Below are 230,686 nucleotides of genomic sequence, written 5' to 3'. Positions count from 1 at the left end.
CTGGCCAGACCCTGTTCACCTACCTGCATCTGGCGCCAGACCTGGCCCAGACCCGGGAATTGATCGACAGCGGCGCCGTCTGCATCGCCTACGAAACCGTCACCGATGCCCGTGGTGGACTGCCGCTGCTGGCCCCCATGTCGGAGGTGGCCGGACGCATGTCTATTCAAGCGGGCGCCCAGGCGCTGGAGAAGTCCCGCGGCGGTAGCGGCGTGTTGCTCGGCGGCGTACCCGGGGTCGAACCTGCCAAGGTGGTGATCATCGGTGGCGGCGTAGTGGGCTCCAATGCAGCCCGTATGGCCATAGGCCTGCGCGCCGATGTCACCATACTCGACAACAACATCGATACCCTGCGTCGCCTCGACAGCGAATTCCAGGGGGCGGCCAAGGTGGTCTACTCCAACCGCGAGACCCTGGAGCGCCACATCCTGGCGGCAGATCTGGTCATCGGCGGCGTGCTGGTGCCCGGCGCCACTGCGCCAAAACTTGTCAGCCGTGACCACATTGCGCGCATGAAGCCGGGCTCGGCCGTGGTCGACGTGGCCATCGATCAGGGCGGCTGTGTGGAAACCTCCCACGCCACCACCCACCAGGACCCGACCTTCATCGTCGATGAGGTGGTGCACTACTGCGTGGCCAACATGCCGGGCGCCGTGGCGCGAACCTCCACCGTCGCCCTCAACAACGCCACCCTGCCCTTCATCATCCGGCTGGCCGAGCAGGGCTACCGCAATGCGCTGCTGGGTGATCCCCACCTGTTGCACGGGCTGAACGTGATGGCAGGCAAGATCACCTGCCGGGAAGTGGCCGAGGCGCATCATCTGGCCTACACGGATCCCCTGACCCTGCTGAACTGATCCCGCCCCCGCAAGGGAGCGCCGATGAGTGAAAATCCGCCCGCGATGGGCGGTTTTTTTATGGCACCACGAGCGCCGCCAACCCCCTTCACAGGCGATTGCCACAATCGACGCGCTGGCCTTTGACCCTGGATCACGAATTACCTACAATCGCGCAAACTCATCACGTCTCGGAAATCACATCATGAGCCAAGTTACTCATAGCAAACTGCTGATCCTGGGTTCCGGCCCGGCGGGCTACACCGCGGCCGTCTATGCCGCCCGCGCCAACCTGAGCCCCCTGCTCATCACCGGCATGCAGCAAGGTGGTCAGCTGACCACCACCACCGAGGTGGAGAACTGGCCGGGTGATGCGGAAGGGCTGACCGGTCCGGCCCTGATGGAGCGCATGCAGGCCCATGCGGAGAAGTTTGACACCCGCATTCTGTTCGATCACATCAATGAAGTGGCGCTGACCGAGCGTCCGTTCCGCCTCAAGGGCGACAACGGCGAATACAGCTGCGATGCGCTGATCATCGCCACCGGTGCCTCCGCCAAGTATCTGGGGCTGCCCTCCGAAGAGGCGTTCAAGGGCCGTGGCGTCTCCGCCTGCGCCACCTGTGACGGCTTCTTCTACCGCAACCAGGAAGTGGCCGTGGTCGGCGGCGGCAACACCGCAGTGGAAGAGGCGCTGTATCTGGCCAATATCGCCAAGAAGGTGCATCTGATCCACCGTCGCGACGAGTTCCGCGCCGAGAAGATCCTGATCAAGCGCCTCAATGACAAGGTCGAGAGTGGCAACATAGTGCTGCATACCCACCAGACTCTGGACGAGGTGCTGGGTGACAATATGGGGGTGACCGGCGTGCGCCTGCGCAGCACCCGTGACGAGTCCAGCTCCGAGCTGGCGCTGATGGGCGTGTTCATCGCCATCGGCCACCAGCCCAACACCCAGATCTTCGAGGGCCAGCTGGCGATGGAGAACGGCTATCTCAAGGTACGCGGTGGCCTGGAAGGCTTCGCGACCCAGACCAGCATCCCCGGCGTGTTCGCCGCCGGCGACGTGGCCGACCATGTCTACCGCCAGGCGATCACCTCCGCCGGCACCGGCTGCATGGCGGCCCTCGATGCAGAGCGATATCTGGACGCACAATAAGCACAAGGTTATAAAGGGCATGCCGAGAGGCATGCCTTTTTCTTTTAAGGATCCGGATGAAACGGAAAATATTGATTGTCGAAGACAGCATGACGATCCGCCGCATGTTGATCCAGGCCATTGCGCAGCAAACCGGGCTGGAGATCGATGCGTTCGATACCCTGGAGGGGGCCCGTCATTGCCGGGGGGAGGAGTACGTGGTCGCTCTGGTGGATCTCACCCTGCCGGATGCCCCCAGCGGGGAAGCGGTTAAGGTGTTGCTGGAGCGGGGTTTGTCGGTGGTGATCCTCACCGCCGACATCAGCGAGGAGAAGCGGGAAGCCTGGCTGGAGGCGGGGGTACTGGACTATGTGATGAAGGATTCACGCCACTCCCTGCAATACGCCGTCAGCCTGGTACACCGCCTCTACCTCAACCAGACCATAGAAGTGCTGGTGGTCGACGACTCGCGCACCTCCCGCCACCGTACCGCGGCCCAGTTGCGCAAGCAGTTGCTGCAGGTGCATGAGGCAAACTGCGCCCGCGACGCCCTGAGCGCCCTGGAACAGAATCCTGCCATTCGGCTGATGCTGGTGGACTACTACATGCCGGAGATCGACGGCATCAGCCTGGTGCGGATGCTGCGGGAGCGCTACAGCAAGCAGCAGCTCGCCATCATCGGCATCTCGGTGTCGGACAAGCACGGCCTCTCCGCCCGCTACCTCAAGCAGGGGGCGAACGATTTTCTCAACCAGCCGTTCGAGCCGGAGGAGCTGCAATGTCGGGTCAGCCACAATCTGGAGGCGCTGGAGCAGTTCAACAGCATCCAGGAGTCGGCCAATCGCGACTACCTGACCGGGCTCTACAACAGGCGCTACTGGTTCAACGAGGGGCAGAGGTGGTTCGAGGAGCATCAGCGTCAGCAGGCACCGCTCGCCCTGTGCGTGCTCGACGTGGATCATTTCAAGCAGGTCAACGATCACTGGGGCCATGCCATCGGCGATCAGCTGCTCTGTCACCTGACCCGTTTGCTCACCCAGTTTTTCCCGGATGCCATGATCGCCCGTTTCGGGGGGGAGGAGTTTGCCCTGATGGTGCCCCATAGCACTGTGCCCGTGCTGCTCAAGCGACTGGAGGGGCTGCGGCAACAGATGCGTCAGCAACCGCTGTCCCGGGAGATACCGCTATTCGTGCGCGCCAGTTTTGGCGTCATCAACGTCGGGCGGCTCTCCATGGACGAGGCACTGAGCGAAGCGGATCGCCAGCTGTATCAGGCGAAGAACACCGGCCGCGACAAGATAGTGTCTCAGGACGCCTGAGCGAGTCTCTACACAGGTATCCCGTGTAGTACCGCCCGGCTAGCCGCCGGGTAATTCCCCTCCCCCTGCTTGCCCTCTCTTACCGCTCGTTGAGCGCGCTCAATAGGTCTTGTCGACCCGCACCCCATCGCTGAAATAGAGGATGCGCACCTTGTCGCCGCTGGCGAACACCATGGCCGGATCATAATCCTGGATCACGTTGATGAGCCCGCTCTGCTCGTTGCGGATAAGCAGTTCCACCAGCTTGTTCTCCACCACGCTGTCACCCGACTGGTAATATTGCACCCCAGCCGCCCCCGCCAAGGCGCCCACCGCGGTGGCGATCTCCCGGCCATGGCCACCGCCGAACTGATTGCCGAGCAAGCCTCCCAGCACGGCGCCCCCTAGCGTCTTCCAGCCGGTATGCTCGGACTCCACTATCTGGCGCTGGGTGATGTTGCGCACCGTGTCCACCTGGCCAAACACTACCTGATCCACGGGGCGCGCCGTGTTGCGATCATAGGCCGCAGCCCAGGCGGGTGCCGTGACAAAGCCAAGCAAGCTGGATACTATCAGGATAATGGCCTTCATCTATGAACCTCTGTCTTATGTCTCGCTATCTTACCCAACTGGATGATGAGCTATGCTGGTTTCCCGACCCCAGGCATGCGCTGGAAGAGCCCAACGGGCTGCTGGCGATCGGGGGGGATCTCTCTCCTGCCCGCCTGCTGGCAGCTTATCACAAGGGGATCTTCCCGTGGAACGAGCCCTACCAGCCGCCGCTGTGGTGGTCGCCAGATCCCAGAGGTGTGGTAGAACCCGAGCGACTGCACATAGGTCGCAGCCTGCAGAAGTTTATCCGCCGTACCTCATTCGATATTTCCATCGATCGCGCCTTTAATGAGGTGATAGTGGCCTGCGCCGCCCCCCGTCGCAGCGCCAGTGGAACCTGGATAAGCACGCCCATGATCGACGCCTATCAACAACTTCATCGCCTCGGCCACGCCCATTCCGTCGAGATCTGGCAGGAGGGTCAGCTACAAGCCGGCCTCTACGGCCTCTCCTTCGGTCGGGTCTTCTGCGGCGAGTCCATGTTCAGTCGTATCGATAACGGCGCCAAACTGGCCATGGTGGCGCTCTGCAGCCACTTCGCCCGCCACGGCGGCGCCCTCATCGACTGCCAGATGCAGAACGACTTCCTTGCTACCCTGGGGATAGAGCAGTGGCCCAGGAGGCGCTTTCTGACGGAACTGACCACCCTCACCCGGCAGCCGCTGACCGAGGGGTGTTGGCAGCCGGGGGACATCAGCCTATGACCGAAGAAGTGATCCTCAAGGTAGGGCTGACCCCCAGGCACCCGTGCAGCTATCTCGGCCATGAGCAGGAGCAGTTGCTGGTGCTGATGGATCACGAGCTGCTCAATGCCGCAGGCTATGAGCGGCTGTTGACGGCGGGATTTCGGCGCAGTGGCAACGACATCTATCGTCCCCACTGCCCGGCCTGCAGCGCCTGCCAGTCCCTGCGCATTCACAGCGAGCACTTCGTGCCGAGCCGTGGCCAGAAACGGATCCGTCAGCTGAACCGGGATTTGGAACTGGTGCTGAGCTATGACGACAAGCCGGAGTACTACCAGCTCTACGAGCGTTACATCCGCGAGCGCCACCACGATGGCAGTATGTACCCACCAAGCCGCACCCAGTACAAGGGCTTCCTGCATTGTGACTGGATGCCTCCCCTCTATCTTGAGATGCGCAAGGCGGGCCGGCTCATCGGGGTGGCCACCACGGATCTGCTGCCCCATGCCTTGAGCGCCATGTATACCTTCTTCGATCCGGACTATGCCGACCGCTCCCTCGGCACCTTTGCCATTCTGAGTCAGTTGGAACTGGCCAAGCGCACCGGCCGCAGTTGGCTGTACCTTGGCTATCTGGTGGAGGCCTGTCGCAAGATGAATTACAAGCGCCAGTACCTGCCCCACGAGCTGCTGGTGCAGGGAGAATGGAAAAAGATCGACACCAAGCCCGAGTAAACTTTACACATAGCCTTAAATCCGGCATGATCCAGCGGATTTTTGTTGTGGCTTATCAAGAGGATTCAATGGCTAAAGAAGACAGTATTGAGATGCAGGGCACTATTCTCGAGACCCTGCCCAATACCATGTTCCGTGTGGAACTGGAAAATGGTCACGTGGTTATCGCTCATATTTCCGGCAAGATGCGCAAAAACTACATCCGTATCCTGACTGGGGACAAAGTAACGGTGGCTCTGACTCCGTACGATCTCTCCAAGGGACGTATTGTTTTCCGCTCTCGCTAAGCCAGGAATTCAGCAAAAAACCCCAGCCTCTCGGTTGGGGTTTTTTGTCGTTTCTGGTCTCAATCACGCTTAGTGGGAAACAGCTTCGACATTGACCTGAAAATCAAAGCTGAGGCTGTTATTCACCAACTCCACTCTCACCACCCCACCATCGACCAGTGAACCAAACAGGATCTCATTGGCCAGGGGTTTTTTGAGATGCTCCTGGATGACCCGTCCCATGGGTCTGGCGCCCATGGCTCTGTCATAACCCTTCTCTGCCAACCAGTGGCGCACCTCTTCCGATACCTCGAGTGACACGCCTTTGGCATCCAGCTGCACCTGCAGTTCGACGATGAACTTGTCGACGACCTGGTGGATCACCGTCATGTCCAAGTGGTTGAACCAGATGGTGTGATCGAGCCGGTTTCTGAACTCCGGGCTGAAGGTCTTGTTGATCACCGCCATGGCATCGTGACTCATGTCCTGCTGCTGGAAGCCGATCGACTTGCGCTGGGTCTCCTGCACGCCGGCGTTGGTAGTCATCACCAGGATCACGTTGCGAAAATCGGCCTTGCGCCCGTTGTTATCCGTCAAAGTACCGTTGTCCATGACCTGCAGCAGCAGGTTGAACACATCCGGGTGCGCCTTCTCGATCTCATCCAGCAACACCACCGAATGAGGGTGTTTGAGCACAGAGTCGGTCAGCAACCCACCCTGCTCGAAGCCGACATAGCCGGGGGGCGCCCCGATCAGACGGGAGACGGTGTGACGCTCCATGTACTCGGACATGTCAAAACGCAGCACCTCAACTCCCAACGCCTTGCCGAGCTGCTGGGTGACTTCGGTCTTGCCCACCCCGGTCGGGCCGGCAAACAGGAAGCAGCCAACCGGACGACGCTCATTGCCAAGGCCGGAGCGTGACAGGCGGATGGCATCGGTCAACACCGCGATGGCCTTGTCCTGACCGAACACCACCATCTTGAGATTGCGCTCCAGGTTCTTCAGCACTTCCTTGTCGGAAGAGGAGACAGACTTCTCTGGAATGCGGGCAATCTTGGCAACGATGGCCTCGATTTCCGGCACATTGATCACTTTCTTGCGCTTGCTGACGGGCAGCAGACGCTGACCCGCCCCCGCCTCATCAATCACGTCGATCGCCTTGTCCGGCAGGTGGCGATCGTTGATGTACTTGGCCGAGAGCTCGACCGCGGCCCGGATCGCCTTGACGGTGTAACGCACGCCATGGTGCGCCTCATAGCGGCTCTTGAGCCCCATCAGGATGCGGGTGGTGTCATCCACGCTCGGTTCGACGATGTCGATCTTCTGGAAGCGGCGCGCCAGGGCCCGATCCTTCTCGAAGATCTGGGAGTATTCCTGATAGGTCGTCGAGCCGACACAGCGCAGCAAGCCGTTGGAGAGCAGCGGTTTGATGAGATTGGCCGCATCCAGCTGACCGCCGGAGGCCGCACCCGCCCCTATGATGGTGTGGATCTCGTCGATGAACAGGATGGCCCCTTCCTGGCGCTCGATCTGCTTGAGCAGCACCTTGAGGCGCTTCTCGAAGTCGCCACGGTACTTGGTGCCCGCCAGCAGGGACCCCATATCCAGCGAATAGATGGTGCTGTTCGCGATGACCTCGGGCACATCCCCCTTGACGATGCGATAGGCCAGCCCTTCGGCGATGGCGGTCTTGCCCACCCCGGCCTCCCCCACCAGCAACGGGTTGTTCTTGCGGCGACGACACAGTACCTGGATGGTGCGGCTCAGCTCCTGATCGCGGCCGATGAGGGGATCGATGCGCCCCTCCAGCACCATCTGATTCAGGTTGGTGGCAAAACTCTCAATCTGGGCGGAGGAGACATCATCGTCAGACTCGGCGTTATTGCCACCGCTCTCCGGCTTGCTATCTTTGCGTACCCCGTGGGAGAGGAAGTTCACCACATCCAGTCGGCTGACCTCGGCTTTTTTCAGGAAATAGGCGGCCTGGGATTCCTGCTCGCTAAAGATGGCGACCAGGACATTGGCACCACTGACCTCGGTATTGCCCGAGGACTGCACATGGAACACGGCCCGTTGCAGCACCCGTTGGAAGCCAAGGGTGGGTTGGGTTTCCCTGTCTTCATCGTCGTGAGGAATAAGCGGGGTTGTTTGACTGATGAATGCGCGGATCTCTTTGCGCATCAACTCCACGTCTGCACCACAAGAACTCAGCGCCTCATGGGCTGAGCTGTTATCCAGCAGGGCTAACAACAGGTGCTCGACGGTCATGAATTCGTGGCGCTCGTCACGGGCCAGTTTGAAAGCCTCGTTCAGCGTCTTTTCTAGATCTTTGTTCAACATAGGCACCTCCCCTCAGTACAGCAACAATGTGGTGTCGTCATCGCTATCAAGTCATCAGATTCAAGCCTTTTCCATGGTACATAGCAGTGGATGTTCGTTGTTACGTGAATACGTGTTGACCTGGACCACCTTGGTTTCGGCAATCTCGGCGGTGAAAGTGCCGCAGACTCCCTTACCACTATAATGCACACTCAACATGACCTGAGTCGCCTTGTCCAGATCCATACCAAAGAACTTTTGCAGCACCTCCACCACGAACTCCATCGGCGTATAGTCATCGTTGTTCAACACGACCTTGTACATGGGTGGCGGTTGCAGCTTCGTTTTCTCTGCTTGTGCAATCTCTTCATTAGCAAAGAGTTCTTTCTGCTTGCTCATAATCGCGCTTCGGTACCTCTAGATTTCTACCGTCTTGCTGAAGATTGTCAATAGAGTTGTTAACCCGATCACATCGGTTGTTAACAACTTCTTGACTCGCTCAAAAGTTAGACTAGATTGGTTACTTGCTAATCGGCGCCCGTCTGCTATGGGCATATGCTACTAGTTATAAAGGGCTGGCGCAGGTTACTCAACGACTTCAGGGTAATCAATAAAAGGATGTAGATGTATGGCAACCGGAACAGTCAAGTGGTTTAACAACGCAAAAGGATTTGGGTTTATCTGTCCGGAAGACGGTGGTGAAGACATCTTCGCTCACTACTCCACGATACAAATGGAAGGTTACAAGACCTTGAAAGCAGGTCAGGCAGTCAACTTTGAACTGCAGCAGGGGCCGAAAGGAAATCACGCCTCTGTTATCGTGCCAAACGAAGCACAGAACATGTAGAGTCGAACTGGATCAATGGAAAACGGCAGTCCGCAAGGGCTGCCGTTTTTTTATTGCGAGCACAAAAAAAGGAAGGCTGAACCTTCCTCTTTTCTTGTAGTGTCTACCCTGGCCGATCAGCGCGCCAGCAGGATGTTGAGCATGCGACGCAGCGGCTCGGCCGCCCCCCACAGCAGCTGATCACCCACGGTGAAGGCCGCCAGGTACTCCGGCCCCATGTTCAGCTTGCGCAGACGGCCGACCGGGATGTTGAGGGTCCCGGTCACGGCAGCCGGGGTCAGCTCGCGGGCGGTGATGTCGCGATCGTTCGGGATCACCTTGACCCAGTCGTTGTGGGCCGCCAGTAGCGCTTCGATCTCGGCCAGCGGCAGGTCTTTCTTGAGCTTGATGGTGAAGGCCTGGCTGTGGCAGCGCAGGGCGCCGATCCGCACGCAGAGGCCATCCACCGGGATGGCGGCGTCTTCAATCCCGAGGATCTTGTTGGTCTCGGCCTGGCCCTTCCACTCCTCACGGCTCTGGCCGTTGTCGAGCTTGGTGTCGATCCAGGGGATCAGGCCACCGGCCAGCGGCACGCCGAAGTTGTCCACCGGCAGAGTACCGGAGCGGGTCTTCTCGGTGATCTTGCGCTCGATGTCGAGGATGGCGGAGGCGGGATCCGCCAGCTCCACCGCGACCTCGTCACGCAGCAGCCCCATCTGGGTGACCAGCTCGCGCATGTGACGGGCACCGCCACCGGAGGCGGCCTGATAGGTGGCCACGCTGACCCACTCCACCAGATCGGCCTTGAACAGGCCACCCAGTGCCAGCAGCATCAGGCTGACGGTGCAGTTGCCGCCGACGAAGGTCTTGACGCCCTTGGCCAGCGCCTCGTCGATCACGTCGCCGTTGACCGGATCCAGGATGATGACGGCGTCCTTCTCCATGCGCAGGGAGGAGGCTGCATCGATCCAGTAGCCCTGCCAACCAGCGGCCAGCAGCCGGGGGTAGACATCCTTGGTGTAGTCGCCCCCCTGGGCCGTGATGATGATCTCTTGCGCGGCCAGCGCCTCAATGTCGAAGGCATCCTGCAGGGTGCCGGCATCGACACCGAAATTGGGGGCGGCCTCACCGGCCTGGGAGGTGGTGAAGAAGGTGGGCTGAATGCGGGCAAAATCGTTCTCTTCCTGCATCCGGCTCATCAGTACCGAACCCACCATGCCGCGCCAACCGACCAAACCTACTTTTTTCATAATGTCCTACCCTGGATAGCTGCTATAGAAACTGTGCTTAACACGCCGTGACCCCTTGTCGGACGCGGGTCCGTTCACAAGTTTGTCACAAGAATGATTTGCAAAAAATGCGTCTGTCCACATTACGGATTGTGGCGACAGGCGCAAGTCGAATTGCGCAATATTCTGTGTCGTTTGCCGCAATAACCATAGGTTCGAGGCTCCTCCTCTTGGCTGACCCCCATCAGTCGGGCATCATGATGCCCGACTGGCAACCACTGCCCCTCGGGGACGACCCCAAGGCCTCCTTTACTCGCAGGGACGACCCTGCCCCGCGTGGAATATTCTTATGCCCTGGTTACTCCTGCTACTGGCCGGCCTGTTCGAGGTCGCCTGGGCCATAGGCCTCAAGTACACCGACGGTTTCAGCCGCCCCCTCCCTACCCTGCTGACGCTCTCTGCCATGGGGGTGAGCGTGTTGCTACTCGCCATGGCGGTCAAACAGCTGCCACTCGGCACGGCCTATGCGGTGTGGACCGGCATAGGCGCGGTCGGCACTGTGCTGATGGGGATCTGGCTGTTCAACGAACCCGCCACCCTAGCACGGGTGCTCTGCCTGCTGCTGATCATCGGCGGGATCCTTGGCCTGAAATTTATCGGCTGAATGGAGACAGGGCTGACTCCAGATGAACCTACCCGCCAGCGATATCGGCGTGACAGGTGCCCGCCAATGCGAGTTCATAGATATCACTACCAGTGATCGTTTTACGCATTTTTTCATCTGTAAAATCGATGGCGGATAATGTTTTTATCCGCCATGGTTCAGCGTTCGGTCATAGGTCGACGCCCGGTACGGCGCCCATCACCACCTATAAAAATGGCCCCTCCCCCGGTGGCCATCATCTCTTCCCTTCCCTATGCCCCGGACTGGCACCCGATCAGCTCTTGCTCTATCCGGGCTCCGGGCATCATCGCCAGCAAGCCGGCAATCAATCGATCGCCGGCCTCCTGCAAGGCAGCCAGGGGCATCTCAGGCAGGCTCTCCAGGATGAACCACATCTGCTCGGATTCCACGCTGAGCCGGGTTCTGACACCCTGTCGCCAATTCCACCTGCGGCAGGTCACCCCCTTGTCATCACGCCAGACAACCTCCCCCGGCTCGGGTGTTTCGTGAGCGGGCAAGCCCTCTTTCATGGTGTCAAACAGTTCGCTGCCATCCGCCACCACCAAGCGCGGTACCCCCTCATAGGCAACCAGATTTTCCCCACCGACGGGAATGGCATACTCGATGCTAATGGCGTTGTAGAGATCGACGATGGGATCGATGCTCGGCAGCTCGCCATCCCGCAATACTCTCTTGCGCAGGGCTTCTGCCGAACAAGGGGTTCGCTGTGGTTTGGCGCCGAACTGCTTGAACACCTCAGCCCACGCCGCCAGGTGCGCCTCCGCCCAGGGCGCGCCTCCCGCCGCGACTGACTGGCAAGCCCGCTGCAGCGCATGAGAACCAACGCTCATGTTGGTGATGGTAGCCGCATCGACCAGGATGCTTAGGGCTCTGAAGCCGGGGGCCAGCTTGGTAATGTCAGACCCCACTCGCGGTGTCATGGATGGCATAGATACTCCCAATTCGTGATCAACGGCCGAGCCGATAATAAAGGTGCAAGGTGCCGCTGCGGTAATAGGTGTTGCCGCGCCATGTTGCGCGCAGCTCACTCTGGAATAAGTGGAAACATCATGCAGAACAGCCAGATAGAATAAAACCTACTTTTTCTTAATCCCATTAAGCAATCCTAATGAGGGCCAGCCGGCCTCGCGTTTTTCCCCTGTACCAACAGGCACGGCTGACTTGTCCTCCCCCCCTTTCAGGCACTGAAAAGAGCGCGAGCTGCGCCATTGTCTAGGCCGCATCTCTTTCGACTCATGCTATTATCTGCGACCAAACATGAGCCAATAAAAATCAGGATATTGTGATGACCGACCACACTTTTATTCCCGGCAAGGACGCGGCACTGGAAGACTCCATCGAACGCTTCCAGACCAAGTTGCAGGCCCTGGGGTTTGATATCGAAGAGGCTTCCTGGCTCAACCCCGTGCCCAATGTCTGGTCCGTGCACATCCGGGACAAGGAGTGCGCCCTCTGCTTCACCAACGGTAAAGGCGCCAGCAAGAAGGCGGCCCTGGCCTCGGCCCTTGGCGAGTACTTCGAGCGGCTCTCCACCAACTACTTCTTCGCCGACTTCTATCTGGGCGAGCAGGTAGCCAACGGCGACTTCGTCCACTACCCGAACGAGAAGTGGTTCCCCATCGAGGGCGATCAGCTGCCGGCCGGCCTGCTCGACAGCTTCACCCGCAAGTTCTACAACCCGGATGGTGAGGTGACCGCCGACATGCTGGTGGATCTGCAGTCGGGCAATGAGGACCGCGGCATCGTCGCCCTGCCGTTCGAGCGTCAGTCCGATCACCACACCGTCTACATCCCGATGAACATCATCGGCAACCTCTATGTCTCCAACGGCATGAGTGCCGGCAACACCAAGACCGAGGCCCGCACCCAGGGGCTGTCCGAGGTGTTCGAGCGCCACGTGAAGAACAAGATCATCGCCGAGGCCATCAGCCTGCCCGAGATCCCGAGCGAGGTCATCGATCGCTACCCCGGGATCAAGGCCTCCATCGCCGCGCTAGAAGCCGAAGGCTATCCCATCTACAGCTTCGACGCCTCCCTCGGCGGTCGCTACCCGGTCATCTGCGTGGTGCTGCTCAACCCGCGCAACGGCACCTGTTTCGCCTCCTTCGGCGCCCACCCGCGCTTCGAAGTAGCGTTCGAGCGGACCGTCACCGAGCTGCTGCAGGGCCGTGGCCTGAAGGATCTGGACGTGTTCGTGCCGCCCTCGTTCGATAACGAGCAGGTGGCGGATCACCACAACCTGGAGACCCACTTCATCGACTCCTCCGGCCTCATCAGCTGGGATCTGTTCAAGCAGGAAGCGGACTTCGAGTTCGCCGACTGGGACTTCCGCGGTACCTCCCAAGAGGAGTTCGATCACCTGATCGGCATCTTCCACGAGCTGGAGCAGCCGGTCTACATCGCCGACTACGAGCACCTCAGCGTCTACGCCTGTCGCATCCTGGTGCCCGGCATGTCCGACATCTATCCGGTCGAGGATCTGTTGCTGGCCAACAACACCATGGGGGCTCACCTGCGCGAGGTGATCCTGGCACTGCCGTCGCTGGAGTGGGACGCCGAGCAATACATGGCGCTGTTCGATCAACTGGATGAGGAAGGCCACGACGAGCGTACCCGGGTGCGCGAGCTGCTCGGCATCGCCGCCGCCAAGGGCACCGCCCTGCACACCCTGCGGGTGGGCGAGCTCAAGGCCATGCTGGCGCTGGCCGCCGGTGAGCTGGAGAGCGCGCTGGACCTCATCGACTGGACCATGGAGTTCAACCAGTCGGTGTTCCCGGCGGATCGCGCCAACTACTACCGTGCCCTGCGTGCCTGCGTCGAGTTGTTCCTGGACGAAGAGCGTGACCCTGAGCAGTACCGCCCGGTGTTCACCCGCATGTTCGGAGAAGAGACCCTGGCGCAGGCCTGGGCGCACGCCAGCGGCGAGGCTCGCTTCCACGGGCTGGAGAGCGCCGATCTGTCGCTGTCCCAGTTCCCGTTGCACCAGAAGTTGCTGGCCGCCTACGAAAAACTGCAAAAAGCCAAACGAGCCCATCAGTGGACCTGATATGCTAGCGTGACGAAGGGGCCCAGTGGCCCCTTCTGTTTTATGGTCTACGCTTTGGCTGCTTGTTATTCGAAGATGAAATAAAAAACAAAAAATACCTCTTAGGGGGTTGTTAAAGTGCAGACCATAGGGCAGGGTTGCCGCAAAGATGTCTTGCCGGTGCCTTTTTAAAGGCTAAAATTATAAATTCTTTAAAATCATGTTTTTATAAACACACCCATTTCTGTTTCAGCTGAAACCTGGTGTAAAGTCAAGCTTCCAGACGACTCAAAAATCTGTAGTAAAATTACATTCACAATCTGTAATTGTTGATCGATGTCAATTTTGGCGATCTGGCCCTTTGCTATGATTTCCACAGGCAAAATATTCAGGTACATGAGAATTGAAAGCAGAATCCCCCTTTGATTGTCTCAAGCCAGAAGCCATCGCTGCACTGGCAGAAGATATAACCTATGCCAAGGCCACCAAGCCCGCCCACAAGGTCATTCCCCTAGCCATCACCGCCGGTGCTTTCATCGCTATCGCATTCGTGTTCTACATCACCGTCACCACGGGCAGTAGTGGCATGTCCTGGGGCATGTCCAAGCTGGTCGGCGGCCTCTGCTTCTCCCTTGGCCTGATCCTGTGTGTGCTGCTGGGGGCCGAGCTGTTCACCTCCACCACCCTGACCCTGGTCGCCAAGGCGGCCAACCGCATCAGCTGGAGCCAGTTGTTCAAGAACTGGGGCCTGGTCTACTTCGGTAACCTCATCGGTGGCCTGCTCGTCGTCGGCCTCATCATCATGTCGGCCGAGTACATGGCGGCAGACGGTCAGTGGGGCCTGAATGCCTTGAAAGTGGCTCAGCACAAGATCCACCACAGCTTCTTCGAGGCCCTCGCCCTCGGTATTCTCTGCAACCTCATGGTGTGTCTCGCCGTGTGGATGGCCTTCGGCGCCCGCACTGCCACCGACAAGGTGATGGTGATGCTGCTCCCCGTCGCCATGTTCGTGGCCTCAGGTTTCGAGCACAGCATCGCAAACATGTTTATGATCCCGGTCGGTATCGCTATCCACAGCGTCGCAGGCCCGGAGTTTTGGCAGGCCATCGGCCAGGATCCGGCCACCTTCGCCGATCTGACCGTATCCAACTTCGTCCTAAACAACCTGATCCCCGTCACCCTGGGTAATATCATTGGTGGTGGTGTCATGGTTGGTTTGACTTACTGGTTTATCTTCCGTCGTCATCATTAAGGATGACGGCTGACACATAAATACCTTGTGAGGTAATGAAAATGGCAGAACTTAACGAACAGTTCCAAAAAGCATGGGAAGGCTTCGCAGCCGGTGAATGGCAGACCTCTGTCAACACCCGTGACTTCATCCAGAAGAACTACACCCCGTATGAAGGTGACGAGTCCTTCCTGGCTGGCGCGACCGAAGCAACCACCAAGCTGTGGGACAAGGTCATGGAAGGCATCAAGATCGAGAACCGCACTCATGCGCCGGTCGATTTTGATACTGACCTGCCCTCCACCATTACCGCTCACGATGCCGGCTATATCGACCAGAGCCTGGAGCAAATCGTCGGTCTGCAGACTGACAAGCCGCTCAAGCGCGCCATCATCGCCAACGGCGGTATCAAGATGGTCAAGACTTCTTGCGAAGTGTACGGTCGTCAACTGGACCCGATGGTCGAGAAGATCTTCACCGAGTACCGCAAGACCCACAACCAGGGCGTGTTCGACGTTTACACCAAGGACATCCTGAACTGCCGTAAATCTGGCGTCATCACCGGTCTGCCGGATGCCTACGGCCGTGGCCGTATCATCGGTGACTACCGTCGTGTCGCCCTGTACGGCATCGACTTCCTGATGGCCGACAAGCTGGCTCAGTTCAAGTCCCTGCAAGCCGACCTGGAGAATGGCGTCAACCTGGAAGCCACCATCCGTCTGCGCGAAGAGATCTCCGAGCAGCACCGTGCCCTGGCCCAGATGAAGGTGATGGCCGCCAAATATGGCTGCGACATCTCCGTGCCGGCCAAGAACGCCAAAGAAGCCGTGCAGTGGACCTACTTCGCCTACCTGGCGGCAGTCAAGTCCCAGAATGGCGCCGCCATGTCCTTCGGTCGTACCTCCAGCTTCCTGGACGTGTACATCGAACGTGACCTGAAGAAAGGCCTGCTGACCGAGCAAGAAGCCCAGGAGCTGATGGACCACATGGTCATGAAGCTGCGTATGGTTCGCTTCCTGCGTACCCCTGAATACGATTCACTGTTCTCCGGCGACCCGATGTGGGCGACCGAGACCCTGGCCGGTATGGGCGTTGATGGCCGTACCCTGGTCACCAAGAACAGCTTCCGTATGCTGAACACCCTGTACACCATGGGCCCGTCCCCTGAGCCGAACCTGACCATCCTGTGGTCCGAGAAGCTGCCGGTCGGTTTCAAGAAGTACTGTGCCAAGGTATCCATCGAGACCTCTTCCGTTCAGTACGAGAACGACGACCTGATGCGTCCGGACTTCAACAACGATGACTATGCCATCGCTTGCTGTGTGTCCCCGATGATCGTCGGCAAACAGATGCAGTTCTTCGGTGCTCGTGCCAACCTGGCCAAGACCATGCTGTATGCAATCAACGGCGGCATCGACGAGAAGCTCAAGATCCAGATCGGTCCGAAGACCGAAATGGTCAAGGGTGAGTACCTCGAGTACAACGACGTGATGGATCGCCTGGATCACTTCATGGACTGGCTGGCCAAGCAATACGTCGCCGCCCTGAACATCATCCACTACATGCACGACAAGTACAGCTACGAAGCCTCCCTGATGGCGCTGCACGACCGTGACGTCTATCGCACCATGGCTTGCGGCATCGCCGGTCTGTCCGTGGCAGCTGACTCCCTGTCTGCCATCAAGTACGCCAAGGTCAAGCCGGTACGTGACGAAGATGGCGTAGCCATCGACTTCGAGATCGACGGTGAGTACCCGCAGTTCGGTAACAACGACGCTCGCGTCGATGACATCGCCTGTGACCTGGTCGAGCGCTTCATGAAGAAGATTCAGAAGCTCAACACCTACCGTGGCGCCGTGGCCACCCAGTCCGTGCTGACCATCACCTCCAACGTGGTGTACGGCAAGAAGACCGGTAACACCCCGGATGGCCGTCGCTCCGGTGCGCCGTTTGGCCCGGGTGCCAACCCGATGCACGGTCGTGATCAGAAGGGTGCCGTTGCCTCACTGACTTCCGTGGCCAAGCTGCCGTTCGCCTACGCCAAAGATGGTATCTCCTATACCTTCTCCATCGTGCCGAACGCGCTGGGTAAAGACATGGAATCCCAGAAAGCCAACCTGGCAGGCCTGATGGATGGTTACTTCCACCATGAAGCCAACCTGGAAGGCGGTCAGCACCTGAACGTCAACGTGATGAACCGTGAAATGCTGCTGGAAGCCATGGAAAACCCGGAGAAGTATCCGCAGTTGACCATCCGCGTATCCGGTTATGCCGTTCGCTTCAACTCTTTGACCAAAGAGCAACAGCAAGACGTCATCACCCGTACCTTCACCGCTTCTCTGTAATCGAGTTGCAGTGACCAAAAACCGGCGCCAAGGCGCCGGTTTTTTTATGCCTGTTTGCCCAAGCCCGGATCAATCCCTCCCTTTGACTCGCTGATGCGAGATGTGCGTTAGCCCCCCAACCTCCCCTCGCCTTCACGCTTTCAGAAGAGAACAAATCCATACTCGGCCAACTGACTCCGGGAGATGCATACATCCCTCGAACTATTCCCTCTACCCCGGGAATGGCGCCTGTGCATCGCTGTGCGGCACCAGAAAGCATCAAGGGCAGTTAGAGTGTGACTCTCCTGCCCTGCGCCATAGCAGCGATTTGAAGTGCACCAGCGGCGCCCGGGGGATGATATCTACGGCTTCATGGTCCTTAACCTCGGCCCGCCTTGTTAAACTGCCATCCACCCTCAAGACGCATCATGGATATGCCAATAGCAACAGGGGCAGAAGAGTCTGACTCCCCTGCCCCTGCGGCACATGAATTGGATAATGGTTGCCTGAGTCGGCTCAGCTGGCCTTAACTGGCCCAGGTGATGATGTGATCGATCCAGTCGCCAGCATGGGCCTCGTGCACCACCTTGCCGCGCACCGACTGACCGGCCTGGTGCATGGCGCTGCGGCTGCCGGTGATAAGGGGATGCCACTCTGGCAGGCTCTGCCCCTCCGCCAGCAGGCGGTAGGCACAGCTCGACGGCAGCCAGTCGAACTCGGCAATCTTGTCGACGGTGATCTGCAGGCAGTCCGGCTCTTTCTTGAAGCGATTGCCGTAGTCGGAGCACTGGCAGGTCTTGGTATTGAGCAGGTTGCAGGCCACGTTGGTGAACACCAGCTCCTCGGTGTCCTCGTCGATCAGCTTGTTCAGGCAGCACTTGCCGCAGCCATCGCACAGGGACTCCCACTCGGCATCGGTCATCTGTTGCAGGGTCTTTTCCTGCCAAAAAGGAGTTGGCTGCATTTTCTCGATTTGCTGCATGGGAGGGGCTCGCTAAATAGACCGATAAGGCGCGTGGTTATACCCCTTTTGGCCCGATTTTTCAAGACTGGCGGGTAGACCACCACTCGTTAGCACAGATGTCAGGTATAAAAATCCAAACACCCAAGGTTTTCGGATTCATTGAGTTGAATGTCCTTATACGGGTAGATCCACCTTTCTGAATGTTCACACCAAAATCCCTTCTCGCTAGAAATGTGGATGCCCCAGATTTCCAGCATCAATTTATTGATCTTTGGCAGGTTTTTGCTTGTCCTCTGTTTCTCGCCCCAGCCCTGTCGGTTATCATCCACAAATTGGCAACCGAAGCCTTGGCGGAGTCGCATCCACGCCACATGATCTTCCACCACTTATCAAGAAACACACAAGTTAACAGCAGCAGATTGGAGGCTGTAATTCAGGGGCGGTAGGCTTGCCTGATAAAAACGGGGAAGACCTTAATAAGGTCTTCGCGACGGTCCGATTACGCTGCACTAATCGCATCTACGGATCTGCCGCTTAAATACGTCAAAACAACTATAGGCTTTAAGCATGCAGCCGAAATATGAAGAAAAGACATTCGAAAGTTACTTCAACACGGAGCTTGATAGAAGAACTAGTATCTATTTCCCATTTGGGCAAGTACAGGAAGGCGGAATCGGAGCTGATGCCGCTGCTATGTCTCAAGATCATTGGTTATGGCACACGCTCGGCTTTCCATACAGGCACCCTCTAAGGTTTCCTGGTGTAGACTTGCGAGAAGTCGCCAACGAAATGGAGACGCTACTTCAACACAAAATCAGAAATATCCCAGCCATCAAGGCTAACCTTTTGTTTCAGTACAAGCGTCCTGAAGTCATAACCACAGCCAATGGAGCAGAATGGTCACATTGGAAGCAGCGATACTTTCGCTACACCATCTATAAAGAACAACAAGTTCTCCTTGAGCATCTTGAGCGAAAATTCGGGGTGAGAGCATTGATCCTCTACGCCTCTCCAGCACTTGTTGATATTGATGACCTCGTTAATGCAAAACTAAATGGGAACCTCATTGAGGCTACTAATTTTTGCCGGTCTGCCCATTTGCAAAAGCATCACCGCAATACTTACATTCGAGCTGGTAATTATTCTATAGCTTGTAGTGAGCCAGAGAAGTTACCTCTGTTAGATCTCATCTCAACTTTGGAACAGTTGGAGCATCGCCAGTCTGAATCAAACATCGAGCTGGTGCTGACGTTTGCTTCTTTGGTGCGAAATATAGCTGCCGATGATCCTTACCTAGGTAAGTCTTTCCGCTCATTGATAAGACCATTTCAAGAGATTGGTTTAGAGAAATTTAGGCTTCTGTTTGCGCATGTGATTATGAATGTCTTTAGAGAGCTTACAGGAACCCAATGGCTTCTTCCCATTGGGGAAAAATAACGGATAACGTTTTTCTAGGAAAGTAGGATGAATGATAGTTTAGTAATACGGTCACTGCTAGTAGACAAAAGTACCGGGAAATATATAAAAGCTGTCAATGAGCACGGTTTTGATGATTACGTTCAGATATTTACTAGAAGGAATGAAAAATCAGAAATTGTGATCTTTGATTTTTCCAAGGCTGTCAGCCTCTTCCATGAAGAACTAGATAAGAAGCTTAATATTCGAGATGATAGGGATCTGCTTGTAAAAAGGAATACCGTATTTAATACATGGGTAAGATTAAAGTCGTTAACAAACGAGATCATGCTTTGTCAAACATCTTTACAAGTATCCAGAGACGCGGAAGAGGTGCTTAACTGGATATACACAAGAATTCCAGAATTGAAGAGTAACTATAGCTCTGCTACAGACAGTAAATCCTTCAGCACAAATTGGGTAAATGAGAAAACTTCGGCTCTTTTAAAAATTTCTAACGAAGTGGAAGCTTTTTTGGAAGTTTTAATGTGTCATATCTACGCCACAGTTAAGGTTGACATCAGCTATTTCAAAACGGACTTTATTCTTGGACTGCACTGCTTAAATACTAGAAAAGTTGTTTTGGATATTCTTCATAACGAATTAAATTATTGGCAAGGAGAGTTTCGTCACAACAGCATGATTTTTCAGTGCTGTATGGAGGATTTGGGCATAAATCCAAAAGCACTTCTTGTTCAGATTGAATCATCTCTGAGTGTAGAGGAAGTGAAGGATAAAGTTTTGAGTAAGGCTAAAATTGAAGATATAAATGACGGCTATAGTGTTAGGAGAGAGTACAAGGTAAGCTGGATAGGCTCTTCGATAGACAATATTGATAGAGTTAAAATTCTCAGTAAGTTGCTACAGAAGATTGATTCAATTATTCTGCTGCTAGATAATCTGAAAAGTAATACCGTAAAATTTAATGATAGCGCTGCAGAGCAAGAGGCATTTGAACAAAGCCTTGAATCATTAGTGCTGGAAAATAAAATATAATAATGAATAACTGTCGGAAAAATTTCCGTAGATCTCATATATTGGGCTTCGCAGGCTCAGCGCCGACCTACGAAGCGGAAAATAATGTAGGTTGGTGCTGAACGAAGTGCAGCCCAACATTTAAACACCATAAAAAATGCCGACCACAAGGTCGGCATTTTTATTTCAGAGATAACAGGCCAAATTACCAGCCGGTTACTTCACGCAGGGCCTTGCCGATGTCGGCCAGGGAGCGCACGGTTTTCACGCCGGCATCTTCCAGGGCGGCAAACTTCTCTGCCGCAGTGCCCTTGCCACCGGCGATGATGGCGCCCGCATGACCCATGCGCTTGCCAGCCGGGGCGGTGACGCCCGCGATGTAGGAGACCACCGGCTTGGTGACGTGGGCCTTGATGTAGGCCGCCGCCTCTTCCTCGGCGCTGCCGCCGATCTCGCCGATCATGACGATGGCTTCGGTCTGCGGATCCTTCTGGAACATCTCCAGGATGTCGATGAAGTTGGAGCCCGGGATGGGGTCACCACCGATGCCGACGCAGGTGGACTGGCCGAAGCCCTCGTCCGTGGTCTGCTTGACCGCTTCGTAGGTCAGGGTGCCGGAGCGGGAGACGATACCCACCTTGCCCGGCTTGTGGATGTGGCCCGGCATGATGCCGATCTTGCACTCACCCGGGGTGATCACGCCCGGGCAGTTCGGACCGATCATGCGCACACCGGTTTCCTGCAGCTTCACCTTGACCTGCAGCATGTCCAGGGTCGGGATGCCTTCGGTGATGGTGACGATGAGCTTGATGCCGGCATCGATCGCTTCCAGGATGGCGTCCTTGCAGAACGGGGCCGGCACATAGATGACGGAGGCGGTGGCGCCAGTCACTTCGACGGCATCACGCACTGTGTTGAACACCGGCAGGCCCAGGTGGGTGGTACCACCCTTGCCCGGGGACACGCCACCGACCATCTGGGTACCGTAGGCAATCGCCTGTTCGGAGTGGAAGGTACCCTGACCGCCGGTGAAGCCCTGGCAGATCACCTTGGTGTCTTTGTTGATCAGAACGCTCATTATTTGGCCTCCGCTGCTTTAACCACTTGCTGAGCTGCGTCGGTCAGACTCGTTGCGGCGATGATATTGAGGCCGCTGTCGGCCAGTTTACGGGCACCCAGTTCGGCATTGTTGCCTTCCAGACGCACCACCACGGGCACCTTGACCCCCACTTCCTTGACCGCACCTATAATGCCTTCCGCGATCATGTCGCAGCGCACTATGCCGCCGAAGATGTTGACCAGCACGGCCTGAACCTTGCTGTCAGACAGGATGATCTTGAAGGCCTCGGTCACGCGCTCCTTGGTGGCGCCGCCGCCGACGTCCAGGAAGTTGGCCGGTGAGCCGCCGTGCAGGTTGACGATGTCCATGGTGCCCATGGCCAGGCCGGCGCCGTTGACCATGCAGCCGATGTTGCCATCGAGCGCCACGTAGTTCAGCTCCCACTGGGCGGCGTGCGCCTCGCGCGGGTCATCCTGGGACGGATCGTGCATCTGGCGCAGCTTGGGCTGGCGATACAGGGCGTTGGCATCGATGTTGATCTTGCCGTCCAGGCAATGCAGGTTGCCCTTGTCGGTGATCACCAGCGGGTTGATTTCCAGCAGCGCGAAGTCGCAATCCAGGAACATCTGGCCCAGACCCATGAAGATCTTGGTGAACTGCTTGATCTGATCGCCGACCAGACCCAGCTTGAAGGCCAGTTCGCGCGCCTGGTAAGCCTGCGGGCCTACCAGCGGATCGATGGCCGCCTTGTGAATGAGTTCCGGGGTTTCGTGGGCGATCTTCTCGATGTCCACGCCGCCCTCGGTGGAGGCCATGAACACCACGCGGCGGCTGCCACGATCGACCACGGCGCCCAGATAGAGCTCCTTGGCGATGTCGGTGCAGGATTCCACCAGGATCTTGGTGACCGGCTGACCGTTGGCGTCAGTCTGATAGGTCACCAGGTTCTTGCCGAGCCAGTGCTGGGCGAAGGCACGGATCTCGTCCTTGCTCTTGGCCAGCTTGACACCGCCCGCTTTACCGCGGCCACCGGCGTGGACCTGGCATTTGACGACCCAGGTGTTGCCGCCAATCTTGTCGGCCGCTTCGGCCGCTTCCTGCGGGGTGGCGCAGGCATAACCTTCGGAGACCGGCAGGCCATACTCGGCAAACAGCTGTTTTGCCTGATATTCATGCAGATTCATAGATGCTCTATCCGTGTTGTAGGTATTTCCGTCCGGGGCTCGTTGTTTCTCAATCCCCTGTGAACGGGGCCTCGAGGGCCCCTCATTATCTTTCTAATTTTGCTCAGACGTTCGATGCGGGGCCGCGAAGGCCCCCTGTCATGTCCCGAATGCCGCTTAGACGTCCAGCAGCAGCATGTGGCTTGGATCTTCCAAAGCCCGAGGGCTTCTCGATCCTGCCAATACCCTTGGATGTCCAGTAGCACACGTGGCTCGGATCTTCCAAAGCCCGAGGGCTTCTCGATCCTGCCAATACCCTTAGACGTCCAGCAGCAGGCGGGTTGGATCTTCCAGCAGCTCCTTGATGGAGACCAGGAAGCCCACCGACTCACGACCGTCGACGATGCGGTGATCGTAGGAGAGGGCCAGGTACATCATCGGTAGGATCTCCACCTGGCCGTTCACCGCCATGGGTCTGTCCTGGATCTTGTGCATCCCCAGGATGGCGCTCTGGGGCGGGTTGATGATCGGGGTGGACATCAGGGAGCCGAACACCCCACCGTTGGTGATGGTGAAGTTGCCACCGGTCAGTTCATCCACGGTCAGCTTGCCGTCACGGCCCTTGCCTGCCAGATCCTTGATGGCCTTCTCGATGTCGGCCAGGCTCATGTTGTCGCAGTCACGCAGCACCGGGGTCACCAGACCACGGGGGGTGGAGACGGCGATGCTGACGTCGAAGTAGCTGTGATAGACGATGTCGTCACCGTCCAGCGCCGCGTTCACTTCCGGGTAACGCTTGAGGGACTCCACCACGGCCTTGACGTAGAAGGACATGAAGCCGAGCTTGATGCCGTGCTTCTTCTCGAAGATCTCGCCGTACTGCTTGCGCAGCTTCATGATGGGCGCCATGTTGATCTCGTTGAAGGTGGTCAGCATGGCGGTGGTGTTCTTCGCCTCCAGCAGACGCTCGGCGATCCGCTTGCGCAGACGGGTCATGGGCACGCGCTTCTCGGTGCGACCGACCAGCGGGGCGATGGGCGCCACTGGAGCCGCAGCAGCGACAGGTGCAGCCACCGCCGCCTTGCTCAGCCCCTTGATGAAGGCTTCCACGTCTTCCTTGGTGACACGGCCACCCTTGCCGGTGCCGGTCAGCTTGGCCACGTCGATGGAGTGTTCGGCCACCAGGCGGCGCACAGACGGGCTCAGGCCTTCGGCAGAGTCATCGGCGGCGGCTTCGACCGGCTTCTCCTTGGTCTCTTCACCGGCCACCGGGGCTGGCTTGAGCATGGCGATCAGCTGGCGGGACAGCACGGTCGCGCCTTCCAGTTGCAGGATGTCACCCAGTACACCGGCTTCCGGCGCGGGGACTTCCAGCACGACTTTATCGGTTTCGATGTCAACCAGCACTTCGTCACGGGCAACCAGATCACCCGGTTTCTTGTGCCAGGTGGCGATGGTGGCATCTGCCACTGATTCGGGCAGGTCCGGTACCTTGATCTCGATAGTCATGTAATCAGTTCCTTGTTTACTACTGTGCCAGAGGCGTATTACAGGGTAAGGGCATCTTCCACCAAGGCTTTCTGCTGCTTGGTGTGGACAGACATGTAACCGACGGCGGGTGAGGCCGAGGCTGGGCGACCGGCATAGCGCAGGCGGGCTCCGCTTGGCAGCACGCCATCGTAGTGATGACGGGTGCTGTACCAGGCGCCCTGGTTCTGCGGCTCTTCCTGACACCAGACGAAATCGGTGGCCTGGGTGTAATCGGCGAGGATGGCGCGCACTTCCGCTTCAGGGAAGGGATAGAGCTGTTCGATCCGCACCAGCGCCACGTCTTGCTGCTCGGCCTTGCGACGGGCATCGAGCAGGTCGTAGTAGACCTTGCCGGAGCAGAACACCACCCGTTTGACCCCTTTCGGATCCAGCGCATCGATCTCGCCGATGGCGTTCTGGAAGGTGCCTTCGGCCAGCTCTTCCAGCTTGCTCACCGCCAGCGGGTGGCGCAGCAGGGACTTGGGCGACATCACGATCAGCGGACGACGCATCGGGCGTACCACCTGGCGGCGCAGCATGTGGAACACCTGCGCCGGGTTGGAGGGCACGCACACCTGCATGTTGTGCTCGGCGCACATCTGCAGATAGCGCTCGAGGCGGGCGGAGGAGTGCTCCGGGCCCTGCCCCTCGTAGCCGTGCGGCAGCAGCATGGTCAGGCCGCACATCCGGCCCCACTTCTGCTCACCGGAAGAGAGGAACTGGTCGATCACCACCTGGGCGCCGTTGGCGAAGTCGCCAAACTGCGCTTCCCAGATGGTCAGGCCGGCCGGCTCGGCGCTGGCATAACCGTATTCGAACGCCAGCACCGCCTCTTCGGACAGCACCGAGTCATAGACTTCGAACGGGCCTTGGCTCTCGTGAATGTTGCACAGCGGGGTATAGGTGCTGGCATCGTTCTGGTTGTGCAGCACGGCGTGGCGGTGGAAGAAGGTGCCACGGCCGGAATCCTGCCCGGTGATGCGGATGCGGGAGCCCTTGTCCACCAGGGTGGCGTAGGCCAGGGTCTCGGCGAAGCCCCAATCCACCAGCTTGTCGCCGGCGGCCATGGTGCGGCGGTCTTCGTAAATCTTCTCGACCTGACGCTGCAAGGTATGGGAGGCCGGGTACTGGCTGATGCGCTCGCCCAGGGACTTCAGGTGATCCATCGCCACCGTGCTGTCGTAGTTCATGGCCCAGTCGTGGCCGAGGTACGGGGTCCAGTCGACGGAGTGCAGCTCCATTGGACGCCACTCCTTGACCACCCGCTCCCCCTTGTCCAGGGCGTCGCGATAGTCATTGACCTGAGCGGTGACCAGCTCCGGGCTGACGCAGCCTTCGGCGATCAGCTGATCGGCGTAGATCTTGCGCGGGGTCGGATGCTGTTTGATCTTCTGGTACATCAAAGGCTGGGTCGCGCTCGGCTCGTCGGCCTCGTTGTGACCGTGCCGACGGTAGCAGACCAGCTCGATCACCACGTCGCGCTTGAAGGTGTTGCGGTAATCCAGGGCGATCTGGGTCACCAGCACCACGGCTTCCGGGTCGTCGCCGTTGACGTGCAGCACGGGGGCCTGCACCGCCTTGGCGATGTCGGTGCAATATTCGGTGGAGCGCACGTCACGCATGTTGGAGGTGGTGAAGCCCACCTGGTTGTTGATGACGATGCGCACAGTGCCGCCGACGCCGTAGGCACGGGTCTGGGACATATTGAAGGTTTCCGCCACCACCCCCTGACCGGCGATGGCCGAGTCACCGTGAATGGTGATGGGCAGCACGCTGGAGCCATCCTTGTCGCCACGTCTGTCCATGCGCGCACGCACCGAGCCGATGACCACGGGGTTGACTATCTCGAGGTGGGACGGGTTGAACGCCAGCGCCAGGTGGACGCTGCCGCCCGGGGTCGCGAAGTCGGAGGAGAAGCCCATGTGGTACTTCACATCCCCGGTGCCCCAGGACTCACCATGCTTGCCGGCGAATTCGTCGAACAGCTCCTGTGCCCGTTTGCCGAGCACGTTGATCAGCACGTTCAGGCGGCCGCGGTGGGCCATGCCGATGACGGCTTCCTTGCAGCCCTGCTCACCGGCGCGACGGATCAGCTCTTTGAGCATGGGTACCATGGCATCGCCCCCTTCCAGGGAGAAACGCTTGGCCCCCGGGAACTTGGCGCCCAGGTATTTTTCCAGCCCTTCGGCGGCGGTCAGGCTCTCGAGGAAGCGGGTCTTCTCCTCGGCGCTGTAGCTGCCCTTGGCTTCGATGGATTCGAGTCTGTCCTGCAGCCAGCGCTTCTCCTCGGTGGAGGTGAGGTGCATGTAGTCGGCACCTATGCTGCCGCAATAGGTCTTCTTGAGCGAGGCGTAGAGATCGGAGAGCACCATGGTCTCGCGACCGATGGCATAGGAGCCCACGTTGAAGGTGGTCTCCATGTCTGCGCCCTGCAGGTTGTGGAATGCCGGGTCGAGCTCGGCAACGGTTTCACGTGCCCAGAGGCCGAGCGGATCCAGATTGGCATTTTGATGACCACGGAAACGGAAGGCGTTGATCATTTGCAGTACGCGAACCTGTTTGGCATCCACTTGCGGATCGGTGACAGGCGCGCTGTAACGGGAGGGGTCCTTGGCCAGGCGGCGGAAATAGTCGCGAACCTGGGAGTGAGGTTGTTCCACCGCGTGACCATTGACCTGGGGCAGCTGTTCGAACAGGCTGCGCCACTCATCGGCCACGGATTCGGGGTTTTCAAGGAAGGATTCGTACAAATCCTCAATGTAGCTTGCATTCGCACCAGCCAGGTGAGATGACTCCAACCAGGCCTTCATCACGCCGTTATGCATTTCTATCCCTTGTACATCTTGTTCACTGCAGCGCAGCTTGTAGGGTTTAAATAGCCATCCCACCAGGGGGTTGGATGGCTATCCAGAGGTCGGGCCCGGCGCGTGACGCCCTGGCCCTGATACTAAACAGCCCGGTTGAGTAACATCGACTTGATCTGACCGATGGCCTTGGTCGGGTTCAAGCCCTTGGGGCAGACGCTCACGCAGTTCATGATGCCGTGGCAGCGGAACACGCTAAAGGCGTCGTCCAGGTTACCCAATCGCTCACTGGCCGCGGTGTCGCGGCTGTCGGCCAGCCAGCGATAGGCGGCGAGCAGACCGGCGGGGCCGATGAACTTGTCCGGGTTCCACCAGAAGGAGGGGCAAGAGGTGGAGCAGCAGGCACAGAGAATACACTCGTACAGACCGTCCAGCTTGGCGCGCTCTTCGGGGGATTGCAGGTGCTCACGCACGGGCGGCAACTTGTCCTCGTTGATGAGGAAGGGTTTGACCTTCTCCCACTGGGTGTAGAACTGGGTCATGTCGATCACCAGGTCACGGATCACCGGCAGGCCGGGCAAGGGACGGAGGACGACCTTGTTGCCCTTCTTCAGCAGATCGGAGAGCGGAGTGATACAGGCAAGACCGTTCTTGCCATTCATGTTGAGACCGTCGGATCCACAGACCCCTTCGCGGCAGGAGCGGCGGAAGGAGAGCGTGGGATCCAGCTCCTTGAGCTGGATCAGTGCGTCGAGCACCATCATGTCGGAACCTTCAGGAATATCAAGACGATAATCCTTCATGTGGGGGACGTTATCAACATCCGGATTGTATCTGTAGACTGAGAATGTGACGTTCATTGTACTTGGCTCCGCAATCAGTTAGTCCGCACCTTGGATAAGCGAGATGGGAGTGCCTCCCACCTCTTCGCAGACCGGCGAATGTAGCGATAGATCGATGAGGTTACCTGCATCGCACCTGGCTCCATCATCAATAGGTCCGCACCTTGGGTGGGAATGCCTCGCGCGTTTTCGGAGACATATTGACAGCGCGACGAGTCATGGACTCGGTGTCCGGATGATAGAGGCTGTGGCACAGCCAGCCCTCGTCGTCGCGATCCGGGAAGTCGAAGCGGCTGTGGGCACCACGACTCTCGGTACGGAAGTTGGCCGCCACCGCGGTGGCAAACGCCGTCTCCATCAGGTTGTCCAGCTCCAGGCACTCGATGCGCTGGGTGTTGAACTCCTTGGAGGTGTCGTCCAGACGGGCATTCTTCAGCCGCTCGCGGATGAGTTTCAGCTCGGCCAGCCCTTCTGCCATGGCATCCCCTTCCCGGAATACCGAGAAGTTGTTCTGCATGCAGCGTTGCAGATCCTTGCGGATCTGGGCCGGGTCTTCCCCGTCACGGTTGGCTTCCCAACGGTTGAAACGGGCAAGGGCGGCGTCCAGATCGGCCTCGGAGGCCTCGCGACCGTGCTCCATCTGACCCAGGCTCTCCACCAGGTGCATGCCGGCGGCGCGGCCAAACACGATGAGATCCAGCAGGGAATTGCCACCCAGGCGGTTGGCGCCGTGTACCGACACGCAGGCGATTTCACCCACCGCGAACAGACCGACCACAGGCACGTCGTTGCCATCTTTATCTTGGCTCAGGCACTGACCGTTCACGCTGGTCGGCACGCCGCCCATCATGTAGTGGCAGGTCGGGATGATGGGGATGGGTTCCTTGACCGGATCCACGTGGGCGAAGGTGCGCGACAGCTCGCAGATCCCCGGCAGACGGGATTCCAGAACCTCTTTACCGAGGTGATCCAGCTTGAGCTTGATGTGCGGACCCCAGGGGCCGTCACAGCCACGGCCTTCGCGGATCTCGATCATGATGGAGCGAGCCACCACGTCGCGACCGGCCAGGTCCTTGGCATTGGGGGCATAACGCTCCATGAAGCGCTCGCCGTCTTTATTCAGCAGATAGCCGCCTTCACCACGGCAGCCTTCGGTGACCAGCACCCCTGCCCCGGCGATGCCGGTCGGGTGGAACTGCCAGAACTCCATGTCCTGCACGCCGACCCCGGCCCGCAGTGCCATGCCGACGCCGTCACCGGTGTTGATGTGGGCGTTGGTGGTGGACTGGTAGATGCGACCGGCGCCGCCAGTGGCGAGCACTGTGGCCTTGGCCTTGAAGTAGACGACCTCGCCGCTCTCCATGTCGATGGCGGTGCAACCGACGATGTGACCGTCCTGGTTCTTCACCAGATCCAGCGCATACCACTCGGAGAAGACAGTGGTCTTGTTCTTGACGTTCTGCTGATACAGGGTATGCAGCAGGGCGTGACCGGTCCGGTCGGCCGCAGCCGCGGTCCGGGCCGCCTGCTCGCCACCGAAGTTCTTGGACTGGCCGCCGAACGGGCGTTGATACACAGAGCCGTTGTCAAAACGGGAGAAGGGCAAGCCCATGTTCTCCAGTTCATAGACGGCTTCCGGGCCCGTCTTGCACATGTATTCGATCGCTTCCTGGTCACCGATGTAATCGGAGCCCTTGACGGTGTCATACATGTGCCACTGCCAGTTGTCGTCATGGGCATTGCCCAGCGCAACCGTGATCCCGCCCTGGGCGGAAACGGTGTGGGAACGAGTCGGGAAAACCTTGGATAACAGGGCGCAGCTCTTGCCGGACTGGGCAATCTGCAGGGCGGCGCGCATACCGGCACCGCCGGCACCGATCACCACCGCATCAAATTCACGAGTTGGAATAGTCACCTTACACCCCCCACAGCACGACGAAACCAGTCATCAGATAGACAAACAGCACCACAACCAGTGCGAATTGCAGCGCACCGCGCAGTCCTACCGGTTTGATATAGTCGGTCAGCACCTGCCACAGACCGATCCAGGCGTGGATCAGGACGCACAGCAGCGTCAGCAGGGTGAAGACCTTGGTGAAGGTTTTAGCGAAGAAGCCGGTCCACACCTCGTAGCTGATGTCGTTGATGGCGACAAAGCCAACCAGGTAGAGGACGTAGCACGTCATGATGAGAGCGGTGGCGCGGATCAGGATGTAATCATGAACGCCGCTGCGCCCGAAAGTTGCAGAATTGGTTACCATACCAGCACCCCCGCCAATACCGCCAGAACCGCGGTGATCACGAAGCCCACGCGGGCACTCTGATTACCGGATTCCAGCTCTTCCCAATGCCCCATGTCCATGACCAGGTGACGCAGACCACCCACAATGTGGTAAGCCAGCGCGGTCAGGATCCCCCACAACACGAACTTGACCAGGAAGTTGTCCATGATGGCAACGACCGACTCAAATCCTTCGGGAGAGGAGAGTGAAGTACCAAGCATCCACAGCAAGATTGCGAGCGCCACAAAGGTGATGACCCCTGAGACACGGTGCAAGATGGAAGCGATGGCGGTGACAGGAAAGCTGATCGTTTGCAGGTCGAGGTTTACAGGTCTCTGTTTATTTTTCACGGCTTTGCCCACTCAGCTCCATTGAGCACGTTAGTTATTGTTTTCACACGCTTTGAGGGCTAGGAGTGGCATTTGTTAGGTTTTTGTTACCAAAACAACTCGGAAAAGCCAAAAACAACATTTTAGATATCACATCTGGCTTTGCGAAAGCGTTTCAAACACCGACGACCATCACCCACGAGGCGCAGTATATCGGCGGCCTTAACCAATGACAATCAATTGGCTACATAGAAAACCCAAAACCGTAAACCAGATCTCACAATGGCTTTAACAAGTCATTAATGATCATTCAGTAAAATTGACAAGAAGGTGGATCTCTGGTTCAAATAAGGCGCTCCAGCCGCCGCGGTATGGGTAAGAACCTTTGCCAGCGTTATGAAAGTCGTAATAAAGTAGGACTGGAACCAAATTATAAAAGAGCAAAGGAGACGTGCTATGGCTGATAAGATAGCCACCCTACATCTGCCCGGAAAAGAGCCGGTAGAACTACCGATCCTGTCTGGAACTGTCGGACCCGATGTAATCGATGTCAGAAAACTGGGTGCTCAAGGGTACTTCACCTTCGATCCCGGCTTTATGGCCACCGGTGCTTGTAAATCATCCATTACCTATATCGACGGAGATCAGGGTGTCTTGCTGCACCGTGGTTATCCCATCGCCCAGTTGGCCACCCAGGCCAGCTACCTCGAAGTGTGCTACATCCTGCTGTACGGCGAGGCGCCCACCAAGACGCAATACGCGGAATTTGAACGCCTGGTCACCCGCCATACCATGGTGCACGAGCAGATCGCCTTCTTCTTCCGCGGCTTCCGTCGTGATTCCCACCCCATGGCGATCATGTGCGGTGTGGTCAGCGCCCTGTCCGCCTTCTATCACGATGCGCTCGATATCAACAACGAAGAGCATCGCGAGATCTGCGCCTTCCGTCTGCTCTCCAAGATGCCGACCCTGGCCGCCATGTGCTACAAGTACTCCATCGGTCAGCCGTTCATGCAGCCGCGTAACGCCCTCTCCTATGCTGGCAACTTCCTGCACATGATGTTTGGTGTGCCGACCGAAGAGTACAAGGTCAACCCCATCGTCGAACGGGCCATGGATCGCATCTTCACCCTGCACGCGGATCACGAGCAGAACGCCTCCACCTCCACCGTGCGTCTGGCCGGCTCCTCCGGCGCCAACCCGTTTGCCTGTATCGCCGCGGGGATCGCCTCCCTGTGGGGACCGGCTCACGGCGGCGCCAACGAAGCCTGCCTCAAGATGCTCGAGGAGATCGGATCGGTGGAACGCATCCCCGAGTTCATCGCCAAGGCCAAGGACAAGAACGATCCCTTCCGTCTGATGGGCTTCGGCCACCGGGTCTACAAGAACCACGATCCCCGTGCCCAGGTCATGCGTCAGACCTGCCACGAGGTGCTGCAAGAGCTGCAGATCAAGGATCCGCTGCTGGATGTGGCCATGGAGCTGGAGCGCATCGCGCTGTCCGATCCCTACTTCATCGAGAAGAAACTCTACCCGAACGTGGACTTCTACTCCGGCATCATCATGAAGGCCATCGGCATCCCCATGTCCATGTTCACCGTGATCTTCGCCATTTCTCGCACCATCGGCTGGATCGCCCACTGGAACGAGATGCACTCGGACCCGGATCAGAAGATCGGTCGTCCACGTCAGCTCTATACCGGCCTGGCCCAACGGGAATTCACCCCGCTCGATCAGCGCTGATCCCGGCATCTGACATGGTTTGTTACAAAGGCGGTCATTGACCGCCTTTTTATTTGAGGGTCTAATCGCGCCCTTTTACGTCAAGGACACACCATCATGAAAGCCCCTCTGCTGATCGCGACTGCCCTGTTGCTCGGCGCCTGCCAGAGCACCCCGACCACCGAGACCCTCTACATCCAGGATCAGCTGGCCGACTGCGTCGGTGTCGCCCCCATGAAGTGCATGCAGGTGCGCAGCCAGCCGGGTGCAAGCTGGAGCTTGTTCTACCAGCAGATCGAGGGCTTCACCTTCGAGCCGGGCTTCCGCTATCAGCTGGAAGTACGCACCGAGCAGCTGACCGATGTCCCCGCCGATGCCTCCTCAGTGCGCTATCAGCTGATCAGGGTGGTGAGCAAGCAACCGGTCCGCTAACGCGCCTGCCTTAAAAAGGCATCGTTTGGATATGGTTGTTCAGTTCGTCGCCGCGCTCTGCTATGCTGGCTGACGCAATTTTCCCGTCACCCACCGGCAGAACGAACGTCACAGCACCATGATCAAGATCCGCACGACCCTGGCCGACGACTGGCCCGCCATCATGCGCATTCAGAGCGACTGCTATCACCAACTGGAGCCCGAGCCCCTCGAGATGATGAGCAACAAGGCCGAGCTGGCCCCGGCCTGTTGCTGGGTCGCCGAACATGGCGGTGAGGTGCTGGGCTACCTGCTCTGCCATCCCTGGCGCGCCCACCAACCCCCACCTCTCTCCGTATCCCTGTCGAGCCTGGCGGGGGATGAGGAGTTCTATCTGCACGATCTGGCGGTCTCGCCCAGGGCACGGGGCCGGGGCATAGGCCAGCGCCTGCTCGAGACCGCTCTCGAGTTTGCCTGCGATCAAGGGTATGAGCATGCGGGGCTGGTGGCGGTGCAGGACGCACCGGCCTTCTGGCGCAAGCAGGGCTTCCTGCCGGCCGCCACCCGAAAGTCGCTGGCCGAGTATGGGGAAGGGGCCGTCTACATGCGGCTGCCGCTGACCGAGCCGGCCTGAGAGTCATCGATTTCCCCATAAAAAAAGGCGCCTCGCGGCGCCTTTTTCAATCTACTTTCCGGGTCATCAAGCCTTGAATCGGCTGAACACCAGGGAAGCGTTGGTACCGCCGAAGCCGAAGCTGTTGGACATGACGGTATTGAGCTCGGCGGCCTCGCACTCGCGTACGATGGGCAGGCCGATGGCCTTCTCGTCCAGGGTCTCGATGTTGATGCTGGGGGCGATGAAGCCGTGCTGCATCATCAGCAGGGAGTAGACGGCCTCGTGCACACCGGCGGCGCCGAGGGCATGGCCCGTCATGGCCTTGGTGGCGGAGAGCTTGGGCGAATTGCTGCCAAACAGAGTCTGGATGGCCTCCAGCTCCTTGGTATCGCCGACCGGAGTGGAGGTACCGTGGGTGTTGATGTAGTCCACAGTGCCGACGCCCTGCATCGCCATCTTCATGCAACGCACCGCGCCTTCACCGCTCGGAGCCACCATGTCGTAGCCGTCGGAGGTCGCACCGTAACCGGTGATCTCGGCGTAGATATGGGCGCCACGGGCCAGGGCATGTTCCAGCTCCTCGACCACCAGGATGCCACCGCCACCGGAGATGACGAAACCGTCGCGGTCCGCGTCATAGGTACGGGAGGCCTTTTCCGGGTTGTCGTTGTACTTGGTAGAGAGGGCACCCATGGCGTCGAACTGGATGGTCGAGGACCAGTCAAGCTCCTCGCCGCCGCCGGCGAAGACGATGTCCTGCTTGCCGAGCTGGATCAGCTCCAGCGCGTGACCGATGCAGTGAGCAGAGGTGGCACAGGCGGAGCTGATGGTGTAGTTGACACCCTTGATCTTGAACGGGGTGGCCAGGCAGGCGGAGGTGGTGGAAGACATGGTACGCGGCACCATGTAGGGACCCACGCGCTTGACGCCTTTCTCACGGGCAATATCCGCAGACTCCGACGTGTTCTTGCCGGACGCACCGCCAGAGCCGACCACGATGCCAGTGCGCTCGTTGGAGACCTGATCCTCCGGCAGCCCGGCATCTTCGATCGCCTGCTGCATGGAGAGATAGGCATACGCGGCGGCGTCGCCCATGAAACGCATGACTTTACGGTCGATCAGCTCAGACGGATCGAGTTTGATGTTACCCCAGACACGGCTGCGCAGGTTGTATTGTTCAAACTGCTCGGAATAGGTGATGCCGGATTTACCTGCTTTCAGGGAGGCCAGCACTTCTTCCTTGTTGTTGCCGATACTGGAGATGACGCCGATACCGGTGATCACTGCTCTTCTCATTAATTCATCTCGTCTGGAAAAACTGGCACCGAGTCTACCCGCTTTCGGCTGCCAAACTGGTCTGCTTTCACGTAGAATGCCCGCGAATTTGTGACGCGAGCAGAGGAAAACGTGAGTCAAACATCCTTACATCATGCCCGATTGGACTGGAATGAAGCGGGAACTCCAGTCTCCAGTGAGTTCGGGGATGTGTACTTTTCCAATGATAACGGTCTAAGTGAAACCCGCTACGTCTTTTTACAGCAAAACCGGTTACCGGCGCGATTTTCACACCACGATAGTGACAATTTCGTGATTGGCGAAACAGGTTTCGGCACAGGCCTTAACTTTCTGGCGACAATGGCTGCCTTTCTGGAACAGGGAAGCGACCCCGATCGCTGTGCTCGCCTGCACTTTATCAGCTTCGAAAAGTACCCTCTCACCCAGGCCGACCTTGGCAAGGCACTGGCGGCCTGGCCCGAGCTCGCTCATTTGAGTCAGGCGCTCATCGCGCAGTGGCCGCTGCCGGTATCCGGCTGCCACCGCCTGCTGTTCGCCGAGGGGCGAGTTCGGCTCGATCTCTGGTTTGGCGACATCAAAGACATGCTGCCCCAGGTGCCCCACGGTCCACAGGGGCTGGTGGATGCCTGGTATCTGGATGGCTTCTCCCCGGCCAAGAATCCCGAGATGTGGACGCAAGAGTTGTTTGACGGCCTCGCCCGCCTCGCCCGCCCCGGGGCCTGCATCGCCACCTTCACCTGCGCCGGCTTCGTGCGCCGCGGCCTCATCGTCGCGGGCTTCGCCATGAAGAAGGTCAAGGGCCACGGCAGCAAGCGGGAGATGCTGGTGGGGGACAGGGCCGACAAGCAACCGCAGCAGACCATAGCGCCCTGGTATGCCCGTCCGGCAGGGCGGGACGGCGGGGTGCTGATCATCGGCGGCGGCATCGCCTCGGCCATGACCGCCCTCTCCCTGGTGGAGCGGGGCCGGCACGTCACCTTGTTGTGTGAAGATGGCGAGCCCGCCACCGGTGCCTCCGGCAATCGGCAGGGGGCGCTCTATCCCCTGCTCAATGGCGAGCACGATGCCCTCTCCCGCTTCTATTCCCTGGCGTTCGGCTATGCCCGCAACCGCCTGCTGGCACTCGCCGAGCGTCATCCCATCGCCTTTGACCTGTGCGGCGTGGTGCAGCTCGGCTATGACGACAAGTCCGTCGCCAAGCTCGGCAAGATGGGTCAGGGCCCCTTCCCGCCCGCGCTGATGCGCCCGCTGACCCCCAGCGAGGTCGAGTCCGAATGCGGCTTGCCCTGCGGCCATGGCGGCGTCGGCTACCCGCTGGGAGGCTGGCTCTGCCCGGCGGATCTGACCCGCGCCGCCATCAAAGAGGCGCAGGCGAGCGGCCTGCTGCGAGTGGAATACGGTATCCCCATCACCGCTGTCGACGAGCAGGCCGATGGTTGGCGGGTCGAGACGCAGGATGGCCGCCACTGGCAGGCCCCCAATCTGGTGGTCGCCGCCGGTCACCGGCTGCCGGCCTTGCTGCCCTTTGCCGAGCTGCCGCTCTACCCGGTGCGCGGCCAGGTGAGCCACGTACCGACCACCACCACCCTGAGCCGGCTCAAGACGGTGCTCTGCTACGACGGCTATCTCACCCCAGCCCATGATGCAGTGCACTGCATCGGCGCCAGCTATGGCCGCAACCAGAGCACGACCGACTACAGCGCCGAGGAGCAGGGGCAGAATCAGGCTCGGCTGCAAGCCTGCCTGCCGGAGCAGACCTGGCCTGCGGAGGTGGATGTGAGCGCGGCCGAAGCCCGGGTCGGGGTGCGCTGCGCCAGCCGGGATCACCTGCCGGTGGCAGGATCCGTCGTCCGACTGGCGAGCCTCGCGGCGCACTATGCCGGGCTGCAGTCCGATCGGCAGCACGCGGCGCCCCTGCCGCTCCATCCCGGCCTGTTCGTGGTGGGGGCCCTCGGCTCACGGGGCCTCTGCTCGGCCCCGCTCTGCGGCGAGCTGGTCGCCAGCGAGATCTGCGGTGAGCCGCTGCCGCTGGCGGCCGAGCTGCTGGAGGCGCTGCATCCCGCCCGCTACTGGGTGCGCAAGCTGCTCAAGGGCAAACCCCTGCACTGAGGCGAGCCGTTCCCTCATCACCACCTCGGCCAATAAAAAACGAGCTCCCTTGCGGGTAGCCCGTTTTTTTAGCGCGGCGGCTTGGCGCTAGCGCGCGATAGGCAGGTTCAGCTTCCCTGCGGCCAGATCACCCCCAGCTTGCGGCCCTGCTCGGTCTGCTGCGCCAGTGCGGCGAAGCGCTCGCGGGTGCTGGCGAGCACCGCCTGCCCCTGCTGCCAGCCCTCGGACTGCAAGGCGGCGCAATCCCGCGCCACCGGCAGCTGCGCCAGCCGGATGCCGAGCTGGCTGACGCTCTCCAGCAGTATGTCCTTGTGACGACTCTCGTAGTCAAACATGGCCGCCACCAGCCTATCCCATTTCTGCTGCTCGCCGGCGGACGCCTTGGCCTTGTCCATCCAGTTCGGCACCCGAACCCCGATGCGGGCCGTCACCCTGGCCTGCTCCAGCTCGCAGCGCGACGCCGTCGGCCGGGCCTGCAACTGCCAGGAGAGCTGATAGCTGGCCTTGCCGATGTGGCCGCCGGCCTGGGCCGGTGCCTGCCTAGCTATCTGGCGCATCACGGTCGCGACATCGGCCCCCGACACCCGATAAAACTGGAAATCGACCTTGATGTCAGGGGCGACCCGGATGCCGGCATAATGGGAGGGTTCTGCCCCGCTCGAGGCGGCATACATCAGGGCCGCCACCATACCTATTCTGCTGAAAAGTCCCATCTGCTCGCGGCCTTGCCCCTTGTGAGTCCCAGCGTTATTTCGATTAAGAATCAATGAATTAATATTCAGGATGGGAGATTAACCGCGATCCCGACGACTGTCACCTGCTGTCGTCATCCGCGGCGGCAACCGGGCAAGATCTCGCCCCCCGGCCGGGCTCCGAGATTTGCAGGCGGGATCACAAGTGATGACCGACATCATGGTCGATTACCTCTTATTGGATAATAATCGCCGCGTTTTTACCGGTACATTGCGCCACAGGCCAGATTAACCGCCAAGTTAACGCCGGAAATGTCCCACCTTCATGTCGTACTCAGGAACTTGTCTATGATGGAACTGCTTATTGGCACCCTGGTCACTCTGGCCGTGGGACGCTACATCTTCAAAGGCTACTCGGCGACCGGGGTGCTGCTCAGCGGCGGCCTGCTGCTGCTGGCCATTACCGCCCTGATGGGCAAGGCCGTGCTGCCCGCCAGCGTCGCCTCGACCGGTCACGTGGCCACCGACGTGTTCGAGTATGTGCGCTACCTGCTGGTAGACAGAGGCGGTGGCCTGGGCATGCTGATCATGGTGCTGTGCGGCTTCGCCGGCTACATGAGCCATATCGGCGCCAACACCATTCTGGTGAAACTCGCCAGCAAGCCGCTCGGGATCATCAAGTCCCCCTACATACTGCTGGTGGCCGCCTACCTGGTGGCCTGTGCCATGTCGCTGGCGGTGAGCTCCGCCACCGGTCTCGGCGTGCTGTTGATGGCCACCCTGTTCCCGCTGATGGTCAACATGGGGATCTCCCGTGGCGCCGCGGCGGCGGTGTGCGCCTCCCCGGCCGCCATCATCCTGGCCCCCACCTCCGGGGACGTGGTGATGGCCGCCCAGGCCGCCAACATGGAGCTGCTCGACTTCGCCTTCAAGCTGACCCTGCCCATCTCGCTGGTGGCCATCGCCGCCATGGCGGTGGCTCACTTCTTCTGGCAGCGCTATCTGGATCAGAGGTCGGGTGAGCACAACGAGGCGGTCGCCCCGAGCGATCTCATCACCGATGCCCCCAGCTTCTACGCCATACTGCCGTTCACCCCCATCATCGGCGTGCTGCTGTTTGACGGCAAGGTAGGCCCCAAGCTCGACATAGTGACCATCATCGTCATCTGTCTGGTGCTGGCCGCCCTGCTGGAGCTGGTGCGCAAGCGCAACGGCAAGGAGCTGCTCGACGGCCTGCAGGTGTGCTGGCGCAGCATGGCGGACGCCTTCGCCGGCGTGGTCATGCTGCTGGTCGGTGCCGGCGTCTTCGCCCAGGGGCTGATGGGGCTCGGCTTCATCGCCCACCTGCTGGATCTGGCCCAGAGCTTCGGCACCGGTGGCATCGTCATCATGCTGGTGCTGGTGGTCATCACCACCCTGGCCGCCTTCACCACGGGCTCGGGCAATGCCCCCTTCTACGCCTTCGTGGAGCTGATCCCGCACCTGGCCACCAGCCTCGGCGTCAACCCCGCCTACCTGGTCATCCCCATGCTGCAGGCCTCCAACCTGGGTCGCACCATCTCCCCGGTTTCCGGCGTGGTGGTCGCCTGTGCGGGCATGGGCAACCTGTCGCCGTTCGAGGTGGTCAAGCGCACCTCGGTGCCGGTCGCGGTCGGCCTGCTGGTGGTGATCCTCGCCACTCAGATCCTAGTGCCTGCCTAAGTACCGCCTGACACTTTCCCAGCCCGGCGTCCGCCGGGCTGGCTTCCCCCCCTTCCCTGCAGTAGACTCGGTGCTCTTTTTCTCTAAGGAGGACCGAGATGAGTATTACGGTTCAACTTGCCCACTTCAGTGACTGCCACTCCCATTTCGATGGCGCCCCCATGCGCTTCCTGCCCGCAGGCGACACCGAGTGGCGCACCCAGTGTGGCGGTTATGCCCGCATCCTGACCCGACTCGACGCCCTGCGCCAGCAGGCTGCCGCCGCCGGCCAGACCTGCCTGTTGCTGCACGGCGGCGACACCTTCCAGGGCTCGCTCTATTTCAACCGCTTCAAGGGGCGAGCCAACGCCGACCTGCTGCGCCTGCTGCGACCGGATGCCATGGTGATCGGCAATCACGAGTTCGATCTCGGCAACGGCCCGCTGGTGGAGTTTCTGCGCCAACTCGACTTCCCGGTGCTGGCCGCCAACCTCGACAGCAGCCAGGAGCCGGCCGATGCCCCGCTGCGGCTGCGGGACCTGCCCATGCTGTTCGATGCCAGCCGCCCCTGGCACAAGAGGGTCATCGATGGGGTGCCCTTCGCCCTGCTCGGCATCACGCTGCCGCAGATGGCCGCCATCGCGAGCCCGGATCCCCACACCCGGTTCCACGGCATAGAGCAGACCCTCACCGCCGCCCTGAGCGAGATAGCGGCGCAGGGGATCCAGCACATCATCCTGCTGAGCCACCTCGGGCTCGAGCAGGACAAGCGACTGGCGGCTCGTTTCCCCCAGCTCAGCCTGATCGTCGGCGGCCACACCCACAGCCAGCTGGGGGACTTGGCTCCGCTCGGGCTCGCAAGCGAGGGAGACTACCCGCTGATGGTCGAGGGGGTCGCCATCCTGCATGCCGCCCACAGCGCGCTCTGTCTCGGGGTCTGCGAGCTGGAGTTCGACGACAGGGGACGCGTGCGGCGCAGCAAGGGCCAACTGGAGTGGCTGCCCTGGCAGCCCTGGCCCTTCGCCGCCCCGCCCCCGGCCGGGCTGCACTTCTGCGAGCCCGCCCCCGAGCTCGAGCAACGCCTGGCCAAGCGCTACCGGCCCGAGCTCGAGACCATGACCAGGCGCATCGTCACCCGCCTCGCCGGGCCGCTGCACCATCAGCGCCTGCCCGACACCCAGCTGCCCGTCGGCAGCCAGGTGGCGCCTCTGGTCGCCCATGCCATGCTGGCCGCCGCCCGCGAGCAGGTGGGTCAGGTGGATTTCGCGCTGCACAACGCCGGCGGGGTGCGCTGCTCCCTCGAACCCGGCCCCCTGAGCGAGGCGGACATCGCCGGCCGCCTGCTGCCGTTCGCCATCCCGCTCACCCTCTACCGGGTCCACGGTCATGAACTGGCCGAGGCGCTGGAGGGAGCCATCGACAACGCCACCAACAACGGCGTGATCGGCAATGGCAGCGGCAGCTTCCCCTATACCGCCGGGGTGCGTTTCAGCTACCGGGCCGACCGCCCCAAGGGGCGCCGGATCACCCGGCTGGAGTGGGAGTCGAGCCCGGGCCAGTGGCAAGCGGTCGAGGTCGACGCCGTCTATCGGGGGGTCTCCAGCGCCTACACCGCCTCCGGCAAGGAGGGCTACACCGCGCTGGCCCGCACCCTGACCCAGCACAATCAGGAGCTTGGCATCACCCTGGCCGATGCCTTCATCCGCTGGGCCCGCCATCTGCCCGAGCTCGTCCCCCTGCCCGCCCTGGTGGAATATCATGGCGGTCGCGTCATGGAGTGAGGCCCTCATCCGGCCAACCCCCAGCAAAAGTGCCGCTTTGCTTCGTGAAAGCGGCACTTTTGCAAATTATTTCAAGCACATTCCCTCGCCCCATTGCATCGGACTGCCGGCCTCGGCAACACCGGGTCCCGCTGTTCGTCTTGCACAATGCGGGCACTGAAAACGATACTTTTATAAATTATTTCAAGCACATTCCCTCGCCCCATTGCATCAGGCTGCCGGCCTCGGCAACACCGGGTCCCGCTGTTCGTCTTGCACAATGCCGGCACTGAAAACGATACTTTTATAAATTATTTCAAGCACATTCCCTCGCCCCATTGCATCAGGCTGCCGGCCTCGGCAAGATAGGCCCGCTTTCTCGTCTTCCCTGCAGGAACTGGTCACCCATGAATCACGCCATCCGTTTTACCCCTCAGCGCTACAACCCCGGGCTCAAGCCGCTGGTTGTCCTGCTCACCGCCCTGATGGCGCTGCTGTTCTGCCTGCGCAACCCGCTGTTTCACGGCATGGCCCCCGGCTTTGACGCCTCCCTGTTCGCGGTGATGGGCAAGATGTGGAGCGAGGGGGGCGTGCTCTATCGGGACATGATCGACATCAAGGGCCCCATGATCTTCGCCCTCGATGCGCTCGGCTATCACCTGGGTGGCTTCTTCGGGATCTGGCTGCTGGAGTGGGTGCTCTGCTGGCTGGGTCTGCTGGCCAGCTGGCAGGCTTTCTCCCAGCTCGGCCTCTCCCTGCAGGCCCGGCTCGGCAGCATGCTGGCGGTGCTGGCGCTCTACGGCACCCGTTACTACTACGGCAACATGACCGAGGACTGGACCTTCTACCTGGCCCTCATCGCCCAGTGGGCCTTCATCACCATGCTGCTGGACAAGCAGTTTCGCTGGGGACCGGCGCTGGTGGCGGCCATCACCTTCGCCATTGTGGCCTGGATGCGCACCAACAACGGCGCCTTCTGGGGCGCCTGGTATCTGGTGCTGTTCTGCCACTGGTGTCTGCGTGAGCAGTGGCGCTGCGCCTTCGGCCTGCTCTGCAGCAGCCTGCTGGGGCTGGCGCTGATCGGCGGCCCGCTGTTCGCCTACTTCCAGCACCACGGGCTGCTGGCCGAATTCCAGTATTACGCCTTCGGCATCTTCTTCGAGGGGAGCTACGGCAACGGCTTCTCGCCGGAAGTGGGGGCCGTCGGCCTGCTGCGCACCGGCCTCATCATGCTGCTGCCTGCCTTCATGGTGCTGATGCAGGGGCGCCGCCAGGAGTGGTACCTGCCCGCCCTGTTCGCCACCCTGTTCGGGGTGCTGTTTACCCTGGTCGCCAACTCGGTCTCCGGCCATGTGTTCGATCACTACGACGTGCTCTACCTGCCGCTGGCCCTGCTGCCGCTCGCCTGCCTGCTGGATCGCAGCGAGCAGCAGGCCGATGCGCTGGGCCTGCTCTGCATCTCGCTGGTGGTGCTGACCGCCAGCTGGCTGCTGGCCCAGCAGCTCGGTTATGGCTGGAGTACCAAGGAGTGGTCGCTGGAGCGGGTGCGGGAGGTGCTCGGCAACAGCCTGTTGTGGGCCCTGCCGGTGCTGATCCTGGTGCCCCTGTGGCGCGCCTGGGACGTGCGCAGCGCCACCCCCTGGCTGGCCTCGCTGGCCATGCTGGCCCTGCTGGTCAACAACGCCTGGGAGGGCACCCTGAAGGGCCAGCCGTTCAACCCGCCGGCCCAGGTGCGGGTCGATCGGATCAAGGCCGAAACCGTGCCGACCGACAAGATCTGGGTCGATGGCATCCAGCCGCAATACTATCTGTGGACCGATCGCCAGCCCGCCTCCGCCTATCTGTTCTTCGCCAACGTCAACCCGCCCTATGACGTGCGCGAGCGGGTGCTGGCCGACATCAAGCGCCAGGATCCCAAGTTCATCATCGCCAAGCCGGAGCGGGTGGCCGCCGAGCTGAAGCAGCCGAGCTCCCCCTCCAGCCTCGCCTTCTATCAATATCTGACGGATCGCTACCAGGAAGTGGATCCGGGCCTCTACCGCCGGCGCTGAGCCAGGCTGTGAATACAGACCCCCGAGAGGGCCGTCGTTGGCAACAATGGCGGCCCTTTTCGCTGGCGCGCGCGACGCCAGGGCGGCCTGTCTGTTTCCAAGCCGGCGCTTGATGACTACAATGGCGCTCTTTTTTGTGTGAAAAGTGACGAATCATGGCGGAACTGACCTATCTGGGCGGCTATCCCGAGCCGCTCAAGGCCCAGGTGCAACAGCTGATCGCGGCGGACAAGCTCGGCGAGATGCTGGCCAAACGCTACCCGGACACCCACCTCGTCCAGAGCGACAAGGCGCTGCTGGCCTATACCATGGAGCTGAAGAACCGCTACCTGAAGAGCTCGGCGCCACTGTCCAAGGTGATCTTCGATGGCAAGATCAACGTGATCAAGGATGCCCTCGGTCTGCACACCTATGTCAGCCGGGTACAGGGCAACAAACTCAAGGCCAAGAACGAGATCCGCATCGCCGCCCTGTTCAAGGAGGCCCATCCCGCTTTTTTGAAGATGATAGTGGTGCACGAGCTCGCCCACCTGAGGGAGAAGGATCACAACAAGGCCTTCTACCAGCTCTGTCAACACATGGAACCGGACTATCATCAACTGGAGTTCGACCTCAGGCTCTGGCTCACCTGGCGTGATATCGAGCGAGCCCAGCGCTGACCCATACCGCTTGCAAGGAGGCCCCATGATCCCATGGCGACAGCGTGCACGACGATCCGGCCGTCATTTCGCGCCAGGCCGGATGCTGGGGCTGTGGCTCGCCTTGCTGCTGCCCTGCGCCTTGCCGGCGGCCGAACGCTGGCAGAGCGATGCCTACCTGACCCAGAGCTTCTTCGAGGTCGCCATGAAGCGGGAATACGGCCACGAGCAGCATGTGCGCTTCTCCCGCTGGCAGGGGCCGATCCGCCTCAAGCTCATCAACGAGTTCGGTGACAAGCCGCTGCAAGCCGAGGTGGTCAGGGTGCAGAGCCAGCACCTGGCCAGGATCACCGGCCAACCCATACTGCTGGTCGGCGACAAGCCCAACCTCACCCTCATCATGACCCGGCGCCAGCAGATGGCGAGCTGGGCCAGCCGCACCATCGGCAAGGATGACTCGGTCAAAATCGCCCTCAAGGAGGGGGTCTGTCTGGCCAACTTCGCGATCAATGCCCGCTACGAGATCACCCGCGCCACCATCATCATCCCGGTGGACTACAGCCGGACCAAGGGCCGCTTTCTGGACTGCGTGGTGGAGGAGCTCACCCAGGTGATGGGACTGCCCAATGACTCGGACAAGGTGTTCCCCTCCATCTTCAACGATCACAGCATCGACAGCTTCCCGACCGGGCTCGATTACGTGCTGCTCAAGCTCGCCTATCACCCGGCCCTGCATGCCGGCATGACCGCCGACGAGGTGCGCAGCGCCCTGCCCATCGCCCTCAAGGCCCTGCGCGCCAATGGTGACATCGCCCAGGCCGACCACCGCGTCCAGGTGGAGAGTCTCAAGCGCTGGAGCGGGCTCTGAGCACGCCTGCGGGTTGAGAGTTGAAAGTTGAAAGTTGAAAGTCGAGGGTCGAGGGTCGAGGGTCGAGGGTCGAGGGTCGAGGGTCGGCCAAGTTTGACAGCAGCTCATCCATAAAAGCAAAACGCAGCCCAGGGCTGCGTTTTGCTTGATCCGGATTGAGCCGGCCATTTGCCGGGCACGGGCATCCGCGATGACGACTCAGACGTCGGCGTTTTCCGCCTCGGGCATCCAGCTGTCGGCATTCTCCCACACCTCCTGCACCATGGCCTCCGCCAACTCTCTGTCCTCCTTGCTGGCACGGCTGACCGTCAGCGCCATGGCGCTACCCGGTGCGACCCGCACGTGCAGGTCGGGAAACTTCTCACCCAACTGCTTGAGCAGCGCCTGGCGCAGCGCCTCCATGGTCGTGGTGGGGATCTGATGTTTTCTGTCGATGATGATTTCCAGACGCATAAGATACTTCTCCATGATATATGACTGTATTTTTATACAGTGAGCTATAAAAGTAAAGCGCCCACCCTAGTTTCACCTCGTGCCGCCCAATAAATCTCCCCGCAACAGCCCGGATGAGGGCATTTCCTTAACTTTGTATTGCTCCCGTCAGGTGCCGTTATCCGGCAGGATGAGATCTCGGCATAAAAATGGATTGATATTGATTCTCACCTGTCGCACAATTAGTTTGTTATAACATAACAACAGGAAGAGAATCATGCGCCCCAATATTCACCCTGAGTACCGTCAGGTACTGTTCCACGATCTGACCACCAACACTCACTTCCTGATAGGGTCGACCCTCAAGACCGATCGCACCAAGGAGTGGCAAGATGGCAACACCTATCCCTACGTGACGCTGGATGTCTCCAGTGCCTCTCACCCCTTCTATACCGGCAAGCAGAAACAAGTCGGCAAGGAGGGACAAGTAGCCCGCTTCGGCCAACGCTTCGGGCAATTCTTCAACAAAGGAAAAGAGCCGGCATGAAAGTACTCTCCTCCCTGAAATCGGCCAAGTCACGTCACCCGGATTGCCAGGTCGTGCGTCGACGCGGCAAGCTGTTCGTGATCTGCAAGAGCAACCCCAGATTCAAGGCACGTCAAGGCTGAACGCGCTGACTCACTGCTAATACCCTCCCCTGGTCCTCTTCCCGAGGGCCAGGTTGTTTCTGACTCCTCGCGGACGTCTCGCTCTAACCCCCGTCCCCTGAACAAGCTCGCCGCCCCACCAAGCTCCAGTCAGCCCCCTCCAAAACACACAATAGAAACGACGTTTCATTTTATGTAGATACAGATCCCATTTTCTGATGTCGTCATGCCACCACCATTGCAAATGAAACACCAGATGAATTATATTTGAACCGTCGTTTTGAAAAGCAAAAAATCCCCGGTAAAAAATGAAGTTCGTCGACGCGTTGTACAGATGCTCGCGCTGGCCTTCAGGACCCACCGCCGTGGCCTGCCACCAAAATTGACCTTAACGAGTCCGATCCAGATTGAAAGCCACATGCGCTATCTGGCAATGGGACCACCGTCAGTAGCTTTTTTTCATAGGATTGATCGAAAGGTATGAAGTTGAAATTCACATGTGCAGCCATTGCCGTCTGTTCGGCGCTCACCAGCATGAATGCAAATGCATTGAGCCTCAATTACCGACACGAGTTCCTGGAGAAACAGGATCAGCAAAGCGATCGTCTGGTGGTTTCTCATCGCTTCGATAATGGCTGGGGTGTTGGTGTCGAATCCAAGTTTACCAGTGGAGGTGAGGGAGAAGGTGCCTTCGATGAACTTCACACCACGGGCACCGAATATGACTTGACCTATCTTGCCAAGCCCAATGACAAATGGTGGTGGGAAGCCGGTTTCAATACCGAGATCACCAATGACGTGCAAGATTTGCGCATTCACTTCAAACCCACTTATTGGTTCAATCCCAACTTTTATACCGCCGCACGTTTCCGGGTGGGACAGCGTAACTACGACGATTCGCTCAACAAGGAAAACGGCCATTATTTCCAGCTGAACTATTACCTCGGCTATAATGCGGAAAATTGGTCTGTTGCCTATGACTTCGAATATAAAAAGCTCGATTACCCGGACTTCAATGGTGAAGAATATTCTTATCTGAATAACGTCACCATTCGCGTCCCGATCAATAAAAATTGGCGGCCATTCACCGAGATCGGTTATGTGTCATACAACGATCCGGCAGATGACAACCCCTACCCCAATGATTGGCAGTGGCGCTGGCGCGTAGGGATAGAGTACATATTCTAACTCTGAGCCACCCCGTCAGTAAGCTGTACCAATGTCACCGTCAGCCATGTACCAAGCGTCATTGGAGTCAGTGAATAACAACAGCACTCTTGCAAGCCAGTGCCAATTCAATCCGCTTGCACGACGAATTTAAGAATCGTGAAAGATGCGCGAACAAGGGAATCTAATGGCCCCTGTTATTCCTTAGGGTTGGCTATGCATCGCTGAATATGGGTCTTGTGTCACAGAATGTCGACTTATCTGAAATTGACATTATTCCGTGAGCGGATGAACGAACGATATTGTTATGCTCCAGTTCAGGAAATATGAACCGGCTGACCCGACCATATTGCCGCTCGCGTCATAGTTTGCATCATTGCTTTGAATGAAGGCTTAAAACAGATGTCAAATGCCACAATGACTCTCATCGACTGCCGCTGAGAAACACGGTCATCTGGTTTTTAGACTTATTAAGGTGACCGACCCCTTTTTATTACATAAAAAGGGGTTCGTCTGGTTACTCAATATAGATAGCCCCCTCTGGGTGTTAATAGCTTCAAGGAGAGTTGTATGAAGCTTGGTAATTGGGTGCTCGAGCCGGATTCGGCACTCACCCGTTTTTGCGTATCTGCCCCCCGCGAGGAGCGATTCGCCGAATTTTTTGCCGGTGAAGCCATGGACATGACCATGGATTACCGCTTCCAGAATGGCATGGGGCCGCAAGAGGACGCATTCTGCCGACGAGTCTTCCGCCAGCAGATGGCCGAGCGCACCGTCGAGCCGGCTGAAGCCCTGCCGCGCACCCAGGTGAGCTTCACCGGCGAGAGCGATACCGTCTCTTTTTCCTCCTTCCAGCGTGTGCCATTCCATGTGCAGCGCTGGCTAGAGGTGGAGCTGCATGCCGACGAGGCGGGCAACTACCCCTTCCAGCTGTCGACCTGCGGTGGTGTCCGGCTCTGGTGTGATGGATTGGCCATCACCCAGTTCACCCCCTTCACCCGCAACAAGCTGCAGAGTTGTGAGCTCATGCTGCCCTTGCAGGCTGGCAAGAACACCCTGCTTGTCCATCTGGAGGAGCTGTTTGAGCGGGATACGGTGTTTGCGCTGCGACTCATCTACCGTGGCCACGTGCCCCTCGGGGTCTCGCTGCCCCATGTCGATGCCGCCGTGCTCGATGAGCTGTGCCAGTTTGCCGGCACCATGCGCCCCGAACTCACCGCCTGGCACAACCAGGCCAGGATCCGGCTCGGCGTGGCCGCACCGACGCACCCCGTTCGCCTGCAAGGCGAGATCCACGGCATGGGCAATGACAATTTCAGACCGCGCCGGGTGGATTTCGGCACCGTCTCGCCGGGCAGCCAGCTGCTGACTCTGGATCTCCCCGCCGACATCGGTCCGGCGCACTACCAGATTGTGCTGAACATGAGCTGTGCTGGTGTTGCCATCAGCCGCAGCTTCGGTGTCAACGTCATGCAGCCCCTCGGCAATGCCGAGTCATCCAGCAACCTGGCCGAGCGCAAGCAGCAGGCGCTGCGGCACACCGCCCGTCATGGCATGGATCGCACCGCCCGCCTGCTGGCCATGCTGCAGTGCGGCGAGCTCACGGCCGAGGCCGATCAGCTGCTGCTCGATACCCTGGCACGGATCAGCGCCCGCGAGGATTGCTCCGACTTTTCCCTGGTCCCGCTGCTCTGGATCTGGCAACGCCATCAGGGCGAGCACTTCCAGCCCGCCATGTGGCGACGGGTGCGCAGCTCCATCCTCGGTTATCGCTACTGGCTGGATGAGCCGGGTAACGACGTGATGTGGTTCTGGAGCGAGAACCATACCCTCTGCTTCCACACCGCCCAATACCTGGCCGGCCAGATGTTCCCCCATGAGCGCTTCCTGGCCTCGGGGCGCAGCGGCGAACAACAGCGTGCCATCGCGGCAGAGCGCCTGGCGCAGTGGTTCGATGCCATTGATCGGCACGGCTTCGTCGAATGGAACTCGGCGCCCTACTATCCGGTCGACTACATCGGCCTGTTTGCGCTCTATCAACTGGCGGAAGATGCCTGGGTGCGCGAGCGCGCCAAGGGGCTCATCGATCGACTGATGCTGCTGAGCGCCCTGCATTATCAGGACGGGATTGCCGCCGGCACCATGGGGCGGGTCTACGAGAAGGAGCTGCTGGCTGGCGTGCTCACCGAGCTGTCGGCCTACGGCAACGTCGCCTGGGACGGCGGTTGGTATAACCGCAAGTGCGCCTCCCTGCCGCTGTTCTGTGCCAGCGACTATCAGCCGCCGGTTGAGGCTGACCGCTACGCGACCCTGCAACAGGGCACGCTGGCGGCCTGCTATCAGGCGGGTGGCGGCAAGATCGTCGTCTGGAAGGAGCCGGGCGTCAGCCTCTCCAGTTGCGTCGACCACCATACCGGTCAACGCGGCCATCAGCAGCATCTGGTGGATGTGCAGTTCGCCTCCGGTCACGACGCCAAGTTCTGGGTCAACCACCCGGGCGAAGCCGAACCCGGCGGTGAACAGCGCCCCTCCTACTGGTCCGGCAACGGCGTACTGCCGCGGGTGATGCAGGTGGAAAACCGCACCCTGCAGTTCTATCGGCTGGCCGAGGATGATCCCTTCCCCTGGACTCACCTCTACCTGCCGGCGGAGGCCTTCGATCAGGTGATCGCGACGACTCACGGCTGCCTGATCCGGGCCGGGAATGCCTTCGCCGCCATCGGCTGCTCGGCGCCCCTGTGCGCGGTGACGACCGGGATGACCGCCGGCAATGAATATCGCGCCAAGGCGCATCGGGTGGCCTGGTATATCGAGGTCGGTCATGGCGACGATGCGGCCTTCGCGGCCTTCTGCCAACGCATGGCCGCACTCGAGGTACGCCTCGACGGCGAAACGGCCATCGTCAACACGGCAGACACCGAGCTCATGCGCCTGGATTGGCAGGGTGCATGCCAGGTCGAGGGTGTCTCGCACCACTTCCCCGCCGAGGCGGGATGCGATCCCATCGTCACCTATCGTGGAGAGGCACAATGAAACAGCAAGCACTCATCCCCACCCTGGAGCGGGTGGTCCGTGGCTTCTGCCAGCTCAAAGGCATGGGCGAACTGACCACCAGCCAAGGCCTGGCCATCCAGTTCGAGCAGTGGGAGTGGGAAGTTGGGGTCGGTCTCTACGGCTTCTGGCGTTATGCCCAGCACAAGGACGATGCCGAACTGCAAGCCTCGCTGCTGGCCTGGTATGAAGACCAGATCCGCAAGGGGCTGCCCGCCATGCAGATCAATACCTCGGCCCCCATGATCACCCTGGCGCTGCTGGCGGGCCACAGCGGCCGTGCCGATCTGCGCGAGGCGGTGAATGCCTGGGCCGACGATCTGCTGGCCAACCTGCCCAGAACCGAAGAGGGCGGTTTCCAGCACGTGGTGAAGGAGCAACCCAACACCGGCCAGCTCTGGGATGACACCCTCTTCATGACCTGCCTGTTCCTCGGCACGGCCGGGATAGTGCTGGCGCGGCAGGATCTGATCGACGAGGCCGTCTACCAGTTCCTGCTGCACACCCGCTACCTGAGCGAGCCCAAGAGCGGGCTCTGGTATCACGGCTGGACCTTCCTCGACCGGCACCATTATGCCGAGGCCTTCTGGGCCAGGGGCAACGCCTGGATCACGGTGGCCATCCCCGAGTTCATCGATCTGATGGGGGATCACCTGGACGCCGGCGTGCGGCGCTACTTCACCCAGGTGGTGGCGCGCCAGGTGCGCTCCCTGTGCGAGCTGCAGGCCGACAACGGCATGTGGCACACGGTGCTGGATGATCCCCTCTCCCCCCAGGAGTCCTCGGCCACGGCGGGGATCGCCTATGGCATGTTGCGCGGTGTCCGTCTGGGCCTGCTGGATGAGGCCGTGGTTGAGCCTGCCCTGCGGGCGGCCCGTGCCGTCTGGCAGCGTATCGACGGGGACGGCATCGTCCTCGAGGCCTCCAAGGGGACCATGGTGGGTCATGACCACCAGTACTACTGCGACATTGCCATGGCGCCCGTGCCCTATGCCCAGGCGTTGACGATGTTGCTGCTGCTCGAGCTGGAGCAGGGCCAGTGGCTGGCCTGAACACTTTATTGTTGTAATCATTCGGAGAAAATTTGATGTCCAAACGGAACTTTATGGGGGCCTTCCAGACTTTTGGCGGTGCCATGGCTGTCCCCATTGCCTTTTTACCCTTTACCGGTTTGCTGCTCGCCATCACCGGGCTGCTCACCATGCCCGATATCATGGGCGATCTGGCCCATCCCGATTCCAACTTCTTCAAGGTGATGACCATCATCAAGTCGGGTGGTTGGACCATCTTCCGCAACTTCCCGCTGCTGTTCTGTATGGCACTCCCGGTGGGTCTTGCCAGGTCGGGTCAGGCCCGGGCGGCGCTGGTCGCCTTCTTTGCCTACATGGCCTACAACTACTTCACCAACAGCATGCTCACCTTCTGGGGGCCTGAGTTCGGGGTCAACTTCAATCAGGAAGTCGGCGGCGCCAGCGGCCTGGCGCTGGTGGGGGGCATCAAGACACTGGATACCAGCATCGTCTTCTCGCTCATCATCGGTGGCGTGGTGACCTGGATCCACAACCGTTTCTTCGAGAAGAAGCTGCCGGATTACCTCACCATCTTCCAGGGCATGAGCCTGGTGTTCATCATCTCCTTCTTCGTCATGTTGCCCATGGCCTGGTTGACCTGCGAGTTCTGGCCCAAGGTTCAGGTCGGGATCAACGCCATGCAGGGCTTCTATGTCGAGGCCGATGCCTTCGGCATGTGGTTGCTCGCCTTCGTGGAGCGCCTGCTGGTGCCGACCGGTCTGCACCGCTTCGTCTACTTCCCCTTCTTCTTCGGCCCGGCCGTGGTCGATGGTGGTCTTTATACCCACTGGATCGAGAACGTCTCCACCTATGCGGCCTCCACCGTGCCTTTGGTTGAGCAGTTCCCGGCCGCCGGTTACTCCCTGTACGGCAACATCAGCGTGTTCTGCTCCCTGGGGGCCGGCCTCGCCATCTATGCCACCGCCAAGCAGAAGATGAAGCGCAAGATCGCCGCCCTGGTGATCCCGGCCATCATCACCGCCATGGCCGTCGGCATCACCGAACCCATCGAGTTCACCTACCTGTTCGTGGCACCTGTGCTGTATCTGGTCAATGCCATCATAGGTGCGACCCTGTGCGTGGCGCTCTATCTGTCCGGCGTGGTCGGCTTCATGGGCGGTGGTCTGAACGACATCATCCTGTTCAACTGGGTCTTCTACGCCAAGAACCACGCTCACCTGATCTGGATCCACCTGGCCTTGGGCCTGAGCTTCGCCGCCATCAACTTCTTCGTGTTCCGCTACATGATCCTGAAGTTCAACTTCCTGACCCCGGGTCGTGGCGATGAGGAAGAGGAAGACGACGTGCGTCTCTACTCCAAGCAAGACTACCGTGACAAACAGTCTGGCAAGGCCGTGGCCGGCCAGGAGCCGGATCGCCTCCGGGCTGCCGCCATCCTGCGCTGTGTCGGGGGTTGTGACAACGTCGAGACCATAGGCAACTGCCAGACCCGTCTGCGCCTGGTGGTGAAGGATTCCACCCTGGTACAGGATGACAAGGCCCTCAAACAGGCCGGTGCCCTGGGGGTCATGCGCTCGGGCAAGAACCTGCAGGTGGTGGTCGGTCTGTCGGCTCCCATGGTGCGTGAGTACTTCGAGCAGGAGTACAACAAGGGCCCGCAGGCAGCACCCGATGCCGCCGTCCCGGCACCTGCCGCCTGATGAGACTTTGATTGTGCCGATGGCAAGCGCACGCATCGGGTATATGGCCCCCTCACCGGGGCCCATTCGAGCGCCGCGACTTGCCTCTTGAACTTGCGAGCCCAGATGGGCTCGCAAGCCGTTTCTGATGCCGACCCTAGCCCCCGGGCCAAGTCGCCGTCAGAGACACCATCGTCATGACCCACAGGAGCATGTCATGAACAGATTGAAGATTGGGGCCCGCGCCCATGATTTCGCGGATCAGACGCCCCAGGCGCTGATCGCCCAGGCACATGAGCTCGGCCTCGACGGGCTGCAACTGGCCGTGCACAAGAGCTGGCCCGAGGCCTATCAGGCCCGCGATACTCACATCCTGGCCACCCATATCCAGCACCTCCAGCAGGCCGATCTCTCCATCTTCCTGCTGGCCAGCTACTTCAACCCCGCCCACTCCGACGCCGACTTTCTGGCGCGCGAGCTGGCGCGGGTGCGACTCAACATCGAGCTCGCCCAGCGCTGTCACATCGGCGCCGTGGGCAGCGAGACCGGCTCCCTGAACGATGATGACTGGACCCGGCATCCGGACAACCACGGGGCCGCCGCCTTTCACAAGGTGGAGCAGAGTCTGGCGCAGTTAAGGCCCGAGCTGGCGCAGGCCGGTTGCGATTTTCTGGTCGAAGCGGTGTGCGATCACATCATCCACGACGCCGAGAGCCTGGCACGGCTGAACGCGCGCTTGGGGGAACGCTTCCTGGTGACACTGGATCTGGCCAATCTGCTGGATGCCGACAATGCCGCCGCTTGGCGCGAGATCCTGGCTGACTTTCTCGGCCGGCATGGCGAGCGCATCCGGCTGTTTCATTTCAAGAACTTCATCTTGGAGGGGCGTGACAAGGTGTCGGTGGGACTGGCGCAGGGGCTGATCGATTATGCCGAGGTGCTGGCCATGCTGGCGCAGTGTCAGCTGACCCATATTCCCATCATCGTCGAGGAGCTGACGGGGGAAGCCTTGCGGGAGAGCGTGGCCTATCTACGCCACTTGAGCCGATAACACGGGATGCTGAAGAGGATCTGCCCCCTACGACAAACGGCGCCCGGGGCGCCGCTTCGTTCATCCACCAGAGGGAGGGAGCTGAGCCCCGATAAAGGATGGCGCGTCCGATGGCCATCCCCAGCGGAGGATGGCCTCTCTCGCGACCCTTGGGTCAGGCCCGTTCATTGCTCCACTTCAGCACCATGACGGCGCTGGCCAGCAGCAGGGTGATGCCATTGGCCATGATCAGCGGCGTATCGCCCGATTTCAGGCCATAGGTCAGCCACAACAACAGACCACTGATGAATACCAGATACATCTTGGTGGAGATCGCCTTGGTTTCCCGCGTCTTGAGGATGTCGAACACCTGCAGCGAGAAGGATCCCGTGGTCAGGAAGGCCGCACACAACCCGAGGGAGGCGGTATCGAAGGCGAACAGAATGGTGCTCAGCGCAGCCACCCCGGCCAACATGATGATTCGATTGGATGAAACACACTTATTCATTGGTAGACCTGTTATTGAATGAGATTGGCAACGAATGTCCTGTCGCCGCCACCCGGCAGGGCGGCAGCCTGTCTGCCTTCGCCGCGAGCCTGTCCTCATGCCGCAAAGACATCTGTGGCCCGGTTCGACGGGCCCGGCACGGCCATGAGCCACACCGGGCACGGAGTTTAATCTCAACAAATAAAAAATACAAAACACTGTTTTGATTTTTATTTGTTGCTTGTTATTATTATGGTCATTACAGACAACGCGACTGCCAACCTGCGGCGCTCATCGAGGTTAACCATGCAAATTCGTCAAAGCATTCACAGCGATCACGCCAAACAGCTGGACACTCAGGGCCTGCGCCGTGAATTCCTGGTAGAAGAGATCTTCACGCCGGACCAGCTGACCATGACCTACAGCCACATCGACCGCATCGTGTTCGGTGGCATCATGCCGGTCCAGGGTCCCCTCGCCTTCTCGGACGCGCTGGGCAAGACCTTTGGCGTCAGCTACTTCCTGGAGCGCCGCGAGCTGGGCCTCATCAACATCGGCGGCCCCGGTGTGGTGGTGGTCGATGGCACCACCTTCGAGATCGGCAACGCCGAGGCGCTCTATGTGGGTCAGGGTGCCCGTGAGTTGAGCTTTGCCAGCGTCAGCGCCGCGCAGCCGGCCAAGTTTTACTACAACAGCGCCCCGGCCCATGTGAGCTTCCCGACCCGCAAGGTCACCCAGGCGCAGGCCTCCCCGAGCACCCTGGGCGACGCTGCCACCAGCAACCGCCGCACCATCTACAAGTACCTGGTGCCGGATGTACTGCCGACCTGCCAACTGGTGATGGGCATGACCCAGCTGGAAGAGGGCAGCCTGTGGAACACCATGCCCTGCCACACCCACGAGCGCCGCATGGAAGTCTATTTCTACTTCAACATGAAGGACGATGCCGCCGTGTTCCACATGATGGGCAAGCCGGACGAGACCCGCCATCTGCTGGTCCACAACGAGCAGGCGGTGATCTCCCCGAGCTGGTCCATCCACTCCGGCGTCGGCACCCAGGCCTACACCTTCATCTGGGGCATGGTCGGCGAGAACCAGGTGTTCGGCGACATGGATCATGTGGCCGTCAAGGATCTGCGCTAATTCCCATTCTGTGCCGGGCAGTCTGCACTGCCCGAATTCCCCCCCATCATGCCTGTCACCCAGGGTGGCAGCAGAGGAAACAAGATGATTCTCAACGCATTCGATTTGAAGGGTAAGGTCGCCATCGTGACCGGCTGTGACACCGGTCTGGGTCAGGGCATGGCGCTCGGTCTGGCCGAAGCCGGCTGTGACATCGTCGGCATCAACATCGTCGAACCCACCGACACCATCGCCAAGGTGGAGGCGCTCGGTCGCACCTTCCTGAGCCTCAAGGCCGATGTCAGCAAGGTGGATGGCCTGCCCGCACTGGTGGATCAGGCGGTCTCCCGCTTCGGTCGCGTCGATATCCTGGTCAACAACGCTGGCATCATCCGCCGCGAAGATGCCATCAGCTTCAGCGAGAAAGACTGGGACGACGTGATGAACATCAACATCAAGAGCGTCTTTTTCATGTCCCAGGCCGTGGGGAAACAGTTCATGGCCCAGGGCCAGGGCGGCAAAATAGTCAACATCGCCTCCATGCTCTCCTATCAGGGTGGCATTCGCGTGCCCTCTTACACCGCATCCAAGAGTGCCGTCATGGGGATCACCCGCCTGTTGGCCAACGAATGGGCCAGCAAGGGCATCAACGTCAACGCCATCGCCCCCGGCTACATGGCCACCAATAACACCACAGCCCTGCGCGCCGATGATGACCGCAACGCCGCCATCCTGGAGCGGATCCCAGCCGGTCGCTGGGGCGTGCCGGATGACATGATGGGCCCCGTGGTCTTCCTGGCCTCCGCCGCCTCCAATTACATCAATGGCTACACCATCGCCGTCGACGGTGGCTGGCTGGCCCGTTAATTCCTCTGCATGCAAAAAGGCGCCCGAGGGCGCCTTTTTCGTCTGTTGGCAAGCGGACAAATAAAGAGGGCGTGCCTTGCACGCCCTCTTTATGTCTCACGGCGCCAGCAACAGGTGCCGGCCTCCCCGCCCTAGCGCGGGACGAACGGGTAGTCGTGGAACCCCATGTCGGCGGAGATATTGCTTGCCGCCTCGTGCAGCAGACGCACCAGCTCGGCGCCTTTCGCCTCCTCGAAGCGCACCACAGGCAGCGACAGGGAAAGCCCCGCGATGATGCGGCCCATGCGGCTGTAGATGGGCACGGCGAAGCAACGCAGGCCCGGCTCCATCTCTTCGTTGTCTTCCGCGTATCCCTGCTCGCGCACCAGCGCCAGCTCCGCCAGCAAGGCATCGACGTCGGTCAGGGTACGATCGGTGAAACGCTCGAAGGTCACGTTGGCCAGCATGCTGCGCACCTCTTCCTCGGGCAGCCAGGCCATCATCACCTTGCCAAGGCCGGTGCTGTAGAGCGGACGACGGCGACCGATGCGGGAATACATGCGCAGATTGTACTCGGAGTCGATCTTGTGCAGGTAGACGATGCTGTCCTCATCGAGCGCCCCCAGGTGCAGGGTCTCCTTGGTCAGCTTGCCGAGGCGGTGCATCTGGTTATCCGCGATCGGGATCAGCTCCTGATGCTCCAGTGCCTTGCCACCGAGTTCGAACAGCTTCAGGCTCAGGGTGTACTTGTCGGACTCCCCCTCCTGATTGACGTAGCCCAGGGTCTTCATCGTCTGCAGGAAACGATACACGGTGCTCTTGGACATCATGATCCGCTGGGACAGCTCGGTGACGCCAATCTCTTTCTGTTCGCCCAGCGCCTGCAAGATGCCGAACACTTTCAGGACTGACGAGACCGAATCCGGCGAGTTATCTACCACTGACATAGGGATCTCCTTATAAATTCCGTCGTTTCATTATATTTAAAACGACTGCGCAATCATAGTCATGGCCGCGGATATTGGCGCTGGACGACGCCATCTCGGCTGACCCGCCCCATGCCCTGTTCGATCCGCGCCGCCATAGCCGGAGCTGTGACCAACCGGCCAGCAAAAGACTGGTCCTCATCCCTTCCAGATCAAATTCACATTTATAAATAATTTAATGAAACATTGTTTTAATTTACTTGATGGCGATTGGGCATGACATATAATGTGCCCCATCATCAACGCGGGAGGACATATGCCTACCAAGATTGCCGTCATCGGCGAGTGCATGATCGAACTATCCGAGAGCAAGGCGGGCATAGTGCGCCACTTCGGCGGAGACACCCTCAACACGGCGGTCTACCTGACCCGTGCCAACCCCGAGTTGGTCGTGCACTATGTGACGGCCCTCGGCACCGACGCCATGAGCGACGCCATGCTGGCCCAGTGGCAACAGGAAGGGATTCACACCGAGCTGGTGCAGCGCCTCGAGCACAAGCTGCCCGGCCTCTATCTCATCGAGACCGATGAACAGGGCGAGCGCACCTTTCACTACTGGCGCAACGACGCGGCGGCCCGCTACTGGCTGCAGGGCCCGACGGCCGAGACCATCTGCCAGCAGCTGCTCGGCTTTGACTACCTCTATCTGAGCGGGATCAGCCTCGCCATCCTCTCCCCCGCCGATCGCTTGAACCTGTTGCGACGACTGGCCGAGTGCCGGGCGGCCGGCGTGAAGATAGCGTTCGACAACAACTACCGGCCACGGCTGTGGGAAAGCAAAGAGGCGGCGCAGCAGGCCTATGGCGCCGTGCTGGCACTGACGGATATCGCCTTCCTGACGCTGGATGACGAGATGGCACTCTGGGGCGACAGTCATGAGACCCAGACCCTGACGCGCACCCAGGCGCTCGGCGTGCCGGAAATCATCATCAAACGCGGCGCCGAGCCCTGCCTCATAGTGCAAGGCGAGCGCCACGACGAGGTCTCTGCCATGTCTTTGGCCAAGGAGCTGGTGATCGATACCACGGCAGCAGGTGACTCGTTCAGCGCCGGCTACCTCGCCAAGCGGCTGGCCGGGCAGGCGGCGAGCGAGGCGGCGCACTATGCCCATCTGCTGGCCAGCACCGTCATCCAGCATCGCGGGGCCATCATTCCCCGCCCGGCGATGCCGACCACTCCCCTTCCTACCACAGAGGCATCCCATGTCAGCATTGCTTGAAAAATTGTCGACCCTGAAGATCATTCCCGTCATCGCCATCAAGGATGCCGATGACGCCGTGGCTCTGGGTCGGGCCCTGATGGACAACGGCATGCCGAGCGCCGAGATCACCTTCCGCACGCCCGCCGCCGCCGAGGCCATTCGCCAGCTGCGGGCCGCCTTCCCCACCATGATCATCGGTGCCGGCACTGTGCTCACCACAGCCCAGGTGGATCAGGCCATCGATGCCGGGGTGGACTTCATCGTGAGCCCCGGCCTCAACCCGCGCATCGTCCAGTATTGCCAGGCACGCGGTGTGCTGATGATCCCCGGGGTCAACAACCCCAGCCTGGTCGAGCAGGCGATGGAGCTGGGCTTGCGCACCCTCAAGTTCTTCCCGGCGGAGCCCTCCGGTGGCCTGCCCATGCTCAAGGCCATGAGCGCCGTCTACCCGGTCAGCTTCATGCCCACCGGCGGCGTCAGCCCGAGCAATGTGAGGGATTACCTGGCCCTTAAATCGGTGTTTGCCTGCGGTGGCACCTGGATGGTCCCGGCCGATCTCATCGATCGGCGGGAGTGGGACAAGATAGGCGCCCTGGTCAGAGAGGCCATGGCCGCGCTTTAACGACCCAGAAGTAACCATGAGGCGGGCCAATTCATCGGGCTCGCCTCCTGACCCTGCCCCATTGATTGCCTTGCTCCCTCCAACCCGTCACGCCTGCCTCATCCCAACACCATCCGACCTGGCCTTGCCACCCGAGATCACGGCGCAGCCGACCCCTGCACCGGAGGCAGATGAGCGGCGATGCTCTGAAACAGCGCACCATAGTCGTCATCGAAGTGGTGTGCCCCCGGCAGCGTGACCGTCCTGACGTTGGTCTGTTGCAGCCGAGGGCAGAGCCGCACCGGGGAGTCATCCTCGGCCCCCTGCACGCAGAGCAGCGGCAGGCTGTGGATGGCCTTGACCTCGGGCTGGGTGGGATAGCTGCCCGCCTCGCCATGCACCACCATGTCGCTGACGTGGATCTCGAAATCCGACGCGGTCGAGGGGGAGAGCATCACGGCCCCCACCAGGCTGTTGCGATAGGCCTCCGGCAGGCGGTTGATGACGAAGGGGACTATCTCGGCGCCGAAGGAGAAGCCCACCAGCAGCCAGCGCTGGCGTCCCCAGCGCGCCTGATAATCGTCCAGAATCCGCACCAGATCCCGGGTTGCCTGCGCCGGCGTCTTCTTCTGCCAGTAGTAGCTAAGCGAACTCCAGCCCACCACCGGCATGCCGTGGCGTTGCAGCTCGGCGCTCAGCCCCTTGTCCAGCGCGGCCCAGCCCCCGTCCCCGCTCAGGAACACCACCATGGGCGCCGACGATGCCTGCGCCACCGGCAGTTCCACCAGGCCGAGATCCGCCTTCACCGAGGCGGCGAAGAGCGGAAACGAACAACACAGCAGCAGCAATAACAGCGCTCTCATGAGCCACTCCCGTTTCGCTTGACGGGCCAAAGCAGGTCCCGACTCAACGGGGATGGCAAAAAACAATGCAGGGACAGTAACAACAGGGCTCTCATGGCCGACTCCTATTTCTTCATCAGCCCGAGCGGGCCGCGGCTTATCAGGGAGATCAGGTGGGTCAGGGTACCGGGCAGCGCCAATCGGCTGGTGCAGAGCAGATAGCGGGGCTCCCAGCGCGGGGAGAACTTCTCCTTGTAACGCCGCAGTCCCTGGAAGTTGTAGAAACGGCTGCCCCGGGTGAAGAGGGTGTTGCCAAGCCGGGCCCAGTAACCGCCGAGCGGGTGGTCGTTGAAGCCGGACATGGGCGCCATGCCGAGATTGAAGCTGGCATAGCCCTGGGCCTTGCCCCACAGCAGCAGCTCGACAAACAGGAAGTCCATGATGGGCGCCATGCCCGCATCCGTGTCGTAGCGCATCAGATCGATGGAGAGGCTCTCCTTGTCATCGCTGACCCAGAGGTTGGCAAAGCCGACGAGATCCCCACCCTGTCGCACCAGCGCCGCCGGGCTCAAGGCGAGGTAGCCGGGCTCGAAACTGCCCACCGAGAAGCCCTTCTCCTTGCCCTGCTTGCCCTGCAACCAGGCGTCGGAGATGGCGCTCAGGTTGGGCAGCAAGGCGACGACCCGATCTGCATCCACCACCTCGAAGCTGAGCCCCTCCCGCTTGCCCTTGGCATGGCTCTGGCGCAGGTTGCGCAGCCGACTGCTAGCGAGATCGAACTCGCGCAGCTCGACGATGGCCTCCTCCCCCAGCTTGAACGGGATCAGGCCGAGATCCAGATAGAGCGGCAGATAGCGGGCCGACACCTGATAGAACACCGGGTTGACGTCGTGCTCATCGCACAGCTCGCGAAACTGCCAGAGCAGCTCCTCGATGAGCGAGGCATGGCCGATGGGATCCCCCATCACTATCCAGCCATTGCCCTCGACCCCATACATCAGAAACGCCTCGCCACCGGGATGAAACAGCAACGACTTGTCACCGAGCTGCGCCAGATAGCCGTGGCCACCGCCCTCCCGCCGCACCAGTGCCTGCGCCCTGGCCAACTCCTCCTGGTCCGGCTTGTGGCCGGAGATCCGCAAGGGAGCCAGCAGTTGCGCTACCCCGACCGCGGCCAGCACGGCGATCACGCTGCCCATGGCGCGCAGGCCACGGGAGGCGGCGCCATGGGGCGAGAAGTGGAGCCAGAGGCTGTGGTCATACGCCACCTGGCGATAGGAGAACAGCAGCAGCCACAGCGCCCACAGCAGCACGGCGCCCACCGACAGGAGCCAACCCGGGGTGAATTGGGCATGCAGCAGGGAGCCCTTGCGGTAGAACAGGCTGCGGCAGGGGCTGATGATCAGCAGGAAGGTGCCGAGCAGCAGGGCCGACTCCCAGTCAAATCCCTTGAGCAGGGAGAAGAACATCCCGAGCGCCAGCAGCCACTGGGTGATCCGGAAGGCGGCATCGTGGCGCCGATAGAGACTGTGTGCCAGCAGGATCAACAGCACGCCGCTGACGCTGCCGAGCACATGGGACAGCTCCAGCAGGTGCAGCGGCAACAGCTGCAGCAAGGCTTCGATCCGCCCTCGCATGGTCGGCAGCATGCCGGAGCAGAGCAGCAGGGTGCCGGCCGCGAAGGTGCCCAGGCTGACCAGGGCCGGCAGGAATTCGCGCATGGCGGCCATGATCCCCTGCAGCCGGTGCCAGCGGGCCCGCTGCTGCAAGGCCTCCTGGCTGGCAAACAGCAGCAGGGCGCAGAGGAAGGGCAGCAGGTAATAGGCGCAGCGATAGAGCAGCAAGGAGGCCAGCAGTTTGTCTACCGGCAGATACTGGGCGAGCAGCAGGCTCATGCTCGCCTCGAACACCCCTATCCCGCCGGGCACATGAGCCAGCACCCCGAGGAAGCTGGCGAGCACGAAGGCGCTGAGCAGCACCGGGTAGGAGACGCTGCCCGCCGGCAACAGCACATAGAGCACGGCGGCGGCGGCCATCCAGTCCAGCAGGGCGATCAGCAGTTGCAGCAGGCGCGTCTTGAAGGTTGGCAGCACCAGCTCGTGGCCGCGCCAGGAGAGGGCCGACCTGGGCCACAGCAGATAGCCCAGCACCGCCAGCAGCGCCAGGGCGCCGACCAGCTGCAGCAGCCAACCGGTCCATGCCGGCCAGCCAGGCAACAGGGTGGCGGCCTGCCCCAGCAACAAGGCGCCGCCGCCCCAGGCCAGCAGACCGAGGAAGAAGGTGATGGAGCAGAACAGTATGACTCTGGCCACCTCCCCCGTGCCGAGTCCGAGCGAGGAGTAGATCCGGTAGCGTACCGAGGAGCCGGTCAGCAGCGCGAACCCCAGGGTATTGGAGAAGGTGTAGGCGATGAAGGAGGTCATGCCGATCTGTTGCCAGGGCAGCCGCCTGCCGAGTGCGCGCACCGCCAGCAGGTCATAGCAGCAGAGGCAGCCGTAGCTGAGCAGGGTCAGCAACAGCGCCCCGCCCAGCTGCGGCAAGGGCTGGGACCAGATGGCCAGCCGGATGTCGTGCCAGTGCCAGAGGTGGGTCAAACGATACAGCACGGTCAATGCCGCCCCCAGCAGCAACAGGCTGCACAGGGGGCCCAACCAGATTAACAGCGAACGCCGCATTCAAAATTCCTGTCAGGAGAGAAATAACAAACACACCCCATTGAGACTAAGGAGAGAATCCACGTCGGGTGGAGAAAATACAGTCCAAATGAGAACGAACCTCGGCCGGGGTGCCGTCGCCGCCCACCTCTCGCGGCCAAGCCAGAACGGCGAATGCGAGCTGTTGGTCACCCCTCCCTGCCAGTCGCCATCAGGTTTACACCAGCCCCCTCGGGGCGGCTATCAATCTTCTGTAACCTTATGTACGAGCAGGGAAAAAGCGCGTCCCGCCGCGAGGGCGGGACGGCTGGTGGGCAGGCCTGCCGCGCACGATATGACAGGCCCTATTTCAATCTGCAGTCGACGGGAGTGGCGCCGGCACCCCGTTCAATAGCCATAGAAGGATTCGCTGCGCACGTTCTCCTCATCCATGCCGGCCGCCGTCAGCGCCTGGCAGATGGCCTCGACCATGAGCGGCGGGCCTGAGACGTAGCAGACCGGGTTGGCCAGCCCGGTGATGGCCTGTTTCAGCCAGGGGCTGTCGATGACATGGGTCTCGCCCTGCCAGGGCTGCGCCGAGTGCGCCATGTCCGTCATGGTCGCCAGCAGGCGAAATCTCGGGTTGAGTCGCTCGAGCCGCTGCAGTTCGGCCAGGAAGGCCGCATCCTCCGGTCGCCGGTTGCTGTAGAGCAGCAGCAAGTCCTGCGGGGTCTGCTGCTTGGCGGCGTGCCGCAGCATGCTCATGAAGGGGGTGATCCCGATGCCGCCGGCGATGAGCACGCCGGCACGCTCCGGCTGCTTGTGCAGGGTGAGCGAGCCGAAGGGGCCGTTGATCTGGAGCTTGCTGTCGAGGGGCAGGGCGCCCAGCGCACGCTTGAAGGCGCTGTCCCGCATGCGGGTGGCCACCAGCAACTCGTCCTCATGGGGCGCACTGACGATGGAGAAGGTGTGGCGGACATCGGGGGATCTGGGGTTGTCCTGATGTCCCGGCAGGCTGAGATCCAGGGCTTGGCCGGGCTTGTGGTCAAACCCTTCCGGTTTTTCGAAATGAAAGGCCATGGTGCCTTCGGCGAGCGGGTGGCGGGCGACCAGACGAACCCTGTATTCGGCCATGATGAGACTCCCTGTGTGAAACGGATGGCGGTCTTCATTAGGATGGGATCCTTCGGCTGTGTGTGCCCAGAAAAATGCCTAGGCAAATCGGCGACGGTACATGCGCCAGCCCTGCCGCCGGGCGACGGGGCGCCCTGATCCCGCCCGCCCCTACACCGCCGAGGCAGAGCGTGCCATGCTGCTCTTATCAGCGACGCAATCATCCGCAGCGGCCATTCGGCACCGCCCTGGGCCGACGACCCCAACCAAGGAAGCAAGGCATGGACAAGGCGCCACTGATCCGACGCTTCCCCCTCAACCACCAGGGGCGCGATCTGGCCGTCGGTGACATCCACGGCTATTTTGCGCTGCTGCAACAGGCGCTGAACCGGGTGGGTTTCGATCCGATGTGCGATCGCCTCTTCTCCGTCGGCGATCTGACCGATCGAGGGCCTGAGTGCACGCAGGCCCTCGACTGGCTGGCACGCCCCTGGTTCCACCCCGTGTGTGGCAATCACGACGACTACGTCTGCCGCCACGAGAGCTGCGATAAAGACAACTGGATCCAGAATGGGGGCGCCTGGTTTCAGCGCCTGGCCAGCGCCGAGCGAGACGATTTTGCCGCCCGCTACCGCGCACTGCCGATTGCCATCGAGGTGGCCACCCCGAGCGGCCCGGTCGGCCTGCTGCATGCCGACTGCCCCTTCCCCTCCTGGCAAACGCTGCTGGACAAGCTGGACGGCGGGGTAACCGGCAGCCAGCTGCGGGCCATCAAGAACGTCTGCCTGTGGTCACGCCGCCGCATAGAGCTGCGAGATGAGAGTGGAGTCGCGGATCTGGTCGCGCTGGTGGTGGGTCACACCCCGCTGAGCACCCCCGCCCGCCTCGGCAATGTGTACTACATCGACACCGGCGGCTGGTACCCTCATGAGGGCGGCTTCTTCACCCTGCTCGATCTGCACAGCCTGATGCCGCTACCCTCATCCAGAGACAACCCCTGAGTAGAGCCTCTTCACATCTGTATCGGGCCCCAACCTATGTCCAGCTGCGACAGGATTTACCTGCCCGCCTTCACGGCCACTATCCTTTCTCTGCAACCTTATGTTCGTGCGGCAAAAAGAGTGCGCCGTCCATGGATAGGCATAGTTAAACCCGCTGTTTATCCCGCTTCAAGGAGATGAACAGGTGCTGCCACAGTTGCGCGTCGGCACGCTGGAACTGGCACATATTCGGGCCATCGCCCATCAGGTGGAACAGAAAGTGAGGGATATAGCCAAATAGCACCGTTTCATTCTGCCCATTAAAACAGCAGGCAACCGCCCCAGGCTTCGCTCTGCCTGCGCTATGGTTTACCATGCTGGCAACTGCGGTGCATGGCACCGCCCACCCAGGCGCCATGGCGCCGCCATCGGACAGCCCATCTCGAACAACATGAGCAAAACAGCACAGCCAGGCAGCGAGCCCACCTTCTACTTCCACGACTACGAGACCTTCGGCATCAGCCCGGCGCGGGACAGACCGGCGCAGTTCGCCGGCATTCGCACCGACGCGGATTTCAACGTCATCGGCGAGCCGCTGGTGATCTATTGCAAGCCGCCGGCGGACTACCTGCCTGAGCCCGAGGCCTGCCTCATCACCGGCATCACGCCGCAGAAGGCGATGAAGGACGGGCTGTGCGAGGCGGACTTCATCCGTCAGATCCACGAGCAGTTCGCCACTCCGAACACCTGCGTGCTGGGCTACAACAGCATCCGCTTCGATGACGAGGTAACCCGCTACACCCTGTATCGCAACTTCTACGACCCCTACGCCTACGCCTGGCAGAACGGCAACTCCCGCTGGGACATCCTCGACATGCTGCGGGCCTGCTATGCCCTGCGCCCGGAGGGGATCACCTGGGCCTTCGATGAGGAGGGCAAGCCGAGCTTCCGGCTGGAGAAACTGACGGTGGCCAACGGCGTCGCCCATGCCAACGCCCACGATGCGCTGTCAGATGTCTTGGCCACCATAGAGCTGGCCAAGCTGGTGAAGCAGGCCCAGCCCAAGCTGTTCGACTACCTGTTTGGCCTGCGCAACAAAAACAAGGTGAAGGCGCTGATCGACGTGGTGACCATGAAGCCACTGGTGCATGTCTCGGGCATGTTCTCCCCCTGGCAGGGGTGCGTGAGCTGGGTGTCACCGCTGGCCTGGCATCCGACCAATCAGAATGCGGTGATCATGGTGGATCTCACCCGTGACCCCAGCCCGCTCATCGAGCTCTCCAGCGACGAGATCCGCGAGCGGCTCTACACCAAAAAAGAGGAGCTGGGGGATCTGGTGGGCATTCCGGTCAAGCTGGTGCACATCAACAAGTGCCCTGTGTTGGCCCCCGCCGCGACCCTGACCCCGGCCCGGGCCGACGAGCTCGGGGTCAACCGCGAGCAGTGCCGCAAGAGCCTGGATCTGCTGCGGGCCCACCCCGAAGTGCGGGAAAAACTGGTGGAGGTGTTCAATCAGGAGTTTGCCGGCAGCAACGACGGCGATCCCGATACCCAGCTCTACGCCGGTTTCTTCGGTCACGGCGACAAGGCCGCCCTGGATCTGGTGCGCGCCACCCCGGCGGAACTGCTGGGCGAGCGGGAATTTGCCTTCAGCGATCCGCGCCTGCCGGAGATGCTGTTCCGCTACCGTGCCCGCAACTGGCCGCACACCCTGAGCGAGGCGGAGCAGAAGCGCTGGCGTCTGCACTGCAGCGACTACTTCAGCAGCCGTCTGCCGGATTATGTGCCACGCCTCGAGGCGCTGGCGGAGCAGAACCAGGGTAACGAACGGAACTTTGCCATCCTCAAGAGCCTCTATCACTACCTCGAAGATCTATGAGATGTGAGCCGTTTCACAGTAAAAAACCTGTACGCTCCCTGCGCTCACGACATAATGAGCAAGGGAGCCAAGACTCCTGACAATTTAATTACTTGTATGCACGGCTGGCATGGATGCCTTGCTTTCGACCCTTGGGGATCTTGATGCGCTCCGGACTCACTGCTCTAACGCTTATCAGCTGCACCCTGCTGCCATCGGCCGCCATGGCGGGGATCCGTTTCGAGGTGCCGGACTATCTGCTGCGTCTGCCGGAGCAGACCTATCAGCTGATCGAACGCAACTTCAGCAACCTCTATCAGCAGACCGACTTCACACCCCAGATCGTCAACAGCTATTTCAACCACTCCGATCTCTATCGCTTCGCCGGGATCCCGCTCGCGATCACGCCGCAGAACGGCTTCCAGATGGAGATCTTCGGCCAGCTCTACAACAAATCCTCCCAGATCTATGCCCAGATGAGCCAGGATCTCTCCCTCTACCGCACCCTGCGCGTCGACATGATGGGGGATCAGAGTGACGAGGTCGCCATCGGCATGGGGCTCGGCATTCCCCTGAGCTCCCGCCTGACCCTCAAGGCGCTGGCCTCCAGCAACGAGATCCCGGGCTATGGCTCCGCCAACTACGCCATCGGGATGGAGTGGCACTTCTAAGCCGTCTGCCAGACCCCTTACCATACAAAAAGGCTCCCGTCGGGAGCCTTTTTGTTGGGCGCTAGCCTCAGGCGTAGCGGATCACCCGCCCCTGCCCACCCTGCAGCACAAGGGCGTCGCCCAGCGGGCTGTCGTCCCAGAAGTCCGTGCCACCCGCCGGCAGCGCGAGCCTCTTCGCCTGCTCGTCCCAGTTGAACAGGCAGAGCAGCTGGCCCCCGCTGGGGAGCGTCACCCGGCCACGGGAGAAGCCCATGTCATCGAAACGGGCCGCCGGCGCTCGCGCCTCGCACAGCGCCAACAGCCTGAGCAGCTGCGCCCCCTGCAGCTCATCGAGATCCTGCAGCCGGTCGCCGGCCAGCACCATGCCACCGCTCGCCACCAGGGCGGCCAGGTGGAACTGGTAGTCGAACGCGCCGGCCTGCTGATTGGGCAAGTCGCGCAGGCAGACGCAGTCGGGATCCAGCGCCCAGAGCCGGTCGTTCTGCCAGGCGCGGCAGAAGGCTTCCCGGGCTATCTGGCGAAAACGCGGGCCCTGGCGCTCCACGTCGTCGCTCACCCGCATGCCGTGCACCAGCCCCAGGCTGGGCCAGAGGGGGGCGTTGCAGCCGAGCAGGAAGGCGCCCTCGCCCGCCCCGCGCAGCACGGCCGCCATGCCGCGTCTATAGGCCTCTACCCGGGTGGCGGACGGATCGCAGAAGTGGCCGCCGTGGATGGCGCCCCAGAAGTTGGCGTCCAGCTTGAAATAGTGGATGCCCCACTGCTCGCGCAGGGTCCGGAACACCCGCTCGAGGTGGGCCTGCACCTCGGGGTGGGTGCCATCGAGCACATACCAGGGGGTGCAGCGCCAGCCACCGTAGGTCACCCGCTCTGAGGGCAGCGGCAGGCCGTCATCCCCTTTCACGAACCAGTCGGGGTGATCCTGAAATACCCGGGAGCCCGGCTCGGCGATAAAGGGGGCGACCCAGAGCGCGGGCTCGCAACCCGCCGCCCGGATCTCGGCCGCGAGCGGCGCTACCCCCTGCTCGAACTTGGCGGAGGGAGTGAGCCAGTCCCCCATCCTGGCCTGGTAGCCATCGTCTATCTGCACGTAGCGCAGCCCCGGGAAACGCTCGGCCCGCACCGCCAAGTTCTCGCGAATATCGGCGGCGCTCACATCCGCATAGTAGTGATACCAGGAGCACCAGCCGCTCGGCCGCGCGGGCACCTGGGCCACCAGGCTGCCGTGCTCTGCCTCGACTCGGCTCGCCAGCTCCCCGAGCAGGGCCTCCCTGTCCGGCCCCTCCAGACAGAGCAGCGCCTCGCTCTGCCAGTGCTGGCCCGGCGCGAGTGAGCGCCCCTCGCCATTCATCAGGATCTGCAGGCGACCCTCGGGGTAGAGCCGAAACTCGCCGCCAAAGCGCTGGCAGCTGGCGAAGGCGAGCAACAGCCAGCCCTGCGCCCGCTCGACCAGCAGCAGGTTGTGGACGCTGTGATAGCCCTCGTCCGCCGTAATGCGATAGACGCCCGCATCCGGGCAGCGCCCGACCGGCTCGGGGCGCTGCCAAGTGCCCATGGTCTGGGCCAGCATCTGGAAGCCCTCTCCATAGATGGCCGCCTCGGGGGGGATGCCCAGCTCGCCGTCAAACAGCAGCCAGTCCTGCACGGGCTCAGGGGTGGCGCCGGTGTTATCCAGCCTCACCCGGCAGAGGGGGCCGTTCCACTGACGGGTCTGCAGCAGATGGGACGGCAGGGCGGGATCGGCGGGCCACTGGCGCAGCACGGACAAGAGAGCGGGATACGACATGGGATCTCCTCATGATAAGACGCGGAAAAACGGCGGCGATGGGCCGCCATTGTATCGCCTGTGGGTCAGTTGACCCTGTTCTGTGACCCCTGCGCTCTGCTAAACTGCGACCTCGCTCACAGTTGCCAAGATGAGGCCCCCGTGCTGCTTCAACGCACCCTGCTGTACCTTCGTGACTTCATGGTCATCCTCGCCTGCCTGCTGACAGGCAAAACCCTGGCGGCCCTGCTGCCCTTCGCCTTCCCCGGCAGCATCATCGGCATGCTGCTGCTGTTCGTGCTGCTCTCCCTGCAACTCATCAAGCTGCACTGGGTCGAACAGGGTGCCGGCCTGCTGCTGCGCCACATGGGGGTCCTGTTCGTGCCGGTGGCGGTCGGGCTGGTGGCCTGGCTCGAGCCCCTGCGTCAATCCTTCGGGCTCATCATGCTCTGCGTCGTGCTGGGGATAGTGCTGATCCTCGCCACCGTCGGCCACCTCTACCAGAGGATGAACAAGCAATGATCCCCTCGTTCGCCCTGCCACTCATGCCGTTCCTCTCGGCCATGACCAGGAGGCTGCCATGATGTTCTGGCTCGCCATTCCGCTGACCCTGGCCCTCTATTTCATGACCCGGGCGCTCTATCGCCGCCTGCCTTGGCCCATCGTCAACCCGGTGCTGATCCCCACGGCCGTCATCATCGGTCTGCTGCTCTGGCTGGATCTGCCGCTGGATCAGTACCAACACGGCACCTTCCCCATCACGGCGCTGCTGGAACCGGCGGTGGTGGCGCTGGCGCTGCCGCTCTATCAGCAGGCCCGCCAGATCCGCTCAAGGCTCAAGCCCATCCTGGTCTGCACCCTTGCCTCTGTGCTGATCTCGGTCTGCACTACCCTGCTGATCGGCCATCTGATGGGGGCAGATCCGGCGCTGCTGGCCTCGCTTGCCACCAAGTCCATCACCACCCCGCTGGCCATGAGCGTCAGCCAGTCGCTGGGCGGCATCCCCGCCATCGCGGCGGCCGTGGTGGTGGTGGTCGGGATCCTGGGGGCCCTGATCGGTTACCCCTTGCTCAAGCTGATGCGGGTGACAGATCCCGAGGCCCAGGGCCTCGCCATGGGGGCCTGCGCCCACGCCATCGGCACCGCCACCTCCGCCGAGAAGGGGGTCACCCAGGGCGCCTTCTCGTCGCTGGCCATGGTGGTGTGCGGCATCCTCACCGCCGCCGTGGCCCCGCTGCTGTTTGCCATCTACCACTGGCTGACCTGAGACCACCGCACGCTGCCCCTGCAATGGCCGCCCCTGGCGGTCATTGCTCACTTTCCAGCCAAACGCCCACTCATACTCAGGTGACACTTAAGATTCCCCGTGCTGGGAGCTGACGCACAGATTGCGCAAGACAAACGTTTCCTTTAACATCGCCGGCCCTTTGCCCACCAAGGCGTGAGCGCGCTCACACATTTCGCCGCGCTTGCTCCCTACAATGGCCCCCCAATTGGCCTTTGAGGACACAGTATGCATCCCCGTTTTGCCAAGCCACTCGAGACCCTGTCCGCCCCGCTGCAGGCAGCACTGCTGCCCATGCTGGGCGACGATTTCCAGGCCCGCTTCAGCCCCGAGCAGATCGCCACCCTGAGCGCCGCCACCGGGCTGGAGGATCGCGCCCTGCGCCTCGCCCTGCTGCCGCTGGCCGCCGCCTGCTCGGTCGCCCCCATCTCCAAGTTCTTCGTCGGCGCCATCGCCTGCGGCCTGAGCGGTACCTGGTACCTGGGCGCCAACATGGAGTTCGCCGGCCAGGGGCTGTTCCACTCGGTGCATGCCGAGCAGTCTGCCATCTCCAACGCCTGGCTGGGCGGCGAGACCGGGATCTCCGAGATCACCGTCAACTACACCCCCTGCGGTCACTGCCGCCAGTTCATGAACGAGCTGAGCACCGCCAAGATTCTGAAGGTCTCCCTGCCGGACGACCTGAGCGAGCTGCAATCCTTCCTGCCCCACTCGTTCGGCCCGGCGGATCTCGACATCACAGATGCCCTGATGAGCCCGCAGGCCCACCATGAGCTGGTGCTGGAGAGCGGCGATCCCCTGTGGCAGGCCGCGCTGGCCGCCGCCCGCCAGAGCTACGCCCCCTACAGCCAGGGTTACGCCGCGGTAGCGCTGCAGTTCGCCGACGGTCGCATCTTCTGCGGTCGCTACGCCGAGAACGCCGCCTTCAACCCCAGCCTGCCCCCGATGCAGATGGCCTGCGCCCACGCAGTGCTGAACGGCGAGGATCTCACCAGGGTGCGCCGCGCCGTGCTGCTGGAGAACAAGCAGGGCCAGATCAGCCAGCGGGATGCGGCCCAGTCCACCCTCAAGGCGCTGGGTTCGGTCGAGCTGGAATACCGGGCGGTCTGACGCCAGCGTCGCCCATGAGCCCATGAAAAAGGGGAGCCACTGGCTCCCCTTTCTATTTCTGCTCGCGAGTCCCGGATTGATCAGGACTCCCAGATAATGCTCTCGCCGCCGGACCAGCGCTCGCCGATGTCCGCGTATTTCTGCTCCAGCAGGTGGCGGCGGATCTTCATGGTCGGAGTCAGCACCCCGTTCTCGATGTTCCAGGGGGCCTTGACCACCAGGATGCCGCGGATCCTGGCATGGGACTCCAGCTGATCGTTGACCCGCTTGCGGGCAGCCTCCAGCTGGGCATTGACCTCGGCCCTGTCCCCTCTCATGGCGCTCTCGGCCAGTTGCACCAGGGCGACCGGCTGCGGCATGCCATAACCGATGACGCACAGCTGCTCTATGATGGGCTCCTGCCCCAGCAACCCCTCGATGGGCACAGGTGCCACGTACTTGCCCTTGGCGGTCTTGAACACGTCCTTCATGCGGCCGGTGATGGTGAGGTAGCCTTCCCTGTCCAGCTTGCCCATGTCGCCGGTGTGGAGCCAACCATCGGCGTCGATGGCCTCGGCGCTGTGCTCTGGATCCTTGTAGTAGCCCAGCATCATGCCTTCACAGCGACAGAGGATCTCCCCCTCGTCCGAGATGCGGATCTCTACCCCGGGTCCCGCCTTGCCGACCGTGCCTATCTTGTCGGCCCTGAATGGATAGTTGAGGGTGGAGAAGGCGTGGTTTTCGGTCATGCCCCAGGCCTCGGTGATGTTGATGCCGATGCTGTAATACCACTGCAGCAGGGCCGGCGCCACCGGGGCCGAGCCACAGCCGAGTACCCGCGCCTGATCCAGCCCCAGCCCCTTGCTCAGCTTGCGCTTGATCAGGGTCGAGACCAGCGGGATCTTGAGCAGCAGGGCGAGCTTCTTCTGGGGCAGCTTCTCGAGGATCTTGATGCGGAACATGGCCCACAGCCGCGGCACCGAGATGAAGACGGTGGGACGACAGCGTTTGACGTCGTCGATGAAGGTATCGAGGGATTCGGGGAAGGCGATGGTAGCGCCGCTGAACAGGCTGCCGCCATAGATGTAGACCCGCTCTGTGATGTGAGCCAGCGGCAGGTAGGAGAAGCCGCGATCGGCGTCGGTCAGTGCCACCGCCTCCACCAGCTTCTCGCACGACCAGGCGTAGCGCTCGACGCTCAGCATGGCGCCCTTGGGCTTGCCGGTGCTGCCGGAGGTGTAGACCAGGCTCAGCAGGGAGTCCGGCGCCTGCACCGGGCTATCGGGAATAGGGGCGTGCGCCGTCAGCAACTTGTCCCATTGCAGGGCGGCCGGCATGGTGTCATAGGGGAAGGCGATGCGCAGCAGATCGGCGGGAACGCCGGCCTCCTGGCTCTTCCAGTCGTCCAGCTTGCCGACGAAGATCGCCTTGGCTTCGCTGTGACGCAGCACGTATTCGATGGTGTCGACGTTGGCGGTCGGGTAGATGGGTACGCTCACATACTGCCCCATCTGCATCGCCAGATCGGCGATGAACCACTCGGCACAGTTCTTGGAAAGCAGCGCTACCTTGTCGCCGGACACCAACCCCAGCTCGCGCAGGGCGGTCACCATGCGCCGCGCCTGATCCGCCACTTCCGACCAGCTGAAGTCGCGGTATTCACGGTGGATGGTCTGTCTGAGATAGATCCGGTCAGGACACTGCCGCTCCCAGTGATAGAGCATCTCGAGCGGCAGTTTGGTGGCAATGCGTGAGGAGGAGGCCATAGTTTAATCCCTGAAACAAAAGGCAAGACTCATTATTAACCTTTTGATAACACTCAGGGAAGCAGATTACTCAAACTTCTGTTTGAATTGTGTGGGGGATCAAGCTTCCGCCTGCTGCTGCAGCCGTCTCCACATGTCCTGAACCAGCACCTCGTCCTGCTCGGACAGCTCGCCCTGCAAGATGGCCTCGTTCAGGCTGCGCAATACATAGCTCTTTACATCCCGCACCAGGGTCTTGCCTTCCAGCTCGGCTCGCGCCACCGCCAGCGAGATATGGCCGCGCAGATAACCGCCCGCAAACAGATCGTCTTCGCTGGCCGTGGCGACCATGGTGTCGATCAGTCCCAACAACTTGTGCTCAAAATCGTGAATCGTCATGTAACGCAGCCTCATTTTCAGAGTGGCTGGCAATAAGTTGCCGGCAAAATAATTCGGGGAGTGGAACCGCGATCCGGTTGATCGCGGCTCTCTGGCGCCAGGCCAGCCGCATCCTTGATGTCCTATTCCGGGTTGGCCACCGGGTAGATGACCTGATCCTTGTATCCGGTGGTTATCCGCAGATAACCACTTAACGACCGGTTCAGTGCCGGGTCATCGGTATCCACCAGCAGCGGACGGCCATCGAGTGCCGCCAGCTTGGCTTTGGTGGCGAGAACCTGGATATGGTCCCGCCCGACGGCCCGGATCACCTCTGGACTCAGTTGCTGATTTCCGCGCCCGAACAGATGTCCCTGGCCACCGATCAGGGTAATGATCAGGCGGCAGCGACGACCGCGGATCCGGGTCAGGATGTCCGCGGCGGACAGATCCTGCCCGATAAGCCGGCCATTTTCCACCAGATCCACACCGAGCAAGGTATTTTCCAGCCCCAGCTCCCCCATGCAGGCGGCGACCGTGCTGCCGGATCCCATCAGATAGAGGGTATCGGCCTCCATCTGCTCCACCACCCCGGCGGCGAGATCGGCCAGCACCAGCTCCTCGGACTCCCGCCCGCCCTGCTTGACCGCCTGTACGTAGCGCAGATCGCCCGGCACCAGCAGCTGGCCATAGTGACGGGCGCGCACCTTGCCCGCCCGAAACGCCTCTTCGTCGATGTCCATCACCTCGGCATCCACCAGGCTCAGCAGCTCACCGCCTATCATCCGCGCCACCACCCGACCGCTGGCGGCCGGGGTCACCCCGTACACCCCGGAGTGGATCTTGCACCCGGCCGGAATGCCGAGCACATGGCAGGACTCCCCCACCGCGGCGCAGATATCCCTGGCGGTGCCATCGCCGCCGGCGAACAGCAGCAAATCCACCCCAGCCGCCCGCATCAGCTCGGCGGCGGTGCGGGTGTCGGCGGCGCTGGTGGAGCCGGCGGCGGGTCGATGGACGATGCGATGGGGCAACCCGAGCGACTCGGCAAGCGTCCCCCCCATGTCGCCCGCAACCGTCAGCAGCTCGAAGGATTGTGTCAGCTGACAGAGCGGCAGCAGGGCCTGACGGGCCCGCTCCTGCGCCTTTGGCACCGCGCCCCGCGCCAGCGCCTCGGCCACGACACCGTCGCTGCCCTTGAGGCCGACCGCCCCGCCGATGCCGGCGACCGGGTTGATAATGAGCCCTAAACGAAACATGATTCTCTCCCTCTGATCGCCGCTATTTTATCTGTTCGCCGCTATGGGACAAGCCAAGTCGGCCTGCTAGAATGCGCTGCTTCAATTTTTTAACCAAGGTTCAATCATGCTGGAATGGATTGCTGATCCCTCTGCCTGGGTCGCGCTCGCTACCCTCACCCTGCTCGAGATCGTATTGGGCATCGACAACATCATCTTTATCTCCATCCTGGTCGGCCGGCTACCGGAGGCCCAGCGTCAGCGCGCCCGGATCCTGGGGCTGGGGCTGGCCATGGGTACCCGTATCCTGCTGCTGCTGTCACTGGCCTGGGTGATGCGACTCACCCATCCGCTGTTCAGCCTGTTCGACGAGGCCATCTCGGGCCGGGATATGATCCTGCTGGTGGGGGGCCTGTTCCTCATCGCCAAGAGCACCCACGAGATCCACCAGAGCCTGGAAGGGGCCGCCGACGAGCAGGGGATGGTGAGCAAGACCGCCGGCTTCATGTCGACACTGGTGCAGATCGCCATCCTCGACATCATCTTCAGCCTGGACTCCGTCATCACCGCCGTCGGCATGGCGGACCACGTGCCCGTCATGGTGCTGGCCATCATGATCGCCGTCGGGGTCATGATGTTTGCCGCCAAGGCCATAGGTGACTTCGTCGACGAGCACCCCACCATCAAGATGCTGGCGCTCTCCTTCCTGATCCTGGTCGGGGTCGCGCTGGTGGGCGAAGGGCTGGACATGCACATTCCGAAGGGCTACATCTACTTCGCCATGGCCTTCTCGCTGGTGGTGGAGATGATCAACATCCGCCTACGCGGTCATCAGACCCGCGCCAAGTAAACGCCTGTATTCAGGCATTCAGAGCAACAAAAAGCGCGACCAGGGGTCGCGCTTTTTTTATGGCTGCCATGCGGGCCATTGCCCGCTGGCGCTGTGCTCAGAGCGCGTTGCGGGTCGCCACCGCATCGGCCAGGTTGCGCAGCAGCACCTCGGTATCGGCCCAGTTGATGCACGCGTCCGTGATGCTCTGACCGAAGGTGAGTTCGCAGCCTTCCACCAGATCCTGGCGCCCTTCCACCAGGTGGCTCTCCACCATGACGCCGAACACCGCCTTGCTGCCGGCGCGCAGCTGATCGGCCACGTCCTCGGCCACTATCATCTGATTCTTGAACTGCTTGCTGCTGTTGGCGTGGCTGAAGTCGATCATCACCTTCTGCGGCAGACCGGCCTTGTCCAACCCCTTCACCACCTCATCCACGTGGGCGGCGCTGTAGTTCGGCTCGCGGCCACCGCGCAGTATGATGTGGCAATCCGGGTTGCCCCGGGTGGAGACGATGGCGGAGTGGCCGTACTTGGTCACCGACAGGAAGTGGTGCGGCGCACTGGCGGCACCGATGGCGTCGATGGCGACCTTGATGGTGCCGTCGGTGCCATTCTTGAAGCCGACCGGGCAGGAGAGACCGGAGGCCAGCTCGCGGTGCACCTGGGATTCGGTGGTGCGGGCACCGATGGCGCCCCAGCTCATCAGATCCGCCATGTATTGCGGCGTGATCATGTCGAGGAATTCGGAGGCGGTCGGCAGCCCCATGTCGTTGAGATCCAGCAGCAGCTTGCGACCGATGCGCAGGCCGTCGTTGATCTGGCAGCTGTTGTCGAGGTAAGGGTCGTTGATCAGCCCCTTCCAGCCCACGGTGGTGCGCGGCTTCTCGAAGTAGACCCGCATCACTATCTCGAGCGACCCCTTGAGCTCATCACGCAAGGCCTTGAGGCGCTTGCCATATTCCAGCGCGGCCAGGGGATCGTGGATGGAGCAGGGGCCGATCACCACCAGCAGGCGCTGATCTTCGCCGGCCAGGATCTGATGAATGGCCTGACGGGATTCAAAGACGGTCGATGAGGCGGTCTCGGTCGCCGGAAACTTCTCGAGCACCGCAACCGGGGGCAATAACTCTTTGATTTCACTGATTCGAACGTCGTCGGTTTGATGCTGCATGACAAGATTTCCTGCTAGATGACTGCGATAGAGAGATCTCAATCTAGCCCTACGGCGGGACGGTGTAAATAGAAAATTACATTGCCAATGGAAGAATTTTTAGAGGTGATCTTGCAAGTTACAGAAATGATGCTAGGGAGGCAGGAAGTGAAAAGGCCCGCACTGAGGCGGGCCCGACGGGGTTAGACGGCCTGGCTGATGCCGGCCAACTTGTCGAAATAGTCCGGGAAGGTCTTGGAGGTACAACCCGGATCGTTGATGGTCACCGCCGTATCCGACAGCGCCACCAGCGAGAAGCACATGGCGATGCGGTGATCGTTGTAGGTGTCGATCGCCGCGTGTTGCAGCTGCGTTGGCGGGGTGACGGTGATGAAGTCATGCCCCTCCTCCACCTCCACACCCAGCTTGCGCAGCTCGGTCGCCATGGCGTGCAAGCGATCGGTCTCCTTCACCCGCCAGTTGTAGATGTTGCGAATGGAGGTCGGCCCCTCGGCAAACAGCGCCGTGGTGGCGATGGTCATGGCCGCGTCCGGGATCTGGTTCATGTCCATGTCGATGCCGTGCAGCGGAGCCTGCTGTGCCTCGATGAAGTCGTCACCCCAGGTGATCTTTGCCCCCATCTTCTCCAGCACGTCGGCGAAGTGAATGTCGCCCTGGATGCTGTGCTTGCCGATGCCGGTCACCCGCACCTTGCCCTTGATGGCGCCCGCCGCGAGGAAGTAGGAGGCGCTGGAGGCATCCCCTTCCACCAGGAAGTCACCGGGGCTGACATAGGTCTGGTTACCCTTGATGTAGAACAGCTTGTAGTCGTCGTGTTCGATGACCACCCCGAACTGCTTCATGATGTGCAGGGTGATGTCGATGTAGGGCTTGGAGACCAGCTCCCCCTTGATGTGGATGCGGGTATCGCCGGCCGCCATGGGGGCCGCCATCAGGAAGGCGGTCAGGAACTGGCTGGAGACGGAGCCGTCGACGTGCACATCGCCGCCCCAGAGTCCCTTGGCATCTACCACCAGCGGCGGGTAGCCATCTTTCTTCAGGTACTGGATGTGAGCGCCGGCTTCACGCAGGGCGTCCACCAGATGGCCGATGGGGCGCTCTTCCATGCGCGGCTCACCGCCCAGCATGTATTCGCCTGATCCCAGGCAGAGGGCGGCGCAGAGCGGACGCATGGCGGTGCCGGCGTTGCCGAGGAAGAGGTTGACCGGCTCCTTCACCGCGAAGCTGCGACCCAGGCCGTGCACAGTGCACTCGGTCTTGTCGGCGGAGAGCTTGTACTTGACGCCGAGCTGGGTCAGCGCCGCCAGCATGTGACGGATGTCATCGCTGTCGAGCAGGTTGGTCAGCCGGGTGGTGCCCCGCGCCAGGGCTGCCAGCAGCAGGGCACGGTTAGAGACACTTTTGGAGCCAGGCAGATTGACCACGCCAGCCACACGATAAATGGGTTCCAAACGCAACGAATTCATAGACTTCCTGTACTATCTCAATTAAATCACCTGACCGGACGTTAACAGCCTGCGTTCTGCGCGGCAAGACTACTCTTGGCACAAAAACCGGGCCGCTGATGCGGGCGGTCAGGATCCACCGGAAAAACAGACGCCGGGGAGTCCCCGGCGCCTTGCATCAGAGGGAAGATGCTTTAGAACCTGTTCACGGGTTGTCGCGAGAGGCCGTCAGCAAGGTGAAGCGCAGCGCAGGAACCGGAGTTTATCCCCATAAATGAGGCTTCCGAGCAGCACATGAGCCTTGATCACGGCGTCGCAGCAGGCACGTGAACGGCTTCTCAGCCGTGGCGCTTGGCAAAGCCATCCATAAAGCTCACCAGAGCCTTGACCCCCTCCAGCGGCATGGCGTTGTAGAGGCTGGCACGCATGCCGCCGACGATGCGGTGCCCCTTCAGCGCCAGTAGACCGGACGCCTCCGACTCGGCCAGGAACAGCTTGTCCAACTCGGCGTTCTTGAGCTGGAACGGGATGTTCATGCGCGAGCGACAGGCCGTATCCACCTGGTTGCCATAGAAGCTGGACTGATCGAGATAGCCGTAGAGGAAATCGGCCTTCTCCTTGTTGCGCGCTGCCATCGCCTCGAGCCCGCCCTGTTCTTTCAGCCACTCGAACACCAGCCCGGCCAGATACCAGGCGTAGGTGGGCGGGGTGTTGAACATGGAGTCGTTCTTGGCGGTGAGCTGGTAGTCAAAGATCGAGGGCACATCGGCTCTCGCCTGACTCAGCAAGTCGTCGCGCACTATGGCGATGGCGAGGCCGGAGGGGCCGATGTTCTTCTGGGCGCCAGCGTAGATGATGCCGAAGCGGCTCACGTCGATGGGACGGGAGAGGATGGTGGAGGAGAAGTCCGCCACCAGGGGCACGTCGCCGGTGGCCGGGATGTCGAACATCTCTATGCCATCAATGGTTTCGTTCGGGCAGTAGTGCACATAGGCCGCGTCGGCGCGAAACGCCGGGGTCGGCAGCAGGTGGCTTATCCCCTGCGCATTCTTGGCCACCCCCTGGAAGGTCTGGATATCGCCATACTTGTGGGCTTCATCCACGGCGCTCTGGGCCCAGACGCCGGTCAGCAGGTAATCCGCCTTCTTGTTGGCGCCGCCGAGCAGGTTCATGGGCACCGCGGAGAACTGGCCACGACCACCGCCGTGCATGAACAGCACCTTGTAGTTGGCCGGCACCGCCAGCAACTCGCGCAGGTCAGCCTCGGCCTTCTCGGCGACCGCCATATAGGGCTTGCCGCGATGGGACAGCTCCATGACCGAGGCTCCCAGCCCCTGGAAATTACAAAATTCGCGCTGGGCGCGCTCCATGACTTCAACCGGCAACATGGCGGGGCCGGCGCAGAAGTTGTAAATCTGTTTGCTCATGACGCTTTCCGTGAGTGGATGAGAGTAATCGATGACTTGAACGTTTTTACACGAGAGGCCCCCACCGGATCAAAGGCTTTTTGGGATCTGGCGCAAGCTTTTGCCCCGCGGGGCTGGTCCGGGCGCCATAGAAAAAGCCCTGAACGAGTCAGGGCTTGCGCGACATCAATGCCGACATGGTGAGGATGCCTAGGGGCCGCTCACCGCGACGAGGCTAGAGCTTGGCGGTGAGCTCAGGCAGCAGGCTGAACAAGTCCCCCACCAGGCCATAGTCCGCCACTTGGAAGATAGGGGCCTCGGGATCCTTGTTGATGGCGACTATCACCTTGGACTCCTTCATCCCCGCCAGATGCTGGATGGCCCCGGAGATGCCGACCGCGATATAGAGCTCGGGCGCTACCACCTTGCCGGTCTGGCCCACCTGCAGATCGTTGGCCACGAAGCCGGCGTCCACCGCCGCCCGGGAGGCGCCGACCGCGGCCCCCAGCTTGTCGGCCAGGGCCTCGATCAGCGCGAACTGCTCCTTCGAGCCCAGCGCCCGCCCCCCCGAGACCACCACCCGCGCAGCGCCGAGGTCGGGCCGGGCGGATCGCACCGCGCGCCGCTCGATGAGGCGGGTGCGGCAGCCCAGCTCTGGTACCGGTACCCGCGAGCTGGGGGCCAGCTCAGTACCGCTGCCCGCCTTGGCAAAGGCCGTCGGCCTGATGGTGAGCACCTTGACGGGCGCCGAGCTTGCCACCCTGGCGATGGCATTGCCCGCGTAGATGGGGCGCAGGAAGGTATCGGGCCCCTCGATGCCAGTCACCTCGGAGATCATCTCCACCCCGAGCCGGGCCGCCAGCCGCGGCAGCAGATCCTTGCCATGACAGCTCGCCGCCATCAGGCAATGTTGATAATCCCGCGCCAGCCCGACCAGCCAGGCATCGACGCCGTCGTTGAGCCCCTCCGCCAGCATGGGGTGCTCGGCCAGCAAGACCCGGCTCACCCCTCGCAGCGCCGCCGCCTGCTCGGCCGCCTCGGTCAGCCCCTGCCCCAGCAGCAACAGGTGCAGCTCACCGCCGAGCTGCGTCGCCGCCGTGACCAGCTGGGCCGCGTTGTCGGCGAGCCGGCCCTGATGATGTTCGACTATGACCAGTACGCTCATGGCAGCACCTTAATTTGGTTGTTGAGTTTGCCCACCACACCAGCTATTCCGGCAACAGGCTGGCACCCGATGGGTTCCACCATCACCAGGGCGCTCATGGCAGCACCTTGGCTTCGTTTCTGAGTTTGTCCACCAGCTCATCCACGGAGCCGACCCGCACGCCGGCGCTGCGCACCGCGGGTGCCATCACCCCGAGCAGCCGGGTCTGGGCGGCGGGCTCGACACCGAGCGCCGCAAACGGCTTGCTCTCCAGCGGCTTGCGCTTGGCCTTCATGATGTTGGGGAGCGACGCGAAGCGAGGCTCGTTCAGGCGCAGGTCCACCGTCACCACGGCGGGCAGCGGCGTGCCGAGAGTCTCCAGGCCGCCATCGATCTCGCGGGTCACCTGCAGCTCCCCCTCGACCAGTCTGACGACGGAGGCGAAGGTGGCGAGCGGCCAGTCCTGAAGGGCCGAGAGCATCTGGCCGACCTGATTGTTGTCGGAATCGATGGACTGCTTGCCGAGCAGCACCAGGTCCGGCTGCTCCTGCTCACAGACCCGTTGCAGGGCGCGCGCCACCGTCAGCGGGGTCAGTGCCTCGGCGGTGCCGCCCTCGTCCGTGAGATAGTGCAGCGCCCTGTCCGCCCCCAGCGCCAGGGCATGGCGCAGCTGCTCGGCTGCCGCCTGCGGCCCGAAGCTGACCACCACCAGCTCACTCGCGACCCCGGCTTCGCGCAGCCGCACCCCCTCCTCCACCGCGATTTCACAGAACGGGTTGATGCCCATCTTCACGTTGGCGAGCTCCACATCGGAGCCATCGCCCTTGACCCGGATCTTGACGTTGTAATCAACGACCCGTTTGACAGCGACCAGCAGCTTCATGGCGGTCATACCTCGTATCGGTTGAGTGAATCCATTTTGCACTCTCAGAACCTGTCCACGATCTTACTGCGAGGCCGTGAGCAAGGCTCATGTGCTGCTCGGCATCCTCACGTATGTCTATACGCTCCGGTTCCTGCGCTGCTCTTTACCTTGCTGACGACTTCTCGTCACAGGTCGTGAACAGGTCCTCACACTTTTGTGCTTACAAAATGCTTTACGTTTACGTAAACTACCAGCACTACCCTAGGCCAAGTCGAGCGCAGAGGCAAGATGGAACGCGAAGCAATGGAATTTGATGTCGTCATCGTCGGTGGCGGCCCGGCTGGCCTCAGTGCCGCCATCGCACTGAAGCAGCACAGCCCGGATCTCGCGGTCTGCCTGCTGGAGAAAGGGGCGGAAATCGGGGCCCATCTGCTCTCCGGCGCCCTGCTCGATCCCGTCGCCCTCAAGGAGCTGCTGCCGGACCGCTGGCAGCAGGCCCCCCTCGGCGTGCCGGTCACAGATGACCAGGTACATCTGCTGCGAAACGAGAGCCGCGCCTTGCAGCTGCCCCACTGGGCGGTACCGCCCCGCATGCACAACGACGGCTGCCACATCGTCAGCCTCGGCAACCTCTGCCGCTGGCTCGGCCGGGAAGCGGAGTCGCTCGGGGTCGAGATCTACCCCGGCTTCGTGGCCAGCGAGCTCATCATGGAGGAGGGGCGGATCAGAGGGGTGATCACCGGCGATCTCGGGCTGGATCGCGACGGCGTGCCCAAGGCGGATCACGTGCCCGGCATGGCGCTCTATGGCCGCTACACCCTGTTCGCCGAGGGGGCCCGCGGCCACCTTGGCAAGCAGCTGATCAACGATTTCCAACTGGAAAATACCGCCCAACCGCAGCACTATGCCATCGGTTTCAAGGAGCTGTGGCAGGTGCCCGCCGGCCAGTCCCACCCCGGCCGCGTGCTGCACGGCAGCGGCTGGCCGCTCGGCGAGGACGGAGGCAACAAGAGCCAGGGCGGCTTCTACCTCTATCATCTGACGGATAATCAGGTGGCGGTCGGCCTCATCGTCGATCTCAACTATCAGAATCCCTGGCTCAGCCCGTTCGACGAGTTTCAGCGCCTCAAGCACCACCCGCTCATTGCCCAGACCCTGAGCGGGGGCGAGCGCATCAGCTACGGCGCCCGGGCCATCGCCAAGGGCGGCTGGCACTCGCTGCCGCGCATGCACTTCCCCGGCGGGCTGCTCATCGGCTGCGACGCGGGCACCCTGGACTTTTCCCGTATCAAGGGCATACACACCGCCATGAAGTCGGCCATGCTGGCGGCGAAGACGGTGGCCATGAGCCTGCGCGGGGGAGATGAGGGGGGCCGGGATCTGGCCCAGTATGGGGATGAACTGCAGCAGAGCTGGCTGGCGCAGGAGCTGAAAACCGCCCGCAACTTCGGCGCGGCGCTGCACCGCTGGGGCCCCTGGCTCGGTGGCGCCTTCAACTGGCTGGAGCAGCGGCTGTTTGCCAGATCGGGCAAGGGCTCTCCCTTCACCCTGCTGGATCGGGAGCCGGACTACCGCCAGCTGCGCCTGGCCAGCCGTTGCCGGCCCATCAACTATCCCAAGCCGGACGGGCGGCTCAGCTTCGACAAGCTCTCCTCGGTGTATCTTGCCAACACCAGCCACGACGAGGATCAACCCTGTCACCTGCGGTTGCAGGATGCGCGCATCCCGGTGGAGGTGAACCTGCCGACCTGGGCGGAGCCGGCCCAGCGCTACTGCCCGGCCGGCGTCTTCGAGATCCTGGAGACACAGGGCCAGCCACGGCTACAGATCAACGCGGCGAACTGCATCCACTGCAAGACCTGCGACATCAAGGATCCGAGTCAAAATATCCTTTGGACGCCGCCCCAGGGGGGCTCTGGCCCGAACTACCCCAATATGTAACAGCTGTGGCCTGGGCCCTGACATCGAGGATGCTCGGACCCAGCATATCCTCTGGACGCCGCCCCAGGGGGCTCGGGGCCCAACTACCCCAATATGTGATCCCTGCAACAGCAGGGATCCTGCTCAATTAATCCCCCGACTTCCCCCCGTCCGGGCCCGGTTATGCCGGCCACGGCAGCTGATCCGACCTCGCCGTTTTTTTGTGCAAACAGGCTGCAAGCCAGATGAATAGGCCCTGACAAGCGCGGCGAGCCCCTGTATAGTTCGCCGCATTCAGGTTGTCCATCGGCCTCGTTATGCTTTCCATGGGATCGCTTTCTATGCGCTCTAAGGCCCATGAACCTGTGCAACCATCCCTGATTACCCATGACTTACTAAGGGGGAACAGATGATCACCGCCTACATTCTCAATAACAAGGTGCTGGACATAGTCACGCTCGGGCCTGACGACATAGTGCCTGACAACACCGTCTGGCTGGATGCCTACAAGCCGGACACGGCGGAGCGAGAATGGTTGACGGGCCTGTTCCTGGAGGAGGTTCCCGACAAGGAGGAGCTGGACGACATAGAGGCGTCCGCCCGTTTCTACTGGGACACCGATGGTCTGCACATTCACTCCCTGTTCCCCCAGCGGATCGGCCGTGACACCAAGGGTGTCCACGTCTCCTTCACCCTGCGCAACAACCTGCTGATCAGCATCCGCGAGGATGACATCGGCCTGGTGCGCCTGCTGCGCCACTACATGCGCCAGGACAGGCTGGAGGTGGAGAATGCCCTCGACATCCTGCTGGAGGTACAGAACCTCAAGGTGGAATACCTCTCCGATCTCATCGAGGATGGCTACAAGACCCTGGAGAACACCGCCGATCAGATCTTCGAGCCGGATCAGATCAATGCCATGCTCAAGGAGCTGATGGCCCAGGAAGAGGCCAACGGCCAGATCCGTCTCTCCCTGCACGATACCCGGCGCGCCCTGCGCTTCCTCAAGCGCAGCCTGCGCCAGCGCATGACCGGCGAGCAGAACAAGTGGATCGACGAGATGCTGCACGACGTGGAGTCCCTGCTGCCCCACACCCAGTTCCTGTTCGACAAGATCAACTTCCAGCTGGAGGCCTCCATGGGGGTGACCAATCTGGAGCAGAACAAGGTGATCAAGATCTTCTCGGTGGCCGCGGTGATCTTCCTGCCACCGACCCTGATCGCCAGCATCTACGGCATGAACTTCGGCCGCATGCCGGAGCTCGCCTGGGAGTACGGCTATCAGATGTCGCTGGTGCTGATGGTGATGTCGTCGCTCGGCACCGGCCTGTTCTTCAAGCGCAAGGGCTGGCTGTAACGCGCACATCGACGTGCCAGACCCGCGAATGCAAATCAGGGAGCCAAGGCTCCCCGATTAATTTCTGCCCCGCGCCTCGCTTGTAAAGGGCGCGCTGTCGCCCCATATCCCCCCTATCACCAGCATCATCCGGCAACTCAAGGGCCCTTATGACCCTCTATCCCGAACACCGTTACGACGATCACGGCCAGCTGCGGCCGCCGATCTGGTTCTGGCCCATCGCCCTGCTGCTGACCCGTTCGGTCTGGTTGTTTCTGATGGCGGGGGTGACCCGCGAGAGCGGCAGCACCATCCTGAGCCTCTTCTACCCGGACAGGATGAGCCTCTACATCAGCCTGCTGACCGACGTGCCCGCCATGCTGGCACTGCTCGCCTGCGGCGGCACCCATCAGCAGACCCACAGCGTTCGCGCCTGGCTCAGACGCCACAGCCGCGGCCTGCTGCTTAGCTCCACTTTGAGCGGCCTGGTGATGCAGTTGCACAGCCTGAATCTGCAGAAGTGGTCGTTCAGCTGGCCCACCGCTCTGGTGCTGATCGGCAGCCTCTGGGCGCTCTGGTATCTGCTGCGCAGCCGCCAGATCCGGGAATATGCCGTCGATCAGCCCCACGGGCAGGGCTGATCAGGGCGGCAGCTGGCAAACCGATCAGACGCACGGCGCCGTTATTGGCGAGTGACCCGGATCTGCAGGGTCTGGCGCTCACTGCCGCTGGCCATGCCAACTCGTGACTGGTTCGAGAGTTCGGCCCCACTGCCCTCCTGGCTGGTGGACAGCTCCCCCACCGTCAGCCACTGACCGGGGGCACCGCTCACCTCGGTGGCACTCTGACCGCCGCGAATGGTGCCTTGCTCCAGCCTGGCCTGCTCGCTGCTGAGCGCGATCTGCACCCGCTCCCCCAGCAGGGTGGCGGTGGCGTAGAGGCCGTTGATCAGCGGCACCATGCCCACCACCCGGCCCCCCTGCCAGCGATAGAAGGTCACCGGCTGGTAGGAGCCCATCTGCAGCAGCACAGGCCGCCCCGACAGGCCGCGCACCTGCCAGCTGTCATTCTGGCTGCGCTGGTAGCTTTGCCCCTTGCCCTCCGCCAGCCACTGTCGCCTGGCATTATCATTGCTGATGCCAACCCCCAGCTGCTGACCGCTTGAGGCCCCCTCCACCCGCCACTCGATGAGCAGACTCTGGGGCGGCTGGTTGAGCTGGTTCAGGGTCGTCTCGGCCTCCTGCAGCTGCGCCGCACTGCCGCTCAGCACCAGCTGGTTGCCCATGGCACTCACCCCAAGCTCGGGGTAGATCTCCTTCAGGGTCCGCACCATCCCCTCTGCCTCAAACACCGGGATCACCTTCACCTCGGCCCTCAAGGGCAACACCCAGAGCCCGCAGCACCACAGCACCCAGATCCAACGCCACTGTTTCATCATCGCCTCTCTTCGCCGCAACCCCTGCCTCATGACAGTTTGCCATCATCCATCGCTGACGCGTTACTGCCATGACGGCAGCGCGCGGGACAGTCTCTCTCTTGTTCAGTTTCGCCCCCTTGAAACGCCCGGCGAGGCCATTTCGGCCCTGAAAACAAGACTCACAAGGAGATTTAAAAAGCCTGAATAGAAATGGTTATCATTTGTTGTCACAACAAGATCGCTCGGATACAATTCGGACTCATTTTTTCGAGCCAGCCTCTGATGAAGCCAGTTATTGCCGTTTCCAGCACCCCCGCTGCCATTCATCTGGCGATGCTGATCAACATGCTCTCCATGGGAAGCATGATGATGGTCATGCCGCTCGGGCCCGATCTGGTCATCAGCCTCGGCATGGCGCCGGAGCAGACCGGCTACTTCAGCGGCGGGGCCACCCTGGGGGCCGCCCTCATGGGTATTATCGCCGCTCCCTGGCTCGACCGCTTCGATCGCAAACCCGCCCTGCTGCTGCTGCTGAGCCTGCGCTTCCTGCTGCTGATGGCCTGCGCCCTGGTGCAAGACAGCCAGCAACTGCTGTTGCTGTTCATTCTGTCGGGCTGCGTGGCCGGTCCGCTCTCCGCCATCCTGATGGCCGCGGTGCTGGATCTGGTGCCAACCGCCGAGCGGGGGCGCCGCCTCGCCTACGTCGGCATGGCGTTTTCACTGGCCGCCATCCTGATCGTGCCCGTCGCCCTGATCCTGGCCCAGTGGCTCGGCTGGCAGAGCCCCTTCCTGCTGTTTGGCACGAGCGGCCTGCTGCTGGCCCTGATCTGCGCCCGCCTGCTGCCGTCCCTGCCGGTGACCCGCGCCCCCCAGGGCAGCGGTCTGCGCCAGTTGCTCGCCTCGCCCCTGTGCCAGGGGGCCCTGTGCATCCTCTGTCTGCAGATGTTCGGCCACTTCCTGCTGATCCCGCACTTTGCCAACTATTTCCAGTTCAACCTCGGCTTCCCGCGCGAGCAGATCGCCGCCCTCTATCTGTGCGGCGGGCTCGCCAGCATGGCCACCATGCGCCTGTGCGGCGGCTGGATCGATAGAGGCAAGGCCCAGGGCGCCATCCTGCTCACCAGCCTGCTGCTGGCACTGGTCACCCTGCTCGGTTTCGCGCTGCCGGTCGGCCTGCCCGTCTACCTGCTGTTTACCCTGTTCATGGCGCTGAGCTCGGCCCGCGCCAGCACCACGCTCGCCATCACGGCCGCCATTCCGGCGCCCCATCAGCGCGCCGCCTTCATGTCATTCCAGGGCACGGTCACCAATGTGGCGGCCGGGCTCGGCAGCCTGCTCTCGGCCAGATACCTGGTCTCCGACGACGGCGGCGCCCTGCAGGGTTTCGCCGCGCTGGCCTGGCTCAACATCGCCTGCGGCCTGCTGGCCTGCGGGGGCGCCTGGTTCCTCATCCGAGGGCTGGCGCGGATAAAAAATAACAATAATCCTGCCTCTGGTACTGCCAGACAAGGAAGTCAGTGAGCATCCGGGCCAGAAGAGCCCGGAACCCATAACCTCTGTTTATTCATGGAGTTTTGACAATGCAGTTGCAGCCTGGCGTATTTCGCTTGAACCCTATTTTGCTCTCCCTCGGTCTGCTGGCCCTGCCGGGCCTGGCCCAGGCCGAATCGGTCAAGGCCAACGAGACCATAGTCGTCACCGCGACCCAGACCAAGCACACCGAGTTCACGGCCCCGGCCAGCGTCTCAGTGGTGAGCCGCGCCGATCTGGACAAGATGAATGTCAACAACATCGGCGATGCGCTCAAGCACGTGCCCGGTGTCAACATCATCGCCACCAACCCCACCGGCCGTAACGAGATCAAGATCCGTGGCATGGGGGGCGACTACACCCTGCTGCTGATCAACGGCAAGCGCGTCAACGCCCGCGAGACCCTGGGCAGCGCCTATGGCAACGACTTCGACCTGAGCTCCATCCCCATGGCGGCCATCGAGCGCATCGAGGTGATCCGTGGCCCCGTCTCCTCCCTGTACGGTGCCGATGCTCTGGGCGGCGTGGTCAACGTGATCCTGCGCCAGGCCACGGAGAAGACCGAGGCCGCCGTGGGTTACACCCACAGCATGCCGACCGAGGGGGATGGCGGCGACGCCAACCAGGGCAGCGCCTTTGTCTCCGGCGCCCTCATCGACAACAAGCTGCTCGGCAGCATAGTGGTCGAGGGTTATCAGCGGGATCGCTGGAAGAGCGATCAGAGCAACAACCCGGACGCCGACGCCCTGGAGAAACGGGAAGTGGTCAACGTGCTCTCCAGCCTGAAGTGGCTGGTCGCCGACAATCAGGACATCGATTTCGATCTGGGCTACAACCAGAACGACATGGACAGCTACTTCAACAACGTGCCCCGCGCCCCGACCGCGCCGGCCACCCCCCACAACGTGCAGAACCTCGATCGCCTGAGCCTGGGGCTGACCCACAACGGCCGCTGGGAGCACTTCGACAGCCGGGTCCGCTACTACTTCGAGCAGACCGATCTGATGGATGACTCCCAGCTCAATGGCGGCGCCGCCGATGTCACCCAGACCAACAACACCGTCGATGGTCAGCTCAGTGGCTACCTCGGCGAGCACCTGCTCACCTCGGGCGCCGAGCTGCGCAAGACCGAGCTGGAGCACAGCCGCAACATCGCCAACGGCAGCGTGGATGCGACCCAGAGCGCCGTCTACCTGCAGGACGAGTTCGGCTTCGGCGATCTGGCGCTGACCCTGAGCGGCCGCCTGGATCACCACGAGACCTATGGCACCGAGTTCAGCCCCCGCGCCTACGCCCTCTACACCCTGACCGACGAGTGGGTGATCAAGGGCGGCGCCGGCAAGGCGTTCAAGGCTCCGACCCTGGCCCAGTCCAGCGAAGGCTTCTCCACCACCGCCTGCCGCGGCGCCTGCCAGGTGGTCGGCAACCCGGATCTGAAGCCGGAGACCGCGGTCAGCTATGAGCTGGGCACCGCCTACGAGGCCGCTCACTTCGGTGCCGGGGTGACCGGCTTCCACAACGACATCGAGGATCTGATCCAGAGCGATCAGTGGGGCCCGGGCTACCGTCCGACCGTGATGACCTACCTCAACGTCAAGAAGGCCAGGATCAAGGGTCTCGAGCTGACCGGCTGGGTCGACGTGCTGGACAACGTGCAGCTGACCGGTAACTGGACCCTGCTGGACTCCGAGGACAAGAGCACCGGCGAGGATCTGGCCAAAACTCCGGATCACACCGGCAATCTCGGCCTGGACTGGCAGGCGAGCGACGTGGTCAGCGCCAACCTGGCCTGGCAGTATGTCGGCAGCCAGATCATCAAGGTCCCGGCCCGCAATGCCCAGGCGTTCAAGTCCGACAGCTACCAGACCCTGGACGTCAACACCAACTGGACCGTCACGCCGGCCCTGGACTTCAAGCTCGGCATCACCAACCTCACCAACACCAAGCGTGATCAGGTGGCCACCGACGCCGACTTCATCCTGGAGGGTCGCACCGTCTACGCCGGGGTTGACTACAAGCTGTAATGACCCCCTGATGCGGGAGCCCAAGCGGGCTCCCTTTTTGCGTTTCTGTCCCCTGGTATAAGGAGTTCTCCGGTGTCAAGACACCAAACACAGCTGCTCTGGCTCGGATTGGTTCTCCTGTTCCTGCTGATTTCACTGTCACTGGCCACGGGTGCCGGTGTCTATGGTGGCCGCGAGGTCGCCGGTTTCCTGCTGGGCGATCCCGCCCTCGTGGCCGATGAAAAACTCGCCATGATAGTCAACACACTGCGATTGCCCCGTACCCTGGCGGCCCTGGTGGTGGGCGTCTGTCTCGCGCTGGCGGCCTCCATGCTGCAGAGCGCCACCCGCAATCCCCTGGCCGAACCCGGCCTGCTCGGCGTCAACGCCGGCGCCGTCTTCGCCCTGGTGATAGGCCTCACCTATTTCGGCGTCGAGTCTTCCTACGGTTACCTGCTCTGGTCCGGCATGGGGGCCCTGCTTGGCAACCTCGTCGTGCTCGGCCTCGGCCTGATGGTGGGTCGCTCCAACCCGCTCAAGCTCATCCTGGTGGGGGTCGCCCTCTCCGCCACCTTCGGCGGCCTCTCCAACTTCCTGCTGCTCTCCAATAAGGTGGTGCTGGAGCAGTTCCGCTTCTGGAACCTGGGGTCCTTGGCCGCCTCCAGCCTGGACGCCGTGCTGACGGTGCTGCCCTTCGCCCTGGCGGGCCTGCTGTTGACCCTGGCCCTGTGCCGCCAGCTCACCCTGATGCAGATGGGGGACAACCAGGCCCAGGCGCTCGGCATCCGGCCGACCCGGGTGCGCATCGGCGTGCTCCTGGCCGCCACCCTGTTCACCGCCTGCGCCATCGCCATCGCCGGCCCCATCGGCTTCGTCGGCTTCCTGGCCGCCTACTGCGCCCGCCTGGTGGAGCCGGTGCGCCTCGCCATCCAGGTGCGCTTCTCCGCCCTCTTCGGGGTGCTGTTCCTGCTCGGCGCCGACATACTGGCGCGCTGGCTGCTGCAGCCATTCGAGCTGCCCAACGGCGTCATTCTGGCGCTGATCGGCGCCCCCGTGCTCATCCTGGTGGTGCGCAGCGGCGGCTTCCGCTCCCTGCTGGCCGTCAAATAAGGTGACCTCCCATGAATAACGCCATGAATGACGCCATTACGGGCGCCGCGCCCAAGACCCCCCTCCCCACCGGCACCCTCTGCCTGCGCCTCGGCCGCCGTACCCTGCTGCTGGAGCGCCGCGCCTGGCTGATCACCATGGGGCTCATCTTGGCCCTGATCTTGTTGTCCCTGCTGGCACTGACCCTGGGCTCCGGCAAGATCAGCATGATGGGGGTCATCCAGACGCTGCTGGGCGAAGGGAGCCGGCTCAGCGAGGTGACGGTGTTCAAGATCCGGCTGCCGCGCATCGTCGCCGTGCTGGTGGCGGGCGCCGCCATGGGCCTCTCCGGCTGCCTGGTGCAGACCCTGATCCGTAACCGCCTCGCCACCCCGGACATGATAGGGGTCAACGAGGGGGCCTCCTTGGCCATCATCATCTTCTCCCTCTACCTGACCCTCGGCAGCTGGCCCTGGTGGGCCGCGCCGCTCGGCGCCCTGTTCGCCGCCGCCGTGCTCTATGCCCTGTGCAACAAGCCGGGGGAGCAGGGCTACCTGTTCGTGGTGATCGGTATCGGCGTCTCCGAGCTGATGAACGCCATCGGCCAGTTCGCCATGTCCACCCAGTCCCTGGTACACCTCAGCAGCCTCTACCTGTGGAACATGGGCAACTTCGTCGGCCAGGGCTATGGCACTGTGGCGCCGGTGGGGATACTGATCCTGCTGATCTGCCCCTGGATCATTTATCTCTCCCGCGCCCTCGGCGTGCTGCGCCTCGGCCCCATCACCGCCCAGACGCTGGGGGTAAACGTCAACCGGGTGCAGCTCGGGGTGCTGGCCCAGGCCATCATGATGGCGGCGCTCGGCACCGCCATCGGCGGCCCGGTGGTGTTCATCGCCATGGCGGCCCCCATCCTCGCCTCCTGGCTGAGTCGGGATCGCATAGTGCCACTCTGGATAGCGGCCCTGTGCGGCGCCCTGCTGCTGCTGGCGAGCGACACCCTGGTGCGGGTGCTGGCCAGCCCCCACGAGGTCGCCACCGGCATCATGACCCGTATCCTCGGCGGCCTGCTGCTGCTGTTCATCCTGATAAAAGACCGACAGAAGGCCGACTGACGATGAATTCCACCCTCTTCCCAACCAGACCATCTTTATCAGACAAGGGGCCGAACCATGACCCTCAGCGTTAACCGCCTCCATTTCGGCTATCAACAGAAGCGCGTGTTCGACGACATCTCCTTCAGCATCCCCAGCGGCAAGCTGGTGGGCATCGTCGGCCCCAACGGCGGCGGCAAGTCCACCCTGCTCAAGCTGCTGGCGGGCCAGGAGCAGCCCCAGTCCGGGGAGATACTGCTCAAGGGCAAACCACTTTCTGGCTATGGCATGAAGGCGCTGGCCCGGGAGCTGGCCTACCTGCCCCAGCGGCCGCTGGTGCCGGCGGGCATCCGGGTCGAGCAGCTGGTGCAATACGGCCGCCACCCACATCAGGGCTGGTTCAATCAGTGGAGCGAGGAGGATGCGCGCATGGTCAACTGGGCCCGGGAGCGGATGCAGCTCGATGCCATCTGGCAGCAGAGCGCCAATTCGCTGTCCGGCGGCCAGGCCCAGCGGGTCTGGCTCGCCATGGTGCTGGCCCAGGATGCGGACATCATACTGCTGGACGAACCCACCAGCGCGCTGGACATCGGCCACCAGACCGAGGTGATGGAGGCCATCCATCAGATCACCGCCGAGGGCAAGACGGTGCTCATCGTCATCCACGATCTCGCCACCGCCGCCCGTTACTGCGACGAGCTGATCGCCTTGGGGGACGGCGGCGTTCAGGCCATGGGGCCGGCCCGGGAGGTGGTGACCAAGTCCCTGATCGACCGCCTCTACCAGACCGATGTCGACATACTGCACGCCCCCGGCGACGGTGCCCCCGTCATAGTGCCGCGCCGGCGCGGCGATGCAGTGACCAAGCAACAGGCCTGAATAAAAAACCGCCCATCCGGCGGTTTTTTATTGGCTGATGTCCTGGCTGATTCAAAGCGCCAGCAGGGTAAGCAGCCCCCCCGGCAGCCGCTGCCAGCGCAGGGTGCAGTGCCAGCCGGCGGGCAGGTCTGGCGCAAGTGCCGTCTTGAGGCACAGGCTGATGCTCTGCTCCGTCATCCCCAGCCAGCGGGCATCCAGAAAGTCGAAGTAGCGTCCCACCCTGGGATAGAGCGCCTTGAACAGGCTCTCCTTGGCCGAGAACACCAGGGTCAGCCCCTGCGCCCTGTCCAGCCCGGCGGCGCGGGCCCCCGACTCCAACCGCCCCCACTCCTGCTCATCGACGATGCCGGGCCAGAGCGGGTCCGCCTGCCCGCCGTCCAGCCAGGCCTCCAGATCCAGCCCCAGCCCGGCTCGGCCGGGGCGCGCCGCGCACAGCGCCACCCCCTCCCCCAACAGCCGGCTGTGGCTGATGCTGCCCTCCATCCCCGCAGGCCAGCAGGGCGCTCGATCCTGGCCTATGGCCACCGTCTCTTCGCCCAGCCCATAAGAACTCAGGGCCAGGCGTGCCGCCAGACGACCCGCCAGAAACTCCCCCTGGCGCTTGCTCACCGCCCCCTGCAGGGTCGCGGGCAACAGGATGCCGTGCGCCGCGAAGCAGGTCGGGGTGAAGGCGGCGGCATCGAAGCGGATCCGGTGGATGGGCAGTGGCTCCAGCCCCGGCAGTGACAGGGCATCGGTCTGCCGGAGGAAGGGTGCGACCGTGGATGAAGGGGTGACTGTAGATGAAGGGAGCATCGGGGATCCTCACAATGGGGCTCCCATGGTACCAAAGCCGCCCCGACCGATACACAAATACAAATGACAACCTTTCTCAATTGATCTTGTGATAGCATGTTCCCGCCCATTTGGGGCCCAGGTTCTGCCCGCCAGCGGCAGGCAACAGGGCAGCGCATAGGGGCAGGCCATACGAACAGGTCATACGAACAAAGAGTGCCGCCGATTTCACCCATAAGGATGTAACCATGAAGATCTTCTCCCCCCTGGCAGCCGCGCTGATGCTGGCCAGCCTGGTCGGCGTTCAGGCCCAGGCCGACAGCCGTCAGGTGATCGATGCCAACGGCAAGACCCAGACAGTGCCCGCCCAGCCCAAACGCATAGTGGTGCTGAGCGAGCTCGATCTGGACACGGCCCTGACCCTGGGCGTGCAACCGGTCGGCACCGTCAACGGCCGCGGCCAGGCCACCCTGCCGCGCTATCTGCTGGACAAGGCGGGCCCGGATATCGCCGTGGTCGGCGATCTGGACAACCCCAACCTGGAGCGGCTGATAGACCTCGAGCCGGATCTCATCCTGACCAACCAGACCAAGCCCGAGCTGCTGAGCCTGCTGCAGGAGATAGCCCCCACCGTGGTCACCGGCAACTGGGGCCAGCCCTGGAAAGAGGTGTTCAGCCGCAGCGCCCAGGTGATGAACAAGGAGGCCGAGGGCAAGGCCTTCCTCGCCCAGTACGATGCCCGCCTGCAACAGGCCCGCACCCAGCTTGCCGCCCATCAGGGCGAGCGGCTCAGCATAGTGCGCTGGAACCCGAAGGGACCGAGCTACATGCACGGCGGCACCTTCGCCAGCAGCGTGGTGATGGAGATGGGCCTGGCCCGACCGCCCCACCAGCTCGGTGACAAGAGCCCCCACTCCCCGGCCCTGAGCCTGGAATCCCTCAACCTGCTGGACGCGGACTGGCTGGTGATAGGCACCCTGAGCGCCAGCGGCGATGCGGTGGATGCCATGCAGCAGGCCGAGCAGACCCCGGCCTTCCAGCAACTCGGTGCCATCAAGGCCAAGCGCTTCGGCGCCGTGGACGGGTCGCTCTGGACCTCCACCGGCGGCCCCCAGGCGGCCTTGCGGGTGATCGAGGACGTCGAACAGTTGATGCGCAAGCCGGACGCGGCCCCCGTCACCCGCTAGGGGCGCTCACCCTGCTAGCGTTCCTATCCCGGAGACAGAGAAGCCCGCATGATGCGGGCTTCTTGTTTATCGGCTTCTTGAGTTTCTCCCGTCGCCTCACTCCGGCAAGGGCAGCGCCTTTCGGTCCAGCTTGCCGCTGCCGGTCTTGGGCAGGGCATCCAGCAGCAGGATCCGCGCCGGCACCATGTAGTGGGGCAGGCTGGCTTGCAGCCCCTTGCGCAGCGCCAGTCGATTGAGCGTCACCCCGCCCCTGGCCTCCACATAGCCCACCAGCATGGCCTCGTCCCCCTCCCCGATGAGCCGCACCGCCGCCTCCTGCACCCCGGGCTGGCGCCGCAGCGCCGTCTCGACCTCCCCCAGCTCGATGCGAAACCCGCGCAGCTTGACTTGATCGTCACGCCGCCCGAGATAGAGGAAACGGTCCACCCCCAGCAAACGCACCCTATCCCCGCTGCGGTAGAGGCGGTGGTTATCCAGCCGCAGGAAGGCCGCCGCGGTGAGGGCGGGCTTGCGCCAGTAGCCCTCGCACAGGGCCGGACTCTCGATGCAGAGCTCCCCGACTTCCCCGTCGGCCACCGGCCGCCCCGTCTCGTCCAGCACCCAGTGCCGGTAGCCCGGCAGGCTGTGGCCTATGGTGATCTGCTCATCGGCCGGGGGCCAGCGCACCTCGCTCACCAGGGACCAGACGGTGGCCTCGGTCGGGCCGTAACAGTTCCACAGCCGCCGGGTGCGGGCACAGAGCTGCTCGGCCAAGCCCGGATCCAGCGCCTCGCCGCCGCACAGGGCGGTGAGGCCGTCATGGCCCTGCCAGCCCGCCTTGAGCAGCATGCGCCAGCAGGCCGGGGTCGCCTGCATCCAGTCGATGGAGGCGTCCGCCGCCAGCAGCGCCAGCATCCCCAGCGGATCCTTGTTGTGCCGGTTGTCCGCCACCGTCAGCCGGCCCCCGCTCCAGAGCGGCCCCAGCATCTCCAGCAGGGAGATGTCGAAGGCCGGGGTGGTGATGAAGAGCCAGTGGCAGCCGGGCGTCAATCCGAGCCGCTCGCGGATCCCGTCGAGGAAGCAGAGCAGGGCCCGCCGGCTGATGACCACCCCCTTGGGCTCACCGGTGGAGCCCGAGGTGAACATCATGTAGGCCGCCAGGGCATCGTCCACCTGGGGGTAGGCGGGCCGCCGGTGACGCTCGCCCTGCCCCGGGGCAGGCAGGGCTCGCAGCGGACAGCCAAACGCGGGCATCCCCCACACGGCGTCGCAGATCACCGCCGAGAGCCGGGCCTGACGGGCGATGCCCTGCAGCCGCTCCACCGGGAAATCCGGCTCCAGGGGCACGAAGCAGAGGCCGAGCCGCAGACAGGCGAGCAGGCTGGCCACCAGATCCGGGCTGCGCGTCAGATAGAGGCCGACCCGCTCCCCCACCGCCAGTCCCTGCAGGCTGGCGGCGATCTGATCGACCCGCAGGTTCAGCCCGGCGTAGGTCAGCCAGTGGCCGTCCATGCCGATGGCGGGCGCCAGCGGCGTGGCGCCCAGCAGGTCCGCCAGGCGGGCGCCCAGCCCCCTAGACTCCCCGGCATTGGGCGGGGTGACCCCCGCCGCCTTTAATGCGACCTGTGTAGCGACAGGGGTTGAAACCGTCATAACACCTCCTCGGGCAGGCGCGCCAGCCAGTGGTTGAACAGGGTGCAAGGCGCCCCCTGCGCCTTGAGCTCCCGCAGCGTCAGCGGAACATGTTCCCCAGCGAACGCCTGATTCAGGGCCGCCAGCAGGGCGAGCTGCTGCACCGAGTCCACCCCGAGCTCAAGCAGACTCTGCTGCCAGGACGCCGCCTCGCCGCAGTGCTGTCGCCACAGGGCCAGCAGTTGGCTCGCCTGAGGGCTCATCGCCTGCACCGGTTCATCTTCCTTTGCCAGGGGCAACGGCTCGCCCGGACGAGGGGCGCAGCCGGCAGCCAGACGGGCGGGTTGGGCCAGATCAGCCTGCGCCAGCCAGGCGAGCTCGGCGAGCCACTGGGCCAGCACCGCCTCGGCGCTGGCAGGTGCGATCCGCTCGCCATCGTATTCGAGGCGCAGGTTGAGCCGGCCGCCGCGGGCGTTCACCACCAGGGAGAGCGGCAGCTCCACCTTCTCCACCACGCTACCGAAGTGCGGCACCAGCTGATGAGGCTCAGGCGTCTGGGGCTGCGCCGGCATGGGGTAGTTCTCGAACACGAACAGGCTCTGGAACAGCCGGCCCCGGCCCTTGGTCAGGGCGGCGAGGGACTGGGTGCCATATTGGTTCAGGGCCAGGGAGTCCGACTGCAGCTGCGCTATGTGCTGCTCGAGCGTCCCCTGGGTGCGCCAGTCCAGGGCCAGCGGCAGGCTGTTGATATAGAGCCCCACGCTCTGGGTGATCCCCTCGATGGGGAAGTCCCGGCCCGGGGTCACGTTGCCCACCAGGGTTACGGCGTCACCGCAGCGGCGGGCGAGCAGGCGATGCCAGGCGTATTGTGCCAAGAGGCCCGTGGTCACGCCGAGCTCGCGGGCGCGGGCCTCCAGTCGAGCCGAGATCTCCGGCGCCAGGGTCTGGCCGCAGACCGCCGGCCTGTGTTGGGTGAGGTGCGGCTCCAGCGCCACCCCGAACAGGGCGGCCAGATCGTTGGGCCGAGCCAGCAAGTCGCTGCGCCCCTGCCAGTAAGCCTGGTTGGCGGCGGTTTGGCTCGCGATATGGCGACCAAATTCGAGCCAGGCCTGATCCGGGCTGGTCTGCGGTGACAGGCCGTTCATCAGGGGTTGCGTCATTAACTGCTGATAGCAGCGATGCAGGCTGCCCAGCAGCACGGGGCCGCTCCAACCGTCCAGCACGGCGTGGTGGGCGCTCAGGATCACCCTGTGGTGATCCGGTGCCAATGTGAAGCAGGCGATGCGCAGCAGCGGGGCCGCATCCAGCGGGATGGGATGGGCCAGATCCCGCTGGCGATAGGCCGCGATGTGCGCCTCGGCCCCCGCCATGCCGGACAAGTCCTCGTGGTGGAACGGCAGCTCGGCGTGGCGCAGTATGCGCTGCAGGGCAACCCCCTCCTCCACCAGCAAGGCGGCGCGCAGCACGGGCCAGCGGGCGAGCTGCCCCTGCCAGGCGGCCTGGTAGACAGCCACATCCAGCCCCTGGCGGTAGTCGATCTCGGTCTGCAGGTGGTAAGCCGTGTCACGGGGCGCCAGCGCCCTGTGGTAGAGCATGCTCTGCTGCAGGGAGCTCATGGGCAGCAGTGTCTCCACCGCGCCCCCCGCCAGCGCCGGATCCAGCACCCTGTCCAGCGCTTGCTGGGAGAGCGGCAGGCCCGGGAAGTCACTCGGGGTGTGGCGCGGCCGGTCGACTGCGCAGCAGGCCTTGACCAGCGCCTCGATATTGGCCGCCAGGGTCGCCATCAGGGCATCGCTGGCCTGCTGGTTCAGGGCGCCGACCTGGCGCAGGTTGAGGCAACCATCATAGACGCCGCCATGCAGGCTGATGAGTTCGCGCGGCAGGTTGTCCGGTGCCGAGGGCTGGCCAGGCGCCACCGGCAGCGGCTGCCAGGGCGCGGCGGCCGTCCCCCGATGGGAGACCCCCAGGTAGTTGAAAACGATGGCCGACTGTGGCAACGCACGCCCGCGGGGATGGTGCAGGCGCAGGGCGTTGAAACCGACCCCCTTGTCCGGCACCGCCCGCAGCCGCTCCTTGGTGTCGCACACCAGATCCCCCCAGTCGCTCCTGTTGGCCAGGGCCAGGGGATAGGTGCTGGTGAACCAGCCCAGGGTGCGGCTCACATCGAGTTGGGGGGCTCTGGCTTCAGAGTCAATGGCCTCAGAGTCAATGGCCTCACGGCCGTGCCCTTCCAGCATCAGGCAGTGGTTTTCCCCGTAACCGAGATCGCTCAGGGTACGGGTCAGGGCCGCCAGCAGCAGATCCGGCACCCGGGTGAAATGGGCCTGGTTCGCCTCATTGATGAGGCGAGCCGTGGTGTCGGCATCCAGCCGCAGCAGGCTGGCGGCGGCACGGCCATCCGGGGCGCGCTGCGCCTCCAGCAAGCCTTGCTGGCTGCCTTCCCCCTGGGCCAGCCAGAACGCCAGCTGATCCTCTTCGCGCAGGGCGTAGGCGGCCAGCCCTTCCCCCCACTGGCGGTAGCTGCTGCCCTTGGCGGGCAGGGGCTCGCCGCGGGCCAGCCGGGCGAGATCCTCGGCCAGGATGCGCCAGGAGACGGCATCGATGACCAGATGATGGAACGCCAGGAAGAGCCCCTCCACGGGCTCCACCTCCCCCTCGACAGGCAGGTTGTGCAGCCGGGCCCAGGCCAGGCTCTGGCCGCTGGCGGGATCCAGCGCCCCCTGCAAGAGGGTCAGCTGCGCCTGCAACTCGGCCTCGCCGAGCGCCCAGGCATCCAGCCGGGTCAGCGCCGGCAACACAGGCTCACCGAGATAGCGCTGGCCCGCCGGCGTCACCCCTAGGCGCAGGGCGTCGTGGTGCAGCAGCAATGTCTGCAACCAGTCACAGAGGCGCCGATCCGGCAGACCCTCGGGCAGGCGCAGTATCACCCCCTGATTCCAGTGACCGGGCTTGGCGAAGCCCTGTTCGAAGAACCAGTGCTGGATGGGGTGCAGCGGGAATTCCCCTTCCAGGATCCCCTGCTCAGTCTGGTGGCTTGTGGCCTGTTGCTGGCCGAGCTGGCGGCAGAGGCGTCGCACCGTCTTGGCCTCGAACACGTCCTTGACGCTGCAGTGCAGCCCCGCATCCCGCAGCCGGGTGCAGAGCTGGATGCTGAGGATGGAATCCCCTCCGAGGCGGAAGAAGTCATCCTCCACCCCGAGCGGCTGCTTGAGCACCCCCTGCCAGATGGCGAGCACCGTCTGCTCCAGCTCGCCCTGTGGCTCGCCCTGGCTCTCCTGCCATTGGAGGGCGGGCAGGCGGCGCAGATCCAGCTTGCCATTGGGGGTGAGCGGCATCTCGGCCAGCCAGCAGAGTCGCACCGGCACCATGTATTCCGGCAGCAACTCACCGGCCCGTTGCAGCAGCGCCTCGCCATCGGGTTCCCTCGCCCCGGCTTGCAGGCTGGCCTTGTCTAAACAGGCATAGGCGAGCAGGCGGCCCTCTTGTACCACCACCTTGATCTGGCGGATGGCCGGCTCGATCGCCGCGAGCTGGGTCTCTATCTCGCCGGGCTCGATGCGATAGCCCCGCAGCTTGATCTGCTCATCCAGCCGACCCAGGTAGTTGATGTTGCCATCACGGCGCTTGAGGGCCCGATCCCCGGTGCGATAGAGACGATGTGTACGACCGGCGTGAGTCAGCTCGACGAAGGCCTCGGCGGTGCGTTCCGGCAGGTTGAGGTAGCCGCGGGCCAGTCCTAGGCCGGCCAGACAGAGCTCGCCGGGCACCCCGACCGGGCAGGGGTTGCCCCCTTCGTCCAGGATCAGCGCCTTCAGGTTGGCGATAGGCTGGCCTATGGTGATGGGCTGGCCCGGCATGAGCCGCGCGCAGAGCGCCGTCACCGTGCACTCGGTCGGGCCGTACATGTTGTAAAGGGCCACCCGCCCCCCCCAGCGATCGACCAGAGTGCTCGGGCAGGCTTCGCCGCCAAAACCGATGGCGCGCAGGGAGCCGAGATCCAAGGGTGGCAGCAGGTTCGCCAGCAGGGCGGTGGGCAGGATCATGTGGCTGGCGCCGCGCGCCATGGCGGCGGCGATCACCCCCTCCCCCGGCTCGCCGAAGTGCAGGGCCGCGCCGCAAGAGAGCGGCAGCAGGGTGGTCATGTTGCCCGCATCGAACGACAGGGACATGCAGTTGAACATGGCCCCACTCCGATCGAGCTCGATACGCTCCGCATGATCGGCCATCAGATTGACCAGGCTGCCCTGCTCCACCATGACCCCCTTCGGCAGGCCTGTGCTGCCGGAGGTGTAGATGATCTGGGCCAGCATGGCCGCATCCCGCGAGACGGCGGGGACGCTGCATGGCAGCGACTCCAGCACCAGCCGATGCAGATTGTGGTAGCCGGCATCGGCGCCGGTCAGTGCCTCGGCGAGCCGTTCGTCCTGCTCCCCCCCCAGCACCAGCTTGATGGCGGCGTCACCCAGGATATGGGCCAGTCGCTCGGCGGGATAGGCAGGATCGAGCGGCACATAGGCCGCCCCCGCCTTCCAACTGGCGAGCAGCGCGATGACGAAGGCAAGATCCCGCTTGGCCTGGATGCCGATGGCGACGCCCGGGGTCACCCCTTGCACCAACAGCCAGTGGGCCAGGCGGTTGGCCCTGGTCTCCAGCTCGCCATAACTCAGGGCGCCCTCGCCGTCGCTCACCGCCAGGGCAGCGGGGTGAGCCGCCGCCTGGAGCTCGAACTGGCAGAGCAGGGTGTCGCGGCTTTGGTAGTCCGTCGGCAGGCTGGCGAGCTCGGCGGCCAGTGTGGCCCTGTCCATCCCCTCCTCCAGCGGCAGTTGCCAGATGTCGGTCTCGGGGGCCGCCACCACGGCGCGCATCAGGTGCAGCAGCCTGTCTGCATAGGCCTCGATAGTTTCTCGCTCGAACAGGGCGGTGGCGAACAGCCAGTCCACCCGCACCGAGTCCATCAGCTCGGTCACCTTGACTGAGATGTCGGTCTTGGCGGGCAGCACGGGGGAGGTCTCCTCCACCAGCTGGCAGCCGGGGATGAGATCGTTGAAATCCACCTTGGACTGATAGACCAGCATGATCTGGAAGATGGGGTTGATGGCGGTGGTGCGATCCGCCCCTATGGCCTCGGCCAGCGCCTCGAAGCGGTAGAGCTGGTGATCGAAGGCCGCGAGATCATCGATCCGGCACTGCTGCAAATAGTCGACGAAGCTGGGGTTGCCTTCGAGCCGGGTGCGCAGCACCAGGGTGTTGACGAAGAAGCCCACCAGGGACTCAACCTCGTGGCGCTCGCGATAGGCGAGCGGCGTGCCGATGACGACCTCCTTCTCCCCGCTCTGGCGCACCATCAGCAGGGCAAACAGGGCGTGCAGACCGATGAAGTTGGAGGTGTTGTGACGCTGGCACAGCCGCTTGAAGCTGTCCCACAGCGCGTTGTCTATGGTGGAGAACACCAGCTCGCCGCCGCTGGCCTGATGAGCCGGGCGGGGCTTGTCGAGCGGCAGGCCGTGCACCTCGGGGCTGCCGCCGAGGCGGTCCACCCAGAACGGCTTGAACTCGGCGTGGTAGTCCAGAAAGCGGGGGGAGTTGAACCAGCGGGCATAGTCGATATAGGTGAGCGGCAGCTCGGCCAGATTCAGTGGCTCGCGGTTCTGATGGGCGAGGAAGGCGCGTTTCAGATCGGCGAACATGTTTTTGACCGACCAGCCGTCGGAGATGATGTGGTGCTGGGTGATCAGCAGCACATGCTCGCGAGCCCCCAGCCGGATGAGGTGCACCCGGCTGAGATCCCCCTGCACCAGGGAGAAGGGGCGCCCTATCTCCTCGCGCACCCGCTCGGCCACATAAGCCTCGCGCTCGGCTTGCGGCTGCTGGCTGACATCCTCGATCCGCAGCTTGAAGGGCTGGTGGGGCAGTATCTCCTGGGCCCCCCTGCCCGCCTCGTCCTTGACGAAGCGGGTGCGCATGCTGGGATGGCGGGCGAACAGCCGATCGAAGGCAAACTCCAGGGCGGCCGTGTCCAGCTCACCGCTGACCCGAAAGTAGACAGGCATGTTGTAGAGGTGGGAGGCCTCCTCGTACTGCTCGATAAACCAGAGCCCGCTCTGGGACGAGGAGAGCGGCCCCCGCAAGGCGCCCTGCCCCTCTATCGGCGCCTCGAAGGCGGCGCGGGCGGCCAGGCAGCGCACCAGCGCCTCTTTGTGCCGCTTGATGAGGGCGCCGATGGCGGGTGTCACCGCCTCCTTGCTCGATTGGGAGACCAGCTGCCCCTTGTCATTCAGCGCCAGCTTGACGCCCTGGCGCTCCAGCTGCCGAAGCAGCGCAATCATATTGTTCATAAATTACCTCTGGCTCTTCTAGGCGGTGTGCAATCAGGCACTTAGTGTGGCGCCGCCGTCGACGACCAGATCCTGCAGCGTGATGTGACTGGCCAGATCCGAGGCCAGGAAGAGGACTGTGTGGGCTATCTCGCTCGGGGTGGCGATTTTGCGCAGCGGAATGCCGAGCTTGAACTGGGCCGGCAGTCCGGCAATGGTGCGGGCCAGCGCGGCCTCATCCGGCAGCATGCCGCGCAGCATCTCGGTATCGGTCGAGCCCGGCGACACCAGGTTGGTCCGCACGCCGAAGGGCGCCAGCTCCAGCCCCACCGTCTGGGTCAGGCTGGTCACCGCCGCCTTGGAGGCGCAGTAGGCCGCCATCTGCATCCGTGGCACATGGGCCGCATTGGAGCCTATGGTGACGATGGCGCCACGCCGCTGTGCCTTGAAGTGGGGCACCAGGGCCCGCAGCAGGTAGAAGACACCGCTGGCGTTGACCGCCATGCAGTCATCCCAGTCCGCGTCGCTCAGGGTTTCGGTGGGGCCGAGGCGCAACACCCCGGCCCCGTTGACCAGCACATCCAGGCCGCCATCTGCCAGCAGCCGCTCGCAGCAGGCGTTGACCGCCTGCGGGTCGCGGATGTCGAGCTCACGGATGGTGTAGGGGTAAGCGGCATGGGGAAAATCGCGATCCAGCCCCACCACCGAAGCGCCGGCGGCGACGAATTGCGCCGCCACCTCGCGCCCTATGCCACGGCCGGCACCGGTCACCCAGACCCGCTTGCCACTGAAATCAAAGGCCACTTTGGGCTGCTCCTGTTTCATCTTTGTCTCCATCACCACACCATCTCCACGCTCTCTTCGTCTTCGGTCAGCTTGCCGTCGAGGAAGCGACAGAAGTCATCGAGGCGCGGGTGATCGAACACATCGGAGACCTTGACCTGCACCCCGAACTCGGCGCCGAGCCGGTTCACTATCTGGATGGTCTGCAGGGACTGGCCCCCCAGCTCGAAGAAGTTGTCCGCCGGCGCCATGGTGGCGAGCCCCAGGATCTGCTGCCAGATGGCGCCGACCCTGTTCTCGGTCTCGCTGCCAAGCACCAGCGCCTCGTCGGTGGCCTGGTACTGGGCCAGCAGTGCCTTGCGATCCAGCTTGTTGGAGCCGGTGCGGGGCAACTGATCGTAGTGGCGATAGTCGGTGGGGATCATGGCGGCGGGCAGCACCCTGGCGAGCTGCCCCTTGATGACCCGACTGTCGCGCTCGGCCCCGGCCACGAAGGCCACCAGCCGGCGCACGCTGCCGATGCTCACCCCCTGCACGCAGGCCTCATCCACCCCGGGCAGGGCCAGCAACTGGGCCTCCACCTCACCGGGCTGGATGCGGTAACCGCTGATCTTGAACTCGTTGTCACGGCGACCCAGGTAGACCAGACGGCCGGCCACCCAGCGCACCCGATCGCCGGTGCGATAGACGGGCCTCTCCTGCGCGCCGACCCGCAGGGTGCCAAAACTGCTCTGCGCACTCCCCACATTCGCGCTCTGCGCGCTGCCGACATAGCCGTTGGCGAGCTGGGGGCCGAGCAGCACCAGCTCCCCTTCCTCGGCGGGTTGCTCCCCCGCCCCCAGGATCAGCGCCTGCATGCCGGGCAACGGCAGGCCTATGGGCAGCTGGGCCTGGGCCGGGTCTTCCCCTTGCAGCTCATGAGTAGTGACCACCACAGTGGTCTCGGTGGGACCATAGGTGTTGAAGAGGCGCACATCAGTGCGGCCCTGGCGCTGCCACTGGGCGAGCTGCTCGGGGTAAACCGCCTCACCGCCGATGATGACGGTGGCGAGCCGGGCCGGGATCTGGGCCTGGCCCGATCCCAGCGACACCACCCACTCGTTCCAGAACGCGGTGGGCAGGTCGAGGTGGGTGATCCCCGCCTCCTCCACCCCGGCCACGAAGGCGGGGATGGATTCGAGCAGGGCGTCGGTGCGCAGCAACAGGGTCGCGCCGGCGCTCAGGGTGGCGAACACCTCCTCGATGCTGGCGTCGAAGTTGAAGGGGGCGAATTGCAGCATCCGCGCCCCCTCATCCAGGTGATAGCGGCAGCGGGCGGCGGCGGCGAAGTGATCCAGCGCGCCGTGACTGATCGCCACCCCCTTGGGCAGACCCGTGCTGCCCGAGGTGAACATCAGGTAGGCGACGGCGCCGCCGGCGGCCGGTTGGCAGAGGCGGTTTTCACTCACCAGATCCCCCACCAGCAGGGTGCGGCCCTCGAACAGGCTAGCCAGCTTGTGGCGATACTCCGCCTGGGTGATCAGGCTCTTCACCTCCCCCAGCCGCAATATATGGCCCTGACGCTCCAGGGGCTGCTCGGGATCGAGGGGCACATAGGCGGCGCCGGCCAGCAGCACCGCCAGCTGGGCGAAGATGGCCTGGGGGCTGCGCGCCAGCATGACGCCGACTCTGTCCCCTGGCTGCACGCCTGCGGCCTGCAGGGCCGAGGCCATCTGCTCGCTGCGTGCCAGCAGCGCCTCGTAGCTGAAGCTGGCTTCCCCTTGCTCCAGGGCGATCTTGTGGGGGGTCTGGGCGGCGAAGTGGCAGAGCGCGTCCAGCACCGGGCGCACATTGATCACCTCATGGGCCGGGCCCGTGATCAGCGCATCCAGCCGCTGCTCCGCCAGCCAGTCGGCCTTGAGGGTCCCCAGGGTCAGGGCGGGCTGCGCCAGCCAGCGGCCCAGCAGGGCAAACAGGGTATCGGCGATCTGCGCCAGCTCGGCCTGCCGGTAGCAGCCGGGGTTGGCATCCAGATCCAGCCTGGGCTGACCGTCGGTCCCGACCTGGATCTCGATGGTGAGATCCTCCACCGGCCCGGCGCTGATGTTGAGGATGTGGGCACTGAGCGGCCCGAAGCGGCGGGCGTGGTCGAACGGCATGATGTTGACCAGGGGGCCGAACAGCCGCTTGTCACCGCCCACCAGGCCAAGGTCGCGGCGCAGCAGCTCGTAACGGTAGTGCTGATGCTTGCGCATCCCGCGCTTGGCCTTGGCCACGGCGCCGGCGGCCCCCGCCAGATCCAGCCCCTCATCGAGCGCCAACGCCAGCGGAGTGATGTTCATCTGCATGCAGGGCACGGTGAGGGACGCCGAGCCAATGCGGTTCATCATCATCAAGCCCAGCAGGGTCTGGCTCTGGCCGCTCGCAAGCGACAGCTGAGCCGAGAGCCCGGCCAGCAGCAGATCGGGCCAGCCCAGCTTGTTGTCATCGGCGAAGCGCACCAGGGTCTGCCACAACGCCGCCGGCAGGGGGCGGCTCTCGCGGATAAACTCGGCGGCGATGGGGGCGCGGGACTCGCTGAAGGAGCGCACCTCGGGCCAGTCTTGTAACTGCTCCTGCCAGAAGGCGCGGGCGGCGGCGTTCTTGCCGCTCGAATCCCGGGTCAGCTCCTCGGCCAGCACCTCATCGAGCAGGCCGAACGGGGACGGTGAATTCACCACCCCGGCCAGCCCTTCGCCATAGAGTTCGGCGATGCGCTGGAACAGCAGGGTGGTGCCGAAGCCGTCCAGGGCGATGTGGTGCACGCAGCTGTAGAGATAATCCCGCTCGAGCCCACGCAGCAGGGCGAAGCGGCAGGGGGACTCTCTGGTCAGCTCGAACGGGCGGCGCAGATCGGCCCAGGCCCAGGCGCGGGCGGCGGCCTCGTCGCCCCCCTCCAGCACCAGCTCGCGATAGGCAAGGGGCACCGGCTGGGAGACGAAACAGACCGGCTCGCTGGCCGCGTCGAAGTGGCCCTGCAGCGCCTCGCACTCGCTCACCGCCTGAGTGAGCGCGGCCACCAGCACGGCACCGTCGACCTTGCCATCGAAGGCGATGCACTCGGCGGTGTTGAACATCGCCTTGTCGTCGCCCAGCAGATGGCCAGACCAGAGCCCCTGCTGGGGGATGGTGAGGGGGAAGCGACTCATGGGGTCACCTCCCGGGTCTTCTGCTCGACCAGCTTGGCTTCGATCAGTCGCCACCAGCCGTTGAGGCTCGGCGTCTTGGCCAGGTCCACGAAGCCGAGCTCCACCCCGGCGGCGCGCCATTCGGTGAGCAGGGACATGATGCGCACCGAGTCGAGGCCATAGTCGATGAGGTTCTCGTCCGGGTCGAACTCGGCCTCGTCCTCGTCGATATGGCTCAGCAGCCGGGCCTTGAGCCCGTCGTAGGTCAGCAGCGGGTTCTGCTGTTCAGACTTGGGCGCTGCCGCGATGGCCAGCACCTCGGCGCAGAGGATCACCTTGCCGCAGCGAGTCGCCACATAGTCCAGCGCCATCTGGTGATCGGCCAGGGAAAAGTCCGCCACCCCGTCCGCCAGGAAGAAGGGCTGGATGTCGCGCATGAAGGCGTCGCAGGCAGTCATCATGCAGCCGATGTGACCGTAGATGCCGCCGATGATGAGCTGATCCCGGCCCTGCGCTTTGAGCATCTGCTCGAGCTCGGAGCGCTGGAAGGCGCTGTAGCGCCACTTGACCAGCACCACATCGTCCCGCTCGGGGCGCAGCGGTGCCACCACCTGCTGCAGCTCCGGGCGCTTGTTCAGCCCCGGTCCCCACATGTCGTTGAGCAGGGCGCGATCTTCCGGCGCCTGATCCTTGGGCTGGGCCGTGTAGTAGACCGGGATGCCGAGGGCCTTGCAGTGCCGGCGCACCGCGGCGAGCCGGGCGGTGAGCGCTTCAATAAGAGGGCTGTGCTCACCATAGAAGGCGGTGAAGTACTCCTGCATGTCGTGGATCAGCAGGGCGGCGCGCCGCGGCTCCAGGGTCCAGCTGACCTTGTTGGCCTTCCATTGGCTGGGCATGGCGTAGGCGCTGAGGGTTGGGATAGCCATAACGGTATGATTCCTTTTTAGTTTTAAGCGGTAATAGCCTGAGCTGTCAGTCTGTTGTCGCGAGCGACCGGGCGATCCGCGCCCGCAGTCCCTGCTTGTCAATCTTGCCCACCGCCGTCATGGGCAGGGCGGTGAGGATTTCGAACCTGTCCGGCAACTTGAATTCGGCGACGCCGCGCCCGCGCAGGAACTTGCGCAGGGCCAGCGCCTTGAGGCCGGGCTCGGTGGTGACGATGAAGGCGCAGCTCTTCTCCCCCATGACGCTGTCCGGCATGGAGACCAGGGCGGCCTGGGTGATGGCCGGGTGGTGCAGCAGCTGGTTCTCCACCTCCTCGGCCGCGATCTTCTCGCCGCCCCGGTTGATCTGATCCTTCTGCCGCCCCACCACGGTGAGGTAGCCATCCTGGTCTTGCACCACCAGATCGCCGGAGCAGTAGAAGCCCTCGGCATCGAACACCCTGGCGTTGTGGGCCGGGCTTTGGTAGTAGCCACGGAAGGTGTAGGGGCCGCGGGTGTGCAGGGCGCCGGGCTGGCCGGGGGCGACCGGGTTGCCCTCCTCGTCCAGGATGCGCACCTCGTCATCCGGGCACATGGGGCGGCCCTGGCTGTGGATGATCTTGTCGTCCGGGTCATCCAGCCGGGTGTAGTTGACCAGCCCCTCCGCCATGCCAAACACCTGTTGCAGCTGGCAACCGAGCAGCGGGGTGATCTTGCTCGCCACCGCCTCGGCCAGCTTGGCGCCGCCCACCTGCAGCAGCGCCAGGCTGCCCAGCTGGCTGCGCACCGAGGCATCGGCCTCCGCCGCCTGCAACCAGAGGGAGACCGCCGGCGGCACCAGGGAGCAGAGGTTGACCCCGTGGCGCGCTATCAGCGGGAAGCAGCTCATGGGACCGGGATCCGGCGCCAGCACCACGGCGCCACCGGCGTCGAACACCCCGAGGGCACCGGGGGAGCTCAGGGGGAAGTTGTGGGGGGCCGGCAGGGCGCAGAGGTAACGGGTATGGGGGCCCAGCCCGCAGATCTCATTGCTGCGGCGCACGCTGTAGTAGTAGTCGTCGTGGGTGCGGGGAATGAGCTTGGGGGTGCCTGTGCTGCCGCCGGAGAGCTGGAAGAAGGCCACCTCGTCTGCCGGGCTAGGGCCATAGGCCGAGGCGGGAGCCTGTGCGGGCCCCAGCTCTTGCGGGCCTAGCCAGTGGGCCAGGCCATGGTCCCCTTCATCACCATCCAGCAGCACCAGCTCGGCCCCCATGCTGTGCAGAACCTCGCTGTCGCGGCCTGAACTTGCGAACAGCGGATGGGTGACGGAGCCGATAAAGAGCCTGGGGCTTATCTGCTCGGCATAGGCGGCAAGCTCCAGCCGGTTGTGGCTGAACAGCGCATTGACCGGCACCATCCCGACCTTGAGCAGGGCGAAGAACACCAGATAGAACTCGGCCACGTTGGGCAACTGCACCAGGGCGGTGTCGCCGACCCTGAAGCCATGGTGGGCGAGTCTGGCGGCCAGCCGGGTCGAGCCCGCATCGAGCTCGCGATAGCTGAGGCGGCGCTCGCCGCAGAGAATGGCCGGGGCATCCGGCGCCGACCCGCACTGGCGGGTCAGCATGGCGGTCAGGGGCTCGCCGCGCCAGTAACCCTTGGCGCGATACTGCTGGGCCAGATCCTGGGGCCAGCGGCTGTAAGGCAGGAAGGTAGTGGGCTGGGTCATAGCGCCACCTCAGTTCCTAGGCCGAGCGCCTTGGGATTGGGCTGCCAGCTCGGCAAGCCTGGGCGGTAGTGCTGTTTCATAGCGCCACCTCCGGCTCTAAACCGAGCGCCTTGAGCATGGTGCCCAGCTTGGTGCCGGTCTCGGCCCACTCCATGGCAGGATCCGATCCCGCGACTATGCCGGCGCCGGCGAACAGCTCCACATGGTGGCCATCGAGCACGCCGCAGCGGATCACCACGGCCCACTCGCCGTTGCCCTGGCTGTCACACCAGCCGACGATGCCGCTGAACAGGGCGCGCTGAAACGGCTCCTGCTCGCGAATGAACTGGCGCGCCAGCTCGGTGGGATAGCCGCACAGGGCCGGGGTGGGGTGCAGCTGGCAGGCCAGGGAGAGCACCGAGGCCTGCCCCGCATGCAGCTGACCGGCGATGGGGGTGCCCAGATGCCAGAGGGTGTCCGTGCTCATCAGGGAGGGCTCGGCCGGAATGGCCAGCTCGCGGCAGTGGGGCGCCAGCACCCGACGGATCTCGTCGATCACCAGGCGATGCTCATGCCGATCCTTGCTGGACGCCAGCAGCTTGCGCGCCACCGCCTCATCCTGCAGCGGCTCGCCGTCGCGCTTGGCCGAGCCGGCCAGCGGATGGGTGAAGACGGCGCCCCCACTGACCCGCAGCAGCAGTTCCGGGCTGGCGCCGAGCAGGCGACGGCCCTGCCCCAACGGCAGCGAGAAGTGGAAGGCGTTGGGGTTCTGGGTCATCAAGCGCGCCAGCACCTGCTCGGGATCGGCGGCCTGGCTCAGCTGCAGCTTGAGCTTGCGCGACAGCACCACCTTGGCGAGCGTCCCCTGGGCGAAGGCATCCAGCGCGGCGCTGACCGAGGACTTGAACTCGGCGACGGCCGGCGTGCTGTTGGCCGAGATCACCTGGTTGGCCATGGCGGGCACCGCCTCGGGCGCGCTGCGCTCCCCTCGCTCGTAGCGGCCGGGGACATAGAGACAGGAGGCTTCGGCCGGATCGAAGGCGAAGGCACCGATCAGCAGCGGGTTGGCCTGGCCTGCGTCCTCTGCGACGGCCAGGGCCTGGACTATCTGCCGCTCGAGCAGGGACCATTCACAGGCGGGGGTGCTGATGGGCTGACCCAGGTCATAGGCGCGAAGGGAGCCCTGACCCGAGGTAAACAAGAAATCGGGCGGCGATCCCGTCTGGACGGGCGCGGCATTGGTCATCACAAGAGTATTCACTTTACACCCTCAAAAAAGATTCAAAATGATAATGATTATCAATTTGCTTTTGCGCGGCGGTAAAATACTCGCTTTGAAATCGCTCGGTCAATGGGATTTTTTGTCGATAAAACTGGAGTTTATCTGTGGGTATTGGGCCGATGACGCCAGCGCTGGCCCGCCGGCGCCTGGGTTGGCGACGCTACTCGAATGAAAACAAATTGCCATGCCCATATGGGGGATGCGACAGAAACGGGATGGCGTCGGCCAGGCTGGCGGCCGCCCCGCTTTGCCCCTAAGATGGCGCCATGTCCTGTTGTCACCCGTCGAGATGAAACCATCCATGTTAAAGCACCTGCTTCTGCTCCCCCTCAGCCTGCTGCTGGCGGCCTGCTCGCTCACCCAGTACAACGTCAGCGAGGGCGAGATCAACCAATACCTGAAAGACAGGGTCGCCTTCGAGAAAGAGATAGGGATCCCGGGCATCATGTCGAGCAAGATCCGCCTCGACGATCTGCAGAGCCGCATCGGCCGCAGCCGCGCCGACCGGGTCGAGCTGGATGCCGCTGGCGATCTGCAGGTGGCGAGCCCGCTGGGCAGCCAGCAGATGCGCATTCGCCTCTCCCTCAGCGCCCGCCCCGATTACGTGGCCGAACAGGGCGCCATCTACCTGCGCGATCTCGAGCTCATCTCGGTCAAGACCGAGCCGGCCGATGTGGGGGCCGCCCTCACCCCGCTGCTGCCGACCTTCAACCAGTCGCTCTCCCTGTTCCTCTCCCAGACCCCCATCTATCGGCTCGACAGCAGCCGCCAGAACGAGGCCAGGATCAAGGACAAGGTCGAGGCGCTCAAGGTAGAACCCGGCCGATTAGTGATCCCCTTCAAACTGATGTAAAGCCAGCGCCGCCCCCCTCCCTCGGGGGCGGTTTTTTTCTTCTCAAGCCCCTCGCCTTGCCCCATAATGCACACCATTCTCATTTCGATTCTGAGAAGCGTCATAATAAAATCAAACATATGGTGAAAAGGACATGAGAAAAACCGTACTGGTGCAGGCGATCGCCTGTGCACTGCTCAGCGGCGCCGCACACGCCGCCGTCAAGGTAGAAGACAAGACATTCAACACCGCCGCCAGCATGCTGGCCTACACCGAATTCGAGCTCTCCGGTGAGCCGCTGGCCGAGGCGCTGGGGCTGGATCTGGACGTGCTGGATGCCAACCGCGACGATGAGCCGACTCCGTTCGACTTCGCCACCGGCATCGAATCCTATGAATACTCCGAAGAAGCCATGTATGCCCTGAACTATCAGTCCGGCATGGGCCCGCATCTGGTGAACGGGCCGCAGAACCTGGCCCGCGGCGGCACCCTGGCCGATCTGGGCAAGCGGGTGCTGGCCATGGCCGAGGCGGTCGGTTTCCCGGCTGACGAAGTGCCGCAAGGCATGTATCCCCTCTCCCTGCCCTACGCCTCCGCCAATCCTGAGTTTGCGCAAGGGGTGAACACCACTCCGGTCAATGGCGATCAGCTCACCATCAAGACTGCCAAGGGCACCGAGAAAGCGGTCAAGACCCAGGTGCCCGCCTACTTCCGTGACTACGCCACCCTGCGCTGGAGCGGCTCCGACAGCCTGCTGAACCCGGCGGCCGTGGGCGGCATCCTGCTCAAGGAAGTGATGTGGTCCCAGGACTTCCTCGGCGGCATGCACGTGGCCGAGAGCGATGAAGAGGTGGAGGCGGCCTCCGCCACCATGGATCAGGATGGCAAGCACAAGCTCGGCGTCTCCGCCGCCGACGGCTTCAACGGCATGATGCTGACCGAGCAGTCCATCGACAAGCTGGCCATCTTGCAGGGCCAGCTCGGCTTCGACGGCAAGCAGCTGGGTGCCAGGATCACACCGCAATATGACCCCGCCAAGGGCATCGTCTACTTCCCTAATCAGGTGAAAGTGACCGAAACCAGCAAGAATGAGGTCGGCGCCATCGGCAAGCTGGAGGTCGTGGATGGCTCTGCCCAGCTGCGCGATGCCTGGATGCTGCTGTGGCCCCTGTCCGAGTTCTACGCCTTCACCGATCAGCGCAGCGCCAACACCAACCAGAACCCGGCCTTCCACGCCGTGTTTGACGGTGCCCCCTTCGCCGCCGCACCGGCCGCCAACAAGGGCAACGAGGCCGCCAAGCAGGTCGCGGGCGAGGATGCCTTCTCCCTGGCCCTCAACCTCTCCAACCTGACCTTCAAGAACCTCAATGCCCTGCATTTCGAGCCTAAGGCCGGTACCCTGGTCGACAGCTGGCAGGACGGCAAACAGGGCAAGCACGTCACCACCTTCGACGCCGCTTACACCCTGGTCGCCCTGCAGATCTTCCAGCGGGCCCAGGATGCCCTGCCGGTCGGCTACGCCGCCGGTGACAACGGCGAGCTGAACCTGAAAACCGCGCAAGGTCAGCAGGCGCTCGCGCTCATCCGCAAGCAGGCCGACTTCATCCTGGCGCAGCTCAAGGGCAAGAACGGTCTGGTCCATGACGGTCTGACCCTGGGTGGCCAGCCGGATGCGGGTCAATCCATCGAGGCGCAGTTTGCCGCCATCCGTGGCCTGACGGCGGCCTTCCTGGCCACCTCGGATGCCAAGTACCGCAGCGCCGCGCGCGCGCTGTTCATCGCGACCGACAAGGCGTTCTTCAACGCCAAGGCCGGCACCTGGCTGGCAGGCAAACAGGGCACCTACACCCCCTGGACCCAGGCCGCCATCTCGGGTGCCCTGCGCTCCGCCATGCTGAACCTGCGCAACGAAGGCGCGGAGAAAGCCCCCGAGCTGGAACTGGCGCAGCTGACCCAGCGTTACGTGAGCTGGTTCCGCGGCACCGTCAACGGCGGCATGCAGATGGCCGAGTGGATCGGTGACTCCGGTGAGAACGTCATCGACGGCGCCGGCAAGGACACCGACGAAGACGGCGTGCCTCAGGTCACCGCCGCCGGTGGCAAGCACGGCACCGCCATGGTGATGGCAGGCAAGGCCATCGTCAGCGAATGAGTCAGCCCTGACCCATGAAAAAGGGAGCCTTCAAGGCTCCCTTTTTATTTGTCTGCGAACTAATCAGTCGAGCTTGGCCAGCATCTCCTTGGTCACCAGCACTATGCCCTGCTCCGAGCGGTAGAAGCGGCGGATATCCTCATCGGCATTCTCCCCTACCACCAGGCCGTCGGGCAGCACACAGCCCTTGTCCACCACCACCCGGCGCAGTCGGCAACCGGCGCCGATCTCGACCCCGGGGAAGATGATCGCCTGATCCAGGGTGCAGAAGGAGTGCACCCGCACATGGGTGAACAGCACGGAGTTCAGCACGAAGGAGCCGCTGACGATGGATCCCCCCGCGAACATGGAGTTGATGGTCATGCCGTGCTGACCGTTCCTGTCCTGCACGAACTTGGCGGGCGGGGTCATGGTCTGGCTGGTCCAGATGGGCCAGTTCTCGTCATAGATGTCGAGTTCGGGCACCACTGAGGCGAGATCCATGTTCGCCTCCCAGAACGAATCCAGGGTCCCCACGTCGCGCCAGTAGGGTTTCTGCCCCTCCTTGGCCCCGACACAGGACATGGTGAAGGGGTGCGCAAAGGCCTTGCCCTCCCCCACGATGCGCGGGATCACGTCCATGCCGAAGTCATGCTTGGACTCCTGATTGTGGATGTCCTCCTCCAGCAGCTGATACAGGTACTCCGCCTCGAAGATGTAGATCCCCATGGAGGCCAGGGAGACCTGATCGTTGCCCGGCATGGCGGGCGGATTGGCCGGCTTCTCCACGAAGGCGCGGATCTTGCGATGCTCGTCGATGTCCATGACCCCGAAGGCAGACGCCTCGGCCCGCGGCACCTCGATGCAGGCCACCGTCACCTTGGCGCCGAGGCGCACGTGATCGAGCAGCATGGCGGCATAGTCCATCTTGTAGATGTGATCCCCCGCCAGCACCACTATGTACTTGGGGCCGTAGTCGCGGATGATGTCGACGTTCTGGTAGATGGCGTCGGCGGTGCCGCGATACCAGTGCACCTCGTCCACCCGCTGCTGGGCGGGCAGCAGGTCGATGAACTCGTTCATCTGGTAACGCAGGAAGGACCAACCGGATTGCAGGTGACGCAGCAGGCTGTGGGACTTGTACTGGGTAACCACACCCACCCGGCGGATGCCGGAGTTGATGCAGTTGGAGAGTACGAAGTCGATGATGCGGAACTTGCCGCCGAAATGAACCGCCGGCTTGGCGCGGTTGTCGGTCAGCTGCTTCAAGCGGCTGCCGCGTCCCCCTGCGAGCACCAAGGCCATACTCTGGTTCAACAATTGCCGTGCTTTGGCAGTATTTTCGGGTTCTAGCAACATAATTACCTCGGCCTTGTTGGAGCTGTTTTCAACCCATCTTCGCCTTTTTTACGGGTTGTGAAAGTGTTTTCACTCACATTTAGTCGCTTTCCACCGGCGCTTTTCCAGGAGTTGCGTGAGTACTCATGCTTTGTCCCGCCAGCTTGGTTAGAATTTAGCCATCACAGACATCATCAAGGATGACACGATGTTGAATAAGTTCGAGGGGAACCTGCTGCTGGTCAGCGCCATGGTCTGCATGCCCCTGCTGCTGCTGCAAGGGATCTGGCTCGCCCCCCCGGTCCCGCCACTCACCCTGCTGCTGGTCATGGCCACCACTGTCATCGCCCTTGCCTTGCTGTTCCTGCTCATCCGTGCCGTGCACAAGGCGGATAAAACGAGGCAGGAGCAACGCTGGCTGCTGGCGCTGCAACAGCAGGATCCCGAGCTGCTGGAGAGTCCGCAGGCACAAGCGGCACTGCGCCAGCTGCTGGTCTCTTTCAGTGAAGCCGAACTCGATGCCCACCGCCAGATCAGCGAGCTGCACAACCAGGCCACCCAGGACGAGATGACCCGCTTGCGCAATCGCCACGCGTTCCGGCGCGATCTGACCGAGCTGCTGCAACAGGAGGATACCCAGACCGCGATCCTAGTGCTGATCCGCGCCACCGAGCTTGGCAAGCTCAACGCCCAGCGTGGCTTCCAGTCCGGCGATGCCTACATCAAGGACATCGCCAACCTCATCACCCACACGGTGAGCCGCTTCCCCGGCCATCAGGTCTACCGCATCTCGGGGGCCGACTTCGCCGTGCTGGTGCCGCCGGTCGCCAACATACCGCCGCACCTGCTGGGGCGGGATCTCAAGCTCGCCTTCGATCACTATCAGCGGCAACACGGGCTGGAGAGCGCGGCCTATTCGGGGATGACCCGGCTGAGCAGCGAGCAGAAGATAGAGGCTATCCTGGCACGGGCCGATCTGGCGCTGGCACGCGCCCAGACGGAGGCGGTCAACGGCTGGGCCATCCAGCAGAATGACGACGTGGTCGAGTTGCAGGGTCAGCGTCACTGGACCCAGGTGCTGACCGATCTGATGGAGCAGGAGCATGTCAGCTTCACCTGCCAGCCCATCATGCCCCTGCACCCCGGCATGCTCGCCTACCACGACATCTACGCCCGCTTCAGCAGCGTCGATGGCACTGTGCTGCCCAGCGATACCCTGCTCGCCATGGCCCAGCGCCTGGACATGGTGATGCGGCTTGAGCAGATGGTGATCCTGAACATCATGCGCCAGTACCGGGCCTTCGGCAGCCACAACGGCCGCTGGGGCATCGGCCTCTCGGGCAACCTGCTGCAGAACAGCACCTTCCTCATCTGGCTCGATCACCAGTTGCAGAAAGATCCCAACACCAGCGCCAACCTGGTGTTCGAGCTGGACGAGGAGCAGCTGGAGCGCAACTTGACGGGGGCCAGACGGCTGTTCGATCTCCTCAGGCGCCACGGCAGCCGCTCCGCCATCTGCAACTTCGGCAAGGGGATAGGCTCGTTCAGCCTGTTTCGCGAGCTCAAACCCGATTACATCAAGCTGGATCCCGCCCTCATCACCGAGCTGGAGCAGGATCTCACCAACCAGCAGTTCGTGCGGATGATCGTCGATGTGTCCCATCGCATGGGCTGTCTGGTGATCGCAGAGGGGGTGGAGCAGCTCGCTCAGAAGCAGCTGCTGCAAGGCATGTATGTGGACGGGCTGCAGGGCTATCTGATCGCCAAGCCCCAGGAGCTGAGGCCGGACATCGGCCAGCTCGGGTTGTTTACTGAGGACGCTTCAACTTCAGCAAGGTCAGAATGATGTCGTTGAGCTGGCGGTAGCGCTCCAGCTCCTTCTGATCGTAGCGGGTCGCCAGCATGGTCGGATTGTGGCGATTCTTGAGGTAGCGGTTGATCTGCAGGCGATTGAAACCGGCCACCCGATACACCTGTCCCAACAGGGCGTTGAGCTCATCGTCCGCCAAGCCGGCCCGGGTCAGGTAATCCTCCTGGGCCGGACTCTCCAACTGGCAACTCTGCTTGTCGATGTGGCCAGTCTCCTGCAGGTAGGCGAGCCACTGCTCGACATAGAGCGGCTTGCAACCGGCCAGCAGATTGAAGAAGCCCACCGCATCACAGCGGCAGCCGGTGAGCAGCACCAGCGCCAGCTCATCGCTGTCGCAGCTGAAGGTGACGGGCCCGCTCTGGCCCCAGTCCAGCGCCTGCACGCGGATCTCGGCCCGTGCTCCCGCTCGTCCGCTCACGTCGAATACAAACATGGCACCTCCCTTCTGGCAAAGGATTGATGATGGCTCATAGCGCCGTCAGCGCCAAGCCAAATCGCCTTTTCATTCAATATTCTGCAATGCGGGCCATAAAAAAAACCGACAGCCTCGCGGCTATCGGTTCTGGTGGCATTCCATGGTCCCGGGTGCGGGCCATCAATGCAGAACTGTTCAGGCATCCAGCTCGATCAGGGCCTTGGCCAGCTCGATGGGTTCGAGCTCCTGGCCTTCCAGATCGGCGTTCCAGTTCGGGCCGACCAGCACGTCGTCCTCGTCCAGATCGTTGATCCAGATGTCGAGGAACTCTTCCAGCTCGATCACCTCAGGCTCGTAGTCAGCCCACTCGTCCACGCAGTGGCGACGGGCATCGGCCTCGGCGGACCAGAGCGGCATCACGTCGGCGTCTTCGAACTCGGCAGAGCGGCAGACCACCCAGTCTTCACCGTAGCGCAGACCCCACACCTGACCCGACTCGCGGACTTCTTCGATAAACAGCTGGAAATTGGCGTCAAGATTGTCAGTTAGTTTGCTCATGGGGGTCTCTCTCCTGCAGGCGGTGTCGGCCAATGCTGGCCAATAATGGGGCTGATGGTGTCCCAAAAGCCCCGCAGACTCAAGCCTTATCCCCAAAAAGGAGGGGATCAGGCCCATAGGGTACGATATTGGGCGATCCGGGCCCTCAACATGTGGCCGGCGTGGGCGAGATGGCCCGCCGCCTGCCCGATCAGCCGGTGCCGGGCCGGGGTATTCGCCGCCAGAAAATGCTGCCGCCACGACATGCATCAAGGCGCCCGCAGGCGCCTTGGTCTTCTTCAGCAAAAGCCGCGATCAACGCTCCCAGTACACCTCTTCCAGGCTGTCTTCCTTCTCGGGCAGACCGCGGGAGAGGCGCGGGCTGCTCTGGGCCAGCACCTCGTAGCTGACCCGGTTGGCGTACTTGCACACCTGGGCCAGGGAGGAGTAGGTGAGGAACTCGGACATGTGCTTGGCGGAGTTCGGCACATTCATGCGGTGATAGGCGTTGGCCACCATGTCGTGCAGCACGGCAGACAGGGCGCCATCCCCCGCGCCATTGGTGTTCTTGATCTTCTCAGGCCCGCCCATGTAAGGGGAGATGTGGGAGTAGATGCGCGCCGGCTTGCGGCACTTGGCACGGGCCATGGGGCGGCTGAACTCATACATGTTGAACTCGGGGATGACCCCGGGCAGCAGGGTATGGGTGGTCTCGCGCTTGTAGTCCTCCTCGGTGTAGCTCGCCATGTAGAGGCCGATGGGGCCAGCGGTGCAGAGCACCATGTCGGCCCAGTCGAGAGCCTTGTCGGCGGCGCCGAGGGGATCCTTGATCCCGGTCAGGGCCTCGCCCTCGTCCTCGTTCATCGCCAGCACCGTCACGTTCTCGGCGATGAAGTCGCGCCACCACTGGGGATTGTCGGCGATGACGAAACGGGTGCCCAGGGTCAGCACCACAGGCACCCCGGCCTCGCGGGCGTAGCGCACCGCGCTCATGGCGGCCTCTTTCATGGGGTCGCCATCGTCACCGCGCACCAGGTAGGCGGTGATCACCAGGGCGGAGGCCCCCTTGATCACCTCTTCCGGCACATGGTGCACATCCAGCTGGTTCATCTTGCCGGCGTTGATGCCGAAGCTGCGCTCGCCACACTCGGTGATGAAGGTGAAGCAGCGACCGACCGGGCCGTCGACCGGTTGCAGGTAGTCCAGGTTGACGCGGGAGGAGGTGTTGCACAGATAGCGGTAGGCGTAGCTGCCGATGCGGATGTCCTGGCTCATCACCCCGAGCAGGATGGAGTGGGAATCGGCCAGCACCGAGTAGTTGTGCATGGTGTTGCCAATGGTGCCACCAGCGAACTCACTCACCACCATGTTGTTGGTCTTGAGCTCTTCGTAGACCCGCTCGGCCACGTCATCGCTGATCACCACCGAGTGGCCCTTGCTCAGGCCATAACGGTTCAGGAAGTCCTCGTCCACATGCGCTTCGATGTCCACCAGGGTCTGATCGATGCCCACTACATAGGCCTTGCCCAGTTCGGTGAGCAGGGGATTCTGCGGGATCAGGGGATCACGCCTGTCGACCGGGAAGTAGTGTTTGGACTTGCGCTGACCGGGAAATTTCATGGCAATGTTCTGTGCTCTGGGGGGAAGAGGGGCGGGATTTTAACACAATCCGCCTCGCCGAAAAGTCGCCCGATTAAAATATGGGGTCAGTATAGACAAGGGCTGGCGAGGCAAACGTTTGATCTTGGAGCCAAAAAAAACCACCTCGCGGGGAGGTGGTGTTTCGCTGTCTGCCGGGGCCAGGCCTCAGCCGAATGACAATCCCTGCACCAGGGCCAGCACCGAGAAGATCCCAAGCGACAACCAGAAGCACAGGGTGCCAAACAGCCGGGGCTTGTTCGGTGCCTCGGGCAGCTGGATGCCGATGGCGTGCAGTATCCGCCCCACCAGCAGCAGCGAGCCGCCGAGGTGCAGCCAGAAGGCGCCGACCCCGGCCAGCTCGCACAGGGCCATCAGCAGCAGAGTGAGCGGCACGTACTCGGCGAAGTTGCCGTGGGCTCGGATCGCCGCCAGCATCTCGGGCGCGTCCCCTGCCCCTATCTTGACCCTGAACTGGCGCCGACGCTTGACCACCCAGCAGGAGAGCAGCAGGAACAAAAGCCCCAAGAGGCCGGCGTAGATCAGCGTGATATGCATCATCATGACACTCCTTATCGTTGGACCCTGAAAGCAATGTGGCTCATGCCAGCTCGCGGCAAATAATGGGCGACACCATCAGCCGTGCGCGACATGGAGCTGTCATCATGCCAGCTCGCGGCAGATGAGCGACACCATCATGCGGATATGGGCCTGATCGCTGTTGAGCGCCGGAATGTAGTGGAACTGCTCTCCGCCCCCATCGATGAAGAGGGCGCGGTTCTCGACCTGGATCTCCTCCAGGGTCTCGAGGCAATCGGCCGAGAACGCCGGGCAGATCACATCGAGCCGCTTGATCCCCTGGCCGGCCAGCGCCGTGATGGTGGCATCGGTATAAGGCTTGAGCCACTCCTGCTTGCCGAAGCGGGACTGGAAACTGGCGCTCCACTGCTCGGGGGCCAGACCCAGCGCCTCGGCCAGCAGGGTCGCGGTGCGGCGGCACTGGTGACCATAGGGATCCCCCTCGTCCTCGCAGCGCTGGGGGATGCCGTGGAACGACATCAGCAGGTGCTCACCCTGGCCCTGCTGCTCCCACTGGCGGCGCACGCTCATGGCGAGCGCCTGAATGTATTCGGGGTGATTATGGTAATCACGGATGAGGCGCATCACCGGCAGGTGGCGCTCGCTTTTCATCACACTGGCCCAGCCGTCGAACACCGCGGCCGTGGTGCTGGCGGCGTACTGCGGGTAGAGCGGCAGCAGTATCACCCGGTTGACCCCCTGCGCCTTGAGCGCCTGCCAGCCATCGCTGAGCGAGGGGCTGCCATAGGTCATGGCGAGCACCACGGGCACCTCGACCCCTTCGCGCTTGAGCTCCTGCTCCAGGGCATCGCGTTGGCGCTGGCTGATGGCCATCAGCGGTGAGCCCTGCTCGGTCCAGATCTGCTGGTAGAGCTTGGCAACCCTGGGGGCACGGAACGGCAGTATGGCGAAGGTGAGCAGCGGCGACCACAGCAGGCGGGGTATCTCGACCACCCGCGGGTCCTGGAGGAACTGGCTGAGGAAGGCCTTGACGGCCGCCGTGGTCGGTGCGGCTGGCGTCCCCAGATTGACTAGCAAGATCCCGGTTTTCGTGGTCACGTTAGCTTCCTGTCGTTCTATTTTTGTCGTTCTTGTTTTAATGCAATAAAGGGCCCTGGATGGACCCTTTCTTCAGGCTGTCTTGTCAACCGACAATGGGCAGACTTAGCCCAGGATGGCCGCCAGCTGCTGGCTGACGACGTCCACCGGCTGGGTGCCGTCGATCTTGACGTAACGGGTGTTGCCCGCTTCCGCTTCCTTGCCGTAGAAACCGATCAGCGGCGCTGTCTGCTGGTGGTAGACATCCAGACGCTTGCGCACCGTGGTCTCTTCGTCGTCGGCACGGATCACCAGATCCTCGCCGGTCACGTCATCCTTGCCTTCCACTTTCGGCGGGTTGAACACCAGGTGGTAGGTACGACCGGAGCCGGAGTGAACACGGCGACCGCTCATGCGCTTGACGATCTCTTCGTCCGGCACCGCGAATTCCAGTACGAAGTCCACCACCACACCGGCTTCCTTCATGGCTTGCGCCTGGGGAATGGTGCGGGGGAAGCCGTCCAGCAAGAAGCCGTTGGCGCAATCCGGTTGGGCGATACGCTCTTTGACCAGGCCGATGATGATGTCGTCGGAGACGAGCTGACCTGCGTCCATCACGGCCTTGGCCTTGAGGCCCAGCTCGGTGCCCGCCTTGATCGCCGCACGCAGCATGTCGCCGGTGGAGATCTGCGGAATACCGTGTTTTTCCATGATGAACTGAGCCTGGGTACCTTTACCGGCACCCGGTGCTCCCAACAGAACAATGCGCATACACGCTCCTAATTGATTGGTTATTCAATTCTTGAGAAGGCAAAAAACTACACGGTTTCGCCCGTTTTAACAAGCTTGCCCCGTGTGAGTGCCCACATTATCACCATGTGTACGCGCTGGCGATGCGACTTAAGGCGCAGGGCCGGCACACAAAAAGTGATTGAAAATGCAGCAATCCATCAACTGGCGAGGCGCTCGCCCCATCGGCAGCGAGTGCCCAATAAAAAGGCCCACTGCATCACAGTGGGCCTGCGCCATCACGCCTGGAGTAGCAGACGGTTGACTCGAGACACGAAGCTGGCCGGGTCATTGAGACCGCCCTGCTCAGCCAGCTGGGCCTGCTCGTGCAGCAGGCTGACCCACTCACCGAACAGATTGTCGTCGGTGATGGTGTCGAGCTTCTTCACCAGCGCATGGTCCGGGTTGAGCTCCAGGATGTACTTCTGCTCGGGGACCGGCTGGCCGGCTGCGCGCATCAGCTTGATCATCTGGGTGCTCATGCCGTGGTCGTCGGTGACGATGCAGGACGGTGAGTCGGTCAGACGGTGGGTGACACGCACCTCTTTCACCGCCTCGCCGAGGCTGCTCTTGACCCGCTCAACCAGACCGGCATTGGCCTTCTCGGCCTCCTCCTGCGCCTGCTTGGCCGCCTCGTCTTCCAGCTCGCCCAGGTCCAGCTCGCCACGGGTGACTGAGACCAGCTGCTTGCCGTCGAACTCGGTGAGGTGGCTCATCAGCCACTCGTCCACCCGCTCCCACATCAGCAGCACTTCGACGCCCTTCTTGCGGAAGATCTCGAGGTGCGGGCTGTTCTTGGCCGCGGCGAAGCTGTCGGCGGTGATGTAGTAAATCTTCTGCTGGCCTTCCTTCATGCGGCCAACGTAATCCTCAAGGGAGACGGTCTGGGCTTCGCCCTCGCCGGCGGTGCTGGCGAAGCGCAGCAGCTTGGCGATCTCCTCGCGGTTCGCGTAATCCTCGGCCGGGCCCTCTTTGAGCACGTTGCCGAACTCGCTCCAGAACTTGGCGTACTTCTCGCCGTCATCCTTGGCCAGCTTGTTGAGCATGGTCAGGACGCGCTTGGAGCAAGCCTTGCGCAGGGAGGCGGTGACCTTGTTGTCCTGCAGGATCTCGCGGCTGACGTTGAGCGGCAGATCGTTGGAATCCAGCACCCCTTTCACGAAGCGCAGGTAGGTCGGCATAAACTGCTCGGCGTCATCCATGATGAAGACGCGTTGCACGTAGAGCTTCAGGCCGTGCTTCTGCTCGCGGTTGTAGAGGTCGAACGGCGCGCGGGCCGGCACGTAGAGCAGGCTGGTGTACTCCTGCGCCCCTTCCACCCGGTTGTGACCCCACAGCAGCGGATCCTCGAAGTCGTGGGCGACGTGCTTGTAGAACTCCTGGTACTCCTCATCCTTGATGTCCTTCGGATTGCGGGTCCAGAGTGCGGTGGCGCGGTTGACCTGCTCCCACTCGCCCGGGGTGCCGACGATGGTTTCACCGTCTTCTTCCCGATCCGGGGTGCCTTCCTTGTACATCTCCACCGGCACCGAGATATGGTCGGAATACTTGGCGACCACGGCGCGCAGGCGCCAGTCGTCCAGGAACTCTTCTTCCTCGGCACGCAGGTGCAGGATGACGTCGGTGCCGCGACCCTCTTTGGTCACGTCGGCGACGGTGAAGGAGCCTTCACCTTCCGATTCCCACTGCACGCCCTGGCTCGGCTCGGTGCCGGCGGCGCGGGAGATCACGGTCACCTTGTCGGCGACGATGAAGGCGGAGTAGAAGCCGACCCCGAACTGACCGATCAGCTGGGAGTCCTTGCCCTGATCGCCGGACAGGTGCTTGAAGAAGTCGGCGGTGCCGGACTTGGCGATGGTGCCAAGGTGCTCGATCACCTGATCCCGGGTCATGCCGATGCCGTTATCCGAGATGGTCAGGGTCTTGTTCTCTTTGTCCACCACCAGGCGCACGCGCAGCTGGCCGTCGTTTTCGAACAAAGAGGCATCGGAAAGCGCCTTGAAGCGCAGCTTGTCCGCCGCATCTGAGGCGTTGGAAATAAGCTCGCGCAGGAATACTTCTTTGTTGGAGTAGAGGCTGTGAGCCATCAGGCTCAGCAGTTGTTTGACTTCGGTTTGAAAGCCGTGGGTTTCGGCGTGAACACTTTGGGTCATCGACCAATCCTCAAAACGTCGGTTGAACAGATTCCCAACCTAGATGGGGCTGGCCCACCAAATATCAAGGGGCGAGTGTGCAATCTTGCTCACTCGCCCCTCATTACGGCATCAAACGCCGGTTTTTTGGCCGACTCCCAGACCGGTTATTTCAGCCGCTGCCGCCCCATCAGGGAATGGGACAGGGTGGTGCCATCCACCAGCTCCAGCTCGCCCCCCACCGGCACGCCGTGGGCGATTCGGCTCACCTCGACGCCGGCGGCGCGGGCCATGTCGGCGATGTACCAGGCTGTGGCGTCCCCCTCTATGGTGGGGTTGGTGGCCAGGATCAGCTCGCTGATGGACTCATCCTTCAGACGGCGCTCCAGGATCTCGAGCCCCAGCTCCTCCGGCCCTATGCCATCGAGCGGTGACAGGTGCCCCATCAGCACGAAGTAGCGGCCGGAGAACTGGCCGGTGTGTTCGATGGCGGCCACGTCCGCCGGGCTCTCCACCACGCACAGCAGGCCGCTCTCCTCGCGCTTGGGATTGGCGCAGATCTCGCAGCGATCGTTCTCGGTGAAGGTGCGGCAATGGCTGCAGTGACCTATCTCGGTCAGCGCCCGATTGAGCAGCTGGGCCAGGCGCAGGCCGCCGCTGCGCTCGCGCTCGAGCAGGGTGAACGCCATGCGCTGGGCCGACTTGGGGCCGACGCCCGGCAGCACCTGCAGCGCCTTCATCATCTCATCGAGCAGGGGACTGAATTTCATGGGATATCCTTTGAAGCCGCGTCGAATGGGCAGAGGCCGTGACCGCTGGCGGGCGGGCACAGGCTCGGCCATCCGAACCTATCTTGTTGGCGCAGGACTATACCCGAGCCGGCCCCGAGCGCCAATCACCTGACGAGACGGGGCCGACGAAACGGGGGAGCTGTTTGTGCGGCTTAGTCCAGGCTGATGCGCTGGCGACCGCTGTAGATCTCGGCCCGGCCGGGGCGACAGAAGCCCACCAAGGTGAGGCCGGTCTGCTCCGCCCGCTCCACCGCGAGCTCGGTGGCCGCCGAGATGGCGAGCAGGATCTCGATGCCGGCGCTGGCGCATTTTTGCACCATCTCGAAGCTGGCGCGGCTGGTCACCAGGATGGCGCCATCGCGCCGACCGCTGCGGCACAGTTGGCCCACCAGCTTGTCGAGCGCGATGTGGCGGCCCACGTCCTCGCGAATGGCCAGGATGTTGCCCGCCGCATCCAGGTGCACGGCGGCATGGGTGGCGCCTGTGCTCTGCCCCAACAGCTGCAGGGGGCGCAGGGTCTCCAGCACCTTGTCGATCAGGGTCACCTCGAGGCGCTGGCTGTCGGGCAGTCGCGGCAGGGTCCGCACCACCTGATCCAGGCTCTCGCTGCCGCAGATGCCGCAGCCGGTGCGGCCGGTCAGGGTGCGGCGCATCTCTTTGAGGCGATGGACGCAGCGATTGGCCAGGGTGACATGCACCTCGATGCCCTGACAGCTGGCGACCTGCTCGATGTCGTGGATGTCCTGCAGGCTGTCGATGATCCCCTCGGACAGCGAGAAGCCGATGGCGAAATCCTCCAGCTCGGTGGGACTGCACATCATCACGGTGTGGGCGATGCCGTTGTAGACCAGCGCCACCGGGGTTTCGCAGGGCAGCAGCATGGCGCTGTCCGTGGTGACGCCACGCCGCTGATAGTGGACCACCTCGCGCCGCGCGCACAGCTCGTGCAGCGGGGTTTCGGTATCTGACAACATCTGGGTGCCCCTTAGTCGAGGATCTGGGGGGCTTTCGCCGAGATACCGAGCCGCTTCATCTTCGACAGCAGGGTGGTGCGCTTCATGCCGAGCCGCTGGGCGGCGCCCCGCTCCCCGGCGACGATGCCGTTGCACTCGCGCAGGGTGTCGATGATGCGCTGGCGCTCATCCCCCTCGTCAGACTGGCCCTGGCTCTCCCGGAACAGGGTCGGCGCCGGCTCGTCATAGACCAGGGTCTCAATCTTGTGGTAGCCCTTGAGCGGCATCAGCTCGTCGGGGGAGAGGTTGAGCACATGGCCGCGGGTCATCACCACGGCCCGCTCTATGATGTTCTCCAGCTCGCGGATGTTGCCGTACCAGGGCAAGGAGACCAGCATCTTCATGGCATCGGCCGGGATCGAGGTGATGTTGCGCCGCATCCGCCTGGCGATCTTCTTGATGAAGAAGTTGACCAAGAGCGGTATGTCCTCGCGCCGCTCGCGCAGGGGCGGCAGCTCGATGGGGAAGACGTTGAGCCGGTAGTAGAGATCGCTGCGAAAGCGCTTGTTCTTGACCATGGAGAGCAGGTCGCAGTTGGTGGCCGCCACCAGCCGCACATCGATGGCGATGGGGTTGCTGTTGCCGACCCGCTCCAGCTCGTGCTCCTGCAGCACCCGCAGCAGCTTGGGTTGCAGGTCGAGCGGCATGTCCCCCACCTCGTCGAGGAAGAGGGTGCCCTTGTGGGCCCGCTCGAAGCGGCCGATGCGCTGGGTCAGGGCGCCGGTGAAGGCCCCCTTCTCGTGGCCGAACAGGTCGCTCTCGATGAGGCCGGTGGGGATGGCGGCGCAGTTGACCTTCACCATCTCCTGCTCGCGGCGGGCACTCAGCCGATGAATGGCCTGGGCGATCAGCTCCTTGCCGGTGCCTGTCTCCCCCAGGATCAGCACCGAGCAGTCGCTCTGGGCCACCAGCCTCACCTTCTCCAGCACCGCCTCCATGGCGGCGCTCTGGTAGATGATGTTGGCAAAGTCGGCGCTGGACGGCAGCTCGGCGACCCTGATGGTCTTCTCCTTAGCGCCGTTGGTGTTGGAGATCTCCTGCTGCGCCTGCACGTTGTTCATGGCAATCGCCGTGCGCGCCGCCACCTGCTCCAGCAGGGAGATGTCGATGTCGGCGAAGAAGTCCGCCTGGGGATGGGACAGGATCAGCACCCCCAGCAGGTTGCCGCGATAACGCAGCGGCAGTATGCAGGAGCTGTCCGCATCGGCCGGCAGGATCTGGGAGGTGAAGCGGCAGCTCGCGTTGCAGCCGTGGCCCTGCTCCCGGTAGATGAAGAAGGGCTCGCTGTGGCCGAGGGCCCCCTGCAGGCAGTTCTTCTCGAAGCAGGAGTGGTTGATGATGCCGGGCGCATCGCAGGCCTGCTGATTGACCAGATAGCTCTTGAAGCTGTCGGAGGTGGCGTTGTACTCCGCCAGGCAGAGGCTGCTGATGGAGAAGTGGTGCTGCAGTATGGTGAACAGGCTCCTCGGCAGCTCGGCGATGCGCACCAACTTGATCACCGCGTTGGTGACGTCCACCAGGATCTTGCAGCTGTCGCGCTCGAGGCGCAGGGAGTTGGCCTGCTCCAGGGTGCGCTCCTTGTCCAGCACGTTCTCCAGCGCGATGGCGACGATAGCCGCGAGCTGGGTCAGCTTGGCCAGGGTCTCCATCGGGAAGGCGTTCGCCTCGGTGCTGATGAACTCGATGCCGCCCAGGTGGCTGCGGGCCGTGGTAATGGGCAACTGGCAGTAGGATTGCAAGCCGTCGTAGACAGGGGTGCTGGCGAGCTTGGCGCAGCGATTCATGAAGCGGGCCGCCGGCAGTATGATGGCCTGCTCCTTGGAGAAATGCAGATCGGCCTTGTGACAGATCAGGTGCTGTGGCCCCTGCCCCCCTATGAAGTAGCAGACCGCCTCCTCCCCGGTGCCCAGGTTGAGGATCAGGTTGACCCGGGTCACGCCACCGAAGCAGGCATCGATCCGGTTCAGCTTCTTGATGAAATCATCCAGGGTGACGGCGGAGAGCAGGTTCTTGGAGAGAGAGAGAAAGCCGTCATCCCAGATGGGTGAGATGTCGGTCAACGGAATGGCACTCACATTCAGCATTCTGGCCTCACGTTACATCTATATGGGCAAAAGATTGCGGGCACATTGCGGTCAGCAACGACGGTAAACAACAGGTCAGCCAACTCCGTCAGATGTTATAATTAATTTTTAAAAAATTAACGCTTAATTATAAAAACTAACATATCTAGAAATAGCATCGCGCTGGTGTTCGCATAATAAAGTAGCCCCGCCATCATTACAACCAAGCGGCCTTGGGCAATATTCATCAGCCGTCGTAGCTATTTATTGGCAATCATCAATATATCGCCATCATGAATGTGGTAAGCGGCCGGCCCTGGCCGGATGATTCCCGTTCCCAACCCCTGCCGTCGTCGCCCTCAGGAGGAGCTCAGCTGGTAGTTGTGGAGCTTGAGGCCGCCGAAGATGAAGCCGGCCGAGAGCAGCTGAAAGGTCACCAATAACCCACTGATATTATCGGATATTTCTTCAGATACCACCTGGTGACTCAGGTAGACCATCAACGCAACCAGGCCCATCAGCAGGCTGTTGATCAGGGTGGTGGAGAGGAAGGCGATGAGCCAGGCCACCTGCACGCTCAGTGACGCCAGCACGGCCCCCATGGCGATCCGCGCGGCGATGAAACAGCCGAAGAAACCAAAGCCCAGCAAGAATATCAATTCGTCGTACCACAGATAGCAGCCGACCCCCAATAACATCACCAATAAATAGGCGGAAACGTAAAAAATCCCAAACGAGACATTTAATTCATTTTTCATGATGGACACCTGCCCGCTGAAAAAAGGATGAGGGGATCCGGGCCCTGTGAACAGAGCCTGGATCCACTTTATTTAACGCTGATTAGCCTTTGGCGGCGCTGCGCAATTTCGCCTTGAGTGCACTGTATTCAGTCTGGACATAATTCTCCGCCTCAGGCTGATTCTCAATACGCTCAATTTTCACCGCGCAGTACTTGTACTCTGGGGTGTAGGAGACCGGGTCCACGTGCTCTATGGTGAGCTCGTTGCAGGCCCCGATCCACCACTGGTAGGTCATGTAGACCACACCGGCGTTGACCCTGTCGTTGTAGTTCGCCCTGGTGATCACCTTGCCGCGCCGGGACGAGATCCAGACCAGCGCCTGATCCTTCACCCCGAGCTTTTGCGCATCGCTCGGGTGGATCTGCACATAGCCAGGCTCATCGGCCAGGGTCTGCAGCGCCGAGCAGTTGCCGGTCATGGAGCGGCAGGAGTAGTGACCCACCTCCCGCACGGTGGAGAGCACCAGCGGGTAATCCGCACAGGGCTGCTCCAGCGGCGGCCGCCACTCGGAGGCGATCAGCTGCCCCTTGCCGCTCGGGGTGGTGAACACATTGCCCTCGAACAGGGTGCTGGTGCCCGGGTGATCCTCGGTCGGGCAGGGCCACTGCACACTCTTGAGATCCGCCATCTTGTCGTAGCTGACCCCGGTATAGAGCGGGCAGAGCGCGCGCATCTCGTCCCAGATCTGCTGGGTGTCGCGATACTCCATGGGATACCCCATGGCGCTGGCCATCAGCGAGAAGATCGCCCAGTCCGGCTTCACGTTGTCAGGGGGCGTGACCGCCTTGTAGAAGCGCTGGAAGCCGCGATCCGCCGAGCTGTAGACCCCCTCGTGCTCGCCCCAACTGGTGGCGGGCAGGATGACGTCGGCCATCTCGGCGGTCTGGGTCATGAAGATGTCCTGCACTATCACCAGCTCCATGCCACCCAGGGTGCGCCTGAACTGGGCCAGATCCGCCTCGGTCTGGGCCGGATCTTCGCCGAAGATGTAGAAGGCCTTGCACTTGCCCTCCTCCACCTTGTGGCTGAGTTCGGTCAAGCGATAACCCGGTTTCTGGGACAGCGATTCCACGCCCCACGCCTTGGCAAACTTGGCGCTGATGGCGGGATCGGCCACGGACTGATAGCCCGGGAACTGGTGCGGCAGCATCCCCATGTCGCAGGTGCCCTGCACGTTGTTCTGACCGCGCACCGGGCCGCAGCCGGTGCCGCGACGACCGAAGTTGCCGGTCAGCAGGGCCAGCCCCGCCAAGCCTTTCACCACGTCCACCGCCTGACCGTACTGGGTCACGCCCATGCCCCACAGGATCATGGAGGCGGGCGACTCGGCATAGGTGCGAATGGCCGCGCGGATATCCGCCGCCTTGAGGCCGGTGATCTCCTCCACGTATTCCGGGGTGTACTTGGCCACGGTGGCCTTGAAGGTATCGAAACCTTCGGTGTAGTTGGCGACGAACGCCTTGTCGTAGAGCCCCTCGGCGATCAGCACGTTGGCGAAGGCATTGACCAGCGCCATATTGGAGCCGTTTTTCAGCGGCAGCCACTGATCGGCGATACGGGCGGTTTCCACCATGCGCGGATCACAGACGATCACCTTGGCACCCTTGGCTTTCGCCTTGAGGATGTGGCGCGCCACTATGGGATGGGAGTCAGCAGCATTGTAACCAAACACCAGCAGGCACTTGGTCTCTTGAATTTCGGGAATGGCGTTGCTCATGGCGCCGTTACCTACAGTTGTCTCCAGACCGGAGACTGAGGGTGCGTGTCACACCCTCGCGCAGTGATCGACGTTGTTCGTCCCAATCACGGCGCGGGCAAATTTTTGCATCACATAGTTGGCTTCGTTGCCGGGACCGCGGGCGGAGCCTGTGGTCATGATGGCGTCGGCACCGTATTTGGCCTTGATGGCGGAGAGGCGGCTGCTGGCAAAGCCGATGGCCTCATCCCAGGAGACGGCTTCGAGCTTGCCACCCCGCTCGCGGCGGATCATCGGGTTCTTGAGGCGGGGGGTCAGCAGGTTGGTGTCGTTGAGGAAATCCCAACCGTAGTAACCCTTGAGGCAGAGCTGCCCCTCGTTGGTCCGGCCGTTGGCGCCTTCGGCCCCCACCACCTTGTCGTTTTCAACCAGCAGGTTGATCTTGCAACCGGTGCCGCAATAGGGGCAGACGGTAATGACTTTTTTCATGAGTCGCACTCTTGTTTGTTAACGATAAACGGCGGGATGGCGGCCCAGTGAGCACCATCCTCCGGCTCTGGGCCTTATGCCCGCTGACTGGACGGCATGGCCCCGGCGCTGGCCAGCTGCTTCTGCCGGTTCAGGGAGTCCAGCGACGCGGGGGTCACCAGCCGCAGCGCCTGGGTGGGGCACACCTCGACGCAGGCCGGCCCCCCCTCGCGATGGCTGCAGAGATCGCACTTCAAGGCCAGCGCCTTGGTTTGCACTCCCTTGAACAGCGCACCGGCCGCGGGGGCCACCTCTTTGACCACCACGTTCATGGCGCCGTAAGGGCAGGCCACCACACAGGATTTGCAGCCGATGCAGCGCGCCTGATAGACCTTGACGTGGCCATCCTCGGTGACGATGGCGTTGTTGGGGCAGGCCTTGGCACAGGGCTTGTCTTCACACTGGCGGCAGAGCACCGGCGTGGTCACCTTGCTGCCCACCACCACCTTCAGACGGGGCTGAAAATAGCTGTCTTTTGAGACCAGATGTCCATCTTCGATGGCAAGACGCAGACCGCCCTCCCGCTCAACGGTGCCCGCGCAGGACGCTGACTGGTGTGACACGGCGCAGGCCACCTCACAGGTACGACACCCAATACAGAGACTGGGATCGGCAATCACGAAGCTGTTCATAGAGAGGGATCCTAAATGTTTCGTTACACCCTGCCGGCCAGGCTCACAGGGGAGACAGGCCAGCCATCCCACTAGGCATTAATCAGACCAACTCAGGCCAGACGTGGGATAAAGTTCACAAGCAGCTGAAAATAAAGGAGTAATCAGGATGGCAGCCCTGCACTCTTGGGCTGGTGACGATGACGACAGGGACCAGGCACGGCGATCGACACGACAAAAGTGACGAGCTCGACACCGGGTGACAGCTCCCTGCCCCATCGTATGAGCCGATCTCTCGACGACGCGTTGATGGGATGGCTGCAACAGGGCTAAAGGCAGCCAAGCGGATTGTGGAGGGAACAAATTGGGGGCAAAGTTGTTTAGCTTGGCTATCTAAATGATAGAAAACATAAAGAAAAATCGAACAAAAAGCCCCTCTACTGACAAATTTATTGAGCAAGATCCGGTTTCCAACGCCTCCCGCTTCTGTTTTATAACCGACCGGATAGCATGTCCCAGATGGCAACCAACTCTGTTGAGGTCGTTTCCATGGAATGGATAGATCAAACAGCGCGGGTTAATAGCAGCAGACTGGGGGCTGTAATTCAGGGGCGGTAGCTTACTTAACATAAATTAAGACAGGGTCCTCTCATTATTCATCATATGAATTTGAAATTTTATCTAAAAAAATATTAAACCATTGTTATGAGCACTTTATACAACATTGAATTCAATGTTAACTTAATTATTTAAATTCAAAATTACCATCGCATTTGCGCATAAAAACCAATAGCTTTATGGTCGGCCTCCTACCTCACTATTTCTGGGGACGGCTAACAATCATGCACTTATATTTAGTTATTATATTTATTCTATCTGGGAGATAAAATGGCAAGTTCTAATAAGGTGAGAAAGGAAAAACTCTCTATTTATCTTGCACGAGATGGTAATAAATTCGATTCAGACATAATTAAGTTGGAAAATGCCAAAGATCCGATAGCTCTAGATTTACCTGAGGCAGACACTGCATTTTTATATATCAAAAAGCAACCACCAAAAAATACACCACCTTGGGCAAAACTATTTACATCAGATCGTAATGTTGAACCCTCCGTGTTTGGAATGTCTTCAAGTGTAGGCGCCGTATTTATTGTAAGAATATCAAAGTCAATTTTCATATTGTCGTTTGGGACAGGATTTCACCTTATTAAGCCTGAGGCGATAGAACGGGATTTTGGTCTAAGAGTCACATTAAACTCAGTTAACCCGGACAAACTCAGAAGCTTGGATAAAGCAAGTTACGACCATAATCCGCTGAATTCCAGAACCCAGAGCACTATGGATGTCGATATATTCAATCTACATCTCGACTCAGAAATGGAAATGCTATATGCCGTTACTGGAGCATCCTTGGTAAAAGAATTCGGGAGCCATGTGACTGGACGAGATGCTCTTACTATAGCAGTGGAGGCAGATTTATCAGACATTCCTGCGATTCTATCTGAATCTATTAATCGATATAGAAGTAAATTACCAGAGAAATTCAGATGGGTAGAAAACATAAATAGAGTCAGAGATTTAGATGAAATAGAAATACTTGATCTAGAACTCAATAAACATTTTAACACTGGTAAATTTAATGACTTTTGGTTGGGTGAACCAGAGATTATCGACTGGGAAAACCAAATCGGTTACTCATTTGACATGTATCCAAAAACGCTGCGTCATGTTGTATTATCTTTCAGTGACTACATCACATTCCTAGCAGGGATCACGCCAACAGTTGAGTTGATGAAAAACCATGTGGTTCATGTCAACAACAGTGAGTATCAATCTGTTAAGTGTTGGTCTATATATCGATGCCTTTATGCGGAAGTTAATTATGACGCCAACTGCTACATACTAAGAAATGGTGTCTGGTACAAGGTCAACAATGACTTTGTGACAGCAGTTGATGAATATCTTAAAGATTTAAAAATATATCCTTTAAAATTCCCTATTTATTCTCATGACAGAGAAGAGGATTACAATAGTCATGTTTCCAAAACAGAAAAAGGGTTTTGTTTAATGGATAAGAAAAACATCCAAATAGGAGGGGTGTATGACAAGCTTGAACACTGTGACCTTATCAGGAATGGCAATGAATTCGTTCATGTAAAATTATATCGGAGCTCAAGTACGCTAAGCCATTTATTCTCCCAAGGTTTTGTTGCTGCTGAAGCATTCATAAAAGACTCGTTGTACCGCGAGAAGCTAAACCCTAAACTTCCGCCGTCAATAAGATTAACTGATACAAAGGCTCGACCAAACCCAAGTAATTACAAGATCGTTTATGCAATAGCAACGGAGAAAAATATTCCTGATGAACTTCCATTTTTTTCAAAGATAACGCTTAAAAATTCTCTCAAAACACTGAGAGCTCTAGATTACGGTATATTTTTAGCAAAAATAGATATTGACCAAAACTTGTTGAAGAAGAAAAAATGCAAGCCCAAGGTAACCAAGAAACACAAGATATAGATTTTATAGTATTTATCTTGCGATGATATTCATCTTTTCATTACACCCGAGGTTTATACTCTCTATTTCTCCCTTCACTTTAGAGTGGCTACCTTTGAGGTAGTCACTTCCTTTTTATATTTCATCCCCTAACCGAATAAAGACTCCATCGTCTCCCAATTCCACCCTATTTACGATTCAGACAGGTAATTTATTGGCCAGCATTTTATCGTTTATTTTTCAGCCAGATTGACAGGAAACGCTGGGTAAAATTAAACCACTGATAAAACAAGCACTTGCTCACCGTCCGGCGTCGTCTTTCAATCAACGAACAATTAATAATTTCACTCAAAATGGCCCTTTGATTATTTATACCAGCACCTATTCCCACAGACTCTGTGTCATCATGAGCTGAATCGCAGATGAACAGACTGTGCCCCATGATGAACCTATTCCTATCCAGTTGATTCCCTTTCCCATCACCATTCATTGATCCCCTCCCGATCGATTCTCTGTGTTAGCTGATAGCTCGGGGCCCCTGTGCTGGCAAATATGTCCACATCAAACTGACAAGACAACTTCATGAACTGCAATAACAAACCCGCCCTGTCCGGCGTCACCCTGGCGGCGATCGGCGTGGTCTATGGCGATATCGGCACCAGCCCGCTCTATACCCTGCGCGAGTGCCTGTCGGGCCAATTCGGGTTCGGGGTCGAACCCGCCTCCATCCTGGGCTTCCTCTCGCTGATCTTCTGGCTGCTGATCCTGGTGGTCTCGGTCAAGTACCTCTCCTTCGTGATGCGGGCCGACAATGCCGGTGAAGGGGGTATCCTGACCCTGATGTCGCTGGCGACCCGCAACAGCCCCGAGAGGCTGGCCCCTGTATTGATCATTCTGGGGCTGATTGGCGGCAGCTTCTTCTATGGCGAGGTGGTGATCACCCCGGCCATGTCGGTGATGTCGGCCATCGAGGGGTTGAAGATAGTGGCCCCCTCGCTGGATCCCTACATAGTGCCGCTCTCGGTACTGGTGCTGACCCTGCTGTTTGCCATTCAGAAACATGGCACCGCCACCGTGGGCAAGCTGTTCGCCCCCATCATGCTGACCTGGTTTCTGACCCTGGCGGTGCTGGGCCTGCGCGGCATCCTCCAGAATCCCGAGGTGCTGGGCGCGCTCAACCCCGTCTGGGCCCTGCGCTTCTTTATGACCTACCAGACCACCTCCTTCTTTGCCCTCGGCGCCGTGGTGCTGGCTATCACCGGCGTTGAAGCGCTCTATGCCGACATGGGCCACTTCGGCAAGAACCCGATCCGGCTCGCCTGGTTTGTGGTGGTGCTGCCGTCGCTGGTGCTCAACTACTTCGGCCAGGGCGCGCTTCTGCTGGGCAACCCCGAGGCCATCGCCAACCCCTTCTTCCTGCTCGCCCCCACCTGGGCGCTGCTGCCCCTGCTGTTGCTGGCGACCATGGCGACGGTGATCGCCTCGCAGGCGGTGATCTCCGGGGTCTTCTCCCTCACGCGGCAGGCGGTGCGGCTCGGTTATCTCTCACCCATCCGCATCGTGCACACCTCCGAGCAGGAGTCGGGCCAGATCTATATCCCGGTCATCAACTGGATGCTCTATGTCTCTGTGGTGATCGTCATCATGAGCTTCGAGCACTCCAGCAATCTGGCGGCCGCCTATGGCATCGCCGTGACCGGCACCATGGTGCTCACCTCCATCCTCTTCTGTTCGGTGGCGAAGAACAGCTGGCACTGGAACCCCTATCTGGTGGCCGCCCTGTTCACCCTGCTGCTGGCCATCGATGTGCCGCTCTTTGTCGCCAACCTCGCCAAGATCTTCTCCGGCGGCTGGCTGCCCCTCACCCTGGGCGCGGTCATGTTCACCCTGATGACCAGCTGGAAGAGCGAGCGCTTTCAGCTTATTCGCCGCCTCAACGAGCACGGCAACTCGCTGGAGCCGATGATCGCCTCGCTGGAAAAATCCCCGCCGACCCGGGTGGCGGGCACCGCCGTCTATATGTCGCGGGTGGTCAATGTGATCCCCCATGCGCTGCTCCACAACCTCAAGCACAACAAGGTGCTGCACGAGCGGATCATTCTGCTCACCCTGCGGGTGGAGGACGTGCCCTACGTCCACAACGTGCGCCGGGTCTGCATCGAGCAGCTCTCCCCCACCTTCTGGCGGGTGGTGGCCAGCTACGGCTGGCGCGAGACCCCGAACATGGAGGAGATCTTCCATCGCTGCAATGCGGAGGGCCTGAGCTGTCGCATGATGGAGACGTCGTTCTTCATGGCCCACGAGTCGCTGATCATGAAGGAGCGCCCCTGGTACCTCTATCTGCGCGGCCAACTGTTTATGCTGCTGCAACGCAATGCCCTGCGGGCGCCGGATCAGTTCGAGATCCCGCCCAACCGGGTGATCGAGCTGGGCTCGCAGGTGGATATCTAGGGCGTGGAACACGCCAGCAAGAGAGAGGGAGGCATTGCCTCCCTCTTTTTTTGCCGTTAACCACGGGGCCATTTTCCCCCTCATCCCCAGCCCTTCTCCCGCGAGGGGAGAAGGGAGCGTACCGCTGATATCGCAAGGTTGCTTGCCCTCTGACGGGATGTTCGCGTTCTCGTGCGTCCGATTACGCTGCGCTAATCGAACCTGCATGCTGCCCCTGCCAAGCACACCTGAGACACATGAGGGAGGCATAGACCTTCCCTCTCTTTTTTGCGGTTAACCGAGATTGCCCTCCTCAAGCCCCTGGCCACACCAGTCCCCTGGTGTGACGAACCCTGTCCGGCCCTTCGTCACAAGTGACGAACGTCACGGTTCGACAGCTGCCCGCCTCTGTGACACACCCCTAGACAAAATTAAAAATCACATAAAAACAGTCAGTTAATCTCATTCTTGGCGCCACACACAATCTGGCCCGCATCTTGCCATCCTGCCCCTACTTTCTCCGTTCGCGACACGACAAGGTAGGCTATGAACCGCTTCGTTATCGCTGATCCCAAACTTTGTATCGGTTGTGGCACCTGTATGGCGGCCTGCAGCACGGTTCACAAGGCCAAGGGTTTGCAACAGGCCCCCCGATTAACCGTCATGCGACACGAGCAGGCGACCATGCCGGTTCAGTGCCGTCACTGTGACGACGCCCCCTGCATCAAGGTGTGCCCGGTCGAGGCCATCTGCCAGACCGAGGATGCGGTGCAGCTGAACGAGTCGCTCTGCATCGGCTGCAACCTGTGCGCCGTGGCCTGCCCCTTCGGCGCCATCAGCAGCGGCGGCAGCCGTCCGGTGGCCATGGCCACCAGCTATGACAGCTACATCCCCTGCTCGGTGCGCTCCAGCAACCCTTCCACCTCCGCCGGCCTGCGCTGCTTCGGGGAAGACTTGCTGAGCTGGGAGCCCGGCGTGCGCGCCATCGCGGTCAAATGCGATCTCTGCGCGTTTCGCGAAGAGGGCCCGGCCTGCATCGATGCCTGCCCCTCTCAGGCGCTGACCCTGGTGAGTGAGGACGACAGCGCCCGCTCCGCCCGCGAGCGTCGCCTGCAGGCCGCCCAATCCCATCCGGAAGGCGCCCCCGCATTCAGTGCCACGGCCTCTCCCTCTTCACCGCACTCATTGACAGCCAAGGGAGATCGCTGATGCTGCCCCCTCTTCTACTGGGTACCCTGTTGCTCTTACTGTTAGGCTCGCTGCTGGGCGCCGCCGCAGGCTGGCTGCTGAACAGTGCCGCCCTCGCCAACCGCCTCAACAGCGGCCTCGCCCTGCTGGGCTCCCTCTGCGGTGTCATGGTCGCCGGGCAGACCCTGGCGCGGGGCACCCCCATTGACGGCGCCCTCTGGCTGCTGGGCTCGGTGCACCTCGACATGCTGGCGGCGCTGATGCTCTTGGTGATCACGCTGGTCGGTGTGGCGGTGGCGCTCTACTCCTTTGCCTACATCAAGGAGTACCAGGGCAAGGGGGACGTCAGCATAGGCGTGCTGATGAACCTCTTCCTGTTCGCCATGGTCGCCATGGTGCTGTGCGACAACGCGCTGGGCTTCCTGCTCAGCTACGAGCTGGTGACGCTCACCAGCTACTGGCTGGTCAAGACCAACCCGGACGCCGCCAAGCAGAGCCGCCTCTATCTGGTGATGAACCACATCGGCATGGCGCTGGTGCTGGTCGCCTTCTGGCTGCTCTGCCAGGGCAGCGGCAGTCTGGAGTTCAGCGTGCTGCGCGAGCATCACCTCGGCGGCGCCCTGGCCTCGCTGGTGTTCCTGCTCAGCTTCTGCGGCTTCGGCCTGCGCGCCGGCTTCGTGCCGCTGCACGGCTGGTTGCCGGTAGCCGAGCCCGTCGCCCCCTCCCATATCTCGGCGCTGATGTCCGGGGTCATGGTGAAGCTGGGCCTCTTCGGCATCTTGCGGGTGTCCATCGATTTTCTCGGCGCCAGCCAGCTCTGGTGGGGCTACATGGTGCTGATCTTCGGTGCCTGCTCGGCGGTGCTCGGGGTGCTGTTTGCGCTCGCCGAGCACGATCTCAAGCGGCTGCTCGCCTACCACACGGTGGAGAACATCGGCATCATCCTGATGGGGATGGGGATCGGCATGATTGGCCTGGCCAACCAGCAACCGACCCTGGTGGTGCTGGGGCTGCTCGGCGCGCTCTATCACCTGCTCAACCACGCCATCTTCAAGAGCCTGCTGTTCATGGGCACCGGCTCGGTGATGTTCCGCCTCCACACCCGTGACATGGACAAGATGGGTGGCCTCGCCAAGCTGATGCCCTGGACCGCGCTGGCGTTCCTCATCGGCGCCATGGCCATCTCGGCGCTGCCGCCGCTCAACGGCTTCGTCAGCGAGTGGTTTATCTATCAAGCGCTCCTTTCCATGACCAAACTTGGCACCTCGGTGGTGGCTCCGCTGGCGGTGGTGATGCTGGCGGTGACCGGCGCCATGGCGGTGATGTGCTTCGTCAAGGTCTATGGCATCTGCTTCTGCGGCGCCCCGCGCAGCGAGAAGGCGAGTCAGGCCCGCGAAGTGCCCAGCACCATGGTGGCGGGCACCCTGCTGCTGGCGGCTGTCTGTCTGGTGCTGGGGCTGGGCGCCCCCTGGATTGCCCCCCTGGTCAACGGCTACGGCCAGGCGCTGATCGCCGAGCAAGTGGCGAGCCAGGTAGCGACTGGCGCCACCCTGCTGCCGCTGGATAGTGCTCAGGCGATCCTCTCCCCGCCGGTGATTGCCCTCACCCTGCTCGGCCTGCTGCTGGTACCGCTGCTGATCCTGGCGCTGTTCAAAGGGCCCAAGCTGGCTCGTCGCCACGCCGGCACCCCCTGGGCCTGTGGTTACGCCTATGAGGAGCGCATGAGCCTCACCTCCGGCGGTGTCACCCATACCCTGCGCCAGATCTGCGCCCCCCTCTATCGGCAGCGCCCGCGCCTCGATCTCGCCAGCTCGCTGCAAGGAGTGAGCGCGGCGCCGTCCCCCGCTGGCTGGCTGCTCCATGGCCTGGTGCTGGTGCTCTTTATCCTGATGGCTGTTGGAGTTCAATGATGCCCGCTCTCGAAATGCCAAGCTGGGGCATGCTTGCCCTGGCCCTCACCCAGGCCATCGCCATGCTGGCGCTGGCTCCGTTCGCCACCGGCTTCAACCGGGTGCTGCGTGCCAAGATGCACTCGCGCCAGGGGCCCGGCCTGCTGCAGGATTACCGCGATATCGGGAAACTGCTGCGCCGCCAGGAGGTCACCCCCGAGCCTGCCGGCATCATCTTCAACCTGATGCCGGCGGTGCTCATCGCCGCCTTGCTGCTGGTGGCCATGGCGCTGCCGACCCTGACCCATGAATCCCCCTTCCCCATCGCCGGGGATCTCATCACCGACATCTACCTGTTCGCCATCTTCCGCTTCTTCTTCTCCCTGGCGGGGCTCGACAGCGGCAGCATGTTTGCCGGGATCGGTGCCCGCCGCGAGCTGACCCTGGGGATCCTGGTCGAGCCCATCCTGGTGCTGGCCTGCTTCATCATGGCGATGATGGTGGGCAGCTCGGATCTCGGCAACATCAGCACCTACGTAGCCACCCAGCCGCTGGCCGCCCCGGTCGCCACCCTGCTGGCGGGCGCCGCCTGTGCCTTCGCGGTCTTCGTCGAGATGGGCAAGCTGCCCTTTGACTGCGCGGAAGCCGAGCAGGAGCTGCAGGAGGGGCCGCTCACCGAGTATTCCGGCGCCGGCCTCGCCCTGCTCAAGCTCGGCCTTGGCCTCAAGCAGCTGGTGGTGGTGCAACTCTTCCTGGTGATTTTCCTCCCCTTCGGCAAGGCGGCGGACTGGAGCCTGCCCGCGCTGGCGGTAGCGGCGCTGATCCTCGCCTGCAAGCTGCTGGTGGCCTTCGCACTGGCGGGCCTCATCGAAAACGCCATGGCCCGCACCCAGTTCGTGCGCACCCACAAGCTGACGCGCTATGGCCTGGGGCTGGCCCTGCTGGCCCTGCTCTCCTATCTGGTCGGGATCTGAGCCATGCCCGCCACAGCCGCTTTTTCCGATTTCATATTTTCCGATTTTAAAGTGAGAACTGCATGACCATCGCCATCATGGATCGCATCGGTTGCGACTACATCCAGCAGCTGCGACAGCAACTGCCCCACGCCATCATCGACGAGCAGTGGCAAACCGTCGATCAGGCCACCCTGACCGTCAAGCCCACCGATCTGGTGGCCCTCACCAGCCTGCTGTTCCACAAGCTGGGCGGCTGGCTGTCGGTCTCCTTCGCCAACGACGAGCGCAGCCTGAACGGCCACTTCGCCGTCTACCACGTCTTCTCCATGGAGGGGGAGACCAAGAGCTGGATCACCGTCAAGGTACTGGTCGAAGCCACCTCGCAGGAGTACCCCTCCATCACCCCGACCATTCCGGCGGCGGTGTGGGGCGAGCGGGAGATCCGCGACATGTACGGCCTGCGCGCCGTGGGCCTGCCGGACGAGCGCCGGCTGGTGCTGCCCGATGACTGGCCCGAAGACATCCATCCGCTGCGCAAGGACGCCATGGATTACCGCCAGCGCCCCATGCCCACCACGGACACCGAGACCTACCCCTTCGTAAACGAGCTGGGCAACGAGGCCAACCGCATAGTGCCGGTGGGCCCGCTGCACATCACCTCGGACGAGCCGGGTCACTTCCGCCTGTTCGTGGACGGCGAAGACATCATCGACGCCGACTACCGGCTGTTCTATGTCCACCGTGGCATGGAGAAGCTGGCCGAGACCCGCATGGGCTACAACGAGGTGGCCTTCCTCACCGATCGGGTGTGCGGCATCTGCGGCTTCACCCACAGCGTCGCCTACACCACCTCGGTGGAGAACGCCATGGGCATCCAGGTGCCGGAGCGGGCCAAGATGATCCGCGCCGTGCTGCTGGAGGTGGAGCGGCTGCACAGCCACATCCTCAACATCGGCCTGTCGAGCCACTTCACCGGCTTCGACACCGGCTTCATGCAGTTCTTCCGGGTGCGGGAGAAATCCATGACCCTGGCCGAGCTGCTGACCGGGGCGCGCAAGACCTACGGCCTCAACCTCATCGGCGGGGTGCGCCGCGACATCTTCAAGGAGGATCGCATCAAGGGCACCCAGCTGGTGCGCGAACTGCGCGACGAGCTCAAGCCCCTGGTGGCCATGCTGCTCGATACCGCCAACATCAGCTCCCGTCTGGTGGGGATCGGCCGCCTCGATCCGCAAGTGGCCCGCGACTTTAGCTGCGTCGGCCCCATGGTGCGGGCCAGCGGCTTCAAGCGCGACGTCCGCCGGGTGCACGACTTCGCCGCCTACCGCGAGCTGCCGATGGAGATCCAGACGCTGGCAGGCTGCGACGTGCAGTCCCGGGTGCTGGTGCGGATCCACGAGCTCTACGACTCCCTCGACATGATCGAATTCGGCCTGCAGCACCTGCCGGAAGGGCCGCTGCTCACCGAGGGCTTCACCTACCAGCCGGGCAAGTTTGCGCTGGGCTTCACCGAGGCGCCCCGTGGCGAGAACGTGCACTGGAGCATGACCGGGGACAACCAGAAGCTGTTCCGCTGGCGCTGCCGCGCCGCCACCTACGCCAACTGGCCCGCCCTGCGCTACATGCTGCGGGGCAATACGGTGGCGGATGCGCCCCTCATCATCGGCAGCCTGGATCCCTGCTACTCCTGCACCGATCGGGTCACCCTGGTCGATCCCAAGAAGGGCAAGTCCACCGTGGTCTCCTACAAGGAGATCGAGCGCTACGGTATCGATCGCAAAAACTCTCCGCTCAAGTAAGGGGTCATCATGATCAAGCTGTTCAAGACCATACTCCGGGCCGGTACGCCGACCGCCAAGTACCCCTTCGCCCCCTATGAGGTGAACCGGGATTTTCGCGGCAAGCCCGAATACCAGGCCGACAAGTGCATCGCCTGCGCCGCCTGCACCAAGGCCTGCCCGGCCAATGCGCTGATCATGGAGACCGATCTGGAGACCGGTGAGCGGCGCTGGGAGCTCTCCATGGCCCGCTGCATCTTCTGCGGCCGCTGTGAGGAGGTGTGCCCGACCCGCGCCATCGCCCTCTCCCCCAACTTCGAGCTGGCGGTGACCAACAAGGCCGATCTCTATGAGGAGGCCCGCTTCCCGCTGGCCCCCTGCACCCTGTGCGGCACCTACTTTGCCCCGGCCCGGCTGGTGGCACTGGTGGAAGACACCCTGGCGCAGGCGGCCCAGCCGCTGGCCCACCCACAGCGGTTGCACCACTGCCCCGACTGCAAACGCAAACAGAGCATGCTGAGCCAGCCCGCATCCGGCGCCGCCACGCTCACCCAACAGGAGTCGATGTGATGAGCAAGATCAAAGGCATAGAAGCCGTTGTCGGCGATGCCCATACTCGCGCCGTGCCGCTGGCACAGGATCCGGAAATCACCCGCCTCAAGCAGACCCTGCTCAAGGACATTCGCCGCTCGGCCTATGTCTATCGGGTGGACTGCGGCGGCTGCAACGCCTGCGAAATCGAGATCTTCGCCACCATTACCCCGCTGTTCGATGCCGAGCGGTTCGGCATCAAGGTGGTCGCCTCCCCCCGCCACGCCGACATCCTGCTGTTCACCGGCGCAGTGACCCGGGCCATGCGAGTGCCGGCCCTGCGCGCCTACGAGGCGGCCCCGGATCCCAAGATCTGCATCGCCTACGGCGCCTGTGGCTGTGACGGCGGCATCTTCCACGATCTCTACTGCGTCTGGGGCGGCACCGACAAGATAGTGCCGGTGGATGTCTACATCCCCGGCTGCCCCCCTACCCCGGCCGCCACCATCTACGGCTTCGCGGTGGCACTCGGCCTGCTCGAGCAGAAGCTCAAGGCCACCAGCCACGAGGTGCCGGCGGGCGAGCGGGTGGAGCTGCGCCACACCGGCATCCCGAGCGAGATCCGGGTGATGATAGAGCGCGAGGCGCGCCGCATGGCGGGCTACCGTCAGGGCCGCATCATCGCCGACGAGTTCATGGCACTGCTGGAGGGGGCCACCCAGCAGGACGTGGATCTGCGCATCCAGGGCTACCTTGCTCAGCACGACGACCCGCGCCTCTGTGAGATCGTCAACAACCTGGCCAACGCCTGCCTCAACCGGGTGGCGGGGAAAGCAGAGGTCGCCCATGGCTGACCAGGTGTTCTTCTATCGCCTCTCCCGCAAGTTTGTGGACGAGCAGTTCGACGTGCCCGAGGAGGCGAAGGAGGTGATGTACTACAGCCTCGCCATCGGCCACCACCTCGGCATCGTCGATTGCCTGAGCGCCGATCTGGTCTGCCCGCTAACGGGTTATAGGGACTGGGTGGCCAAGCTGCCGGCCGGCAGCGAGGCGCGCCGCAAGATGGAGGGCTTCCTCATCTTCGGCGAGATCACCGTCTATCGGGAACACTGCCACATGCTGGCCTGCGCCTTCGACCGGCTGCGCCAGGCCGAAGGCGTCTTGAACGAGCAGGAGCGAGGCTGGACCGACACTTTCATGAACCAGCTCACCGCCCTGCATAACGATCCTCATATGTACCTGATGGTAAGGAGCCGCTGATGGGCTGCAATCTCGTGTTGACCGTGGGCAATGCCATGATGGGTGACGATGGGGCCGGCCCCTATCTGGCCGAAAAGCTGCAGGCCGCCCCCCTGCCCGGCTGGGTCCATATCGACGGCGGCATAGCGCCGGAGAACAGGGTGCACCAGGTGCGGGAGCTGAAACCGGATCGGGTGCTGCTGGTGGATGCCGCCGAGCTCGGCGAGAAGGCGGGCACCCTCAAGGTGATCCCCCCCGACACCATAGCCGACATGTTCATCTTCTCGACCCACAACATGCCGCTGAACTTTCTCATCGACGAGCTCAAGCGCTTCGTGCCCGAGGTGATCTTCGTCGGGGTGCAACCCGCCATCGTCGCCTTCTCCTTCCCCATGACCGGGATGGTGAGCGGCGCCATGGATTACCTCTATCAACATCTGGATACCGCCAAGGATACCAAGTTGTTAATACGCCAGCTCGCCCAGTGGAATAAGGTCAACGGCGCGGCACTATAATTTACCGAGTTGTTAAAAACGGCCAGGCAGGCATTTAATCGGCGCCCGATGTTAAAATAAAAACATCGGGCTAACTGCCCTGTTTTTGATATAAAACAACTCTCCGTTAAATAATATAAATGCCGTTTTTATATGGCAAAAAAAGCGTTGTCAGCCAGGGGGCCTTGCCCCAAAATGGCGACCACTGCGGAAGTTGATGGGGTCTGGTGGCCTCCTCGGTCTTCAAAACCGATGTGAGCCGAGAAGGCTCGGGCAGGTTCGATTCCTGCCTCTTCCGCCACTTTCCTATATTGGATGCATCGACTAGATACCGCTTGCCAATATTATTCCGGGATGGCTTCCTCGGTCGTTAATTAATTTGCCAGAACCGTTTCAGCATTAACACTCTGTGCAAGTTGTCCGCCCGCAAATAACCGCCAGCCCCGTCAATCTATCGGCAAACCGGTGTGCATCCGTCACCCACGCACTGCCCTGGTAACCCCCATGCCGAACCAGTCACAGCCTCAAGCGTCCGCCGTCGACCAGCCAAGCCATCGCCTGCCACAGGTCGAACAGCTGCTGCAGCAAGCCTTCCTCGCCCCCCATATCGCCCGTCTGAGTCGGCCGCTGGTGACCCAGCTGGTGCGCGACACCTTGAGCGAGCTGCGCCAGAGCGAAGGCTTTCGCCAGCATGGGGTGGCGCTCGCCCGGCTTGAGGAGCTGATCGACAGTCGCTGCCAACAGTGGGTACGCCAGCGCCAGACCCGGCTGATCAACGCCACCGGCACGCTCGTTCATACCAATTTGGGGCGCTCGCCGCTCTGCGCCGAACTGTGGGACGAGGTGCGCGAGCTCAACACCGGTTACAACAACCTGGAGCTGGATCTCGCCACCGGCAAGCGCGGCGGGCGCAAGGGGCTGATCGCCCCCCTGCTCGCCTGCCTGACCCAGGCCGAAGACTCCCTGGTGGTGAACAACAACGCGGCCTCGCTGTTTCTGCTGCTGCAAGAGATAGCCAAGGGGCGCGAGGTGATCGTCTCCCGGGGCGAGCAGATCCAGATCGGCGGCGGCTTTCGCATCCCCGACATACTGGCGCTGTCCGGCGCCCGGCTGGTGGAGGTGGGCACCACCAACATCACCACGGCCCGGGACTACCTCGATGCCATCACCGATCAGACCGCGCTGGTGCTGATGGTGCACAGATCCAACTTCGCCATTCGCGGCTTCACCGAGTCCCCCGACATCGGCGAAGTGGCCCGCGCCCTGCCGGATCACATAGTGCTGGCGGTGGATCAGGGCTCGGGCCTCACCACCGAGGAGTTCGCGCCGGACGAGACCTCGGTGCGCCAGTACCTCAAGGCGGGGGCGGATCTGGTCTGCTACTCCGGCGACAAGCTGCTGGGAGGGCCTCAGTGCGGCATCATCGGCGGCCGCGCGGATCTCATCAAGCGACTGGAGAAGCACCCCATGATGCGCACCTTCCGCCCGAGCCGCATCGTCTACTCCCTGCTCGAGCGCCTGCTGATCCACAAGCTCAACAAGTCCCCCACCGGGGCCGGCATCGCCCAGCGCACCCTGAGCTCCCCCGCCGCCATGCAGGCCAGGGCCGACCAGCTGCTGGCCGCCCTGCCCGGCTGCTTTATACAGGTGCCCGCCCAGCTGGTGGTCGGCGGCGGCACCCTGCCGGACGAGTTCTACCCCGCCCCGGCGCTCGAATGCCGCGACCCGCGCCCGGCCCAGCAGCTGCTCGATGCCCTGCGGGAGCTGCCGGTGCCGGTGATCGCCACGGTGCGCCAGCAGAAGGTGCTGCTCAACGTGGCCAGCCTGCTGGCGGACGACATGCCGCTGCTGATCGCCCAGCTGAGCGAGCTGCTCATGCCCGCCACCATGCCAACCGCACAGGAGCCCTGATCCCATGACCTCCTACCGCGCCGTCATCGGTCTGGCCGGCCACGTGGATCACGGCAAGACGCTGCTGATCAAGGCCCTCACCGGCATCACCACGGCCCGCGCCCACGAGCAGGCCATCGGCATGACCCAGGATCTCGGCTTCGCCCACTTCGACGACGGCCAGGGCAACACCATCGGCATCATCGACGTGCCCGGCCACGAGCGCTATGTCCGCAACATGGTGGCGGGGCTCTGGAGCCTGGATCTGGTGCTCTTGGTCATCGCCGCCGACGAGGGCTGGATGCCGATGACCGGCGATCACCTGCGCCTGCTCAGGGCCATGGGGGTGCCGCGCCTGCTGGTCTGCATCAACAAGTGCGATCTGGTGAGCCCCGACGAGCTTGAACTGCTGGAGGAGACGCTGCTGGAGCGGGTGATGGACGAGAGCGGCATGGTGCCCGATATCGTCTGCGTCAGCGCCAAGAGCGGCGACAACATCGACGGCCTGCACGCCGCCATCGTGGGCCAGCTTGCCGATGTACAAGAATCGCAGATTGCCCGCGAACAGGGCGCCCCGCGCCGCTCTCGTGAAGAGGCACCACCGCGCCTCTATGTGGACAGGGTCTTTACCGCCAGCGGCACCGGCACAGTGCTGACCGGTACATTGCAGCAGGGCAGCCTCAAGGTGGGGGACAAGCTGCGCCTCTACCCCGCCGATCGGGAGGTGCAGGTGCGCTCCCTGCAGGCCTATCACCAGAGCGTCGACGAGATAGCCGCCGTCTGCCGGGTGGCGGTGGGGCTGAAAAAAGTGCCCCACAAGGAGGTGGCCCGCGGCCACTGCCTCGGCAGCGCGGCCGGGGACTGTCAGGCGGCGACCCACCTGATAGTGCGCCTGGAGGCCGATGGCCAATCCAGCAAAGAACTGCGCACCTCTCTGCGCAACAAGGAGGTCGAGGTGGCGCTGGGCAGCTGGCATGGCCGGGCCCAGCTGATCTATATCCGCGGCGCTGACACAGCGGATGCCGATCACCCTGGGCTCGCCCGCCTCGTCTTCACCAGTCCCCTGCCCTGCTTCTTCGGCCAGCCGCTCGCCATCATCCGCCACGGCAGCAGCGAGCTGCTGCATGGCGCCCGCATCCTCTGGTGCGGCGACATCTCCCCCGCCAGGCGCAAGGCGCTGCACGCCCTGCTGCGGGCGCTGCCGGAGGATCTCGCGGGCCACAACCCCGCCACCCTGCAGCTGGGGCTCAATGGCTATGCCCCCGCCGACCGCTTTGACGCGCCCCCCGCCGGGGCGGTGCAGCAGGGCGACTGGATGATGAGCCAGTCCTGGCTGGCGCAGACCCGCGAGGCCATGCTGGCCGCCCTGCAGGCCGAGCCATTGAGCGGCGCCGAGCTCGCCGGCAGGCTGCGCATCGACCTCGAGGCTACCCAGCCGCTGTTGCTGGCGCTCAAGGCCGAGCAACGGATCCGGCTGCACCACGACAAGTGGCAGCCCGGCGGTGGCGAGTCGGAAGACGATCTCGGGGAAGAGGCACTGTTGGTGCTCAAACTGGTGCGAGATCAAGGCAAGGAGGGCTACCAGCCCGGTAAACTGGGCCCCGGCGGTGTGGAGATAGACCCGGTGCGTCATCTCACCCTGCCGGCCGGTTTACGGCAAAAGGGGGCGCTGCAAAAGCAGTTGCGCAATCTGGCAAGGCTCACCTACCTGATACAGCTGGAAGGTCCCATCTACTACGATGCCGAACTCTATCACCACATGGTACAGGCCGTGCTGGCAGGCCAGCGGGTCGGGGATCTGATCGACATGGGCTCGCTCAAGGAGATCACCGGCCTGTCGCGCAAATACGCCATCCCCTTCTGCCTGCGCATGGAGATGGACGGCTGGGTGCGACGGGAGGACAACGATCGCCGGGTGCTGCGCCTGCCCGAGGGCAACCCCCTGGCTGACGAGACGCCGGCATGACGGCGCCCACAACCCCGGTGACCCAGCCGCCAGAGGCGAGCACCCCGCTGCGCCTCGAGTTTCAGATCAACGGCATAGTGCAGGGGGTCGGCTTTCGCCCCTTCGTCTATGGCCTGGCCCTGCGCCATCGCCTCACCGGCTATGTGCTCAACGACGCCAGCGGCGTCACCATAGGGGCGCAAGGTTCTCCCGAACAGCTCGCCGCCTTTGGCCGCGACCTGCGGGCGCTGGCGCCGCCGCTCAGCCGCATCGACAGCTTCGACCAGCGGGTGCTGCCGCTGACGAGCGATCCCGATTTCAACGGCGCCTTTCATATCAGGGCCAGCCAGCAACAGAGCGCGGCCACGGTGGCCATCTCGCCGGATCAGGGGATGTGCGAGGCCTGCGCCCGGGACATCGCCAATCCGGCGGATCGCCACCATAGATACCCCTTCACCAACTGCACCCACTGCGGCCCGCGCTACAGCATCATTCGCCGCCTCCCCTACGATAGACCCCACACCGCCATGGCCAGCTTCGCCATGTGCCCGCGCTGCGCCAGTGCCTATGAGGATCCCCTGGACAGGCGCTACCACGCCCAGCCGGTGAGCTGCCCCCAGTGCGGGCCGCATCTGACCTGGCGCACCGGCAAGGGTGATGCGCTGGTCGAGCGCGAGGATGCCCTGAAAATGGCCGCCCAGGCCCTGCAAGCTGGAGCCCTGGTCGCGGTCAAGGGGATGGGGGGCTACCACCTGATGTGTGATGCCCGCAATGAACTGACCGTGGCCCGGCTGCGCCAGCTCAAGCGGCGCGCGCGCAAGCCGCTGGCGGTGATGATGAGATCCCTCGAAGAGGCGCGGTTGCACGTGACCGGCAGCGATGCCGAGTGGGCCCTGCTGCAATCCCAGCCAAGACCCATCACCTTGCTGCGCAAGCGGGAGCCTGACCAGCAGTCATCCGACACAATACCGCTGGCCGACGCCATCGCCCCCGGTATCCCCTACCTGGGGGTCATGCTGCCCTACACCCCGCTCCACCAGCTGCTGCTGGAGGCCTGCGCCATGCCGCTGGTGGCCACCAGCGCCAATGGCCGCGGCAGCCCGATCCTCATCGAGTGCGAGGCGGTGATCAGGGAACTTGGCAGCGAGATCGACGGCATCCTGGATCACGATCGCCCCATACTGCACCCCTGCGACGACAGCCTGGTGCAGTGGGCCGGCGGCAAGCGCCAGATCCTGCGTCTCGCCCGGGGTTATGCCCCCTGCACCCCCAGCCTGAAAGCGCCGGTCAGCACCCCAGTGCTGGCGGTCGGCGCCCAGCAGAAGAACCAGCTGGCGCTCGCCTTCGGTCGCCAGCGCATCTACAGCCCCCATATCGGCGATCTGCACAGCCTGCCGATGCAGGGGCACTTCGAGCAGACCCTGGCCACCTTCCGCGAGCTCTACGATCTCAACCCAACCCTGCTGGTGTCGGACCGCCACCCGGGTTATCTGAGCCACCAGTGGGCCAAGGACTATTGCGCGGAGCAGGGTGCGACCCATCTCGAGGTGCAGCACCACCACGCCCACCTGCTAGGGGTGATGGCCGAGCATGACCACAGCGGGCCCGTGCTCGGCTTCGCCTTCGATGGCACTGGCCTGGGCGACGACGGCACCCTCTGGGGGGGCGAGCTGCTGGTCGCCGACGTACGGGGGTTTGAGCGAGTGGCGCACCTGCGGCCATTTCGGCTGATCGGGGGCGAAGCCGCCATCCGCGAGCCGGTGCGCCAGCTGCTGGGGCTGCTGTTTGAATCCGCGACCCCGGGCGAGATCGGCGAGCTGAATATTGCGGTGATCGACCAGCTGCCCGCGGAGCGGCTCAGCAACCTGCACCAGCTGTGGCGCCTCGGCCGCAACGCCCCCCACACCAGCTCCATGGGCCGACTATTCGACGGGGTCGCCACCCTGCTCGGCCTGATCGATACCCCCGACTACGAGGGCGAGGCGGGGCTGTTGCTGGAGGCGGCGGCGCTGCGACTCGCACCCGGTGCCGCGCCCTGGCCGCTGCAATTCGGGATCACCGACCAAGAAGATGGCCCTCTGCTGATCGAATGGGCACCGCTGCTGGCCGAGCTGCTGCAACGGCGCGCCAGCGTCGAGGTGGCCAGGCTGGCCGCCGGCTTTATCCGCGCCATCGGCGAGCTCATCCTCACCCTGAGCCACCGCTTCCCCACCCACCCTGTGGTGCTGGGGGGCGGCGTCTTCCAGAATCGCGTGCTGATGGACCAGCTCCTCCCCCGCCTCGCCGAGGCCGGGCGCGAGGTCTTGATAAGCCAGACCCTGCCCCTCAACGACGGCGGCATCGCCGCGGGCCAGCTCTGGTTTGCCATCCACCATGTTGCGAAGGAGAGGGCCAAGCCCCTCTCCCCCGCCATTTAGGAGTCTCTCATGTGCCTTTCCATTCCTTCCCAGGTGGTGCAGCTGCACCCCGAAGATAACTGCGTCACCGTCGACACCCTGGGGGTGCAGCGCCGGGTCAGCTGCATGCTGCTCGAGGATCCCCTGGCCCTGGGGGACTATGTGCTGCTCCACATCGGTTTCGTGATGAGCAAGATTGACGAGGAGGAGGCCCAGGCCAGCCTGGAGAGCTTCCGCCAGATGGTGGCCCTGATGCCCAAGCAGGACATCTTGCCATGCTGACGCTCAATGACCTGTTTCAGGGCTTTCGCCAGCCCGAGGTGATCCGCGCCCTCGCCGCCCAGATCCATGCGCTGGCCAAGGATATGCCCGAACCCCTGCGGGTGATGGAGGTGTGCGGCGGCCATACCCACACCATCATGAAGTACGGCCTGCCCCAGCTGCTGCCGGACAGCATAGAGTTCGTCCACGGCCCCGGCTGCCCGGTCTGCGTGATGCCCAAGGAGCGCATCGATCAGGCCATAGAGCTGGCCGGCCAGCCCGATGTCATCCTGGTGACCCTGGGGGACATGATCCGGGTGCCGGGCTCCAAGGGATCCTTGGCCCAGCAGCGGGCCAGGGGCAGCGACATCCGCCCCGTCTACGACCCGCTCGATGCCCTGCGCATCGCCACCGAGAACCCGGACAAGACGGTGGTCTTCTTCGCCATCGGCTTCGAGACCTCCACCCCCATGACGGCCGCGCTGCTGGCGGCGGCTGACGCAGCGGGGGTGAACAACCTGCTGTTTCATATCAACCATGTGCTGGTGCCCCCCGCCATTCACGCCGTGATGGCCGACGGGGTCGCCAAGGTGAACGCCTTCATCGGCCCCTCCCACGTCAGCGTCATCACCGGCGCCGACATCTATCTGCCCATAGTCGAGCGCTATCGGGTGCCCGTGGTGGTGAGCGGCTTCGAGCCGGTGGACGTGATGGAGGCGCTGCTGATGATGGTGCGCCAGAAGGTAGAGGGGCGCTGCGCGCTGGAGGTGCAATACAGCCGCGCCGTCACCGCCAGCGGCAACCAGGCCGCCCAGCGGCTGGTGGCCCATTATTTCGAGACCCGCGAGCACTTTCGCTGGCGCGGCCTCGGCGACATCAACGCCTCCGCCCTGCGCCTGCGGGACGCCTTCGCCGCCCGCGATGCGGAGCGCCACTTCCAGCTCAGTCAGACCCCCATCGACGATCACAAGGCCTGTCAGTGCGCCGACATATTGCGCGGGCTGGCCAAGCCGAACCAGTGCAAGGTCTTCGGCCGGGGCTGCACCCCGACCCAGCCCATGGGCAGCTGCATGGTCAGCTCAGAGGGGGCCTGTAACGCCTATTACCGCTATATGGGGATCCAATGAGCATGAGAGAAATTCAACTTAGCCACTGTGGTCGGGTGATGGGGCGAGATGAACCCGTCTGCTTCTATCACTACCTGGAGACCCCATCCCGATGAGAGAGATTCAACTTAGCCACGGTGGCGGCGGCGTCGAGATGAACCAGCTGATCAACCAGCTCTTCTTCCGCCACTTCGGCAACGAGATCCTGCTGCGCGGTGAAGACGCCGCCCTGCTGCCGGTGCAAGGCCCCGTCGCCTTCACCACCGACAGCTTCACCGTCTCCCCGCTCTTCTTCGAGGGGGGCGACATCGGCAAGCTGGCCATCGCCGGCACCGTCAACGATCTCGCCATGATGGGGGCCAGGCCCGAGTACCTGAGCTGCAGCTTCATCATCGAGGAGGGCTTCCCCTACGCCGATCTCGCCCGCATCGTCGAGTCCATGGCCTCCGAACTGACCAAGAGCGGCGCCCGCATCGTCTGCGGCGACACCAAGGTGGTGCCGAGGGGGGCGGCGGACAAGCTGTTCATCAACACCAGCGGGGTCGGCACCTTCCCCCTGCCCGAACAGAGCCGGGGGATCTCGGTGCGCAACCTCAAGCCAGATGACGCCATCCTGGTGTCGCGGGATATCGGCAGCCACGGCGCCTGCATCCTGATGGCCCGCGACGCCCTGCAACTGGGCTCCGCGCTCAAGAGCGACTGCACCACCCTCTGGCCCCAGGTCGAGGCGCTGCTGGCGGCGGGGCTCACCCCCCACGCCCTGCGCGATGCCACCCGGGGCGGGCTCGCCGCCGTGCTCAACGAATGGAGCACCGCCTCCGGGGTCGCCATCGAGCTGGAAGAGTCCGCCATTCCGGTGTGCGATCCGGTGCGCGGCCTGTGCGAGCTGTACGGCTTCGAGCCTCATGATCTCGCCAACGAAGGCACCATGGTGCTGGCCCTGCCCGCCGAGCAGGCGGACGCCGCGCTGGCGCTGCTGCGCGCCTTCAACCCCTCCGCCAGCCGGATCGGGGTGGTGAAAGAGAGCACCCAGCACAAGGTGATCCTCAACAACCCCTGGGGCAGCCGCCGTTATCTCGAACTGCCACAGGGCGAGCTGCTCCCCCGCATCTGCTAAGCACCCGGCCAAAGGAGCCCTGATCATGCACGAGATGTCCCTTGCCATGGCGGCCATCGATCTGGCGGCCGAGCAGGCCAGCCAGCGCGGCTTTACCAGGGTCACCGCACTCTGGCTGGAGGTCGGCAGTTTCTCCTGCGTCGACCCCGATACCATCGCCTTCTGCTTCGAGGCCGCCGCCAAAGGCACGGCCGTCGAGGGCGCCAGCTTGCATTTTCAGCACCAGGCCGCCGAGGGCTGGTGCTACGACTGCAGCAAGACGGTGACCCTCACCGAGCGCGGCCAGGCCTGCCCCCTGTGTGGCGGATACAAATTACGAGTCGCGCAGGGCGATAGCCTGCGCATCACCGACATCGAGGTAAGTTGATATGTGTAGCGTATGCGGATGCGGCCAGGCACGAATCGCCGGGCACGATCATGAACATGAACATGAACACCAGCACGAACACCAGCATCATGCCGAGCACGGCCACGATCACGACCATGAGCACGCTCATCGGCAGCCAGCGCCGCGCACCCTGATCATTCACCATCACTACCACCATCAGGAGGATGTCCATCACCACTACCACGGGGTGGGCACTGTGCAGGCCGGCCAGCCCCAGGCTCAAGGGCATCATCATGCGCACCCCCATGATCACGCCGCCGACCATGGACATCATCAGGCTCACTCCCACGATCACGCCGCCGACCATGAGCATCATCACGATCACCCCCACGATCACGCCGCCGACCATGAACATCATCATGAGCATGAGCATGAGCATGAGCACCATCATGCCCACTCCCATGATCACGGCCACGAGCACCATCATAAACAGGCTCACCAGCATGGCCATGCCCATCAGCATGCGGATCTGCACTATGGCAAGGGCGCGGCGGGGCTGTCGGTGCCGGGCATGGGCCAGCGTCAGCTGATCGCCATCGAGATGGATGTGCTGGCCAAGAACAACAAGCTGGCGGTCCACAACCGGGAGCACTTCGACCAGGCCGGTCAGCTGGTGCTGAACCTGGTGTCGAGCCCGGGCTCGGGCAAGACCACCTTGCTGTGCGAGACCCTGCGCCGACTGGAGGGCCAGCGCTCCTGCGCCGTGATCGAGGGGGATCAGCAGACCAGTGCCGATGCGGATCGCATCCGGGCCACCGGGGTGCCCGCTATCCAGATCAACACCGGCAAGGGTTGCCACCTGGATGCCAAGATGGTGCACGACGCCTGCCACCAGCTGCCCGCCAATGAAGGGGGCATCCTCTTCATCGAAAACGTGGGCAACCTGGTCTGCCCCGCCGGCTTCGATCTCGGCGAGAAGTACAAGGTCGCCATCCTCTCGGTCACCGAGGGGGAGGAGAAGCCGCTGAAATACCCGGACATGTTCGCCGCCGCCCAGCTGATGATCATCAACAAGACGGATCTGCTGCCCCATGTCAGCTTCGACGTGGCGCGCTGCATCGAGAACGCCAAGCGGGTCAACCCCTATATCCAGGTGATCCAGCTCAGCGCCACCACCGGCGAAGGGATGGACGCCTGGCTCAACTGGCTCGCCAGCGCCTGAGGTTACGAGCGTCCGATTACGCTGCGCTAATCGAACCTACCGCCACCAAGGTGCCGGGAATGTTGATAACAAGAGAGGGAGGCTGATGCCTCCCTCTCTTGTTATGTTCGAACCTTGCGAGTGGCTATGGCTATCTGCGCCAAACTGCCCGCTTCTCATGTGCGTCGCCCCCTCACCCTGGCCCTCTCCCCAGGGAGAGGGGACTGCATCTTTGCTCATACCTGACCACCTTTCACCACCGCGACTGGCACAACTCGTTCAAGCGAAGAGATCATCCGAGGTCGCCATCTGCACTCCCTTCTCCCCTCGCGGGAGAAGGGTTGGGGATGAGGGGGACGCCGGCACTCAGGCCGCGCTGCTCACGACGGGCGCCTGCTCGGATGGCCCCTCACCGACGCGGATCAGCCGGTGGCACACCTGGCGCAGAAGCGCCTGCTGGTGGCTGAACACCAGCATGCCGAGCCCCCGGCTCTCGCACTCTCTCATCAACTCCTGCCAGATGTGGCGCTGGATCTGCGGATCCAGCTGGGCGGTCACCTCGTCGGCGATCAGCAGCCGGGTGCGGGGATCGAGCGCCCGCAGCAGGGCGATGCGCGCCAGCTCGCCGCCGGAGAGCTGACCCGGCTTGCGGCCGAGCCACTCGGGCTTGACCAGGAAACGCGCCAGCATGGCCTCGTCCGGGCGCCACACATCCCACAGCGCCTGACCGGTGCTGCGATAGGGGTTGAAGCAGAGCTCGGGGTGCTGGGGCACCAGCTGCACCGGGTAATAGCCCTTGACTGGCAGAGGCTGGCCATCCAGCAGGATCTGACCCCCCTCGCCCGCCGGCTGCCAGCCCGCCAGCACCCGCCCCAGGGTGGTCTTGCCATGGCCGCTGGGGGCCGCGAGACCGAGCCGCTCACCGGCCTTGATCGCCAGCGTCAGCCCCTGCCAGAGGGAGCGCTCCCCTTGATGGAGGCTGAGATCCCGTACCTCGAACATCAGCAGACCTCCGGTGCAGATAAGAGTGAATGGAACCCCGGCAGCGCCTGCCACTGAATGCCCGCAGCCTGAAAAGCGATCCGCTCCAGCGACGCCATCATCGGGAAGCCTCCGGCGTGCAAAAGAGTGAATTGAACTCCGGCAGCGCCTGCCAGTGGGCACGCAACATGGGGCTGCCCTGCCCCTGGCGCAGCTGCTGGCTGCTCAGGCTGTCGCTCACCCGCCCCTGATGGAGCGCGACTATGCGATCCGCGAAGCGGGCCGCCAGCGCCAGATCGTGGGTGACCCAGAGGATGCCGCTGCCCTGGCGGGCGAGCTCGCGCAGCTGGCCCAGCAGCAGGCAGGCCAGCCCCTCGTCGAGCCAGGCGGTGATCTCGTCCGCCAGGATGAAGCGCGCCCCGCCGAGCGCCGCGGCGCAGGCCAGGATACGCTTGGCCATGCCGCCGGAGAGCTGACGCGGATAATGCACCAGGGTCGCCGGCGGCAGCTGGTAGCGCTGCAACTGCTGGCAGAGCCGCTCGTGGGAGCCGCTCTGGCCGCTGAGCCGGGCGGCGCGGCCGAGCTGGCGCTCCACCGTCAGCAGGGGGTTGAGGGCACTCACCCCCTGCGGCACATGGCAGAGGGTGTGGCCGCGCAGGCGGGCCCGCCCCTCGTCGCACAGCGGGGCGCCGTCGAGCGCTATGGTGCCGCTCATGCGCAGGTTGTCCGGCAGCAGGCTGAGGGCGCTCTGCAGCAACAGGCTCTTGCCCTCGCCGCTGCCCCCCACCAGCGCCACTATCTCGCCGGGGGCCAGTTGCAAGTTGATGTCGCAGAGCAAGGGCTGCCAACGGCGGCGCCCCAGCCAGTTGTAGCGGGCCGCCTCTATGGTGACGTTGTCGAAGCTCAGCATCGCTCATTGCTCCCGAACCAGAGCTGCTGCAGGGCGCGCGAGTAACCTGATCGAACAGCAGCGCCAGCGACAACATAATGAAACTGAGGAAGAGCGCCAGCCAGACTGTGCTGACGCCAGGTGGCGGTTTCAAGTATCAGCATGGTTCACCCCCAAACCAGAGCTGCTGCAGGGCGCGCGAGTAACCTGATCGAACAGCAGCGCCAGCGACAACATCATGAAACTGAGGAAGAGCGCCAGCCAGACTGTGCTGACGCCAGGTGGCGGTTTCAAATATCAGCATGGTTCACCCCCAAACCAGAGCTGCTGCAGGGCGCGGGTAGCCTGATCGAACAGCAGCACCAGCAGCAACAGCATCAGACCGGGGAAGAGCGCCAGCCACCAGCCGCCCCCCGCCAAATAACGCAGGGCATCGGCCAGCAGCAGCCCAAGGGAGGCCTCGTGGGCCGCCAGGCCAAACCCCAGAAAACTCAGGGCGGCGCTGTGCAGCACCGCATGGGGGAACATCAGCAGGGTGCCGATGAACCACTGGGGCAGCAGGCCGGGCAGCAGGTGAGTACACCAGCGCCGCAGCGGCCCCATCCCCTGGCAGCGCGCCAGCACCACGTAGTCGCTGCAGGCGATCCGCCTCGCCTCGGCCCGCAGGATCAGCGCGAGCTTGGGCCAGTGGGTGAGCGCCACCGCCAGGATCACCCCGTGCAGGCCGCCCCCCAGGGTGAAGCAGATGAGGATCAGCAGCAGCATGTGGGGCAGCGCCAGCATGGCATCGATGAGCAGCCGCACCAGATAGTCGCACCTGGGGTGCAGCAGCGAGAGGCTGGCCGCCAGCATGGCCAGCAGGCCGCTGCACAGGGCGGTGCTGACGCCGAGCTCCAGGCTGGTGAGGGTGCCGAGGAAGGCCCGCTGCCAGAGATCCCGCCCCATCTGATCGGTGCCGAACCAGTGCAGCGCCGAGGGGGCCTGCTGGCGGGCCAGCAGATCCATGGGCACGTCCTGCACCGACAGATTCCAGCCATAGCAGGCCAGCAGCCCGAGGCAGCTCAGGGCCAGCGCGAGGCGCAGCAGGGAGGGCAGCGGATTAAACAGCATGCGGACCCTCCCAACCCCGGCTCATGCGGGCCACCAGCAGGCGGGCGACGCCGTTGCCGAGGAACACCAGCAGGGTGCAAAACAACACTATGCCCATCAGCAGGGGGATGTCCCCTCGCAGCCCGGCGTCCACCGTCGCCTGCCCGAGCCCTGGGTAGGCAAACACCTTCTCCGCCAGCAGCGAGCCGCCGATAAGCTCACCCAAGGAGGCAAACTGCAGGCAGAGCGCCGGGGTCAGGGCGTGGCGCAGCACGTGAAAGCGCAGCATGGGCCAGCCGCCGTCCCCCTGGGCGCGAGCGTAGCGGATGAAGTCGCTCGCCAGCACCTCGGCCACCCGCCCCCGGGTGTGCAGGGCTATGTTGCCCATCCCGAGCAAGGCCAGGGTGGTGATCGGCAAGATGAGGTGGCGCAGCCGCTCGGCCCAGTCCACCTGGTCCGCGCCGAGGCCCGGCGTCCAGGCGCAGCAGACCGGCAGCAGCGGCCAGTGCACCGCGAACAGGGCCAGCAGCAGCAGGCCGACCCAGAAGGTGGGCAGAGAGGCGAGCAGGTAACTGAGGCGGCAGATGAGCCTGTCCGGCCAGCGGTTGAGATAACGGCCGGCGCACAGGCCGAGCAGGATGCCGGCGCCGCCCGACAGCAGCCAGGCCCCCGCCAGCAGCGCGAAAGAGGCGGCGAAGCGGCTGCCGATCACCTCGGTGACAGGCGCGTTGTAGAGCATGGAGTAGCCGAGATCCCCCCGCAGCACCTGGCCGAACCAGTGCCAGTAGCGCAGCCACAGCGGCTGATCCAGCCCCCAGCGGGCGGCAATGCTGGCGTACTGCGCAGGGGGCACGTGCAGCAGATCGTTGCCGATATAGGCCTTGATGGGATCGATGGGGGAGTAGCTGAGCAGCACGAAGGTCGCGGCCGACACCAGGCAGAGCAGTCCCGCCAGCCGCAGCAGGGCTTTGCCCAAGGCTTTACCCGATGTGCTCAGGGGTGAGGCTACCGGCACGTCCACCGCCAATCCTGCAGGTTGTTCAGCAGGGACCAGCTGCCGTGGATCTCCGGCGCCCCCTTGCCGAGATCGACGCAGGCGTTGGTCAGGTAAGTGTGCTGCACATTGAGCAGCCAGGCCCAGGCCGCATCACCCTGCACCCCGGCGCCTGTCTTGCCATCCCACTCCACCTGCTGCCAGAACGGCAGCGCCGCCCGCCAGTCGGGGGCATCCAGCGCCTGCTTGAGATAGCCATCCACCGCGGCATTGCGGTAGTAACCCGGGTTGTAGAACTCGACCCCGCCGGCGTCGCTCTGGTAGTGGTGATAGAGCTCCATGGGATCCAGGCTGCCCCAGCCCATCATCACCGGATTGGCGTGCATCTCCCGCTCCACCTGCTCCCAGCTGCCGGATTTGAGTCCTACATCGAGGCCGATGGGCCTGAGCATGGCGCGCACCGCCTCGGCCAGATCCCGCCGGGTGCTGTCCCCGCTGGTGTACCAGAGGGTGAAGGCGGCGCGCAGCCCGCCCTTGTGGCGGATGCCGTCACTGCCCCGCTGCCAGCCCGCGGCCTCGAGCAGGGCGTTGGCATGGGCGGCATCCCCGTCCTTGAAGGCGCTGGCCGGGTTGTACCAGGGCAGCCCCTGCACCGCGCTGTAGGCGGGGATGGCGTGCCCCTCCAGCAGCTGATCGGCCAGCAGCTGGCGATCGATGGCGTAGTTGATGGCGCGGCGCACCGCCACGTCCGAGGTTATGTCGTTGCCGACGGGGTTGCCCTTGGCATCCTTGCCGCCGGCGGGTGGAATGGGGAAGACGATGCCGCGGTTCTCCACGCTCGGGCGCACCCAGAGCCTCAGCGACGCCGGCACCGTCGGCGCCAGGGAGGGGGCGATGCGTACCACGTCGAGCTGGCCGCTCTGGGCGGCGGCATAGGCGCTCTCCTCGTCGATGAAGACGAACACCAGCCGCTTGAAGTCGTTGTGCTCCCCGGCGTAATAGGGGTTTTCCTCCACCACCAGCTGCTGGCCGGGCAGGAAGCTCCGCAGCCGGTAGGGGCCGGCGCCTACCGGCTGGCGGGCGTAGCGCTTGGGATCGTAATCCCGCTTCGACACTATGCCGAGCGACCCCAGCACGTTGACGAAGGTGCTCTGGGGGGCGCTCAAGCTGATGGCCACCTCCCGCGGCGACACCACCCGGGCGGCGACGAAGTTGCCCATGTCGATCTTGCCACCGCCCTTGGCGGCGCTGTTGTAGGTGAAGGCCACATCCTCGGCATCGAGCGGCGAGCCGTTGGAGAACTTAAGGCTGGGCTTGAGGCGGATGAGCCAGCCCTTGCCATCCTCGCTCGGGCTGACCGACTCGGTCAGCAGGTTCTGCCAGCTCAAGTCGGCCCCCTGCTTGAGCAGTGGGCTGTGCAGCAGCAGGTAGCTGCCGTGGCTCCAGCCGAGCAGCGGATCGAAGCCTTCGGTGGGCTCGCTGCCGATGGCGAGCTTGAGCTCGGCGGGCATGGGCTGGGGGGCGGCGTTCTGCGCGCCGGCGCCCATCGAGAGGGCCAGCAGCACGGCGGCGCCAAGGGGTCGGATCGTCATCAATGTTCTCGTCTCTTGCTGCCACCCGGGAAGAAAAGTGGCCACCACTAAAAGCGAATGAGGGGCCTGATGGGCCCCATGTCTATCTTTGCCGGTGCTGGCAGACTAGCGCTCTCTCGCGCCAAACAGCCGCCTGCGCCCCAGATCCACCGCCCCTGTACCCTGTTGCAGCGGCAGGGAGTGCAGCATCCTGAGGGTGCCGGCCACCAGCGCCCTCCCCTCCTCCGCCCCGAGATGAGGGTCCAGTGGCGACATCAGCGAGCAGGCGAGCAGCTGGCCTATTTCGGGCAGCTCCCCCACCATGAAGGTCATGTCACCACAGGGCAGTTGCAGGGCGAGACGCTCGCCGCTGCCGCGCCTTGGCCAGTGCTGATCCGGCCCGGGCAACACCACCACGCTCAGCATCCAGGGGGTGAGCACGCAGCCGAGCCACTGCTCTTCGAACAACACACACTCGGCCACTATGGGCATGGCGGTGTGGTAGAAGGGCAGATCGGCCATCTGCTCGCGGGCGATGCGCTCGTACTGGGCCACCAGCAGGGGGGCGGGATCGCCGGCAAAACCCGCAAGCTCCTCCACCGCGTCCGCGGCCTCGGTCAGATGGGATTGCGCCATACGCCCTCCTGCTCTCGTGCGGCCCTTTCCTGTTCGGAAAGGGGAATGGCCGGGCAACCGGCCTCGGCCAGCAGGTTCAGGATCCGCGCCCTCGCCTCCCCCATGGCCGCCGCCACCACAGAGGTGAGGCCGATGCGGGGTTCGAGGGATTCGGGCTCGACCCCGATCAGGCTGAGCCGCCTGGGCGACTCCCCGGTCATGTGCAGCGCCGACAGCACGTCCGCCAGCCCGAGCTGATGGGGGGAGATCTTGCGGCCAAACAGGGTCGGGATCTCCTCGCCACTCAGGGTGACGACGGTGCCAGGCGGGTTGCCGCTGCGCACCGCGTCCACCAGTATGAGGTGGTCGCGGTTCGCCATCTCCTCGAGCAGCTCCATGCCGGCGGTGCCGCCATCGAGCAGGTCGATACCGGGGGCGAAACGGTATTCGCGCTCCAGCGCCTCGACGATGCGCACCCCGACTGCCTCGTCGCTCAGCAGCAGGTTGCCGACCCCCAGGATCAAGGTGTTCATCACAGCACCTTCACCTGGGTCACTTCCCCGTTCTGGGTGTCCACCACGTGCACCGCGCAGGACATGCAGGGATCGAACGAGTGGATGGTGCGCACCACCTCGAGCGGCTTGGCGGGATCCGCCACCGGGGTGCCGACCAGCGCCTGCTCGTAGGGGCCGGGCTCGTCGTTGAAGTTGCGCGGGCCCGAGTTCCAGGTGGAGGGCACCACCGCCTGATAATTCTCGATCTTGCCGCCCTTGATGACGATCCAGTGGGAGAGCATGCCGCGCGGCGCCTCCTCGAAGCCCACCCCGCGAAACTCCTTGTCCGCCGGGATCTCGGCCTTGATGTAGGCGCTGAAGTCCCCCTTGCCGATGTTGTCGATGAGCGCCTGCCACTGGTGGGACAAGGTGTCCTTCAGCACGCAGCAGCGCACCGCGCGGCCTATGATGCGGCCCATGGTGGAGTGCAGCTGCGCAGGCTTGATGGCCGAGCCGGACAGCGCCTGGTAGATGCCGTTGAGCTGATCGAAATGGGTCACAGTGCCCGGGTGCTTGGCCGCCAGCTTCACCAGCAAGTCGGCGAGCGGGCCCACTTCGACCACCTTGCCGTAGAAGGTGGGGGATTTGACCCAGGAGTACTTGCCGTCATCCTGCCAGCCGGTGTAGTTCGGCTCCGTCTTGCCCTCCCAGGGCTTGAGCGGGGCATCGTCCTTGTACCAGGCGTGCTTGTTGCTCTCGGCGATGCCCTCCATCAGCCAGGCATCCTGGTGACTCTCGATGGGGCGGTAATTCGCCAGATCGCCGTTCTCGATGTAGCCGCCCGGCATCAGGAAGCTGCCGCCGTCGGCATCGGTGGGGAGCTCGGGCACGCTCAGATAGTGTTTGGCGCCCTGCCCCAGCGCCAGCCACTCGGGGTAGTGGGCGGCGATGATGGCGGCATCCACCTTGTAGACCTGCTCGATGAACTCGCCGAGCCGATCGATGAAGGTTTTCACATAGAGCAGCCGCTCGAGGTTGAGCACGCTGGGCGCATCCAGGTTGATGGGGTTGGCCACCCCGCCCACCGCCAGGTTCTGGATGTGGGGCGTCTTGCCCCCCAGGATGGCGACGATGCGGTTGGCATCGCGCTGGCACTCCAGGGCTTGCAGGTAGTGAGCCACGGCGATGAGGTTCACCTCAGGGCTCAGCTTCATCGCCTTGTGGCCCCAATAGCCGTTGGCGAAGATGCCGAGCTGGCCGCTCGCCACCAGGGCGCGGATCTTCTCCTGCACCTTGGTCAGCTCTTCGGCGCTGTTGAGGGACCAGGTCGACACCCCTTTAAGGATGCCCGCCGCTTTTTGCGGATTGGCCTGCAGCGCTGCCGTGATGTCCACCCAGTCCAGCGCGGAGAGCTGGTAGAAGTGGACTATGTGATCGTGGATGTTGTGGGCCGCGATGATGAGGTTGCGGATGAATTGTGCGTTGACCGGCACCTTGGCGCCGATGGCATTCTCCACCGCTCGCACCGAGGCGATGGCGTGGATCGAGGTGCAGACCCCGCAGATGCGCTGCACTATCATCCAGGCGTCGCGCGGATCGTTGCCCTTGAGGATCTCCTCCATGCCGCGCCACATGGTGCCGGATGACCAGGCCTTGGTGACGACGCCGCCGTCGATCTCGCAGTCGATGCGCAGGTGACCCTCGATACGGGTGATGGGGTCTATGGTGATACGTTGGCTCATACGTTGGCTTTCCCTCGGGCCTGATAATCTTGGTGAACACGTTCCAGCGATGGCAGCACCGGCAACAGCCGGATCAGCAGCAGATAGGCACAGACCTCGATGGCGACGAAGCCAAGGGAGATCAGCACCTCTTCGGCACTGGGGAAGTAGTGATAGCCATTGCCTGGATTGAAGGCGAGCAGGGAGTAATCCAGTCGCCAGAGGGCGGCGCCCAGCAGCATGCTGAGGGCACCCAGGAACAACATGCGCGAATCCCGGCGGCTCTTGTCCCAGTGGAACACCAGCAGCGGGAAGATCATCAGCGCGATCTCGCTCCAGAACATGATGGCGTAGCGGTTGAACTCGGAGAGGTACTCCGACTTGTCGTTGATGACGATCTCGGCGAAGCGCAGCGCCACAAACAGGATCAGGAAGATGTCGATCACCTGGGTCAGCTTGTAGAACAGCGGCTTCTCGTTCGGTCCGCGTCCCGCCAGGCCCGCCTGCACCAGGGAGCCCTCAAACACCACTATGGAGAAGCCCATGATGAAGGCGGTCAGCAGGGAGAAGACCGGCAGCAGCTCATAGCTTTGCCAGAGCGGATGGATCTTCTCCCCCGCCACTATCATCAGGGATCCCATGGAGGACTGGTGCATGGTGGGCAGCAGGGCCCCCAGCGCCAGCACGAAGAACATGATCTTGTTGAGCCGGATCAGCGACGCCTTCCAGCCTAACTTCTCCAGCAGCACGGGGGCGAACTCCAGCGCCATGACCCCGATGTAGATGGTCATGCAGACCGCCGTCTCGAACAGCACCGAGGAGGTGTTGAAGAAACCCGGAATGTAGAAGTAAGGCAGGTTCCAGTAACGGCCCACGTCTATGGTGATGGAGAGACCGCCGAGGGAGTAGCCAAACAGGCTGGCCAGGAGCGCCGGTCGCACCAGGGGGTGATATTCGCCCTTGTTGAACACATAGACGGCCCAGGCCAGGGCCCAGCCACCGCAGGCAAAGCCGGTGCCGATCAGCAGATCGAACGAGATCCACAACCCCCAGGGGTAGCCGCCGTTCAGATCCGTCACCGAGCCCAACCCGAAGATGAGGCGCTTCAAGATCAGGATGCCGCACAGCACGGCAAAGGGCGCCAGCACCAGCACGGGCCAGCTGACCAGCTTGCCGCCGAGCGGATGCGCTTTATGTTCACTCATGGTCGTCGCCTCCCTTCTCTTTGCCCTGACCCGGCTCGGGATCATGGCCCTTTTCCTGCTTCTTGGCATTGCGCCGGATCAACACGGAGAGACCGGTCAGCACCACCATGGGCAGCACCATCCCCTTGTAGAGGGTGTGCTGGATATGCTCGGAGCGCGCCCCGGAGGAGAGCTCGGGCAGGTCAGGCATGTCGAGCTTGGTGTAAGGCACCCCGGCCAGCACCAGCACCTGGGTGCCGCCCCCCTCCTTCTCGCCATAGACGTAAGGCTGGTAGTTGGGCACTTCATGCCGATAAGGATCGTTGGCCACCAGGGTCTGGCGGGGATAGGCGTATTCACTGCCGGGGGTGGCCAGCAGCCGGCGCTTGGCCTCGGCCATCAGATCCTCGCGGGTACCGAAGATGACGGCGCCGGTGGGGCAGACCTCGACGCAGCCGGGCAGCTTGCCCTGATCGATGCGCTCGAGCCCTTGCTGGTTGCACAGCTCACACTTGTGAATGGCGCCGAGCGGGTTGTCGTAGTCGTACTTGGGCACGTCGAACGGGCAGCCCACCATGCAGTAACGGCAGCCGGTGCAGACGCTCGGATCGTAGTGAACTATGCCGGTCTTGGGATCCTTCTTGAGGGCCTGCACCGGGCAGACCGAGACACAGTTGGGATCGACGCAGTGCATGCACTGCTTCTTGATGTAGGCATAGCCATCCACCAGCTGATCCTTGTGCTCGCCGCTGCCGCTCTTCCAGATCTGGATGATGTTGTTGGTGTAGGGCGTCAGCTTGTCGTTGGTGGACCAGGTCTGAGCTCCCTCCGGATTGGCCGGGTTGCCGTTGAGACGCTGGCACTCCGCCACGCAGGCCTGACAGCCGACGCAGAGGGTGGAGTCGTAGAGCATGCCCAGCGAGCCGGGAATGGGCGGCTTGTTCTTGGCGGCGGCCATGGCCGTGCCCGGTACGGCCGTGCCTGCCGCCAGCGCCCCGACGGAGGCAAACTTGAGGAAGTTGCGTCTGTTCACGGTCACTCCTCCCGTGATGGGTGCTGCCCGGCTTCGTGGCGCTTCTGCTGACGACCGAGTTCACGCACCGTCATCAGGCTCACCCCCACCAGCACCCCGAGGGCGCCGCCGATGAGGCCGGTGGCGGTGGGCGAGGTATAGCCCCCCTCCTGGATGGCCACATCGGGTTTCTCCACCCGCGGGGTCGGATTCTCGACCTTGGCGAGCTGGAAGATCCCCTTGCTAAAACCCACTCCCTGCTCGTTGCAGCCATAGCAGGGGTGGCCTATGCCCACCGGCCAGATACCGCCGCCCACGTCGCAGAACTCCAGGGTCGAGCAGTTGCCGTAGGTCTCAGGCCCCTTGCAGCCCAGATGATAGAGACACCAGCCCTGCCGGTGGCCCTCGTCGCCAAACTCCTTGGCGAAGCGGCCGGCATCGAAGTGCGGGCGACGCTCGCAGTTCTCGTGGATCAATCGCTCATAGGCAAACAGCGGCCGCTTCTTGGCATCGAGCGCCGGCAGCTTGCCGTAGGTGATGTAGTAGGCCACGGTGGTGAGGAAGTTGTGGGGATTGGGCGGGCAGCCCGGGATATTGATGATGGGGGCGCTTATGTTGCCGAGGGCCTCCTCCAGGCTGACGGCACCCGTGGGGTTACTGCCGCTGGCGGGCACCCCGCCCCAGGCGGAGCAGGAGCCGATGGCGATGACGGCGGCCGCGTCGGCGGCGGCGCGCCGAATATGGTCGACAATGGGCTCACCGGCCACCATGCAGTAGACGCCACCATCCTTGAGCGGAATGGAGCCATCCACCACCAGCACATACTTGCCCTTGTAGCGTTCGATGGCGTTGTGCTTGTTCTCTTCCGCCTGATGACCAAAGGCCGCCGAGAGTACCTCGTGATACTCCAGCGAAATGGTGTTGAGGATCAGGTTTTCGATGGTGGGGTGGGTTGCCCGCAGCAGCGACTCGGTACAACCGGTACACTCCTGCGCCCCTATCCAGATCACCGGAGGCCGCTCGGGGCTGGTGAGTGCGGTGGCCATCTTCGCCACCGCCTGATTACTTAATCCCAGGGTTGCGGCCATCCCGGCACACAATTTCATAAAATCACGGCGATTAATTCCATGAGCCGATAAAAAATTATCCGCGACCATTCGTCTTATTCCCGTCAGTGAGCATTGTTTGGCAAATGCTTAATTGCGGGAATGCTATGCCTCCCCCCCGGCCCTCATGTTGATCTCCATCAAGTCGCGGGGCATTAGTCGTGGAGAAAACTCATCAACGAAAATAAAAAAACCATATGCAGCAAAGGCTTATCGAAAATCATTCTCAAGCAACAAATACCCATTAGGGGATAGATTTCGATAGTCGTGAATTAACCACATTTAAACTTCGGCCTATTACCGGTATTCAGTGGCTCAAAATGAAAGCGTTGTCACAGCATTTATCATTCGCAGCTGTTATTAGCTTCTTTCCGATCCCCAACCATAGAACCGCCCACAGCACGATCGCAGCCGGGGGCCACAAAACCCTGAGTTAATTAATCAGGCATCGATATTGGCTGAACGAGACTGAGGGTTGAAAGACAGTATGACCCGATATCGAGCGCCAAAGAGCCTCATACAAATCCTTATAACGACCGACTACAGCTCCGATTGAGCATGCCTAACAAGGAGCCCTACAGGGTTGGGAGAAGAGGAAGGAAGGGAACTACTCAAGACAGGAATGATATAGATCTCGAAGAAGGCATGTACTCAAGCGACATAGAAAACACCGGCTTGAAGCCGGTGTCGGATGATAACTCGCTCTGTACATAATACTCAATCCTCCCAGTGTGGAGGACCAGGATTTTACTGCTGACCACTCAAATATTTAATTCGAGTTTTAGTCATTTCGGTTTGGCATTCATATAGTTCCACTTTACTAGATATTGATAAGTTCGTATCGTTTGCAGATTCAATCTTGCCACAACTATTTTCTTTATCCCACACCCAGGATACTTGTTCATTTTTCATGGACGACCTGAATGATACAGGAATAGCTTTCCAAATTTTGTTCAAACGAGCATCTTCTACCTCATAAGCTTGCTTGGCAATGGTCACTCTGGATGGATCATTTCTCTGAATGATTTCGTTTTTTGTGATCGCCAAATACGATGACTTAGCCAATGACATAGGGGCATAATAAGTCTCACCTAAAGCTACTGAAATATCTTTCTCATTATCAGCCAACCTTACATTATATGAAATATTCTTCCATGATAAATCACCATTCTTATACAAGCCGTGACTTTCGTTGATAAACTCAGAGAATACTCCTGGGGCCTTCTCTGATAACTCTTTCAATTCAACAGGAACAGTCATTGATACTGTTGCCATACATTTAAGCTCTTTATTTGAGCCGCTTGTAGTCGAGACATCAGATATACTAATGGGTACTGTTTCGACTTGGTTTTGAAAACGGTCTAGCTTATCCGGTGATATTGACATTTTTGACAAGGCACTGTCACGCAATGCCACTGTCAGTGCGAGCACGGAATCTTCACGCCCACATTTGAAGGGGAGAGTTTCCTCTTTAGAGTCAAAAAGTCCAGCACTAGCAATATTAGACAATCCCAAGCCCAGCATGAAAATAAATAATTTAAGCTTCATATATTGTTTAATCCTTAATAAAAATATCTATCGACCTAATGATGAGAAAATTATCAGGCCATCTACTGAATTTGCAATTTCTTACTCATGTTTGACCGTTTACCGTAGCGAATTTAAATATATATACGACTTGTCATAAATAAGACATCCATAAGAATAGTTAATAACTTTTATTTATCAGGTTAAAAGACACCAGCTTAAAGCCGGTGTCTGGTGATAACTAGATCTGTACGTCACTCAATCTCTACACATTCGTCTGATAACCAACCAATAACATCGTTATTTTTATTTATAATTTTTATTTTAAATTTTGAACCATCATCATTTGTTCCCAAAATAGTCACAAACTGACCTTTGCTTACAAAACCATTGGTGACATCTACATCATTTTTAATTATACATTCTTTTAAGACCCTAGCCCGTAAGTCATCATTATTATTCATTCTTCTTAGAGTAAAAGAGGAGGGCATTGCCATGTTTGCGCGTAAGAACGGGGTGTTATCATTTGTTTTCCAGACAATACCGTCCTTATCAGCTGTCAATATAGCTTTTCCTACATCCCCCCATGAATTAACGAAATCCAATTCAACAGAGTTGTTTTTTGCCTCGCCAGATATACTATTCCCATCACAGTCTATTCTATTACCATTGTTAGATATAAAACAATAGTTGCCACTAACATGTCCATTTTCATCATGTAGCGTCAATTGTATCGATGTATTTGCACATGTCTTACACTCCCACTGACCAGACACATCTGCATAGGCAAAAAATGAAAGAATAAAACCCAGGATAATAACAACACCTTTCATATTGTAACCTCTAAACAATCATTGACTCGATTTATCCAGCCTTTAAGAAATTTTATATTCTTGTTAGGTAACCCTGTTTTACTATCTACAGTCAGATCCCTATAATATTTTTTTCTTATATCTGCAATTGATGAAACCAATCCGTCCTGATCATCTATATCATTGATTTTGAAAATCAACTCGTCGTTCAGTGACACTGAAATACTTACAGGAGAATATTTATCATTAATAAGACGACTGACTTCCCTTATAGCCCCGCCTGATGTAATAGACCAATCATATATCATCAACGCAGTTTTTATATTTTCAAATTTACAGAATTCTCTCGGCTTCCAATATCTCTTATAGTAAATAGTTTCTGCCTGTTCCGTAGTTAATTTCTTCAAGTTATCCAACGTTGGCTTAACACCAATATCTTCTTCCGCATATGCGATCCATGTATTCCATGCGATTCCCATGTTAGTCGCACCACCAGCATCAGACGGGTCATCAACAAACCCACCCTCATGGGCAAGAACTATTCTTGATATCTTATGAAACATAAGAACACAATCATCATGTGACACATCGGCAAATGAAATAATTGGGTAAAAATGCCAAATATCCTTACCAAGTTTCAACTTGGTCGCACTCTGCATCCACTCCAGCTTATCGATCCGCTGTTTTTCATGATCCACCAGTTGGTCAAAATCGGGTAGGCCAATTTTGGCCATCAACTTGTCCAGCCATAGATAACTGCTGGCCGAGGATTTTTCGTACCACTCGCTGGGATGCTTGACGATAAGTTTGTGGAGTTGCTCTGCATTACCGCTGTCTTGCAGTGCTGCCAGGATCTCTTCGCTGCTGAGCTCATTATTACCATCGGTATCGAAGCTCTTGACCAGGTCGGTGAAGAAGGTCGGCGGCGCATCGGGATCCAGATAGCCATCGGAGCCAGAGCCATCGACCTTTTTAAAACCAAGCTTCAGCCAGTCATGCTGACTCAGTAGCTCGACTTGCGATTTCTCGACATATTTTCCTGACGAGACGCAGACCCACTCCTTCTTTGCGTCATCTTTCTCCAGCTTGGGCGATTCAATCAGCTCTTCCAGGCTCTTGCCCTCGGTCTTCACCCACTGATCTTTACCGTCCTGCTTCTGCTTCTCATACAAGACAAGCTCTGCCGGTACCTTGGCATAGGTAGCACCGCCTTTTGTATTGGCCTTGTTGGTCAATACATCGTCCAGTCTGGGATCCTGGGTGAATACCTCAAGATGGACCTGATGCTTGCTCTTCCTGCCCCCGATCAGCGAGCCCGGTGTTTCCACCAGGCCGAGATAACCGATGGTCTCCCCCGCCGCGATGGCGACCGGCGAAGACAATACATATAACTCGCCAAGATGAGACGGTGCGCGCGCATTCACCTTGATATATTCATCTTCCACACATACCCAGGCCAAGCCACAACTTCCAGGCACCCCGTCCACACTCGGCATCACATATTTGCATCTGGCCATCTTGCGCGCCTTGTCACCCACCCAATGAAATTCGAGTTGGTGCGCATCATACTGCACTTTAGTGCCCGCTGGCAGGGAGACGCTGCCACTGCCGGCCATCAGGCGACCTGTCTCATTATCAGGAGTGGGATCTGCCCGACCCGCCATATTGGTCAGCAATTCGGCGTCTATCTGATCGAATAGCCAACTTGGCAGATTGGGTTTGATAAAAGTCACCGCATCCGGGCTATTGGCAATCCAGACCGAACTCCCTTCGCTTACCAATACCCCCGCCTTCTCACCCTCTTTGAGCTGTGCACTTGAAAGCTGGCTCTTGATGGTCACCTTGATGAAGTCGTACTCCTTGCCGCCTACCTTTCCTCTCTGCGACGAAGTGCCGCTGCCCATTTCCAGCTCGGTATCCTTGGGCAGGGCGAAACAGGGCAAGACAGCATCTACACGTTTCTGATCCTCATCGGGATTGGCATGGGGCACCGAATTGCGGGCATTCCAGTTCTTTTTCAGTACCAGTTTCTCGGTGTTCTGGTAGTGCTGCCAGGGCAGCAAATGCATATAGAGCGAGTAAAAGGTGAACTCGTTTTTCGCCTTTGTCTCTGGATTCATTTCACAATATTCATGCTGCACCAGACAGAAGCAGTTGGAATAGCGCAGGGATTCTCCCTGGAATTCGGAGATCAGGTAATCCTCCATCATCCTGAATGCCACTACCTTGCCATCGGCGATGGCCCTGACGGGGTATTTATCCTTGCACCAAGGGGCGCTCTTGTCGCTGATATGAATGCCACCGTGCCACTTGTTGTGATTGCCGAGCAGATAGTGACCTGACTTTTCCCCATTGATCAACGCTGTCAGCGCCTTGACGTCTTTGAACTCTTCCCCTTTGGCCGTGAGGATGGGAAATGCAAACTTCATGCTGCGTCCTTATTCAGAAAAGAGGTAGAAGGCCGCGGGCTTCTGCTCCTTGAGCAGCGCCTCCATCGCCTTCTCGGTAGGAATGGCTTTGAGCAGCTCTACCGCATCGGGCGCCTTGACCACTTCCACGGCCTTGGGCACCACGGGAGCCTTGCCCGCCCAACCTGAGCCCGATCCTGCGCTGCCACCGGCATTGAGCTTGATGGCGGGGCCGACCAGCTTGATGCCGCTCGGATCGACCTTGACGAAGCTGCCGCCGCCCTTGAGGGTAATTTCGGCCCCCGCCTCCAGCACCAGCTTGTCACCCACCTTGATGTGCACCTCCTGCCCCGCCTCCACCAGCAGGGATTGCCCCAGCTTCTGATGCATAGACGCATCCACGATGAGCGAGTAATCAGCCTTGATGTGGTCACGCTTCTCGCCATTCACGGTGAGATGGTCATTGGCCTTGATGCGGGTCACCCGCTCATTGTCAATGTCGGTGTGCTGGTCGTGCTTGATGTGCCAGGCCGCATCGTTCTCAATCAGCACGTTCAGGTCTTTCTGACCGTGAAGGTAAATCTCTTCCTGCCCCGCCTGGTCTTCGAAGCGCAGTTCGTTGAACCCCTCCCCCTGATGGGTCTCGGTGCGCAGCACGGTGCGGGTCTTGTTAGCCGGCAGCTCGTAGGGGGGTCGGTTGGTGGCGTGGAAGGTCCGGCCTGTGACTATGGGCTGGTCCGGGTCCCCTTCCAAAAAGCTCACTATGACCTCATGACCGATGCGTGGGATGGCCAGCATGCCGTACTGGCCACCGGCCCAGCCCTGGCTCACCCGCACCCAACAGGAGCTCTGGTCGTTGGAGCTTCCGTAGCGGTCCCAGGGGAATTGCAGCTTCACCCGGCCATGCTCGTCGCAGTAAATCTCCTCCCCCTCCGGGCCCACCACGGTGGCGATTTGCGGGCCGTCCACCATCGGCTTGTGAGGCGCCTGTGGGCTGCCGATGCGGGCACGCCAGCTGGTGCTCGCCTTCACCACCGCAAATTCGTTGTGGTAGACGGTCGGGCCGCTGCCGCCCTCTTCCTCCAGCGCCTGGGGCTGTAATCCGGTGTGGCTGATGCGCACCACTTGCCAGTCGGTGTTCAAGCCACCGTTCGGGTGTTCGGTCAGCGAAAACGTCTGGCCCGGCAGCAGGGCCGCGCAGTTGGACTTGCCGCTGCCGGTCACCGCATCGTTGCGCAGCGCATCCAGCCGGTGCTGAGAAAAGGCCTTGCCGCTCGGGTCCAGCTTGTAGCGACCCGGGTAGTCGAAGTGCTGATAGGTATCGCGCTGGTGCTCAAGCTCGGCCCCCAGCTTCTTGTGAGACAGCCCATAGGCCGGGGTCTTGAAGCTGTAGTCTTTCAGCTCCACGTCCGAGGGGCGCACCGCCTCCCGGTAGTGGAACTGGCGCACGTAGGGCCCCTGCTCCAGCGAACGGTTGCCCAGATTGAAGAACAGCTCGGGGCCGGCGGTCAGGGCCGCCGCATCGTCGGCAAAGACGATGCGGTGCTTGCCCTGCTCGAACTCGTGGAAGTAGAACAACCCCTCTTCGGCGGCCAGCCGGTTGACGAACGCGAGGTCCGTCTCCCGGTACTGCACGCAGTACTCCCGCTGAGCGTGCTCGTTTTTCAGCGCGAAGGCGTAGTCGGTGATGCCGTGCTCTTGCAGCAAGATGCTGAGGATTTCGTCAGGCTTCTGCGCCTGGAACATGCGGGAGTTCTGGCGCAAGGAGAGTCGCCACAGCGCCGGCTGCACCATGAGCTGGTAGCGGGTGCGCCGAAAGCCGCTGTCCCCCTGCGCCAGGTCGCTCACCACCCCGCACACCCGCCGTTGCAGCTCGCCCTGGTACCACACCAGCAGCTCGCAGGGCTGGTCCAGCACGGCGCCAAAGTCGATGTCCGGCTGGGGGCTGGCCAGCTCCAGTCGCAACTGGAAGGGCCCGTTCAGCGCCTCTTCCAGTGCAAACTCGGCCACCACGAAGGTGGTCTCGGGCAAGGCCCCCACCTTGACGGTAAATTGTAATCCTGTGCTGTCTGCCATGAAGGGTTCCTTATCCTGCCTGTCCGCTGCCCGAACCAATCACCACGCCGCCGCAGCCGATGGCGGTGCCGGTCACCGCGATGGGCTTGCCGTTCACCAGCACTGAGCCGACGCCGCCAGAGATGCTGCGCGGATGGGGGGGATTGTTGGGTTTGTCGTGGGGTGCCAGCGGGTCGCCCTGACGGGCCACCGGCTTGCCGTCGAGGAAGACATTCGGGCTCGCGGCAATCACCGGAGAGGGGTGAAACCCCTCGTGGTCGGTGCCGATGTCACCGAGCAATGCAATAGTGGGACACATCTGAATTCTCCGTGTGGGCAAGGGGTCGGCGTCTCGAGAGACAGTTCCGCCATGCCTGCCGCTCACCGTCGCGAGCATGGGCCTGAATACACTTTGGGGTGGCAGCCCAGCAGCCTCTATGCCAATGCAAATTATGCAGTAATATTGTTTTAAATCAGCATCTTATGAGAAGGTACCATGCCAGCGGCGAAGACTGCTGCAACAGGTTGCACGAGACAGCGTGAGGATGTGGCAAAACCTTGCCCTCATAGTCAATCCCGCTACATCTTGCGCAACCCATTGCTCAAGACAGCATGATCAGCTGCCGCCATCGCCTTGCTGCAGCTGGTAGAGGCGGATATTTAGCGCCTTCAGATCGCTCTCCAACCCCTTCAGATCCGCCGCAGTGATGGGCTCCTGCGCCGCTTTTCTCGCCTCCAGCTCGCTCAAACGCAGGCTGAACGGGATGCCCTGCATCAGGTTCTTCTGCACCTCATAGAGCTGGGATTTCAGGTAGGAGATGGTGACCGTCTTGCGCTGACGCTCCAGCTCCAGCAGCTGTTCGAGCAGGGCATCCACCCCGGCGCGGGCATCCAGATAGGTCGGCACGCCGATGGCATCTCCCTGCTGACTGGCCAACGCCGTCTGCCACTGCTTGTCCAGCGCCTTGACCGCCAACGAATCGGGATAGAGCATCTGCAGCGAGCTGCGCAACCCCTCCCCATAGTGATACCAGTAGAGCGGCGAGGTCTGCTCCAGCCGGGCAAGCTGGCTCTGATAGCGCGCCACCAGCTCGCTCTCCATCCCCTGCAGGGCCTGCTCCCCCAGCACGATGCGGGCCTGGCGGATATCGTCATAGCTGAGCGCCCGTGGCAGCTCGGCGGCCGGTTGCTGCAGGCGCTGGGCGGCCTGCGTTTTCTCCTGCTGCTGATGTTGCCAGCCGAGCCAGGCCATCGCCGGCAGGGCGCAGCTGAGCAGGCCGCAGCCAAACCAGAACCAGGCGGGCCGCTGCCTGCGGTGTTGCTCAATCTTGAGCACCGTCGGTTTGACCTGCCCCTTCTCGCGACCGATCAGTATGCTGCCCTGGGGCAGATGCGGCGTGGCCGAAGCAGAGGTGGCGCCGTCTTGATCCATGTCAGACTTGAAGAACACCATGGGCGGGATCTGCAGCTCCTCCTTGAGGCCCGGCTCATCGGAGACGATGACGATCTCGGCCTCATCGAACAGGTGGGTGTAACCCTCGATGAAGTGCACCAGATTCTCGACCCGCGGAATGCGGCTCAAGCCCGCGTTGTGCAGTTTCTCGCTGATGAGCTGCAGCGCCCGCTCACAGCGGTAGACCAGGCGCTTGTCCTCATGGCTTATCTGGTACTGGCGGATCACGTCGCTGATGCGGGCGATGAACCAGTCCAGCATCTCGATGCGGGCCCGCTCCTGGTGCACCGGCGGCCAGAAGCTCTCCCACTGGGTCACGATCAGGTTGGCCAGAAACTCGCAGCCTTCGGTGAAGCCGCTCAACCCCTGCAGACGGGATCGCGCCAGGGTGAAGTAGATGGCGGTCTGCAGATCCACCCCGTGTTTCTCGAAGATAAGGCTCGCGAGCTGATGGATCTTGGACCAGTCCACCTCGGGACGGGAGGCGTGGCTGAGCTTGTTGATCTCGCTGCGCAGCGCCTCATACTCCGGCAACATCCTGGGGTCGCGCCCCACTTTCAGCGCCTGCTGGCCTTGCTGGTTATTTGACATATGGGCTTCCAACACTGCGGGGGCACAAGGTGCCCCCGACATCATCAATAAAGGGATTCAGGCAATCTGAACTGGCTGAACAGGCCGCCGGTGAAGGGGTTCTGCGCGCTGTCGGTATAGACGCGATAGGTCATGGCCCCCTGATCCACCGGGAAGCGCACATCGAAGGTGGCCTCGTTGACCTGAGTCAGCTCACCCTTGTCCATCAGCCGGAACATGGCCCAGGGTCCGACGAAGCCTTCGCTGCGCGGTGAGCGCTCCCGAGCCGCCGGCACCAGGGTGATCTTGCTCTCGGCACCGTCACGCATGGTGTTGGGCCACACCAGCGGGATCTTGGTGCGCCGACCGTGGGCGTATTCCAGCAGTTGGCCGTCCAGGTTCAGCACGCTGCGCCGCTTGTTGGCGGTGAGCTCGATGGGCTCGAGGGCGAACTGCACCTCCAGGTTGCCCTGCTGGCTGAAGAAGATCTGGCGGATGCGCGCCGCGCGGTCGAGCTGCTTCACCAGCTCTGCCTGCATCGGCGAGCTGAACTCCCCTTCCATCAGGCCGCTCTCCACCATGGGCTTGAGATTGAGCTGATAGAAGCTGTCCAGGGTGCCGTTCGGGGCGAAGAAGCGCTCCATCTCGGACAGGGGCACATCCTTGGCGGAGCCGGGCTCGAACGGATAGCGACCGGCCAGCTGGCTGTTGAACGGCGCCAGCACCTTGTCCTGCCACTCCTGATTGAGGGACGACATGGCGAGATCGATCACCAGCCGCGAACTCTGATCGGAGAGCTGCCCCACCCAGCGGTCCAGCGGGGCCGGCAGGCCACGGGCGTACTGCTGCAGGGCGAAGACAGGATCGGCATACTTGTTGGTCAGCCGCAACTGGACCGCCTTGAGCGCCGACTGACCCGGCTCGGTGGCGTTGACGATGAGCTCCAGGTAGTGCTGCAACTCCACCAGCTTCTGGTTGACCTCCTGGATGAGCGGGCCCTGCTCGCCACGCCCGCCGAGGGCGGCATTGGTGGCCAGGAAGGGACGTCCGATGCGGGCTGTGATGGCCTGCGCCGGATCCCCTTCCACGTCGGAGAGCTTGCGGATCCGGGTGTTGTCATCGAGCGCCGCCAGCACCCGCTGGAACGGCTGATCGTTGCCGGTGATGGCGGTCAGCACATCCAGCGCCTGCTCCGGGCTCTCGAGGGGTTGCACGTCCAGGTTGGTGAGCAGTTTTTGCCACTGGTTGACGTAATCGGTGACATAACGCTCGTTGACCTGACGGGTGATCTCCTTGCGGTCGGCCTCGCTCAGCTGACTCAGCTTGCGCTGGCCCAGCACCCAGGCATCCATGGCGGTCAAGTCGATCAGCGCCTTGTCCTGCTTGAGGAAGAAGTCGCTGAACCCGGGGTAGGTGAGCAGACGCGGCACCTGGCCGGCATTCTCACTGCGCAGGGTGAAGACGGTGTCGAAGGTCGGCCCCACCTCGTCGCGCACGTTGAGATCCGGCGGCAACACATCGCCCGCCTTCACCACCAGGTTCTGGTAGACCCGCTGATACATGGGCAACTTGCCAAGCTCGCGCTGGGCGCCATAGACCGGCTCCTTGAACGGCACGAAGGCGGTGATGGCGGCCTGATCCCGCGCCCCCCGGGCGCCGTACCAGTCGGTGTGATCGAGGGCATAGTCGAGGTGACCCATCAACTGCTCCTGCACCGCCCCCTGACCCGGGAAGGCCTGCTGCCAGCGGCTCGCCATGTACTGCTCCACCAGATCCTTGTTGCGACCCGAGGCATCGTCCAGCATCCGCATCACCCGCAGGATGGAGAGCTTCTCCTCGCTGCCGGCCGGCGCCTGCTCGAGATCCTCCAGCAGCCCCTGCATCTGGGCGGGCAGGAAGCGCAGGCTCAGCAGTTGCAGGTAGGAGCCTTCCACATAGGGGCCGATTTCGTCTCCCTGATAGAGGCCGAGATCCGCCACCAGCGGGGTACGCTCGCGGTAGTTGCCAAAGGAGAGGGTCGCCTCGCGAATCAGGTTCAACCGTGGCAACTGGCTCACCCCGAAGGCGTGCTCATCGGCCAGCTCGTTGGTCTGGGTGAAGGCCTGCGCCTTGGTCAGCACGTTGCGACCGGCCTCTTCGTTGACCCGATAGAAATGGTGCCAACCACCGATGAGGAGCGCCGAGAACAGCGACAGGCACCCAAGGCCGATGGCCATGCGACGGCGGCGGTAGAGGGTATGCAGCCGGTTCTCCCCGGCCAGATGGGCCTCGGGGAAGATGATGGAGGAGAACAGCTTGCGCACGAAATAGGTGTTGGACTCCCCGCGCAGGGCCGAGTAAATGGGCTCAGGCAGGTTGTAGCGACGGGAGGCCGCCTGGGCGAACGCATCGAACGGCACCCCCTGCTGGTAGACGGAGCTGATGTAGACGCCGCGCACCAGCAGCGGCTTGCTCTCCTCGATGGCCAGGGTTTCGTCGAGCAGGCTGGTCACATAGTCCTTCAGCCCCGCCAGCTGGCGCACGAAGGAGAACAGCGCACTGCGCTGGGCGGCATCCAGCCTGGCCAGCATCAGCTCGGGCAGGTTCTGGTTGAGGTTGTCGACCCACTGATCCCAGAACAGAGCCAGCTCCTGCTGCCAGCTGTCGCCCTGGCCGTCGGCCGGGTTGAAGGTCACCCCCAGCACGGCCTCGCGGGCCTCCTTGTCGAGCTGCTCATACACCACATCGAAACCACGCAGCAGATCCAGCTTGGTGAAGGTGACATAGAGCGGCAAGCGGGTGTTCATGGTGGCCGACACCTCCTGCAGGCGGGAGCGCATCAGCTGGGCATAGGCCTTGCGCTCGGCCACGCTGGCGTGGGAGAGCCAGGCCAGATCCACGGTCAGCACCAGGCCGTTGAGGGGCTGACGGCGACGGTGTTCACTGAGCCAGTTCAGCAGGTGCAGCCAGAGCCGCTCGTGCTTGCGCGCCAGCGGGTCCAGCTCGGGTTCGGATTGAGACAGCAGCTCACCGGCGGGATCCAGCATCACCGCCTGCTCCCCCAGCCAGCAGTCGATCAGCTGATCCTGCGCCACGTCCCGCAGCTCGGTGTCGAGCCTGGGATTGAGCTTGTTGGCCGGGTTGGCGCGGTGGATCAGGCTGCTCTTGCCGCTGCCGGGCAAGCCCAGCACCAGGTACCAGGGCATGGCGTAGAGCGCCCCCTTGCCCAGGTGTTCGTTGAGTGCCTGCAACCAGCGGCCGAGGAACAGCGCCTGCCGATCGAGCAGCCCCTTCACCGGATCCTGCTCCAGCACGACCTCGTGCTGGCGCTCGGCCTTGAGCTGCTGCATCTTGCGCCACATGCGCCAAGAGAGGATACCCAGCAGCAGCCAGAGCCACAGCAGGGTGAATACCACCCGCCCCCACAGCGGCTCGAGCGGCTTGGCCTCCCGGATCTCGAGGCGGGGGCCGAGCCACCACACCAGGATCAGGGCGACGACCCAGAGCACCGCGCCGAGCAGGGGCCAGGAGGGTTTCAATTTCGGCAGCTGTTGCCGCAGAAAGGTAAAGATGGTCTTGAACATAAGATTGTGATTCAACTCCGACTCAATGACTCATTTCGACAGCGGGGCCGCCTGGTGTTCCAGACGGCTGACCAATCCAGGTTCCCATTGCGCCAATCCAAGGCGACTGGCCTCTTGCCACAAGTGTTGATAGTGCTGGCGAGCCAGCGAATTCATGCCTTCCTGCGCCAACAGCTCCGCCTGCACCAACTGGGCATGGAAGCGGGCTCTTGGCTCCTTCAACTGCGCCATCCGTTCATCCAGCAGGGCCAGGGCCGCGGCCACCCCCTGCTCCCCGTGTCGCTGGGCTATCTCTTCTGCCAGGCTGGACGCCCCCTCGCCCCCCGCCCCGCCCCTGGCGGGTTGCAGCCAGCGGCCGCACTCCGGGGTGAGAAAGGGGCTGCCATCGCTGAAGCCGAGCTCCCGCAGGGCAGGCAGCCGCAGCAAGAAGCTCTCGAGCTCCTGGGCGATGGCCAGAGCCGGCGCGCCAAACCCGAGCTTGTCCGCCACCTTGGCCGAGAGGCGATGCCCCTCGAACCAGTAGGGCGCCAGGGTCAGGCTCTGCTCGATCCGCTGCCAGAGCGCCAGATCCGGGGCGGCCATGGCGGCGCGGTATTCGTCCACCATGTCCACCGACATGGGTGCCAGCTGGGTTTTATGGCCCGGGCCGCTCATGGGGGGTGTGGTGATCCCGGCCCAGATGGCGTGGCGACGCAGGCGATAGCCCACCGCCGCCTCCGGCTGCCGCTCGATCAGCAGTTGTGCCACCTTGAGCTGGGTCTGTCGCCAGGCCCTGTCGTTGGAGCTGTCGAGCTCGATGCCAACGCTCTTGGCGCCGCCACTGAGCACCATGGCGCCACTCGCAGCAACCTGGTTGGCATGAGCGCTCGCCGCACCAGAGGGCTCGCCCCGATCGGCCTGCGCCTGGGCCACCTGCTGGCGCTGGGCCCGCTTCAGCCCCATCAGCAGAGGATCGAGCAGCTCGCCCTTGTCCGGGCACTGGGCCAGCCAGCAGGCTTCCAGCTGCTCGGCCTGGGCCAGCAGCTGGGCCAGCTCGGCCGCCGAGGCACCCTCGCTCACCCGCGGCAGGGCGCCCTCGAAACGCTTGACGATCTGCACCATCAGCCGCTGTTTCTGGCTCCCGTTACCGGGCCAGGCCAAGAGCCAATAGGCGCTGACCCAGGCCTCTAGCAGGCTGAGCGCGGCCCCCATGGGGGTCGCCTTGGCCGGGTGTTGCAGGCAGCGCAGCAGCTGGGCCAGCACCCGCATGTCCTTGGTGCGGCTCTCCAGCAGGCCGAGGCAGGCCTCCGCCACCGCGTTGAGATCCACCTGGCTGTGGGCCAAGGATCCCAGCTTGACCAGCTCGGTCTCCACATAGTCCCAGCGCGGCTCATCGGCCAGCACGGCGCCTCTTATCTGTTCATCCGGCAGGCTGCTCAGCAGGCGGGCACACCAGGGGTGTCGATAGCTCATGGCGCCCCCTACCAGCGACACTGCTGACGCAGCGGGGCCAGCGCCTCTTTCAGGCCGCTCAAGTCGACCCGCAGCAGGGCGCCGTTGTCGGCCCGCACCTGCAGCTCGCGATGGCCCAACCAGCGCTTGAGCTCCTCGATGGCCGGCAGGCCGCGGCCGTATTCCAGCAGCAGCCCCCGATCCCGGATGAACCAGCTCTGGGCGCTGTTGCTGGGCGAGCCGTCGAGCTCAAGCTGCACTCCCTCGCCGACCCAGGGCGCATCCAGCCGCAGCCGGATGTGGGTGATGCTGTCGACACAACCTATGGCCAGCGTCGCCCCGCGCAGGGCCGGGCGGGTCAGGGTCTCGCTGCCACGAGCGGGATCGCTTTGCAGCAGGAAGGGCGGGCTTTCGGGAGTGCGGGCCAGCTCCTGATCCCAGATCCCCTGCCAGGCGGCAGACTTGGCCACCCCGCCGTCCGGCACCGAGTCGGCAGCGCCGCCGAGGGCGTCGTAGCAGGCCAGCCGGATCAGCGGGGATGGCTCGCGCCGGCACTGCTGCCAACCGCTCATGTCCGGCTGCGGCGCCGCACTGCCGGCGGCCAGCAGCAGCGGCAAGAGGCCGAGGACGCTCATCAGTTCACCTCCAGTTTCTGGCACTTGTGATCCAGGGTGCGCTTGGGAATGTTCAGACTCTCGGCCACCAACATGCGGTTACCCTGGAAATGGCGCAGCCTGGCCTCGATGACCGAGGCCTCGTACTGCTGCATGGCGCGGCGCAGATCCCGGATATGGTTGTAGTCGTCGAGATAGCCCGACAGCTCGACGCAGACCCGCTCCCTGAGCTCGGGGGGCAACGCCTCCAGCAGCACCTCCTCGCCGTGGCGGGTGTGGGCGCAGGCCACCTCCAAGAGGTTGCGCAGCTCGCGCACGTTGCCGGGGAAGTCATAGCTCTGCAGCTGCTTCAGGAACTTGCGATGCAAGCCGCCGAGCGCCTTGCCATCCTGCTCGGCAAACTGGGCCATGAAGTGCTGGCACAGCATGGGCACGTCATCCATGTGCTCGCGCAGGGGGGCGATCAGCAGCAGGCACTGGCAGAGGCGGTGATAGAGATCGGCCCGGAACTGGCCCTCCTCCACGTGACGACTGAGAGGCTGATGGGTCGCGGCGATGAGGCGAAAATCGGAGTGGCTCTCCTGCTCGGCACCGAGCGGCCGGTAGCTGCGGGTCTCGAGCACCCGCAGCAGCTTGGCCTGCATGGCGGCGGGCATGTCGCCCACCTCATCCAAAAACAGGGTGCCGCCGTTGGCCTGGGCCACCAGCCCGGCCTTGTTGGACAGGGCGCCGGAGAAGGCCCCCTTCTGATAACCGAACAGCTCGCTCTCGATCAGGTTCTCCGGGATGGCGGCGCAGTTGATGGCGACGAAGGGTTTGCCGGCACGATCTGAGCATTGATGCACCAGCCGGGCGACCACCTCCTTGCCACTGCCGGTCTCCCCCTGGATGAGCACGGTCAGCTTGTGCTGACCCGCCAGGCTTATCTGTTCGCGCAACCCGCGGATCACCGCCGACTGACCGATCAGCTGATCGGCCAGCAGCTTCTCGTATTGGCGCTTGATCTGCCCCTCCCCCTTCATCTGACGCAGGGAGTCGCGCAGCACGCTCTGATCCCGGCGACTGCGGCCCAGATCGCGGATGAGGGTGAGCTGGTTGCAAAACACCTGGGACAACTGGGCCAGCTCGGGACGGGTCACCCACTCCTGCAGCCGCTCGGCATCGTCCATCATGGCCAGCACGGCGAACGGCTTGCCATTGCCATCGTTGAGGGGGAAGGCGTGCAGGCCGCACTGCTGGCCGAGGTTGGCCAGCAGTGCGCGAAAGGCGGCGTGCTCGATGCGCGCCCCGCCATGGAGGGAGTCCCAGGTACGGGACTGGGCCTTGTGCAGCACATAGGCCAGCGGGTGGGAGAAATCATCCACCGCCAGCGCCAGCGACACGGCCTGCCCCTTGACCCAGCCCTGACACTCCAGCTGGCGGCCGCTCACATCCAGCAGGCCGAGCAGGAGCCCCTTGGGCTGGAAGCTGGCATGCAGGGTCGAGGCCCACCAGTGGCACAGGTGCGGCTCGTCGCGCTGCTGCGTCAGTGCGAGGGCGAAGGCGAGGGCTTGTTCCATGTTCAGCCCTCCACCTCGGCCACGAACTGCTGTTCGGCCACGCTGAATCGCACCCGGCTGATGGGCTCACCGGCGGCCAGCCGTTGCAGCAACTGCAGCGAGACCGGTGGCAGCAGGGCCCCGTCGATGACGGATTCCAGCATGCGGGCCCCGTTCTCGCTGCGATTGGCGCGGCGCAGTATCTCCTCGGCCACCTCGTCTTCCAGCACCACCTCGGCACCGAAACGCTCCTTGAGCAGCTTGACCAGCCGGTCGAGCTTGCCTCCCACGATCTCGATCAGGCTGTCGTGGCCGAGCGGCAGGTAGGGGATCACCTCCATCCGCGCCAGCAGCGCCGGCTTGAAGAAGGCGGCCAGCTCGGGATAGAGCGCATCGAGCAGCGCCTCTGGCTGCTGCGCATGATCGACTATGGTCTGGAAGCCCAGGTTGGAGGTGAGGAAGAACACCACGTTCTTGCAGTCGATGAGACGCCCTTCTCCGTCCGCCAGCTCACCCTTGTCGAATGCCTGGTAGAAGAGGTTCAGCACGTCCGGGTGGGCCTTCTCCACCTCGTCCAGCAGCACCACTGAGTAGGGCTTCTGACGAATGGCCTCGGTCAGCACGCCGCCTTCACCGAAGCCGACATAGCCGGGAGGAGACCCGATCAGGCGGGAGACGGTGTGCTTCTCCTGATACTCGGACATGTTGATGGTGGTGAGGTACTGGCGCCCGCCAAACATCAGCTCCGCAATCTGCAACACGGTCTCGGTCTTGCCGACCCCGCTCGGCCCCACCAGCAGGAAGGCGCCAAGAGGGCGACCCGGACGGCGCAGGTCGGCGCGAGCGGTCAGCAGGTGCTTGTGCAGATGGGCCACCGCCACATCCTGCCCCTTGATGAGGGAGCCGAGATACTCCGGCAGCCGGGTCACCACGTCCAGCTCCCCCTGGGAGATGCGATTGAGGGGCACCCCGGTCCACTCGGCGATCACCGCCGCGACCTGGGTCTTGTCGACGTGGGCCGAGACCAGCACGGCCCCCTGCTGCAGGGCGGCCAGCTCGCGCTCGAGCCCGGCCAGCGCCTCGGCGGCGGCCTGGGGATCCAGCGGCGCATCGGCAAGGTCCAGCGCCTCGCCCTGTTCTTCGGCCAGCAGGGCGGCGCGCAGCTCGACGATCTGCTGTACCAGCCCCTGCTGTTGCTGCCACTGGGATTCCTGCTCGCGCAGGGTCTCGCGGCAGCGCTGCTGAGCGGCCTGCAGCTCGGCCAGCCGCTCGACGTTGTCACCCAGGCCGATCAGGCTCTGGCGCTCCAGCTGACGGATCTCCAGCTCACGCTGGCGCAGCTCGTTTTGCAAATGGCTGACGGCGCGCGGCGGCGTGGTCAGGTTGATGGCGACCCGGGCACAGGCGGTGTCGAGCACGTCGATCGCCTTGTCCGGCAGCTGCCGGCCGGAGATGTAACGGGCGGAGAGTTGGGCGGCGGCCTGCAGCGCCTCTTCGTCGATCAGCACCCCGTGGGCCTTCTCATAGATACTGCGCAGGCCGCGCAGGATCACGGTCGCCTCAGAGGCCGAGGGCTCACCCACCTTCACCAGCTGGAAGCGACGCGACAGGGCGGCGTCTTTCTCCACGTATTTCTTGTACTCGCCCCAGGTTGTGGCGGCTATGGTGCGCAGTTCACCCCGGGCCAGGGCGGGTTTGATCAAGTTGGAGACATCCAGCCCGCCGGCCTGATTGCCGGCCCCGATCAGGGTGTGGGCCTCGTCGATGAACAGGATGACCGGACGCACCGCGTCTTTCACCTCCTGCATCACCCCCTTGAAGCGTTTCTCGAACTCCCCCTTGACCGAGGCGCCGGCCTGCATGGCGCCGAGATCCAGCGTCATCAGCTCGACGCTTCGCAGCTTCTCGGGCACCTGATCCGCCACTATGCGCAGCGCCAGCCCCTCGATGAGGGCGCTCTTGCCGACCCCGGCCTCTCCCACGACGATGGGGTTGTTCTTGCGACGGCGGGAGAGGATGTCGATCATCAGATCGATCTCGTGATCCCGGCACAGCACTGGGTCCAGACTGCCCTGACGGGCCTGCTCGGTCACGTTGACGGTGAAACGGGCCAGCAGGCTGGCATCGGCCGGCAGAGCGCCCTGGCTGGCGGTGCCACCGGCGGAGACGGTCACCTGGGTCTCGGCAGACTCTTTCACCCACTCATCGAACTGCTGGCGCAGCAGCTCGCGGTTGACGTTGGCCAGCAGCCGGGTCACCGAGCCTGGCAGGTAACGCTGGGGGGTCATCAGCAGCACCAGCAGCATGACGCCGCTGCGCAGCTGCGCATGTTGCAGCTCGGCGGAGGCCAGCAGCCAGCTGTCTTGCAGCCACTCCACCAGCAGCGGCGAGAAGGAGGGATAACCCTGGCCATAGCCGCTGTCGGCATGGGAGGGTTGCAGCAGAGTTTTTAGCTCCTCGACCTCCACCTCGGCCCGCTTGAGGATCTGGCGCACATCGGACAAGGGAGTATCCAGCATCTTCAGCAGCAGGTGCTCGATGCGGATCTCGGCCCCCTGATGGTTGACGCAGAGGGCCGCAGCCTCCTCCAGCATGTGACGACAGATGGGGTTCAGTCTTTCCACCAGTACCGGTAGCTCTATACGAATCAAGGCGTGCTCTCCTCAGACAGTTATTTTAATAATTCGCCCAGTTGACGCAGCACGTCCTGGGTCTGGTTATTGAGTTGGTGGTGATAGAGGCCAAAGATGATGGCCAGGATCAGGGCGCCGCCCATGAACAGGCTGCGCAGGGATATCTGCTTGCGCAGTTGATAGCGGGAGGCCTGACGGCCAAGGTCCAGGTGAAACACGCTGGGCGCCTCCCCGCTCGCCTCGGGGGAGAGCTGCTTGTGCAACTGCTTGACGATGCGCTCGAACTCGCCCTGGCCCTGGCTCATCACCTTGTAGCGCCCCTCGAAGCCGAGGCAGAGGCACAGATAGATGAACTCCAGGATGTCACGATAGCGCACCGGGTCTTCCTGCAGGCGGGCCAGCAGCACGAACACCTTCTCCCCGCCCCAGGTCTCGTTGTGGAAACGGGTCAGCAATGAGTGCTCAGACCATTCGCTCTGGCTGCCCCAGTCGCGGCCCATCACGGCCTCGTCGATGAAGGTGCACAGTATGTAGCGAAACGAGAGCACCACTCCGTTCTCGTAACCCTGGGCCATCAGCTCCTGCTCTATGGCCTGGATCTCGGTCACCACCCGCTGGTAGAGCTCGGGCACCCGATCGTGGCGGGAGAGCAGCCGTACCCGCTGCACCAGCCCCAGCAAGGGGGTCACCGCATCGATCATGGGGTTGATGCTCTGGCCGCGCAGGCGGAACCAATAGTCCGAATCCATGTCCAGCTGCTCGGCATGATCGAACAGCAGATCGCTGAGTTGCTCGTTCTTGATAATGTCCGTGGTCATCTCTGCTTGTTTCCTTGGTGCGATCACTGGCTACGGATGGCCCAGAGCTGCATGTCCAGCTCGGGGAAATCGCCGGCGATGTGGAAGGCGAGCGTGTTGCCCACCGCCAGCATCTGCCAGGCCGGGCTCTGCCTGTCGAGCTGGAAGTAGCTGTAACCGGCGTGATAGGGCAGCTGGCGCGGCGCCACCGGCAGCGGCAGCAGCGGAATGCCAGGCAGTTGCAGGCTGATGAGCTCGCGGATCTTGTCGCTGGAGGCCACCTTGGTCTGCTGCAGCAGCTGCTTGCGCAACTGCTCCTGGGGCATGCGGGCCCGCACCGCCAGCACGAAGTCGGCGCTTTGCATCAGCTCGCTCTCCCCCACCACGGCCACCATGACGCCGTACTGGTGCTTGCGCAGCTGGATGGAGACGGCGCGCGGCGACAGCACAGTGCTGAGGGCCTGGCGCAGGGCCAGCATCACCGGCTCGAAGCTAACCTGCTGATCGTCGTGACGATAGGCGGCAAACTCCGGCGGCAGGCGGGACTCATCGGTGAAGGTCATCAGCTCGCCGCACAGCTGCACCAGCGCCTCGTGCAGCCGCTCCGGGTGCAGGGTGCCTAGACGCGAGAGGTGGGACAGCTGGGGCTGGGCCCGGTTGAGCAGTTGCAGCATCATGAACTCAGCCACATCGGCGACCCCCTGCTGACCGGGGGCGGCGATGCGTTGGGAGAGGCTGCGCGCCCGCTCGGCCACCAGACCCGCCGACTCGCCGAGGAAGCGCTTGAGGGTCGGGATGGCCGACACGCTGATGCTGCAGGGCATGAAGTTGGGATCCAGCACCAGGCCGCCGTCCGGGCGCTTGTCCAGGATGCGGGCGATGGCCAGCGACGCGTAGGCGCTGCGATCCTCGCGCTCCAGCATCAGCCGCAGACTGACCCGTCCCACCTCGAGGGAGACCACGTCCCCCCCCTCGCTGTGCAGATCCCGCACATCGTGGCGATGGGCCTGCAGCCGGGTGGCTACCTGGCCACCCTGGTTGACCTCGTTGACCCCGCTCACCGAGAGCGGCAGCGCCAGATAGACCTTCTGGTTCGCCACCGAGGCGTCGGTGATCTCGAGGGGAGTCGGCAGCACATCGTCGTTCGGAATATTGAAGACGGTGCCATCGGGCAGGATGCCGGTGGCCCCCACCAGGGCGATGCGGCCGAACCCCAGGTAATCCTCGTTGATGACGAGCGTCTGCAGCCCGTAGAAATAGTCGCTGAGCGCACTCAGGCGAGCGTGCAGCGCGTACTCCGAATGTCTTTGTTGTTGCTGGAAGTGCTGGGGCTTGATGAACAGCCCCTCACGCCAGATAACCCGATTTCGACTCGACATGGTTATTCTTCTTCTTGTTGCAGCTCTACTTCATCCAGACGCAGATGAACCAGAATTTGATAGGCTCGGCCCAGGCTCTTGACCTTGATGACCTTGCGCCACTCGGCGCTGTCCGGATCGGCATAGCGGGCGATCACCCCGATGTAGCGGGTCTTCTCGTCGAGCTTGATGGGGGGCAGGTACTTGAACTGGCCCGGCAGCAGGGTGTAGTCCTGATGATCCAGGTAGTTCTTGCCAAGGGCCTTCTCCACGTCCTCGGTCACCTGGTCGTAATCGGTGGCGAGCAGCTTGGAATCCTCGGCCAGCAGCAGCACCTGGAACTCGATTGGTGCCGCCTCCCCGCTGCCGTTGGGATTGACGTCCGGCTCGGCCAGCAGGCTCAGCCCCAGAGTCGAGGGTTGATCGTCATTGCTGCCCACCTGGATATCCGGATCCATGGCCACATCAGCCATCTTGCCCATGGTGGTACAAGCTGCCAGGGCCAACAGACAGGCCCCCAGCATCAGCGCACGTATCATCAAATCAGTCCCTGTTGCTGACGCACGGCCTGGTCGTATGCCTGGGCATAGACCTGATGGAACAGCTTGTCGAACCCTTGCTGGCGGGCAGAGGTGAGCTCGCGGTAGTAGTGCTGGTACATGTTCCAGGCCCAGCCCTCGTCGGCCATGCCCGGGGTACCGGTGCGGCGGTAGTGCTCGAAGCGGCCGAGCAGCGCATCCGGCGAGAAGGCCTGCAGTATGCTGTCGAGCGCCGCGCCTATGGCCTGCTGATTCGCGACGTGATGGATACGCACGTTGCGCAGGCTCTCGGCCACCGCCGCCGGGGCGGTCAGGTGCACCGGGCTCTTCTGCTCGGCAAACATCACCGCCAGGGTCTCGTCATAGTCGAGCCCGAGCCGCAGCGGGTTGTCCTCGATGGGACGCAGGTGCCGGTCCGCCAGCGCCGCCTGATCGCTTTGCAGTTTCAGCAAGCCTTCCACCATGGCGCGTACCGTCTTGCCCATCTCTTCGAGCATGTCGTGGGCCTGCTGGGTATCTTGCAACTGCAACGGCTGACCCAGCCCGCGCATCAAGGGCGTCAGTGCGACGTGATCGACCCCCTCCAGCGGATGGGCGTAATCGGGATGGTTCTCGATGGTGGGCATATCCAGAAATTCTTGGTTCATGGTGTCCTCGACGGCAGAAAAGGGGGACAGGGACGGATGTTCCATATCCGGTTGCGGGTGGAAGTCGCTCTGGCGACGGGGATCGACCAGCGGGGTCAGGGGGTTGCGCTCATGCTGCAGCGCCAGCAAGGGATCGACGGCCAGGGCGCGCGGATCGTCCTGGCTCGGCCGATGCGCCTCCCCGCTCAGCCACTCGTCCAGCTGCTCGGAGGGACGGTTGCCCAGCACCTGCTGCAGGCTCTGCTCGGCCGAGATGGCCCCCAGGTAGGCGCGCAGTCGGAACGGACCGACGATCAGCTCGTCCCCCTGCTCCAGATGCACCTTGCGGGCCCGCCCTATGGGTGAGGTCGCACCGTTGATATAGGTCTGACCGCTCAGATCGCACAGACAGAAGCGACCGTCATGGAGCTCGACTCGGGCGTGGGCCGGCATAACCGCCCCCAACCTGTCGCGCAGCTGCCAGTCATCCTGTTCGGAGGCCCCGAGGGAGCCGCCCATCTCATCGAAGCGGTATTGCACCTGCTGGTTGCCATCGAGCTGCTCGCTGTTGAGCACCACCAGGGAAAGTTGCTGGTTAAAGTCGTCCACATTCACTCCTGCACACAAATGGTCACGAACGGCTCACTCGGCGGCTGACCGAGAAAGGTACTCCAGCCCAGGCGCGCACTCTGCTCCTCCCCCAACCTCAGCCCTTTGGCCTGCTCCTGGCCGAAGCCAAGCCGCAGATCCCAGGCCAATTGGTCGCGCAGGATGAAGGAGACAAAGGTCACCAGGGCGTGGAAATGCTCTCCGTTCGGGAGAAACCCGAGAAACTGCCCAAAACTCAGGTTGTTGATCTTCAATAAAAACTTGCCCGCACAATCGTTCACCTTGTCGCCGATGACGAAGTCATCCCCCAAAGTGGCGCAGGCGCTGCCCAGTCGGTTCTGCTGATCCTGATGGATGGACACCCGGCGCCACTGCCAGGCGCTGACCGTCACATCCGCCAGATCGAAACAGTGCGCCACCAGGCCGGCCACCACCTCGGGGGAGCGGCTGGGGCTGGCCAGCATGCCGGCGTAGGAGAGCATCTTGGCGCGGTTGACCGGCAGGCTGCGGCAGACCGCCTCGTTACCCAGCCCCACCAGGGCGAACATCAGGCGGGAGAATCCATCCTCACCGTTGTCCTGAAAGCGCACGTGGTAGCGGTACTTGCGCCAGATCCGGTGCAGCAGGGTCAGCAGGCGGTGGTGGAAGAAGTCCAGAAACAGGCCGAGCTTCTGCTCACCCTGGGCGTACTCCCAGGCCAGCGAGTCAAGGTAATAGCCGGGCATGGGAGACTGGCTGCCGTGCAGGCCGAGGAAGGCCACCTCCAGCTCATGACGCCCCTTGCCATCCTTGCCTATCTGCAGCACGTCGCTGGTGGGGAAGCCGAGGGAGGCGGTCGCCTTGAAGCGGATCCCTTCATCGCCCGGCAGATGATCGAGCCCCCGCTCCTGATCGGTGCCGTCCAGCCGGTTGAGCAACTCGACCAGCTGGAAGAAATTGAAGCGGGGGGCGTCCCTGGCGGACGTCACATCAGGGAGTGCTGACCGATCTGGACTGGCCACTGGTAACGCTCCTTGTTGTCGAGATTGACCACCTCAAGCAGGTGGAAGGCATTGACGCTGGCATACAGCGAGAAGAAGTGGGCCAGCACTGTACTGAACAGGTAGAGCTCCCCTTCGCTGCCAAAGGCGGACTGGCGGATGGAGAGCACAGACTTGAGTCCGCGCACCGGCATGCCGCGCACCAACCGGTCGACCGGGGTGGTCTCGATCTCCTCGATCCCCGCCAGCCGCTTGCGCGAGGCCTGCTCGGCCTGCTTGTCGTGCAGCGCCGGGAAGTCATAGGTGCGCAGCACCTGCACCAGGGCATCGCGACGCAGCAGGGAGACATAGTTGAGGGACAGGTTGGAGATGAGGGTCCAGTGCAGGCTGCCATCCAGTGCCGGGCGCAATGGCCGGGTCGGCCGGATCAGATTGCGGAAGGTGGCAAACGAGGGCGAACTGCCAGTCGGCACGCAGATGTTGCCAACCTTGAGGGCGGCGGCGCGGGAACGGTTGGTGCAGGTCAGGGTGACCGAGATGGATTCATCGAGATCGACGGTGGTGGTCTCGTCCCCCCGCACGAAGGAGAGCTGATGCTCGAAGCCGTCGCCACTGACCGCCTCCCTGACCCGCACCCGGTAGTAGAGCGCCAGGCGGTGCTTGGCCCGCTCGATCTGGTGCTGGAAACTCTCGAACGGCTGATAGATGCGTGGCGTGCCGCGGGAGCGGCCCAGGTTGCCCTCCACCCAGCCTTCGACCTCGTCGACCGAGAAGATCTCGAAGCTGTCCGCGTGGCGGTAACTCGCCTTGAGGGGGTACTCGGCCTGACGGCCGTTGAGGTTGACCGGCTCACTGTCGTGCTGGAACAGGTTGATGGCCGGCACGCAGTTGAGCATGAAGGAGTCGGGCCGGATCTTGAGCTCCGCCGGCAGGGGCCGGTCGAAACAGAAGTGGATCTTGAACTCGCTGACCGGCAGGGGTTGCTTCGGCCAGTCACCGCCGGAGAGCTCGAAGAACAGAAAACTCTCCGGGAAGCAGAAATACTCTTGCAGGATCCGGTAGCCGGAATAGACGTTGTTCGGATAGGGCAGCAGGGCGTCGTCGCGCTCGAAGCCGATGGGCTTGAGTGCCTTGGCCTCCTGGCGAAAGCGCTTGCCGTCGATCTCCAGCTCGATATGAGAGAGCTGGTTGGAGAGCCAGAAATAGAGCTCATAGGCGGTATAGCTGTCGCCACCGAGGAAGAAACGCAGCTTGTCCAGCTGCAGCTCGCTTAGCGGCAAGGGGGCATGCAGGGCGATATCCAGCGAGATGGTGGAGAGATCGTTGCCACTCTGGGAGGCGATATGGCGGATATCGGCCGGGTAGATCCAGGCATCGTGGCTGGTCTGGAAGTGACAGGTCACTTCGTCGATGGGCAGGCTGTCGAGTTGACAACCCTGCTTGACCAGCGCCGGCTGGGTGATGGCACCCGGAATGACCGAGAACTGCATGATGGTCATGCTGGGCACGGGGCGCAAATAGTTGGGCCAGAGCATATTGAGCAGACCGTGGGTCAGCTCGGGGAACTCATCCTCGATCTTGGCGCGCAGATTGCCGGTGAGAAACGCGAAGCCTTCCAGCAGGCGCTCCACGTCCGGATCGGTATTTTGCTCCGACAGGAAACGGGTGAGTTCGGGATAGGCATCGGCAAATTCGCGCCCTTGCAGGCGCAAAAATGCCAGTTCATCCCTGAAGTAATGTTCCAGCGACATTGATCAGACCATGCGGTAGTGACGGTGGCTGTCCATATGGACGTTGAACGAGGTAACCTGTTCGATGTGATCCAGTCTCACGTGTGCCGTCACCTGAAACGACATCTCGAGCGGGCTCGATTGATAGTCGGGTGAACGGACATCCACGTGAATGATCCGCGGCTCATAGCGACGGATGCATTGCCGGATCGCCTCACGGATCCGCCCCTTGATGTCGGCACTGCCCTGAGTGGCGTCATTGAGATCGATGACACCCAGCTCGGGGGCACTGCGACAATTGCCGGGACGGGTGTTGAGGATCTGATCGAGCTGTCGTTTGACCGAATCGATCAGCTCCTCAACGTCCGATTGGGGGGAAGAGGCCAGCCCCTCCCCCCGGATCCTGTCAAACAGACTGGCCGCATTTCCTCTATCCCAGGAAGAGAGATACGGCATCGGGCATTATTCCTTGTCCAGACGACCCACCAGAGACAGCTCGAAGCTGGCGCCCATGTACTTGAAGTGCGGGCGCACGGCCATGGCGACCTGATACCAGCCCGGCTCGCCTTCCACGTCCAGCACCTTGATCTGGGCGGCACGCAGCGGGCGGCGGCTACGCACGTCTGCCGGCGGGTTTTCCTGATCGGCCACGTACTGCTTGATCCAGCCGTTCAGTTCACGCTCAAGATCCTGACGCTCCTTCCAGGAGCCGATCTGCTCGCGCTGCAACACCTTGATGTAGTGGGCCAGGCGATTGATGATGAACATGTAGGGCAGCTGGGTACCCAGCTTGTAGTTGGTTTCAGCTTCCTTGCCTTCCTTGGTGTTCGGGAACACCTTGGGCTTTTGCACCGAGTTGGCGGAGAAGAAGGCCGCATTGTCGCTGTCTTTGCGCATGGTCAGGGTGATGAAGCCCTCTTCCGACAGCTCATATTCACGACGATCGGTGATCAGCACCTCGGTCGGGATCTTCGCCTGCAGCTGGCCCATGGCCTCATAGACATGCACCGGCAGATCCTGGATGGCGCCACCGCTCTGGGGACCTATGATGTTCGGGCACCAACGGTACTTGGCGAAGCTGTCGGTCAGGGAAGTCCCCATCAGGTAGGCGGTGTTGCCCCAGAGGTAGTGATCGTGATCCGAGCTGATGTCTTCCTGATAGTTGAAGCCCTTGATGGGGTTCTCGGTCGGATCGTAAGGCAGACGGGCCAGGAAACGCGGTGCGGTCAGCCCCAGATAGCGGGCATCTTCCGATTCACGCAGCGAACGCCATTTGGTGTAGGCCGGGCCTTCGAAGACCGACTTGAGATCCTTGATGGACGGCAGATCGGTGAAGCTGTCCACGCCAAAGAAAGCCGGGGCGACGGAGGAGATGAAGGGGGCGTGTGCCATGGCACCGACTGCGCTGACGTATTGCATCAACTTGATGTCGGGAGAACTGTGGGTGAAGGCATAGTCACCGATCACGGTACCAATGGGCTGGCCACCAAACTGGCCGTAGCCGGTCGAGTAGACATGCTTGTAGAGGCCGGACTGGGTGATCTCGGGGGAGAACTCGAAATCTTCCAGCAGCTCTTCCTTGGTCGCATGCAACACCTGGATCTTGATGTTTTCACGAAAATCGGTGCGATCCACCAGCAGCTTGAGCGAACGCCAGGAAGATTCCAGCTCCTGCACCTCTTTGGCGTGCAGGATGACGTCCATCTGCTTGCTCAGCTTCTTGTCGAGCTCGACAATCATGCTGTCCACCAGCGCCTTGTTGACCGGATCTGAAGTGGTACCGCTGTCCAGAATGTTGGCGATCAGGGCGGCGACGCCCTGTTTGGCGACACTGTAACCCTCATCGACTGGGGTGATACGCGCCTGCGCCATGATTTCGTCCAGTAAGGACGAAGGGGCCGCGCTCGCCCCCGCTTTAACCTGTTCTTCGACCAGAGACATATTTTTTCCTTATCAATCAGTCAATTAATCTGCAGATCACTCGGCAGGCTTAATCAAATCCAGCTCCTTGAGCAGTTGCTCGCGAGCCTCGTCACTGGACAACAGATCCTGCAAACGATTGCGGAAGGACGGGATATTTCCCAAGGGTCCTTTCAGGGCAACCAGGGCCTCACGCAGTTCCAGCAGCTTGCGCAGCTCGGGAACCTGCTGGGCAACGCTGTCGGGAGTGAAGTCTTCCAGAGACTGGATCTTGATCGACACGGGCAGCTCGTCCTGGCTGTTTTCTTCCAGACGATTGGGAACGGAAAACTTCAGCTCCAGTGCAGATTCTTTCATGACAGAAGAAAAATTATTCTTGTCGATGGACACGGTCTGACGCTCCTCAATGGGGGTCTCCTCCGTACGTCCCTTCATGTTGCCAACTACCATCATGGTCAACGGCAGCTCTATTTCCGCCTGCTGACCACCGGTTGCCGGTACATATTTGATATTAATACGCTCTTTGGGCGCAACAGTGGCGCCATCAATTCCTTTTCCCATGCTCTAAATACCAAGTTAAGGATCCATGAAGACCCTAAAGCTTATAGCCAATGTCTTTGCCAGCAACTGTAAGAAATGACAGTTGACGGGATCAATATAGATCCAGGCTAAAAAACATCAGCCGACGATGCATTTTTGACATACACAAAGCCGAAGCGTTGATAATCAAAAACGCAATATGCATCTTGTTACTTATACAACCAGATCATGCCTCTACTCTTTGTTAGAGGTCATTTTGGCTCAGGAGCCATTTGCGGCAGATGGTATATTTATAAATATCCCCACGTCAATACTGAAATCATTAAAAATAGAGGTTACAATCAAAAATAAAACTAAAAACTATTTAAATCAATAGGTTACTATCATTCCCAAGACTAAAAAACATCTGCAGATAGCATTATTAATAAAGATTTTGAATGTTCATTACCAGATGAAATGAGATGGCATTTCGGTCATTGAATTAAGATTTGGTATTAATACATGACACTCATTTTCCACAAATGAAAATCATTTCCTGCTTCATAAAAAAGCCTCCATAACAGAGCTGTCATGAAGGCTTCATGAATTGTTCAAAAAAGAAACTCATCATCCAAATAGAGTCAGTATATTGACTTATTAAACAGGATTATTTGCCGTCACTGATTGAGTGCCATGGTCCTATATTCTGCCTTGCGACTGCTCCGGCTGATGCGCGCTCGTCAGTGTCGTAAACCAGTGCTGGGCCAGTTTTTGACCGGCACCTTTTTCCTGTTCCGTCATGCCTTTCTCCAGCTCACGGCTGGCGGCGGTCGCATCGGAATTTCCATCCGTGGCGGCAAGCAAGTACCATGCATAGGCATGCAACCTGTTACGAGGGGCTCCCCAACCCTGCTCACGCATGGTGCCCATGCGATACTGCGCCTGTCGGTGATTGGCATTCGCCGCCAATCGATACTGCTTCAATGCCTCGCCATAATCCGCCTCACCGCCGAGCCCCAGCCGCAATATCTCACCATAGGCATATTGGGCCTCGCAGTTCCCTTGTGCCGCCGCCAGCGAGACAGTCTGACGAGCCGCTTTCAGCTCTCCTCTGCCCTGCTGCAACTTGGCCAACTCGAGCTGTGCCTGGCTCACTCCCCCGGCCGCGGCCAGTGTCAGCCAATGCTCTCGTGCAACCGCGTCCGTCTGCTGCAGGCTCAACTGATATTCGGCCTCATGGGAACCATGACTCGCTGCCAATTCCAGCCAGTAACGACCGAGTGCGAGATCCTGTGGTATTACCTCGCCAACGAGATAGGCTTGCCCCAACCACAGCTGGGCTGATGGCGATCCCGCATTGGCGGCACGCTGATAAAGGGGGAATGCCTCGGCCTTACTTGCCCGGCGAGCCAAGGTCAACAAAGCATCCGGTTGTTGCTGGGCCGCGGCCTTCTCGTACCAACGCAGGGCGAGGTCGAGACGCTTGCTCACCCCTTTCCCCTGCTCATAGCGCAGTCCGAGTTGATACTGAGCCTCACGATTGCCCTGCTCGGCGGCCTTTTCCAGCCACTGAACCGCATCTGCATCGGCACCGGGCTGGCTGGCGTACCACTCCCCCAGGACCAACTGAGCACCGACATGATCCCGTTTGGCAGCCTGCTCGAACCAGTCGAGACACGCGCTTACCAGCTTGTCCTGGTGCTGACGCAGGCACTCCTTTCCGAGTTGATAGCTGGCGTCCCGATTGCCCAACTTGGCCGAACGCTGCCACCAGTCATGGGCCAGCCTGGGGTTCTTGGGTTCACCCAAACCAGCCTGATACCAGCTCCCCACCTGCAGCGCCGCTTTACCGCGAATATCGGCATCCGCCGCCAAAGGCCCGGTTTGATCCGCGGCCTGCTTCATCCAACGCATGGCCTCTGGATAATCGGGCTTGGCAGCCAGACGATTGGCAAGCTCGTATTGCGCCTTGCCCTGGCCTTGTTGAGCAGCTTGCTGAAGCTCCTGTTTTGTCATAGGAGCAGTGGCACAACCAGCAAGCCAGCTTGTAGCAATTGCCAGCAAGATACTTTTTTTATTCATTTATATCTCTGATAAATTAAAGAATGAGTTTTATATAAACGTTACAAATAAACCCTTGTTCTTACATCTAATAAGTGCAAATTACAAACTCATAAATAAAAACCACAATACCCCAGCCGTATACCCTCCCAGGAACTTAAAGATATTTGTTGTAATAACGCTCACCCTCCTCTAACTAACTCATTCAGCCTATGCTTTAATAACAAACAGCCACCCGATTGAGGATAAAATCTATTTATAGCATAACAAGGCTCGGAACCATTGTTAATGTCATTAAAAAAACCTTCCTGAGAAAAGTCATCATCAATGCGTGATAAATACTTTTTAGATACTGTATAGAGAGGACCACCTGATATAAATAAGTCACGATCAATCTCTCCATCATCATACATACATCGATTGAATGCTAATATGTTACACAGAAAATGATAAAGATCATGGCGAGTAGTATTTAAAGAAGAAACAAAAACTGAGAAACCATTCACAAAATCACTCATAGATATCAAGTTTTTATTCACATACTCCCCTAATAACAGGGACATTGAAGCCCCATATAGATGAATATCCCTATCTCGATCTCTATAAAGGAACCGGCCCTCTCCTTTAAAAAAGGAAACTGGGTTCGCGATGAATTTTTCAACAAGTTCATTATCTCTATATCTAGCCTGCAACATCACAGTTTCTCCCAAGAACCAAACAGGTTTGCCATTTCTTCCATACTACCACCATGATGTACATTTTCAGAACCTACCAGAACAGACTCTCGTGTTCCTCCTTTAGTTTTCCCTCCTGGTACCCACTGATTTGGATATGCACCACCTTCATTACCTGTCGGCATATTGTATTGAAAACGACTGTCGCCTGGTTTAATGCGAATGTAATATATATCTTTTTTAGCCAGCCTAGCTAAAACATGTACATCATCACCAACACCTAATGCAAGAGCTCTATCAAGATAGCGCATTCTATCCATTTTATCTGATATGGCACTTGCCTTATTTAAAATATCTTCCATTTCACTTTGCAAGCCAATGAATTTATTAGCGGGAAGTGACTTATACTCCTTGCTCCACCAATCACCAAATGAAAAGAAAGCTCCGCCCTGGTCTTCAAATAGCTTCCTATGAGCACTAACATATTCATCAGGCAGATACGAACTTGGATTTTCCGGTCGATTACCACGTTCCAAGTTGATGACTTCATCATATTTATTTTGAGTCATGGGTATATCATCAGGTTTCACTCCATTAGCCGTATTATTTGGCTTCTTTAGCGCTGAATTAGTATCTGGACATACACCATCCACCCCTGTAAGACCCAATGGATCGACCCAACGAAGAGGATTGAGACCATAACGATAGCAATTCAAACCTCCTAATAATCCCACTGGATCAGGGGTAATAAATCTACCCGTGCCGGGCTGGTAATAGCGGTGACGGTTATAATGCAGCCCGGTCTCTTCGTCATAATACTGGCCTTGGAAACGCAGGGGGGTCTCAACCTCGGCCAGCTCCTGCTTCCAGACATTGCCATAGGCGCGATAACGCACCTGTCAGGCGGTGTGACCATCATGGTGGGTCAGGGCCAGCGGGGTGCCGAGGTGATCCAGCTGGTAGTGATAAACCTCGGCCTGATCCCCCTCTCCTTCCAGCTGTACTAGGGGTTTGAAACTGCCCGGCTCGTAGACAAAGCTGCGATAGATGCCGTCGCTGCGGCTCTCGGCGATGAGATAGTTGGCCTGCCACAAGAACTCGGTCACCAGCTCGGCGCCCTGCCCTTCCTGCCCATTGAGCGTCTTGCGAATGCGGCGACCAAAGGCATCGTAGTCGTAGCGGGCTGTGCTGCCATCAGGCAGCTCGACCGCAATCAGCTGATGCTGACAATCGTACTCATAGCGGGTCACCAATGATTGGCCCTTGCCGCGTCGTTCGACGGCCAGACGACCAAATTCGTCATATTCAAAGTGGCGATCGCCACTGAACAGCAGCCGGTTACCCTGGGTTCTCGCAGGCTCGAATTGAGCCCCCTGAGTCTGGCTCAGCAGGTTGCCCGCCGGATCGTGCAGGAAGCGTTCGGTCAGCTCACCGCGCACCTCCAGCAAGCGATCCAGCGGGTCGTAGCTGTAGTGCTGCTCCCCTTGCACGCTGTCATTGATCTGCAGCAGATTGCCGGTGCGGTCATAGCCGTAGCGCCACTCACGAGCGATCTGCTTGCCCCGTTGCAGTCGCAGCGCCGTCAGACGCCCCTGCTCGTCATATTCGTATTGCTGGGTCAGCGTCCCCTGGCTGCGGCGCATCTCCAATCCACCAACCATCTGGTGGCGAGTCAGTTCGGCACCGTTCAGATCAATCCCGCTTAGCTCGCCATGCAGGTAGTGTTAAGCCAACTTGTTGCCATCAGGCAACTGCCAGTGGGCCAGCCGACCCATGGCATCATGCTTGAAATAGCTGGAAGCCAAGCTCGTCCCACTCGGCCGTCACCTTGCCGTATGGGATATGGAAGTAAAGAGATAGAAAAGTCAGGACATGGCGTTATCCTGGCCTTTACACATCCACATATTGAAAGAGGGCTAACTGAATTAATAAAGGTTCAATCCAGTATCCGGCGATAACCAGACCTATACAGATTGCTTCTCGAACGCAGATTACGCTGCACTAATCGAGCCTACGGCCCTAGTCATAACCACTGCTCGATAGTACAGCTCGCCTTACGCTGGTTAAAAAACAATCCAACCCAAGTTATCTCTATTGAGTTAAAATTCTCTCTTACGACTCAGCCTCGAACGCTTGTTCTCAGTAAAAATCGTGAGAATCTCAATATTTATATTGGTCTAACCATAACGATACATAGCTTCATCAAGTAGCTCTTTCTCAGCATCAGAGTACTTTGATTGGTCATACCCTTTCATACTCTCCCAAATCCCCCTTATGGGTATTCGTCTATTCTTATCTTTGAGAATTTCAATCAGATTTTCATAGTCATAAAAAAAATCCTCTTTATGATTTTCAATAAGAATTATTAATTGTTCTCTAAAGTATTCACCTTCGGTCATAATCATTCCTTTGGTAAAATATCAATTGCATCAGCCTTTATATATAAAGACTCATCCGTGTTAGGAACTAATTGTCTAGCACCACCCTTTCCATACTCTGGATAAGCCTCAGTGAATGGTTCTAGATCAGGCCCTTTCCCCCCATGACTTCTAGGCACTTCCACTCTTGGAACACCTGAGCCATCATATAATTGCAAAGTATCAAACTTGATACGTAATCGTCCATCACTCCATGACTTATCTGGATCATTCATCGTCACATGTTTTGGTGCTCGGATCTGGAATGCCTCTGTAACCTGATCACCTGTATCTAATTTATCAAAACCAAAATATGATAGTCGAGCCTCTCCCGTATTAATTGCATCTTGGCCGTATTTATATAATGAGCCATCATCATTTAAATACCTATCATACCTATACCCAGTACTCGGCAAAGTCGAGTCGGGGCCACTTGGGCCAACATAAAAATCGGGTTTACTTTGGCCAACACTCGGCGGTTCTTCCGGCCCACCTTGCAAGCTTGGGCTGGCTTTACCATCAATATTATTCGGCCCATTTTCTTTTACATTCTTCAACCCCAACGGATCCACCCAGCCAGTCGGGTTGGGGGCGTACTGGTAGTTGTTAAGCCCGCCGGCCAAGCCTATCGGGTCGGGGGTGATAAATCTACCCGTTTCAGGTTGGTAGTAGCGGTAACGGTTATAGTGAAGGCCGGTCTCGGCATCAAAATATTGCCCCTGAAAACGCAAGGGAGTGGCAACCTCGGCAATCTCTTCCCGCCACACATTGCCATAGGCGCGATAGCGCACCTGCCAGGCGGTCGCCCCATTATCGCGGGTCAGCGCCAACGGGGTACCGAGGTGGTCAAGTTGATAATGGAATACCTCGGTATCCGTCCCTTCGCCTTCCAGTTGCACCAATGGCTTGAAGCTGCCCGGTTCATAGATAAAGCTGCGATACTGTTCGTCGGTACGACGTTTATCATCACCAAGCTGATAACTGCTTTCGGCAATCAGGTTGTTGGCCTGCCACAAGAATTCGGTGACAAGTTCGCCGTTTGCTCTACCCACCGTCTTGCGAATACGGCGGCCAAAGGCGTCGTAGTCATAACGGGCCGTGGTGCCATCCGGCAGTTCAGCCCTGACTAGCTGATGCTGGCAGTCATAGTGATAACGGGTAACCAGTGACTGGCCTTTGCCACGGCGCTCGATGGCCAGTCGGCCAAATTCGTCGTACTCAAAGTGGCGATCACCGCTCAGCAGCAGCCGGTTCCCCTGGGTGCGCGCCCCGTCGAACTGGCCACCCAGCGTCTGGCTCAACAGGTTGCCCGCCGGATCGTGCAGGAAGCGTTCGGTCAGCTCACCACGCACCTCCAGCAAGCGGTCCAGCGGGTCGTAGCGGTAGCGCTGCTCCCCTTGCACGCTGTCATTGATCTGCAGCAGGTTACCGGTGCTGTCATAGCCGTAGCGCCGCTCACGAGCAACCTGTTTGCCCCGTTGCAGTCGCAGCGCAGTTAGGCGCCCTTGCTCATCATATTCGTATTGTTGGGTCAGCGCCCCTTGGCTGCGGCGCATCTCCAGTCCGCCCACCCTCTGGTGGCGAGTCAGCTCGGCGCCGTTCAGATCAATCCCGCTTAGCTCGCCATGCAGGTAGTGGTATGCAAGCTGGTTGCCATCGGGCAACTGCCAGTGGGCCAGCCGCCCCATGTCATCGTGCTTGAAATAGCTGGAAGCCCAGCCCTGATGCTCGGCCAGCAGATTACCTGCGGTATCGTATTCAAAGGTGAGTGGCCAGGCGCCATTATCCACCTGGGTCAACTGACCGTACTGGTCATAGCTGAACTGGATTTCACGGCCATCGGGCAAGGTTTTTTTAAGCAGCCGCCCCATGGGGTCTCGCTCATAGCGGGTGACCAGCTCGGTCTCCTGCTTGCCAAACTCGACCTTCTCGCTCAGCTGGCCATTGAGGTCGTAGCGATAAGCGGTGGTGCGGCCATCAAAGCCGGTTTCCCGCGCGACCAGGCCATTGGGGAAGTAGTGAATGCGGTGCTGTTCGCCATGCTCGTTCTCAATCTCGCTCAAGAAGAGCTTGGCATTGTCGTAGCGATACTTAAGCTCACTGCCATCGGGGTTGATGCGGCGGCTCACCAGATGCAGGCCGGGATGATATTCGTAGCGGATCTCGCGGCCCAGCGCGTCCCACTCGGCCGTCACCTTGCCGTAGGCGTTATATTCGAAACGGCGGATGCCACCACCTGGCAGATACACGGCTTGCAAGCGATCGGCGGCATCCCACTCATAACGAGTGATGGCCCCGCGCGGGTCGCGCACCAGGATCTGGCGACCTCGTTCATCGTAGCGCCAACGGGTGATGCCGCCGTCGCCCCCCTTCTCTTCGATCAGTTGGCCAAGGCGATTCCAGACCAGTTCAACACGGCTGCCATCGGGTTGCGCCACCCAGCTGAGCTTGCCCTGTGCCGTGTAGCCATAACGGGTCTGCCGACCGAGGGGATCCACTCTGGCAACCACATCGCCCTGCAGGTTGCGCTCGAAACGCCACTCACGATCCCCTTGTACGACTTTGCGAACACGGCCATCCCAGTAGCTGTAGGCCGTCTGGTTGCCATCCGGGGCAACCTCGAGGGAGAGCAAACCCGCATCGTCATACTGATACCGGGTCTCGCCCCCCAGGGCATCGCGAGCCAGCACCTTCTGGCCCTTGTCGTTGTAACCGAATTCGGTGACTGCACCGTCCGGATCCTGCTGACGCACTAGGCGGGCGTTGCTGTCATGTTGATAGACTTCCAGGCTGCCGTCGGCGTTGTTGACGGTGACTTCGCCCTTGTCATCATCCCAGCCATAGCTGACATCGAATCGGGCGACATCGCTCCAGTGACGGATGGCGCGGGCGCGGCTCCCCTCACCTTCCCACTCCCAGAAGAAACCGGCCCCACCCGCGAGACGACGATCCAGGATCACCCCATCGCTGCGATAACGATAATGCTCCCTCTCTCCTGCCCCATTTTCGGCGGCCACCAGATGGCCAGCGTCATCGTAGTGATAGCGCTGAAGGGTGGCCTGCGGCTGCCAGTTGATACCATCGAATCGCTGCAACTCGATGGCGGTGAGATGAGCCTGTTGATAGACGAGACGCAGGGCCAGGCCACCATCGTGTTCAACCCAGCAGGGGCGGCCTTCGGCGTCCGGGCACACCGTCAGGCGATTGCCATAGACATCAGAGATCGCCGTCAACCGCCCTTCATTTCCCTGCCAGCTGAAATGCAGGAAGGGAGATCCCGCCTTGGCCAGGATCACCTCATCGGTTTGATCCCCCAGGTAGGCTGCCGCCTCCGACACCCGGTTGGTGATCATGGGCATGGTGGCCGACGGCAGCGGCAGCTCGATGGCTAGCGACTCGTTATCCCGCCAGATCAGGGTCTCACCGCGGCGCTCGAGCCGATGAGCCAAAGAGTGGCTCCAGCCAGGCCCCATGCCGCAGTCCTGCTCTACAGCGGACGTTCGGTAGAGGCGGCCAAAGGTAAAGGGCAACATGCCGGGCAACAGCGCATCTTCCAGCGCCAACAACTCTTCCCCCGTCACCATGGAGACAGGGCAATTGTTCTTGCAGGTCTGTGCCTCCGGTTGGCTGGATTGACCGGATGGCGTTTTGGCCGGCGTGGACGCATCCGGCGTATTGTTGACCTGCTGGACTTCGGTATGGGACTGGAATTTTCGCTTGGCGGCCGTCGCCTGCTCGACCTGAGTCAACGCCTTGCCATCCCCCACCAGATTGAGGTCGGCCTTCTTGGCCGGATTGAGTTTGGCAACACCGGCCGTCAGCACCTTCTTGGCGGTCTGGGCATGCTGGGCCAGATTGTGTTTCTTGGAGAGAGTGACCAGAGAGGTCACCAGGCGCATCACCCGATCGCTGTGCTTGGCCATCGAGACGGTCTTGGCTCCGTAACGGGCCGCAAGGCCAGCGCCACCAGTCAGCACCACACCGACGATGACGTCGATCAGTACAGAGGCGATCACCTGAGCACCAAACTCGGTCTGCTGATCCGGCGGCAGCAGCTTGACCCAGCTCACCAGGGCATAGGCATAGAGATAAAGCAGGGCCTCATCCTGCAACACCAGCATGGCCGCCTCCATCTGGGAGGCACCCGCCTCGGCCATGGCGGCAGCATCGACGCCGAACTCGGCCAGTTTCTTGGCATTGCCCACCGGATCGGCCAGCAGTTCGTAGATGGTCTTGAGATCATCCCATACCCCAACCAGTGCTTTACCAATGCCGCTGGCGGCCGCCAGGGAGTGACTGCCAAATCCAGCACCGGTCGCGTTGTAACGACTCCAGGCGGCCTTGTGTTCACCGTTCCACTCTTGGGTGAGCCAAGCCTCGAGGTCTTTTTGTACCGGCGCATAGGACGCGAACAGCGCATCGAGATCGATCTTCTTCACATTGGGATAGAAGGTCACCCGATAGGACTTGCCTGGGGTGAGCTTGCCTATCTCAGCAATCCCCTTGGCATCCAGACTGCCCTCCTTCACCACGTCCTCAGGCATGAAACGCTTGCCGGCCATCTTGCCGGCCTCCACCTTGTATGGGGTGTTACCGATGGGGATGAAGCGCACCGACTCGAACAGATGGACCAGACGCAGGGTGCCGCTGAGCGGACACTGGGTCACGACCGACTGGGCTTTACTGCTGCTGGATGAGGCTTTGATCGTCTTGTCGCCGACCTTGATGGTCTGCTCCATGTCCATGCTGAGCATGTCACCGAGAAAGAAACTCTCGGCATCCTTGCGGTACTCAGTCAAAGCATTGCGATAGTCGGCAAGTACCTGGTTGAAGACGGCTTGGCCGGCATTATTCATGCTTGAACCTCTTTGCACAGCGCAGCTTCCAGCGCCGGGAATAATTCGGAATCACTCAAGGGGTTACGTGCGACAAAGCGGGCAACCTTGAGTCGTAAATTGGCTTCGGGAAAGGACCAGTAGAGCTGACCATTCTGATCGGCCAACTGCTGCATCAGGTTATTGATGAGGGGGCCGGGATCCTGTTTTGCCAGCGCAACGACTAGTGGATCTGGCAGGTTCCACCAAGGAAAGGGACGTGGTGAAAGAGGCTCGGAAGGTCCCCATTGAAAGGCTCGGCCACAGACCCAGAGCTCACTCAGTTCAGGCAAGAGGGAGGTAAAGCGATCTCCCAGTTGCTCGATGATCGAAGCAAGGTAAACGCCATCCCAGTAGCGGAAGAACACGGCCTCCCCTTGATGCCAGATCTGTGTCAGCCCCTGCAGATGGGCATAGAGAGTGTCGACGGATTGCGCCGTAGACAGCAAAAATCCCCAATCACGGGCCGGCGTACTGGCCGCCCACTCGATAAAAGTACTGCCCTCATCCAGCGCGACCAGATAGGGCATGACCGAGTGCCAGTCTGCATAAGCAGTACCGAGATAGAGGCCACGAGGGGTATGACGGCCATCCAGCTGGTAGTAGTGCTGCAAAGGAGTGGCATCGCTGGCACCCGCCAGCACTGCGTATAGAGGAGATGAACTGTGTGTGCTGACCCACTCGGGTAACGAGATGACCTCAGATCTCACAAGCCCCCTCCTTACACTTCTCGCACTCCTCACAGAAGGGGGCTGCGCTCTTCATGGTGGCGAGCTGAGCCGGGCTCAGCGGCACCTTGGGTGGGGGAGGCACGGCAACGCCCTGGGGATCGATGGGAGACTTGCCCGCCCAACCCGAGCCGGAACCCGGACTGCCGCCGGAGTTCATCTTGATGGTGGGCCCCACCAGGGTGACGCCACCGCCATCGACCTTGATAAAGCAGCCGCCGACCTTGACGGTGATCTCGGAGCCCGCCTCCAACACCACCTTGGCACCGGCCTTGACGTGTACTTCCTGCCCCGCCTGGGTGAGCCAGCTCTGCCCGAGTTTTTGATGCATAGACGCATCCACGGTGAGCGAGTAATCAGCCTTGATGTGGTCCCGCTTCTCCCCCTCCACCGTCAGGTGGTCATTGGCCTTGATGCGGGTCACCCGCTCATTGTCAATGTCGGTGTGCTGGTCGTGCTTGATGTGCCAGGCGGCATCGTTTTCTATGAGTACGTTCAGGTCTTTCTGGCCGTGAAGGTAAATCTCTTCCTGTCCCGCCTGGTCTTCGAAGCGCAGCTCGTTGAACCCCTCCCCCTGATGGGTCTCGGTGCGCAGCACGGTGCGGGTCTTGTTAGCCGGCAGCTCGTAGGGGGGTCGGTTGGTGGCGTGGAAGGTCCGGCCTGTGACTATGGGCTGGTCCGGGTCCCCTTCCAAAAAGCTCACTATGACCTCATGACCGATGCGTGGGATGGCCAGCATGCCGTACTGGCCACCGGCCCAGCCCTGGCTCACCCGCACCCAGCAGGAGCTCTGGTCGTTACTGGAACCGTAACGGTCCCAGGGGAACTGCAGCTTCACCCGGCCATGCTCGTCGCAGTAAATCTCCTCCCCCTCCGGCCCCACCACGGTGGCGATTTGCGGGCCGTCCACCATCGGCTTGTGAGGCGCCTCTGGGCTGCCGATGCGGGCGCGCCAGCTGGTGCTCGCCTTCACCACCGCAAATTCGTTGTGGTAGACGGTCGGGCCGCTGCCGCCCTCTTCCTCCAGCGCCTGGGGCTGTAATCCGGTGTGGCTGATGTGCACCACTTGCCAATCGGTATTCAAGCCGCCGTTCGGGTGTTCGGTCAGCGAAAACGTCTGGCCCGGCAGCAGGGCCGCGCAGTTGGACTTGCCGCTGCCGGTCACCGCGTCATTGCGCAGCGCATCCAGCCGGTGCTGGGTAAAGGCCTTGCCACTCGGGTCCAGCTTGTAGCGGCCCGGGTAGTCGAAGTGCTGGTAGGTATCGCGCTGGTGCTCAAGCTCGGCCCCCAGCTTCTTGTGAGACAGCCCATAGGCCGGGGTCTTGAAGCTGTAGTCTTTCAGCTCCACGTCCGAGGGGCGCACCGCCTCCCGGTAGTGGAACTGGCGCACGTAGGGGCCCTGTTCCAGCGAGCGGTTGCCCAGGTTGAAGAACAGCTCGGGACCGGCAGTCAGGGCCACCGCGTCATCGGCAAAGACGATGCGGTGCTTGCCCTGCTCGAACTCGTGGAAGTAGAACAACCCCTCTTCGGCGGCCAGCCGGTTGACGAACGCGAGGTCCGTCTCCCGGTACTGCACGCAGTACTCCCGCTGGGCATGCTCATTCTTCAGCGCGAAGGCGTAGTCGGTGATGCCGTGCTCTTGCAGCAGGATGGAGAGGATTTCGTCGGGCTTCTGCGCCTGGAACATGCGGGAGTTCTGGCGCAAGGAGAGTCGCCACAGCGCCGGCTGCACCATGAGCTGGTAGCGGGTGCGCCGAAAGCCGCTGTCCCCCTGCGCCAGGTCGCTCACCACCCCGCACACCCGCCGTTGCAGCTCGCCCTGGTACCACACCAGCAGCTCGCAGGGCTGGTCCAGCACGGCGCCAAAGTCGATGTCCGGCTGGGGGCTGGCCAGCTCCAGTCGCAACTGGAAGGGCCCGTTCAGCGCCTCTTCCAGTGCAAACTCGGCCACCACGAAGGTGGTCTCGGGCAAGGCCCCCACCTTGACGGTAAATTGTAATCCTGTGCTGTCTGCCATCGGCACGCCTCTGCTATCGGCCCGGCCCCGCAATCTTGTCGGGTAACCTGAGGTGGATGAGAGATCCGCCATGGCTGTCACTTTTTCACCGCCATGGCTACCGCACGCCCGGAGGCGTGCAATGGGATCCGTCGTCATGTTCTTTCTTGTGCTCGCTCACCGGGCAAACGAACAGAAGAAAGACGCAGCATCGGCATGGCGTCGACGATAAACAGCAAAGGGATTGGTGCGTTGCTATCGAGGCGAAGGAGCTCTTGGTACGCGGCCTTGTGCTCCACACACAGAAAAAGGAGCACCCAAATGGATGCTCCTTTATTGCATCAAGCCTCGATCGGGGCACGCCAGTCATCGGCACCCGAGGTACCGGCAACGGTGTGTTCCCAGTCGATCTTGCGGTAGGCCAGGGAGACCTGGATCAGCTGGGTGAAGTCAGACTTCGCCGGATCCTGGCAGTGGGGCATCTGGCAGTCGATGTCGACGATGGTGGAATCGGTCAGCACGGTAGAGAAGAAGTGCTCCTGCTTGCCTTCGACCGAGGTGCGATACCACTTCAGGGTCACTTTCGGCAGCATCTCGCCGGAGGCCAGGGAGTTGTACATCAGCGGCACGGCCTTGTTCAGCGCGACGGTGAATTTGAACGGCTTGTGGACACGCTGACCAGCCGGCTGACCGGATTGCGGGTCGGTCGGCACGGTAACGACGTGCTGGAACTCTTGCACCAGCATCTCGTCTTCGTGGCCTTGCACGAAGATGTTGCCGACGGAGTCGGAGGTGAAGGCACCGGCGGTGATGTTGCCCTGGGTTTTACCTTCGATGCTGATATAACATGGAGTTGGCATGAGTATGCTCCTGATTGGTTGAACGGTAATGACACTCGGCCTAACGATTAGCAGCGACCATGCCAATCAGTTTTTTACCTTTAAAACAAATAGTTACACAAAATCCTACCTTCCTCCCCTGCCTTTATGCCGCAATACCTTGCTTTCCTGGCATATACCGCCAGCATTTGTTGCAACTGCAGTATCTAAATCCAGTATCAGAGCAACATGTTGCCTTGAACAGAACTTATCACCAACGACAACCCATAGACCGAGCTCCTTCTGCGCGGCTGTCACGCCGATAGCAGGTCGCCCTCCAGACATGGCTCAGGCTCGCCATCGGCACGAGCGACTGTGACCGTGACCGTGACCGTGACCAGAAGCAGGATCCCGGCTGGCTATAAATTGTTGATGGCTGTGCGCTCCATCTGACCACCGCAAACGCTATACCTATAACCATGGACTCTTGAGCAGGTGTGTGGCGATGGCATCCGACAGTAGCGGCAGAGATTACCCTCTCCCCATCCCTGCCCATCCAGGCTCTCTCACCCGGACTCTGGCGGTGCCTCGTTCAAAGGTCGCCATTGTTCCACCCTAAAACAGCACTCACTACCCACCGGGGCCTCATCACCGGCGATGAGGCGACCAAGTCCCTGCTACATTGCACATCAAGGTGGTTTCATCATGTCGCACCACAGGCCCGTCACCCCGCCCGATCCCCATGGCCAACCCCTGTCCGATCCTTACGACTTTTCCCTGATCCTGGGCGGTCCCCTCTATCAGCTGTGGAACCGGGCTCATCTCGGCGACATCAATGCCCATATCAGGCGACGGATCCTGATCCTGAGCGGGCTCTGCTGGCTGCCCCTGCTGTTGCTGTGCGGGTGGGAAGGCACGCTGTTGCAAGGGGTCGCTGTGCCCTTTCTGCTGGATATAGAGACCCATGTCCGCTTCCTGATCTGCGTCTCGCTGCTGGTCTACGCCGAATTGATTGTCCATCAGCGGATCCGGCTGATCGTCCGCCAGTTCATCGAGCGGGGGCTGATCTCGCCCCTCTCCTTGCCGCGTTTTCACGACGCCATTCAGGGCGCCATGCGCTGGCGCAATTCGATCCCCGTGGAGGTCGGGCTCATCCTGTTTGTCTTCTCGATGGGGTACTTCATCCGGATCCACACCTTCGTCCTGCAATCCTCGACCTGGTACGCCACCATACATGAGGGGAACGTGGCCCTGACCCTGCCCGGTTTCTGGTTCTTCTGGGTGAGCAATCCCCTCATCCAGTTTCTGATCCTGCGCTGGTTCTATCGAATCCTCATCTGGACCCGGTTCCTCTGGCAGGTCTCCAGGATCCGGCTCGACCTGATCCCGACCCACCCCGATCGCAACTGTGGTCTCGGTTTTCTGGGGGCATCGGCCTATGCCTATGCACCACTGTTGACCGCATTTGGCGCCCAACTGGCCGGCTTCATCGCCAACCGGATCTTCTATGACGCCGCCGTGCTGACCGCCTACAAACCAGAAATCATCCTGTTGGCCGGCTTCGGCTTGCTGCTCGTGCTGGCGCCGCTGAGCGTCTTCGCTCCCCGTATCATGGCGGCCAAGCGCCAGGGGCTGCGCGAGTACGGTGCCCTCGCGGCGGAATACAGCCGCAGTTTCGAGCGGCGCTGGCTGCGCACGGCCGACAGAGACGGTGAATCCCTGCTCGGCGCCGCCGACATCCAGTCCCTCGCCGATCTGGCCAATGCCTATGCCGTCATCAAGGAGGTCAGGCCCATGCCCTTTAGCCGGGACATGTTCCTGCAGCTGATCCTCGCCGCCGTGGTGCCCTTCCTGCCCCTGCTGCTCACCCTGTTCCCCTTCGACGTGCTGCTCGATCGGCTCGTCGGGGTGATCTTCTGATGGCCCCGGCTGGAATGCGGCGCACAGAAGCCTCTGCCGGGCTCGAAGAGTCGGCAGGCAGATAATGAGGTTGGGGGTGATCAGAGCAGGCGAGCAGCGCCCTCTGCGAGACGGCTCGATGAAGTGAAGCGTCATCCGATTGGGCTAAAAAACAAAAACCCCGCTTTCACAGGCGGGGTTTTGCTATTTGGCAGGGATGATTTGCCACGAGGTGGTTCGGGGCGGCCTGTGGCCGGTCGTTACAGCGGCTGCTGTGCTCGAACCTGCAAGGATCTTTATCCGCCCACTGTTGAGCACAGTGAAACGGAAGCCCAGAAAGCAAAAAACCCGACCATGAGGTCGGGTTTTGCTATTTGGCGGTGGGTCGGGATTGACTCGCACCATCCCTGGCGCTCGCCCTGCGGGCAGCCTGCGGCTGTCCAAGCGGGCTATCCTGCCCGCTTGTCAAACCAGGGGCCGAGCCGCCCGTCACCGGATAAAGTAAAAGGGCCTGTCTTTCGACAGGCCCTTTTACTTTATTTGGCGGTGAGGGAGGGATTCGAACCCTCGATACGTTGCCGTATACACACTTTCCAGGCGTGCTCCTTCAGCCACTCGGACACCTCACCAAATTTTCGACTGCGGTTTAACGTGTCCAATCACCACGCCGTTCTCGTCGCTGTTGCGCTGGAACGGGGCGTAAGATAAGGGATAGGTGCAGACCGGTCAATCTCATTTTTTACTTTTTGCAATCAATTGCTCAATTACCGAACCAACTGACCAAAAAGATGCCATTCCCTATCCCTTTCAGTCAATTTTCAGACACTTCGTGCAAGTGTTCTCCTCTGATGGCCTCCTCCAGCGAGCCGTAGAACTCCAGCTCACCCGGGACGGGACGCACCTTGGCCCGGGCCAGGGTCTTGAGGGGCTGGAACTGCAACTCGGCCACCTTCAGCGGCACGCCTGCCTTGGCCATCCGCCTCGCGAACTGCTGGAAGGCCGACAAGCCCCCCGCGTCGAGAATGGAGACGGCCTCCATCTGCAGGATCAACGCCTTGTGATCCTTGACCTGGGCCAGCAACTCGTCGAAGACCCGCTCCGCCGCCGCAAAGAACAGGGGGCCGTTGATCTTGTAGATCAGGGTCTGCGCCGGCACCTCGCTGGCATAACGCTTGTGCTCGGCCAGGTTGTGCAGCCTGGTCATCTTGGCGATCTCGCGCATAAACAGCAGGGACGCCAGGATCACCCCGAAGGTGATGGCGATGACCATGTCGAAGATGACGGTGAGAGACAGACAGACCAGCAGCACCAGCACGTCCGAGCGCGGCGCCCGGCGGATCAGATCCACCACCTTGTGTGCCTCACTCATGTTCCAGGCCACCAGCAGCAGCAGCGCGGCCATGGCGGAGAGCGGCAACCAGGAGAGCCAGGGCGCCAACACCAGGATGGCGGCCAGCACCACCAGCGCGTGCACAATGCCGGAGATGGGAGAGGTAGCCCCGGCGCGCACGTTGGCGGCGGAGCGCGCAATGGCGGCCGTCGCCGTGATGCCACCGAAGAAGGGGGCCAGGATATTGCCCAGCCCCTGCCCCACCAGCTCACCGTTGGAGCTGTGCTTGCGCCCCGTCATACCATCCAGCACCACGGCGCAGAGCAGGGATTCGATGGCGCCCAGCATGGCCATGGAGAAGGCGGCAGGCAGCAGCCGCTGAATGGCCGCCAGATCCCAGACCACGGGCGCACCGTCCGGCCCGGGCAGGGACCAGGGCATCATCAGGGTCGGCGCTATGGGCGGGATCCCCATGCCCTGGGTGCCATCGGCCAGGGTGTAGCTGAACTTGCTGCCGATGGTGGCCACGTCCACGCCCACACTGTGCAGGCCCACTCCGAGCCCGACCCCTACCAACACGGCCGGCAGATGGCCTGGCACCGGCAGCCGCAGTCTGGGCCAGAGCAGCAGCACGGCCAGGGTAGCCACCCCCACCAGGGTATCTCCCCACTGCCAGCTTGGCAGGGCCAGGGCCAGCGCCTCGACCTTGCCAACGTAGGTTTCCGGCATCTCGGCCACGGTGAGGCCGAAGAAGTCCTTGATCTGCAAGGTGGCTATCACGATGGCGATGCCGCCGGTGAAGCCCAGGGTGACCGAGGGCGGGATGTACTCGATCAGGCGGCCGAGCCGCGCCATCCCCATGGCCACCAGGAAGAAGCCCGAGATGAGGGTTGCCATCAGCAGGCCGCTCACCCCGAATTGCTGGGCCACCGGATAGAGGATCACCACGAAGGCGGCGGTCGGCCCCGAGATGGAGAAACGCGATCCCCCCGTCACGGCAATCACTATGCCGGCGACGATGGCGGTGTAGAGGCCATGCTGGGGCGGGACGCCGCTGGCGATGGCCAGCGCCATGGCCAGCGGGATGGCGATGATGCCGACCGTGATGCCGGCGATGAGGTCGCGGCCGAAACGTGCCACGCTATAGGGTTCGTCGAGACAGGATTGGCGCAATGCGATAGCCAGCTTCACGCCTTGTAAGGAAGCTTGATTGTGCATGTATAGGGTAATACCAGAAGGAGGAGACAAAGGCCGGAGTGAACCGGCACCCGATCATCATCAAGGGCCGGCAGAGCTGTCGACACGGCGATGGTATCGAGAGCAACCTTACCCGAGCCGGCAAGATATTTCGATGGCCGGGATCAATAAATGGGCATTACCAGGCGAGATGACCCTTGATTGACCGCATATCGCCTACTTTTCCCGCCATTAGCCGCCCTTTTCCCCTACTTGGCCTGAGCCTTGGCGACGGCTCGGCACCGATCCCGTGAACATCAGCCCTCCCCCTGAAGAGTCTGTTCAGGGACTGCTTGTTTGCCCGTTCGGCACACCTCATGGGCAGCTGCCGATCCCTTCGCCATATCCCCAACGTCGCCGGCCAGGACGGCGCAGACGGGCCATGAGCAACGGATCTGAAAACGCCGGGCTGGCCCATCTCAAGCTGCTGATTGTGCTGAAAATAGTCCACAACGTCCAAGTTTTGGGCAAACGGGGCGAAAACCCATTTTTTGCACGGGTTAACGGGTTGACACCCGGCCGGCAGGCTATTAATATCCGCACCGTCTCGACGAGACAGGCAATTCCTCCTTAGTTCAGTCGGTAGAACGGCGGACTGTTAATCCGTATGTCACTGGTTCAAGTCCAGTAGGAGGAGCCACTTTTCCCTCGTAGTTCAGTCGGTAGAACGGCGGACTGTTAATCCGTATGTCACAGGTTCAAGTCCTGTCGAGGGAGCCATATTCGGTTCCGAGTTGGAACACAGAAGACCAGAAACCCGTAGAGCCTAAGGCTTTACGGGTTTTTTGTTGTCTAAATCAGACTAACTGGCTCTCATGAGCCCCAACCAACTGGTGCCATGACTAGTTCTATTGGAAAAACTTGGTGCCTTTATTCGTGGTACTAGGGAGCCGAGGAAATGGCGAAGGACACGCTAATCGACGCCAAGATCGGGACTGCCAAGCCTTAGGCCAAGGAACATACCCCAGGGGTTGGTGCAAGGGTCAATGTAGTGGTCATTAAGAAAAGAGAAGCGGCCTGAGTGCTGGCCGCCCTTTGCCTCGGCATTGATCAACCAGGCACATCTTATCCCATCCTGAGTGCCCACGACCCTTAACCAACGTCAAGAGGCGATATGCCATGAGCATCATGACTTATTGCCGCGACAAAGGCGGTTCTTGCCCGTGCGCTTGGCGTGGTAGAGCGCCTCATCGACCACAATCAGCAGATCAGATGCTGGTTGACCAACCGTCCAGTTCGCGATACCACCACTGAAGGTCACTGCTAACCCGGGCTCCCGCCACTTGAGGGCAGCCGTCTCAATCCGCCAGGATTCTATCAAGGCCTCCGCATCTTCCAGCGAGCATTGTTCGAAGATAGCGACCAGCTCTTCACCACCATAGCGACAGAGGGTGGATGTCTCCCCCAACATGACCTGGCCAAGGGTGGCAACACGATTTAATACCGCATCACCAACCCAGTGCCCGTAGCTATCGTTGATGTTCTTGAAGTTATCGAGATCGATCAATGCCATCACAAAGGGGGTGTTATTCGTCTGAAATTTAATTAGCAATTCATTGAAATAATGACGATTATATAATCCCGTAAGCGCATCGCTCACACTCTTTTGATGGGTGTCACTGATGTGGGTGAAGGTCTGGGATAATTCGGATTCCAGTTCTTTGAATTCCGCCATACCGGCACCCATATCTTGCACTTTGGCACCCGGATCATCACGCAGCTGACGTACCTGACGCACCAGATACTCCATGATATAGATAAGCTTCAATTGAAATAATTTTGCTATTACATAAAAGAGACTCACGGTCAGCAGCGGCACAAGTATGAGTAAGGCAAGATTCAGATCAACGAAACTTTGACGCCAAGGTTGAACAGTGACGGCCACCAGTTCAGGTTTATCGATAAGCGCCTCATAGGCCACAAACTCTCCGGCCGTTGCATCAAAAAATGTCCCTGACTGCCCAACCAATTTATCTTTCCATTCCCCCGAGAAGACGGTTCCCACCCTGCCAAGGTTGGAATGCATCCAGATCAGGCCTGTCTGTTTATCCAACAGCAGATGGCGTAGCCCATTATCAGCTGTCAGCATATTGGCAATTCGCTGAGACCAAACAGCCAGGTTGGCATCGACCGCAACGACCCTATCCCGATTGCCATCGCTGTCCCGATTTGGCAGAAGATAAGACCCGGTGAGAGAGGGTTGATCAGTCGCAATATCAAGGTAGATGGGCGACCAATAGAATTGACCCGGACGCCTCAACGCTCCCTGATACCATGCCCTGTCTGTCAGTATCAAACCTTCGTCTATTTTATTCTGTGCTGCCCTATCCCGCTCCTTGTCGTTGGTAAACCACATACCATGAGAATCAGCATAAAAAACTGATTCAGAAAGCGGGTTTAGATGAGCCTGGTCATTCCAAAGACTGCGGTAATAATTGACACTATCCTCGGTGGAACTCAACCTGAACCGACTATCTCCCAATACGGTGACGTTCACCAAGCGCTCAAGTTGCTGAAAGTAATCGGTATGCATCAATGCCAGGCTATGATTCAAAATTCGTATTTTGTCGAGCGTCATGTTGCGATGGGCTTGATTGGCAACGATCAGCAAGCCCACAAACCCACACACCATTGGCAAGGCCAACAGCACAAGATACATTTTTATGAATTTGAATTTACTTGTTTTCTTTGTTGACAACTGCGTTTTCCTCTAACTACCAGTGCGGAGAAAATCAATAGTAGACCCGACTATCCATGACCCTCTGCCAACGTTAAAAGGCGGCATGCCATAGTCGAGTTCACATTGTTGTTTACTCCAATCCACTTGGTATCTTCTTGAACTCATAACGACGATTACATCGGAGACGGAACGCCACCTGATGACGTTTGACCCACACATCTACTGGCATCACTGTGATGTGAATGCTGATCATGGGTAGAGCGCAAACTGAAGCGCCCCCAGTTCCCTGGACACCTTAAAATGAGGCAACTATTGGAGGTATCATGGGCCCGTCATCTTGCGAAAAGATCACAGGGACATCTGCCTGGTAAACTCTGACATCGGCATGGGTCGGCCATAGAAATAGCCTTGCAGGAAGGTCACTTGGCGCGCCCTCAGATAATCTGATTGAAGCTCGGTCTCTATCCCTTCTGCCACCAGTTTCAGGCCGAGCCGGCTCGCCAGATCGATGACGTTCTCGACGATGTGGCTGGAGAGCGCATCCGAACCGATCATCCCGACGAAGCTCTTGTCGATCTTGAGGAAATCGACATGGAACTTCTGCAGATAGGTCAGGGTAGAGTGGCCGGTGCCAAAATCGTCGATGGCAATCAAAACACCCAGCACGCGCAACTCGGCAAACAACCGGTCAGTCACCTCGTTCGCCACGAGCAGTTCCCGCTCGGTCAGCTCTAACACCAGCTGGATGGGATTGTCCCGGAAGGCATCGATGAAATCGCGGCAAATCTCCACCAGACTCAAGTCCTTGCACTGGCTGGCACTGATGTTGACACCGAAGTGAAAGCCCTTGGGCAGACGGTGAACATGAGGAGCAAAGTGATCTCGCACCTGTGTCATCATCTCGCTAGTCATGGGGATGATGAGACCACTGTCTTCCGCCAGAGGGATAAAGCGATCCGGCGGGATCAAGCCCTGCAGGGGGTGTTGCCAGCGCATCAGCACCTCGCAGCCGCTCCAGTAGAGATTGCCAGTGTCGTCGCCGGTCACCACGGGCTGTATGTAGGGAATGAACTCACGCTGATCCAGGGCCCGTCGCAGCTCTTGCGTGGGCGAAGCAGATCGCCCCATCAGCCGGAATACCCAAAATCCGAACAGCAGTCCCAGCAAGGGGAAGAGGATGAGGCTGACCTTGGAGTAAGCCCAGAGATGGGCGCCATACACTTCGATGGGAAGCATGGTGACGACCCGGTATGGGTACTTTTCTGATGCCTGCTCCAAATAGCCCTCTGTACCCGGGGAGAAGAGCTGCTCGGTGAGCCGGCCATCCGGCAACAACATCTGCTGGCCAACCACCAGGCCCAAGGGAGTGTTGCGCCTCAACATGTCGAGGATGTTAAGTAGATAGTAGCCATCGACCCCCGCCATCGCGCTGTAGCCTCCCGAGACCTGCCGATAGACGATGAGTGGTCGATTCGGCGTCACCTCGTTCCCCTTCATAAGATCGAGCCGGCCATCCGTATAGTCGTCGAGTTTGGTGTGTGCCTGAATGGGGCCATGGAGGGAGGTACAGTAAATGGTATCCCCCTTGGCCAGGCTGACACTGCGCACATCCGGCACTGTCGCCACCTGCTCCCTCAACCCTTGCACTGCCTCCAGACAGGGCTTACCCACAGTGCCGATGACAGCAGAGGTCGCCTGCCTGGCATGGTCCAGTGTGCGATCAAACATGTGCTGGGCATGCAGCAAGCGCCCCTCGGCATCCTTTCTCATCTCGGAGGCGGTTTGCCATGAAATGATGGGTAATCCCAACACTATGGGCAACATGCCAGCCAGCAAGGCTCCCCACTGCCGGGCATAGCGATGGCGTAACGTTGTGCGATAAAGCGGCATAGCCATCCTCACATTAAGATCCGATACGGCATAGATAGGCTCATCGAGGCGAGCTTGCCCTAATTTCCCCAGCAATTTACTGATCTCAAAAATCGCCGGTTGGTTTGGAGATGGTGCTCCGCAAGATGTCGTGGTTGAACGAACAGCCCAAGCCAGCCACCAACGCACGCAATCATAAGAACAAACCGAACTGGTTATCGTATACAGGACCTGAAGCAGCACGAAATATTTTTAGCGCTATAAAATGAGGGATTGGATGGCAAGACTGCTCTGTTTTTAACCACAGCAGAGCAACTCAAGAGTCTCAGCCTGCATTTTTATGCGAAGATTTTCTTATGCACATGCATAGATCTTGTTGACCAAACCAGGGACTATCCCTGTAGTGGCACAGTGAATATGTGCCACCTGATTAGAGGTAGGTGTGGCGATATCGGATAGAGCAGAGCATGAGTCGGTGAGGAAATTGTTGGGGCAATACGCCGATGGATAGGCTGTTTCACAGCCTGAAAAGTGAGTGGGTGCCGGCGACGGGATACCAGAATATGGGGGATGCCCAACAGTCGATAGCCGAGTATTTGATGGGTATTACAGCGATATAAGACTCCACCAGAACAACGGGGGGATTAACCCCCAACGGATCTGAGCACCTCTACTGGCATTCAGACTCTGTCGAGGGAGCCTCGAGAGCCCGCTTAGGAAACCAAGCGGGCTCTCGCTATTCTGCGCCGCCCAGATAGGCCTTGCGCACATCCTGATTGCCCAGCAACTCCTCACCACTGCCGCTTAACCGGATCTGCCCGTTCACCATCACATAGCCACGGTCGGACAGTTTCAGCGCATGGTAGGCGTTCTGCTCGACCAGAAAGATCGTCATGCCGCTTTGCGCCAGCTCGCGCAGCGTCTGGAGGATCTGCTTCACCACTATGGGGGCCAGCCCCAGGCTCGGTTCATCCAGCAACAGCAGCTTGGGGCGGCTCATCAGTGCCCTGGCGATGGCCAGCATCTGCTGCTCCCCACCGGACATCGTCATCGCCCGTTGTTTACGACGCTCTTTCAACCGCGGGAACAGCTCGAACATGGTTTGCAGATCCTGAGCCGCATAGCGATCGCCTATCGGTATGGTGCCCATCAGCAGGTTCTCTTCGACCGTCATGTCGGGGAAGATCCGCCGTCCTTCTGGCGCTTGCGCTATGCCCGCCGAGGCAACGAAGTGTGTCGATTGATGGCTGATGTCCTCGCCGCGAAACAGGATCTGCCCGCTGCGAATACGCGGCTGACCAAAAATCGACATCAAGAGAGTGGACTTGCCGGCACCATTGGCGCCGATCAGCGCCACGGTTTCCCCCTGATGCACCTGCAGGTTGACCTGTTTCAGCGCCTGAATGGCACCATAAAAAACGTCGACGTTACGAAACTCCAGCATTGCCTCACTCATGCGCAGGCCTCGTCTTCGTCGGTGCCCAGATAGGCGGCAATCACCTTGTCATCATGCTGAATGTGCTCAGGCTTGCCCTCTGCGATCACGTCGCCGTGATCCAGCACTATGATGTGGTCAGAGATCTCCATCACCATGCCCATGTCATGCTCGATCAGCAGCACTGTGATGCCGTGTTGGTCGCGCAGAAACCGGATGATCTTGCTGAGGGTGCGCGTCTCCACCGGGTTGAGCCCGGCGGCGGGTTCATCGAGGCAGAGCATTTCCGGGGCCGTGCACATGGCACGGGCGATTTCCAGCCGGCGTTGCTGCCCATAAGACATCTCCCCCGCCAACCGGTTGGCGCAATCCACCAGGTCCACCACCTCAAGCCAGTAAAACGCGCGATCCAGGGCACGGCTCTCTGCACGCCGGTATGCCGGGGTGTTGAGCACGCCGGCCAGCAAGTTGCGGTTGACCTGCATGTGTTGGGCGACCAGCAGGTTTTCCACCACCGACATCTCACGGAACAGACGGATATTCTGGAAGGTGCGCGCCAGCCCTGCCCGGTTCACCAGATGGGTGCCGCCAAACATCTTGTAGAAGAGGCGCTGGCCGAGCTGGGCCGGGTTGATCCAGTCACCCGGCTGGAGTTTCTGGCCGAGGATCTGGATCACATTGGTCGTCTTATCGCGTGCGTTGAAGAAAATATGACCGCCTGATGCCCGGTAGAAGCCGGTCAGGCAGTTGAACACAGTGGTCTTGCCTGCGCCGTTAGGGCCTATGAGTGCGGTGATGGAGCCCCGTCGCACCTCTAGGCTCACATCGTTGAGCGCCTTGATGCCACCGAAGGAGATCATCAGGTGCTCAACGCTCAGGATCATGTCGTCAAGGGTTCTCTCTGTCATGGCGCCACTCCTTTTCGCACCGCAAAGCCGCTGCGATTAATGCGAATGAGGCCGCGGGGGCGCCAGATCATCATCACCACCATCAACATGCCAAACAGCAGCACCCGGTATTCGGCGAAGCCGCGCAGCAGCTCAGGCGTGACCGTCAGCACAAAGGCCGCCAGCACGACGCCAATCGTCGACCCCATCCCCCCCAGCACCACGATGGCGAGGATCAGGGCCGACTCGAAGAAGGTGAATGAGGTCGGGTTGACGAAGCCCTGATAGGTGGCAAAAAACACCCCGGCAATCCCTGCGGTAGCAGCCCCCAGCGTGAAGGCGGAGAGTTTGACCAGCACATGATTCAGCCCCATGGAGCGGCAGGCGACTTCATCCTCACGCAGCGCCTCCCAGGCGCGCCCAATCGGCATTCGGGTCAGGCGATGTTTGACATAGAGCACCCACACCACCACCAGCACCAGGATGGTGTAGATGAAGATGAATTTCAGGTTGGGGTTATAGCTCAGGTTGAAGAACTCGTGGAAGGGCACGCCGCCCTGCTCCTTCGCCCGCCGCCCGAACTCCAGACCAAACAGCGTTGGCGGCGGGGCAGAAATCCCGTTGGGGCCACCGGTAAACGCCAGCCAGTTGTTCAGGATCAGGCGAATGATCTCCCCGAAGCCGAGCGTCACAATCGCCAGGTAATCCCCATGCATGCGCAACACCGGAAAACCCAGCAAGGCCCCGGCCGCCGCAGAGATCAGCGCCACCAGCGGCAACATCGACCAGAATCCAAGCCCAAGATATTGATAGCCAAGCGCAAGGCCATAGGCCCCGATGGCATAGAAGGCGACGTATCCCAGATCCAGCAAGCCTGCCAGGCCAACGACGATGTTCAACCCCAACCCCAGCAGCACATAGATCAGGCCGAGGATCGCCACGGTCAGCACATATTTGGTGGCTACGAAGGGGAAACAGATAGCCAGCGCGAGCACCAGCGGAATGATCCAGCGCAGGGGATTCTTGTAGTCCGGATCCCGTACATAGACCCCCGAGTTGTCCGTCTCAAAACAGGCGAGCAGGCGAACGCCTGCGGCCGTGGTCAAGAAGGCGCTCATCAGGAAACGGCCGGCCATGACGGCCAGGATGATCCACGCCAGCCGCTGCCCGGCGAAATTGAAGCTGTAGCCATCCAGCACCACGCCGACGATGGGGCCGAAGATGATCAGCGCCACCAACCCGGCGAAAATCGCATCCAGCAGGCAGCGCTTGAGGGAGAAACCGTCCTGCAATCTCGTCTGTGATGTCATCTGTTACGCCCTCACACTTTGGCAATGATGGGGCGGCCGAGCAGCCCCTGGGGACGAAAGATGAGGATCATCACCAGCAGCCCGAACGAGAACACATCCTTGTAATCGGAATTCACCATCCCCGAGAATTGCGCCTCGGCAATGCCGAGGATGAGCCCCCCCAGCATGGCGCCGGGCAAGGAGCCAATGCCCCCCAGCACGGCGGCGGTGAAGGCCTTGATGCCGATGATGAAGCCGACATAGAAATCGAAGGTGCCGTAGTTGAAGGTGATCAAGACCCCGGCAAGCCCCGCCATGGCGGCCCCAATCACAAACACCAGGGAGATGATGCGATCGGTATTGATGCCAATGATCGAGGCCATTTTTCGATCCTGCTGCACCGCTCGGCACATGCGTCCCAACCTGGTATTACTGATTATCCAGGTGAGCAACAGCATGCCCGCAAAGGAGGCGATCAAGATAAACACCTTGGTGTAGGTTATCTGGATAAAGCCGTCGCCAAGATGAAGACGAAATACCCCGTCCAGCAAGGTAGGCACCCCTTGCTGGCGTGGTCCCTGGCTGATCTGCGCGTAGTTTTGCAGTATTAACGACATGCCAATGGCGGAAATAAGCGGCGCCAGACGGGTGGAGTTGCGCAGTGGTTTATAAGCGATGCGCTCGATTGTCCAGCCATATACCCCCGTCACCACTATGGTGAACACTAGGGTACCTAGGATAAGCAGCGGAAAAGAGTGCAACCCGAAGAACGACAATAGCGCCAGACCGATGGCGCTGAGATAGGCCGATATCATATAGACTTCGCCGTGGGCGAAATTGATCATGCCGATGATGCCGTAGACCATGGTGTAGCCAATGGCAATCAGACCGTAGACGGAACCCAGCGTTAATCCATTGATCAACTGCTGCAGGAAAAAGACATCCATCATAGTACGCTCTCGTTATAGGCCACTGAGGCCTGGTGGTTATAAAGCGCCGACTCGCGTCGGCGCTGAGCGTTTTCCACTATGCCGTTACTTGACTTCTTTATATGAACCCTTGTCATCCCATTCGTAGACCACGTAATCGGAGACTTTCAGGTCGCCTTTGCTGTCCCAGGACTTCTTACCCATCACGGTATCTACGCTGTTCGCTTTCAGCCAGGCGCTGGCCTTTGCGGAGTCCGTGCCACCGGCCGCCTTGAATGCCGCGGCAATGGTCTGCACAGACGCATAGGCGTAGAGGGTGTAGCCTTCAGGCTCAAATTTGTTGGCGCGGAATTGCTCGATGACCGCCTTGCCGTCCGGGATCAGACGGGGATCCTGACCGAAGGTCATGTAGATGCCATTGGTGTACTGCGGGCCGCCGGCGGCCGTGACCATCTCGGCGTTGACGATGCAGTCCCCCGAGAAGAACTTGGCCTGCACGCCCTGCTCACGCATCTGGCGTACCAGCGGTCCCCCCTCCGGGTGACAACCGCCGAAGAACACCACGTCCGGCTTCTGCGCACCTATCTTGGTCACCAGCGCATTGAAGTCTTTCTCGCCGCGCGACAAGCCCTCGTACATCACATCCTTCACGCCACGTTTGGCCAGCGCCGCCTTGGTCGCATCGGCAAGCCCCTGCCCATAGGTGTCTTTATCGTGAATGATCACCACTCGCTTGGCCTTGAGCTTGTCGATGATGAAGTCGCTGGCCACCTGCCCTTGCTGATCATCACGCCCGCACATGCGGAACATGTCGCTCATGCCACGCTCGGTGACCAGCGGGTTGGTCGAGCCCGGGGTGATGGAGATGATCCCCGCATCGTTATACACCTCGGAGGCTGGCATAGTGGAAGATGAGCAGAAGTGCCCCACCACCGCATTGACTTTATCCTGGTCAACCAGGCGGTTAGCCACGGAAACTGCCTGTTTGGGTTCACAGGCGTCATCCCCCTGCACCAGCTTGATCTTTTCGCCATTGATCCCGCCGGCGGCGTTGATGTCATTCGCGGCCTGAGTCGCGCCGTGCCAGTACTGATCGCCATAGGTGGCGTTCGGCCCGGTGAAGGGGCCTGCAACACCGATCACAATATCCGCCTGGGCGGAAAATGCCGTGACCATACAACCGGCCAACACTAGCGAAATAGGGCTTCTGATGAATTTCAGCGACATTATGATGTTCCTTATCAAAGAAGCTTGGGTAGGTAAGGTCGAACGCCGGACTGCGCGTCCAATCCAACGGCAAAACGAGAGCACGATGCACGAAACGAACTCAATCCAGACAACATCCTGTGAGTGGATATAAGCTTTCTTGCACGGCTTGCGTGCTGAAAAAAGCTAAGCAAATGATTGCCATAGTTGCAAACCGGACAGCAAATATTTGACCTGCCACAGTATAGGGCGCCATTTTCGGCCACCCGGTGTCGCCAAGTGAAATTACGGCGGGGATCACATCTGCTTAAAAATAACGGAAATGATTTCTACGATGGCCAGGATATTTGCTACCTTGCGCCCAAAATGAACCGATAAGAAAACAGCGGCAATATATCGCCTCTCAATTCAGGCTTGTTCCATGACACTGCCTTGGCGGGCTACTCAGGCCTATCATCAGCACCTTCTCACCCAGTTCAGGAGTTTCCATGCGTCGCTTCAACTTCATGCTCAACGGCAGCCGGCTGATGATGTTCCCTTTTTATGTCTGCATCCTGGTCTGCGTCGCCCTGCTGATGGTGAAATTTGCCATGCAGCTCTATGTCTTGTGCCGCGACATCATCGAGATCCATTACATGGATCTCATCACCGGGGTGCTGACCCTGGTGGACTTCGTGCTGGTGGCCCAGATGCTGATCCTGGTGGCCATCTGCGGCTATGTGCAGTTCATCCAGACCCAGGAGCAGCGCGAGGCCCTCGGCAACAACTGGCTCAGCAAGATCAACTTCGCCTCCCTGAAGCTCATCGTCATCAACTCCCTGGTCACCATCGCCGGGATCGAGGTGCTCAAGGCCTTTCTGGAGGATGGGGTGGGCAACGAAGTGGAGATGAAGTGGTCGGTGATAGTGTTTCTCGCCTTCTCCACCGCGGCGCTGATCTATGCGATCACCGAACGCCTGGCGGATCACAAGTAGCTCGGCCTTTGTTTTCATTCAGGGTTTATTCATCAGGGGCGGAATTGATAACTCTTTTCATTGCGGTTACCCCATTGTAAACTTGCTCCCCCGGACGGAATGTCCGGGCGTTGGAGCATGTATGACAAGCCTTTCTCTCTCACCACGACACTTTTGGCGGTGGCTGGCCTATCACCATCAGGCGGCCGAAGGCTCCCTCTATCTGATGTTCTTCTCCGGCCTGCTGTTGTGGGAGCCGCTGACCCCCGTCTGGTCGCTGGCGCGCTGGAACCTGCTGCTCCACGTCATGCTCTCCCTCTCCCTGTTCCCCCTGCTGTTTGGCGCCTTCTGGCTCTCTCACCGTCACCTGCTACGCCACAGTCGCAAGCCGTTCCTGCGCACCACGGGCCGGATCATCGAGGGCCTGCTGCTGCTGTGCCTCGGTAGCGGCCTGGTGCTGATCCTGCACGGCACGCCGGGAGACGGACTCGGGACACTGGCCAGCTGGGCCCACTGGCTCAGCGCCTTGCTGTTAACTCCCCTGGTCTTGCGTCATGCCTGGCGCTGGACCCTGCTCAAGTGGCGCCCCTGACCCATGTTGAAGTCGCTGTTGTCTTGCCTGCTCGCCTGTCTTGTGTTGCTCGGGATGCCGCTGGCCCACGCCCAGCAGATGGGCAGCGCCCTGATTGCCTACGACGATGCCAGCTCCCCTCGCCTGCTCACCGCCAACCAGGGCGCCGGCTCCGTCACCCTGCTGGCACGGGACAGCGGCGAGCGCATCGAAGAGGCGCATTTTGGGGGGGATCTGCGCCAGCTGGCGAGAGCCCCCGACGGCACCCTGCTGGTGACCGACTACAGTGGCGACCGCCTGCTGCTGCTGGGTGCCAACCTTAAGCTTGAAAAGGCCATCCCCACCGGCCATCGCCCCTACGGCGTCATCTTCGACCCCAAGCGAGGCTGGTTCTGGGTCAGCCTGTTCGAGGCCGCGCGGCTGCAAGCCTATGATCTGAACGGCACTCTCAGGCTGGATGTGGCGACCGCCGAAACCCCGCGCGGGCTGGCGCTCACCGATGACGATCGCCTGCTGCTGACTCACGCCATGACCGGCCAGCTGGCCATCTACGATCTCGGCAAGTTCAAAGACCCGCTCGATGCCGCGACCCTGGCCAGGCCCCGCCTGATCACCCTGGCCGAGACCCACAGCGCCACCCCCAGCGACTCCCAGGGACTGCCGCGCCTGCTGGATGGCATCGCCCTCTCCCCCGACGGCAGCGAGGCCTGGTTGCCCCATGTGCTGTGGAGCTTCGACCATCCCTTCCAGTTCCAGAGCACCGTCTTCCCTGCGGTCTCCATCATCGATCTCGATGAGGAGAAAGAGCGGGTGGATGAAAGAAAGCAGCTGTTCTTGCAGATCAACCTGCCCAATGTCGGCAACCGCAGCCAGATCGTCTCCAACCCCTTCGCCGCCCGCTTCGCCGCCGACGGCAAACGGGTCTACCTGACCCTGGCGGGCTCTGAGGATCTGCTGGTGTTCGATCTGTCCCGCAGCGGCAAGCAGAACAGCAACCGCCACCGCCGCAAGAAGTTCCAGGGCGGCGCCAAGGCGACCCAGTTGCTGCGCCACCTGCCTGGCCAGAACCCGCGGGATCTGCTCATCGATGGCGACCATATCCTGGTGCACAACGTCATGGGCCAGGATCTGACCCGCCTCGCCAGCGGCGGCAGCGGCCCCTTCGCCCGGGTCACCGTCGACGTCCCCCACTTCGCCAGGCTGGTGGAGCAAGATCCCCGCCCCGCCGCCCTGGTGCGCGGCGAGCGGCTGTTCCATCTCGGCAATACCCTCGGCAACACCAGCGCCAATGGCCGCTTCCCCATGGCGGGGGACAACTGGATGAGCTGCAACTCCTGCCACCTCGACGGTTTCAACTTCACCAACCGCTTCCTGATGCAGGCACACCGCCAAGCGAGCAAAGATAACGCCATCAACGGCCACGCCAACCTGACCAACATGGTGGCGGGAGACTTTATTGGCGAATACCTGCGCATGGTCCAGCAGACCCAGGGCGGCATGGGGCATGACGGCCGGGATGGCGCCGACACCGTGGATCCCGCCCATCCTCAGCCCGAGGTGAAGGCCATGATGGAGGATCTGCATGCCTTCGTGACGGCAGATGGCAACCTGCCCTATCTCGCCAACTGGCTGCGCCTCGATGCCCCGCGTCAGGATCCGGCCAAGGCGCCGACCACTCATCCCAAGGAGTGGCTGAACTCCGCCTCCTGCCAGAACTGCCATGCCCAAGCCTTCGCGGACTGGAGCGACAGCAACCACCGCCTGATGGGCAACTCCCACCCCTACTACAAGGCGGTGCAGGCCCTGGCCCGCCAGACCGAGGGCGAGGCCTTCGGCCAGTGGTGCCAGGGCTGCCACATGCCCCAGCAGGTGTTGAGCGGCCAGACCGACTTGCCCAAGGGTTCCCACATGCTGGAGCAGGGCGGCGCCTCCCTCATCGAGGCCCACCGGGCGGGCGAGCCCGTGGTGGAAGAGGGCACCGGCTGTGTGCTGTGCCATCGCATCACCCGACTGGAAGACGCGGGGGGCAACAGCGCCTTCACCGTCAACCTGAAAGACAGGGAGAGCTATGTGTTCGAGGATGCCCCCGGCGGCAGCGCCCGCCACTGGCTGGCCGAGCGGCAGATCAACGCCCGCCCGGCGATGCACAAGGCCTCCTATCAGAAGGATTTCTATCAGGATGCGGCGCTGTGCAAGTCCTGCCACAACGAGTTTGCTCCGGGCACAGGCGCCAACATAGTCAACACCTGGGACGAGTGGCAGAATTCGAGCTTCGCCAGGGCCGAGGATCCGGCCAGGCGTCGCAGCTGCATCGACTGCCATATGAACCCGACGCCGGGTAAGGGGGGCGATGCGGTCGCCGGCCAGTCCACCGAGAACGGCACCATGAAGAGCCGCCTCTATCGCCACAACTTCACCGGTGCCCAGCACCAGTTGGTGGGGCTGCGCAATCCGGATCTCGAGCAGGAGAGCCTGGCGCTGCTGCGCTCCAGCGCCGCCCTCAGCGCCCGCATAGAGCAGGATGCCGAGAAGCAGGCACTGGTGGTGCGCGTCACCAACGTCGGCGCCGGCCACGCCCTGCCCACCGGGGTGGCGGATTTTCGTGAGCTCTGGCTGGAGCTGACCCTCACCGACGCCGAGGGCAACATAGTGCTGCGCAGCGGCCAGCCGGTGAATGGCGCCGTGCCGGAGGATGCCCGGCTGTTCAGGAAGGTGTTCGGCGATGCCGACGGCAAGCCGGTGGGGCTCAAGTTCTGGCGCTACGCCAAGCTCTTGGCAGACACCCGGATCCCGGCCGATGGCTGGCGTGACGAGTCCTGGCCGCTGCCTGCGGATGCCAGAGGCCCCTTCAGCGCCGACATCAGACTCAACTTCCGTACCTATCCCAAGTGGGTCAACGACATAGTGCGCGCCACCGAGCCGCAGCTGCCCGAGCCCCCCATAGTGCTACTCAACCGGCTACAGCTGACCCAGCTGCAGCCGACCCCATCCTCCCCCGACATGGAGCCTGAACGCTGATGTTTGCAAGTTTCCTTATTACCCTGCGCGAGGGGCTGGAGGCCTTTCTGCTGGTTGGCATCTGCCTCTCCTACCTCGCCAAGCTGGGGGCGAGTCGCTACAACAGGTTCATCTACCTGGGGGTGGTGCTGGGCCTTGTCGCCTCTCTGGCGGTGGCCTTCCTGTTTCAGGTGGTGGTCAGCCAGTTCGAGAGCGAGCGTTACAACCACCTGCTGATGGCAGGGATCCTGATCTTCGCCACCCTGGTGCTCACCTACATGGCAGTCTGGATGCAGAAGCAGGCCAAATCCCAGGTCGGGGCCATGACGGCCCGCATCGATGCGGCGGTCGATGCGGGCAACCTGTTCGGGCTGGTGCTGCTCGCCTTCCTGGCGGTGATGCGAGAAGGCTTCGAGACGGTGCTCTTCTTCTCGGCCCTGGTCTATTCGGGCCAGGGGGTGGATCTTCACGAAGGGCTGATGGGGGCCCTGGCCGGGTTGCTGGTCTCGGTAGCCCTGGTGTGGGCGCTGCTGCGCTCCACCCGCAAGGTGGCGCTGGCCCCCTTCTTCCGCTGGACCGGCCTGCTGATCATCATCATCGCCGCCGGCCTGTTGTCGTCCGCCGTCAACATGCTGCAGGCGGCCGGGGTCATCACCCTCTGGACCACGCCGGTGTTCAACATCAGCCATATCCTCGACGATCGAGGGGTGTTCGGCACCTTCCTGCGCGCCCTCTTTGGTTACAATGCCTCCCCCGCCGGCCTGCAGCTGGCGACCTGGCTGGCTTATCTGGCGGTCTTCGTCACCATCTGGTATCGCAACTACAAGCCCAAGCCAGCCGCCGGCAAGGCATAAGCCAGCTCATTCACACCGGGGCCTGCTGGCCCCCTTTTCTCGCTTTCGGATACCAGTGGCATGACGGATAACAACCAGAAAATTGCAGTGTTGGGGGCCGGTCCCGCCGGTCTGATGGCCGCCTGGCGCCTGCGTCAGGCCGGCTTTGCGGTCACCCTGTTCGAGCAGGAGCCCGTGGTGGGCGGCATGTGCGCCACCCAGCGCTTCACGGGCAAGGATGGCGACTACCGCTTCGACTACGGTGGCCACCGCTTCATCACCAAGAACCCCGAGCTGCTCGCCTTCATCGACGAGCTGATGGGGGACGATCTGCTGCACGCCGAGCGCAAGAGCGTCATCCGCTTCAATGGTCGCACCTACGACTACCCGCTCAACCTCGGCAACCTGCTCAAGACGGCGCCACTGCCGCTGATGGCGGGGGCGCTCAAGGATCTGCTGCTGCTGCTGCCCTTCGCCAAGAAGCCGGCGGATTTCGCCAAGGCCAGCTTCGCCGACTGGATCCAGAGCCACTTCGGTCGCACCCTCTATCGCCAGTTCTTCGAGGGTTACACCGCCAAGCTGTGGGGCATCAACCCGGATCGGCTCTCCGCCGACTGGGCCGGTCAGCGCATCAGCCTCATCGACTTGAAAGACGTGGCGCGCCGCCTGCTGCCAAGGCGCAAGGGCAACCACTCGGTGCGCACCTATGCCCGCAAGTACCGCTATCCGAAACATGGCTTCGGCCAGATCTTCACCACCCTGGGAGAGCGGCTGGTGGCGGAGGGTGTCGTGCTCAGGACAGGGGCCACCATCAGCCGGCTGACTCAAGCCGATGGCCGCATCGAGCGGGTAGAGTGGCAGCAAGAGGGCGTGGCGCAGAGTGAGGCATTCGATCAGGTGATCTCCACCCTGCCGCTGCCGCTCACCTGCCAGCATCTGGGGTTGCCCTGCGACCTGCACTATCGCGCCCTGCGCTTTATCAACATGCCGCTCAATCAGGAGAACCTGTCGGACAACACCTGGCAGTACCTCTCCGATCCGCACATCCTCGCCACCCGGCTGCAGGAGCCGCGCCGGCGCAGCCCCTTCATGGCGCCGGCGGGCAAGACATCGGTGATGCTGGAGGTCCCCTGCAATCCGGGGGACGCCACCTGGCAGGCACCGCTGGCGGAGCTGCGCGGCCGCATCAGCCAGGATCTGGCGAGTCTCGGGGTCGACACCGACAAGCTCGGCGAGGAGACCTTCGAGGCGCGCAGCGAACATGCCTATCCGCTGATGGATCTCGGCTATCAGCAGCGGCGCGACGCCGCCATCCAGGGCCTGATGCCCATCGCCAACCTCATCATGAGCGGGCGCCAGGGCACCTTCCGTTACATCTTCACCGACACCGCCATGGAGATGGGGCTGATGGCCGCCGACATGGTGATCGACGGCATAGACAGGCGTCACCAGATCTTCAATCATCGCAACGAAAACACCGTGATCGAAACCCAGAGCGTGGCCTGACAGGCCCCTGAACGTGGTGATCGACGGCATAGACAGGCGCCACCAGATCTTCAATCATCGCAACGAAAACACCGTGATCGAAACCCAGAGCGTGGCCTGAGCCCGGCTGAATGAATCAATAAAGGAGAGTAAGGATGAGCATCCGCCACGGTTTTATCGCCCTCTTGCTGCTTGCGAATGTGGGACAGGCCCAGGCCTACTCCTACGCGGCGGCAGGCAAGGAGCCCCTGATCGATGCCCGCGAGCAGTTGCTGACGGCGGCGAGCGAGGGCCAGGATGGCAGCGCCATACTGGCGAGTCTCGCCGAGGAGCTCGACTATCTGGAGCAGCATCACAAGGTGCAGCTCCAGGCGCCGCTGGCCGAGGCCATCAAGGACAAGGATGTCGAGGCGACCGCGGCCCTGCTCAATCGCGCCTACAAGGCCGAGATCGAGCGCCGCCTCGAGGGGGCCAGCCAGAATCTGGGGGACTATCAGACCGCCAAGGTGCTGGTGGTCAAGAGCAAGCGCTTCCTGGATCTGATCCTGCCCTCCCTCGATGAAGGGGATCGCAAGGCCGCCGAGCAGGCGCTGGCCCGGGTGCTGGATGCCATCGGCAACCCCGGTGTGTTCGGCGTCGGCGCCAAGCCCGCCGATGCCGCCGCCTTCGCCGAGGCCGAGAAGGCGCTGATGGCCGTGCTGGCCCCGCTCTGATTGCTACCCGCCGACCGATGACGACCTCTCCCCTCATCCCCAGCCCTTCTCCCGCAAGGGGAGAAGGGGGCGATGGGCCTCGCTGGCAGGATACGGGGGGAGCCGGGATACAGGCACAACGTCCCGGCCGCCAGCTTTGGCTGCTGGTGCTGTTGCAAGGGGCCTGGATGGGCTGGCTCTTTGCCTTCCCGGTGGCGCTGGATTCCGACGATGCGCTGAACTTTGCCCACGGGGTGACGCGCTTCAGCGTGCTGGAGTTCGCCCCCCACTTTCCCGGCTACCCCGCCTTTATCTGGTTCGCTCGCCTGATCCATCTGGTGGCCCCGGATCCCGCCAGCGCGGTGCAGTGGGCCAGCCTCTTGGGCAGCAGCCTGTTGCCGCCGCTCTGTGCTTGGCTGACAGTGCGGCTGTGGCGACGGCCGGCGCTGCTGGCCCCGGTGTGGCTCGTCACTATGGCGCTGCCGCTCACCCCGACCCTGGCGCTCAGCGGCCTCTCCGACGGCCCGGCGCTGGCCGCCTGGCTCGGCGCCCTGCTGGCGCTGCAGCATCGCCGCCTCGCATTGGCGGGCTTGCTGGTGGGACTGCTGCTGGCCCTGCGCCCCTCCTACTTCGTGCTGGCGCTGCTGCCATTATTTCAAGGATGGCGGCAGGGCGGGCAAGCCAGGGAGCAACGACTCGCCTTCCTCTCCCCCATCGCGCTGGTGGGGCTAGCCTGTCTGCTGTTCGTCTGGCAGGCCGATGGCTGGGCCTACTTCAGCGAGGGGCGCCGCTTCACCGATGGCCACTTCACCCTGTGGGGCAACACAGCGGCGGCGCACGGCTCCCGTCTGCTGAGCTGGGGCCAGACCCTGGCGGCCCAGCTCAGCCCGCTCTGGCCGCTCCTGCTGTGGCCGCTCTGGCTGGGGGGACGACGCCTGGCCGCCGACCCAACTGCGCTCTGGGGAGCCTCCTGGCGTTGGGGCTGGCTGGCCCTGCTGCTCTGGACCCTGTTTGGCCAGAACCCGGACAATCCCCGCCACCTGGCGCCGCTCATCTACCTTGGCCTGATCCTGCTGGTCGGCGGCCTGCCTGCGGCAAAGCCTGTCGCGGTGGCGGCCACGCTGGGCGGTCTGGCGCTGCTCTGCATCACCCTCACAACCCCCGCCTCGCCGGCCTCCTTACCCGCCATGGTGCAGGCCCGCCAGCTGGCCGAGCGGCACTGCCCGGCCCTGGTCACCCAGTGGGGCGTGCGCCTGCTGCGCGAATCCAGCCCG

181 protein-coding genes, 4 tRNA genes and 1 pseudogene (2 of these 186 cut by a window edge) are annotated in these 230,686 nt (G+C 61.7%); 83 read left to right on the top strand and 103 right to left on the bottom strand.

All coding sequences use genetic code 11. The features are described from left to right. The 3 genes from ald to AACW18_RS07325 all read left to right on the top strand — a co-directional run. Positions 1 to 857, top strand: partial view of an alanine dehydrogenase gene (ald, locus tag AACW18_RS07335; RefSeq protein WP_042653623.1) — the 3' portion only. 259 nt of this gene lie to the left of the window's left edge; 857 of the gene's 1,116 nt are visible here — the last part of the coding sequence; the start codon falls outside the window, past its left edge; its stop codon occupies positions 855 to 857. A 184-nt stretch (positions 858 to 1,041) separates the two neighbouring features. Continuing rightward, positions 1,042 to 1,992, top strand: a complete 951-nt coding sequence (gene trxB, locus AACW18_RS07330; protein ID WP_218292240.1) for a thioredoxin-disulfide reductase — start codon at positions 1,042 to 1,044, stop codon at positions 1,990 to 1,992. Between the two features lie 56 nt (positions 1,993 to 2,048). Continuing rightward, on the top strand, positions 2,049 to 3,290 hold the full coding sequence (locus AACW18_RS07325; RefSeq protein ID WP_042653621.1) for a diguanylate cyclase: 1,242 nt from the start codon (positions 2,049 to 2,051) through the stop codon (positions 3,288 to 3,290). 99 nt (positions 3,291 to 3,389) lie between these two features. Here the strand turns inward: AACW18_RS07325 and AACW18_RS07320 are convergent, their stop codons facing one another. After that, positions 3,390 to 3,860, bottom strand: a complete 471-nt coding sequence (locus tag AACW18_RS07320) for a glycine zipper 2TM domain-containing protein (RefSeq protein ID WP_218388230.1) — start codon at positions 3,858 to 3,860, stop codon at positions 3,390 to 3,392. Between the two features lie 17 nt (positions 3,861 to 3,877). On the opposite strand from AACW18_RS07320, the gene aat reads away from it, so the two are divergent. The 3 genes from aat to infA all read left to right on the top strand — a co-directional run bounded on the left by aat (position 3,878) and on the right by infA (position 5,585). Next, a complete protein-coding gene (gene aat, locus AACW18_RS07315; protein WP_218388229.1) occupies positions 3,878 to 4,585 on the top strand; it encodes a leucyl/phenylalanyl-tRNA--protein transferase in 708 nt (235 codons plus the stop codon). Then, a complete protein-coding gene (locus AACW18_RS07310) occupies positions 4,582 to 5,298 on the top strand; it encodes an arginyltransferase (RefSeq protein WP_042653618.1) in 717 nt (238 codons plus the stop codon). The genes aat and AACW18_RS07310 overlap by 4 nt, the downstream gene beginning before the upstream one ends. 68 nt (positions 5,299 to 5,366) lie before the next feature. After that, positions 5,367 to 5,585, top strand: a complete 219-nt coding sequence (infA, locus tag AACW18_RS07305; protein WP_005300033.1) for a translation initiation factor IF-1 — start codon at positions 5,367 to 5,369, stop codon at positions 5,583 to 5,585. Positions 5,586 to 5,654: 69 nt separating this feature from the next. Here the strand turns inward: infA and clpA are convergent, their stop codons facing one another. Further along, positions 5,655 to 7,907 (bottom strand): ATP-dependent Clp protease ATP-binding subunit ClpA, encoded by a 2,253-nt coding sequence (gene clpA, locus AACW18_RS07300; RefSeq protein ID WP_218292236.1) that lies wholly within the window; start codon positions 7,905 to 7,907, stop codon positions 5,655 to 5,657. Positions 7,908 to 7,967: 60 nt separating this feature from the next. After that, the gene (clpS, locus tag AACW18_RS07295; protein WP_005310725.1) at positions 7,968 to 8,285 is read right to left on the bottom strand and encodes an ATP-dependent Clp protease adapter ClpS; all 318 of its coding nucleotides are present in this window, start codon (positions 8,283 to 8,285) and stop codon (positions 7,968 to 7,970) included. 229 nt (positions 8,286 to 8,514) lie between these two features. On the opposite strand from clpS, the gene cspD reads away from it, so the two are divergent. Beyond that, positions 8,515 to 8,733, top strand: a complete 219-nt coding sequence (gene cspD, locus AACW18_RS07290; RefSeq protein ID WP_042653616.1) for a cold shock-like protein CspD — start codon at positions 8,515 to 8,517, stop codon at positions 8,731 to 8,733. A gap of 116 nt (positions 8,734 to 8,849) precedes the next feature. On the opposite strand, the gene asd is transcribed toward cspD, so the two are convergent. Beyond that, on the bottom strand, positions 8,850 to 9,962 hold the full coding sequence (asd, locus tag AACW18_RS07285) for an aspartate-semialdehyde dehydrogenase (RefSeq protein WP_042653615.1): 1,113 nt from the start codon (positions 9,960 to 9,962) through the stop codon (positions 8,850 to 8,852). A 328-nt stretch (positions 9,963 to 10,290) separates the two neighbouring features. Between asd and sugE the strand changes: the two genes are divergently transcribed. After that, on the top strand, positions 10,291 to 10,605 hold the full coding sequence (sugE, locus tag AACW18_RS07280) for a quaternary ammonium compound efflux SMR transporter SugE (RefSeq protein ID WP_025326753.1): 315 nt from the start codon (positions 10,291 to 10,293) through the stop codon (positions 10,603 to 10,605). 251 nt (positions 10,606 to 10,856) lie between these two features. Here the strand turns inward: sugE and AACW18_RS07275 are convergent, their stop codons facing one another. Continuing rightward, positions 10,857 to 11,555, bottom strand: a complete 699-nt coding sequence (locus tag AACW18_RS07275) for a B3/B4 domain-containing protein (RefSeq protein WP_042653614.1) — start codon at positions 11,553 to 11,555, stop codon at positions 10,857 to 10,859. A 356-nt stretch (positions 11,556 to 11,911) separates the two neighbouring features. Between AACW18_RS07275 and ycaO the strand changes: the two genes are divergently transcribed. The 3 genes from ycaO to pflB all read left to right on the top strand — a co-directional run bounded on the left by ycaO (position 11,912) and on the right by pflB (position 17,227). Further along, positions 11,912 to 13,672: a 30S ribosomal protein S12 methylthiotransferase accessory factor YcaO gene (gene ycaO, locus AACW18_RS07270; RefSeq protein ID WP_218388228.1), complete on the top strand. Its 1,761-nt coding sequence runs from the start codon at positions 11,912 to 11,914 to the stop codon at positions 13,670 to 13,672. 382 nt (positions 13,673 to 14,054) lie between these two features. Then, on the top strand, positions 14,055 to 14,903 hold the full coding sequence (gene focA / locus AACW18_RS07265; protein ID WP_042653611.1) for a formate transporter FocA: 849 nt from the start codon (positions 14,055 to 14,057) through the stop codon (positions 14,901 to 14,903). Between the two features lie 41 nt (positions 14,904 to 14,944). Then, complete coding sequence (gene pflB / locus AACW18_RS07260; protein WP_042653758.1) at positions 14,945 to 17,227, top strand: formate C-acetyltransferase; 2,283 nt, start codon at positions 14,945 to 14,947, stop codon at positions 17,225 to 17,227. Positions 17,228 to 17,732: 505 nt separating this feature from the next. Here the strand turns inward: pflB and AACW18_RS07255 are convergent. Then, on the bottom strand, positions 17,733 to 18,170 hold the full coding sequence (locus AACW18_RS07255) for a YcgN family cysteine cluster protein (RefSeq protein ID WP_218388227.1): 438 nt from the start codon (positions 18,168 to 18,170) through the stop codon (positions 17,733 to 17,735). Positions 18,171 to 18,737: 567 nt separating this feature from the next. Between AACW18_RS07255 and AACW18_RS07250 the strand changes: the two genes are divergently transcribed. Both AACW18_RS07250 and AACW18_RS07245 read left to right on the top strand, forming a co-directional pair. After that, positions 18,738 to 19,607, top strand: a complete 870-nt coding sequence (locus tag AACW18_RS07250) for a hypothetical protein (protein ID WP_218388226.1) — start codon at positions 18,738 to 18,740, stop codon at positions 19,605 to 19,607. Positions 19,608 to 19,634: 27 nt separating this feature from the next. Next, complete coding sequence (locus AACW18_RS07245; protein ID WP_218388225.1) at positions 19,635 to 20,621, top strand: hypothetical protein; 987 nt, start codon at positions 19,635 to 19,637, stop codon at positions 20,619 to 20,621. A 184-nt stretch (positions 20,622 to 20,805) separates the two neighbouring features. Here the strand turns inward: AACW18_RS07245 and sucD are convergent, their stop codons facing one another. From sucD to sdhC, 8 genes are all read right to left on the bottom strand, one after another. Continuing rightward, positions 20,806 to 21,678, bottom strand: coding sequence for a succinate--CoA ligase subunit alpha (gene sucD, locus AACW18_RS07240; protein WP_042653610.1), 873 nt, complete (start codon positions 21,676 to 21,678; stop codon positions 20,806 to 20,808). Continuing rightward, the gene (gene sucC / locus AACW18_RS07235; protein WP_042653609.1) at positions 21,678 to 22,844 is read right to left on the bottom strand and encodes an ADP-forming succinate--CoA ligase subunit beta; all 1,167 of its coding nucleotides are present in this window, start codon (positions 22,842 to 22,844) and stop codon (positions 21,678 to 21,680) included. Before sucC ends, sucD begins: the two co-directional genes overlap by 1 nt. A 297-nt stretch (positions 22,845 to 23,141) precedes the next feature. Then, positions 23,142 to 24,332: a 2-oxoglutarate dehydrogenase complex dihydrolipoyllysine-residue succinyltransferase gene (gene odhB, locus AACW18_RS07230; protein ID WP_218388224.1), complete on the bottom strand. Its 1,191-nt coding sequence runs from the start codon at positions 24,330 to 24,332 to the stop codon at positions 23,142 to 23,144. A 38-nt stretch (positions 24,333 to 24,370) separates the two neighbouring features. Continuing rightward, the gene (gene sucA / locus AACW18_RS07225; RefSeq protein WP_218388223.1) at positions 24,371 to 27,178 is read right to left on the bottom strand and encodes a 2-oxoglutarate dehydrogenase E1 component; all 2,808 of its coding nucleotides are present in this window, start codon (positions 27,176 to 27,178) and stop codon (positions 24,371 to 24,373) included. A gap of 122 nt (positions 27,179 to 27,300) precedes the next feature. Continuing rightward, positions 27,301 to 28,017, bottom strand: a complete 717-nt coding sequence (locus AACW18_RS07220; RefSeq protein WP_042653606.1) for a succinate dehydrogenase iron-sulfur subunit — start codon at positions 28,015 to 28,017, stop codon at positions 27,301 to 27,303. 130 nt (positions 28,018 to 28,147) lie between these two features. Continuing rightward, complete coding sequence (gene sdhA / locus AACW18_RS07215; protein WP_042653605.1) at positions 28,148 to 29,914, bottom strand: succinate dehydrogenase flavoprotein subunit; 1,767 nt, start codon at positions 29,912 to 29,914, stop codon at positions 28,148 to 28,150. A 1-nt stretch (position 29,915) separates the two neighbouring features. After that, a complete protein-coding gene (sdhD, locus tag AACW18_RS07210; protein ID WP_042653604.1) occupies positions 29,916 to 30,260 on the bottom strand; it encodes a succinate dehydrogenase, hydrophobic membrane anchor protein in 345 nt (114 codons plus the stop codon). Next, positions 30,254 to 30,643 (bottom strand): succinate dehydrogenase cytochrome b556 subunit, encoded by a 390-nt coding sequence (sdhC, locus tag AACW18_RS07205; RefSeq protein WP_042653603.1) that lies wholly within the window; start codon positions 30,641 to 30,643, stop codon positions 30,254 to 30,256. The genes sdhD and sdhC overlap by 7 nt, the downstream gene beginning before the upstream one ends. 423 nt (positions 30,644 to 31,066) lie before the next feature. Here sdhC and AACW18_RS07200 point away from each other — a divergent pair, with 423 nt between their 5' ends. The 3 genes from AACW18_RS07200 (at position 31,067) to AACW18_RS07190 (ending at position 33,377) form a co-directional block, all read left to right on the top strand. Continuing rightward, positions 31,067 to 32,353, top strand: coding sequence for a citrate synthase (locus tag AACW18_RS07200; protein ID WP_042653602.1), 1,287 nt, complete (start codon positions 31,067 to 31,069; stop codon positions 32,351 to 32,353). Positions 32,354 to 32,449: 96 nt separating this feature from the next. Beyond that, a complete protein-coding gene (locus tag AACW18_RS07195) occupies positions 32,450 to 32,764 on the top strand; it encodes a DUF4377 domain-containing protein (RefSeq protein ID WP_218388222.1) in 315 nt (104 codons plus the stop codon). 118 nt (positions 32,765 to 32,882) lie between these two features. After that, a complete protein-coding gene (locus tag AACW18_RS07190) occupies positions 32,883 to 33,377 on the top strand; it encodes a GNAT family N-acetyltransferase (protein ID WP_218388221.1) in 495 nt (164 codons plus the stop codon). Between the two features lie 66 nt (positions 33,378 to 33,443). Here AACW18_RS07190 and fabB read toward each other — a convergent pair whose 3' ends face one another. Next, positions 33,444 to 34,655 carry a beta-ketoacyl-ACP synthase I gene (fabB, locus tag AACW18_RS07185; RefSeq protein WP_042653599.1) on the bottom strand — a complete coding sequence of 404 codons (1,212 nt, stop codon included), beginning with the start codon at positions 34,653 to 34,655 and terminating at the stop codon, positions 33,444 to 33,446. A 90-nt stretch (positions 34,656 to 34,745) separates the two neighbouring features. Between fabB and mnmC the strand changes: the two genes are divergently transcribed. Further along, positions 34,746 to 36,764 (top strand): bifunctional tRNA (5-methylaminomethyl-2-thiouridine)(34)-methyltransferase MnmD/FAD-dependent 5-carboxymethylaminomethyl-2-thiouridine(34) oxidoreductase MnmC, encoded by a 2,019-nt coding sequence (mnmC, locus tag AACW18_RS07180; RefSeq protein ID WP_218388220.1) that lies wholly within the window; start codon positions 34,746 to 34,748, stop codon positions 36,762 to 36,764. A 107-nt stretch (positions 36,765 to 36,871) separates the two neighbouring features. Here mnmC and AACW18_RS07175 read toward each other — a convergent pair whose 3' ends face one another. Further along, the gene (locus tag AACW18_RS07175) at positions 36,872 to 37,477 is read right to left on the bottom strand and encodes a DUF922 domain-containing protein (protein WP_218388219.1); all 606 of its coding nucleotides are present in this window, start codon (positions 37,475 to 37,477) and stop codon (positions 36,872 to 36,874) included. A gap of 327 nt (positions 37,478 to 37,804) precedes the next feature. Here AACW18_RS07175 and dcuC point away from each other — a divergent pair, with 327 nt between their 5' ends. From dcuC to AACW18_RS07150, 5 genes are all read left to right on the top strand, one after another. Then, on the top strand, positions 37,805 to 39,157 hold the full coding sequence (gene dcuC / locus AACW18_RS07170) for an anaerobic C4-dicarboxylate transporter DcuC (protein ID WP_218388218.1): 1,353 nt from the start codon (positions 37,805 to 37,807) through the stop codon (positions 39,155 to 39,157). Between the two features lie 98 nt (positions 39,158 to 39,255). Then, a complete protein-coding gene (locus tag AACW18_RS07165) occupies positions 39,256 to 40,917 on the top strand; it encodes a bifunctional metallophosphatase/5'-nucleotidase (RefSeq protein ID WP_218388217.1) in 1,662 nt (553 codons plus the stop codon). Positions 40,918 to 41,303: 386 nt separating this feature from the next. Next, complete coding sequence (locus tag AACW18_RS07160) at positions 41,304 to 42,947, top strand: hypothetical protein (protein WP_218388216.1); 1,644 nt, start codon at positions 41,304 to 41,306, stop codon at positions 42,945 to 42,947. Between the two features lie 155 nt (positions 42,948 to 43,102). Continuing rightward, positions 43,103 to 43,606 carry a M48 family metallopeptidase gene (locus AACW18_RS07155; protein ID WP_042653593.1) on the top strand — a complete coding sequence of 168 codons (504 nt, stop codon included), beginning with the start codon at positions 43,103 to 43,105 and terminating at the stop codon, positions 43,604 to 43,606. 82 nt (positions 43,607 to 43,688) lie between these two features. After that, complete coding sequence (locus tag AACW18_RS07150) at positions 43,689 to 44,453, top strand: DUF2927 domain-containing protein (RefSeq protein ID WP_218388363.1); 765 nt, start codon at positions 43,689 to 43,691, stop codon at positions 44,451 to 44,453. A gap of 198 nt (positions 44,454 to 44,651) precedes the next feature. Here the strand turns inward: AACW18_RS07150 and AACW18_RS07145 are convergent, their stop codons facing one another. Next, positions 44,652 to 44,906 (bottom strand): DinI family protein, encoded by a 255-nt coding sequence (locus tag AACW18_RS07145; protein WP_218388215.1) that lies wholly within the window; start codon positions 44,904 to 44,906, stop codon positions 44,652 to 44,654. Positions 44,907 to 45,162: 256 nt separating this feature from the next. Here AACW18_RS07145 and AACW18_RS07140 point away from each other — a divergent pair, with 256 nt between their 5' ends. The 7 genes from AACW18_RS07140 to AACW18_RS07110 all read left to right on the top strand — a co-directional run bounded on the left by AACW18_RS07140 (position 45,163) and on the right by AACW18_RS07110 (position 53,512). Then, complete coding sequence (locus AACW18_RS07140) at positions 45,163 to 45,432, top strand: type B 50S ribosomal protein L31 (protein ID WP_042653590.1); 270 nt, start codon at positions 45,163 to 45,165, stop codon at positions 45,430 to 45,432. Continuing rightward, positions 45,429 to 45,554: a type B 50S ribosomal protein L36 gene (ykgO, locus tag AACW18_RS07135; RefSeq protein ID WP_042653589.1), complete on the top strand. Its 126-nt coding sequence runs from the start codon at positions 45,429 to 45,431 to the stop codon at positions 45,552 to 45,554. Before AACW18_RS07140 ends, ykgO begins: the two co-directional genes overlap by 4 nt. 459 nt (positions 45,555 to 46,013) lie before the next feature. Next, positions 46,014 to 46,721, top strand: a complete 708-nt coding sequence (locus AACW18_RS07130; protein WP_042653588.1) for an oligogalacturonate-specific porin KdgM family protein — start codon at positions 46,014 to 46,016, stop codon at positions 46,719 to 46,721. A gap of 549 nt (positions 46,722 to 47,270) precedes the next feature. Beyond that, complete coding sequence (locus tag AACW18_RS07125; protein WP_218388214.1) at positions 47,271 to 49,733, top strand: hypothetical protein; 2,463 nt, start codon at positions 47,271 to 47,273, stop codon at positions 49,731 to 49,733. Continuing rightward, complete coding sequence (bglB, locus tag AACW18_RS07120; RefSeq protein ID WP_218388213.1) at positions 49,730 to 50,803, top strand: beta-galactosidase BglB; 1,074 nt, start codon at positions 49,730 to 49,732, stop codon at positions 50,801 to 50,803. Before AACW18_RS07125 ends, bglB begins: the two co-directional genes overlap by 4 nt. A gap of 35 nt (positions 50,804 to 50,838) precedes the next feature. Beyond that, complete coding sequence (locus tag AACW18_RS07115; protein ID WP_252994447.1) at positions 50,839 to 52,482, top strand: alpha-glucoside-specific PTS transporter subunit IIBC; 1,644 nt, start codon at positions 50,839 to 50,841, stop codon at positions 52,480 to 52,482. Positions 52,483 to 52,678: 196 nt separating this feature from the next. After that, positions 52,679 to 53,512, top strand: coding sequence for a sugar phosphate isomerase/epimerase family protein (locus AACW18_RS07110; protein WP_218388212.1), 834 nt, complete (start codon positions 52,679 to 52,681; stop codon positions 53,510 to 53,512). 154 nt (positions 53,513 to 53,666) lie between these two features. Here the strand turns inward: AACW18_RS07110 and AACW18_RS07105 are convergent, their stop codons facing one another. Beyond that, on the bottom strand, positions 53,667 to 53,966 hold the full coding sequence (locus AACW18_RS07105; RefSeq protein WP_218292223.1) for a SemiSWEET family sugar transporter: 300 nt from the start codon (positions 53,964 to 53,966) through the stop codon (positions 53,667 to 53,669). 318 nt (positions 53,967 to 54,284) lie between these two features. Here AACW18_RS07105 and kduI point away from each other — a divergent pair, with 318 nt between their 5' ends. Continuing rightward, positions 54,285 to 55,121, top strand: coding sequence for a 5-dehydro-4-deoxy-D-glucuronate isomerase (gene kduI, locus AACW18_RS07100; RefSeq protein ID WP_218388211.1), 837 nt, complete (start codon positions 54,285 to 54,287; stop codon positions 55,119 to 55,121). An 84-nt stretch (positions 55,122 to 55,205) separates the two neighbouring features. Then, positions 55,206 to 55,967 carry a 2-dehydro-3-deoxy-D-gluconate 5-dehydrogenase KduD gene (gene kduD, locus AACW18_RS07095; protein ID WP_218388210.1) on the top strand — a complete coding sequence of 254 codons (762 nt, stop codon included), beginning with the start codon at positions 55,206 to 55,208 and terminating at the stop codon, positions 55,965 to 55,967. Positions 55,968 to 56,098: 131 nt separating this feature from the next. On the opposite strand, the gene kdgR is transcribed toward kduD, so the two are convergent. Further along, positions 56,099 to 56,893 (bottom strand): DNA-binding transcriptional regulator KdgR, encoded by a 795-nt coding sequence (gene kdgR / locus AACW18_RS07090; protein ID WP_256351771.1) that lies wholly within the window; start codon positions 56,891 to 56,893, stop codon positions 56,099 to 56,101. A gap of 295 nt (positions 56,894 to 57,188) precedes the next feature. Between kdgR and AACW18_RS07085 the strand changes: the two genes are divergently transcribed. Together AACW18_RS07085 and AACW18_RS07080 are read left to right on the top strand one after the other, a co-directional pair. Further along, complete coding sequence (locus AACW18_RS07085; protein ID WP_218388209.1) at positions 57,189 to 58,151, top strand: sugar kinase; 963 nt, start codon at positions 57,189 to 57,191, stop codon at positions 58,149 to 58,151. Then, a complete protein-coding gene (locus AACW18_RS07080) occupies positions 58,135 to 58,755 on the top strand; it encodes a bifunctional 4-hydroxy-2-oxoglutarate aldolase/2-dehydro-3-deoxy-phosphogluconate aldolase (RefSeq protein ID WP_218388208.1) in 621 nt (206 codons plus the stop codon). The genes AACW18_RS07085 and AACW18_RS07080 overlap by 17 nt, the downstream gene beginning before the upstream one ends. A gap of 137 nt (positions 58,756 to 58,892) precedes the next feature. Here AACW18_RS07080 and AACW18_RS07075 read toward each other — a convergent pair whose 3' ends face one another. The 3 genes from AACW18_RS07075 to AACW18_RS07065 form a co-directional block, all read right to left on the bottom strand. Then, positions 58,893 to 59,597, bottom strand: coding sequence for a virulence factor (locus AACW18_RS07075; protein ID WP_218388207.1), 705 nt, complete (start codon positions 59,595 to 59,597; stop codon positions 58,893 to 58,895). Positions 59,598 to 59,701: 104 nt separating this feature from the next. Next, positions 59,702 to 62,251, bottom strand: coding sequence for a bifunctional lysylphosphatidylglycerol flippase/synthetase MprF (mprF, locus tag AACW18_RS07070; protein ID WP_218388206.1), 2,550 nt, complete (start codon positions 62,249 to 62,251; stop codon positions 59,702 to 59,704). Between the two features lie 366 nt (positions 62,252 to 62,617). Continuing rightward, positions 62,618 to 63,343 (bottom strand): ferredoxin--NADP reductase, encoded by a 726-nt coding sequence (locus AACW18_RS07065; RefSeq protein ID WP_042653576.1) that lies wholly within the window; start codon positions 63,341 to 63,343, stop codon positions 62,618 to 62,620. A 260-nt stretch (positions 63,344 to 63,603) separates the two neighbouring features. Here AACW18_RS07065 and AACW18_RS07060 point away from each other — a divergent pair, with 260 nt between their 5' ends. The 3 genes from AACW18_RS07060 (at position 63,604) to AACW18_RS07050 (ending at position 66,831) form a co-directional block, all read left to right on the top strand. Beyond that, positions 63,604 to 64,323 carry a metallophosphoesterase gene (locus AACW18_RS07060; RefSeq protein WP_218388205.1) on the top strand — a complete coding sequence of 240 codons (720 nt, stop codon included), beginning with the start codon at positions 63,604 to 63,606 and terminating at the stop codon, positions 64,321 to 64,323. A 430-nt stretch (positions 64,324 to 64,753) separates the two neighbouring features. Then, complete coding sequence (gene sbcB / locus AACW18_RS07055) at positions 64,754 to 66,181, top strand: exodeoxyribonuclease I (RefSeq protein ID WP_218388204.1); 1,428 nt, start codon at positions 64,754 to 64,756, stop codon at positions 66,179 to 66,181. Between the two features lie 143 nt (positions 66,182 to 66,324). After that, on the top strand, positions 66,325 to 66,831 hold the full coding sequence (locus AACW18_RS07050) for a hypothetical protein (RefSeq protein WP_218292349.1): 507 nt from the start codon (positions 66,325 to 66,327) through the stop codon (positions 66,829 to 66,831). A gap of 67 nt (positions 66,832 to 66,898) precedes the next feature. Here the strand turns inward: AACW18_RS07050 and AACW18_RS07045 are convergent, their stop codons facing one another. Beyond that, a complete protein-coding gene (locus AACW18_RS07045; RefSeq protein ID WP_218388203.1) occupies positions 66,899 to 68,614 on the bottom strand; it encodes a glycoside hydrolase family 36 protein in 1,716 nt (571 codons plus the stop codon). Between the two features lie 141 nt (positions 68,615 to 68,755). Here AACW18_RS07045 and AACW18_RS07040 point away from each other — a divergent pair, with 141 nt between their 5' ends. The 3 genes from AACW18_RS07040 to cdd all read left to right on the top strand — a co-directional run bounded on the left by AACW18_RS07040 (position 68,756) and on the right by cdd (position 70,988). Then, entirely contained in the window at positions 68,756 to 69,115 is a 360-nt protein-coding gene (locus AACW18_RS07040) for a CidA/LrgA family protein (RefSeq protein ID WP_042653570.1), read from the top strand. A 58-nt stretch (positions 69,116 to 69,173) separates the two neighbouring features. Continuing rightward, the gene (locus tag AACW18_RS07035; protein ID WP_218388202.1) at positions 69,174 to 69,860 is read left to right on the top strand and encodes an LrgB family protein; all 687 of its coding nucleotides are present in this window, start codon (positions 69,174 to 69,176) and stop codon (positions 69,858 to 69,860) included. Between the two features lie 246 nt (positions 69,861 to 70,106). Then, positions 70,107 to 70,988 carry a cytidine deaminase gene (gene cdd, locus AACW18_RS07030; RefSeq protein ID WP_218388201.1) on the top strand — a complete coding sequence of 294 codons (882 nt, stop codon included), beginning with the start codon at positions 70,107 to 70,109 and terminating at the stop codon, positions 70,986 to 70,988. 80 nt (positions 70,989 to 71,068) lie between these two features. On the opposite strand, the gene AACW18_RS07025 is transcribed toward cdd, so the two are convergent. The 3 genes from AACW18_RS07025 to AACW18_RS07015 form a co-directional block, all read right to left on the bottom strand. Next, a complete protein-coding gene (locus tag AACW18_RS07025; RefSeq protein WP_218388200.1) occupies positions 71,069 to 72,733 on the bottom strand; it encodes an AMP-binding protein in 1,665 nt (554 codons plus the stop codon). Between the two features lie 99 nt (positions 72,734 to 72,832). Next, the gene (locus tag AACW18_RS07020) at positions 72,833 to 73,111 is read right to left on the bottom strand and encodes a YfcL family protein (RefSeq protein ID WP_042653566.1); all 279 of its coding nucleotides are present in this window, start codon (positions 73,109 to 73,111) and stop codon (positions 72,833 to 72,835) included. Positions 73,112 to 73,233: 122 nt separating this feature from the next. Then, on the bottom strand, positions 73,234 to 74,349 hold the full coding sequence (locus AACW18_RS07015) for an ATP-NAD kinase family protein (protein WP_218292344.1): 1,116 nt from the start codon (positions 74,347 to 74,349) through the stop codon (positions 73,234 to 73,236). A 106-nt stretch (positions 74,350 to 74,455) separates the two neighbouring features. Between AACW18_RS07015 and AACW18_RS07010 the strand changes: the two genes are divergently transcribed. Continuing rightward, the gene (locus tag AACW18_RS07010; protein ID WP_042653564.1) at positions 74,456 to 75,178 is read left to right on the top strand and encodes a TerC family protein; all 723 of its coding nucleotides are present in this window, start codon (positions 74,456 to 74,458) and stop codon (positions 75,176 to 75,178) included. Positions 75,179 to 75,275: 97 nt separating this feature from the next. Here AACW18_RS07010 and aroG read toward each other — a convergent pair whose 3' ends face one another. From aroG to AACW18_RS06985, 5 genes are all read right to left on the bottom strand, one after another. Next, a complete protein-coding gene (gene aroG, locus AACW18_RS07005) occupies positions 75,276 to 76,331 on the bottom strand; it encodes a 3-deoxy-7-phosphoheptulonate synthase AroG (protein ID WP_042653563.1) in 1,056 nt (351 codons plus the stop codon). Between the two features lie 182 nt (positions 76,332 to 76,513). Then, positions 76,514 to 77,797 (bottom strand): 3-phosphoshikimate 1-carboxyvinyltransferase, encoded by a 1,284-nt coding sequence (aroA, locus tag AACW18_RS07000; RefSeq protein WP_218388199.1) that lies wholly within the window; start codon positions 77,795 to 77,797, stop codon positions 76,514 to 76,516. 317 nt (positions 77,798 to 78,114) lie between these two features. Then, positions 78,115 to 79,203 (bottom strand): 3-phosphoserine/phosphohydroxythreonine transaminase, encoded by a 1,089-nt coding sequence (gene serC, locus AACW18_RS06995; protein ID WP_042653561.1) that lies wholly within the window; start codon positions 79,201 to 79,203, stop codon positions 78,115 to 78,117. A gap of 214 nt (positions 79,204 to 79,417) precedes the next feature. Next, the gene (locus AACW18_RS06990) at positions 79,418 to 80,347 is read right to left on the bottom strand and encodes an electron transfer flavoprotein subunit alpha/FixB family protein (RefSeq protein ID WP_218388198.1); all 930 of its coding nucleotides are present in this window, start codon (positions 80,345 to 80,347) and stop codon (positions 79,418 to 79,420) included. Between the two features lie 94 nt (positions 80,348 to 80,441). After that, positions 80,442 to 81,209, bottom strand: coding sequence for an electron transfer flavoprotein subunit beta/FixA family protein (locus tag AACW18_RS06985; protein ID WP_218388197.1), 768 nt, complete (start codon positions 81,207 to 81,209; stop codon positions 80,442 to 80,444). A gap of 270 nt (positions 81,210 to 81,479) precedes the next feature. On the opposite strand from AACW18_RS06985, the gene AACW18_RS06980 reads away from it, so the two are divergent. From AACW18_RS06980 to AACW18_RS06970, 3 genes are all read left to right on the top strand, one after another. Further along, positions 81,480 to 83,132, top strand: a complete 1,653-nt coding sequence (locus AACW18_RS06980) for an electron transfer flavoprotein-ubiquinone oxidoreductase (RefSeq protein ID WP_218388196.1) — start codon at positions 81,480 to 81,482, stop codon at positions 83,130 to 83,132. Positions 83,133 to 83,520: 388 nt separating this feature from the next. Then, the gene (corA, locus tag AACW18_RS06975; protein ID WP_042653558.1) at positions 83,521 to 84,468 is read left to right on the top strand and encodes a magnesium/cobalt transporter CorA; all 948 of its coding nucleotides are present in this window, start codon (positions 83,521 to 83,523) and stop codon (positions 84,466 to 84,468) included. Positions 84,469 to 84,617: 149 nt separating this feature from the next. Beyond that, positions 84,618 to 85,088, top strand: a complete 471-nt coding sequence (locus AACW18_RS06970) for a DUF2919 domain-containing protein (RefSeq protein ID WP_218388195.1) — start codon at positions 84,618 to 84,620, stop codon at positions 85,086 to 85,088. A 41-nt stretch (positions 85,089 to 85,129) separates the two neighbouring features. Here AACW18_RS06970 and AACW18_RS06965 read toward each other — a convergent pair whose 3' ends face one another. Next, positions 85,130 to 85,885: a hypothetical protein gene (locus tag AACW18_RS06965; RefSeq protein ID WP_371317020.1), complete on the bottom strand. Its 756-nt coding sequence runs from the start codon at positions 85,883 to 85,885 to the stop codon at positions 85,130 to 85,132. Positions 85,886 to 86,146: 261 nt separating this feature from the next. Between AACW18_RS06965 and AACW18_RS06960 the strand changes: the two genes are divergently transcribed. The 5 genes from AACW18_RS06960 (at position 86,147) to AACW18_RS06940 (ending at position 92,459) form a co-directional block, all read left to right on the top strand. Beyond that, entirely contained in the window at positions 86,147 to 87,385 is a 1,239-nt protein-coding gene (locus tag AACW18_RS06960) for an MFS transporter (protein ID WP_218388193.1), read from the top strand. Between the two features lie 59 nt (positions 87,386 to 87,444). Beyond that, positions 87,445 to 89,418 carry a siderophore amonabactin TonB-dependent receptor gene (locus AACW18_RS06955; RefSeq protein ID WP_218388192.1) on the top strand — a complete coding sequence of 658 codons (1,974 nt, stop codon included), beginning with the start codon at positions 87,445 to 87,447 and terminating at the stop codon, positions 89,416 to 89,418. Positions 89,419 to 89,490: 72 nt separating this feature from the next. After that, positions 89,491 to 90,507 carry an amonabactin ABC transporter permease subunit 2 gene (locus AACW18_RS06950; protein ID WP_042653554.1) on the top strand — a complete coding sequence of 339 codons (1,017 nt, stop codon included), beginning with the start codon at positions 89,491 to 89,493 and terminating at the stop codon, positions 90,505 to 90,507. 11 nt (positions 90,508 to 90,518) lie between these two features. Further along, positions 90,519 to 91,601: an amonabactin ABC transporter permease subunit 1 gene (locus AACW18_RS06945; protein ID WP_218388191.1), complete on the top strand. Its 1,083-nt coding sequence runs from the start codon at positions 90,519 to 90,521 to the stop codon at positions 91,599 to 91,601. Positions 91,602 to 91,658: 57 nt separating this feature from the next. Continuing rightward, entirely contained in the window at positions 91,659 to 92,459 is an 801-nt protein-coding gene (locus AACW18_RS06940; protein ID WP_218388190.1) for an amonabactin ABC transporter ATP-binding protein, read from the top strand. A gap of 51 nt (positions 92,460 to 92,510) precedes the next feature. Here AACW18_RS06940 and AACW18_RS06935 read toward each other — a convergent pair whose 3' ends face one another. Further along, a complete protein-coding gene (locus AACW18_RS06935) occupies positions 92,511 to 93,254 on the bottom strand; it encodes a 4'-phosphopantetheinyl transferase family protein (RefSeq protein ID WP_218388189.1) in 744 nt (247 codons plus the stop codon). 227 nt (positions 93,255 to 93,481) lie between these two features. On the opposite strand from AACW18_RS06935, the gene AACW18_RS06930 reads away from it, so the two are divergent. Continuing rightward, on the top strand, positions 93,482 to 94,420 hold the full coding sequence (locus AACW18_RS06930) for an ABC transporter substrate-binding protein (RefSeq protein ID WP_218388188.1): 939 nt from the start codon (positions 93,482 to 93,484) through the stop codon (positions 94,418 to 94,420). A 96-nt stretch (positions 94,421 to 94,516) separates the two neighbouring features. Here the strand turns inward: AACW18_RS06930 and AACW18_RS06925 are convergent, their stop codons facing one another. The 7 genes from AACW18_RS06925 to AACW18_RS06895 form a co-directional block, all read right to left on the bottom strand. Continuing rightward, positions 94,517 to 96,052, bottom strand: a complete 1,536-nt coding sequence (locus AACW18_RS06925) for an amino acid adenylation domain-containing protein (RefSeq protein WP_218388187.1) — start codon at positions 96,050 to 96,052, stop codon at positions 94,517 to 94,519. Then, positions 96,049 to 102,366, bottom strand: a complete 6,318-nt coding sequence (locus AACW18_RS06920; protein WP_218388186.1) for a non-ribosomal peptide synthetase — start codon at positions 102,364 to 102,366, stop codon at positions 96,049 to 96,051. Before AACW18_RS06920 ends, AACW18_RS06925 begins: the two co-directional genes overlap by 4 nt. Positions 102,367 to 102,399: 33 nt before the next feature. Further along, positions 102,400 to 103,149: a 2,3-dihydro-2,3-dihydroxybenzoate dehydrogenase gene (dhbA, locus tag AACW18_RS06915; protein ID WP_339381493.1), complete on the bottom strand. Its 750-nt coding sequence runs from the start codon at positions 103,147 to 103,149 to the stop codon at positions 102,400 to 102,402. 32 nt (positions 103,150 to 103,181) lie between these two features. Further along, positions 103,182 to 106,295 (bottom strand): amonabactin biosynthesis non-ribosomal peptide synthetase AmoF, encoded by a 3,114-nt coding sequence (amoF, locus tag AACW18_RS06910; protein WP_218388184.1) that lies wholly within the window; start codon positions 106,293 to 106,295, stop codon positions 103,182 to 103,184. Further along, positions 106,292 to 107,200 carry an isochorismatase family protein gene (locus tag AACW18_RS06905; RefSeq protein ID WP_218388183.1) on the bottom strand — a complete coding sequence of 303 codons (909 nt, stop codon included), beginning with the start codon at positions 107,198 to 107,200 and terminating at the stop codon, positions 106,292 to 106,294. The genes amoF and AACW18_RS06905 overlap by 4 nt, the downstream gene beginning before the upstream one ends. A gap of 46 nt (positions 107,201 to 107,246) precedes the next feature. Next, the gene (locus tag AACW18_RS06900; RefSeq protein WP_218388182.1) at positions 107,247 to 108,905 is read right to left on the bottom strand and encodes a (2,3-dihydroxybenzoyl)adenylate synthase; all 1,659 of its coding nucleotides are present in this window, start codon (positions 108,903 to 108,905) and stop codon (positions 107,247 to 107,249) included. A gap of 76 nt (positions 108,906 to 108,981) precedes the next feature. Further along, positions 108,982 to 110,130, bottom strand: coding sequence for an isochorismate synthase (locus AACW18_RS06895; protein ID WP_256351814.1), 1,149 nt, complete (start codon positions 110,128 to 110,130; stop codon positions 108,982 to 108,984). A 40-nt stretch (positions 110,131 to 110,170) separates the two neighbouring features. Between AACW18_RS06895 and AACW18_RS06890 the strand changes: the two genes are divergently transcribed. The 3 genes from AACW18_RS06890 to AACW18_RS06880 all read left to right on the top strand — a co-directional run bounded on the left by AACW18_RS06890 (position 110,171) and on the right by AACW18_RS06880 (position 113,150). Further along, the gene (locus AACW18_RS06890; protein ID WP_218388180.1) at positions 110,171 to 110,338 is read left to right on the top strand and encodes a hypothetical protein; all 168 of its coding nucleotides are present in this window, start codon (positions 110,171 to 110,173) and stop codon (positions 110,336 to 110,338) included. 129 nt (positions 110,339 to 110,467) lie between these two features. Continuing rightward, positions 110,468 to 111,019 carry a lipoprotein gene (locus AACW18_RS06885; protein ID WP_042653543.1) on the top strand — a complete coding sequence of 184 codons (552 nt, stop codon included), beginning with the start codon at positions 110,468 to 110,470 and terminating at the stop codon, positions 111,017 to 111,019. 133 nt (positions 111,020 to 111,152) lie between these two features. Then, complete coding sequence (locus AACW18_RS06880; RefSeq protein WP_218388179.1) at positions 111,153 to 113,150, top strand: hypothetical protein; 1,998 nt, start codon at positions 111,153 to 111,155, stop codon at positions 113,148 to 113,150. Between the two features lie 63 nt (positions 113,151 to 113,213). On the opposite strand, the gene glgC is transcribed toward AACW18_RS06880, so the two are convergent. Continuing rightward, entirely contained in the window at positions 113,214 to 114,488 is a 1,275-nt protein-coding gene (gene glgC / locus AACW18_RS06875; protein WP_042653541.1) for a glucose-1-phosphate adenylyltransferase, read from the bottom strand. A 187-nt stretch (positions 114,489 to 114,675) separates the two neighbouring features. Between glgC and AACW18_RS06870 the strand changes: the two genes are divergently transcribed. After that, complete coding sequence (locus tag AACW18_RS06870; RefSeq protein ID WP_218388178.1) at positions 114,676 to 116,313, top strand: EAL domain-containing protein; 1,638 nt, start codon at positions 114,676 to 114,678, stop codon at positions 116,311 to 116,313. Here the strand turns inward: AACW18_RS06870 and AACW18_RS06865 are convergent. From AACW18_RS06865 to AACW18_RS06805, 13 genes are all read right to left on the bottom strand, one after another. Further along, positions 116,276 to 116,770, bottom strand: a complete 495-nt coding sequence (locus tag AACW18_RS06865; RefSeq protein WP_042653539.1) for a hypothetical protein — start codon at positions 116,768 to 116,770, stop codon at positions 116,276 to 116,278. The genes AACW18_RS06870 and AACW18_RS06865 overlap by 38 nt on opposite strands. Before the next feature lie 177 nt (positions 116,771 to 116,947). After that, complete coding sequence (locus tag AACW18_RS06860) at positions 116,948 to 117,310, bottom strand: DUF2750 domain-containing protein (RefSeq protein WP_042653538.1); 363 nt, start codon at positions 117,308 to 117,310, stop codon at positions 116,948 to 116,950. Between the two features lie 294 nt (positions 117,311 to 117,604). Beyond that, on the bottom strand, positions 117,605 to 118,909 hold the full coding sequence (locus tag AACW18_RS06855) for an inosine/guanosine kinase (protein ID WP_042653537.1): 1,305 nt from the start codon (positions 118,907 to 118,909) through the stop codon (positions 117,605 to 117,607). A gap of 186 nt (positions 118,910 to 119,095) precedes the next feature. Beyond that, positions 119,096 to 119,488, bottom strand: coding sequence for an MAPEG family protein (locus AACW18_RS06850; protein ID WP_033130257.1), 393 nt, complete (start codon positions 119,486 to 119,488; stop codon positions 119,096 to 119,098). A 102-nt stretch (positions 119,489 to 119,590) separates the two neighbouring features. Continuing rightward, entirely contained in the window at positions 119,591 to 120,565 is a 975-nt protein-coding gene (hemH, locus tag AACW18_RS06845; protein ID WP_218388177.1) for a ferrochelatase, read from the bottom strand. A gap of 105 nt (positions 120,566 to 120,670) precedes the next feature. Next, positions 120,671 to 121,315: an adenylate kinase gene (gene adk, locus AACW18_RS06840; protein ID WP_042653535.1), complete on the bottom strand. Its 645-nt coding sequence runs from the start codon at positions 121,313 to 121,315 to the stop codon at positions 120,671 to 120,673. A 257-nt stretch (positions 121,316 to 121,572) separates the two neighbouring features. Next, a complete protein-coding gene (htpG, locus tag AACW18_RS06835) occupies positions 121,573 to 123,486 on the bottom strand; it encodes a molecular chaperone HtpG (RefSeq protein ID WP_042653534.1) in 1,914 nt (637 codons plus the stop codon). 146 nt (positions 123,487 to 123,632) lie between these two features. Continuing rightward, entirely contained in the window at positions 123,633 to 124,235 is a 603-nt protein-coding gene (gene recR, locus AACW18_RS06830) for a recombination mediator RecR (RefSeq protein ID WP_218292320.1), read from the bottom strand. 173 nt (positions 124,236 to 124,408) lie between these two features. Beyond that, positions 124,409 to 125,230, bottom strand: a complete 822-nt coding sequence (gene fdhD / locus AACW18_RS06825; RefSeq protein WP_218388176.1) for a formate dehydrogenase accessory sulfurtransferase FdhD — start codon at positions 125,228 to 125,230, stop codon at positions 124,409 to 124,411. 11 nt (positions 125,231 to 125,241) lie between these two features. Beyond that, positions 125,242 to 127,353, bottom strand: coding sequence for a sigma 54-interacting transcriptional regulator (locus AACW18_RS06820; protein ID WP_218388175.1), 2,112 nt, complete (start codon positions 127,351 to 127,353; stop codon positions 125,242 to 125,244). 338 nt (positions 127,354 to 127,691) lie between these two features. Beyond that, positions 127,692 to 128,090 (bottom strand): hypothetical protein, encoded by a 399-nt coding sequence (locus AACW18_RS06815; protein WP_218388174.1) that lies wholly within the window; start codon positions 128,088 to 128,090, stop codon positions 127,692 to 127,694. 82 nt (positions 128,091 to 128,172) lie between these two features. Beyond that, positions 128,173 to 130,317 (bottom strand): formate dehydrogenase subunit alpha, encoded by a 2,145-nt coding sequence (fdhF, locus tag AACW18_RS06810; RefSeq protein WP_218292316.1) that lies wholly within the window; start codon positions 130,315 to 130,317, stop codon positions 128,173 to 128,175. A 74-nt stretch (positions 130,318 to 130,391) separates the two neighbouring features. Next, positions 130,392 to 130,988: a 4Fe-4S dicluster domain-containing protein gene (locus AACW18_RS06805; protein WP_218388173.1), complete on the bottom strand. Its 597-nt coding sequence runs from the start codon at positions 130,986 to 130,988 to the stop codon at positions 130,392 to 130,394. 867 nt (positions 130,989 to 131,855) lie between these two features. Between AACW18_RS06805 and AACW18_RS06800 the strand changes: the two genes are divergently transcribed. The 19 genes from AACW18_RS06800 to hypB all read left to right on the top strand — a co-directional run bounded on the left by AACW18_RS06800 (position 131,856) and on the right by hypB (position 154,236). Beyond that, positions 131,856 to 133,487, top strand: a complete 1,632-nt coding sequence (locus tag AACW18_RS06800; protein WP_218388172.1) for a TIGR04141 family sporadically distributed protein — start codon at positions 131,856 to 131,858, stop codon at positions 133,485 to 133,487. Between the two features lie 561 nt (positions 133,488 to 134,048). Next, positions 134,049 to 135,917: a low affinity potassium transporter Kup gene (kup, locus tag AACW18_RS06795; RefSeq protein WP_218388171.1), complete on the top strand. Its 1,869-nt coding sequence runs from the start codon at positions 134,049 to 134,051 to the stop codon at positions 135,915 to 135,917. 525 nt (positions 135,918 to 136,442) lie between these two features. Beyond that, positions 136,443 to 137,105, top strand: a complete 663-nt coding sequence (locus AACW18_RS06790) for a 4Fe-4S dicluster domain-containing protein (RefSeq protein WP_218292313.1) — start codon at positions 136,443 to 136,445, stop codon at positions 137,103 to 137,105. Beyond that, complete coding sequence (gene hyfB, locus AACW18_RS06785) at positions 137,105 to 138,994, top strand: hydrogenase 4 subunit B (RefSeq protein ID WP_218388170.1); 1,890 nt, start codon at positions 137,105 to 137,107, stop codon at positions 138,992 to 138,994. Before AACW18_RS06790 ends, hyfB begins: the two co-directional genes overlap by 1 nt. Beyond that, complete coding sequence (locus AACW18_RS06780; RefSeq protein WP_218388169.1) at positions 138,994 to 139,947, top strand: respiratory chain complex I subunit 1 family protein; 954 nt, start codon at positions 138,994 to 138,996, stop codon at positions 139,945 to 139,947. Before hyfB ends, AACW18_RS06780 begins: the two co-directional genes overlap by 1 nt. A 62-nt stretch (positions 139,948 to 140,009) precedes the next feature. Then, positions 140,010 to 141,728 carry a hydrogenase large subunit gene (locus tag AACW18_RS06775; protein ID WP_218292311.1) on the top strand — a complete coding sequence of 573 codons (1,719 nt, stop codon included), beginning with the start codon at positions 140,010 to 140,012 and terminating at the stop codon, positions 141,726 to 141,728. A gap of 9 nt (positions 141,729 to 141,737) precedes the next feature. Next, on the top strand, positions 141,738 to 142,277 hold the full coding sequence (locus AACW18_RS06770) for a formate hydrogenlyase complex iron-sulfur subunit (RefSeq protein ID WP_218388168.1): 540 nt from the start codon (positions 141,738 to 141,740) through the stop codon (positions 142,275 to 142,277). Further along, positions 142,277 to 143,092 (top strand): NADH-quinone oxidoreductase subunit B family protein, encoded by an 816-nt coding sequence (locus AACW18_RS06765; protein WP_218388167.1) that lies wholly within the window; start codon positions 142,277 to 142,279, stop codon positions 143,090 to 143,092. The genes AACW18_RS06770 and AACW18_RS06765 overlap by 1 nt, the downstream gene beginning before the upstream one ends. Next, positions 143,085 to 143,498: a formate hydrogenlyase maturation HycH family protein gene (locus AACW18_RS06760; protein WP_218388166.1), complete on the top strand. Its 414-nt coding sequence runs from the start codon at positions 143,085 to 143,087 to the stop codon at positions 143,496 to 143,498. Before AACW18_RS06765 ends, AACW18_RS06760 begins: the two co-directional genes overlap by 8 nt. Further along, positions 143,498 to 143,992 carry a hydrogenase maturation peptidase HycI gene (hycI, locus tag AACW18_RS06755; protein ID WP_218388165.1) on the top strand — a complete coding sequence of 165 codons (495 nt, stop codon included), beginning with the start codon at positions 143,498 to 143,500 and terminating at the stop codon, positions 143,990 to 143,992. Before AACW18_RS06760 ends, hycI begins: the two co-directional genes overlap by 1 nt. Before the next feature lie 188 nt (positions 143,993 to 144,180). Next, positions 144,181 to 144,272: transfer RNA gene (locus AACW18_RS06750), tRNA-Sec, on the top strand. A gap of 203 nt (positions 144,273 to 144,475) precedes the next feature. Continuing rightward, complete coding sequence (gene selA, locus AACW18_RS06745) at positions 144,476 to 145,882, top strand: L-seryl-tRNA(Sec) selenium transferase (protein ID WP_218388164.1); 1,407 nt, start codon at positions 144,476 to 144,478, stop codon at positions 145,880 to 145,882. Between the two features lie 4 nt (positions 145,883 to 145,886). Next, entirely contained in the window at positions 145,887 to 147,827 is a 1,941-nt protein-coding gene (locus AACW18_RS06740; protein ID WP_218388163.1) for a SelB domain-containing protein, read from the top strand. Further along, positions 147,824 to 150,223, top strand: coding sequence for a carbamoyltransferase HypF (gene hypF / locus AACW18_RS06735; RefSeq protein WP_218388162.1), 2,400 nt, complete (start codon positions 147,824 to 147,826; stop codon positions 150,221 to 150,223). The genes AACW18_RS06740 and hypF overlap by 4 nt, the downstream gene beginning before the upstream one ends. Positions 150,224 to 150,232: 9 nt before the next feature. Next, positions 150,233 to 150,484, top strand: coding sequence for a HypC/HybG/HupF family hydrogenase formation chaperone (locus AACW18_RS06730; RefSeq protein ID WP_033130236.1), 252 nt, complete (start codon positions 150,233 to 150,235; stop codon positions 150,482 to 150,484). Then, positions 150,478 to 151,590, top strand: a complete 1,113-nt coding sequence (gene hypD, locus AACW18_RS06725) for a hydrogenase formation protein HypD (RefSeq protein ID WP_218388161.1) — start codon at positions 150,478 to 150,480, stop codon at positions 151,588 to 151,590. The genes AACW18_RS06730 and hypD overlap by 7 nt, the downstream gene beginning before the upstream one ends. Before the next feature lie 91 nt (positions 151,591 to 151,681). Further along, a complete protein-coding gene (gene hypE, locus AACW18_RS06720; protein ID WP_218388160.1) occupies positions 151,682 to 152,686 on the top strand; it encodes a hydrogenase expression/formation protein HypE in 1,005 nt (334 codons plus the stop codon). Positions 152,687 to 152,711: 25 nt separating this feature from the next. Beyond that, positions 152,712 to 153,053 carry a hydrogenase maturation nickel metallochaperone HypA gene (gene hypA, locus AACW18_RS06715; protein WP_033130233.1) on the top strand — a complete coding sequence of 114 codons (342 nt, stop codon included), beginning with the start codon at positions 152,712 to 152,714 and terminating at the stop codon, positions 153,051 to 153,053. 1 nt (position 153,054) lies between these two features. Then, the gene (gene hypB / locus AACW18_RS06710) at positions 153,055 to 154,236 is read left to right on the top strand and encodes a hydrogenase nickel incorporation protein HypB (protein ID WP_218388159.1); all 1,182 of its coding nucleotides are present in this window, start codon (positions 153,055 to 153,057) and stop codon (positions 154,234 to 154,236) included. A 345-nt stretch (positions 154,237 to 154,581) separates the two neighbouring features. Here the strand turns inward: hypB and AACW18_RS06705 are convergent, their stop codons facing one another. The 40 genes from AACW18_RS06705 to hcp1 form a co-directional block, all read right to left on the bottom strand. Next, positions 154,582 to 155,217 (bottom strand): ATP-binding cassette domain-containing protein, encoded by a 636-nt coding sequence (locus tag AACW18_RS06705; RefSeq protein WP_218388158.1) that lies wholly within the window; start codon positions 155,215 to 155,217, stop codon positions 154,582 to 154,584. 97 nt (positions 155,218 to 155,314) lie between these two features. After that, on the bottom strand, positions 155,315 to 156,106 hold the full coding sequence (locus AACW18_RS06700) for an ATP-binding cassette domain-containing protein (protein WP_139744833.1): 792 nt from the start codon (positions 156,104 to 156,106) through the stop codon (positions 155,315 to 155,317). A gap of 276 nt (positions 156,107 to 156,382) precedes the next feature. Then, the gene (locus AACW18_RS06695) at positions 156,383 to 157,195 is read right to left on the bottom strand and encodes an ABC transporter permease (protein ID WP_042653509.1); all 813 of its coding nucleotides are present in this window, start codon (positions 157,193 to 157,195) and stop codon (positions 156,383 to 156,385) included. Continuing rightward, positions 157,185 to 158,195, bottom strand: a complete 1,011-nt coding sequence (locus AACW18_RS06690; protein ID WP_042653508.1) for an ABC transporter permease — start codon at positions 158,193 to 158,195, stop codon at positions 157,185 to 157,187. Before AACW18_RS06690 ends, AACW18_RS06695 begins: the two co-directional genes overlap by 11 nt. Beyond that, positions 158,180 to 159,760, bottom strand: a complete 1,581-nt coding sequence (locus AACW18_RS06685) for an ABC transporter substrate-binding protein (protein WP_218388157.1) — start codon at positions 159,758 to 159,760, stop codon at positions 158,180 to 158,182. The genes AACW18_RS06690 and AACW18_RS06685 overlap by 16 nt, the downstream gene beginning before the upstream one ends. 105 nt (positions 159,761 to 159,865) lie before the next feature. Beyond that, positions 159,866 to 160,375, bottom strand: coding sequence for a hydrogenase-2 assembly chaperone (hybE, locus tag AACW18_RS06680; RefSeq protein WP_218388156.1), 510 nt, complete (start codon positions 160,373 to 160,375; stop codon positions 159,866 to 159,868). Further along, positions 160,357 to 160,887, bottom strand: a complete 531-nt coding sequence (locus tag AACW18_RS06675) for a HyaD/HybD family hydrogenase maturation endopeptidase (protein ID WP_218292296.1) — start codon at positions 160,885 to 160,887, stop codon at positions 160,357 to 160,359. The genes hybE and AACW18_RS06675 overlap by 19 nt, the downstream gene beginning before the upstream one ends. Continuing rightward, positions 160,887 to 162,590, bottom strand: coding sequence for a hydrogenase 2 large subunit (gene hybC / locus AACW18_RS06670; protein ID WP_218292295.1), 1,704 nt, complete (start codon positions 162,588 to 162,590; stop codon positions 160,887 to 160,889). The genes AACW18_RS06675 and hybC overlap by 1 nt, the downstream gene beginning before the upstream one ends. Continuing rightward, a complete protein-coding gene (gene hybB, locus AACW18_RS06665) occupies positions 162,587 to 163,774 on the bottom strand; it encodes a Ni/Fe-hydrogenase cytochrome b subunit (protein ID WP_042653504.1) in 1,188 nt (395 codons plus the stop codon). The genes hybC and hybB overlap by 4 nt, the downstream gene beginning before the upstream one ends. Continuing rightward, positions 163,767 to 164,786, bottom strand: coding sequence for a hydrogenase 2 operon protein HybA (gene hybA, locus AACW18_RS06660; RefSeq protein ID WP_218388155.1), 1,020 nt, complete (start codon positions 164,784 to 164,786; stop codon positions 163,767 to 163,769). Before hybA ends, hybB begins: the two co-directional genes overlap by 8 nt. A gap of 2 nt (positions 164,787 to 164,788) precedes the next feature. Continuing rightward, a complete protein-coding gene (hybO, locus tag AACW18_RS06655; protein WP_218327948.1) occupies positions 164,789 to 165,922 on the bottom strand; it encodes a hydrogenase 2 small subunit in 1,134 nt (377 codons plus the stop codon). Positions 165,923 to 166,618: 696 nt separating this feature from the next. Continuing rightward, positions 166,619 to 167,419: a lysozyme inhibitor LprI family protein gene (locus AACW18_RS06650; protein ID WP_218388154.1), complete on the bottom strand. Its 801-nt coding sequence runs from the start codon at positions 167,417 to 167,419 to the stop codon at positions 166,619 to 166,621. 233 nt (positions 167,420 to 167,652) lie between these two features. Continuing rightward, a complete protein-coding gene (locus tag AACW18_RS06645; protein WP_218388153.1) occupies positions 167,653 to 168,231 on the bottom strand; it encodes a hypothetical protein in 579 nt (192 codons plus the stop codon). Continuing rightward, positions 168,228 to 170,639: a glycoside hydrolase family 108 protein gene (locus tag AACW18_RS06640; RefSeq protein ID WP_218388152.1), complete on the bottom strand. Its 2,412-nt coding sequence runs from the start codon at positions 170,637 to 170,639 to the stop codon at positions 168,228 to 168,230. Before AACW18_RS06640 ends, AACW18_RS06645 begins: the two co-directional genes overlap by 4 nt. A 9-nt stretch (positions 170,640 to 170,648) precedes the next feature. Then, a complete protein-coding gene (gene tssI, locus AACW18_RS06635) occupies positions 170,649 to 172,694 on the bottom strand; it encodes a type VI secretion system Vgr family protein (protein WP_218388151.1) in 2,046 nt (681 codons plus the stop codon). A gap of 10 nt (positions 172,695 to 172,704) precedes the next feature. Then, positions 172,705 to 172,992 carry a type VI secretion system PAAR protein gene (locus AACW18_RS06630; protein WP_042653499.1) on the bottom strand — a complete coding sequence of 96 codons (288 nt, stop codon included), beginning with the start codon at positions 172,990 to 172,992 and terminating at the stop codon, positions 172,705 to 172,707. A 297-nt stretch (positions 172,993 to 173,289) separates the two neighbouring features. Continuing rightward, the gene (locus AACW18_RS06625) at positions 173,290 to 174,717 is read right to left on the bottom strand and encodes a VasL domain-containing protein (protein ID WP_218388150.1); all 1,428 of its coding nucleotides are present in this window, start codon (positions 174,715 to 174,717) and stop codon (positions 173,290 to 173,292) included. Between the two features lie 44 nt (positions 174,718 to 174,761). Continuing rightward, on the bottom strand, positions 174,762 to 178,259 hold the full coding sequence (gene tssM / locus AACW18_RS06620) for a type VI secretion system membrane subunit TssM (protein ID WP_218388361.1): 3,498 nt from the start codon (positions 178,257 to 178,259) through the stop codon (positions 174,762 to 174,764). Positions 178,260 to 178,289: 30 nt separating this feature from the next. After that, positions 178,290 to 179,711, bottom strand: a complete 1,422-nt coding sequence (gene tssA / locus AACW18_RS06615) for a type VI secretion system protein TssA (protein ID WP_218388149.1) — start codon at positions 179,709 to 179,711, stop codon at positions 178,290 to 178,292. Between the two features lie 8 nt (positions 179,712 to 179,719). Continuing rightward, the gene (gene vasI, locus AACW18_RS06610) at positions 179,720 to 180,325 is read right to left on the bottom strand and encodes a type VI secretion system-associated protein VasI (RefSeq protein ID WP_218327956.1); all 606 of its coding nucleotides are present in this window, start codon (positions 180,323 to 180,325) and stop codon (positions 179,720 to 179,722) included. Continuing rightward, on the bottom strand, positions 180,325 to 181,863 hold the full coding sequence (locus tag AACW18_RS06605; protein ID WP_218388148.1) for a sigma-54 interaction domain-containing protein: 1,539 nt from the start codon (positions 181,861 to 181,863) through the stop codon (positions 180,325 to 180,327). Before AACW18_RS06605 ends, vasI begins: the two co-directional genes overlap by 1 nt. A 2-nt stretch (positions 181,864 to 181,865) precedes the next feature. Next, on the bottom strand, positions 181,866 to 184,493 hold the full coding sequence (gene tssH, locus AACW18_RS06600; protein ID WP_218388147.1) for a type VI secretion system ATPase TssH: 2,628 nt from the start codon (positions 184,491 to 184,493) through the stop codon (positions 181,866 to 181,868). Between the two features lie 20 nt (positions 184,494 to 184,513). Continuing rightward, positions 184,514 to 185,293, bottom strand: coding sequence for a type IVB secretion system protein IcmH/DotU (gene icmH / locus AACW18_RS06595; protein WP_168234846.1), 780 nt, complete (start codon positions 185,291 to 185,293; stop codon positions 184,514 to 184,516). 23 nt (positions 185,294 to 185,316) lie between these two features. Next, positions 185,317 to 186,651 carry a type VI secretion system baseplate subunit TssK gene (gene tssK, locus AACW18_RS06590; RefSeq protein ID WP_042653492.1) on the bottom strand — a complete coding sequence of 445 codons (1,335 nt, stop codon included), beginning with the start codon at positions 186,649 to 186,651 and terminating at the stop codon, positions 185,317 to 185,319. A gap of 2 nt (positions 186,652 to 186,653) precedes the next feature. Next, positions 186,654 to 187,169: a type VI secretion system lipoprotein TssJ gene (gene tssJ, locus AACW18_RS06585; protein ID WP_163156594.1), complete on the bottom strand. Its 516-nt coding sequence runs from the start codon at positions 187,167 to 187,169 to the stop codon at positions 186,654 to 186,656. After that, positions 187,169 to 188,404, bottom strand: coding sequence for a type VI secretion system-associated FHA domain protein TagH (tagH, locus tag AACW18_RS06580; protein ID WP_042653490.1), 1,236 nt, complete (start codon positions 188,402 to 188,404; stop codon positions 187,169 to 187,171). The genes tssJ and tagH overlap by 1 nt, the downstream gene beginning before the upstream one ends. 2 nt (positions 188,405 to 188,406) lie before the next feature. Continuing rightward, positions 188,407 to 189,405: a type VI secretion system baseplate subunit TssG gene (gene tssG / locus AACW18_RS06575; protein WP_042653751.1), complete on the bottom strand. Its 999-nt coding sequence runs from the start codon at positions 189,403 to 189,405 to the stop codon at positions 188,407 to 188,409. Continuing rightward, positions 189,369 to 191,135, bottom strand: a complete 1,767-nt coding sequence (gene tssF, locus AACW18_RS06570) for a type VI secretion system baseplate subunit TssF (RefSeq protein ID WP_042653489.1) — start codon at positions 191,133 to 191,135, stop codon at positions 189,369 to 189,371. Before tssF ends, tssG begins: the two co-directional genes overlap by 37 nt. A gap of 3 nt (positions 191,136 to 191,138) precedes the next feature. Then, a complete protein-coding gene (tssE, locus tag AACW18_RS06565) occupies positions 191,139 to 191,570 on the bottom strand; it encodes a type VI secretion system baseplate subunit TssE (RefSeq protein ID WP_042653488.1) in 432 nt (143 codons plus the stop codon). A 6-nt stretch (positions 191,571 to 191,576) separates the two neighbouring features. Then, positions 191,577 to 193,055 carry a type VI secretion system contractile sheath large subunit gene (gene tssC, locus AACW18_RS06560; protein WP_218292115.1) on the bottom strand — a complete coding sequence of 493 codons (1,479 nt, stop codon included), beginning with the start codon at positions 193,053 to 193,055 and terminating at the stop codon, positions 191,577 to 191,579. Positions 193,056 to 193,091: 36 nt separating this feature from the next. Beyond that, on the bottom strand, positions 193,092 to 193,595 hold the full coding sequence (tssB, locus tag AACW18_RS06555) for a type VI secretion system contractile sheath small subunit (protein ID WP_025326628.1): 504 nt from the start codon (positions 193,593 to 193,595) through the stop codon (positions 193,092 to 193,094). 657 nt (positions 193,596 to 194,252) lie between these two features. Further along, entirely contained in the window at positions 194,253 to 195,635 is a 1,383-nt protein-coding gene (locus tag AACW18_RS06550; protein WP_218388146.1) for a tetratricopeptide repeat protein, read from the bottom strand. A gap of 161 nt (positions 195,636 to 195,796) precedes the next feature. Then, entirely contained in the window at positions 195,797 to 196,309 is a 513-nt protein-coding gene (locus tag AACW18_RS06545) for a hypothetical protein (protein ID WP_218388145.1), read from the bottom strand. Beyond that, positions 196,309 to 197,184, bottom strand: a complete 876-nt coding sequence (locus AACW18_RS06540; protein ID WP_339381479.1) for an RHS repeat-associated core domain-containing protein — start codon at positions 197,182 to 197,184, stop codon at positions 196,309 to 196,311. The genes AACW18_RS06545 and AACW18_RS06540 overlap by 1 nt, the downstream gene beginning before the upstream one ends. Before the next feature lie 3 nt (positions 197,185 to 197,187). After that, positions 197,188 to 197,931, bottom strand: coding sequence for a hypothetical protein (locus AACW18_RS06535; protein ID WP_256351768.1), 744 nt, complete (start codon positions 197,929 to 197,931; stop codon positions 197,188 to 197,190). Between the two features lie 534 nt (positions 197,932 to 198,465). After that, the gene (locus AACW18_RS06530; protein ID WP_042036294.1) at positions 198,466 to 198,687 is read right to left on the bottom strand and encodes a hypothetical protein; all 222 of its coding nucleotides are present in this window, start codon (positions 198,685 to 198,687) and stop codon (positions 198,466 to 198,468) included. Positions 198,688 to 198,689: 2 nt separating this feature from the next. Then, entirely contained in the window at positions 198,690 to 203,561 is a 4,872-nt protein-coding gene (locus AACW18_RS06525) for an RHS repeat-associated core domain-containing protein (RefSeq protein ID WP_256351767.1), read from the bottom strand. Further along, complete coding sequence (locus AACW18_RS06520) at positions 203,558 to 204,289, bottom strand: DUF4123 domain-containing protein (protein ID WP_218388144.1); 732 nt, start codon at positions 204,287 to 204,289, stop codon at positions 203,558 to 203,560. The genes AACW18_RS06525 and AACW18_RS06520 overlap by 4 nt, the downstream gene beginning before the upstream one ends. Next, positions 204,279 to 206,324, bottom strand: coding sequence for a type VI secretion system Vgr family protein (gene tssI, locus AACW18_RS06515; RefSeq protein WP_218388143.1), 2,046 nt, complete (start codon positions 206,322 to 206,324; stop codon positions 204,279 to 204,281). The genes AACW18_RS06520 and tssI (AACW18_RS06515) overlap by 11 nt, the downstream gene beginning before the upstream one ends. Positions 206,325 to 206,644: 320 nt before the next feature. Next, the gene (hcp1, locus tag AACW18_RS06510; protein WP_042653482.1) at positions 206,645 to 207,163 is read right to left on the bottom strand and encodes a type VI secretion system effector Hcp1; all 519 of its coding nucleotides are present in this window, start codon (positions 207,161 to 207,163) and stop codon (positions 206,645 to 206,647) included. Positions 207,164 to 207,826: 663 nt separating this feature from the next. Here hcp1 and AACW18_RS06505 point away from each other — a divergent pair. Beyond that, positions 207,827 to 209,041, top strand: coding sequence for a hypothetical protein (locus tag AACW18_RS06505; protein WP_042653481.1), 1,215 nt, complete (start codon positions 207,827 to 207,829; stop codon positions 209,039 to 209,041). 520 nt (positions 209,042 to 209,561) lie between these two features. Here AACW18_RS06505 and AACW18_RS06500 read toward each other — a convergent pair. Further along, positions 209,562 to 209,649 (bottom strand) — tRNA-Ser (locus AACW18_RS06500). A 182-nt stretch (positions 209,650 to 209,831) separates the two neighbouring features. After that, a complete protein-coding gene (gene dauA / locus AACW18_RS06495; RefSeq protein ID WP_218388142.1) occupies positions 209,832 to 211,568 on the bottom strand; it encodes a C4-dicarboxylic acid transporter DauA in 1,737 nt (578 codons plus the stop codon). Between the two features lie 582 nt (positions 211,569 to 212,150). Here dauA and AACW18_RS06490 point away from each other — a divergent pair. Both AACW18_RS06490 and AACW18_RS06485 read left to right on the top strand, forming a co-directional pair. After that, a tRNA-Asn gene (locus AACW18_RS06490) sits at positions 212,151 to 212,226 on the top strand. Between the two features lie 4 nt (positions 212,227 to 212,230). Continuing rightward, positions 212,231 to 212,306: transfer RNA gene (locus AACW18_RS06485), tRNA-Asn, on the top strand. Between the two features lie 406 nt (positions 212,307 to 212,712). Here the strand turns inward: AACW18_RS06485 and AACW18_RS06480 are convergent. Continuing rightward, on the bottom strand, positions 212,713 to 214,284 hold the full coding sequence (locus tag AACW18_RS06480; protein ID WP_218388141.1) for a sensor domain-containing diguanylate cyclase: 1,572 nt from the start codon (positions 214,282 to 214,284) through the stop codon (positions 212,713 to 212,715). Between the two features lie 330 nt (positions 214,285 to 214,614). Continuing rightward, entirely contained in the window at positions 214,615 to 216,156 is a 1,542-nt protein-coding gene (locus AACW18_RS06475; RefSeq protein WP_218290410.1) for an EAL domain-containing protein, read from the bottom strand. A 419-nt stretch (positions 216,157 to 216,575) separates the two neighbouring features. Here AACW18_RS06475 and AACW18_RS06470 point away from each other — a divergent pair. Next, positions 216,576 to 216,893: pseudogene (locus AACW18_RS06470) on the top strand (integrase core domain-containing protein); the annotation flags it as partial. On the opposite strand, the gene AACW18_RS06465 reads toward AACW18_RS06470, so the two are convergent. The 5 genes from AACW18_RS06465 to AACW18_RS06445 all read right to left on the bottom strand — a co-directional run bounded on the left by AACW18_RS06465 (position 216,872) and on the right by AACW18_RS06445 (position 221,818). After that, positions 216,872 to 217,591 carry an ABC transporter ATP-binding protein gene (locus tag AACW18_RS06465; RefSeq protein WP_242380355.1) on the bottom strand — a complete coding sequence of 240 codons (720 nt, stop codon included), beginning with the start codon at positions 217,589 to 217,591 and terminating at the stop codon, positions 216,872 to 216,874. The pseudogene AACW18_RS06470 and the gene AACW18_RS06465 overlap by 22 nt on opposite strands. Continuing rightward, complete coding sequence (locus AACW18_RS06460; protein ID WP_218388140.1) at positions 217,588 to 218,478, bottom strand: ABC transporter ATP-binding protein; 891 nt, start codon at positions 218,476 to 218,478, stop codon at positions 217,588 to 217,590. The genes AACW18_RS06465 and AACW18_RS06460 overlap by 4 nt, the downstream gene beginning before the upstream one ends. Further along, the gene (livM, locus tag AACW18_RS06455; RefSeq protein WP_218290408.1) at positions 218,475 to 219,767 is read right to left on the bottom strand and encodes a high-affinity branched-chain amino acid ABC transporter permease LivM; all 1,293 of its coding nucleotides are present in this window, start codon (positions 219,765 to 219,767) and stop codon (positions 218,475 to 218,477) included. Before livM ends, AACW18_RS06460 begins: the two co-directional genes overlap by 4 nt. A gap of 11 nt (positions 219,768 to 219,778) precedes the next feature. Beyond that, complete coding sequence (locus AACW18_RS06450; protein WP_218290407.1) at positions 219,779 to 220,696, bottom strand: ABC transporter permease subunit; 918 nt, start codon at positions 220,694 to 220,696, stop codon at positions 219,779 to 219,781. An 84-nt stretch (positions 220,697 to 220,780) separates the two neighbouring features. Continuing rightward, on the bottom strand, positions 220,781 to 221,818 hold the full coding sequence (locus AACW18_RS06445; protein WP_218388139.1) for a branched-chain amino acid ABC transporter substrate-binding protein: 1,038 nt from the start codon (positions 221,816 to 221,818) through the stop codon (positions 220,781 to 220,783). A 551-nt stretch (positions 221,819 to 222,369) separates the two neighbouring features. Here AACW18_RS06445 and AACW18_RS06440 point away from each other — a divergent pair. The 7 genes from AACW18_RS06440 to AACW18_RS06410 form a co-directional block, all read left to right on the top strand. Then, on the top strand, positions 222,370 to 222,855 hold the full coding sequence (locus tag AACW18_RS06440) for a YqhA family protein (protein ID WP_042653475.1): 486 nt from the start codon (positions 222,370 to 222,372) through the stop codon (positions 222,853 to 222,855). A gap of 121 nt (positions 222,856 to 222,976) precedes the next feature. Next, on the top strand, positions 222,977 to 223,426 hold the full coding sequence (locus tag AACW18_RS06435) for a hypothetical protein (protein ID WP_042653474.1): 450 nt from the start codon (positions 222,977 to 222,979) through the stop codon (positions 223,424 to 223,426). Positions 223,427 to 223,429: 3 nt separating this feature from the next. After that, positions 223,430 to 226,423: a hypothetical protein gene (locus AACW18_RS06430; protein WP_218388138.1), complete on the top strand. Its 2,994-nt coding sequence runs from the start codon at positions 223,430 to 223,432 to the stop codon at positions 226,421 to 226,423. Next, positions 226,423 to 227,256, top strand: coding sequence for an FTR1 family iron permease (locus AACW18_RS06425; protein WP_218388137.1), 834 nt, complete (start codon positions 226,423 to 226,425; stop codon positions 227,254 to 227,256). Before AACW18_RS06430 ends, AACW18_RS06425 begins: the two co-directional genes overlap by 1 nt. 60 nt (positions 227,257 to 227,316) lie before the next feature. After that, on the top strand, positions 227,317 to 228,741 hold the full coding sequence (locus AACW18_RS06420) for an FAD-dependent oxidoreductase (RefSeq protein ID WP_218388136.1): 1,425 nt from the start codon (positions 227,317 to 227,319) through the stop codon (positions 228,739 to 228,741). Positions 228,742 to 228,875: 134 nt separating this feature from the next. Next, positions 228,876 to 229,433, top strand: coding sequence for a hypothetical protein (locus AACW18_RS06415; RefSeq protein ID WP_218388135.1), 558 nt, complete (start codon positions 228,876 to 228,878; stop codon positions 229,431 to 229,433). 140 nt (positions 229,434 to 229,573) lie between these two features. After that, positions 229,574 to 230,686, top strand: the 5' portion of a protein-coding gene (locus tag AACW18_RS06410; RefSeq protein ID WP_218388360.1) for a hypothetical protein. Its footprint extends 177 nt past the window's final position; the window shows 1,113 of its 1,290 coding nt (coding positions 1–1,113); it begins with the start codon at positions 229,574 to 229,576; its stop codon lies off the right edge, out of view.

The organism is Aeromonas sp. sia0103 (assembly GCF_963895295.1).
Taxonomy (GTDB): domain Bacteria; phylum Pseudomonadota; class Gammaproteobacteria; order Enterobacterales; family Aeromonadaceae; genus Aeromonas; species Aeromonas encheleia.
This window is presented reverse-complemented; position numbering and strand designations above follow the sequence as displayed.

Coding starts and splice junctions, on each gene's coding strand:
- trxB (WP_218292240.1), top strand. CDS start 1,042: ATGAGCCAAGTTACTCATAGCAAACTGCTGATCCTGGGTTCCGGCCCG.
- AACW18_RS07325 (WP_042653621.1), top strand. CDS start 2,049: ATGAAACGGAAAATATTGATTGTCGAAGACAGCATGACGATCCGCCGC.
- AACW18_RS07320 (WP_218388230.1), bottom strand. CDS start 3,860: ATGAAGGCCATTATCCTGATAGTATCCAGCTTGCTTGGCTTTGTCACG.
- aat (WP_218388229.1), top strand. CDS start 3,878: ATGTCTCGCTATCTTACCCAACTGGATGATGAGCTATGCTGGTTTCCC.
- AACW18_RS07310 (WP_042653618.1), top strand. CDS start 4,582: ATGACCGAAGAAGTGATCCTCAAGGTAGGGCTGACCCCCAGGCACCCG.
- infA (WP_005300033.1), top strand. CDS start 5,367: ATGGCTAAAGAAGACAGTATTGAGATGCAGGGCACTATTCTCGAGACC.
- clpA (WP_218292236.1), bottom strand. CDS start 7,907: ATGTTGAACAAAGATCTAGAAAAGACGCTGAACGAGGCTTTCAAACTG.
- clpS (WP_005310725.1), bottom strand. CDS start 8,285: ATGAGCAAGCAGAAAGAACTCTTTGCTAATGAAGAGATTGCACAAGCA.
- cspD (WP_042653616.1), top strand. CDS start 8,515: ATGGCAACCGGAACAGTCAAGTGGTTTAACAACGCAAAAGGATTTGGG.
- asd (WP_042653615.1), bottom strand. CDS start 9,962: ATGAAAAAAGTAGGTTTGGTCGGTTGGCGCGGCATGGTGGGTTCGGTA.
- sugE (WP_025326753.1), top strand. CDS start 10,291: ATGCCCTGGTTACTCCTGCTACTGGCCGGCCTGTTCGAGGTCGCCTGG.
- AACW18_RS07275 (WP_042653614.1), bottom strand. CDS start 11,555: ATGCCATCCATGACACCGCGAGTGGGGTCTGACATTACCAAGCTGGCC.
- ycaO (WP_218388228.1), top strand. CDS start 11,912: ATGACCGACCACACTTTTATTCCCGGCAAGGACGCGGCACTGGAAGAC.
- pflB (WP_042653758.1), top strand. CDS start 14,945: ATGGCAGAACTTAACGAACAGTTCCAAAAAGCATGGGAAGGCTTCGCA.
- AACW18_RS07255 (WP_218388227.1), bottom strand. CDS start 18,170: ATGCAGCCAACTCCTTTTTGGCAGGAAAAGACCCTGCAACAGATGACC.
- AACW18_RS07250 (WP_218388226.1), top strand. CDS start 18,738: ATGCAGCCGAAATATGAAGAAAAGACATTCGAAAGTTACTTCAACACG.
- AACW18_RS07245 (WP_218388225.1), top strand. CDS start 19,635: ATGAATGATAGTTTAGTAATACGGTCACTGCTAGTAGACAAAAGTACC.
- sucD (WP_042653610.1), bottom strand. CDS start 21,678: ATGAGCGTTCTGATCAACAAAGACACCAAGGTGATCTGCCAGGGCTTC.
- sucC (WP_042653609.1), bottom strand. CDS start 22,844: ATGAATCTGCATGAATATCAGGCAAAACAGCTGTTTGCCGAGTATGGC.
- odhB (WP_218388224.1), bottom strand. CDS start 24,332: ATGACTATCGAGATCAAGGTACCGGACCTGCCCGAATCAGTGGCAGAT.
- sucA (WP_218388223.1), bottom strand. CDS start 27,178: ATGCATAACGGCGTGATGAAGGCCTGGTTGGAGTCATCTCACCTGGCT.
- AACW18_RS07220 (WP_042653606.1), bottom strand. CDS start 28,017: ATGAACGTCACATTCTCAGTCTACAGATACAATCCGGATGTTGATAAC.
- sdhD (WP_042653604.1), bottom strand. CDS start 30,260: ATGGTAACCAATTCTGCAACTTTCGGGCGCAGCGGCGTTCATGATTAC.
- AACW18_RS07200 (WP_042653602.1), top strand. CDS start 31,067: ATGGCTGATAAGATAGCCACCCTACATCTGCCCGGAAAAGAGCCGGTA.
- AACW18_RS07195 (WP_218388222.1), top strand. CDS start 32,450: ATGAAAGCCCCTCTGCTGATCGCGACTGCCCTGTTGCTCGGCGCCTGC.
- AACW18_RS07190 (WP_218388221.1), top strand. CDS start 32,883: ATGATCAAGATCCGCACGACCCTGGCCGACGACTGGCCCGCCATCATG.
- fabB (WP_042653599.1), bottom strand. CDS start 34,655: ATGAGAAGAGCAGTGATCACCGGTATCGGCGTCATCTCCAGTATCGGC.
- AACW18_RS07175 (WP_218388219.1), bottom strand. CDS start 37,477: ATGGGACTTTTCAGCAGAATAGGTATGGTGGCGGCCCTGATGTATGCC.
- dcuC (WP_218388218.1), top strand. CDS start 37,805: ATGATGGAACTGCTTATTGGCACCCTGGTCACTCTGGCCGTGGGACGC.
- AACW18_RS07165 (WP_218388217.1), top strand. CDS start 39,256: ATGAGTATTACGGTTCAACTTGCCCACTTCAGTGACTGCCACTCCCAT.
- AACW18_RS07160 (WP_218388216.1), top strand. CDS start 41,304: ATGAATCACGCCATCCGTTTTACCCCTCAGCGCTACAACCCCGGGCTC.
- AACW18_RS07155 (WP_042653593.1), top strand. CDS start 43,103: ATGGCGGAACTGACCTATCTGGGCGGCTATCCCGAGCCGCTCAAGGCC.
- AACW18_RS07150 (WP_218388363.1), top strand. CDS start 43,689: ATGCTGGGGCTGTGGCTCGCCTTGCTGCTGCCCTGCGCCTTGCCGGCG.
- AACW18_RS07145 (WP_218388215.1), bottom strand. CDS start 44,906: ATGCGTCTGGAAATCATCATCGACAGAAAACATCAGATCCCCACCACG.
- AACW18_RS07140 (WP_042653590.1), top strand. CDS start 45,163: ATGCGCCCCAATATTCACCCTGAGTACCGTCAGGTACTGTTCCACGAT.
- ykgO (WP_042653589.1), top strand. CDS start 45,429: ATGAAAGTACTCTCCTCCCTGAAATCGGCCAAGTCACGTCACCCGGAT.
- AACW18_RS07130 (WP_042653588.1), top strand. CDS start 46,014: ATGAAGTTGAAATTCACATGTGCAGCCATTGCCGTCTGTTCGGCGCTC.
- AACW18_RS07125 (WP_218388214.1), top strand. CDS start 47,271: ATGAAGCTTGGTAATTGGGTGCTCGAGCCGGATTCGGCACTCACCCGT.
- bglB (WP_218388213.1), top strand. CDS start 49,730: ATGAAACAGCAAGCACTCATCCCCACCCTGGAGCGGGTGGTCCGTGGC.
- AACW18_RS07115 (WP_252994447.1), top strand. CDS start 50,839: ATGTCCAAACGGAACTTTATGGGGGCCTTCCAGACTTTTGGCGGTGCC.
- AACW18_RS07110 (WP_218388212.1), top strand. CDS start 52,679: ATGAACAGATTGAAGATTGGGGCCCGCGCCCATGATTTCGCGGATCAG.
- AACW18_RS07105 (WP_218292223.1), bottom strand. CDS start 53,966: ATGTTGGCCGGGGTGGCTGCGCTGAGCACCATTCTGTTCGCCTTCGAT.
- kduI (WP_218388211.1), top strand. CDS start 54,285: ATGCAAATTCGTCAAAGCATTCACAGCGATCACGCCAAACAGCTGGAC.
- kduD (WP_218388210.1), top strand. CDS start 55,206: ATGATTCTCAACGCATTCGATTTGAAGGGTAAGGTCGCCATCGTGACC.
- kdgR (WP_256351771.1), bottom strand. CDS start 56,893: ATGTCAGTGGTAGATAACTCGCCGGATTCGGTCTCGTCAGTCCTGAAA.
- AACW18_RS07085 (WP_218388209.1), top strand. CDS start 57,189: ATGCCTACCAAGATTGCCGTCATCGGCGAGTGCATGATCGAACTATCC.
- AACW18_RS07080 (WP_218388208.1), top strand. CDS start 58,135: ATGTCAGCATTGCTTGAAAAATTGTCGACCCTGAAGATCATTCCCGTC.
- AACW18_RS07075 (WP_218388207.1), bottom strand. CDS start 59,597: ATGAGAGCGCTGTTATTGCTGCTGCTGTGTTGTTCGTTTCCGCTCTTC.
- mprF (WP_218388206.1), bottom strand. CDS start 62,251: ATGCGGCGTTCGCTGTTAATCTGGTTGGGCCCCCTGTGCAGCCTGTTG.
- AACW18_RS07065 (WP_042653576.1), bottom strand. CDS start 63,343: ATGGCCGAATACAGGGTTCGTCTGGTCGCCCGCCACCCGCTCGCCGAA.
- AACW18_RS07060 (WP_218388205.1), top strand. CDS start 63,604: ATGGACAAGGCGCCACTGATCCGACGCTTCCCCCTCAACCACCAGGGG.
- sbcB (WP_218388204.1), top strand. CDS start 64,754: ATGAGCAAAACAGCACAGCCAGGCAGCGAGCCCACCTTCTACTTCCAC.
- AACW18_RS07050 (WP_218292349.1), top strand. CDS start 66,325: ATGCGCTCCGGACTCACTGCTCTAACGCTTATCAGCTGCACCCTGCTG.
- AACW18_RS07045 (WP_218388203.1), bottom strand. CDS start 68,614: ATGTCGTATCCCGCTCTCTTGTCCGTGCTGCGCCAGTGGCCCGCCGAT.
- AACW18_RS07035 (WP_218388202.1), top strand. CDS start 69,174: ATGATGTTCTGGCTCGCCATTCCGCTGACCCTGGCCCTCTATTTCATG.
- cdd (WP_218388201.1), top strand. CDS start 70,107: ATGCATCCCCGTTTTGCCAAGCCACTCGAGACCCTGTCCGCCCCGCTG.
- AACW18_RS07025 (WP_218388200.1), bottom strand. CDS start 72,733: ATGGCCTCCTCCTCACGCATTGCCACCAAACTGCCGCTCGAGATGCTC.
- AACW18_RS07020 (WP_042653566.1), bottom strand. CDS start 73,111: ATGACGATTCACGATTTTGAGCACAAGTTGTTGGGACTGATCGACACC.
- AACW18_RS07015 (WP_218292344.1), bottom strand. CDS start 74,349: ATGTTTCGTTTAGGGCTCATTATCAACCCGGTCGCCGGCATCGGCGGG.
- AACW18_RS07010 (WP_042653564.1), top strand. CDS start 74,456: ATGCTGGAATGGATTGCTGATCCCTCTGCCTGGGTCGCGCTCGCTACC.
- aroG (WP_042653563.1), bottom strand. CDS start 76,331: ATGCAGCATCAAACCGACGACGTTCGAATCAGTGAAATCAAAGAGTTA.
- aroA (WP_218388199.1), bottom strand. CDS start 77,797: ATGAATTCGTTGCGTTTGGAACCCATTTATCGTGTGGCTGGCGTGGTC.
- serC (WP_042653561.1), bottom strand. CDS start 79,203: ATGAGCAAACAGATTTACAACTTCTGCGCCGGCCCCGCCATGTTGCCG.
- AACW18_RS06990 (WP_218388198.1), bottom strand. CDS start 80,347: ATGAGCGTACTGGTCATAGTCGAACATCATCAGGGCCGGCTCGCCGAC.
- AACW18_RS06985 (WP_218388197.1), bottom strand. CDS start 81,209: ATGAAGCTGCTGGTCGCTGTCAAACGGGTCGTTGATTACAACGTCAAG.
- AACW18_RS06980 (WP_218388196.1), top strand. CDS start 81,480: ATGGAACGCGAAGCAATGGAATTTGATGTCGTCATCGTCGGTGGCGGC.
- corA (WP_042653558.1), top strand. CDS start 83,521: ATGATCACCGCCTACATTCTCAATAACAAGGTGCTGGACATAGTCACG.
- AACW18_RS06970 (WP_218388195.1), top strand. CDS start 84,618: ATGACCCTCTATCCCGAACACCGTTACGACGATCACGGCCAGCTGCGG.
- AACW18_RS06965 (WP_371317020.1), bottom strand. CDS start 85,885: ATGATGAAACAGTGGCGTTGGATCTGGGTGCTGTGGTGCTGCGGGCTC.
- AACW18_RS06960 (WP_218388193.1), top strand. CDS start 86,147: ATGAAGCCAGTTATTGCCGTTTCCAGCACCCCCGCTGCCATTCATCTG.
- AACW18_RS06955 (WP_218388192.1), top strand. CDS start 87,445: ATGCAGTTGCAGCCTGGCGTATTTCGCTTGAACCCTATTTTGCTCTCC.
- AACW18_RS06945 (WP_218388191.1), top strand. CDS start 90,519: ATGAATAACGCCATGAATGACGCCATTACGGGCGCCGCGCCCAAGACC.
- AACW18_RS06940 (WP_218388190.1), top strand. CDS start 91,659: ATGACCCTCAGCGTTAACCGCCTCCATTTCGGCTATCAACAGAAGCGC.
- AACW18_RS06935 (WP_218388189.1), bottom strand. CDS start 93,254: ATGCTCCCTTCATCTACAGTCACCCCTTCATCCACGGTCGCACCCTTC.
- AACW18_RS06930 (WP_218388188.1), top strand. CDS start 93,482: ATGAAGATCTTCTCCCCCCTGGCAGCCGCGCTGATGCTGGCCAGCCTG.
- AACW18_RS06925 (WP_218388187.1), bottom strand. CDS start 96,052: ATGACGGTTTCAACCCCTGTCGCTACACAGGTCGCATTAAAGGCGGCG.
- AACW18_RS06920 (WP_218388186.1), bottom strand. CDS start 102,366: ATGAACAATATGATTGCGCTGCTTCGGCAGCTGGAGCGCCAGGGCGTC.
- amoF (WP_218388184.1), bottom strand. CDS start 106,295: ATGAGTCGCTTCCCCCTCACCATCCCCCAGCAGGGGCTCTGGTCTGGC.
- AACW18_RS06905 (WP_218388183.1), bottom strand. CDS start 107,200: ATGGCTATCCCAACCCTCAGCGCCTACGCCATGCCCAGCCAATGGAAG.
- AACW18_RS06900 (WP_218388182.1), bottom strand. CDS start 108,905: ATGACCCAGCCCACTACCTTCCTGCCTTACAGCCGCTGGCCCCAGGAT.
- AACW18_RS06895 (WP_256351814.1), bottom strand. CDS start 110,130: ATGACCAATGCCGCGCCCGTCCAGACGGGATCGCCGCCCGATTTCTTG.
- AACW18_RS06890 (WP_218388180.1), top strand. CDS start 110,171: ATGATAATGATTATCAATTTGCTTTTGCGCGGCGGTAAAATACTCGCT.
- AACW18_RS06885 (WP_042653543.1), top strand. CDS start 110,468: ATGTTAAAGCACCTGCTTCTGCTCCCCCTCAGCCTGCTGCTGGCGGCC.
- AACW18_RS06880 (WP_218388179.1), top strand. CDS start 111,153: ATGAGAAAAACCGTACTGGTGCAGGCGATCGCCTGTGCACTGCTCAGC.
- glgC (WP_042653541.1), bottom strand. CDS start 114,488: ATGTTGCTAGAACCCGAAAATACTGCCAAAGCACGGCAATTGTTGAAC.
- AACW18_RS06870 (WP_218388178.1), top strand. CDS start 114,676: ATGTTGAATAAGTTCGAGGGGAACCTGCTGCTGGTCAGCGCCATGGTC.
- AACW18_RS06865 (WP_042653539.1), bottom strand. CDS start 116,770: ATGTTTGTATTCGACGTGAGCGGACGAGCGGGAGCACGGGCCGAGATC.
- AACW18_RS06860 (WP_042653538.1), bottom strand. CDS start 117,310: ATGAGCAAACTAACTGACAATCTTGACGCCAATTTCCAGCTGTTTATC.
- AACW18_RS06855 (WP_042653537.1), bottom strand. CDS start 118,909: ATGAAATTTCCCGGTCAGCGCAAGTCCAAACACTACTTCCCGGTCGAC.
- AACW18_RS06850 (WP_033130257.1), bottom strand. CDS start 119,488: ATGATGCATATCACGCTGATCTACGCCGGCCTCTTGGGGCTTTTGTTC.
- adk (WP_042653535.1), bottom strand. CDS start 121,315: ATGCGCATTGTTCTGTTGGGAGCACCGGGTGCCGGTAAAGGTACCCAG.
- htpG (WP_042653534.1), bottom strand. CDS start 123,486: ATGACCCAAAGTGTTCACGCCGAAACCCACGGCTTTCAAACCGAAGTC.
- recR (WP_218292320.1), bottom strand. CDS start 124,235: ATGAAATTCAGTCCCCTGCTCGATGAGATGATGAAGGCGCTGCAGGTG.
- fdhD (WP_218388176.1), bottom strand. CDS start 125,230: ATGTTGTCAGATACCGAAACCCCGCTGCACGAGCTGTGCGCGCGGCGC.
- AACW18_RS06820 (WP_218388175.1), bottom strand. CDS start 127,353: ATGCTGAATGTGAGTGCCATTCCGTTGACCGACATCTCACCCATCTGG.
- AACW18_RS06815 (WP_218388174.1), bottom strand. CDS start 128,090: ATGAAAAATGAATTAAATGTCTCGTTTGGGATTTTTTACGTTTCCGCC.
- AACW18_RS06805 (WP_218388173.1), bottom strand. CDS start 130,988: ATGAACAGCTTCGTGATTGCCGATCCCAGTCTCTGTATTGGGTGTCGT.
- AACW18_RS06800 (WP_218388172.1), top strand. CDS start 131,856: ATGGCAAGTTCTAATAAGGTGAGAAAGGAAAAACTCTCTATTTATCTT.
- kup (WP_218388171.1), top strand. CDS start 134,049: ATGAACTGCAATAACAAACCCGCCCTGTCCGGCGTCACCCTGGCGGCG.
- AACW18_RS06790 (WP_218292313.1), top strand. CDS start 136,443: ATGAACCGCTTCGTTATCGCTGATCCCAAACTTTGTATCGGTTGTGGC.
- hyfB (WP_218388170.1), top strand. CDS start 137,105: ATGCTGCCCCCTCTTCTACTGGGTACCCTGTTGCTCTTACTGTTAGGC.
- AACW18_RS06780 (WP_218388169.1), top strand. CDS start 138,994: ATGCCCGCTCTCGAAATGCCAAGCTGGGGCATGCTTGCCCTGGCCCTC.
- AACW18_RS06775 (WP_218292311.1), top strand. CDS start 140,010: ATGACCATCGCCATCATGGATCGCATCGGTTGCGACTACATCCAGCAG.
- AACW18_RS06770 (WP_218388168.1), top strand. CDS start 141,738: ATGATCAAGCTGTTCAAGACCATACTCCGGGCCGGTACGCCGACCGCC.
- AACW18_RS06765 (WP_218388167.1), top strand. CDS start 142,277: ATGAGCAAGATCAAAGGCATAGAAGCCGTTGTCGGCGATGCCCATACT.
- AACW18_RS06760 (WP_218388166.1), top strand. CDS start 143,085: ATGGCTGACCAGGTGTTCTTCTATCGCCTCTCCCGCAAGTTTGTGGAC.
- hycI (WP_218388165.1), top strand. CDS start 143,498: ATGGGCTGCAATCTCGTGTTGACCGTGGGCAATGCCATGATGGGTGAC.
- selA (WP_218388164.1), top strand. CDS start 144,476: ATGCCGAACCAGTCACAGCCTCAAGCGTCCGCCGTCGACCAGCCAAGC.
- AACW18_RS06740 (WP_218388163.1), top strand. CDS start 145,887: ATGACCTCCTACCGCGCCGTCATCGGTCTGGCCGGCCACGTGGATCAC.
- hypF (WP_218388162.1), top strand. CDS start 147,824: ATGACGGCGCCCACAACCCCGGTGACCCAGCCGCCAGAGGCGAGCACC.
- AACW18_RS06730 (WP_033130236.1), top strand. CDS start 150,233: ATGTGCCTTTCCATTCCTTCCCAGGTGGTGCAGCTGCACCCCGAAGAT.
- hypD (WP_218388161.1), top strand. CDS start 150,478: ATGCTGACGCTCAATGACCTGTTTCAGGGCTTTCGCCAGCCCGAGGTG.
- hypE (WP_218388160.1), top strand. CDS start 151,682: ATGAGAGAGATTCAACTTAGCCACGGTGGCGGCGGCGTCGAGATGAAC.
- hypA (WP_033130233.1), top strand. CDS start 152,712: ATGCACGAGATGTCCCTTGCCATGGCGGCCATCGATCTGGCGGCCGAG.
- hypB (WP_218388159.1), top strand. CDS start 153,055: ATGTGTAGCGTATGCGGATGCGGCCAGGCACGAATCGCCGGGCACGAT.
- AACW18_RS06705 (WP_218388158.1), bottom strand. CDS start 155,217: ATGTTCGAGGTACGGGATCTCAGCCTCCATCAAGGGGAGCGCTCCCTC.
- AACW18_RS06700 (WP_139744833.1), bottom strand. CDS start 156,106: ATGCTGAGCTTCGACAACGTCACCATAGAGGCGGCCCGCTACAACTGG.
- AACW18_RS06695 (WP_042653509.1), bottom strand. CDS start 157,195: ATGCTGTTTAATCCGCTGCCCTCCCTGCTGCGCCTCGCGCTGGCCCTG.
- AACW18_RS06685 (WP_218388157.1), bottom strand. CDS start 159,760: ATGACGATCCGACCCCTTGGCGCCGCCGTGCTGCTGGCCCTCTCGATG.
- hybE (WP_218388156.1), bottom strand. CDS start 160,375: ATGGCGCAATCCCATCTGACCGAGGCCGCGGACGCGGTGGAGGAGCTT.
- AACW18_RS06675 (WP_218292296.1), bottom strand. CDS start 160,887: ATGAACACCTTGATCCTGGGGGTCGGCAACCTGCTGCTGAGCGACGAG.
- hybC (WP_218292295.1), bottom strand. CDS start 162,590: ATGAGCCAACGTATCACCATAGACCCCATCACCCGTATCGAGGGTCAC.
- hybB (WP_042653504.1), bottom strand. CDS start 163,774: ATGAGTGAACATAAAGCGCATCCGCTCGGCGGCAAGCTGGTCAGCTGG.
- hybO (WP_218327948.1), bottom strand. CDS start 165,922: ATGGTCGCGGATAATTTTTTATCGGCTCATGGAATTAATCGCCGTGAT.
- AACW18_RS06650 (WP_218388154.1), bottom strand. CDS start 167,419: ATGAAGCTTAAATTATTTATTTTCATGCTGGGCTTGGGATTGTCTAAT.
- AACW18_RS06645 (WP_218388153.1), bottom strand. CDS start 168,231: ATGAAAGGTGTTGTTATTATCCTGGGTTTTATTCTTTCATTTTTTGCC.
- AACW18_RS06640 (WP_218388152.1), bottom strand. CDS start 170,639: ATGAAGTTTGCATTTCCCATCCTCACGGCCAAAGGGGAAGAGTTCAAA.
- tssI (WP_218388151.1), bottom strand. CDS start 172,694: ATGGCAGACAGCACAGGATTACAATTTACCGTCAAGGTGGGGGCCTTG.
- AACW18_RS06630 (WP_042653499.1), bottom strand. CDS start 172,992: ATGTGTCCCACTATTGCATTGCTCGGTGACATCGGCACCGACCACGAG.
- AACW18_RS06625 (WP_218388150.1), bottom strand. CDS start 174,717: ATGTCAAATAACCAGCAAGGCCAGCAGGCGCTGAAAGTGGGGCGCGAC.
- tssM (WP_218388361.1), bottom strand. CDS start 178,259: ATGTTCAAGACCATCTTTACCTTTCTGCGGCAACAGCTGCCGAAATTG.
- tssA (WP_218388149.1), bottom strand. CDS start 179,711: ATGAGCTATCGACACCCCTGGTGTGCCCGCCTGCTGAGCAGCCTGCCG.
- vasI (WP_218327956.1), bottom strand. CDS start 180,325: ATGAGCGTCCTCGGCCTCTTGCCGCTGCTGCTGGCCGCCGGCAGTGCG.
- AACW18_RS06605 (WP_218388148.1), bottom strand. CDS start 181,863: ATGGAACAAGCCCTCGCCTTCGCCCTCGCACTGACGCAGCAGCGCGAC.
- icmH (WP_168234846.1), bottom strand. CDS start 185,293: ATGACCACGGACATTATCAAGAACGAGCAACTCAGCGATCTGCTGTTC.
- tssK (WP_042653492.1), bottom strand. CDS start 186,651: ATGTCGAGTCGAAATCGGGTTATCTGGCGTGAGGGGCTGTTCATCAAG.
- tssJ (WP_163156594.1), bottom strand. CDS start 187,169: ATGATACGTGCGCTGATGCTGGGGGCCTGTCTGTTGGCCCTGGCAGCT.
- tssF (WP_042653489.1), bottom strand. CDS start 191,135: ATGTCGCTGGAACATTACTTCAGGGATGAACTGGCATTTTTGCGCCTG.
- tssE (WP_042653488.1), bottom strand. CDS start 191,570: ATGCCGTATCTCTCTTCCTGGGATAGAGGAAATGCGGCCAGTCTGTTT.
- tssC (WP_218292115.1), bottom strand. CDS start 193,055: ATGTCTCTGGTCGAAGAACAGGTTAAAGCGGGGGCGAGCGCGGCCCCT.
- tssB (WP_025326628.1), bottom strand. CDS start 193,595: ATGGGAAAAGGAATTGATGGCGCCACTGTTGCGCCCAAAGAGCGTATT.
- AACW18_RS06550 (WP_218388146.1), bottom strand. CDS start 195,635: ATGAATAAAAAAAGTATCTTGCTGGCAATTGCTACAAGCTGGCTTGCT.
- AACW18_RS06545 (WP_218388145.1), bottom strand. CDS start 196,309: ATGTTGCAGGCTAGATATAGAGATAATGAACTTGTTGAAAAATTCATC.
- AACW18_RS06535 (WP_256351768.1), bottom strand. CDS start 197,931: ATGCGCCGCAGCCAGGGGACGCTGACCCAGCAATACGAATATGACGAG.
- AACW18_RS06530 (WP_042036294.1), bottom strand. CDS start 198,687: ATGACCGAAGGTGAATACTTTAGAGAACAATTAATAATTCTTATTGAA.
- AACW18_RS06525 (WP_256351767.1), bottom strand. CDS start 203,561: ATGAATAATGCCGGCCAAGCCGTCTTCAACCAGGTACTTGCCGACTAT.
- tssI (WP_218388143.1), bottom strand. CDS start 206,324: ATGGCAGACAGCACAGGATTACAATTTACCGTCAAGGTGGGGGCCTTG.
- hcp1 (WP_042653482.1), bottom strand. CDS start 207,163: ATGCCAACTCCATGTTATATCAGCATCGAAGGTAAAACCCAGGGCAAC.
- AACW18_RS06505 (WP_042653481.1), top strand. CDS start 207,827: ATGTCGCACCACAGGCCCGTCACCCCGCCCGATCCCCATGGCCAACCC.
- dauA (WP_218388142.1), bottom strand. CDS start 211,568: ATGCACAATCAAGCTTCCTTACAAGGCGTGAAGCTGGCTATCGCATTG.
- AACW18_RS06475 (WP_218290410.1), bottom strand. CDS start 216,156: ATGCCGCTTTATCGCACAACGTTACGCCATCGCTATGCCCGGCAGTGG.
- AACW18_RS06465 (WP_242380355.1), bottom strand. CDS start 217,591: ATGAGTGAGGCAATGCTGGAGTTTCGTAACGTCGACGTTTTTTATGGT.
- AACW18_RS06460 (WP_218388140.1), bottom strand. CDS start 218,478: ATGACAGAGAGAACCCTTGACGACATGATCCTGAGCGTTGAGCACCTG.
- livM (WP_218290408.1), bottom strand. CDS start 219,767: ATGACATCACAGACGAGATTGCAGGACGGTTTCTCCCTCAAGCGCTGC.
- AACW18_RS06450 (WP_218290407.1), bottom strand. CDS start 220,696: ATGATGGATGTCTTTTTCCTGCAGCAGTTGATCAATGGATTAACGCTG.
- AACW18_RS06440 (WP_042653475.1), top strand. CDS start 222,370: ATGCGTCGCTTCAACTTCATGCTCAACGGCAGCCGGCTGATGATGTTC.
- AACW18_RS06435 (WP_042653474.1), top strand. CDS start 222,977: ATGACAAGCCTTTCTCTCTCACCACGACACTTTTGGCGGTGGCTGGCC.
- AACW18_RS06430 (WP_218388138.1), top strand. CDS start 223,430: ATGTTGAAGTCGCTGTTGTCTTGCCTGCTCGCCTGTCTTGTGTTGCTC.
- AACW18_RS06425 (WP_218388137.1), top strand. CDS start 226,423: ATGTTTGCAAGTTTCCTTATTACCCTGCGCGAGGGGCTGGAGGCCTTT.
- AACW18_RS06420 (WP_218388136.1), top strand. CDS start 227,317: ATGACGGATAACAACCAGAAAATTGCAGTGTTGGGGGCCGGTCCCGCC.
- AACW18_RS06415 (WP_218388135.1), top strand. CDS start 228,876: ATGAGCATCCGCCACGGTTTTATCGCCCTCTTGCTGCTTGCGAATGTG.